The organism is Escherichia sp. E4385 (genome assembly GCF_963883145.1).
Taxonomy (GTDB): Bacteria; Pseudomonadota; Gammaproteobacteria; order Enterobacterales; family Enterobacteriaceae; genus Escherichia.
In genome coordinates this window covers 230,687-461,372 of the sequence record NZ_CAWOOJ010000001.1, presented here as the reverse complement: position 1 = coordinate 461,372, position 230,686 = coordinate 230,687, and the positions used below count along the sequence as shown (strand labels likewise).

Annotated in this window: 207 protein-coding genes, 3 tRNA genes, 2 pseudogenes and 2 CRISPR repeat arrays (2 of these 214 cut by a window edge); of the genes and pseudogenes, 82 read left to right on the top strand and 130 right to left on the bottom strand. The window is 50.5% G+C overall.

Features of this window, described 5'->3' with window-relative positions; all coding sequences use genetic code 11:
* The 12 genes from holB to yceD form a co-directional block, all read right to left on the bottom strand.
* A protein-coding gene (gene holB / locus AACS80_RS02255; RefSeq protein WP_130259677.1) for a DNA polymerase III subunit delta' crosses the window boundary here: on the bottom strand, positions 1 to 708 show its 5' portion. Its footprint begins 297 nt before the window's first position; the window shows 708 of its 1,005 coding nt (coding positions 1–708); it begins with the start codon at positions 706 to 708; the stop codon falls past the left edge of the window.
* A complete protein-coding gene (gene tmk / locus AACS80_RS02250; RefSeq protein WP_130205551.1) occupies positions 705 to 1,346 on the bottom strand; it encodes a dTMP kinase in 642 nt (213 codons plus the stop codon). Before tmk ends, holB begins: the two co-directional genes overlap by 4 nt.
* A complete protein-coding gene (gene yceG, locus AACS80_RS02245) occupies positions 1,336 to 2,358 on the bottom strand; it encodes a cell division protein YceG (protein WP_135409839.1) in 1,023 nt (340 codons plus the stop codon). The genes tmk and yceG overlap by 11 nt, the downstream gene beginning before the upstream one ends.
* A gap of 2 nt (positions 2,359 to 2,360) precedes the next feature.
* The gene (gene pabC, locus AACS80_RS02240; RefSeq protein WP_135409838.1) at positions 2,361 to 3,170 is read right to left on the bottom strand and encodes an aminodeoxychorismate lyase; all 810 of its coding nucleotides are present in this window, start codon (positions 3,168 to 3,170) and stop codon (positions 2,361 to 2,363) included.
* A 119-nt stretch (positions 3,171 to 3,289) separates the two neighbouring features.
* The gene (gene fabF / locus AACS80_RS02235) at positions 3,290 to 4,531 is read right to left on the bottom strand and encodes a beta-ketoacyl-ACP synthase II (protein ID WP_130205545.1); all 1,242 of its coding nucleotides are present in this window, start codon (positions 4,529 to 4,531) and stop codon (positions 3,290 to 3,292) included.
* 89 nt (positions 4,532 to 4,620) lie between these two features.
* Positions 4,621 to 4,857 carry an acyl carrier protein gene (gene acpP / locus AACS80_RS02230; protein ID WP_000103754.1) on the bottom strand — a complete coding sequence of 79 codons (237 nt, stop codon included), beginning with the start codon at positions 4,855 to 4,857 and terminating at the stop codon, positions 4,621 to 4,623.
* Positions 4,858 to 5,067: 210 nt separating this feature from the next.
* Positions 5,068 to 5,802, bottom strand: a complete 735-nt coding sequence (gene fabG / locus AACS80_RS02225) for a 3-oxoacyl-ACP reductase FabG (protein ID WP_001008542.1) — start codon at positions 5,800 to 5,802, stop codon at positions 5,068 to 5,070.
* A gap of 12 nt (positions 5,803 to 5,814) precedes the next feature.
* Positions 5,815 to 6,744 (bottom strand): ACP S-malonyltransferase, encoded by a 930-nt coding sequence (gene fabD / locus AACS80_RS02220; protein ID WP_135409837.1) that lies wholly within the window; start codon positions 6,742 to 6,744, stop codon positions 5,815 to 5,817.
* A gap of 15 nt (positions 6,745 to 6,759) precedes the next feature.
* Positions 6,760 to 7,713, bottom strand: a complete 954-nt coding sequence (gene fabH / locus AACS80_RS02215) for a beta-ketoacyl-ACP synthase III (RefSeq protein ID WP_130205541.1) — start codon at positions 7,711 to 7,713, stop codon at positions 6,760 to 6,762.
* A 67-nt stretch (positions 7,714 to 7,780) separates the two neighbouring features.
* Positions 7,781 to 8,851, bottom strand: a complete 1,071-nt coding sequence (gene plsX / locus AACS80_RS02210) for a phosphate acyltransferase PlsX (protein WP_074399521.1) — start codon at positions 8,849 to 8,851, stop codon at positions 7,781 to 7,783.
* An 80-nt stretch (positions 8,852 to 8,931) separates the two neighbouring features.
* On the bottom strand, positions 8,932 to 9,105 hold the full coding sequence (gene rpmF / locus AACS80_RS02205; RefSeq protein ID WP_000290727.1) for a 50S ribosomal protein L32: 174 nt from the start codon (positions 9,103 to 9,105) through the stop codon (positions 8,932 to 8,934).
* Positions 9,106 to 9,156: 51 nt separating this feature from the next.
* Positions 9,157 to 9,678 carry a 23S rRNA accumulation protein YceD gene (yceD, locus tag AACS80_RS02200; protein ID WP_001174481.1) on the bottom strand — a complete coding sequence of 174 codons (522 nt, stop codon included), beginning with the start codon at positions 9,676 to 9,678 and terminating at the stop codon, positions 9,157 to 9,159.
* A 198-nt stretch (positions 9,679 to 9,876) separates the two neighbouring features.
* Here yceD and yceF point away from each other — a divergent pair, with 198 nt between their 5' ends.
* A complete protein-coding gene (yceF, locus tag AACS80_RS02195; RefSeq protein ID WP_064528833.1) occupies positions 9,877 to 10,461 on the top strand; it encodes a 7-methyl-GTP pyrophosphatase in 585 nt (194 codons plus the stop codon).
* A 111-nt stretch (positions 10,462 to 10,572) separates the two neighbouring features.
* Here the strand turns inward: yceF and rluC are convergent, their stop codons facing one another.
* Positions 10,573 to 11,532, bottom strand: coding sequence for a 23S rRNA pseudouridine(955/2504/2580) synthase RluC (gene rluC / locus AACS80_RS02190; protein ID WP_024191859.1), 960 nt, complete (start codon positions 11,530 to 11,532; stop codon positions 10,573 to 10,575).
* Between the two features lie 572 nt (positions 11,533 to 12,104).
* On the opposite strand from rluC, the gene rne reads away from it, so the two are divergent.
* The 3 genes from rne to AACS80_RS02175 all read left to right on the top strand — a co-directional run bounded on the left by rne (position 12,105) and on the right by AACS80_RS02175 (position 16,205).
* Positions 12,105 to 15,290 carry a ribonuclease E gene (gene rne / locus AACS80_RS02185; protein ID WP_135409836.1) on the top strand — a complete coding sequence of 1,062 codons (3,186 nt, stop codon included), beginning with the start codon at positions 12,105 to 12,107 and terminating at the stop codon, positions 15,288 to 15,290.
* A gap of 133 nt (positions 15,291 to 15,423) precedes the next feature.
* Complete coding sequence (locus tag AACS80_RS02180) at positions 15,424 to 15,717, top strand: type II toxin-antitoxin system TacA family antitoxin (protein WP_135409835.1); 294 nt, start codon at positions 15,424 to 15,426, stop codon at positions 15,715 to 15,717.
* Entirely contained in the window at positions 15,714 to 16,205 is a 492-nt protein-coding gene (locus tag AACS80_RS02175; protein ID WP_135409834.1) for a GNAT family N-acetyltransferase, read from the top strand. The genes AACS80_RS02180 and AACS80_RS02175 overlap by 4 nt, the downstream gene beginning before the upstream one ends.
* Before the next feature lie 98 nt (positions 16,206 to 16,303).
* Here the strand turns inward: AACS80_RS02175 and flgL are convergent, their stop codons facing one another.
* The 11 genes from flgL to flgB all read right to left on the bottom strand — a co-directional run bounded on the left by flgL (position 16,304) and on the right by flgB (position 26,257).
* Positions 16,304 to 17,257 carry a flagellar hook-associated protein FlgL gene (flgL, locus tag AACS80_RS02170; RefSeq protein WP_138183644.1) on the bottom strand — a complete coding sequence of 318 codons (954 nt, stop codon included), beginning with the start codon at positions 17,255 to 17,257 and terminating at the stop codon, positions 16,304 to 16,306.
* Between the two features lie 11 nt (positions 17,258 to 17,268).
* On the bottom strand, positions 17,269 to 18,912 hold the full coding sequence (gene flgK, locus AACS80_RS02165; RefSeq protein WP_135409833.1) for a flagellar hook-associated protein FlgK: 1,644 nt from the start codon (positions 18,910 to 18,912) through the stop codon (positions 17,269 to 17,271).
* Between the two features lie 65 nt (positions 18,913 to 18,977).
* Complete coding sequence (flgJ, locus tag AACS80_RS02160) at positions 18,978 to 19,919, bottom strand: flagellar assembly peptidoglycan hydrolase FlgJ (RefSeq protein WP_135409832.1); 942 nt, start codon at positions 19,917 to 19,919, stop codon at positions 18,978 to 18,980.
* Entirely contained in the window at positions 19,919 to 21,016 is a 1,098-nt protein-coding gene (gene flgI / locus AACS80_RS02155; protein ID WP_130205525.1) for a flagellar basal body P-ring protein FlgI, read from the bottom strand. The genes flgJ and flgI overlap by 1 nt, the downstream gene beginning before the upstream one ends.
* Before the next feature lie 11 nt (positions 21,017 to 21,027).
* The gene (gene flgH, locus AACS80_RS02150; RefSeq protein ID WP_130222889.1) at positions 21,028 to 21,723 is read right to left on the bottom strand and encodes a flagellar basal body L-ring protein FlgH; all 696 of its coding nucleotides are present in this window, start codon (positions 21,721 to 21,723) and stop codon (positions 21,028 to 21,030) included.
* Between the two features lie 43 nt (positions 21,724 to 21,766).
* Entirely contained in the window at positions 21,767 to 22,549 is a 783-nt protein-coding gene (flgG, locus tag AACS80_RS02145) for a flagellar basal-body rod protein FlgG (RefSeq protein WP_000625837.1), read from the bottom strand.
* A gap of 171 nt (positions 22,550 to 22,720) precedes the next feature.
* Entirely contained in the window at positions 22,721 to 23,476 is a 756-nt protein-coding gene (gene flgF, locus AACS80_RS02140; RefSeq protein WP_135409831.1) for a flagellar basal-body rod protein FlgF, read from the bottom strand.
* Positions 23,477 to 23,495: 19 nt separating this feature from the next.
* A complete protein-coding gene (gene flgE / locus AACS80_RS02135; RefSeq protein ID WP_135409830.1) occupies positions 23,496 to 24,701 on the bottom strand; it encodes a flagellar hook protein FlgE in 1,206 nt (401 codons plus the stop codon).
* A gap of 24 nt (positions 24,702 to 24,725) precedes the next feature.
* On the bottom strand, positions 24,726 to 25,421 hold the full coding sequence (gene flgD, locus AACS80_RS02130; RefSeq protein WP_064528545.1) for a flagellar hook assembly protein FlgD: 696 nt from the start codon (positions 25,419 to 25,421) through the stop codon (positions 24,726 to 24,728).
* Between the two features lie 11 nt (positions 25,422 to 25,432).
* Positions 25,433 to 25,837: a flagellar basal body rod protein FlgC gene (flgC, locus tag AACS80_RS02125; protein ID WP_001196460.1), complete on the bottom strand. Its 405-nt coding sequence runs from the start codon at positions 25,835 to 25,837 to the stop codon at positions 25,433 to 25,435.
* A 3-nt stretch (positions 25,838 to 25,840) separates the two neighbouring features.
* Positions 25,841 to 26,257, bottom strand: coding sequence for a flagellar basal body rod protein FlgB (gene flgB / locus AACS80_RS02120; RefSeq protein ID WP_130216143.1), 417 nt, complete (start codon positions 26,255 to 26,257; stop codon positions 25,841 to 25,843).
* Positions 26,258 to 26,410: 153 nt separating this feature from the next.
* On the opposite strand from flgB, the gene flgA reads away from it, so the two are divergent.
* The 3 genes from flgA (at position 26,411) to flgN (ending at position 27,859) form a co-directional block, all read left to right on the top strand.
* Positions 26,411 to 27,070 carry a flagellar basal body P-ring formation chaperone FlgA gene (gene flgA / locus AACS80_RS02115; protein ID WP_135409829.1) on the top strand — a complete coding sequence of 220 codons (660 nt, stop codon included), beginning with the start codon at positions 26,411 to 26,413 and terminating at the stop codon, positions 27,068 to 27,070.
* Positions 27,071 to 27,144: 74 nt separating this feature from the next.
* Positions 27,145 to 27,438 (top strand): flagellar biosynthesis anti-sigma factor FlgM, encoded by a 294-nt coding sequence (flgM, locus tag AACS80_RS02110; protein ID WP_130258289.1) that lies wholly within the window; start codon positions 27,145 to 27,147, stop codon positions 27,436 to 27,438.
* Between the two features lie 4 nt (positions 27,439 to 27,442).
* Entirely contained in the window at positions 27,443 to 27,859 is a 417-nt protein-coding gene (gene flgN / locus AACS80_RS02105) for a flagella biosynthesis chaperone FlgN (protein ID WP_130205509.1), read from the top strand.
* Positions 27,860 to 27,898: 39 nt separating this feature from the next.
* Here flgN and murJ read toward each other — a convergent pair whose 3' ends face one another.
* The 4 genes from murJ to rimJ form a co-directional block, all read right to left on the bottom strand.
* Complete coding sequence (gene murJ, locus AACS80_RS02100) at positions 27,899 to 29,434, bottom strand: murein biosynthesis integral membrane protein MurJ (RefSeq protein ID WP_130205507.1); 1,536 nt, start codon at positions 29,432 to 29,434, stop codon at positions 27,899 to 27,901.
* Between the two features lie 108 nt (positions 29,435 to 29,542).
* Complete coding sequence (locus tag AACS80_RS02095) at positions 29,543 to 30,466, bottom strand: Gfo/Idh/MocA family protein (protein WP_135409828.1); 924 nt, start codon at positions 30,464 to 30,466, stop codon at positions 29,543 to 29,545.
* Position 30,467: 1 nt separating this feature from the next.
* The gene (locus AACS80_RS02090; RefSeq protein WP_064528533.1) at positions 30,468 to 31,115 is read right to left on the bottom strand and encodes a YceH family protein; all 648 of its coding nucleotides are present in this window, start codon (positions 31,113 to 31,115) and stop codon (positions 30,468 to 30,470) included.
* 10 nt (positions 31,116 to 31,125) lie between these two features.
* Positions 31,126 to 31,710, bottom strand: coding sequence for a ribosomal protein S5-alanine N-acetyltransferase (rimJ, locus tag AACS80_RS02085; RefSeq protein WP_130205501.1), 585 nt, complete (start codon positions 31,708 to 31,710; stop codon positions 31,126 to 31,128).
* Between the two features lie 235 nt (positions 31,711 to 31,945).
* Here rimJ and mdtH point away from each other — a divergent pair, with 235 nt between their 5' ends.
* From mdtH to AACS80_RS02035, 10 genes are all read left to right on the top strand, one after another.
* Complete coding sequence (gene mdtH / locus AACS80_RS02080) at positions 31,946 to 33,154, top strand: multidrug efflux MFS transporter MdtH (RefSeq protein ID WP_130215870.1); 1,209 nt, start codon at positions 31,946 to 31,948, stop codon at positions 33,152 to 33,154.
* Positions 33,155 to 33,217: 63 nt separating this feature from the next.
* Entirely contained in the window at positions 33,218 to 33,865 is a 648-nt protein-coding gene (grxB, locus tag AACS80_RS02075; protein WP_130259666.1) for a glutaredoxin 2, read from the top strand.
* A 133-nt stretch (positions 33,866 to 33,998) separates the two neighbouring features.
* Complete coding sequence (locus AACS80_RS02070) at positions 33,999 to 34,559, top strand: lipoprotein (protein ID WP_032183927.1); 561 nt, start codon at positions 33,999 to 34,001, stop codon at positions 34,557 to 34,559.
* A 105-nt stretch (positions 34,560 to 34,664) separates the two neighbouring features.
* The gene (gene pyrC / locus AACS80_RS02065; RefSeq protein ID WP_130205495.1) at positions 34,665 to 35,711 is read left to right on the top strand and encodes a dihydroorotase; all 1,047 of its coding nucleotides are present in this window, start codon (positions 34,665 to 34,667) and stop codon (positions 35,709 to 35,711) included.
* Between the two features lie 73 nt (positions 35,712 to 35,784).
* Positions 35,785 to 36,030, top strand: a complete 246-nt coding sequence (gene dinI / locus AACS80_RS02060; RefSeq protein WP_135409827.1) for a DNA damage-inducible protein I — start codon at positions 35,785 to 35,787, stop codon at positions 36,028 to 36,030.
* A 284-nt stretch (positions 36,031 to 36,314) separates the two neighbouring features.
* Positions 36,315 to 36,569, top strand: a complete 255-nt coding sequence (bssS, locus tag AACS80_RS02055) for a biofilm formation regulator BssS (protein WP_000414435.1) — start codon at positions 36,315 to 36,317, stop codon at positions 36,567 to 36,569.
* Between the two features lie 114 nt (positions 36,570 to 36,683).
* Positions 36,684 to 37,802, top strand: a complete 1,119-nt coding sequence (gene solA, locus AACS80_RS02050; protein WP_135409826.1) for an N-methyl-L-tryptophan oxidase — start codon at positions 36,684 to 36,686, stop codon at positions 37,800 to 37,802.
* A 47-nt stretch (positions 37,803 to 37,849) separates the two neighbouring features.
* The gene (locus AACS80_RS02045) at positions 37,850 to 37,963 is read left to right on the top strand and encodes a YceO family protein (RefSeq protein ID WP_001253741.1); all 114 of its coding nucleotides are present in this window, start codon (positions 37,850 to 37,852) and stop codon (positions 37,961 to 37,963) included.
* 261 nt (positions 37,964 to 38,224) lie between these two features.
* Positions 38,225 to 38,791, top strand: a complete 567-nt coding sequence (locus AACS80_RS02040) for a cytochrome b (RefSeq protein WP_130205491.1) — start codon at positions 38,225 to 38,227, stop codon at positions 38,789 to 38,791.
* Positions 38,792 to 38,794: 3 nt separating this feature from the next.
* Positions 38,795 to 39,370 (top strand): YceI family protein, encoded by a 576-nt coding sequence (locus AACS80_RS02035; RefSeq protein ID WP_064528519.1) that lies wholly within the window; start codon positions 38,795 to 38,797, stop codon positions 39,368 to 39,370.
* A 41-nt stretch (positions 39,371 to 39,411) separates the two neighbouring features.
* Here the strand turns inward: AACS80_RS02035 and trhO are convergent, their stop codons facing one another.
* Positions 39,412 to 40,464 (bottom strand): oxygen-dependent tRNA uridine(34) hydroxylase TrhO, encoded by a 1,053-nt coding sequence (gene trhO, locus AACS80_RS02030; protein WP_138183643.1) that lies wholly within the window; start codon positions 40,462 to 40,464, stop codon positions 39,412 to 39,414.
* A 223-nt stretch (positions 40,465 to 40,687) separates the two neighbouring features.
* On the opposite strand from trhO, the gene lpxL reads away from it, so the two are divergent.
* The 3 genes from lpxL (at position 40,688) to AACS80_RS02015 (ending at position 43,463) form a co-directional block, all read left to right on the top strand.
* On the top strand, positions 40,688 to 41,608 hold the full coding sequence (gene lpxL / locus AACS80_RS02025) for a kdo(2)-lipid IV(A) lauroyltransferase (RefSeq protein ID WP_130205487.1): 921 nt from the start codon (positions 40,688 to 40,690) through the stop codon (positions 41,606 to 41,608).
* 171 nt (positions 41,609 to 41,779) lie between these two features.
* Entirely contained in the window at positions 41,780 to 43,006 is a 1,227-nt protein-coding gene (gene mdtG / locus AACS80_RS02020) for a multidrug efflux MFS transporter MdtG (protein WP_130215860.1), read from the top strand.
* Positions 43,007 to 43,088: 82 nt separating this feature from the next.
* Positions 43,089 to 43,463 carry a MysB family protein gene (locus AACS80_RS02015; RefSeq protein ID WP_135409825.1) on the top strand — a complete coding sequence of 125 codons (375 nt, stop codon included), beginning with the start codon at positions 43,089 to 43,091 and terminating at the stop codon, positions 43,461 to 43,463.
* On the opposite strand, the gene AACS80_RS02010 is transcribed toward AACS80_RS02015, so the two are convergent.
* From AACS80_RS02010 to mdoG, 3 genes are all read right to left on the bottom strand, one after another.
* The gene (locus AACS80_RS02010; protein WP_135409824.1) at positions 43,464 to 43,691 is read right to left on the bottom strand and encodes a YceK/YidQ family lipoprotein; all 228 of its coding nucleotides are present in this window, start codon (positions 43,689 to 43,691) and stop codon (positions 43,464 to 43,466) included.
* Between the two features lie 172 nt (positions 43,692 to 43,863).
* The gene (gene mdoH, locus AACS80_RS02005; protein ID WP_135409823.1) at positions 43,864 to 46,407 is read right to left on the bottom strand and encodes a glucans biosynthesis glucosyltransferase MdoH; all 2,544 of its coding nucleotides are present in this window, start codon (positions 46,405 to 46,407) and stop codon (positions 43,864 to 43,866) included.
* Entirely contained in the window at positions 46,400 to 47,935 is a 1,536-nt protein-coding gene (gene mdoG / locus AACS80_RS02000; RefSeq protein ID WP_130258319.1) for a glucans biosynthesis protein MdoG, read from the bottom strand. Before mdoG ends, mdoH begins: the two co-directional genes overlap by 8 nt.
* 393 nt (positions 47,936 to 48,328) lie before the next feature.
* Here mdoG and mdoC point away from each other — a divergent pair, with 393 nt between their 5' ends.
* Positions 48,329 to 49,486, top strand: coding sequence for a glucans biosynthesis protein MdoC (gene mdoC / locus AACS80_RS01995; RefSeq protein ID WP_130222069.1), 1,158 nt, complete (start codon positions 48,329 to 48,331; stop codon positions 49,484 to 49,486).
* Between the two features lie 7 nt (positions 49,487 to 49,493).
* Here mdoC and clsC read toward each other — a convergent pair whose 3' ends face one another.
* From clsC to csgB, 6 genes are all read right to left on the bottom strand, one after another.
* Positions 49,494 to 50,975, bottom strand: coding sequence for a cardiolipin synthase ClsC (gene clsC / locus AACS80_RS01990; protein WP_138183642.1), 1,482 nt, complete (start codon positions 50,973 to 50,975; stop codon positions 49,494 to 49,496).
* Positions 50,917 to 51,450: an O-acetyl-ADP-ribose deacetylase gene (gene ymdB, locus AACS80_RS01985; RefSeq protein ID WP_131162259.1), complete on the bottom strand. Its 534-nt coding sequence runs from the start codon at positions 51,448 to 51,450 to the stop codon at positions 50,917 to 50,919. Before ymdB ends, clsC begins: the two co-directional genes overlap by 59 nt.
* 94 nt (positions 51,451 to 51,544) lie before the next feature.
* Positions 51,545 to 51,856, bottom strand: coding sequence for a type 1 fimbrial protein (locus AACS80_RS01980; RefSeq protein ID WP_130205471.1), 312 nt, complete (start codon positions 51,854 to 51,856; stop codon positions 51,545 to 51,547).
* A 117-nt stretch (positions 51,857 to 51,973) separates the two neighbouring features.
* On the bottom strand, positions 51,974 to 52,306 hold the full coding sequence (gene csgC, locus AACS80_RS01975; RefSeq protein WP_000992819.1) for a curli assembly chaperone CsgC: 333 nt from the start codon (positions 52,304 to 52,306) through the stop codon (positions 51,974 to 51,976).
* A 58-nt stretch (positions 52,307 to 52,364) separates the two neighbouring features.
* Entirely contained in the window at positions 52,365 to 52,823 is a 459-nt protein-coding gene (csgA, locus tag AACS80_RS01970) for a curli major subunit CsgA (protein WP_000771421.1), read from the bottom strand.
* Positions 52,824 to 52,863: 40 nt separating this feature from the next.
* Complete coding sequence (gene csgB / locus AACS80_RS01965; protein WP_130205467.1) at positions 52,864 to 53,319, bottom strand: curli minor subunit CsgB; 456 nt, start codon at positions 53,317 to 53,319, stop codon at positions 52,864 to 52,866.
* A gap of 757 nt (positions 53,320 to 54,076) precedes the next feature.
* Here csgB and csgD point away from each other — a divergent pair.
* Genes csgD through csgG form a run of 4 tightly spaced genes read left to right on the top strand, consistent with a single transcriptional unit; the run spans position 54,077 to position 56,419 of the window.
* On the top strand, positions 54,077 to 54,727 hold the full coding sequence (gene csgD / locus AACS80_RS01960) for a biofilm master transcriptional regulator CsgD (RefSeq protein ID WP_064528493.1): 651 nt from the start codon (positions 54,077 to 54,079) through the stop codon (positions 54,725 to 54,727).
* Between the two features lie 4 nt (positions 54,728 to 54,731).
* Positions 54,732 to 55,121: a curli production assembly/transport protein CsgE gene (csgE, locus tag AACS80_RS01955; RefSeq protein WP_130205465.1), complete on the top strand. Its 390-nt coding sequence runs from the start codon at positions 54,732 to 54,734 to the stop codon at positions 55,119 to 55,121.
* 22 nt (positions 55,122 to 55,143) lie between these two features.
* The gene (csgF, locus tag AACS80_RS01950) at positions 55,144 to 55,560 is read left to right on the top strand and encodes a curli production assembly/transport protein CsgF (protein WP_130205464.1); all 417 of its coding nucleotides are present in this window, start codon (positions 55,144 to 55,146) and stop codon (positions 55,558 to 55,560) included.
* Positions 55,561 to 55,585: 25 nt separating this feature from the next.
* Complete coding sequence (csgG, locus tag AACS80_RS01945) at positions 55,586 to 56,419, top strand: curli production assembly/transport protein CsgG (RefSeq protein WP_130205462.1); 834 nt, start codon at positions 55,586 to 55,588, stop codon at positions 56,417 to 56,419.
* 61 nt (positions 56,420 to 56,480) lie between these two features.
* Here csgG and AACS80_RS01940 read toward each other — a convergent pair whose 3' ends face one another.
* The 4 genes from AACS80_RS01940 to ghrA form a co-directional block, all read right to left on the bottom strand.
* The gene (locus AACS80_RS01940) at positions 56,481 to 56,972 is read right to left on the bottom strand and encodes a DUF1097 domain-containing protein (protein WP_135409822.1); all 492 of its coding nucleotides are present in this window, start codon (positions 56,970 to 56,972) and stop codon (positions 56,481 to 56,483) included.
* Positions 56,973 to 57,073: 101 nt separating this feature from the next.
* Positions 57,074 to 57,628 (bottom strand): molecular chaperone YcdY, encoded by a 555-nt coding sequence (ycdY, locus tag AACS80_RS01935; protein ID WP_135409821.1) that lies wholly within the window; start codon positions 57,626 to 57,628, stop codon positions 57,074 to 57,076.
* A 22-nt stretch (positions 57,629 to 57,650) separates the two neighbouring features.
* On the bottom strand, positions 57,651 to 58,388 hold the full coding sequence (gene ycdX / locus AACS80_RS01930; RefSeq protein WP_130205456.1) for a zinc-binding phosphatase: 738 nt from the start codon (positions 58,386 to 58,388) through the stop codon (positions 57,651 to 57,653).
* A 54-nt stretch (positions 58,389 to 58,442) separates the two neighbouring features.
* Positions 58,443 to 59,381: a glyoxylate/hydroxypyruvate reductase GhrA gene (ghrA, locus tag AACS80_RS01925; protein WP_130205454.1), complete on the bottom strand. Its 939-nt coding sequence runs from the start codon at positions 59,379 to 59,381 to the stop codon at positions 58,443 to 58,445.
* A gap of 233 nt (positions 59,382 to 59,614) precedes the next feature.
* Between ghrA and AACS80_RS01920 the strand changes: the two genes are divergently transcribed.
* From AACS80_RS01920 to AACS80_RS01905, 4 genes are all read left to right on the top strand, one after another.
* A tRNA-Ser gene (locus tag AACS80_RS01920) sits at positions 59,615 to 59,702 on the top strand.
* Positions 59,703 to 60,211: 509 nt separating this feature from the next.
* Positions 60,212 to 60,358 carry a hypothetical protein gene (locus tag AACS80_RS01915; RefSeq protein WP_167852391.1) on the top strand — a complete coding sequence of 49 codons (147 nt, stop codon included), beginning with the start codon at positions 60,212 to 60,214 and terminating at the stop codon, positions 60,356 to 60,358.
* A 129-nt stretch (positions 60,359 to 60,487) separates the two neighbouring features.
* A complete protein-coding gene (locus AACS80_RS01910) occupies positions 60,488 to 60,865 on the top strand; it encodes a DUF1878 family protein (protein ID WP_130205450.1) in 378 nt (125 codons plus the stop codon).
* Between the two features lie 209 nt (positions 60,866 to 61,074).
* Positions 61,075 to 61,935, top strand: coding sequence for a hypothetical protein (locus AACS80_RS01905; RefSeq protein ID WP_138183641.1), 861 nt, complete (start codon positions 61,075 to 61,077; stop codon positions 61,933 to 61,935).
* Positions 61,936 to 62,048: 113 nt separating this feature from the next.
* Here AACS80_RS01905 and phoH read toward each other — a convergent pair whose 3' ends face one another.
* From phoH to efeU, 4 genes are all read right to left on the bottom strand, one after another.
* A complete protein-coding gene (phoH, locus tag AACS80_RS01900; RefSeq protein WP_167852394.1) occupies positions 62,049 to 62,837 on the bottom strand; it encodes a phosphate starvation-inducible protein PhoH in 789 nt (262 codons plus the stop codon).
* Between the two features lie 608 nt (positions 62,838 to 63,445).
* Entirely contained in the window at positions 63,446 to 64,717 is a 1,272-nt protein-coding gene (gene efeB, locus AACS80_RS01895; RefSeq protein WP_138183640.1) for an iron uptake transporter deferrochelatase/peroxidase subunit, read from the bottom strand.
* Positions 64,718 to 64,722: 5 nt separating this feature from the next.
* Positions 64,723 to 65,850: an iron uptake system protein EfeO gene (gene efeO, locus AACS80_RS01890; RefSeq protein ID WP_135409595.1), complete on the bottom strand. Its 1,128-nt coding sequence runs from the start codon at positions 65,848 to 65,850 to the stop codon at positions 64,723 to 64,725.
* Positions 65,851 to 65,907: 57 nt separating this feature from the next.
* On the bottom strand, positions 65,908 to 66,738 hold the full coding sequence (gene efeU, locus AACS80_RS01885) for an iron uptake transporter permease EfeU (RefSeq protein ID WP_135409596.1): 831 nt from the start codon (positions 66,736 to 66,738) through the stop codon (positions 65,908 to 65,910).
* 35 nt (positions 66,739 to 66,773) lie between these two features.
* Between efeU and AACS80_RS01880 the strand changes: the two genes are divergently transcribed.
* Positions 66,774 to 67,046 (top strand): hypothetical protein, encoded by a 273-nt coding sequence (locus AACS80_RS01880; RefSeq protein WP_138183639.1) that lies wholly within the window; start codon positions 66,774 to 66,776, stop codon positions 67,044 to 67,046.
* 5 nt (positions 67,047 to 67,051) lie between these two features.
* Here the strand turns inward: AACS80_RS01880 and putP are convergent, their stop codons facing one another.
* Both putP and AACS80_RS01870 read right to left on the bottom strand, forming a co-directional pair.
* On the bottom strand, positions 67,052 to 68,560 hold the full coding sequence (gene putP / locus AACS80_RS01875; protein ID WP_131162297.1) for a sodium/proline symporter PutP: 1,509 nt from the start codon (positions 68,558 to 68,560) through the stop codon (positions 67,052 to 67,054).
* Positions 68,561 to 68,717: 157 nt separating this feature from the next.
* Positions 68,718 to 68,924, bottom strand: coding sequence for a hypothetical protein (locus tag AACS80_RS01870; protein WP_138183638.1), 207 nt, complete (start codon positions 68,922 to 68,924; stop codon positions 68,718 to 68,720).
* Between the two features lie 57 nt (positions 68,925 to 68,981).
* On the opposite strand from AACS80_RS01870, the gene putA reads away from it, so the two are divergent.
* A complete protein-coding gene (gene putA, locus AACS80_RS01865; RefSeq protein ID WP_135409597.1) occupies positions 68,982 to 72,944 on the top strand; it encodes a trifunctional transcriptional regulator/proline dehydrogenase/L-glutamate gamma-semialdehyde dehydrogenase in 3,963 nt (1,320 codons plus the stop codon).
* Positions 72,945 to 72,983: 39 nt separating this feature from the next.
* Here putA and rutR read toward each other — a convergent pair whose 3' ends face one another.
* Complete coding sequence (gene rutR, locus AACS80_RS01860) at positions 72,984 to 73,622, bottom strand: HTH-type transcriptional regulator RutR (RefSeq protein WP_000191701.1); 639 nt, start codon at positions 73,620 to 73,622, stop codon at positions 72,984 to 72,986.
* 261 nt (positions 73,623 to 73,883) lie between these two features.
* Here rutR and AACS80_RS01855 point away from each other — a divergent pair.
* Positions 73,884 to 74,138 (top strand): annotated as a pseudogene (locus tag AACS80_RS01855) (solute carrier family 23 protein); the annotation flags it as partial.
* 250 nt (positions 74,139 to 74,388) lie between these two features.
* On the opposite strand, the gene AACS80_RS01850 reads toward AACS80_RS01855, so the two are convergent.
* Entirely contained in the window at positions 74,389 to 74,562 is a 174-nt protein-coding gene (locus tag AACS80_RS01850; RefSeq protein WP_001273658.1) for a general stress protein, read from the bottom strand.
* A 376-nt stretch (positions 74,563 to 74,938) separates the two neighbouring features.
* Between AACS80_RS01850 and wrbA the strand changes: the two genes are divergently transcribed.
* A complete protein-coding gene (gene wrbA / locus AACS80_RS01845; RefSeq protein ID WP_001151441.1) occupies positions 74,939 to 75,535 on the top strand; it encodes an NAD(P)H:quinone oxidoreductase in 597 nt (198 codons plus the stop codon).
* Between the two features lie 20 nt (positions 75,536 to 75,555).
* Positions 75,556 to 75,783: a YccJ family protein gene (locus AACS80_RS01840; protein WP_001143120.1), complete on the top strand. Its 228-nt coding sequence runs from the start codon at positions 75,556 to 75,558 to the stop codon at positions 75,781 to 75,783.
* 400 nt (positions 75,784 to 76,183) lie between these two features.
* Here the strand turns inward: AACS80_RS01840 and agp are convergent, their stop codons facing one another.
* Both agp and AACS80_RS01830 read right to left on the bottom strand, forming a co-directional pair.
* Complete coding sequence (agp, locus tag AACS80_RS01835; RefSeq protein ID WP_138183637.1) at positions 76,184 to 77,425, bottom strand: bifunctional glucose-1-phosphatase/inositol phosphatase; 1,242 nt, start codon at positions 77,423 to 77,425, stop codon at positions 76,184 to 76,186.
* 149 nt (positions 77,426 to 77,574) lie between these two features.
* The gene (locus AACS80_RS01830; RefSeq protein WP_130205434.1) at positions 77,575 to 79,008 is read right to left on the bottom strand and encodes a gluconate:proton symporter; all 1,434 of its coding nucleotides are present in this window, start codon (positions 79,006 to 79,008) and stop codon (positions 77,575 to 77,577) included.
* A gap of 272 nt (positions 79,009 to 79,280) precedes the next feature.
* Between AACS80_RS01830 and AACS80_RS01825 the strand changes: the two genes are divergently transcribed.
* From AACS80_RS01825 to cbpM, 5 genes are all read left to right on the top strand, one after another.
* Entirely contained in the window at positions 79,281 to 80,195 is a 915-nt protein-coding gene (locus AACS80_RS01825; RefSeq protein WP_138183636.1) for a LysR family transcriptional regulator, read from the top strand.
* Between the two features lie 50 nt (positions 80,196 to 80,245).
* A complete protein-coding gene (locus AACS80_RS01820; protein WP_135409599.1) occupies positions 80,246 to 81,499 on the top strand; it encodes a D-amino acid dehydrogenase in 1,254 nt (417 codons plus the stop codon).
* On the top strand, positions 81,496 to 81,852 hold the full coding sequence (locus tag AACS80_RS01815) for a RidA family protein (RefSeq protein ID WP_130260807.1): 357 nt from the start codon (positions 81,496 to 81,498) through the stop codon (positions 81,850 to 81,852). Before AACS80_RS01820 ends, AACS80_RS01815 begins: the two co-directional genes overlap by 4 nt.
* Before the next feature lie 213 nt (positions 81,853 to 82,065).
* Positions 82,066 to 82,986: a curved DNA-binding protein gene (gene cbpA, locus AACS80_RS01810; RefSeq protein ID WP_130205426.1), complete on the top strand. Its 921-nt coding sequence runs from the start codon at positions 82,066 to 82,068 to the stop codon at positions 82,984 to 82,986.
* A complete protein-coding gene (gene cbpM, locus AACS80_RS01805; protein ID WP_130205424.1) occupies positions 82,986 to 83,291 on the top strand; it encodes a chaperone modulator CbpM in 306 nt (101 codons plus the stop codon). The genes cbpA and cbpM overlap by 1 nt, the downstream gene beginning before the upstream one ends.
* A 242-nt stretch (positions 83,292 to 83,533) precedes the next feature.
* On the opposite strand, the gene torD is transcribed toward cbpM, so the two are convergent.
* The 3 genes from torD to torC are packed head-to-tail and all read right to left on the bottom strand — an operon-like array spanning position 83,534 to position 87,833.
* A complete protein-coding gene (torD, locus tag AACS80_RS01800; RefSeq protein ID WP_135409810.1) occupies positions 83,534 to 84,133 on the bottom strand; it encodes a molecular chaperone TorD in 600 nt (199 codons plus the stop codon).
* Positions 84,130 to 86,664 (bottom strand): trimethylamine-N-oxide reductase TorA, encoded by a 2,535-nt coding sequence (gene torA / locus AACS80_RS01795; RefSeq protein ID WP_138183635.1) that lies wholly within the window; start codon positions 86,662 to 86,664, stop codon positions 84,130 to 84,132. Before torA ends, torD begins: the two co-directional genes overlap by 4 nt.
* A complete protein-coding gene (torC, locus tag AACS80_RS01790) occupies positions 86,664 to 87,833 on the bottom strand; it encodes a pentaheme c-type cytochrome TorC (RefSeq protein WP_130215817.1) in 1,170 nt (389 codons plus the stop codon). Before torC ends, torA begins: the two co-directional genes overlap by 1 nt.
* A gap of 131 nt (positions 87,834 to 87,964) precedes the next feature.
* Between torC and torR the strand changes: the two genes are divergently transcribed.
* The 3 genes from torR to AACS80_RS01775 all read left to right on the top strand — a co-directional run bounded on the left by torR (position 87,965) and on the right by AACS80_RS01775 (position 92,579).
* A complete protein-coding gene (gene torR, locus AACS80_RS01785; RefSeq protein WP_135409808.1) occupies positions 87,965 to 88,657 on the top strand; it encodes a two-component system response regulator TorR in 693 nt (230 codons plus the stop codon).
* A gap of 32 nt (positions 88,658 to 88,689) precedes the next feature.
* Complete coding sequence (gene torS / locus AACS80_RS01780; RefSeq protein ID WP_138183634.1) at positions 88,690 to 91,434, top strand: TMAO reductase system sensor histidine kinase/response regulator TorS; 2,745 nt, start codon at positions 88,690 to 88,692, stop codon at positions 91,432 to 91,434.
* A gap of 71 nt (positions 91,435 to 91,505) precedes the next feature.
* On the top strand, positions 91,506 to 92,579 hold the full coding sequence (locus tag AACS80_RS01775) for a 4Fe-4S binding protein (RefSeq protein WP_138183633.1): 1,074 nt from the start codon (positions 91,506 to 91,508) through the stop codon (positions 92,577 to 92,579).
* A gap of 48 nt (positions 92,580 to 92,627) precedes the next feature.
* On the opposite strand, the gene AACS80_RS01770 is transcribed toward AACS80_RS01775, so the two are convergent.
* From AACS80_RS01770 to cspG, 4 genes and pseudogenes are all read right to left on the bottom strand, one after another.
* Positions 92,628 to 92,801, bottom strand: coding sequence for a GnsA/GnsB family addiction module toxin (locus AACS80_RS01770; RefSeq protein WP_130205410.1), 174 nt, complete (start codon positions 92,799 to 92,801; stop codon positions 92,628 to 92,630).
* Positions 92,791 to 93,026 (bottom strand): annotated as a pseudogene (locus AACS80_RS01765) (protein YmcE). Before AACS80_RS01765 ends, AACS80_RS01770 begins: the two are co-directional and overlap by 11 nt.
* The gene (gene ymcF, locus AACS80_RS01760; protein WP_130216139.1) at positions 92,995 to 93,183 is read right to left on the bottom strand and encodes a cold shock small protein YmcF; all 189 of its coding nucleotides are present in this window, start codon (positions 93,181 to 93,183) and stop codon (positions 92,995 to 92,997) included. The pseudogene AACS80_RS01765 and the gene ymcF overlap by 32 nt, the downstream one beginning before the upstream one ends.
* A 10-nt stretch (positions 93,184 to 93,193) precedes the next feature.
* A complete protein-coding gene (gene cspG / locus AACS80_RS01755) occupies positions 93,194 to 93,406 on the bottom strand; it encodes a cold shock protein CspG (RefSeq protein WP_000066493.1) in 213 nt (70 codons plus the stop codon).
* 286 nt (positions 93,407 to 93,692) lie between these two features.
* Between cspG and cspH the strand changes: the two genes are divergently transcribed.
* Positions 93,693 to 93,905, top strand: coding sequence for a cold shock-like protein CspH (gene cspH, locus AACS80_RS01750; RefSeq protein WP_130205408.1), 213 nt, complete (start codon positions 93,693 to 93,695; stop codon positions 93,903 to 93,905).
* On the opposite strand, the gene AACS80_RS01745 is transcribed toward cspH, so the two are convergent.
* The 10 genes from AACS80_RS01745 to hyaA all read right to left on the bottom strand — a co-directional run bounded on the left by AACS80_RS01745 (position 93,893) and on the right by hyaA (position 103,686).
* Positions 93,893 to 95,203: an AppA family phytase/histidine-type acid phosphatase gene (locus AACS80_RS01745; protein ID WP_138183632.1), complete on the bottom strand. Its 1,311-nt coding sequence runs from the start codon at positions 95,201 to 95,203 to the stop codon at positions 93,893 to 93,895. The genes cspH and AACS80_RS01745 overlap by 13 nt on opposite strands.
* 80 nt (positions 95,204 to 95,283) lie before the next feature.
* Complete coding sequence (cbdX, locus tag AACS80_RS01740; protein ID WP_032161491.1) at positions 95,284 to 95,376, bottom strand: cytochrome bd-II oxidase subunit CbdX; 93 nt, start codon at positions 95,374 to 95,376, stop codon at positions 95,284 to 95,286.
* Between the two features lie 12 nt (positions 95,377 to 95,388).
* A complete protein-coding gene (gene appB, locus AACS80_RS01735; RefSeq protein ID WP_135409806.1) occupies positions 95,389 to 96,525 on the bottom strand; it encodes a cytochrome d ubiquinol oxidase subunit II in 1,137 nt (378 codons plus the stop codon).
* A gap of 11 nt (positions 96,526 to 96,536) precedes the next feature.
* A complete protein-coding gene (gene appC, locus AACS80_RS01730) occupies positions 96,537 to 98,081 on the bottom strand; it encodes a cytochrome bd-II oxidase subunit 1 (protein ID WP_135409805.1) in 1,545 nt (514 codons plus the stop codon).
* Between the two features lie 134 nt (positions 98,082 to 98,215).
* Positions 98,216 to 99,073: a hydrogenase expression/formation protein gene (locus AACS80_RS01725; RefSeq protein WP_135409804.1), complete on the bottom strand. Its 858-nt coding sequence runs from the start codon at positions 99,071 to 99,073 to the stop codon at positions 98,216 to 98,218.
* A complete protein-coding gene (gene hyaE / locus AACS80_RS01720) occupies positions 99,070 to 99,468 on the bottom strand; it encodes a hydrogenase-1 operon protein HyaE (protein ID WP_135409803.1) in 399 nt (132 codons plus the stop codon). Before hyaE ends, AACS80_RS01725 begins: the two co-directional genes overlap by 4 nt.
* On the bottom strand, positions 99,465 to 100,052 hold the full coding sequence (gene hyaD, locus AACS80_RS01715; RefSeq protein WP_135409802.1) for a hydrogenase 1 maturation protease: 588 nt from the start codon (positions 100,050 to 100,052) through the stop codon (positions 99,465 to 99,467). Before hyaD ends, hyaE begins: the two co-directional genes overlap by 4 nt.
* A complete protein-coding gene (gene hyaC, locus AACS80_RS01710; protein WP_135409801.1) occupies positions 100,049 to 100,759 on the bottom strand; it encodes a Ni/Fe-hydrogenase b-type cytochrome subunit in 711 nt (236 codons plus the stop codon). Before hyaC ends, hyaD begins: the two co-directional genes overlap by 4 nt.
* An 18-nt stretch (positions 100,760 to 100,777) precedes the next feature.
* The gene (hyaB, locus tag AACS80_RS01705; RefSeq protein ID WP_135409800.1) at positions 100,778 to 102,571 is read right to left on the bottom strand and encodes a Ni/Fe-hydrogenase large subunit; all 1,794 of its coding nucleotides are present in this window, start codon (positions 102,569 to 102,571) and stop codon (positions 100,778 to 100,780) included.
* Entirely contained in the window at positions 102,568 to 103,686 is a 1,119-nt protein-coding gene (hyaA, locus tag AACS80_RS01700) for a hydrogenase 1 small subunit (RefSeq protein WP_010344442.1), read from the bottom strand. The genes hyaB and hyaA overlap by 4 nt, the downstream gene beginning before the upstream one ends.
* A 405-nt stretch (positions 103,687 to 104,091) precedes the next feature.
* Between hyaA and AACS80_RS01695 the strand changes: the two genes are divergently transcribed.
* The 3 genes from AACS80_RS01695 to tusE all read left to right on the top strand — a co-directional run bounded on the left by AACS80_RS01695 (position 104,092) and on the right by tusE (position 105,458).
* Positions 104,092 to 104,179 (top strand) — tRNA-Ser (locus tag AACS80_RS01695).
* 198 nt (positions 104,180 to 104,377) lie between these two features.
* Positions 104,378 to 105,037 (top strand): FtsH protease modulator YccA, encoded by a 660-nt coding sequence (gene yccA / locus AACS80_RS01690; protein ID WP_000375136.1) that lies wholly within the window; start codon positions 104,378 to 104,380, stop codon positions 105,035 to 105,037.
* A gap of 91 nt (positions 105,038 to 105,128) precedes the next feature.
* Entirely contained in the window at positions 105,129 to 105,458 is a 330-nt protein-coding gene (tusE, locus tag AACS80_RS01685) for a sulfurtransferase TusE (RefSeq protein WP_000904443.1), read from the top strand.
* On the opposite strand, the gene yccX is transcribed toward tusE, so the two are convergent.
* A complete protein-coding gene (yccX, locus tag AACS80_RS01680) occupies positions 105,455 to 105,733 on the bottom strand; it encodes an acylphosphatase (RefSeq protein ID WP_135409799.1) in 279 nt (92 codons plus the stop codon). The genes tusE and yccX overlap by 4 nt on opposite strands.
* A gap of 94 nt (positions 105,734 to 105,827) precedes the next feature.
* On the opposite strand from yccX, the gene rlmI reads away from it, so the two are divergent.
* Together rlmI and hspQ are read left to right on the top strand one after the other, a co-directional pair.
* The gene (gene rlmI, locus AACS80_RS01675; protein ID WP_064528417.1) at positions 105,828 to 107,018 is read left to right on the top strand and encodes a 23S rRNA (cytosine(1962)-C(5))-methyltransferase RlmI; all 1,191 of its coding nucleotides are present in this window, start codon (positions 105,828 to 105,830) and stop codon (positions 107,016 to 107,018) included.
* A gap of 57 nt (positions 107,019 to 107,075) precedes the next feature.
* A complete protein-coding gene (hspQ, locus tag AACS80_RS01670) occupies positions 107,076 to 107,393 on the top strand; it encodes a heat shock protein HspQ (protein WP_001295356.1) in 318 nt (105 codons plus the stop codon).
* Between the two features lie 44 nt (positions 107,394 to 107,437).
* Here the strand turns inward: hspQ and AACS80_RS01665 are convergent, their stop codons facing one another.
* Complete coding sequence (locus AACS80_RS01665; protein ID WP_064528416.1) at positions 107,438 to 107,851, bottom strand: CoA-binding protein; 414 nt, start codon at positions 107,849 to 107,851, stop codon at positions 107,438 to 107,440.
* Between the two features lie 172 nt (positions 107,852 to 108,023).
* On the opposite strand from AACS80_RS01665, the gene AACS80_RS01660 reads away from it, so the two are divergent.
* Positions 108,024 to 108,686 (top strand): DUF2057 family protein, encoded by a 663-nt coding sequence (locus tag AACS80_RS01660; protein ID WP_130205387.1) that lies wholly within the window; start codon positions 108,024 to 108,026, stop codon positions 108,684 to 108,686.
* A 95-nt stretch (positions 108,687 to 108,781) separates the two neighbouring features.
* Positions 108,782 to 109,240, top strand: coding sequence for a methylglyoxal synthase (gene mgsA / locus AACS80_RS01655; protein WP_064528411.1), 459 nt, complete (start codon positions 108,782 to 108,784; stop codon positions 109,238 to 109,240).
* Between the two features lie 31 nt (positions 109,241 to 109,271).
* Here the strand turns inward: mgsA and helD are convergent, their stop codons facing one another.
* Complete coding sequence (gene helD / locus AACS80_RS01650) at positions 109,272 to 111,326, bottom strand: DNA helicase IV (RefSeq protein WP_135409813.1); 2,055 nt, start codon at positions 111,324 to 111,326, stop codon at positions 109,272 to 109,274.
* Positions 111,327 to 111,448: 122 nt separating this feature from the next.
* Here helD and AACS80_RS01645 point away from each other — a divergent pair, with 122 nt between their 5' ends.
* Both AACS80_RS01645 and yccS read left to right on the top strand, forming a co-directional pair.
* Positions 111,449 to 111,895 carry a YccF domain-containing protein gene (locus AACS80_RS01645; protein WP_032161476.1) on the top strand — a complete coding sequence of 149 codons (447 nt, stop codon included), beginning with the start codon at positions 111,449 to 111,451 and terminating at the stop codon, positions 111,893 to 111,895.
* A 9-nt stretch (positions 111,896 to 111,904) separates the two neighbouring features.
* Positions 111,905 to 114,067 carry a YccS family putative transporter gene (gene yccS / locus AACS80_RS01640; RefSeq protein WP_130260791.1) on the top strand — a complete coding sequence of 721 codons (2,163 nt, stop codon included), beginning with the start codon at positions 111,905 to 111,907 and terminating at the stop codon, positions 114,065 to 114,067.
* Here yccS and sxy read toward each other — a convergent pair.
* Positions 114,030 to 114,659 carry a CRP-S regulon transcriptional coactivator Sxy gene (gene sxy / locus AACS80_RS01635; RefSeq protein ID WP_130205381.1) on the bottom strand — a complete coding sequence of 210 codons (630 nt, stop codon included), beginning with the start codon at positions 114,657 to 114,659 and terminating at the stop codon, positions 114,030 to 114,032. The two genes, yccS and sxy, sit on opposite strands and share 38 nt — an antisense overlap.
* A gap of 217 nt (positions 114,660 to 114,876) precedes the next feature.
* Here sxy and sulA point away from each other — a divergent pair, with 217 nt between their 5' ends.
* Together sulA and ompA are read left to right on the top strand one after the other, a co-directional pair.
* The gene (gene sulA / locus AACS80_RS01630) at positions 114,877 to 115,386 is read left to right on the top strand and encodes an SOS-induced cell division inhibitor SulA (RefSeq protein ID WP_064528402.1); all 510 of its coding nucleotides are present in this window, start codon (positions 114,877 to 114,879) and stop codon (positions 115,384 to 115,386) included.
* Positions 115,387 to 115,742: 356 nt separating this feature from the next.
* Positions 115,743 to 116,795, top strand: a complete 1,053-nt coding sequence (gene ompA, locus AACS80_RS01625; protein WP_064528817.1) for a porin OmpA — start codon at positions 115,743 to 115,745, stop codon at positions 116,793 to 116,795.
* A gap of 74 nt (positions 116,796 to 116,869) precedes the next feature.
* Here ompA and matP read toward each other — a convergent pair whose 3' ends face one another.
* On the bottom strand, positions 116,870 to 117,322 hold the full coding sequence (gene matP / locus AACS80_RS01620; protein WP_135409798.1) for a macrodomain Ter protein MatP: 453 nt from the start codon (positions 117,320 to 117,322) through the stop codon (positions 116,870 to 116,872).
* A 185-nt stretch (positions 117,323 to 117,507) separates the two neighbouring features.
* Here matP and AACS80_RS01615 point away from each other — a divergent pair, with 185 nt between their 5' ends.
* Both AACS80_RS01615 and fabA read left to right on the top strand, forming a co-directional pair.
* The gene (locus tag AACS80_RS01615; RefSeq protein WP_135409797.1) at positions 117,508 to 119,268 is read left to right on the top strand and encodes an AAA family ATPase; all 1,761 of its coding nucleotides are present in this window, start codon (positions 117,508 to 117,510) and stop codon (positions 119,266 to 119,268) included.
* A gap of 68 nt (positions 119,269 to 119,336) precedes the next feature.
* Entirely contained in the window at positions 119,337 to 119,855 is a 519-nt protein-coding gene (fabA, locus tag AACS80_RS01610; protein WP_000227926.1) for a bifunctional 3-hydroxydecanoyl-ACP dehydratase/trans-2-decenoyl-ACP isomerase, read from the top strand.
* 69 nt (positions 119,856 to 119,924) lie between these two features.
* Here the strand turns inward: fabA and rmf are convergent, their stop codons facing one another.
* The 6 genes from rmf to rlmKL all read right to left on the bottom strand — a co-directional run bounded on the left by rmf (position 119,925) and on the right by rlmKL (position 128,038).
* Positions 119,925 to 120,092 carry a ribosome modulation factor gene (gene rmf, locus AACS80_RS01605; protein ID WP_000828648.1) on the bottom strand — a complete coding sequence of 56 codons (168 nt, stop codon included), beginning with the start codon at positions 120,090 to 120,092 and terminating at the stop codon, positions 119,925 to 119,927.
* A 255-nt stretch (positions 120,093 to 120,347) separates the two neighbouring features.
* Positions 120,348 to 120,911 carry a membrane integrity-associated transporter subunit PqiC gene (pqiC, locus tag AACS80_RS01600; protein WP_130222099.1) on the bottom strand — a complete coding sequence of 188 codons (564 nt, stop codon included), beginning with the start codon at positions 120,909 to 120,911 and terminating at the stop codon, positions 120,348 to 120,350.
* Positions 120,908 to 122,548 (bottom strand): intermembrane transport protein PqiB, encoded by a 1,641-nt coding sequence (gene pqiB / locus AACS80_RS01595; RefSeq protein ID WP_130205377.1) that lies wholly within the window; start codon positions 122,546 to 122,548, stop codon positions 120,908 to 120,910. Before pqiB ends, pqiC begins: the two co-directional genes overlap by 4 nt.
* Before the next feature lie 4 nt (positions 122,549 to 122,552).
* Entirely contained in the window at positions 122,553 to 123,806 is a 1,254-nt protein-coding gene (gene pqiA, locus AACS80_RS01590) for a membrane integrity-associated transporter subunit PqiA (RefSeq protein WP_138183631.1), read from the bottom strand.
* A gap of 204 nt (positions 123,807 to 124,010) precedes the next feature.
* Positions 124,011 to 125,918 carry an ABC transporter ATP-binding protein gene (locus tag AACS80_RS01585; protein ID WP_135409796.1) on the bottom strand — a complete coding sequence of 636 codons (1,908 nt, stop codon included), beginning with the start codon at positions 125,916 to 125,918 and terminating at the stop codon, positions 124,011 to 124,013.
* Positions 125,919 to 125,929: 11 nt separating this feature from the next.
* Positions 125,930 to 128,038, bottom strand: a complete 2,109-nt coding sequence (gene rlmKL / locus AACS80_RS01580; protein WP_064528388.1) for a bifunctional 23S rRNA (guanine(2069)-N(7))-methyltransferase RlmK/23S rRNA (guanine(2445)-N(2))-methyltransferase RlmL — start codon at positions 128,036 to 128,038, stop codon at positions 125,930 to 125,932.
* A 242-nt stretch (positions 128,039 to 128,280) separates the two neighbouring features.
* On the opposite strand from rlmKL, the gene ycbX reads away from it, so the two are divergent.
* Positions 128,281 to 129,390 (top strand): 6-N-hydroxylaminopurine resistance protein YcbX, encoded by a 1,110-nt coding sequence (ycbX, locus tag AACS80_RS01575; RefSeq protein WP_130260788.1) that lies wholly within the window; start codon positions 128,281 to 128,283, stop codon positions 129,388 to 129,390.
* Here ycbX and zapC read toward each other — a convergent pair.
* Complete coding sequence (gene zapC / locus AACS80_RS01570) at positions 129,387 to 129,929, bottom strand: cell division protein ZapC (protein ID WP_064528385.1); 543 nt, start codon at positions 129,927 to 129,929, stop codon at positions 129,387 to 129,389. The two genes, ycbX and zapC, sit on opposite strands and share 4 nt — an antisense overlap.
* Before the next feature lie 173 nt (positions 129,930 to 130,102).
* Positions 130,103 to 131,113 (bottom strand): quinone-dependent dihydroorotate dehydrogenase, encoded by a 1,011-nt coding sequence (gene pyrD / locus AACS80_RS01565; protein WP_138183630.1) that lies wholly within the window; start codon positions 131,111 to 131,113, stop codon positions 130,103 to 130,105.
* 236 nt (positions 131,114 to 131,349) lie between these two features.
* On the opposite strand from pyrD, the gene ssuE reads away from it, so the two are divergent.
* From ssuE to ssuB, 5 genes are read left to right on the top strand one after another with little or no spacing between them, the layout of a single operon-like run.
* The gene (ssuE, locus tag AACS80_RS01560) at positions 131,350 to 131,925 is read left to right on the top strand and encodes an NADPH-dependent FMN reductase (RefSeq protein WP_135404486.1); all 576 of its coding nucleotides are present in this window, start codon (positions 131,350 to 131,352) and stop codon (positions 131,923 to 131,925) included.
* Positions 131,918 to 132,877 (top strand): aliphatic sulfonate ABC transporter substrate-binding protein SsuA, encoded by a 960-nt coding sequence (gene ssuA / locus AACS80_RS01555; RefSeq protein ID WP_135491113.1) that lies wholly within the window; start codon positions 131,918 to 131,920, stop codon positions 132,875 to 132,877. The genes ssuE and ssuA overlap by 8 nt, the downstream gene beginning before the upstream one ends.
* On the top strand, positions 132,874 to 134,019 hold the full coding sequence (gene ssuD / locus AACS80_RS01550) for an FMNH2-dependent alkanesulfonate monooxygenase (RefSeq protein WP_135409795.1): 1,146 nt from the start codon (positions 132,874 to 132,876) through the stop codon (positions 134,017 to 134,019). Before ssuA ends, ssuD begins: the two co-directional genes overlap by 4 nt.
* Before the next feature lie 11 nt (positions 134,020 to 134,030).
* Positions 134,031 to 134,822: an aliphatic sulfonate ABC transporter permease SsuC gene (gene ssuC, locus AACS80_RS01545; protein WP_135409812.1), complete on the top strand. Its 792-nt coding sequence runs from the start codon at positions 134,031 to 134,033 to the stop codon at positions 134,820 to 134,822.
* On the top strand, positions 134,819 to 135,586 hold the full coding sequence (gene ssuB / locus AACS80_RS01540; protein WP_135409794.1) for an aliphatic sulfonates ABC transporter ATP-binding protein: 768 nt from the start codon (positions 134,819 to 134,821) through the stop codon (positions 135,584 to 135,586). Before ssuC ends, ssuB begins: the two co-directional genes overlap by 4 nt.
* 195 nt (positions 135,587 to 135,781) lie before the next feature.
* On the opposite strand, the gene pepN is transcribed toward ssuB, so the two are convergent.
* On the bottom strand, positions 135,782 to 138,394 hold the full coding sequence (gene pepN, locus AACS80_RS01535) for an aminopeptidase N (RefSeq protein ID WP_135409793.1): 2,613 nt from the start codon (positions 138,392 to 138,394) through the stop codon (positions 135,782 to 135,784).
* A gap of 265 nt (positions 138,395 to 138,659) precedes the next feature.
* Between pepN and pncB the strand changes: the two genes are divergently transcribed.
* The 4 genes from pncB to aspC all read left to right on the top strand — a co-directional run bounded on the left by pncB (position 138,660) and on the right by aspC (position 144,478).
* A complete protein-coding gene (pncB, locus tag AACS80_RS01530; protein WP_135409792.1) occupies positions 138,660 to 139,862 on the top strand; it encodes a nicotinate phosphoribosyltransferase in 1,203 nt (400 codons plus the stop codon).
* 168 nt (positions 139,863 to 140,030) lie between these two features.
* A complete protein-coding gene (gene asnS / locus AACS80_RS01525; RefSeq protein ID WP_130205355.1) occupies positions 140,031 to 141,431 on the top strand; it encodes an asparagine--tRNA ligase in 1,401 nt (466 codons plus the stop codon).
* Positions 141,432 to 142,033: 602 nt separating this feature from the next.
* Positions 142,034 to 143,104 carry a porin OmpF gene (gene ompF, locus AACS80_RS01520; RefSeq protein WP_130205353.1) on the top strand — a complete coding sequence of 357 codons (1,071 nt, stop codon included), beginning with the start codon at positions 142,034 to 142,036 and terminating at the stop codon, positions 143,102 to 143,104.
* 183 nt (positions 143,105 to 143,287) lie between these two features.
* Positions 143,288 to 144,478 (top strand): aspartate transaminase, encoded by a 1,191-nt coding sequence (gene aspC / locus AACS80_RS01515; protein ID WP_130205351.1) that lies wholly within the window; start codon positions 143,288 to 143,290, stop codon positions 144,476 to 144,478.
* 221 nt (positions 144,479 to 144,699) lie between these two features.
* Here aspC and gloC read toward each other — a convergent pair whose 3' ends face one another.
* The 7 genes from gloC to cmoM form a co-directional block, all read right to left on the bottom strand.
* A complete protein-coding gene (gloC, locus tag AACS80_RS01510; RefSeq protein WP_130205349.1) occupies positions 144,700 to 145,347 on the bottom strand; it encodes a hydroxyacylglutathione hydrolase GloC in 648 nt (215 codons plus the stop codon).
* Positions 145,348 to 145,373: 26 nt separating this feature from the next.
* On the bottom strand, positions 145,374 to 145,922 hold the full coding sequence (locus tag AACS80_RS01505) for a YcbK family protein (protein WP_130205347.1): 549 nt from the start codon (positions 145,920 to 145,922) through the stop codon (positions 145,374 to 145,376).
* Positions 145,923 to 146,102: 180 nt separating this feature from the next.
* Positions 146,103 to 147,950, bottom strand: a complete 1,848-nt coding sequence (gene ldtD / locus AACS80_RS01500; protein ID WP_135409791.1) for a L,D-transpeptidase — start codon at positions 147,948 to 147,950, stop codon at positions 146,103 to 146,105.
* 257 nt (positions 147,951 to 148,207) lie between these two features.
* The gene (gene mukB / locus AACS80_RS01495; protein WP_130258245.1) at positions 148,208 to 152,668 is read right to left on the bottom strand and encodes a chromosome partition protein MukB; all 4,461 of its coding nucleotides are present in this window, start codon (positions 152,666 to 152,668) and stop codon (positions 148,208 to 148,210) included.
* Entirely contained in the window at positions 152,668 to 153,372 is a 705-nt protein-coding gene (mukE, locus tag AACS80_RS01490; protein ID WP_130258244.1) for a chromosome partition protein MukE, read from the bottom strand. The genes mukB and mukE overlap by 1 nt, the downstream gene beginning before the upstream one ends.
* Positions 153,353 to 154,675 (bottom strand): chromosome partition protein MukF, encoded by a 1,323-nt coding sequence (mukF, locus tag AACS80_RS01485; RefSeq protein WP_130205341.1) that lies wholly within the window; start codon positions 154,673 to 154,675, stop codon positions 153,353 to 153,355. The genes mukE and mukF overlap by 20 nt, the downstream gene beginning before the upstream one ends.
* Positions 154,672 to 155,457 (bottom strand): tRNA uridine 5-oxyacetic acid(34) methyltransferase CmoM, encoded by a 786-nt coding sequence (gene cmoM, locus AACS80_RS01480; RefSeq protein ID WP_130260779.1) that lies wholly within the window; start codon positions 155,455 to 155,457, stop codon positions 154,672 to 154,674. Before cmoM ends, mukF begins: the two co-directional genes overlap by 4 nt.
* Positions 155,458 to 155,592: 135 nt before the next feature.
* On the opposite strand from cmoM, the gene elyC reads away from it, so the two are divergent.
* Positions 155,593 to 156,372 (top strand): envelope biogenesis factor ElyC, encoded by a 780-nt coding sequence (elyC, locus tag AACS80_RS01475; protein ID WP_130260778.1) that lies wholly within the window; start codon positions 155,593 to 155,595, stop codon positions 156,370 to 156,372.
* On the opposite strand, the gene AACS80_RS01470 is transcribed toward elyC, so the two are convergent.
* The 14 genes from AACS80_RS01470 to AACS80_RS01405 all read right to left on the bottom strand — a co-directional run bounded on the left by AACS80_RS01470 (position 156,349) and on the right by AACS80_RS01405 (position 172,228).
* Positions 156,349 to 157,242 (bottom strand): YcbJ family phosphotransferase, encoded by an 894-nt coding sequence (locus tag AACS80_RS01470; RefSeq protein ID WP_130205335.1) that lies wholly within the window; start codon positions 157,240 to 157,242, stop codon positions 156,349 to 156,351. The genes elyC and AACS80_RS01470 overlap by 24 nt on opposite strands.
* Before the next feature lie 154 nt (positions 157,243 to 157,396).
* Positions 157,397 to 158,143, bottom strand: a complete 747-nt coding sequence (gene kdsB / locus AACS80_RS01465) for a 3-deoxy-manno-octulosonate cytidylyltransferase (protein WP_135409790.1) — start codon at positions 158,141 to 158,143, stop codon at positions 157,397 to 157,399.
* Positions 158,140 to 158,322, bottom strand: a complete 183-nt coding sequence (ycaR, locus tag AACS80_RS01460; protein WP_000350058.1) for a protein YcaR — start codon at positions 158,320 to 158,322, stop codon at positions 158,140 to 158,142. Before ycaR ends, kdsB begins: the two co-directional genes overlap by 4 nt.
* 51 nt (positions 158,323 to 158,373) lie before the next feature.
* Complete coding sequence (gene ycaQ / locus AACS80_RS01455; RefSeq protein WP_138183629.1) at positions 158,374 to 159,606, bottom strand: crosslink repair DNA glycosylase YcaQ; 1,233 nt, start codon at positions 159,604 to 159,606, stop codon at positions 158,374 to 158,376.
* A gap of 36 nt (positions 159,607 to 159,642) precedes the next feature.
* Complete coding sequence (lpxK, locus tag AACS80_RS01450; RefSeq protein ID WP_135409789.1) at positions 159,643 to 160,629, bottom strand: tetraacyldisaccharide 4'-kinase; 987 nt, start codon at positions 160,627 to 160,629, stop codon at positions 159,643 to 159,645.
* The gene (gene msbA / locus AACS80_RS01445; RefSeq protein ID WP_130205329.1) at positions 160,626 to 162,374 is read right to left on the bottom strand and encodes a lipid A ABC transporter ATP-binding protein/permease MsbA; all 1,749 of its coding nucleotides are present in this window, start codon (positions 162,372 to 162,374) and stop codon (positions 160,626 to 160,628) included. Before msbA ends, lpxK begins: the two co-directional genes overlap by 4 nt.
* Positions 162,375 to 162,410: 36 nt before the next feature.
* Positions 162,411 to 164,675: a ComEC family protein gene (locus AACS80_RS01440; protein ID WP_135409788.1), complete on the bottom strand. Its 2,265-nt coding sequence runs from the start codon at positions 164,673 to 164,675 to the stop codon at positions 162,411 to 162,413.
* Between the two features lie 205 nt (positions 164,676 to 164,880).
* Positions 164,881 to 165,165 carry an integration host factor subunit beta gene (ihfB, locus tag AACS80_RS01435; RefSeq protein WP_000167336.1) on the bottom strand — a complete coding sequence of 95 codons (285 nt, stop codon included), beginning with the start codon at positions 165,163 to 165,165 and terminating at the stop codon, positions 164,881 to 164,883.
* Between the two features lie 159 nt (positions 165,166 to 165,324).
* Complete coding sequence (gene rpsA, locus AACS80_RS01430) at positions 165,325 to 166,998, bottom strand: 30S ribosomal protein S1 (protein WP_000140327.1); 1,674 nt, start codon at positions 166,996 to 166,998, stop codon at positions 165,325 to 165,327.
* Between the two features lie 110 nt (positions 166,999 to 167,108).
* Entirely contained in the window at positions 167,109 to 167,792 is a 684-nt protein-coding gene (gene cmk / locus AACS80_RS01425) for a (d)CMP kinase (RefSeq protein WP_000125014.1), read from the bottom strand.
* A 172-nt stretch (positions 167,793 to 167,964) separates the two neighbouring features.
* A complete protein-coding gene (ycaL, locus tag AACS80_RS01420; protein WP_130205325.1) occupies positions 167,965 to 168,729 on the bottom strand; it encodes a metallopeptidase YcaL in 765 nt (254 codons plus the stop codon).
* Between the two features lie 164 nt (positions 168,730 to 168,893).
* Entirely contained in the window at positions 168,894 to 170,177 is a 1,284-nt protein-coding gene (aroA, locus tag AACS80_RS01415) for a 3-phosphoshikimate 1-carboxyvinyltransferase (protein ID WP_135409787.1), read from the bottom strand.
* 71 nt (positions 170,178 to 170,248) lie between these two features.
* Positions 170,249 to 171,337: a 3-phosphoserine/phosphohydroxythreonine transaminase gene (serC, locus tag AACS80_RS01410; RefSeq protein WP_135409786.1), complete on the bottom strand. Its 1,089-nt coding sequence runs from the start codon at positions 171,335 to 171,337 to the stop codon at positions 170,249 to 170,251.
* A gap of 198 nt (positions 171,338 to 171,535) precedes the next feature.
* Positions 171,536 to 172,228 carry a DUF421 domain-containing protein gene (locus AACS80_RS01405; RefSeq protein WP_130205321.1) on the bottom strand — a complete coding sequence of 231 codons (693 nt, stop codon included), beginning with the start codon at positions 172,226 to 172,228 and terminating at the stop codon, positions 171,536 to 171,538.
* Positions 172,229 to 172,357: 129 nt separating this feature from the next.
* Here AACS80_RS01405 and ycaO point away from each other — a divergent pair, with 129 nt between their 5' ends.
* From ycaO to pflA, 4 genes are all read left to right on the top strand, one after another.
* Positions 172,358 to 174,118: a 30S ribosomal protein S12 methylthiotransferase accessory factor YcaO gene (gene ycaO / locus AACS80_RS01400; RefSeq protein ID WP_135409785.1), complete on the top strand. Its 1,761-nt coding sequence runs from the start codon at positions 172,358 to 172,360 to the stop codon at positions 174,116 to 174,118.
* Positions 174,119 to 174,523: 405 nt separating this feature from the next.
* Positions 174,524 to 175,381, top strand: coding sequence for a formate transporter FocA (focA, locus tag AACS80_RS01395; protein WP_000642546.1), 858 nt, complete (start codon positions 174,524 to 174,526; stop codon positions 175,379 to 175,381).
* 54 nt (positions 175,382 to 175,435) lie between these two features.
* A complete protein-coding gene (pflB, locus tag AACS80_RS01390; protein ID WP_001292820.1) occupies positions 175,436 to 177,718 on the top strand; it encodes a formate C-acetyltransferase in 2,283 nt (760 codons plus the stop codon).
* 191 nt (positions 177,719 to 177,909) lie between these two features.
* Positions 177,910 to 178,650, top strand: a complete 741-nt coding sequence (pflA, locus tag AACS80_RS01385; RefSeq protein WP_000111043.1) for a pyruvate formate lyase 1-activating protein — start codon at positions 177,910 to 177,912, stop codon at positions 178,648 to 178,650.
* Positions 178,651 to 178,728: 78 nt separating this feature from the next.
* On the opposite strand, the gene AACS80_RS01380 is transcribed toward pflA, so the two are convergent.
* Positions 178,729 to 180,159 (bottom strand): APC family permease, encoded by a 1,431-nt coding sequence (locus tag AACS80_RS01380; RefSeq protein WP_138183628.1) that lies wholly within the window; start codon positions 180,157 to 180,159, stop codon positions 178,729 to 178,731.
* Positions 180,160 to 180,369: 210 nt separating this feature from the next.
* Positions 180,370 to 181,518: an MFS transporter gene (locus AACS80_RS01375; protein WP_131162337.1), complete on the bottom strand. Its 1,149-nt coding sequence runs from the start codon at positions 181,516 to 181,518 to the stop codon at positions 180,370 to 180,372.
* A gap of 314 nt (positions 181,519 to 181,832) precedes the next feature.
* Here AACS80_RS01375 and ycaC point away from each other — a divergent pair, with 314 nt between their 5' ends.
* Positions 181,833 to 182,459, top strand: coding sequence for an isochorismate family cysteine hydrolase YcaC (ycaC, locus tag AACS80_RS01370; RefSeq protein ID WP_012133028.1), 627 nt, complete (start codon positions 181,833 to 181,835; stop codon positions 182,457 to 182,459).
* Positions 182,460 to 182,494: 35 nt separating this feature from the next.
* On the opposite strand, the gene dmsC is transcribed toward ycaC, so the two are convergent.
* The 8 genes from dmsC to lrp form a co-directional block, all read right to left on the bottom strand.
* Complete coding sequence (dmsC, locus tag AACS80_RS01365; protein ID WP_130260771.1) at positions 182,495 to 183,358, bottom strand: dimethyl sulfoxide reductase anchor subunit DmsC; 864 nt, start codon at positions 183,356 to 183,358, stop codon at positions 182,495 to 182,497.
* A 1-nt stretch (position 183,359) separates the two neighbouring features.
* On the bottom strand, positions 183,360 to 183,977 hold the full coding sequence (gene dmsB / locus AACS80_RS01360; protein ID WP_000213094.1) for a dimethylsulfoxide reductase iron-sulfur subunit DmsB: 618 nt from the start codon (positions 183,975 to 183,977) through the stop codon (positions 183,360 to 183,362).
* 10 nt (positions 183,978 to 183,987) lie between these two features.
* A complete protein-coding gene (dmsA, locus tag AACS80_RS01355) occupies positions 183,988 to 186,432 on the bottom strand; it encodes a dimethylsulfoxide reductase subunit A (RefSeq protein ID WP_130215687.1) in 2,445 nt (814 codons plus the stop codon).
* Positions 186,433 to 186,670: 238 nt separating this feature from the next.
* A complete protein-coding gene (gene serS, locus AACS80_RS01350) occupies positions 186,671 to 187,963 on the bottom strand; it encodes a serine--tRNA ligase (RefSeq protein WP_000886683.1) in 1,293 nt (430 codons plus the stop codon).
* A gap of 90 nt (positions 187,964 to 188,053) precedes the next feature.
* Positions 188,054 to 189,397, bottom strand: coding sequence for a replication-associated recombination protein RarA (gene rarA, locus AACS80_RS01345; RefSeq protein ID WP_130205287.1), 1,344 nt, complete (start codon positions 189,395 to 189,397; stop codon positions 188,054 to 188,056).
* 10 nt (positions 189,398 to 189,407) lie between these two features.
* A complete protein-coding gene (gene lolA, locus AACS80_RS01340) occupies positions 189,408 to 190,019 on the bottom strand; it encodes an outer membrane lipoprotein chaperone LolA (RefSeq protein WP_001295343.1) in 612 nt (203 codons plus the stop codon).
* A gap of 158 nt (positions 190,020 to 190,177) precedes the next feature.
* On the bottom strand, positions 190,178 to 194,242 hold the full coding sequence (gene ftsK / locus AACS80_RS01335) for a DNA translocase FtsK (protein ID WP_138183627.1): 4,065 nt from the start codon (positions 194,240 to 194,242) through the stop codon (positions 190,178 to 190,180).
* Between the two features lie 134 nt (positions 194,243 to 194,376).
* Complete coding sequence (lrp, locus tag AACS80_RS01330; protein WP_000228473.1) at positions 194,377 to 194,871, bottom strand: leucine-responsive transcriptional regulator Lrp; 495 nt, start codon at positions 194,869 to 194,871, stop codon at positions 194,377 to 194,379.
* 555 nt (positions 194,872 to 195,426) lie between these two features.
* Between lrp and trxB the strand changes: the two genes are divergently transcribed.
* The 6 genes from trxB to AACS80_RS01300 all read left to right on the top strand — a co-directional run bounded on the left by trxB (position 195,427) and on the right by AACS80_RS01300 (position 203,687).
* Positions 195,427 to 196,392, top strand: a complete 966-nt coding sequence (gene trxB / locus AACS80_RS01325) for a thioredoxin-disulfide reductase (protein WP_130205283.1) — start codon at positions 195,427 to 195,429, stop codon at positions 196,390 to 196,392.
* A 122-nt stretch (positions 196,393 to 196,514) separates the two neighbouring features.
* Entirely contained in the window at positions 196,515 to 198,281 is a 1,767-nt protein-coding gene (gene cydD / locus AACS80_RS01320) for a heme ABC transporter permease/ATP-binding protein CydD (RefSeq protein WP_138183626.1), read from the top strand.
* A complete protein-coding gene (gene cydC, locus AACS80_RS01315; protein ID WP_135409784.1) occupies positions 198,282 to 200,003 on the top strand; it encodes a heme ABC transporter ATP-binding protein/permease CydC in 1,722 nt (573 codons plus the stop codon).
* 44 nt (positions 200,004 to 200,047) lie between these two features.
* On the top strand, positions 200,048 to 200,752 hold the full coding sequence (gene aat / locus AACS80_RS01310; RefSeq protein WP_135491102.1) for a leucyl/phenylalanyl-tRNA--protein transferase: 705 nt from the start codon (positions 200,048 to 200,050) through the stop codon (positions 200,750 to 200,752).
* A 284-nt stretch (positions 200,753 to 201,036) separates the two neighbouring features.
* Entirely contained in the window at positions 201,037 to 201,255 is a 219-nt protein-coding gene (infA, locus tag AACS80_RS01305; protein WP_001040187.1) for a translation initiation factor IF-1, read from the top strand.
* A gap of 111 nt (positions 201,256 to 201,366) precedes the next feature.
* Positions 201,367 to 203,256: a CRISPR direct-repeat array (repeat unit 28 nt; unit sequence TTTCTAAGCTGCCTGTACGGCAGTGAAC).
* 343 nt (positions 203,257 to 203,599) lie between these two features.
* Positions 203,600 to 203,687: transfer RNA gene (locus AACS80_RS01300), tRNA-Ser, on the top strand.
* A 303-nt stretch (positions 203,688 to 203,990) separates the two neighbouring features.
* Here the strand turns inward: AACS80_RS01300 and AACS80_RS01295 are convergent.
* From AACS80_RS01295 to AACS80_RS01235, 13 genes are all read right to left on the bottom strand, one after another.
* Complete coding sequence (locus AACS80_RS01295) at positions 203,991 to 205,010, bottom strand: fimbrial protein (RefSeq protein ID WP_135409820.1); 1,020 nt, start codon at positions 205,008 to 205,010, stop codon at positions 203,991 to 203,993.
* A gap of 11 nt (positions 205,011 to 205,021) precedes the next feature.
* The gene (locus AACS80_RS01290; RefSeq protein ID WP_138183625.1) at positions 205,022 to 207,508 is read right to left on the bottom strand and encodes a fimbrial biogenesis outer membrane usher protein; all 2,487 of its coding nucleotides are present in this window, start codon (positions 207,506 to 207,508) and stop codon (positions 205,022 to 205,024) included.
* Positions 207,509 to 207,522: 14 nt separating this feature from the next.
* Positions 207,523 to 208,203, bottom strand: coding sequence for a fimbrial assembly chaperone (locus AACS80_RS01285; protein WP_138183624.1), 681 nt, complete (start codon positions 208,201 to 208,203; stop codon positions 207,523 to 207,525).
* A 55-nt stretch (positions 208,204 to 208,258) separates the two neighbouring features.
* Positions 208,259 to 208,807 carry a fimbrial protein YehD gene (gene yehD, locus AACS80_RS01280; RefSeq protein WP_138183623.1) on the bottom strand — a complete coding sequence of 183 codons (549 nt, stop codon included), beginning with the start codon at positions 208,805 to 208,807 and terminating at the stop codon, positions 208,259 to 208,261.
* Positions 208,808 to 209,187: 380 nt separating this feature from the next.
* Positions 209,188 to 209,742: a type I-F CRISPR-associated endoribonuclease Cas6/Csy4 gene (cas6f, locus tag AACS80_RS01275; RefSeq protein ID WP_135409819.1), complete on the bottom strand. Its 555-nt coding sequence runs from the start codon at positions 209,740 to 209,742 to the stop codon at positions 209,188 to 209,190.
* Between the two features lie 10 nt (positions 209,743 to 209,752).
* A complete protein-coding gene (gene csy3 / locus AACS80_RS01270) occupies positions 209,753 to 210,754 on the bottom strand; it encodes a type I-F CRISPR-associated protein Csy3 (protein WP_135409818.1) in 1,002 nt (333 codons plus the stop codon).
* A 10-nt stretch (positions 210,755 to 210,764) separates the two neighbouring features.
* Positions 210,765 to 211,688 carry a type I-F CRISPR-associated protein Csy2 gene (gene csy2, locus AACS80_RS01265; protein ID WP_135409817.1) on the bottom strand — a complete coding sequence of 308 codons (924 nt, stop codon included), beginning with the start codon at positions 211,686 to 211,688 and terminating at the stop codon, positions 210,765 to 210,767.
* A complete protein-coding gene (gene csy1 / locus AACS80_RS01260; protein WP_135409816.1) occupies positions 211,685 to 212,992 on the bottom strand; it encodes a type I-F CRISPR-associated protein Csy1 in 1,308 nt (435 codons plus the stop codon). The genes csy2 and csy1 overlap by 4 nt, the downstream gene beginning before the upstream one ends.
* 327 nt (positions 212,993 to 213,319) lie before the next feature.
* Complete coding sequence (cas3f, locus tag AACS80_RS01255) at positions 213,320 to 216,553, bottom strand: type I-F CRISPR-associated helicase Cas3f (protein ID WP_138183622.1); 3,234 nt, start codon at positions 216,551 to 216,553, stop codon at positions 213,320 to 213,322.
* Positions 216,550 to 217,533 carry a type I-F CRISPR-associated endonuclease Cas1f gene (cas1f, locus tag AACS80_RS01250; RefSeq protein ID WP_135409815.1) on the bottom strand — a complete coding sequence of 328 codons (984 nt, stop codon included), beginning with the start codon at positions 217,531 to 217,533 and terminating at the stop codon, positions 216,550 to 216,552. The genes cas3f and cas1f overlap by 4 nt, the downstream gene beginning before the upstream one ends.
* Before the next feature lie 171 nt (positions 217,534 to 217,704).
* Positions 217,705 to 219,053: direct repeats of the CRISPR family, unit length 28 nt; unit sequence TTTCTAAGCTGCCTGTACGGCAGTGAAC.
* 213 nt (positions 219,054 to 219,266) lie between these two features.
* Entirely contained in the window at positions 219,267 to 221,543 is a 2,277-nt protein-coding gene (gene clpA / locus AACS80_RS01245) for an ATP-dependent Clp protease ATP-binding subunit ClpA (protein WP_131162174.1), read from the bottom strand.
* Between the two features lie 30 nt (positions 221,544 to 221,573).
* Entirely contained in the window at positions 221,574 to 221,894 is a 321-nt protein-coding gene (gene clpS / locus AACS80_RS01240; protein ID WP_000520781.1) for an ATP-dependent Clp protease adapter ClpS, read from the bottom strand.
* 98 nt (positions 221,895 to 221,992) lie between these two features.
* Entirely contained in the window at positions 221,993 to 222,067 is a 75-nt protein-coding gene (locus AACS80_RS01235) for a hypothetical protein (RefSeq protein ID WP_214251107.1), read from the bottom strand.
* 149 nt (positions 222,068 to 222,216) lie between these two features.
* On the opposite strand from AACS80_RS01235, the gene cspD reads away from it, so the two are divergent.
* Complete coding sequence (gene cspD / locus AACS80_RS01230) at positions 222,217 to 222,441, top strand: cold shock-like protein CspD (protein WP_064530179.1); 225 nt, start codon at positions 222,217 to 222,219, stop codon at positions 222,439 to 222,441.
* Between the two features lie 72 nt (positions 222,442 to 222,513).
* Here the strand turns inward: cspD and macB are convergent, their stop codons facing one another.
* Complete coding sequence (gene macB / locus AACS80_RS01225) at positions 222,514 to 224,460, bottom strand: macrolide ABC transporter ATP-binding protein/permease MacB (RefSeq protein WP_135491094.1); 1,947 nt, start codon at positions 224,458 to 224,460, stop codon at positions 222,514 to 222,516.
* Positions 224,457 to 225,572, bottom strand: coding sequence for a macrolide transporter subunit MacA (macA, locus tag AACS80_RS01220; protein ID WP_130205251.1), 1,116 nt, complete (start codon positions 225,570 to 225,572; stop codon positions 224,457 to 224,459). Before macA ends, macB begins: the two co-directional genes overlap by 4 nt.
* Positions 225,573 to 225,723: 151 nt before the next feature.
* Between macA and AACS80_RS01215 the strand changes: the two genes are divergently transcribed.
* Positions 225,724 to 226,680 carry a VirK/YbjX family protein gene (locus AACS80_RS01215; protein ID WP_130261265.1) on the top strand — a complete coding sequence of 319 codons (957 nt, stop codon included), beginning with the start codon at positions 225,724 to 225,726 and terminating at the stop codon, positions 226,678 to 226,680.
* Here AACS80_RS01215 and AACS80_RS01210 read toward each other — a convergent pair.
* A complete protein-coding gene (locus tag AACS80_RS01210) occupies positions 226,677 to 228,335 on the bottom strand; it encodes an ATP-dependent endonuclease (protein ID WP_130205249.1) in 1,659 nt (552 codons plus the stop codon). The two genes, AACS80_RS01215 and AACS80_RS01210, sit on opposite strands and share 4 nt — an antisense overlap.
* Before the next feature lie 425 nt (positions 228,336 to 228,760).
* Between AACS80_RS01210 and aqpZ the strand changes: the two genes are divergently transcribed.
* Positions 228,761 to 229,456, top strand: coding sequence for an aquaporin Z (aqpZ, locus tag AACS80_RS01205; protein ID WP_130205247.1), 696 nt, complete (start codon positions 228,761 to 228,763; stop codon positions 229,454 to 229,456).
* Between the two features lie 456 nt (positions 229,457 to 229,912).
* Positions 229,913 to 230,686, top strand: the 5' portion of a protein-coding gene (gene lysO, locus AACS80_RS01200; protein ID WP_130205245.1) for an L-lysine exporter LysO. 126 nt of this gene lie beyond the right edge of the window; the window shows 774 of its 900 coding nt (coding positions 1–774); the start codon lies at positions 229,913 to 229,915; its stop codon lies beyond the right edge, outside the window.

The window sequence follows — 230,686 nt, the reverse complement described above, 5'->3', positions numbered from 1 at the left end:
AAGTGTCGGCAACAGGGAATACCAGTCGCCAGATTGCACACTGTGAGCCAACGCCTGGCAAAGTGTTTCGCGGGCCTGCCAGGTATCTCCCTGAAATAACGCCAACGCCGCTCCTGGCGAACCGGCGCTTAAGCGCAGTGCGGCAAGTAACGCGTCCTGTGACATTGTCACTTCACGTGAAAGCCAGGTCACGGCGTACTGTTCTGGCGGTGGTGCGAGGTAATGTAGCCGACAACGACTACGTAATGTCGCCAGTAAACGTTCAAGCTCCCGGGTAGCAAGGAAAAACCAGGTTTCTGCCGGCGGCTCTTCCAGTGTTTTTAGCAAAGCGTTCGCCGCAGCGTCGGTCAGCAAGGCGGCATCGGTTATCCAGACAACCTTAGCACCGCCTAAACGCGCGTGCTCATTCAGTTTTTCGGTGACTTCACGCACCGCATCAATACCCAGCGCGTTCTTCCCTTTTTCGGGAGCAAGGGTGTAATAGTCGGGATGCGTTCCCGCCTGCATCAACTGACATCCACGACAGTGGCCGCAGCTTTTATGCCCTTCTGGTTGTTGGCACAGGAGGTAACGGCTTAAAGCGTAGATTAAGGCGTCATCGCCCATGCCAGGTAACGCCTGAATGAGTAGCGCATGGTGACCCCTTCCGGCCTGATAGCTGGCTACCAGTTTCTCGAAATCGGGTCTTAACCACGGATACCATCTCATGCGTTATGTTCCTTAACCCAGTGAGTCACGGTGGTGCGAATCGCCTCCATCACTGATTCCAGTGGCTGAGTGGCATCAATGGTGTAAATGCTTTTATCCTGTGCCGCCAGTTCAAGATAGCGAGCGCGAGTACGATTAAAGAAATCGAATGACTCTTGCTCAATGCGATCCAGTTCGCCACGCGCACGGGCGCGTTTTAGCCCCACTTCTGGGGTCACATCAAGATAAAGCGTCAAGTCAGGGCGAAAATCCCCCAGAACAGCATCACGCAGCGTTGCCAGCATATGCTGGTCAATGCCACGACCGCCGCCCTGATACGCCTGAGTGGAGAGATCGTGCCGATCGCCAATCACCCAGGTGCCTTTCGCCAGCGCCGGTTTGATGACAGTTTCCACCAGCTGAACGCGCGCGGCATAAAACATCAGTACTTCGGCTTTATCGGTAATGACTTCATCGCCTACCGATTTGATATCCAGCACCAGGCTTCTTAATTTTTCCGCCAGCTGCGTACCGCCGGGTTCTCGAGTGAAAACCATGTCGCGGATCCCCAGTTGCTCAAGCGTCTCAACCACCACGTTTCGCGCGGTGGTTTTGCCTGCGCCTTCCAGCCCTTCAATGACGATATACTTACTGCGCATTTTTTTCCTTAAGCACTTTCAGGTAATCCTGCACAGACTTGTTATGACTGGCAAGATTGGTATTAAACGTGTGACCGCCTTTACCATCGGCCACAAAATAGAGATACGGCGTTTTCGCCGGATGCGCAGCAGCCTTCAGCGAATCCGCCCCCGGCGTAGCAATCGCGCCTGGCGGCAGACCAGTAATAGTGTAGGTGTTATACGCTGTCGGCGTTTCCAGATCTGCACGAGAAAGTTTGCCATTATAACGCTCTCCCATCCCGTAAATCACCGTCGGGTCGGTTTGCAGGCGCATGCCGATACGTAAACGGTTGATAAATACTGAGGCAACCTGATCGCGCTCGCTGGCAACTGCGGTTTCTTTTTCGATTATCGACGCCATCGTTACCAACTGGTTTTTATCTTTATACGGCAGACCATCCGCTCGCCCATCCCAGGCGCTATCGACCGCTTTCACCATTTTCTTGTGCGCTCGTTTGAGTAACGCGACATCAGTGGTATTAGCGGTATACATCCAGGTGTCTGGCCAAAACCAGCCTTCAATCCACTCCGGATTATCAAGTTCCAGGGCCTGCGCCACGGTAGCGTATTTATCGTCGCTTAACGTGTGCGTGATATAGGGTGCCTCACGCAATTGTTTGAGGTAGTCGCTCAGACGCATCCCTTCTACCAGGCGTAGCGGAAACTGCGCTTCTTTCCCGCTTTTAAGCAATTGCAGCATTTCGCGCACGGTCATCTGCGGCGTAAAGCGATAAGTCCCGGCTTTGAAATGGGAAAGGTCCGGCTCAATACGCAGCAACCACTGAAAGACGCGGGGGCGATTGATGATTTTATCGGCATACAATTGCTCACCGAGAGCCATTCTTCCGGTTCCAGGTTTCAGGGTGAATATCGTCTCTTCTTTAATAAGTAATTTGCTGTCGGCAAGATGGTGAACCTTCCAGACGCCCACACCAGCGGCGATACCCAGTACCATCAGCAATAACAGGATAATCAAAAACACTTTTTTCATGACTAATTCGGGTGCTCACAAAGTGGGGCTAAATATTCATATAGCGTTGTTGACGAAAAGAAGACATCATCACAGGCACGCACAGGCATAACTGGCATCAGCGCATTACAAACCATCACTTCATCTGCCTGCATCACGTCTTCCAACGAGGCTTGCACTTCGGCAATCTGATAGGAGGATTGTGCCAGTAAACGGATACAGAATTGTCGCATAATACCGTTAACTCCAGCCTGATCCAGACGCGGCGTGTAGGCCACGTTGCCTTTACGCCAGAACAAATTAGCTGCACAGCATTCCGTAACCCACCCTTCACTGTCAAGAACCAGCGCCTCGTCGGCGTTTGTCTGCTCAAGATGAGAGCGAATCAACACTTGCTCAAGACGATTAAGATGTTTAATTCCCGCAAGATGAGGATTGCGTCCCAGGCGTACCGGGCTTAGTGCCAGCAGCATTCCTTCTTTGCGTAAGCGGTCGTAATGCGTTGGGTAAGCCGTAACTGAGAGCATGCGCGTTGCCGGTCCGCTGTTTAACGTACTGTACCCTCGCCCACCACTGCCACGACTGATCACCACTTTCAGCACGCCATTTTGCTGCTCTGCCGCCAGAGTCGCCATCTCGTGCTCAAGCTGCGTCCAGAAGTCACAAACGATCATTAATCGCTGACAGGCTTCCTGTAGTCGCGTCATGTGCGCGGATAATAAGCTGACTTTACCGTCGATAATTCTGGCTGTCGTGAAACAGCCATCGCCAAACTGTATGGCCCGATCGTTTGCTGCCAGCGAATCCTGTTTATGACCGTTAATTAAGAACATACCGGCTCCTTATAATAGGATTGTAAGTGTGGCAGCATGTTCACTGCGGAACAAGTCTGAATAAAATCTAAGAAAAAAGGCCCGCAAGCGGACCTTTTATGTAGGTGGGAAATGGCGACTTAGATCTTTTTGAAGATCAAAGAACCATTGGTGCCACCAAAGCCGAAGGAGTTACACAGGGTGTATTCCATTCCGCTGACCTGACGCGCTTCATGCGGCACAAAATCCAGATCGCAACCTTCATCCGGGTTATCCAGGTTGATGGTCGGCGGAACAGCCTGATCGCGCAGCGCCAGGATGGAGTAGATGGACTCTACTGCACCTGCTGCACCTAACAGGTGACCGGTCATGGATTTCGTGGAGCTTACCAGCACACGGCTTGCAGCTTCACCGAAGATAGTTTTCACGGCCTGCGCTTCAGCTTTATCGCCAGCTGGCGTAGAAGTACCGTGCGCGTTCACGTAGCCAATCTGGCCAGGCTCAATTCCTGCGTCACGCAGAGCATTTGCCATCGCCAGAGCTGCACCTGCGCCGTTTTCCGGCGGCGACGTCATATGGTAGGCATCGCTGCTCATACCAAAGCCGACGAGTTCAGCGTAAATTTTCGCACCGCGTTTTTTCGCGTGTTCGTACTCTTCAAGTACCAGCATACCGGCGCCATCGCCCAGTACGAAACCATCACGCTCTTTATCCCACGGACGGCTAGCCGCTTGCGGGTTATCATTGCGGGTAGATAATGCACGTGCTGCGCCAAAACCACCAACGCCCAGCGGCGTACTGGCTTTCTCTGCGCCACCTGCAACCATCACGTCAGCATCGCCATACGCGATAATACGCGCAGCTTGACCGATGTTGTGCACGCCAGAAGTACAGGCGGTCGCGATAGAGATGCTTGGGCCACGCAGGCCATACATGATAGTCAGGTGACCTGCCACCATGTTCACAATCGTTGACGGAACGAAGAATGGGCTGATCTTACGCGGACCACCGTTCATCAGAGATGTGTGGTTTTCTTCGATCAGTCCGAGGCCGCCAATCCCGGAGCCAATTGCGGCACCAATGCGGGTTGCGTTCTCTTCCGTTATTTCAAGGCCAGAATCCTGCATGGCCTGAACGCCAGCGACAATTCCATATTGAATGAAGGCATCCATCTTGCGCTGTTCTTTGCGCGAGATAATGTCCTCACAGTTAAAATCCTTTACTAAGCCAGCAAATTTCGTTGCATAGGCGCTAGTATCGAAATGGTCGATTAGGCTGATGCCACTCTGACCGGCAAGCAGAGCTTTCCAGGTAGACTCTACGGTATTGCCGACAGGAGACAACATGCCCAGTCCGGTCACAACTACACGACGCTTAGACACGTTTGTCCTCCAGGGAGGGAAAAAAATGATTCTAGTGGGACAAAAAAGAAAAAACTCAGGCGGTCGAACGACCGCCTGGAGATGTTCACTTACGCCTGGTGGCCGTTGATGTAATCAATGGCAGCCTGAACGGTGGTGATTTTCTCAGCTTCTTCGTCCGGAATCTCAGTATCAAACTCTTCTTCCAGAGCCATTACCAGCTCAACGGTGTCAAGAGAATCCGCGCCCAGGTCTTCAACGAAAGAAGCATTGTTGGTAACTTCTTCCTGCTTAACGCCCAGCTGTTCGCCGATAATTTTCTTAACGCGTTCTTCGATAGTGCTCATACTCTTAAATTTCCTATCAAAACTCGCTTTCGCGATGGTTTTCGTAGTGTATAAAATGTTGAAAAATTTGCAACTAAATCCCGGCAGGTCTTACCACGATTTTACGTTATTTTGAGGCCATACCCCCCAACAACGCAAATCATTTTGCACTTATTATTACTCATAACCACGCAGACTGCGCGCAACATGAGCATTTTGTGCAAATCGCGGTCAGACCATGTACATCCCGCCGTTCACATGCAAAGTTTCACCCGTGATGTAAGCTGCTTCGTCGGATGCCAGGAATGCAACCGCGTTGGCGATTTCCTGTGCGCCGCCGAGGCGACCCGCAGGAACCTGCGCCAGGATACCCGCACGCTGGTCATCGCTCAGCGCACGTGTCATGTCCGTTTCAATAAAGCCCGGAGCAACAACGTTTACAGTAATACCGCGTGACGCAACTTCGCGCGCCAGTGATTTACTGAAGCCGATCAAACCCGCTTTCGCCGCAGCGTAGTTGGCCTGACCGCCATTTCCCATGGTACCAACCACAGAACCGATAGTGATAATACGACCATGACGCTTTTTCATCATAGCGCGCATTACCGCTTTTGACAGACGGAAAACAGATGAAAGGTTGGTTTCGATAATATCGTTCCACTCATCATCTTTCATTCGCATTAACAGGTTATCACGAGTGATACCGGCATTATTGACCAGGATATCGACTTCACCAAATTCTGCGCGAATTTTTTCCAGAACAGATTCGATAGATGCCGGGTCGGTCACATTCAACATCAGACCTTTACCGTTGGCGCCTAAATAATCACTGATCGCCTGAGCGCCGCTTTCACTGGTCGCAGTACCGATAACTTTCGCGCCACGAGCCGCGAGCGTTTCAGCGATTGCACGGCCAATCCCGCGGCTAGCACCGGTTACCAGTGCGATTTTTCCTTCAAAATTCATGTTGTTCCTCTTTTAAAGCTCGAGCGCCGCTGCCATCGCTGAAGGTTCGTTCAGCGCCGAGGCGGTCAGGGTGTCGACAATACGTTTCGTCAGGCCAGTAAGCACTTTGCCCGGTCCCACTTCATAAAGATGCTCAACGCCTTGCGCTGCCATATATTCAACGGATTTCGTCCACTGAACAGGGTTATACAGCTGACGTACCAGTGCATCACGAATGGCATCGCCATCGGTTTCGCACTTGACATCAACGTTATTCACAACCGGAACGGTCGGCGCGTTAAAGGTGATTTTCGCTAATTCAACCGCCAGTTTGTCGGCAGCGGGTTTCATCAGCGCACAATGAGAAGGTACGCTCACCGGCAACGGCAGCGCACGTTTTGCGCCCGCAGCTTTACAGGCAGCGCCAGCGCGTTCAACCGCTTCTTTGTGACCGGCGATAACCACCTGGCCCGGAGAGTTGAAGTTTACCGGAGAAACGACCTGACCTTCTGCTGCATCTTCACAAGCTTTCGCAATAGACGCATCATCCAGACCGATGATTGCCGCCATTGCGCCAGTCCCTTCCGGCACAGCTTCCTGCATAAACTTGCCGCGCATCTCAACCAGACGCACCGCATCAGCAAAATCAATCACACCAGCGCAAACCAGCGCGGAGTATTCACCCAAGCTGTGACCGGCCATCATCGCCGGTGCTTTACCGCCCTGCTGCTGCCATACACGGTACAGTGCAACAGAGGCAGTTAACAGTGCTGGCTGAGTTTGCCAGGTTTTATTCAGTTCTTCGGCTGGCCCCTGCTGGGTCAGCGCCCACAGGTCATAGCCCAGCGCCGCAGAAGCTTCAGCAAAGGTTTCTTCGACAATTGGATAGCTCGCCGCCATATCAGCCAGCATGCCAACGGTTTGAGAACCCTGACCAGGGAACACAAATGCAAATTGCGTCATGTTTAAATCCTTATCCTAGAAACGAACCAGCGCGGAGCCCCAGGTGAATCCACCGCCAAAGGCTTCAAGCAGAACCAACTGCCCCGGCTTAATACGCCCGTCGCGTACGGCTTCATCCAGCGCACACGGTACAGAAGCGGCAGAGGTATTACCATGGCGGTCCAGCGTCACGACGACATTGTCCATTGACATGCCGAGTTTTTTCGCCGTTGCGCTGATAATACGCAGGTTCGCCTGATGTGGAACCAGCCAGTCCAGTTGGGAACGGTCAAGATTATTTGCTTCCAGCGTCTCATCAACGATGTGCGCCAGCTCAGTTACCGCAACCTTGAAGACTTCGTTGCCCGCCATGGTCAGATGAATTGAATTCTCTGGATTCACGCGGTCGGCGTTTGGCAGCGTCAGCAATTCACCATAACTACCGTCGGCATGCAGATGGGTAGATATGATTCCCGGCTCTTCAGAGGCAGCCAACACCGCAGCGCCCGCGCCATCGCCAAAAATGATAATGGTCCCGCGATCGGTGGGATCGCAGGTGCGCGCCAGTACATCGGAACCGACGACCAGAGCATACTTCACCGCGCCAGATTTCACGTATTGATCGGCCACGCTCAATGCATAGGTGAAACCTGCGCAGGCTGCGGCAACGTCAAACGCCGGGCAGCCTTTGATGCCCAGCATGCTTTGGATCTGACATGCTGCGCTCGGGAAGGCGTGGGTGGCAGAAGTCGTTGCCACAACAATCAGGCCAATCTGGTCTTTATCGATGCCTGCCATTTCAATTGCACGCGTTGCCGCTTCAAAACCCATGGTTGAAACGGTTTCGTTTGGCGCAGCAATATGGCGTTCGCGAATACCGGTACGAGTAACAATCCACTCGTCAGAAGTATCCACCATTTTTTCCAGATCGGCGTTTGTCCGCACTTGTTCGGGCAGATAGCTGCCTGTACCAATAATCTTCGTATACATGTACGCTCAGTCACTTTTCGGTTATATACCGTCACTTGCAAACTGCGAGTTCGCTGGCAGCGCCCTGCTACCGCAGAGTTCCGCTTTTGCCATCGTCCAGCAGCTCAAAACCAGCTGGGTATACAGATTTCAGGCGAGCGGCAATTCGCTGAGGAACTTGTCGCTGCACCGCCTGCACTGCCTGTTCAATCGCGACCGCAAAAGCTCGCTGATTGGCCGCACCATGACTTTTTATCACCGTGCCGCGCAATCCTAACAGACAGGCGCCGTTATACTGGTCGGGGTTGAGGTGACTGAATCGCCTCGTCAGGCTCTTTTGTAGCCAACGCTTTAATAACAGTAGCCACCACGACCGTTTTTTTCCTTCACCCTGAGATTTCAGCAGAGAAAGGAACATCCTGACAACACCTTCCATCGTCTTTAATGTGACATTTCCTGTAAAGCCGTCACAGACCAGCACATCTGTCTTGCCAGTTAATAACTCATTGGCTTCAAGATAGCCGATGTAATTGATAGAAGGGATTGTTTTCAGCACAGCTGAGGCATCCTGAATGCTGTCAAGACCCTTCACTTCTTCTTCACCAATATTGAGCAACGCCACGCGAGGATTGGGAATTTCCACCACCTCTTCAGCCAAAACAGAACCCATAATGGCGAATTGCACCAACATTGTGCTATCACAATCGACGTTGGCCCCTAAATCAAGGACCACCGTTTTGCCCTTTTGTTGATGCGGCAGCACCGTCACCAACGCCGGACGCTCAATCCCCTCAAGGGGCTTGAGTAATAATTTTGCCAGTCCCATCAACGCTCCGGTATTACCAGCGCTGACGCAGGCTTGTGCTCTACCTTCTTTAACCAGCTCCAGCGCCACGCGCATTGAGCTACCGCGACTGGCGCGAATAGCTTGCGAAGGCCGGGCATCACTGGCGATAACTGACTGCGCAGGGATAATCTGCAGACGCGAACGTTGTTCAAAGTCAGCTTTAGCAAGTAATGGCGTGATGGCGTCGGGATTACCGACTAAAAGAAGAGTGAGTTGCGAATTAGAATTCAGTGCCTGCAAAGCTGCAGGCACTGTCACGGAAGGACCGAAATCCCCTCCCATGACATCTAACGCCAGGGTTAGACGTGTCAAGGTATCGTCGCCGCCCGGTTTGGTCTTTCCCCAGTTGCCTGGGGAAAATCCTCACTAAGCTTCATCACGCAGACGCGTGATTACTTAGCGATGACCTTGCGGCCGCGGTAGTAACCGTCGGCAGTGATGTGGTGACGCAGGTGTTTTTCACCAGAAGTTTTGTCTACAGACAGGCTGGTGACTGCGGTCAGCGCGTCATGGGAACGACGCATGCCACGTTTGGAACGGGTTGGTTTATTCTGTTGTACGGCCATGGACCTTACTCCTCAATTACGGTTTATCCCCGATCCAACGGGGAGCACCAATTACTTACGCTTTAAGCTGGCTAATACGGCAAATGGGTTTGGCTTTTGCGCTTCTTCAGGCAGTTCACCAAAGACCATGTCCGCTTCGGACACTTCACAGTGTTCAGAATCATGCACCGGAACTACCGGCAAGGCGAGGATGATTTCATCTTCAACCATTGCAAGCAGATCGATTTCACCGAATTCGTTAACCTCAATCGGTTCATACGCTTCCGGCAGTGCTTCAGCCTGTTCGTCTGAACGCACAGGACTAAAACAATACGTTGTGTAGACCTGATGAGTAAACGGCTTCCCGCAACGCTGACACTCGAGCGTTACCGTCACCTTCGCATCGCCGTTTAACACTGCGAGACGTTGGTTATCGATAGCGAACGACATGGAGCATTCCACATCACTGTCCACACTGACCACAGATTCGGCGACGCGCTCAACCTGATCAGGAGTATAAATACCCTGGTAATCAAGGCGTTTTTGAGCCGTACGAACCGGATCGAGAGTCAGGGGTAATTTTACCTTTTGCATAGGGCGCGCATATTAACTTTGTAACGTCATAGAGTCAAAGAAAAAGGCAGCCTGTGGTTGCCTTTTGCCAATAATTCGCACACATTGCGGGTTACTGCTTTATTTTCGTTCAGTGCTGACCACGAACATCAACCTGCAAAACGAAGCGCATAGTTTAAAATGGCTATCATCAATACGCTATATCTGATGGAAAAAAATATGCCTAAACTTATTTTAGCCTCCACATCGCCCTGGCGCCGCGTCCTACTGGAAAAACTGCAAATCTCTTTCGAATGTGCCGCGCCGGAGGTCGACGAAACTCCGCGCAGCGATGAATCACCGCGCCAGTTGGTGCTTCGACTGGCGCAGGAAAAAGCGCAATCCCTGGCGTCACGTTATCCGGATCATTTAATTATTGGTTCTGATCAGGTGTGTGTACTGGACGGTGAAATCACTGGCAAACCGTTAACGGAAGAAAATGCCCGTCTGCAATTACGTAAAGCCAGTGGCAATATTGTCACCTTCTATACCGGGCTGGCGCTGTTTAATTCGGCGAATGGGCATCTGCAAACAGAAGTGGAACCTTTTGACGTCCATTTCCGTCACCTGAGCGAGGCGGAGATTGATAATTACGTGCGTAAAGAACATCCCCTGCACTGCGCAGGCAGCTTTAAGAGTGAAGGGTTTGGTATTACGCTGTTTGAGCGCTTAGAGGGGCGTGACCCTAACACGCTGGTTGGTTTGCCGCTTATCGCGCTCTGTCAGATGTTGCGCCGGGAAGGGCAAAACCCGCTGATGGGATAATTTTATGGGCCGGACGCGTTTACGCCGCATCCGGCAATTGGTGCTGACTGCCTGATGCGGCGTAAACGCCTTATCAGGCCAACCGCCTACTAGCAGGTTTATATGCTCGCATTAACGCGTGTTACGCAGTTTCTGCAAACAACGCTTCAAACCATCATCCATTGGCGCTTCGATACGCATCACCTCACCGGTCCCCGGATGGGTAAACTTCAGCGCCGCCGCATGCAGGAACAAGCGATTTAACCCCGTTCCCGCTTCAGTCAGTTGTTTATCGAATTCACGGTCGCCGTAACGATCGTCAAACGCTATAGGATGACCGGCATACTGAGTATGCACACGGATCTGATGAGTACGTCCGGTAACCGGGCTACAACGCACCAGAGTGGCAAACGCATAGCGTTCCTCCACTTTAAAACGCGTTTCGGATGGTTTACCTTCCTGGCTCACACGTACAATACGCTCACCGCTTTGCAAAATATTCTTCAGCAACGGCGCTTGTACACTCTTCACGTGTGACTGCCACTGACCACGCACCAGCGCCAGGTAATCTTTCTGCATGCCTTTTTCACGTAACTGCTCATGCAGCGAACGTAACGCCGAGCGTTTTTTCGCCACCAGCAGCACGCCTGAAGTGTCCCTGTCGAGTCGATGCACCAGTTCGAGGAACCGCGCTTCAGGGCGCAACGCCCGCAAACCTTCAATAACGCCGAAACTTAAACCACTGCCGCCATGTACCGCCGTGCCGGACGGTTTATTCAGCACCAGAATATGATCATCTTCATATAAGATGACATCCGCCAGCGCCGCCACTTTTTGCAGATGTGGCGACACCGCATCTTCTTCCCGTTCGGCAACGCGAACTGGCGGAATACGCACTTCGTCGCCAGCTTCGAGTTTATATTCAGGTTTAATACGTTTTTTGTTCACCCGTACTTCACCTTTACGCAAAATACGGTAGATCATACTTTTTGGTACGCCTTTCAGTTGGGTACGCAAAAAATTATCGATACGTTGCCCTGCTTCGTCAGCAGTGATAGCAACGATTTTTACGGATGGAGTCTCTGTTTTCATGGTGGGCGATTCTAAATAGCCAGCAGGATTCGCGCCACTCATTTTTCTATGCTTATATTTAGTTTTGCACCTTATTACTTCGCAGGGTGATCACCTAATTGGTGGTTATTAAACCAATCGCCAGCAAGAAGTGAAAAAACTGTGAGTAAGTGGGTGATAAATGGTAAAAGTCATCTTGCTATAACAAGGCTTGCAATGGAATAATGAGAACGTTTCCGTGTCCAACCTTGTTAAAACAAGAAATTTTACGGAATAACCCATTTTGCCCGACCGATCATCAACGCAGCAATGGCGTAAGACGTATTGATCTTTCAGGCAGTTAGCGGGCTGCGGGTTGCAGTCCTTACCGGTAGATGGAAATATTTCTGGAGAGTAATACCCAGTCTGTTTCTCTGATAATTGCGCTGTTTTTCCGCATGAAAAACGGGCAACCGACACTCTGCGCCTCTTTGAGCTGACGATAACCGTGAGGTTGGCGACGCGACTAGACACGAGGCCATCGGTTCACACCCGGCAAGGCGTTACTTTGCCCGCAGCTTAGTCGTCAATGTAAGAATAATGAGTAAGTTACGATGAAAAGAATGTTAATTAACGCAACTCAGCAGGAAGAGTTGCGCGTTGCCCTTGTAGATGGGCAGCGTCTGTATGACCTGGATATCGAAAGCCCGGGGCATGAGCAGAAAAAAGCTAACATCTACAAAGGTAAAATCACCCGCATTGAACCGAGTCTGGAAGCTGCTTTTGTTGATTACGGCGCTGAACGTCACGGTTTCCTTCCTCTTAAAGAAATTGCCCGCGAATATTTCCCAGCTAACTACAGTGCTCATGGTCGTCCCAACATTAAAGATGTGTTGCGTGAAGGCCAGGAAGTTATTGTTCAGATTGATAAAGAAGAGCGCGGCAACAAAGGCGCGGCATTAACTACCTTTATCAGCCTGGCGGGTAGCTATCTGGTTCTGATGCCGAACAACCCGCGCGCGGGTGGCATTTCTCGCCGTATCGAAGGCGACGACCGTACCGAATTAAAAGAAGCACTGGCAAGCCTGGAACTGCCGGAAGGCATGGGGCTTATCGTGCGCACCGCAGGCGTCGGTAAATCTGCTGAGGCGCTGCAATGGGATTTAAGTTTCCGTCTGAAGCACTGGGAAGCCATCAAAAAAGCGGCTGAAAGTCGCCCTGCTCCGTTCCTGATTCACCAGGAGAGCAACGTAATCGTTCGCGCATTCCGCGATTACTTGCGCCAGGACATCGGCGAAATTCTTATCGATAATCCGAAAGTGCTCGAACTGGCGCGTCAGCATATCGCTGCATTAGGTCGCCCGGATTTCAGTAGCAAAATCAAACTGTACACTGGTGAAATTCCGCTGTTCAGCCACTACCAGATTGAATCGCAGATTGAGTCCGCCTTCCAGCGTGAAGTCCGTCTGCCGTCTGGTGGCTCTATTGTTATCGACAGCACCGAAGCGTTAACCGCCATCGACATCAACTCCGCACGAGCAACTCGCGGCGGCGATATCGAAGAAACTGCGTTTAACACCAACCTGGAAGCTGCTGATGAAATTGCTCGTCAGCTGCGTCTGCGTGACCTCGGTGGTCTGATTGTTATCGACTTCATCGACATGACGCCAGTACGCCACCAGCGTGCGGTAGAAAACCGTCTGCGCGAAGCGGTGCGTCAGGACCGTGCTCGTATTCAAATCAGCCATATTTCTCGCTTCGGCCTGCTGGAGATGTCCCGTCAGCGCCTGAGCCCGTCGCTGGGTGAATCCAGTCATCACGTTTGTCCGCGTTGTTCTGGTACTGGCACCGTGCGTGACAATGAATCCCTGTCACTCTCTATTTTGCGTCTGATTGAAGAAGAAGCGCTGAAAGAGAACACTCAGGAAGTTCACGCCATTGTTCCTGTCCCAATCGCTTCTTACCTGCTGAACGAAAAACGTTCTGCGGTAAATGCCATTGAAACTCGTCAGGACGGCGTGCGCTGTGTGATTGTACCAAACGATCAGATGGAAACTCCGCACTACCACGTGCTGCGCGTGCGTAAAGGGGAAGAAACGCCGACCTTAAGCTACATGCTGCCGAAACTACATGAAGAAGCGATGGCGTTGCCGTCTGAAGAAGAGTTCGCTGAACGTAAGCGTCCTGAACAACCTGCACTGGCAACCTTTGCTATGCCAGATGTGCCACCAGCGCCAGCTCCGGCTGAACCTGTAGCGCCTGCAGCAGCCCCGGCACCTAAAGCGGCACCAGCAACGCCAGCAGCTCCGGCACAACCGGGTCTGTTGAGCCGCCTTTTCAGTGTACTGAAATCGCTGTTCAGTGGCGGTGAAGAAACCAAATCGGTCGAGCAACCTGCACCAAAAGAGGAAGCGAAACCGGAACGCCAACAGGATCGCCGTAAGCCTCGTCAGAACAACCGCCGTGACCGTAATGAACGCCGCGACACGCGTAGCGAACGTACGGAAGGTAGCGATAATCGCGAAGAAAACCGTCGTAATCGTCGCCAGGCGCAGCAGCAAACGGCTGAGACGCGTGATAGCCGTCAGCAGGCTGATGTAACGGAAAAAGCGCGTGCCACTGACGAACAGCAAGCGCCGCGTCGTGAACGTAGCCGCCGCCGTAACGATGATAAACGTCAGGCGCAACAAGAAGTGAAGGCGCTGAATGTTGAAGAGCAATCTGTTCAGGAAACCGAACAGGAAGAACGTGTACGTCCGGTTCAGCCGCGTCGTAAACAACGTCAGCTGAATCAGAAAGTGCGCTATGAACAAAGCGTTGCAGAAGAAGTGGTAGCCGCACCGGTGGTTGAAGAAACTGTCGCTGCCGAGCCTGTTACTCAGGAAGCACAAGCCCCGAGCACTGAACTGGTGAAAGTACCGCTGCCAGTCGTAGCGCAAACTGCGCCGGAACAGCAAGAAGAGAACAACGCCGATAACCGTGACAACGGTGGCATGCCGCGTCGTTCTCGCCGTTCGCCTCGTCACCTGCGCGTGAGTGGTCAGCGTCGTCGTCGCTATCGTGACGAGCGTTATCCGTCCCAGTCACCGATGCCGTTAACCGTAGCGTGCGCATCTCCGGAACTGGCCTCTGGCAAAGTATGGATCCGTTATCCGGTTGTACGTCCGCAAGATGTACAGGTTGAGGAGCAACGCGAACAGGAAGAAGTGCAGGTGCAGCCGATGGTGACAGAAGTCCCTGTTGCTGCCGCTGTCGAGCCGGTTGTTGCTGCGCCGGTTGTTGAAGAGGTGGCTGAAGTTGTAGAAACACCTGTTCAGGTTGCAGAACCGCAACCAGAAGTTGTTGAAACAACGCATCCTGAAGTGATTGCCGCAGCGGTAACAGAACAGCCTCAGGTGATTGCCGAGGCCGATGTTGCCGTAGCGCAGGACGTTGCAGAGCACGCAGAACCGGTAGTTGAACCGCAGGAAGAGACGGCAGACATTGAAGAAGTTGCCGAAACTGCCGAGGTTGTGGTTGCCGAACCTGAAGTTGTCGCTCAACCTGCCGCCCCGGTCGTCGCTGAAGTCGCAGCAGAGGTTGAAACGGTATCTCCTGTTGTATCCGAGGTAATCGTTGAACATAACCACGCCACTGCGCCGATGACACGCGCTCCGGCACCGGAATATGTTCCGGAAGCACCGCGTCAAAGTGACTGGCAGCGCCCAAGCTTTGCCTTTGAAGGTAAAGGTGCCGCAGGTGGTCATGCAGCAACACATCATGCATCTGCTGGCCCTGCGCGTCCGCAACCTGTTGAGTAAAACTTAACTCAAAATGATCAAGCCCTGGCAACCGCCGGGGCTTTTTATTTCAGGGGCAGTGTCTTTGCTGTAATGACATTAGCGTTACATATGTTGTATAATTATTATCCATATAAAGCTGAAGGATTTTTTTATGCCAGCCGCCAAAAACATTCCAGCCAGGCGCGAATCTTTAAATCTGCGCATAAAACCCGCAGAACGCGATCTTATCGACCGGGCCGCTAAAGCCCGAGGAAAAAATCGCACCGAATTTGTCCTTGAGGCCGCCAGAGCCGCAGCTGAAGAGGCGCTCATTGAGCAGCGAATTTTCAGGATGGATTCTGATGATTATCAGCTATTTTTGAATCGACTGGATCAGCCACCCGCGCCCAATTCTGCATTACGCAAAACCATGCAAACACCCGCGCCGTGGGAACAGAAAAAATGATTCAGGCCCCCGAACCACTCCAGGCAAAGCATCAATTCACCTCTTTTTGCTCGGGGGTAGAAACGATGGATAACTGGCTAAAGCAGAGGGCCCTAAAAAATCAGCTTGCAGGTGCATCACGTACATTTGTTGGCTGTGATACTCTTAGCAACGTTTTGGCTTATTATTCGCTTGCCTCAAGCGCCGTCGAAATGCATGTCGCAACAGGACGATTTCGCCGTAATATGCCAGAACCGATCCCTGTTGTAGTACTTGGTCGTTTGGCAATAGATAAATCATTACAGGGTCAGGGTATCGGTCGCGCGATGGTCAGAGATGCCGGTCTACGAGTACTACAGGCAGCTGAAGTCATTGGTATTCGCGGAATGTTGGTCCATGCGTTATCAGACCAGGCCCGCGAGTTTTATCTGCGAGTGGGTTTTGAGCCGTCACCTGTCGATTCTATGATACTGATGGCAACATTGGCTGATTTGCAGGCATGTCTGTAATAGTTCTTTATGCCTCATAGCAAAAAAATGCCCGCCCCGGCGATCCCAGAGCAGGCAGACAAAACATACCCAGTTTCATGATATGTTTTAAAGCGAGCTTATTTGTTGAGCTGGAAAAGCGACAATCCTTGCATATCTGTAAACGCTTTGTACGACGCCTGCAACGCCGTTTGCTGCATGATGTAAGATGAAATAGTCGCATTCCAGTCCACATCAACCAGATCGCTCATCTGCTGCATTTGCCCTAAAGCGCGATCGCTACCTAATGAATCCAGCGACTCCAGTTCATTCAGTTGCGTGCCGAGTTCCGCGCGTACGGTCAGGACATTATTCAGTGAGTTTTTCAGGCCACGGTTGGTTTTATCCAATGCCGCAGCGGCGGTTTCTTTATCCGCTTCGCTATCTGCGACTGGCGTTTTTAGCGCCGCGATGGCGCTATCCAGCATAGCAAACAGGTTAGTTTCAGAATCGCTACCGTCAGGTTCCGCTACCGCGTTGCTGGTGATGCTGTTGAAAATTTTGTCACCTGTATGCCCTATCACCATTGAGCGAGAGGCATCGACCTGCTGCTTAATACTTTCTGTTCCGCCGACATAATCACCGTCAGCCTCACTAAACGGCGCGGATTCTGTTTTATAACCGGCAAAAATGTAACGCCCGTTCCCATCCGTGGTATTCGCCAGGTTTAACAACTGGTCGCGAATCCCCTGAATATCCGTTGCCAACGATGCCCGGTCATCATCACTTAACGTGCCGTTGCTGGCATAAACAATTTTTTCCTGGGCATTCTGGATTGCCGTCGTCACCTGGCCAAGCACGCTTTCTTCCAGCGACACCTTTTGGGTCGCGAAAGTCCGCGCCAGTGTGTACTGGCTGTTTTGCGCCTGCGCCTGGGAGAGAACCACGGCTTGTGATGCTGCAATGGGATCGTCAGAAGGGTTAACGACTCGCTTACCCGTCGACATCTGTTCGCCGTACTTCATCCATTCCGCCTGAGAATTGGTGATACCACGCATATTTTGCTGGTACATCATCTGGGTACTGAAACGCATCTTATCTCCCCTTAGCGAATGTTAATCAGCGCATCAAAAATGGCATTCGCCGTCTGCAGAACCTGGGCATTGGCCAGATAATACTGCTGAAAACGTTGCAGATTGCCGTACTCTTCGTCGAGATTGACGCCAGAGATAGACTGCTGCTGATTAGAAAGTTGCGTCACCACATTACTTTGAGTAGTGCTGCTGGTTTTCAACGTAGCGGTTTTATTCCCGATATCGCTAACCAACGAGGCATAGGCATCGTTAAAGGATTTCCCCCCGCCGACCGTTTTGCCATTAGTTTGCAAATCCAGCAGCGCCTGACCATTGCGGTTGTCGCTTTCACCAGCCGTTTCATCGCTGGCCATGGCGATTTTCGCTTCGTCAGTGATTAATACGTCCATATTGACGATGGCATCGCTTACCGGTTTCAAGGTGAAGCTGTCGTTTGGTTTTGGCGTTCCGGTGAAGGTCAGTTCCAGACCATCAAATGAGACTTTACCGTCGGCATCCGGCACCACCGTAAAAGTGGTATTGCTGGCCAGACGGGTGACCTGCCACTGATTATCTTTGAACGAGATTTTGTAATCTGTCGCCAGCACAGCGGAACTATCGGTTACCGTAGCACCGATCGCGGAGCTACCTTTGTTTTTGCTATTTTCCAGAACAGCGGGCTTACCAATAGCAAAGAAATCCTCCCCTTCTTTACCATTGGCATCATACCCCTTGTTATGTTGGGCATTGAAAGCCTCAGCAAATGCCAGCGCCAGTTGCCCGAGCGTATTGCGCGTCTGGTCCAGGTCCTGAGAACGAAATGTCAGAATGCCGCCCAGCGACCCCGTATTCAGCAATTTCTCTGGGATCTCAATATTTTCCGCCGTCCCATCAACATAAGCGACTGCCGTACGAGAAGGATCGGCACTGGATGGGACTGCTGCAAGCTGACGTGCCGAACTGCCTTGAACCAGCGAGTAACCATTGGCCATGGTGATATTGTAAGTACCGCCATCCTGAACACTGACCTCAACACCAACGATCTGGTTTAATTCACTCACCAGTTGATCGCGTTGATCAAGGAGATCGTTGGGTGAAGCCCCCGCTCCCACGCCTGTTAAACGGGAGATCTGATCGTTCAGGCTGGCGATTTGTTTGGCATAATTATTGATCTGGTCGACGCTGGCACCTATCGCGATATTGACCTGTTTGTCCTGGTCGCGCAGATACTGGTCGGTGGTTTTAAACTGATTTACCAGACCTTCCGCCTTGCCAATCAGCGCCTGCCGCGCAGCCGGATCCTCTGCGTTACTGACCAGCGTTTGCAAACTGGTAAAGAAGTCCTGCATTTGCGTTGCCAGCGACGTGGTGCTGCCAGAGAGCATATTGTCGATTTTCGACATTTGCTCATAACGGGAAGTCAGGCCACTACTCTGGGTCTGGGCCGCACGTAACTGATTGGTAATAAACGCATCGTATTCACGTTGCACGCCAGAAACATAAACGCCATTGCCTCCCCAACCGCCCGCACCTAAGGTACTGTTAGCCTGCGCCATAATGGTGGTTTGTCGGGTATATCCGGCAACGTTATAGCTGGAAATATTATTACTCGCCGTATTTAACGCCGCCTGGGCAGCGTTAAGTCCGCTCATGGCGTTATTAATCAAGCTGGACATGGAGGTTCCTTATAAGCCTTCAATTACCAAGCATTATCGGCAGACACCCGCCGGACTTGAATTATTCAGAACAGATTATCGATACTCATACTGTAGGTTTTGCTCACCTTGTCGCTTACCGATTTCAATTGCTGAATCATATTGGTGAGTTTGCGGGCATATTCAGGATCGGTGGCATAACCTGCATCCTGTAATGCCTGCGCCCCCAACTCGGCGCTGGCAGCGCGAGTCACGGCGGCGTAGCGTGGATTACGGGTTAACAGCCCAACGTAATCTGACAATGCTTCGAAATAAGAACTGTAAACACGAAACTTCGCCTTAACTTTCTTCGCTTCGCCGTTTTCATATTCGGTAGTAGTGATTTCAGTAACAGGCCCTTTCCAGTTACCTGACGCTTTTACGCCAAACACGTTGTAGCTCGGCTCGCCATTTTCGCGACGAATTTGTCGTTGTCCCCATCCTGATTCCAGTGCAGCCTGGGCGAGAATCAGGTGATGTGGCACACCGCTTTGCTGACTTGCCAATTGAGCTGGCTGCGAGAGCTGTGCAAGGAACGCTTTGCTGTCACCAGGCAACAAAGCATCGAAATTGTGCGGTAAAGCTTTTTGCACCATCTGCTTGAGTGCTTTATTTTGAAAACTCATCACCGTTTCAAGTGGGAATTTCATTGGTCCGGCAGGCATTTCTTCTGCTGGCAATGGCTGCTCTGGCGTCATCTGTTCTACCATCATCTCCGCAAGTCCCAGACCTTTGCCTGCTGTCATCTGTTGGGCTATCTGCTGGTCATACATGCTGGTGTAGAGCCGGGTATTCTCGCTGCTGAACAGGCCATCTTTCGGTAAGGCTTCACGCATGCTTTTTAGCATCATCTGCACAAACATCCCTTCCACCTGGCGAGCTACCGGGCGAATATTTGCAGCTGGATCTTCGCCCGCTTTCGCTTTCAGATCGTTAAGTGATTGAGCATCCCAGGCGGCGCTCGCCAGCAGCTTGCTGTCGCTAATCATCAGATGATTTCCAGTTTTGCCCGCAGACATCCCGCGCTTTGCATAGATTGCAGTATGGACATTAAATCCATCGGGGTAGCTCCCAAGGCGTTGAGCGCGCGCACTACGTTATTGAGGCTGGCACTGGAACGCACGCTTTGCAGCGAACCGCCGCTCTGGCGTAAGTCGATCTGCGTTTGTGGCGTTACCACAGTCTGCCCACCACCAAACGGCGTATCTGGTTGGCTGACATTGGCCTGACGATTTACCGTAACCGAGAGATTGCCCTGCGCCACCGCGCAGCTGTCGAGGGTCACTTCACGATTCATCACCACCGAACCGGTGCGCGAGTTAATCACGACTTTGGCATCCTGCGGGGTGACATTGACCTGCATATTCTGGATATCGGCAAGGAAACGCACCTGGGAACTATTACCGCTCGGCACGCGTACCTGAATAGTTCGGGCATCTAACGCCGTGGCACTGCCGAATCCTCGGGTGCGGTTGATGGTATCGGCGATCTGCTGCGCCATCGCGAAGTCTTCGTCATTTAGCTGCAAATTGAGGGTATTGCCAGTGCCGAATTGGCTGGGCAATTCGCGCTCAATAATCGCACCGTTGGTGATCCGCCCGCCATTCAGTTGGTTAACCTGAACGCTGCTACCTCCCGCTGATGCCCCCGCGCCACCGACCAGAATATTGCCCTGCGCCAGCGCATAAACCTGACTGTCGACGCCCTTAAGCGGTGTCATCAACAACGTACCGCCACGCAAGCTTTTGGCATTGCCCATGGAAGAAACCACCACATCGATGGTTTGCCCCTGGCGTCCAAACGGCGGAAGTGACGCTGTCACCATCACCGCCGCGACGTTTTTTAGCTGCATATTGGTGCCAGTCGGAACGGTAATTCCCAACTGTGAGAGCATGTTATTAAGCGTTTGAGTGGTAAACGGCGTCTGGGTCGTCTGGTCGCCCGTACCGTCAAGGCCAACAACAAGGCCATAACCAATCAGCGAGTTTTGCCGTACGCCCTGTACGCTGGTGAGATCGCGAATGCGGTCAGCCTGTGCAACGGTCGCTACCAGCAGAAGAATGAATACAGAGAGAAATTTAATCACCACAGCCTCACTTACATTGGCGACAGGTTAAGGAAGAAACGCTGTAACCAGCCCATGTTTTGTGCTTCGTTAATGTAGCCATTGCCAACGTACTCAATGCGCGCGTCTGCCACCTGGGTTGACGGTACAGTGTTGCTGCCACTGATGGTGCGTGGATTGACCACGCCGGAGAAACGAATAAATTCCGTACCCTGATTAATGGCTATCTGTTTTTCGCCCACCACATGCAGGTTGCCGTTGACCAGCACCTGATCAACCGTCACGGTCAAGGTGCCGCTAAAGGTATTGCTGGCATTTGCCCCGCCTTTACCATTGAAGCTATTACCGCCAGAGGCATCGACGTCGGCACGGGCATTACCAAACAGCCCCTGCAAATAGCGCGGTACAGTATCAAACCCGAAGTTGGTTTTTCCGTCGCGGCTGGCATTAGCAGACGAACTCTTGCTGGCGCTGACATTTTCCTGCAACACAATAGTCAGCGTATCGCCGATATTGCGTGGTCGGCGATCTTCAAATAACGGCTGATAGCCATAATTAATCGGCTGGGCAGACTGAAAAATGGAACCATTGGCGACGGGCGTCGGGCCGGGTACAGGTTGTGCCGTGGTCACCCCCTGCACCAGCGGGGTAGACGGGATCCAGGCGCAGCCGGTCAGTGAAAGCACCAACAAGGTGGAAATGCCGTATTTTTTTCGCATGGCTATCATCTTCAAAAATCAATAAACCGGTAAGTTGCCCTACCGGTATGCTTTAGAGTTGCGTCAGTTTTTGCAGCATCTGGTCGGTGGTGGATACCGCTTTACTGTTGATTTCGTAGGCGCGCTGTACCTGAATCATGTTGACCAGTTCCTCCGCCACGTTGACGTTAGACGTTTCAACATATCCTTGATACAACAGCCCAGCGCCGTTCAGACCTGGCGTGCTTTCGTTCGGTGCGCCGGAGGATTGTGTTTCGGTGTAGAGGTTTTCGCCAATGCTCTCCAGGCCAGTGTCGTTCATAAACGTGGTCAGATTGAGTTGTCCAACCTGAACCGGAGCAGCCTGGCCTTGCTGGGTAACGCTGACCACGCCATCACGACCAATGGTAATACTTAACGCATTCGCCGGAATGGTGATTGCTGGCTGCACCTGAAAACCGCCCGCCGTCACCAGTTGCCCGTTCTGATCCACCTGAAAAGAGCCGTCGCGGGTATACGCTGATGAGCCATCCGGCAGCATGACCTGGAAAAAGCCCTGCCCTTTAATCGCCACATCTTTGCTGTTATTGGTTTGCGACAGGTTGCCCTGGCTGTGTAAGCGTTCAGTGGCGACCGGACGCACCCCCGTACCGATTTGTAACCCGGATGGCAAGGTAGTTTGTTCGGAAGACTGTGCGCCAGGCTGGCGAATGGTTTGATAAAGCAGATCTTCAAACACCGCCCGCTGGCGCTTGAAACCATTGGTACTGACGTTTGCCAGGTTGTTGGCAATGACGTCCATATTGGTTTGCTGGGCGTCAAGGCCCGTTTTGGCGATCCATAATGAACTGATCATAAAATGTCCTGTAGTGGATTGCTGACAAATCGCATATGTCTTCTTGCCGGATGCGGCGTAAACGCTTTATCCGGCCTACAAGAGCTCGCAAAATCAATAAATTGCGATTTATCCCGTAGGCCCGATAAGCTTGCGCTTCGGGCAACTTATGCTTGTCATTTATCCTTTCAATTAACTCATCGACAGCAGTTGGTTGGCGCGACCAGCGTTATCATCGACGCTGCTTATTACCTTCATCTGCATTTCAAAACGCCGCGCACTGGCAATCATGTCGCTCATTGCCGAAATGGCATTGACGTTGCTACCTTCCAGCACGCCCGACATCACCCGTAACGTTGGGTCAGCCTGTAACACCGGACCACGCGAGGCCTGACTTTCCGCACTCAAACGAAAGATCCCATCATCACCACGCTGCACTTCACTGCCCATGGCTTTCACCAGTTTCAACCGTCCTACTGGCGCAACGGTATTTGCCGGATCGCCCGGATTGAGCGCCGAAATGGTGCCATCGGCGGCGATAGTAATTTCCGCCCCTTCCGGCACGGCAATCGGCCCCGCCTCGCCAATCACCGGATACCCCTGAATCGTCAGTTGTCCACCGGGATCAACCTGAATGCTGCCATTACGCGTATACCCCTCGCTGCCGTCAGCGGTCTGCACGGCCAGCCAGCCATCCTGCTGCAACGCAACATCCAGGGGACGCGAGGTGTAATCCATCTTGCCGGACGTCATATCTGCACCTGGCGTAGATGCCGTCACCAGAGTGCGTGTGGGCAGAGAAAGCCCTTCCACCGGTACTGCGCGCAAGGCGTTTAACTGCGCGCGAAAACCGGGAGTGGAGGCATTCGCAAGATTGCTGGCGGTCACCGCCTGTTGATTCAGCGTCTGGCTGGCGGCGCCCATCGCGGTATAGATTGCGTGATCCATCGAGCTATCCCGTCAGCAATTAGCGTAAGTTAACCAGCGTGTTGAGGATCTGGTCCTGAGTTTTGATGGTCTGGGCGTTAGACTGATAGTTACGCTGGGCGACAATCATATTGACCAGTTCTTTGCTGAGATCGACGTTAGACGCTTCTAGGGCGCCGTTGGTCAGTGCGCCAAAATTGCCGGTCCCGGCGATTCCCAGCAGCGCTACACCAGAAGATTGCGTTGCAGACCAGACGTTGTCCCCCTCTGATGCCAGCCCTTCGTTGTTGGCAAAGTTGGCCAGCACAATCTGACCCAGCAATTGGGTTTGTTCGTTCGAATAGTTCCCGACTACCGTGCCGTCATCGTTGATTTGATAACTCACCAGATCGCCCGGTTTGTAACCGTTCTGGGTGGTTGCCACAATATTGTTAGCGCCGGTGTTTTGCTGCATAGAGTTGAGGAAGCTGAGGGAGAATGTCGCAGGTTCCGCGCCGTTAATCGCGCCAGTGGTAATATCCTTTGTTGGATCCGACGTCAGAACACCATTGGCATCAAATTCCAGTGTTGTCGCTATCGTTGCAATGCTGTTTGGGGCACTACTATCCTGAGTGTAGATATCCCAGGTATTATCTTGCGTCTTCACAAAGTAGACGCTCATGTCATGGGCATTACCCTGACTGTCATACACCGTTACCGAACCTTTTTTGTTATAGCTATCGGCATCACTGGCGCTGAATGGCGTAACGGTAGGAAGCGTATCACTGGAGTTAAGGTTAATCTGCATGGACGCCGTGGTCGTGGACTTCGCCGCCATCAAGGTATTTGGAATCGAAATACTGCCTGGATTCGCCCCTTGCTGGATGGTCGGAGGCGTACCGGTTGCCGGATACCCGGTCAACTGTAAACCTTGCATATTCACAAGATTACGGTTTTCATCCAGTTTGAATTGCCCGTTACGGCTGTAAAACACCGAACCGTTACTGTCTACCAGACGGAAAAAACCGTTCTGGCTGATAGCGACGTCCAGGCCACGGCCAGTATTTGTGGTCGTGCCATCGGTAAAATCCTGAGTGATGCCAGCAACTTTTACCCCCAGTCCCACTTTCGAACCAGCAAACATATCAGCAAAAGAGGCCGTGCCGGATTTAAAGCCATAGGTGGCGGAGTTGGCGATATTGTTGCCAATGACATCGAGATTGGTGGCGGCAGCGTTTAATCCGCTAACCGCTTGAGAAAAGGCCATGACTGACTCCTGAAATGTGAAGGCTTAAATTATCTGCCGTACTTCGTCGAGGGTGGTGGTGCCGTAAGTGCCGAGATCCAGCGTGTTACCGTTATTGCCGCGAATCACGCCCTGTACCAGCGCAAACTGCAATGGCTGGGCAACCAACTGCGTACCGCCGTTGCTGGCACTAATTGCCACGTTATAAGAACCGTTCGGCGCGGTCGTACCATCAGTCAACGTGCCGTCCCAGGTGAAACTGTGGACTCCGGCGCTGAGCTCACCAATATCAATGGTGCGCACAACCGCGCCATTTTTATCGGTTATGGTTGCGGTCACTTTGTCTGCGGCCTGTTGCAGCTCAACACCAAACGGCGTGGTGGTGGTCACCGCCCCTTCTTCACTGCCAGTACCGGCAAGAATGGTGGTGCCGGGGATCATCACGCCGTGACCAATCAGGTTGCTGGCCTGTAGCGACTGGCTGTTATCAATCTGCCCGGAAATCGAACCGAGTGTGGTGTTGAGCTTTTCAATCCCGCTGACCGTGCTGATTTGCGCCAGTTGTGACGTTAGCTCGTTGTTTTCCATTGGATTGGTCGGATCCTGGTTTTTCAGTTGCGCCACCAGCAACGTCAGAAAGCTGCTCTGTAAATCGGCGGCGTTACTGCCCGTAATCGAACTACTGCTGGTAGTGCTGACGCCGGTATTTGTCGGATCGGTGGTGGTTACCGCAATGGACATGACTTTCTCCTTTATTGACCGAGCGTGAGGGTTTTCAGCATCATGCTTTTCACCGTATTGAGTACTTCAACGTTGGCCTGATAGCTGCGCGACGCCGACATGGTGTTAACCATCTCGCCTACCACATCGACGTTTGGCATTTTCACGTAGCCCTTCGCGTCCGCCAGCGGATTACCCGGTTCATAGACCAGTTTGTCCGGGGCCTGGCTTTCAATCACGTCAGCCACTTTGACTCCGCCCGTCGCTGCCCCTGGCGCGGCGTTCACCTGGAACACCACCTGTTTTGCCCGATAGGGCTGACCATCTGGCCCCGTCACGCTGTCGGCGTTGGCCAGGTTGCTGGCAGCCACGTTCAGACGCTGAGACTGAGCGGTTAACGCCGATCCGGCGATATCAAAAATATTCAGCAGTGCCATCCGTTAATTTCCGCTTTGTAATACGTTCATCATGCCTTTGATTTGTCCGCTCAACGCGCTAAGGCTCATCTGGTATTGCAGGCTGTTATCGGCAAACTGGGTGCGTTCGCGATCCATATCCACGGTATTGCCGTCCAGTGAAGGCTGGTCCGGAATACGGTATTGCAATTCTGTGGCAGGAGGTGACAACGCCTGTGCTGGAATATGCTGCGACGAGGTCAACGTCAGCGCGACCACGCTGGTTTCATCTCTCCCGCGCTGCATCACTTTTTTAAGTTCACTGGCAAAATCCATATCGCGCGCCTGATAACCAGGGGTGTCGGCATTGGCGATATTTGCCGCCAGCACTTCCTGACGCTGGGCGCGCAGATTGAGTGCCTCTTGTTGAAAACGTAAGGCGGCGTCGAGCTTATCGAGCATATCTCCTCCGCAGATATCAAAATTCTGCCGTCAGCTTAAAGACTTTACGCGCGCGTTATCGGCGGAATAAAAGCAAAATGGGTTGCTATTTATGCCGTTGATGGTCATTGCGTACGGGTACAATTCAGGCTGTGAAAATGGCCGGGGGCAAAAATGCTGACAATAATGCGCTGTGTGGCGATCATCACGATGTTGTTCAGTCCACTTAGTGCGGCTGGCGATTTCCCCTCACAATTGCAAACCTATTTCGTTGCACAACTGGCAGGGCTAAGTGATGAGGTCCACGTTTCTATTCGTACTGCACCCAATTTATTGCCGCCATGCGAACAGCCGCTGCTTTCCATGACTAATAACGCCCGCCTGTGGGGCAATGTGAATGTGCTGGCACGTTGTGGCAACGATAAGCATTACGTGCAAGTGAATGTACAGGCGACAGGGAATTATGTTGTTGCAGCAATACCGGTTGTGCGTGGGGGAAAGCTTGACGCTGGCAGTGTAAAACTTAAACGCGGTAGACTGGATACACTACCGCCGCGTACCGTGCTGGATGCTAATCAACTGGTTGATGCGGTTAGCCTGCGCGATTTGGTCCCCGAACAACCTATACAGCTGACTATGCTGCGTCAGGCCTGGCGGGTAAAAGCAGGACAACGCGTTAACGTGATTGCCAGTGGCGATGGGTTCAGTGCAAATGCTGAAGGTCTGGCGCTGAATAACGCTTCCGTCGCGCAAAAAGCCCGCGTGAGAATGATATCGGGTCAGGTAGTCAGTGGCGTAGTGGATGCCGATGGGAATATTCTTATAAACCTGTAAGCTATTAAAGATTGCCCGTCCATTGCCGATAAATAAGCAACAAATGATAAAGCGCCCTCAATGAGGAATAAACCATGAGTATTGACCGCACTTCCCCCCTGAAGCCTGTAAGCACCGTTCAGCCACGTGAAACCAGTGACGCTCCGGTAGCCAATAACCGCGCAGCAAAAACGACGGCTACCGCCAGTACTAACGTCAAGTTAAGCGATGCGCAGGCAACACTGATGCAACCGGGTAGCAGTGATATCAATCTTGAACGCGTTGAAGCATTAAAATTGGCGATTCGTAATGGTGAACTAAAAATGGATGTCGGCAAAATTGCCGATGCGCTGATCAACGAAGTGCAACAAGATTTAATGAGTAAATAATCAGATGCCGCGTCTTGCTGAGATTCTCAACCAGATGTCTGTGGTGCTTAACGAGCTTAATATAGTGATGGTCCAGGAGCAGCAACATCTCTCTATGGGGCAGTTCACCGGTAGCCAGCTGCAACATATTACAGAACAAAAAAGCTCAATGCTGGCGACTCTGGATTACCTGGAACAGCTGCGTCGACAGGCACCGGATACAGAAATAAGTGAAGATATTGCGCAATGCTGGCAGGAAATCACCGAGAAAACGCAGCAATTGCGCCAGTTAAATCAGCATAACGGCTGGCTACTGGAAGGGCAGATTGAGCGCAATCAACAGGCACTGGAAATGCTGAAACCGCATCAGGAGCCGACACTGTACGGGGCGAACGGTCAGACCTCAACACCCTGGCGCGGTGGTAAAAAGATTTCTATTTGAAGATTTTCTCCGGCCTGCGATGCAGGCCGGAATTCTACGTTAAGCAGTACGACGAGCAAATTCTTTTACTTTGAAGCCCAACACGGCCAGTGCGGCAAAGTATGCTGCAATTCCCGCGACAACGACCGCCATCAAACGCAGTAAACGCCAGGGCATAGTGCCCAACGACCAGTCCGGCATAATATGCAACATGCCTAAAAGCACACCAGACATCACCAGTACCGCCACGAGTAAACGCAGCAGAAACGCAGTCCAGCCGGGTTGTGGGGTAAAGATTTTCTGCTTACGCAGCTGCCAGTAAAGCAGCGAAGCATTCAGACACGCCGCCAGACCAATGGAAAGCGACAGTCCGGCATGTTTCAACGGGCCGATAAATGCAAGGTTCATCAATTGCGTCAAAATCAGCGTGACGATGGCAATTTTCACCGGCGTTTTAATGTCCTGCCGTGAATAAAAGCCCGGAGCCAGCACTTTCACCACAATCAGGCCAATCAAACCTACCGAGTAGGCAATTAACGCCCGCTGGGTCATCAACGCATCAAAGGCGGTAAATTTACCGTACTGGAACAGCGAAACAGTTAACGGACCGGAGAGGATGCCCAGCGCCACCGCGCTTGGCAGCGCCAGCAGGAAACAAAGACGCAGCCCCCAGTCCATCAGACGGTTGTATTCATCGTGATTACCGCTGGCAAAACTTTTCGACAACGACGGCAGCAAAATGGTCCCCAGTGCCACGCCCAGTACACCGGACGGAAACTCCATCAAACGGTCGGCATAATACATCCATGACACCGAGCCGGAGGCAAGAAATGAGGCAAAAATAGTGTTGATGATTAAGGAAATCTGGCTAACAGAGACGCCAAGAATCGCCGGCCCCATCTGTTTCACTACGCGCATCGCCCCGGCATCGTGGAAGTTAATGCGCGGCAATACCAACATGCCAATCTTCTTCAGATGCGGTAGCTGATAAACCAGTTGCAGGATGCCGCCCACCGTAACTGCCCACGCCAGCGCCAGCACGGGTGGATTAAAGTACGGCGCTGCAAACAGCGCAAAGCCAATCATGCTGATGTTGAGTAATGTTGGGGCAAATGCCGGAATCGAGAAACGGTTCCAGGTATTCAGAATTGCCCCCACCAGCGATGCCAGTGAAATCAATAAGATATAAGGAAAAGTAATCTGTAATAACTGGCTGGTAAGTGCGAATTTGTCGGCAGTATCCGCAAAGCCCGGCGCGGTTACCATGATCACCCACGGCGCGGCGAGCATGCCGGCGACCGTCACAACCGCCAGCGCCAGTGTCAGCAGACCAGAGACATAAGAGACAAAGACCCGCGTGGCATCTTCACCCTGCTTGCTTTTATATTCCGCCAGAATCGGCACGAAAGCCTGGGAGAATGCCCCTTCAGCAAAGATACGGCGTAACAAGTTAGGAAGTTTGAACGCGACAAAAAAGGCGTCGGTTGCCATCCCTGCGCCAAAGATTCTGGCGACAATAGCGTCGCGTGCGAAGCCAAGCACACGCGAAAACATGGTCATCGAGCTGACGGCGGCCAGCGATTTTAATAAATTCATCGGTGTTCTAATCCAGACCCACGGCAAAACGCCTGCAAGGCAGGCGCTGAAAGAGGCGAATAGTCTACCTGGATTATGGTGAATTGCTACCGCCAGATGTTACAGGGTTTATTCACTCATCGCATCGCGCCAGATCTTATCAACGATGCGCTGCGCCAGCACCGCCTGTTCACCCGCGATTTGCGGAACTGTCTGATTTTGCACGCATTCAATGAAATGGCGCGCACAACCGACAAATCCACGCTGCTCGAGGGTACTTTGCCAGCCAGGAATCGGTTTATGCACCACGCCCTGCCCACGCTCCTCACGCCATTCACGCATATCGGTGATGTCGATTAATGCCCCTTCAGTCACTGCCAGCACCGCTTCACGCTGACTTCCGGCACGACGATGCATACAGGTGGTGATTTGTAACTGACCTGCCGAAAAATGGTGCTCGGCAAACAGCATTTCGCCAGACTCATTGGTCAGCAACGTACCGCTTTCGAGAGTTGCATTGCCGCCAGACAACCACAGCGCGGTATCAACCACATGCAGATAATCATCCAGCAAGGTGAAATAAAGATCGTGTGGCCCGACGCTATTGGTACGATGTTTATCCATTCTTAGCGAGGCTGCGCTGGCAAGCTGCGTTTTTAACTCACAGTACAGCGGCGCGAAACGACGGTTAAAGCCGACCATCAGTGTCAGTTTTTTGCGCGCTGCAAGTTCAACCAGTCGCTCGGCATCGCGCAGATTTTCCGCCAGCGGTTTATCGACACAGACATGTACACCTGCATTTAATAACGCACTGACCACCTCAAAATGACTGGCGGTGCTGGAGTGGACAAATACCGCATCGCAACTGGCGGCAAGGTTAGATAACGAATCGGCGTAAGGAATGCGCCAGCTTTCACAAATTGAGATGGCTTTCTCACGCGTTGGCGACCACGCCCCCTGTAGCGTCCAGTCAGACGCTGCTGCCAGCACTGGCAGCCACGCTTTTTGCGCGATGCCGCCTAAACCCACTACGCCGATACGTAATTTTTTCACGTTAATCTCCCAGATGGGCCAGCAACGAATCAAGACGCTGTTTCAGTTCTGCCACCTCGATTTCCAGGGCTTCGACGCGGGATTGTAAATCACCACCAACCGCGTCCGACGTTTCTGTAAGCACAGGCTGATCATCCACCTCGCCACTGAAAAGATGCATATAGCGGCTTTCGCGTTTACCCGGTTCGCGAGCCAGACGAACAACAAAAGGCCCATCTTCGCGATTAGCCAGTTGTTCCAGCGTTGTTTCTACTTCCGTCATATCGCTGAATTCATACATCCGCGCCGCGCGACTGCGCAGTTCACCCGGCGTCTGAGCGCCTCGCAACAACAAGGTGGTAATTAATGCGACTTCCGCGGCACTAAGTTTCAGGTCACCAAACTCAGAGTTGCAGAAACGCTGTTCATATTTGGTGACTCGATTACCAAAGCCACTCACCGTGCGCAGATAATGGCGTTTTACCAGATTATCCAGTTGCTCCTGTACCTCGGATTCGCTCAGATTCATTACCGGTTCACGGTTTGTTTTCTGGTTACAGGCCGTTACCACGCCATTCACGGAAAGCGGGTATTGCTCTGGCGTCGTCACCTGTTTTTCCAGCAAACAGCCAATCACACGGGCTTCCAGTGCGGTAAGTTGATACTTCATGAAATTCTCCTTAGCGGCCGGGCGTCCAGTCAGGGGTGGTTAATGCCGTCAGTACGTGATCGCGCCATTTTCCATCAATCAACAAATAATCTTTCGCATAGCCTTCTTTTTCAAACCCCAACCGCGCCAGCAAATCACCGCTGCGTTTATTGTGCGGCATATAGTTGGCCATAATGCGATGAATATGTTGGGTACGTTGCATATAGCGAATGGCGGCGGTCAGAGCTTCAAACATCAGTCCTTTACCCTGCCATTTTTGTCCGATCGAATAACCGAGATAACAGGCGTGAAAAGAGCCGCGTACCACATTGGAAAAATTTGCTACCCCAATAATCTCTTTCTCATCTGGATCAAATAATCCAAAGTAAAAGGCTGAGCCCTGTTTATGAAATTCGTTAATCATGCTTAACCTGGCCTGCCAGCCTGAAGGATAGCAGTGGCTTTCATCGCGCACCGGCTCCCAGGGCTTCAGGAAATGGCGATTCTCTGCGTAATAATCCGCCAGTCGCCAGGCATCACGTTCATGCACCAGACGCACGACCAGTCGGTCGGTGGTTAAGCGCACTTTTGGCACGTTACTGCGATAGCCAAACATTCTATACCTACTCCTTCCCGTAACGTCTTTAATACGCTGTAAGTATTACTATACCTGCGCAACCAGAGCCTGTGAAAAGTCCAAAATACCATTTTCTGCATTATTCACATATTTGATAAAAACTCTCTATCAAAGCGACGTTTTGATAAAAAAATATTGTCCCCGATATGATGGGAAAAATCTTAGCAGCAATGCAGAATAGAAAGTGCTCATCTTTTATTTCCCGGGAGGGGAAATGTCGCGCGTATCGCAGGCGAGGAACCTGGGTAAATATTTCCTTCTCGTCGATAATATGCTGGTCGTGCTGGGGTTCTTTGTTGTCTTCCCGCTGATCTCTATCCGCTTCGTTGATCAAATGGGCTGGGCCGCCGTAATGGTCGGTATTGCCCTCGGTCTGCGTCAGTTCATTCAGCAAGGATTAGGCATTTTCGGCGGTGCTATTGCCGACCGTTTTGGCGCTAAACCGATGATCGTTACCGGTATGCTGATGCGCGCCGCCGGATTCGCCACCATGGGCATCGCCCATGAACCCTGGATGCTGTGGTTTTCTTGTTTGCTCTCGGGCCTCGGCGGTACGTTATTTGATCCGCCGCGTTCGGCGCTGGTGGTGAAATTAATTCGTCCGGAACAACGGGGCCGTTTTTTCTCCCTGTTGATGATGCAGGACAGTGCCGGTGCGGTCATTGGCGCGCTGTTGGGGAGTTGGTTATTGCAATACGATTTTCGCCTGGTCTGCGCCACGGGGGCAATTCTGTTTGTATTGTGTGCAGCGTTTAACGCCTGGTTGTTGCCCGCATGGAAACTCTCTACCGTGCGTACGCCAGTCCGCGAAGGCATGACCCGCGTGATGCGCGATAAACGTTTTGTCACCTATGTCCTGACACTCGCGGGCTACTACATGCTGGCTGTGCAGGTGATGTTGATGCTGCCGATTATGGTCAACGACGTAGCCGGAGCGCCCTCTGCCGTTAAATGGATGTATGCCATCGAAGCGTGTCTGTCGTTAACGTTGCTCTACCCTATCGCCCGCTGGAGCGAAAAGCGTTTTCGTCTGGAACACCGGTTGATGGCGGGGCTACTGGTGATGTCATTAAGCATGATACCCGTGGGCATGGTCAGTGGCCTGCAACAACTTTTCACCCTGATTTGTCTGTTTTATATTGGCTCGATCATTGCCGAACCTGCGCGTGAAACTCTTAGCGCCTCGTTAGCGGATGCACGAGCGCGCGGCAGTTATATGGGATTTAGTCGGCTGGGCCTGGCGATAGGCGGCGCTATTGGCTATATCGGCGGCGGCTGGCTGTTTGACCTGGGTAAATCAACGCAACAACCGGAGTTGCCGTGGATGATGTTGGGCGTTATTGGCATCATCACCTTCCTTGCGTTGGGCTGGCAATTTAGCCATAAACGTGCCGCGCGTCGGTTGCTGGAACACGACGCCTGATTTGATACTCCCCCCTGACTCCTCCATACTGAAAGTGAACTGACAGCCAAATGGAGGAGTCACGTGAAGCTATATATTTACGATCACTGCCCTTACTGCCTCAAAGCCCGCATGATTTTCGGCCTGAAAAATATCCCCGTCGAATTACACGTTCTGCTCAACGACGATGCAGAAACACCCACCCGGATGGTCGGTCAAAAACAGGTTCCCATTCTGCAAAAAGATGACAGCCGCTATATGCCAGAAAGCATGGACATTGTTCACTATGTGGATAAGCTCGACGGCAAACCGTTACTGACGGGTAAACGCTCCCCTGCCATTGAAGAGTGGCTGCGCAAGGTCAACGGCTATGCCAATAAACTGCTGTTGCCGCGTTTTGCCAAATCGGCGTTTGATGAGTTTTCTACTCCCGCCGCACGCAAATACTTCATCGACAAGAAAGAGGTCAGCGCGGGTAATTTTGCCGAGCTTCTCTCACATTCTGATGGGTTAATTAAAAATATCAGCGATGATTTACGCGCACTGGATAAACTCATCGTCAAGCCAAACGCCGTGAATGGCGAGCTTTCGGAAGATGACATTCAACTTTTTCCGCTGCTGCGTAATCTGACGCTGGTTGCCGGAATAAACTGGCCAAGCCGCGTCGCTGATTACCGCGATAACATGGCCAAACAGACGCAAATCAATTTGCTATCATCAATGGCGATTTAATCCTGGCCTGCCGCGGCAGCCTGTATTCGCGGGTTGCCGCTGTTTTCAGTTTTTTCTGCTGGCGAGTTTATCGCTGGTGACACATGCTGCGTTGTGTCAGGATATTGACGCAGATTTCATGTCGAGGACTACCATGAACAAGTTTTTATTTGCCGCTGCATTAATCGTCAGTGGCCTGCTCGTTGGCTGTAATCAACTCACCCAATACACCATCACCGAACAAGAGATTAACCAGTCGCTTGCGAAACATAATAATTTCTCAAAAGATATCGGTTTGCCCGGCGTGGCTGACGCCCATATAGTTCTGACAAACCTGACCAGCCAAATTGGTCGTGAAGAACCTAATAAGGTTACCCTAACCGGGGACGCCAATCTGGATATGAACTCTCTGTTCGGTAGCCAAAAAGCAACCATGAAACTGAAGCTGAAAGCGCTGCCTGTGTTTGATAAAGAGAAAGGCGCCATCTTCCTGAAAGAGATGGAAGTGGTCGACGCGACCGTGCAGCCGGAAAAAATGCAAACCGTGATGCAAACGTTACTTCCCTATTTGAATCAGGCATTACGCAATTACTTTAACCAGCAGCCGGCTTACGTCCTGCGCGAAGATGGCAGCAAAGGCGAAGCAATGGCTAAAAAACTGGCAAAAGGCATTGAAGTGAAACCAGGTGAAATAGTCATTCCGTTCACTGATTAATTACGAGGGCGTATTTGCGCCCTTTATTTTTCGTGCAAAGGAAAACGTTTCCGCTTATCCTTTGTGTCCGGCAAAAACATCCCTTCAGCCGGAGCATAGAAATTAATGACTGCACCATCCCAGGTATTAAAGATCCGCCGCCCAGACGACTGGCACCTTCACCTCCGCGATGGCGACATGTTAAAAACTGTCGTGCCGTATACCAGCGAAACCTATGGTCGGGCCATCGTTATGCCCAATCTGGCACCGCCTGTAACAACAGTTGAGGCTGCTGTGGCTTATCGCCAACGTATCCTTGACGCCGTACCGGACGGACACGATTTCACCCCGCTGATGACCTGTTATTTAACAGACTCGCTGGACCCCAATGAGCTGGAGCGTGGATTCAACGAAGGCGTGTTCACCGCCGCAAAACTTTACCCCGCGAACGCCACCACCAACTCCAGCCACGGCGTGACGTCGGTTGACGCAATCATGCCAGTACTTGAGCGCATGGAAAAAATCGGTATGCCGCTGCTGGTGCATGGTGAAGTGACCCATGCTGACATCGACATTTTTGACCGTGAAGCGCGTTTTATTGAGACGGTCATGGAGCCACTACGCCAGCGCCTGACCGCGCTGAAAGTTGTTTTTGAGCACATCACCACCAAAGATGCTGCTGACTATGTTCGTGACGGAAATGAACTATTGGCCGCCACCATTACTCCCCAGCATCTGATGTTTAACCGTAACCATATGCTGGTTGGCGGTGTGCGTCCGCATCTCTACTGTCTGCCGATCCTCAAACGCAATATTCACCAACAGGCGCTGCGTGAGCTGGTCGCCAGTGGTTTTGATCGCGTTTTTCTGGGTACCGATTCCGCACCACATGCCCGTCATCGTAAAGAGAGTAGCTGCGGCTGTGCAGGTTGCTTTAATGCGCCATCGGCGCTGGGTAGTTACGCCACCGTATTTGAAGAGATGAATGCACTACAGCATTTTGAAGCATTCTGTTCTTTAAACGGGCCGAAATTCTATGGATTACCGGTCAATGAATCGTTTATTGAGCTGATACGCGAAGAACAGCAAATTGCTGATAGCATCGCTCTGACAGACGACACGCTTGTTCCTTTCCTGGCAGGGGAAACTGTACGTTGGTCTTTTAAGCAATAAAAAACGTAGCCACCTGTTGTCTTTAGCTTATTTTGCCTGTATAAATAACCAGTATATTCAACAGGGGGCTATTATGCGAATTGAAGTCACCATAGCGAAAACTTCTCCACTACCCACTGGGGCCATTGACGCGCTGGCGGGTGAACTTTCTCGTCGTATTCAGTATGAGTTTCCGGACAATGAAGGTCACGTATCGGTACGATATGCTGCGGCAAATAATTTATCGGTTATTGGCGCAACAAAAGAAGATAAACAGCGCATTAGCGAAATTCTACAAGAAACGTGGGAAAGCGCCGATGACTGGTTTGTTAGCGAATAATATGCAGTGATGTTTGTTTTTGCCGGGTCGCCCCGGCTTTTTTATATTTTAAGATTGTTTGTACAAATTTTACACTCCCTCAAAATAATTGCACAATATGCTAAAAAAATATGAACGACATGCTGTTTTATTGTTCATATAAATCTTAAAAGCAAAAAAATATCTCACTACCCCTTTAAAATTTCGGTGAATACCCATATTTATTGATATACTGAAGTTGCTTCAGATAAAAACGCATTGAACCTCGAATAACGTTGTCTAGTAACACGAATTAGGGGGCCATGATGGAAAAAAACAATGAAGTCATTCAGACTCATCCGCTCGTAGGGTGGGACATCAGCACCGTTGATAGCTATGATGCGCTGATGTTGCGTTTGCACTACCAGACCCCAAATAAGTCCGAGCAGGAAGGGACTGAAGTTGGTCAGACACTCTGGTTAACTACTGATGTTGCCAGACAATTTATTTCGATATTAGAAGCAGGAATCGCCAAAATTGAATCTGGTGATTTCCATGTCAATGAGTATCGGCGTCATTAACATGACATGACCATCCACCCAAAAGGCACCTTAACGGTGCCTTTACCATTTCTGGGTTGTATATCGTTTGTTACTTATTTACTCTGCTTAAACCATGAGAGCAGAGAGAAAAAAATGAAATACGATCTCATCATTATTGGCAGCGGTTCCGTAGGCGCTGCAGCCGGGTATTATGCCACCCAGGCCGGTTTGAAAGTGCTGATGACCGACAGCCATATGCCGCCACATCAACACGGCAGCCACCACGGAGATACGCGATTAATTCGCCATGCTTATGGCGAAGGCGAAAAGTATGTCCCGCTAGTACTCCGTGCGCAAACCCTGTGGGAAGAACTCTCCCGTCACAACGAAGAAGACCCCGTTTTTGTGCGCTCCGGCGTCATCAACCTCGGCCCTGCCGACTCCGAGTTTCTCGCCAATGTCGCCCACAGCGCGGAACAATGGCAACTCAACGTCGAAAAACTGGATGCACAGACAATTATGGCCCGCTGGCCGGAAATACGCGTCCCTGACAACTATATCGGGCTATTTGAGGCCGATTCCGGTTTTTTACGCAGCGAACTGGCGATTAAAACCTGGATCAAACTGGCGAATGAAGCTGGCTGCGCACAACTGTTTAACTGTCCGGTCACCGCAATTCGTCATGACGATAACGGCGTAACTATTGAAACGGCGGACGGCGAGTACCAGGCGAAGAAAGCGATCGTCTGTGCAGGTACCTGGGTAAAAGAGCTGCTACCAGAACTGCCCATCCAGCCCGTACGTAAAGTATTCGCCTGGTATCAGGCCGATGGCCGCTATAGCGTGAAGAATAAATTCCCGGCCTTTACCGGTGAATTGCCCAATGGCGATCAATACTACGGTTTTCCGGCGGAAAACGATGCTCTGAAGATTGGGAAACATAACGGTGGTCAGGTCATTCATTCAGCGGATGAACGTGTTCCGTTTGCGGAAATCGATAGTGACGGTTCCGAAGCTTTCCCATTCTTACGTAGTGTGTTGCCAGGTATCGGCTGCTGCCTGTATGGCGCTGCTTGCACCTATGATAATTCGCCTGACGAAGATTTTATTATCGATACCCTACCAGGACACGCTAATACGCTACTGATTACCGGCCTGAGTGGGCATGGCTTTAAATTTGCTTCGGTATTAGGGGAAATAGCCGCTGATTTTGCGCAAGACAAAAAAATCGATTTTGATTTAACGCCATTCCGGCTTTCCCGCTTCCAATAATCATCATCACGGCCTCTAAGTTGAGGCCGTTTTTACAGGAGCTTTTAATGCGTCGCCTGGTGAACTATCTCATCAATAATATTCGCGAACATCTCATGCTTTATCTTTTTCTCTGGGGGGTATTGGCGATTATGGATCTGATCTATGTGTTTTATTTTTAATCGCCAGGCGCTGACACAAACTGACAAAAATTTAATTTCCCTTTCATTTGGCGTGAAAATTTGAATAAGCTTATTCCAGTCGCAACAGCATTCACCAGACATCCCTCAGCCTGGAACCACTAAACTTATGAAGATTCTTTCATTATTAAATCAAAATTATTGAAATAAAAATAAATATCATTCGGATTGTTGTTTTTAAGTTGCAATTCATCTCGTGACAGGCCATTTTCATTACCTCGTGAATATGTTCTGGATGCAGTTATGCAATTCATAAATTCCCCTCAACGCTATGGTGTTATTTCTGCCGCTTTACATTGGCTAACGGCAATTATTGTCTATGGCATGTTTGCTTTAGGTTTGTGGATGGTAACGTTAAGTTATTACGACGGTTGGTATCATAAGGCGCCAGAGTTGCATAAAAGCATCGGTATTCTATTAATGATGGGGCTGGTTATTCGCGTTCTCTGGCGTTTAATTTCTCCTCCGCCTGGCCCACTGAAAAGCTATTCCCCCGGTATACGTTACGGAGCGAAAGCAGGCCATCTGGCACTTTATCTTTTGCTCTTTGCTATTGGCTTGAGCGGCTACCTTATTTCGACCGCCGATGGCAAACCCATCAGCATCTTTGGTTGGTTTGAAATCCCCGCAACGCTTGCCGACGCAGGCACGCAAGCTGACTTAGCAGGCGCTCTACATTTCTGGTTTGCCTGGAGTGTCGTCGTCCTGTCAGTTATGCACGGATTTATGGCGCTGAAACATCATTTCATCGATAAAGACGACACCCTGAAGCGCATTCTGGGAAAGTCGTCATCTGACTATGGAGTATAAAAAATGAAAAAAAGCCTGCTTGGTTTAACCTTCGCTTCCCTGTTGTTCTCTGCCGGTTCAGCTATCGCTGCCGATTACAAAATTGACAAAGAAGGCCAGCACGCCTTTGTCAATTTCCGCATTCAACATCTGGGCTACAGCTGGGTTTACGGCACTTTTAAAGATTTCGACGGTACTTTTACGTTTGATGAAAAGAATCCGGCTGCCGATAAAGTCAATGTCACCATTAACACCACCAGCGTAGATACCAACCATGCCGAGCGCGATAAACATCTGCGCAGCGCGGATTTCCTCAACACAGCAAAATATCCGCAGGCAACCTTTACGTCCACTAGCGTAAAGAAAGACGGTGACGAGCTGGATATCACAGGTGATCTGACACTGAATGGCGTAACTAAACCAGTAACGCTGGAAGCGAAGTTGATTGGTCAGGGCGACGACCCATGGGGTGGTAAACGTGCAGGCTTCGAAGCTGAAGGTAAAATTAAGCTGAAAGACTTCAATATCAAGTCAGATTTAGGTCCGGCCTCTCAGGAAGTTGATCTGATTATTTCGGTGGAAGGTGTACAGCAGAAATAATGCTGAAATGTTGCCGGATGGCGCGCATCCGGCAATGATGTTTATTCCGCAGGATCAGGTATGCCCAGTGTCGTATTCAGGCGTCCCCGCGACTTATTGAAGATTTTATTGCCATTTTCTCGCCCGGCTCGACGGCGTCGTTGTTCTTCTGGCGGTAATGCGCTCTCTTCGCAGCAAATCTCACTACAACACCCCTTGAATTTCTCAGCACACGTCGGACACTGGATAAACAGCAAGTGACAGCCATCATTTTTACAGTTGGTATGGCTGTCGCATGGCGTGCCGCACTGATGGCAATGTGCAATAATTTCATCAGAGATGCGCTCGCCCATCCGTTCGTCAAAAACGAAATTTTTGCCAACAAAACGCACTGGTAAGCCTTGTTCACGCGCCTTACGGGCGTATTCAATAATGCCGCCTTCAATATGCCAGACTTTATTAAAGCCGTTATGCTTCATCCAGGCACTGGCCTTTTCGCAACGAATGCCACCAGTGCAGTACATGACGATTTTTTTATCTTTATGCGTCTGCATCATCTCAACCGCCTTCGGCAGTTGTTCACGAAAGGTATCAGCCGGAATTTCCAACGCATTTTCGAAATGACCGACTTCATATTCATAGTGGTTGCGCATGTCGATAAACAGCGTATCGGGATCATCAAGCATGGCATTCACTTCCGCCGCTTGCAGATATTCCCCGACATTGGTGGCATCAAATTGAGGATCGTCAATCCCGTCGGCGACAATCCGCTCGCGGACCTTCATGCGCAGCACCCAGAAGGATTTCCCATCATCATCCAACGCGATATTCAGGCGTAAACCATCTAACGCAGGATCAAAAGCATAAAGCTGTGCACGAAATGTCTCGACGTTGCTCGCTGGTACACTAATTTGCGCGTTGATCCCCTCATGTGCCAGATAGACCCGGCCAAAAACACTCAACGAAGCAAATAGCTGATATAAAGCATCGCGGGTCACTTTAGGATCGGCAATATGGAAATATTTATAAAACGAAATGGTGGTGCGCGGTTCACTCTCGGCCAGCATTTTGGCTTTCAGTGCGTCGTTGGAAATTCGGTTGTGTAACACTGGCATGGTGTACGGTTCCTGCGAGGTGGGAAAGTAAAATCCGGCGCATGATATAGCAATAATCGCAAATTAACATCCACACATTTTACGCTACATTTGCGCATTAAAAATTATTAATAGTTTACATGTGCGGCATTTTCGCCCAGTCTTCAGCCTCAAATTTTGGTTGAGGGCGAAAAAATGCGACAATACATACAATTGCCCATATAGGTTGAAAGACAGGATTGATATGACGAATCTACCCAAGTTCTCCACCGCACTGCTTCATCCGCGTTATTGGTTAACCTGGTTGGGTATTGGCGTACTTTGGTTAGTCGTTCAGTTACCCTACCCAATCATCTACCGCCTTGGCATTGCGACGGGGCGACTGGCGTTACGTTTAATGAAACGACGCGCCAAAATTGTGCATCGCAACCTGGAACTGTGCTTCCCGGAAATGAGCGAACAAGAGCGCCAGCAGATGGTGATTAAGAATTTTGAATCCGTTGGCATGGGACTGATGGAAACCGGCATGGCATGGTTCTGGCCAGAAAGTCGGGTTGCCCGCTGGACGGAAGTTATCGGCATGGAGCATGTCCGTGACGTGCAGGCGCAAAAGCGTGGCATCCTGTTAGTTGGCATCCATTTTCTGACGCTGGAACTCGGTGCACGACAATTTGGAATGCAGGAGCCGGGGATCGGGGTTTATCGCCCGAATGACAATCCATTGATCGACTGGCTGCAAACCTGGGGCCGCCTGCGTTCGAATAAATCGATGCTCGATCGCAAAGATTTAAAAGGGATGATTAAAGCCCTGAAAAAAGGTGAAGTCGTCTGGTATGCGCCGGATCACGATTACGGTCCGCGCTCGAGCGTTTTTGTGCCGTTGTTCGCCGTTGAGCAGGCGGCAACCACTAGCGGCACCTGGATGTTGGCACGAATGTCCGGCGCATGTCTGGTGCCATTTGTCCCTCGTCGTAAGCCGGACGGCAAAGGTTATCAGTTGATCATGCTGCCGCCAGAGTGTTCACCGCCTCTGGATAACGCTGAAACCACCGCCGCATGGATGAACAAAGTGGTTGAAAAATGCATCATGATGGCGCCAGAACAATACATGTGGTTGCATCGCCGCTTCAAAACGCGCCCGGAAGGCGTACCTTCACGTTACTAACCTTCTTTATGCCGGATGCGCAGCATCGCATCCGGCACATCAGCATCAAATCCCCTGATTTAGCGATAAAAGCTCTCTGCATTGCGTCACTTATAAGTCAGGCGCATAATTAGTGTGCTTATCTTTTATTCTCTTGTTCACCGCGCCCTGGCGCACCAACAGCGGATTGCTATGTCACCCTGTGAAAATGACACTCCCATAAACTGGAAACGAAACCTGCTCGTTGCCTGGCTTGGCTGTTTTCTTACCGGCGCCGCCTTCAGTCTGGTAATGCCGTTCTTACCCCTCTACGTTGAGCAACTTGGCGTTACGGGCCACTCGGCGCTAAATATGTGGTCAGGGATTGTCTTCAGTATTACCTTTCTATTTTCCGCCATTGCTTCTCCGTTCTGGGGAGGATTAGCTGACCGAAAAGGTCGAAAAATTATGCTCCTGCGCTCTGCCCTCGGGATGGGTATCGTGATGGTGCTGATGGGGGTAGTGCAAAATATCTGGCAATTTCTGATCCTGCGAGCATTGCTGGGTCTGCTCGGTGGATTTGTCCCTAATGCCAACGCACTAATCGCCACTCAGGTCCCACGCAATAAAAGCGGCTGGGCGCTGGGTACGCTCTCTACCGGTGGCGTTAGCGGCGCGCTGCTCGGCCCCATGGCTGGCGGCCTGCTCGCCGATAACTACGGCTTACGTCCGGTATTTTTTATTACCGCCAGTGTGCTAATACTCTGCTTTTTCGTCACCCTATTTTGTATCAAAGAGAAATTCCAGCCAGTCAGCAAAAAAGAGATGCTGCACATGCGGGATGTCGTGACATCGCTTAAAAACCCGAAGCTGGTACTTAGCCTGTTTGTCACAACATTAATCATCCAGGTCGCCACCGGTTCAATCGCGCCAATCCTGACACTCTATGTCCGCGAACTGGCGGGGAATGTCAGTAATGTTGCTTTTATCAGTGGCATGATTGCCTCGGTCCCCGGTGTGGCTGCGCTACTTAGCGCGCCACGACTTGGCAAACTGGGGGATCGTATCGGGCCAGAGAAGATCCTGATAACGGCGCTGCTCTTTTCTGTGCTGCTGTTAATCCCTATGTCTTACGTCCAGACACCATTCCAACTGGGGGTTTTACGCTTTTTACTCGGGGCCGCCGATGGTGCGTTACTCCCCGCAGTACAAACGCTACTGGTTTATAACTCAACAAACCAAATCGCCGGACGAATTTTCAGCTACAACCAGTCATTTCGTGATATTGGCAACGTTACGGGACCATTGATGGGCGCGGCTATCTCAGCAAACTATGGTTTCCGCGCAGTGTTTCTGGTCACCGCAGGAGTTGTGTTGTTTAACGCGGTTTATTCCTGGAACAGTTTGCGTCGCCGCCGATTGCCCCAAGTGACAGGCTGATTTTTCGCCTTTCATACTTGCAAAAGCGCATAATCAGCTATTCTTTCCCTGAATACATCATCAAATCAAAGGGAGAATCGTGATGACTATGTACGCAACGCTTGAAGAAGCCATTGATGCCGCACGGGAAGAATTTCTTGCTGACAACCCCGGAATTGATGCAGATGAAGCAAATGTGCAACAGTTCAATGTCCAGAAATACATTCTGCAAGATGGCGACATTATGTGGCAGGTTGAGTTTTTTGCTGATGAAGGCGAAGAAGGTGAATGTCTGCCAATGTTCAGCGGTGAAGCTGCACAAAGCGTCTTTGACGGCGATTATGATGAAATTGAAATCCGCCAGGAATGGCAAGATGAAAATACGCTGCATGAATGGGACGAAGGCGAATTTCAGCTTGAGCCGCCTCTGGATACTGAAGAAGGACACGCTGCCGCCGATGAATGGGATGAGCGTTAATTACTCATATGGCCCATGTTGAATATCAATGGGCAGGAGTAAGGTATCAAAGACGAGGGACAACGGCAGATCGAGGATCGTAACATAGCGCCATGCGGAGTCACGAACATCCCATTGCACTCCGGGATAATATTGATTGCCATGCCCCTGCCCCGGTAAAGTGCGGCTAATGATGCTGCCACAGCCACTCAGTAAGGTAACCATGATGCCTACCACAATGAAACGCATTTGATACCTCTTTCCTAAAAAAATACCGGCATTACGCCGGTATTTTTATTGGCTCGTTGTTTTTGCCGGATGCGGCGTGAACGCCTTATCCGACCTACAAAATCTTGCAAACTCAATATTTTGCAGGAACGATGTAGGCCTGATAAGCGTAGCGCATCAGGCAACTACGTTTTTATTGCGAAGCCGCATCCGGGTTACGCAATGCCTGTGGATTCAGCTTAATCCCTTCATAGTAACTCACCCATGAAGAATATTTCTCCGGAGAGTTCCATACGCGGAAATGCAAACGTGCCATCGTTACCGGATCGCTCAAAAGCACCAGACGACGATCGCGGTTCAGCTTCTCTGGCGTCTCGTTCAGCGCCTGTTCAACGTGGCGGTCACGGGCGATTTCCAGCACCTTACTGGCGCGGTGACGAGCGGTCGCCATTGCCGTTGCCAGGGCGTTAAACGACGGGTTAAATACCGCGTGCATAAAGCCATCGTCGAGAGAACGTTGACGGTTCATCTCAAGGAAATGATCGGTATCTACCAGCACCTGCGGCGGTGAATACTCTTCCGGGATCAGGAACAGTTTCCAGCGTTTAGCACGCAGCCCCACGGTCGCACGACTGGAGATCACCGAAACAAACGGTGACAGGATCAGCGAGAAGACAATCGGCGCCAGCCAGAACAGGAATCTCAGATCCAGCCATGCCATGCCAACCGCCCACACCAGGCCCAGTAACAGTTGCGAACCGTGACGTTTAAAGGCTTCTCCCCAGGAAGTGGAGTCATCATCACGTTGCGGTGAATTCCACACCACCTCCCAGCCAAGGAAGGCACTGACCACGAATACCGTATGAAACAGCATGCGCACCGGCGCCAGCAGTACGGAGAACAGCACTTCCAGTAGCAACGACAAGGTGACGCGCCAGAAGCCACCATACTCTTTAGTCCCTTTGCACCAGATGAGCAAAATACTCAACAATTTTGGCAGGAACAGCAGCACCATTGTTGAGGCAAACAGTGCAATCGCCAGTTCAGGACGCCATTGCGGCCACACCGGAAACAACTGCCGTGGTTGCAGGAAGTATTGCGGTTCGGTCAACGCATGCACTACCTGCAATGCGGTCGAGAGCGCGAGGAACATAAACCACAGCGGCGCAGAGAGATAAGACATTACCCCCGTCAGGAACACCGCACGGTGTACCGGGTGCATCCCTTTGACCAGGAACAGGCGGAAGTTCATCAGATTGCCGTGACACCAGCGACGGTCACGCTTTAGCTCGTCCAGCAAGTTTGGTGGCAACTCTTCATAAGAGCCCGGGAGATCGTACGCAATCCATACTCCCCAACCTGCACGGCGCATCAGTGCCGCTTCTACAAAGTCGTGCGACAGGATTGAACCGGCAAAAGAGCCTTCACCCGGCAACGGCGCCAGCGCGCAGTGCTCGATAAAGGGTTTCACGCGGATAATCGCGTTATGCCCCCAATAGTGCGACTCGCCAAGTTGCCAGAAGTGCAGACCGGCAGTGAACAATGGCCCATAAACACGGGTCGCAAACTGCTGGCAGCGCGCGTACAGCGTATCCATACCAGATGCTTTCGGCGAAGACTGGATAATCCCGGCGTTCGGGTTGGCTTCCATCAGGCGCACCAGGCCGCACAAGCAATCACCGGTCATCACTGAATCGGCATCCAGCACTACCATGTAGCTGTACTGACTGCCCCAGCGACGGCAGAAGTCATCGATATTACCGCTTTTACGCTTTACACGACGGCGGCGGCGGCGATAGAAAATCTGCCCTTCGCCGCCGACTTCAGCGATAAGCTCCATCCAGGCTTTTTGCTCTGCGACGCAGATATCCGGGTTGTAACTATCACTCAGAATGTAGACATCAAAGTGTTTAGCATTGCCGGTGGCTTTTACCGATTCCCACGTTGCGCGCAAGCCTGCAAAGACGCGATTCACGTCTTCATTACAGATGGGCATGATCAATGCCGTACGATGCTCAGGGTTTAGCGGTTCATCGCCAACGGTCGACGCAGAAATACTGTATTTATCGCGACCAATGAGCAGTTGCAGGAACCCCATCAACGCGGTCCAGAAACCGGCAGACACCCAGCAGAAAAGAACAGCAAAGAGGATCAGAATGCCGGTTTGCAGCATATAGGGCAGGAGCTGCATAAAGGAAACCCACAGATCCTGATCGACCATATCAACCGGATTAATAAACGCCCACCCCTGGTACGGCAGAATCGTCTTCATGTACCAGGTAGCGACAACGGTTTGCGCCAGTGTCAGGATAAGCAGGATATAACGACGGATTGTCCCGACGGTACGCCACTTTTGCTCGCTTTCCTGTTCTTCTTTGGTTAACCGAGCCAGATAGCGCGGTGTCACATCGCGTCCGCGCAGACGATCCCAGAATCGCCCTACCGGGTTAGTTCGCCACGGGTCGGGAAACATAGAAGAACGTTTTGCTTTCGGCATGGCCTGCAGCTGATCGCGTCCTTCGTCGTCTTTAATTAACTGCCCATCAGCCAGTGAATCCGGCCAGGCTTGTTCAAGACGCGCCTTCACCGACCCTTGCGGGGAGTCATCCTCCCGCGCATAGATGCGGTGTTCGGCATCCAGCGCCTGATGAACGGCGCGGATATCGGTCTTCGGCAATGCCGCTTTCTCACTGGCGGAGATGGGCATTGCGTCAATGTACTCAGTTGTTTTATTCATTGGCAGGTAACTGGTAGCTCCAGGTTTCACTCAACGTCTGATCGGCATTCACCAGCGCAGCACGCATTTCAGTGGTTTTCTTGGCATCTTTCACTTTCACGCGCATTACCAGACGCCAGCCTTTGGTGACCGGGTTATAACGCACTGTACTCTCTACAATCTCACCATTATCGCCAATACTGGTTTGTGCGGTGACTGGCGTATCCGCTGGCAGTTTTTTCATTTCTGCACCAGTAAAATCGACCACAAAGGCGATAGTACCGTCAGGTTGACGAATCAGGTTTGATTGTTTCACATCCCCCGTTGAACGACGCGTCTGCTGTACCCAGGCGTTATCTGGCGCATGCAATTTGTCTTCGTCCCGGCTGAAGGTGATGGTGTATTTAAAGTTCATCTCTTTACCCGGTTCCGGCAGCTGGTCCGGCGTCCAGTAAGCGACGATGTTATCGTTAGTTTCATCGTTAGTCGGGATTTCTACCAACTCAACGCTACCTTTGCCCCACTCCCCTTTCGGTGTTACCCAGGCGCTTGGACGCAGATCGTAACGGTCGTCGAGATCTTCAAAACGAGAGAAGTTGCGGCCACGCTGTAACAGACCAAACCCTTGCGGATTCTCCATAGAGAAGCTGCTAACCGCCAGATGTTTCGGGTTATTCAGCGGACGCCAGATCCACTCGCCGTTACCGGCATGGATAGACAAGCCGTTTGAGTCGTGCAATTCCGGACGATAGTTATTCGCCGGAGACGGCTGGTTCGGTCCGAACAGGAACATACTGGTTAGCGGCGCAACACCCAGTTTGCCGACTTTGTCGCGCAGATAAATTTTAGACTGCACATCAACAACCGTGTCACGTCCTGGCATAACCACAAACTTGTAAGCGCCTGTCGCTCGCGGTGAGTCAAGCAATGCATAAATGGTTAAACGTTTATCAGTCGGTTTTGGTCGCTCGATCCAAAACTCTTTAAAGCGCGGAAATTCTTCACCGGATGGCAACGCGGTATCAATTGCCAGGCCGCGGGCAGAAAGGCCATAAACCTGACCTGCACCAATCACGCGGAAATAGCTGGCCCCGAGCATGCTGACGATTTCATCGTTTTTATCTTTGCTGTTGATCGGGTAAAGCACTTTAAAACCGGCAAAACCAAGGTCTTTTACCGTGTCTTTGTCATGCTGAACATCGCCGAATGTAAAATAATCCGGACTGTATTTGATTCTTTTTACTGCCGTTGCAGTAACTTCATTGATTTTGACCGGCGTGTCGAAGTACATACCCTGATGGTAGAACTCGAGCTTGAATGGGGTCTTCAGATTGTTCCAGTAGGCTTTGTCATGATTAAACTGGATCTGCTGATAGTCCGCGTATTTCATGTCGCGGAAAACGGAGGGCAAGTTGCTTTTAGGCGCCTCATAGCCTTTTCCGGCTAAGGATTGAGCTTGCTTTGCAACATCGTCAATGCTGAACGCCCAGCTTGAAGAGGTATACAGGGTTAACATTACTGCAGCACTCAACCAACGCATTTTCATCATTTGTAGTTTATGTTTCATAATAAGTAAGCACTTCCCCCTTTGTGTGCTTATATCGATCCGATCTATTTTAATGGATAACCAGCCATTACGACAACAGAATCCCGGCGTTATTCAGCATGCTGGCTCATGGATTAAGCACTTGATTGCGGCCGTTTTCACTTTCCGTGCTTCTCCTAAAGACAGAAGCAGCGAGTTCGTGTAGGGTTTGCCAGCAAATTTATTTATCAACAGTCTTACAGACGCTTCCATTTTGGTTAGTGGTAGTGACTATGCCGCGCAAAAACACCCGCGAAGCCTGTGCCAGATGCGGTCAGGTCGATGTTGTTGTGGCAAAAGCCTAAAGGCATTACCCGGCAGGGATAAGACGAAAAATCCGAGATTAGTTAATCATATATGAATCCAGTACCCGCGCAGCGTGAATATTTCCTCGACTCCATCCGCGCCTGGTTGATGTTGTTAGGGATCCCTTTTCATATTTCTTTAATCTATTCAAGCCACACCTGGCATGTGAATAGCGCAGAGCCGTCCTGGTGGCTGACACTTTTTAACGATTTCATCCACTCGTTCCGCATGCAGGTATTTTTCGTTATTTCTGGTTATTTTTCCTACATGCTTTTTTTGCGCTACCCATTGAAAAAATGGTGGAAAGTTCGTGTCGAACGCGTGGGGATCCCGATGTTAACGGCCATTCCTCTGCTGACCTTGCCGCAATTCATTATGCTGCAGTATGTCAAAGGCAAAGCAGAAAGCTGGCCTGGCCTGTCATTGTATGACAAATATAATACACTGGCCTGGGAATTAATTTCGCACCTGTGGTTTTTACTGGTATTGGTGGTCATGACGACACTTTGCATATGGATATTTAAGCGCATCAAAGATAATTTAGATAATTCCGATAACAAAAATAAAAAATTCTCAATGGCTAAACTATCGGTGATCTTTTTATGCCTCGGCATCGGCTATGCGGCAATAAGAAGAACGCTCTTTATCGTTTATCCGCCTATTTTAAGCGATGGCATGTTCAATTTTATTTTCATGCAGACGCTGTTTTATATGCCATTTTTTATCCTTGGTGCATTAGCTTTTATTTTCCCTAATCTTAAGGCCTTGTTTACCACACCTTCTCGTGGTTGCACACTCGCTGCAGCAATGGCATTTGTCGCATATTTGCTCAATCAACGTTACGGTAGCGGTGATGCCTGGATGTATGAAACCGAGTCGGTGATCACGATGGTACTCGGCTTGTGGATGGTGAATGTGGTTTTCTCCTTTGGTCACCGTTTGCTCAATTTTCAGTCGGCGCGGGTGACCTATTTTGTAAACGCATCGCTGTTTATCTACCTGGTTCACCACCCGTTAACGCTGTTTTTCGGCGCATACATCACCCCGCATATCACCTCAAATTGGCTTGGTTTTCTCTGCGGTCTGATATTTGTGATAGGGATTGCGATAATTCTGTATGAAATTCATTTACGCATTCCGTTGTTGAAGTTTTTGTTCTCCGGAAAACCGGCCATTAAGCGCGAGAATGATAAAGCGCCAGCCCGCTGAGCCACACTTACAATAACCATTCAACGGGTAATATTGACGCCAGTCTGACCAAAACCCGCTTCCAGAAACTGGTTGCGGGTTCTTTTTTGAGAATAATTTCTTCCTTCCCGTGGCGATCGACCCAGTTAATCCGCCCCCATCGATCCAGACGCAGCTGCCAGGCCGCATCATACTGACTCTGAATAAAGCGTTTATCGATCAGTTGCGCCAGCGTTTTGCTCTCTATTACCAGGCCCATTTCAGTGTTGAGTAATGTTGAACGCGGGTCGAAATTGAATGAACCAATAAATACGGTTTTGCCATCGACACTGAAGGTCTTGGCATGCAGACTGGCACCGGAATTCCCGGTTATTCCACGGTCGTGCAGTGTACCGGGTTGTTCCTGCGTCGGCTTCAGTTCGTAGAGTTCCACGCCATAACGGAGCAATTTTTTGCGCCAGCGTGCGTAGCCAGCATGCACCACAGCGACATCATTGGCGGCAAGTGAGTTGGTTAAGATTGCTATCTTTACCCCTTTTCTTACCATCCGTAACAGTTGCGCTACACCTGCACGCGTCGGCACAAAATAGGAAGAGATAATATCAATCCGCTCGCCGGGTGACCCCATGATATCGAACAGACGCTGCGGCAGAAGGGAATGGCGTTTTGCTTTGCCCTCCCCTTTCGCAGGATCATCACTTAATAAACGCGTTTTTGCCCAAATAAGCGGTAACGCCCCCTCAACGAGTTGATTCATAAAAGGGCTTGATTCCAGTTTACGCAAATAGCGATGCGTGATGCTGTCATTATGCCAGGATGCGGGTAGTTCAATACGATCAGCCATTTCACCTTCTGGCACATCCAGAACATGCTGCAAGGGTGAAACTGATTTGCAATACCAGTAGCGGGCAAAATCATCAGCGACGTCCTCAACAACCGGCCCCATTGCCATCACATCTAAATCTGAAAAAAGCGGTTCTTCTCCTGCACCAAAATATGCATCGCCAATGTTTCTCCCCCCCACCAGCGTCACCACGCCATCGACGGTAAAACTCTTATTGTGCATACGTCGATTGAGACGGGAAAAATCGGTGATATAGCCAAGCGGACGCAATAAGCGAAATGAGAAAGGATTGAAAAGTCGAACTTCAATCCGCGGGTGGCTATTGAGCAAGCGTAAAATGTCATCAAGTCCGGGGGTATTGTTGTCATCAAGCAACAAACGAACGCGAACGCCACGCTTCGCGGCGGCTAACAGAGCGGAAAACAGTAACCGCCCCGACATATCGTCCTGCCAGATGTAATACTGAACATCCAGCGTATGTTCCGCCATTTCTGCCAGGCGATAACGTGCGGCAAACGCATCCAGACCTTTATCAAGGGGGAAAATGCCGCACAGTCCTGGATGTTGCGAACACAAGTGCAACACCGCGCTCGCCAGCCGAGGCAAATCATTCATCTCCTTGTTGGGTAAGGAGTCTTTCGTAGAGATGGGCGTTTTCTTCATCATAACAGACAAAGTATACCTGCTCGGGTAAAGCGTGACGGATAATAAATTCCGAAACGGTTTTTACTGCTATTTCAGCTGCTGCTGCGCGTGGGTATCCATAAACACCAGTACTAATGGCAGGGAAAGCTACCGATGTATAACTGTTCGCCGCCACCAGTCGCAGACTATTGAGATAGGCATCCTGCAATAGCTGATCTTCATTTTGTTCTCCGCCGCGCCACACGGGTCCAACAGTGTGTACAACAGCTTTGGCGGGGAGATCGCCTGCGAGGGTAATTACTGCGTGTCCCGTAGGGCAATCGCCCTGTTGTTGTCTGACTTTTAAACAGGCATCCAGCAGCGCCGGACCGGCAGCGCGATGTATAGCGCCATCGACGCCGCCTCCCCCCATCAACGATGGATTTGCCGCATTAACAATCACATCAACGGCCAGTTTGGTAATATCGCCCTGTACAACATGAATACGCGATTTCATAACGCCTCCTTACACCATCTTGTTTCTTAAGTGTACAGCAGGGTTTTTAGAGAAATCGCATTTTTCTTGTCGGCGACGTGAGTGGTTCAGAAACTTAGTTATATTCGATATTCATCACAGCCAGCTTTTTCTGCTCATCAAGATACTGCACTTTTACTGAGGCAATTTGCGCATTTTTAACTTTGCCGCTCATTAGCTCTTTGCTGGAATACGTTTTGCTCTGTACAGGACCATTTTGCATACAGGTCATTTCAACTGGCGCTTGTAGGGAGCTCACGTCACACGCCGGTTCCACAATTTGACCATAAAAATGAATCACGCCACCTTGCGCATTGCTTTCCGCTGTTGCAAAAAAAGGAAAAACCAGGCTGCCAAGCATAAGGGAGTTTAATAACGGTCTGAACATCTCTTCTATTTCCTCAATGATTAATCATCCTTGAGGGTGTGTTATCCATGCTTTCAGGTGGTCGATTCGTATCAGACCATTCTCTTCCGGCTCATTTTATGCTCAACTATCAATACATTAAGACTTTCCTGAAGAGGGCGGCCATTGTTGTGATAAATGAAGTGACTGTCCATCAGAAACAGTAACAACTATTTTCACCCGATCGTCCGGGGAAATATTTAAACTCAACTTCGTCAAGGCAATGGGTTGATTAGCGGGTAATGAAAGGGTCTTTTCTTGCTTCGTCTGACTTTGTCCCGAACTGCCTTCACGCAGAGATAATATTTGCACCCGGCACAAGCATGATTGCGTCAGAGTAACCTCAGGAATAATGGTGTACATGTCACCTTGCTGGGTTGTATTAAAGGTTATCTGGCTGGAAAGCGCCGCGAGAAGTAATAACGCGTTCATACTATTCTCCCGAAAAAAAACAGGGCTTGCGCCCTGTTTCTGTAATACAAATTCTATATTAGTACTGATGAGCGGTCGCGTTGTTACCAAAGCCAACCTGAGTTACGTTGACGCTGGAGTTAGATGCAGTCTGGTCAACTGCTGCACCGTTGCCGCCACCGAACTGTTTAACAGTCATTTCAGAGTTTTTACCGTTCCACTGATCCAGTGTCGCGCTGTTACCAAAGCCACGTTGGGTCAGTTCAATTGAGCTGTCATCAGAACCTTGTCCCACGTCTGCGCCGTTACCGCCGCCGTGCTGGGTAATAGTCAGATCAGAGTTGCGGGCATCAGCCTGCAATGCAACAGCAGAGTTACCGCCACCGTATTGGTAAATATTCAGTTCAGAATTCGGGCCGCTGTTATTACCGCCACCACCGTGGTTGCCGCCGCCACCGCCGTACTGAGGAATAGAACCTGCCAGAGCGCTACCGGAGAATACGATTGCTGCAATTGCTGCTACTTTTAAAAGTTTCATGTAAAACCCCCATCGGATTGATTTAAAAGTCGAATGGAAATTAACGCTGTGTTACGCGAATAGCCATTTGCGACTGTCTCTGCACTACAATTGCCGTTTTTTGAGTACCATACTGCGTAATATTTGCTTTATTACCAGAACCTTTCTGGATAATCATTGCAGTATTACCATATGCGCCCTGCGAAATACTGGCATCGTTGGCATTGCCCGCCTGATCAATATACGCAAGGTTATAATCTCCTGTCTGGTCAATCTTTGCCCGGTTGTTATTACCATCTTGCGAAACAACCGACAAAAGTTTAGAGCCTCCCTGCCGTAACTGTGCACTATTATTAGCACCAGCTTGACCAATTATGGCTGCCTGATTAAATGAAGACTTACTCAATTCATTTACCGCAAAGTTATACTCTGAATTAGCTAAATCATAACCTGCCGCGGCTGCAATCCCAGGCGCACCCAGTACTGTTAACATCATAAATAACAATCTGTTTTTCATGTTGTCACCCTGGACCTGGTCGTACATTTAAGAAATTTAAATCATTTCAACTTGGTTGTTAACGCAAACCGTTTTTTGTTAACGCTGCGTTACGATGGAAAGTATGTCTGCGGAAATATTTTTAATAACTCACCCGCGCGTTGTATTTTTCTTTTTTTACTCATGCCAAAGTATTAAAACTCGCGTAAATACGCTGTTATTTACGCAAAAATTATTTTGTTTACTTTTAAACCGTCGTTTTTTGACCACGAAAATTCGACAAACTATCTCTCCTCATGATTCACGAAGATTCTGTCGATATGTTTGCCTGACAAGCCGTCACAAACATCGTTTTTTTGCAGCCAAAAATTGTCCATGAAGAGAATCTGAAAATGCAGACAATTTTAGCGCAACAAAAGGACCAGAGATAAATAACATTTATTAAAATAATCATGTAGTTACGTGTATTTGTATGACTTTTCAAAATTGTGCAATAAAAGCCATATGTACAACTTTTCTATCATTACCAAACTTAACAATCCCTTAATGTTAACAAATTTAATTACCAGATTACATTTTGTTACATGTTTAACACTTGATTTAAGATTTGTAATGGCTAGATTGAAATCAGATGTAATCCATTAGTTTTATTTTTTACCCATTTAGGGTTGATTTATTACTACACACAGCAGTGCAACATCTGTCAGTACTTCTGGTGCCTTTATTGAATAAAGGCAGCTGTCAGGTGTGCGATTAATAAAAAGAGCGGGGTTTCATCATGTTTAATGAAGTCCATAGTATTCATGGTCATACATTACTGTTAATCACTAAACCTTCCTTGCAAGCGACTGCGTTATTGCAGCATTTAAAACAATCGCTGGCAATCACAGGAAAACTACATAACATTCAACGTTCTCTGGACGATATATCTTCTGGCTGCATTATTTTGTTGGATATGATGGAAGCAGATAAAAAACTCATCCATTACTGGCAAGATACATTAAGCAGAAAACACAACAACATCAAAACACTGTTGTTAAATACTCCAGACGATTACCCGTACCGCGACATTGAAAACTGGCCTCATATCAACGGTGTTTTTTACGCCCTGGAGGATCAAGAACGCGTCATCAATGGGTTGCAAGGCGTCTTACGCGGGGAATGCTACTTTACGCAAAAACTTGCCAGCTATCTGATTACACATTCAGGTAACTATCGTTATAACAGCACGGAATCTGCCCTCCTTACTCATAGGGAAAAAGAGATCCTTAATAAACTGCGTATCGGCGCCTCCAATAACGAGATTGCTCGCTCGCTGTTCATCAGCGAAAATACGGTTAAAACGCATCTTTATAATCTTTTCAAGAAGATAGCAGTCAAAAACCGGACTCAAGCAGTCTCATGGGCAAACGATAACCTCAGGCGATAAAGCCATGAAACGTTATTTATGCTGGATTGTAGCAGCGAATATTTTCTTCGCTGCGGGGAATGTTCACGCCGTAGAGGTAGAAGTACCGGGATTGTTAACTGACCATACTGTTTCATCCATTGGACATGATTTTTATCGTGCCTTTAGTGATAAATGGGAAAGTAGCTATACCGGGAACTTGACGATTAATGAAAGGCCCAGTGCACGATGGGGAAGCTGGATCACCATAACGGTAAATCAGGACGTTATTTTCCAGACTTTTTTATTCCCATTGAAAAGAGACTTCGAGAAAACTGTTGTCTTTGCACTGGCACAAACTGAAGAAGCACTGAACCGTCGACAGATTAGTCAGGCTTTACTGAGTACGGGCGATTTAGCGCCTGATGAATTTTAAATTAAATTGTCCGGAGGCTGCAATGCGTGTCAAACATGCAGTAATTCTACTCATGCTAATTTCGCCAATAAGTTGGGCCGGGAATATGACCTTCCAGTTCCGCAATCCTAATTTTGGTGGCAACCCCAATAATGGTGCTTTTTTACTAAACAGCGCCCAGGCACAGAACTCGTATAAAGACCCTAGCTATAATGATGACTTTGGTATTGAAACACCCTCGGCGTTAGATAACTTCACCCAGGCCATTCAGTCACAAATATTAGGTGGGCTGCTGACAAATATTAATACGGGTCAGCCAGGACGAATGGTGACTAACGAATATATCGTCGATATTGCCAACCGGGATGGTCAGCTGCAACTGAACGTAACCGATCGTAAAACGGGTCAAACGTCCACGATTCAGGTTTCGGGATTACAAAATAACTCAACCGATTTTTAAGCCCCAGCTTTGTAAGGAAAATAATATGCAGCGCTTATTTGTTTTGGTTGCAGTCATGTTGCTGAGTGGATGCTTAACCGCACCACCAAAAGAAGCCGCCAAGCCGACATTAATGCCTCGAGCTCAAAGCTACAAAGATTTAACCCATTTGCCTTCGCCAACGGGCAAAATCTTTGTCTCGGTATACAACATCCAGGATGAAACTGGACAATTTAAACCCTATCCGGCAAGTAACTTCTCCACCGCAGTTCCGCAAAGCGCGACCGCTATGTTGGTCACCGCATTGAAAGATTCGCGTTGGTTTGTACCGCTGGAGCGTCAGGGCCTACAAAACTTACTGAACGAACGTAAGATTATTCGTGCGGCACAGGAAAATGGCACCGTTGCGCTCAATAACCGGATCCCGCTACAGTCGCTGACAGCAGCCAATATCATGGTTGAAGGGTCGATTATTGGTTATGAAAGTAATGTGAAATCGGGCGGTGCCGGGGCGAGATACTTCGGTATTGGCGCCGATACGCAGTACCAACTTGACCAAATCGCGGTGAACTTGCGTGTCGTTAATGTCAGCACCGGTGAAATCCTGTCATCAGTGAACACCAGTAAGACCATTCTTTCCTATGAAGTCCAGGCCGGCGTCTTCCGCTTTATCGACTACCAGCGGTTACTGGAAGGGGAAGTAGGATATACCTCAAACGAACCCGTTATGCTATGCCTGATGTCGGCGATTGAAACCGGTGTTATCTTCCTGATTAATGATGGTATCGACCGCGGTCTGTGGGATTTGCAGAATAAAGCAGATCTGCAGAATGACATTCTGGTGAAATACCGCCATCTGTCAGTACCGCCGGAATCCTGATCCATAAAAAAGCCGGAGTATTAATCCGGCTTTTACGTATTCAATATAAAGCGTGATTCTCTCACGCTTTATTTTTTACTTGTTGCTCATGATTAGCGGTCTTAGCACTGCGCGCCGCCAACCAAAGCCCACTGTTTTTCATCGCGTAACCAAACACCAGCCCAAGCGCCAGAGATGGCAATACCAGTTTCCAGTTTCCCTGCGCGGCAAACGTCGCACACGCGCCGATAAATGTACCCGGAACAAATGAAAGCAATAGCTGTTTGGCCTGAATACACATCAGGAAAGCGACAATGCCAGTCATGACATAGCCAACTATTTCCAGATTGGGTGCCAGCGCACTACCGTAAATAATGACCATTGCCCACACCACACCGCTAAGCAGCGTCGCAGCGGAGATCGCCAACCCTTTCAGGCCGCCTTGCGGACAGGCAAAGTAGGCCGTGCAGCCAAGGAAACCCGCCCAGCTGAGTAAACCAAGGGAAACAGCCACCCATCCCCAGATACCGGAGAGAATGCCTGTTGTGATTGCAATAGAGAGAAGTATGTTCATGCCGCGAATGATAGCAGAAAACGCGGTCATGAATGAGATCGAGCACACATTTTATGCAACGTAGAGTTTGATGTTGCATTCATTAGTGACCACGATCACACTTATTCTTCTTTTTCTTCCTCAAGTTCATCCCACATTGCGCCGATAGCATCGCGGGTCAGTGGTGCCATAGTGCGCCAGAACGGCGTGGTTGCATGGGCCTCAATTTTACCGAGAAATGCACCACACCACGGCAACAGATACTCTCTGAACAACGTTTCCAGAGCTTCGCTTTCATCTTCCGTTGACTGATCTTCCAGCCAGGAAGCCGCAAGCAGTAACGTGCCGATGTGATCGGCTGGCGTATCTGCTAACGGCATCCCGCGTTCTGAAAGAAAAGCACGCACTTCCGCTTCCGTCGCGCCCTCAACCCAGGCACTGCGGTAAGGCGGTACTGCACATTCATCGCCGATAAACAGCGCATTGTAATCGGCAGATACTTGCGCCATATCACAACTTTTCTGCAAGCGTGCCAGCAACTCATCCTGCTCCAGAGGCCAGCTCGCTGCCAATTTTCCCTCACGAATCAGGGTAAACAGCGGAACCAGTAAAGGGTCCTGCGGTTGGCGGTAATAAAGTGACCCCAGTACACGACACAGGATAGAAAACTCGTTCATTTATTTATTTCCATAAAAGCAATTAAAGTTCAGCAAATTCCGCAATCGGCGCCATACCGCGGGATTCCAGGAAGTTGAGTAAACGGCGCGGTGAAACATTCAAAATGCGTTCTTCTGGAAAATCAACCGCGTCAAGAATTTTACGACACTCTTCAAAATCACCCATAGTAAACGCAGTATGAGAATCCGAGCCTAATGCCACCCAACCGCCAGCATCGCGCACCGCAGCGGCAACTGCACGGCAGTTATCTTCACTGCCTTTGCGTGAGTGTAGGAAGGACGAATTATTGATTTCCAGCGCGACCTGGTGTTTCGCGGCTGCTTCCGCAACTGCTTTGAAATCAATGGAATATTTCGGATTGCCCGGATGGCTTATTATGTGCACATTGCCGCTGGCGATAGTCGCGATCATCGCTTGCGTATTGGTCGCTTCATCATGTGGTGCAAAAACCGGTTCATGAAAACCAGCAATGATTAAATCCAGCGACTCAAACATTTTGCCGCTACAGTCAATTTCACCGTCAACATTTTTAATGTTGGCTTCAATGCCGCGCAGGATCCCTACCCCATCAACCACTCGTGGCCAAATACGCATATTAATGAAATGCCAGTGATGCGGCGCATCTTCCATATCCGGGCCGTGATCGGTAATTGCAAAAAGCTTGATTCCCTTCTGTTTAGCCTGGGCAATGTAGTCACTTAATGTGCTGTATGCATGCGTGCTGGCAACGGTATGCATATGTAGGTCGACGGGATACATAACTCTCTCCTGTATTCAATTCTTGCCAAGGATAGCAGGAATCCTGGCGCTTTATTAGTAGCCTCGAACTCGGTCGACTTGCCCGCTGACGGCCTCACCTCTTTCTAGCTGGGAAATGGTGCGTGAAATATACTCCACTGCTTCGACGGGGCGAGTAATAGCTGCCACATGTGGCGTTATCGTGACGCGTGGATGTTGCCAGAGCGGGCTTTCCGGCGGTAAAGGTTCACGATTAAAAACATCCAGCATTGCTCCTTTAATCTTGCCACTTTCCAGCGCCGCGAGCAGGTCATCTTCCACCACATGGACGCCACGCGCCAGATTGAGAAGATACGCGCCATCCGGTAATTGATTGAATAATTGTTGATTAATAATGCCGACGGTTTCGGGCGTATTCGGTAACAGATTAATCAGTACCCGGCATTGACTCAGAAATGCCTTCAGCTCTTCGCCTCCAGCAAAGCTTTGTACATCTGGCCAGGATTTACGACTGCGACTCCAGCAACGCAGCGGAAAGCGCCATGTTTGTAGACTCTGTGCGACTTTACTGCCCAACACGCCAGCGCCCAGGATGCCAATTGTAAAATCTTCCCGATGATATTCAGGCAGCGGTTGCCAGTGTGAAGCATTTTGCTGGATTCGATAATCGTCAAAACGTCGGAACCAATGTAACACCTGGCTGACAGCATATTCCTGCATTTGCTCGCCCATACCGGTATCTTCCAGGCGGAAAAGCGGAATGGAGGGTTTAAGCATTTCAGGGTGTGCCTGTAGTTTACTCAATATAGAATCCACACCGGCGCCTAGTGCAAACACAGCTTTAAGATCGCGTCCTGCCAGCATTTCAACTGGAGGATGCCAGACTAACGCATAATCCGCGCCCTGGTTATCTCCGTTTTTCCAAGCTCTGACCCTGGCATGAGGTATCGCTTTACTCAGTGCCTCAATCCACCATTTTGAGTCAAAGGTTGGGTGATAAAAGATGATATCCATATTGGCTCCCGAAAAGAGTTGAGCGGAATTTATTCGCGCTTATTGTTATGATCTGCAAGGAACATCAGAATAGCAAATCTGCTGTCGGTGGCAAAAAAAGCGAAACTTGCTTATTTAAGCCGCAAATTGATTGAAGTTTGAATAAACGCACTTTTTTTTAAAAAAGTTTGTTGACCCGAGGCGACTATTTCCCTAAATTAGCGCCCGTTCCAGCAAGACAGGAACAACAATTTGGTGAGGTGTCCGAGTGGCTGAAGGAGCACGCCTGGAAAGTGTGTATACGGCAACGTATCCGGGGTTCGAATCCCCGCCTCACCGCCATATTTTAAAGAAGAGCTCGTACGGAAGTACGGGCTTTTTTTCGCATATTGCACAACCTGGCGGGGATGAGAATCCCGGACCGGGTTCGACAACTGGCGACAGCCAGTTGGACAGACCGCGAACGCAGTGAGCAGGCTGCCCGCAGGGCGAGCGAAGCGAGTCAATCCCCGCCTCACCGCCATATTTAAAGAAGAGCTTGTACGAAAGTATGGGCTTTTTTCTCGCATATTGCACAACCTGGCGGGGATGAGAATCCCGGACCGGGTTCGACAACTGGCGACAGCCAGTTGGACAGACCGCGAACGCAGTGAACGGGCTGCCCGCAGGGCGACGAGGAATTTCCCAACATAGTTTCCTGTTGCGTTCAGAAAGGACGAGGTAAGCGATACCTTGTTTTGCAAAATCATTTTTGCATTAGATAATACCGAAATAATATTTATTATTTACCAAGGCAAAAGCTGAATATAAATGTACAAAGTGATTCAATTCTAACTATTGCGGGTAAATGGATGGGAGTATCCTTTAATAACAGCCAGCATGACTATGCTTTTCTGAAGCGAGCACAAGACAAAAGAGTTTCCGATATTGCTTTAGGAACTCTTGATACAAAAGATCCTGATGCTGATACTCACCTGCTTCTTGTTGAAGCAAAATAAATCTTAACTCTTACGAAACAGGTTGGCATTCAGGCACTCCAGACTCGCATATGTTCATGATCTACAAACAAAGACTCAAGATGTCATATCTGCGATGAATTCTACAAATTCTAAAATGGAGGATAAAGCATGAACTTAACTGAAATTTCAAAAGAAATTGAAAAATTGAAATACCATATAAGTATCCTTGGTGACATAATCGATTACCATAATCATCCTGTGGAGTCATTAACTATTTCAATGGATTGGAATGAAAAAAACATTAATCGTACACATGATATATTTGAAAAATACGATGAAAAATTAAGCAACAATGAAAAATTAAAATGGTATGAATTTGAAAACGACTTAAAAGATGAACTCGATATTGAATACCAAATGGTAAAACAAGTTATTCTTGCTTTTTACAAAAACCATCAGTGGACAGATGTTTGTTATCAATATGCGCTGAGTTTTGGCCCCAACATACCTGCCGAGTTTTACCAAATTATTCGCCACAATAACTGATTGTTTATCTGGTAGTAGGCTAAATCTATTACCAGATAAATGCTTTTGTTCATAATCATTTATTTATCAACTAATCTAATGCACAAACTGATATGGCATTGATTCGGGCGATGAGGCAGTAAATTATATACGATATTAATAATAATCTTGCGCATGCATTAATATCAATCAGTATAGTTTTCATAGTAAATCAATTTAAGGATATAACCATGTATAATACAAAGCGGATTGCCTGGCGTGCATATAAAAAAGGGTATCATACAGGGGAGAGTATAAAATGGTTTTCATATTTTCACTCAATTCTTACTGGAGCCTGCTTTACCTTTTTTATTGGGCTTTTTAGTGTACCCCCTGTTAATATCTCCAATAGTTTTCCGCTATGGTGGGCTACGTTAGGTTTCGCAATATCAACATTACTGAACACAGGCTTCTCATTATTTTACATATTCGCAAGTGACGAAAGGGAATTCATTTTTGAGCTACACTCATATAGTAAAGTCGGTAATTTATTGATTATTACTTCATTAGCACTACCAGTAATTTCATTTATCATGTTACTTTTTTATTACTCCACACATATTGGCGTAATTATTTTATTTGTCACGGCCATCATTTTATTGATAATAAAAAGAATGTTTTCAGAGATAAAATCAACGAAGGATAAAATAGAAAAGAAAAAGTTATGGTCAATTGAAAACAAAAAGTTTGATGATTATGATACAATATGTGAACATTATGACTTTCCAATTTTCACACCAGAAGAACAAACCCAGAGAAATATTGAGTTTTATTTCCTTATCAAGATAAATAAAATTATTAAAAATTTTCAAGACAGCAACCCTCAAATCGACAACATGGATAATATTGATTTTTTCAATAACGAATTACTCAGCATTATTCAAGAAATGTATAACAGCAGAAATTTTCACCCGGAAATTTTATCAAAAAAAACAAAGGAATTGATTTTATTAACCATGACCGACAACAATGAATTAAACAAGGAAAAAATCGCAGAAGAGCTGACAAAACTGAATGAATATATTGAGAACAGACTTTATAATTTAAAATAGCTATCCTGCATTGCAACTAAACCGGCTGTAGGTGGTTTTAGATAAATTTGCACTCCGGGCATACACATCAAAAACAAAGCCCGGTTAGCCCGGGCTCTGTGCTTGTAATACGCTTAACTATAGGCATGTAGCGTACGTTGGCAAAGTGCCGAACGTACGCAATCATTTTTGCCGAACCGGACGATCCCGACCATTTCATCTTCTTCGAAACGTTCCAGCGCGTCACTTAATCCGGAGCGCACGCCGCGAGGCAGATCGCATTGCGTGATATCACCATTGACGATAACCGTTACGTTTTCCCCGAGGCGGGTTAAAAACATTTTCATTTGCGCGGCAGTCACATTCTGCGCCTCGTCAAGAATGACAACTGCATTTTCAAAGGTACGTCCACGCATATAGGCGAACGGCGCGATTTCCACCTTCCCTATTTCTGGTCGCAGGCAGTACTGCATAAAGGAAGCCCCCAGGCGCCGGACCAGCACGTCATAGACCGGACGAAAATAGGGAGCAAACTTTTCTGCGATATCCCCAGGTAAGAAGCCAAGATCTTCATCGGCTTGCAAAACTGGACGGGTGACGATGATCCTGTCGACATCCTTATGTATCAGGGCCTCAGCCGCTTTTGCCGCACTGATCCAGGTTTTTCCGCACCCGGCTTCGCCCGTGGCGAATATCAGCTGCTTACTCTCAATAGCCTTCAGATAGTGCAATTGCGCTTCATTTCGCGCGAGGATGGGCGAGGTATCGCGACTGTCGCGAGCCATACCAATGGCTTCTACGCCGCTCATCTGCACAAGCGAGGTGACCGATTCTTCTTCACGCTGCTTATGGCTGCGCGAATCCCGTCTCAGCACACGTTTTGCCTCGCGACGAGCTTTGATCACTGCTTTTTGTCTTCCCATGGAGAGCACCTTGAGTTGTTTGTATTCATCACACGCGCCGTTGGCAGCGCGATTATGCGCACGAACATCAGAGGGTTGGCTTCCTTGTAAGCCATAGTTTGCTTTTGGATAAAATGCCGAAAAACGGCTACGCACACCGTTTGCGGCGTCGGTAACACAAGAAAAGGGAGGAAGTGAGTAAAAATACAGAGTGACGAAGTTGCTACCGGAGGAGAAATCTCCGCGTTTGGTCGAGCGTTGATTGTCAAAAACATGTCCAGTGCAGGACGTTACCATCCGCGATCTCCATAGTGACTGACTATCACTGCCGGGAACTACCGCTGTTACTTAATAAGTACAACAGTTTTCGCATTCATTGCAACAATATTTTTACTTGCATTTAACGATAAACACCCATTTCGGTGACATTAGTTTCTACTGGAAAGATGACAGAGTGATGACAGTGATGGAAAAAGCTGTGTGCTTTCAGCAGGATTCGCAGGGCTGGTAAAATGTGCCTCGTGTTTGCCGGATTCGGCGCGAACGCCTTACCCGACCTACAAGTGATTAATAATTTGTGCACAAAACTCATGCCCGATAAACCTGCGCATCGGGCATATTTGCGTCGTTCAAACCTGCAATAGCGCCCTTCCCAGATAATCGTTCGCGTCCTTCACTCCCGGCAGCGCAAAAAAATAACCGCCGCCGATAGGTTTAACGTATTCCTCCAGCGCTTCGCCATTGAGCCTTTTTTGTACTGTCAGGAAGCCTTTTTCCAGATCGTGTTGGTAGCAGACAAACAGCAACCCCATATCCAGTTGTCCGGAGTTGGTGACGCCCAACGAATAACTGTAGCCACGACGCAGCATCAGGCTGGACTCACTCTCCGCCGTGCGGGGATTCGCCAGCCGGATATGGCTGTCCAACGCAATCACCTTCCCTTCCGGGTCGCTGGCGTAATCGGGAACATCATGCTCATGCTGCATTCCCAGCGGTGCGCCGGTTTGCTTATCACGGCCAAAAATCGTCTGCTGTTCTTTCAGCGGCGTTCTGTCCCAAAATTCCACTCGAAACTGAATCAAGCGTACTGCCTGATAGCTGCCACCGATTGTCCACGCAGGCTCCTGCTGATCTGCCGTCACCCATACCACTTTTTGCATCAACTTATCATTCTGGCTATCGGGATTGGCAGTGCCATCTTTGAAACCCAGCAAATTAATCGGCGTCTCTTTGCCTTTACTACGCGCTGCGTGATCGGAAATAAACCCTTCCCGCTTCCAGCGCACACTGAGCAAATCCGGCGTGTGTTTGATGATATCGCGCAGTGCATGGATCACCGTGTCCTGGGTGTTGGCGCAAATTTGTAGCAACACATCACCATGACATAACGCCGCATCCAGCGAGTCGTTGGGGAAACGTGTCATCTTCTGCAACTTTTTCGGCATCTGCGGCGCAAGGCCAAAGCGCTCATCAAACAATGAGTGACCCACCGATAACGTGATGGTGAGATTATCGGGCGCAATGTAGCCTCCAAGAATGCCGGAATCGAGTGGTGGCAGGCGCGGATTTGGTGTTTCTGGTGCCGCTCCGCCCTTAGTCAGAAAAGCAAAACGCTGAGTCAACAAGCGAAACAATCGTTCAAGATCGGCTTTATCGCTGGCAAGCACATCAAACGCCACCAGCATCATTGCGGCCTGTTGTGGCGTCAGGATCCCTGCCTGATGCTCACCGTAAAACGGCTGTTTCTCATTACGTACATCCGGTGAAAGCGTACCCGGCGCACTTTGCGTTTTTTGTGCATGAGCGACCGGACAACTTCCCGCCAGCGCCAGCGCACCAATCCCTTTCAATAAACGTCGGCGTGACAGTTCATTCACGCCGTTTTCATCTTCATACTGCATAACGCTTAGTCCAGCCCCAGCACACCGCGAAGTTGCGCCAGATCTTCCGCCAGCGCAGTAATCGGCCCTTTCAGCGCGTTACGGTCGGCGTCGGTCAGCTTGTCGTAGGTTTCAAAACCGCCTTTGGTACGGTATTTCGCCAGAATGGTATCGACCTTTTTGAAGTTAGCATCGACTTTTGCCAGCAGCTCCGGGTTGGCTTTTTGCAGTTGTGGACGCAGCAGATCGACAATTTTCTGCGAGCCTTCAACGTTAGCCTGGAAGTCCCACAGATCGGTGTGGCTGTAGCGATCTTCTTCACCGCTAATTTTGCTGGCTGCCACTTCCTCAATCAGTCCGGCTGCGCCGCCGACCACTTTTGAAGGTGGGAAAGCCAGTTCACTGATGCGTTTTTGCAAATCGACCACATCGGTATAAAGCTGGTCAGCGTACGTATCCATCCCTTTGGTGGTGTTGTCGCCAAACAATGCTTTTTCCAGACGGTGGAAACCGGTGAATTTTGGATCGGCGGCTTTTTGCTCGTAATCATCTTCACGGGCGTCAATGCTGCCATCCAGATCGGAGAACAGTTCAGCAATCGGTTCGATGCGCTCATAGTGCTGACGCGTCGGCGCATACAGTGCTTTCGCTTTTTCGATATCGCCTGCTTTGATGGCGTCAGTAAAGGCTTTAGTGTCGGTCACCAGCTGCGTGGTTTCTGCCATGACATACGCTTTATATGCAGTAATTGCACCACCAAGACTTAACAGCGCATCACTTTGCGCCGCATCCGCCGTTGCCTCGCCTTTGACGATCAACTTCCCTTTCGGGTTAGTCAGCAGACCGCAGGTCATATCGTATTCGCCAGGCTGTAAATTCGCCGTCATTTTCTGGCTAAAGCCAGGGGCGATATTTTCCCGCTCTTCCACTACCATTACGCCTTTAAGGATCTCCCACTCCAGCGCCTTCTGGCTGTGGTTCTGAATGATAAATTGCGTTTTCCCGGCGTTAACCGTAATGGACATCGGTTCGCACTGCTTATCCGTCACGGTCACTTTGACCTGCGGCACATCAGCGGCGTTAGCCATAAAAGCAAAAGAAAACAGCGCAGCCACGCTCAACTGCAATGCGTTACGGCGGAAGTTAATGGTCATGACGAGACTATCCCTTTAAAGTATGTTGTAACTAAGCAAGAGTTTGCGTCGTATTCGTTATGCGGAGCGAGACGCTGTCGCCCCTGCACGTGGTGGCAGAGCAAATGCCACCAGAGCCGGGATGAGATAAATAAGCCAGACGGCGACTTCGCTGACGCTCGGCGCTTCCTGATAGCCAAAAATCCCTTCCATTAGCGTGCCGAATAGCGAGTGAGTTGAGAGCACCGCGCTCATATCGAAGGCGATTTCCTGAAAGTGGTTCCACAGGCCAGCTTCATGAAATGCGCGAATGGCACCAGCTGCCAGCCCTGCGGCGACGAAGAGAATAAACAGGCTGGTCCATTTGAAAAATGCGCCGAGATTAAGACGAATACCGCCCCAGTAGAGCAGGAAGCCGAGCACCACGGCAGTAGCAAGACCGAGCATTGCACCCAGCGGCGGCCAAATCCCGACATCTTGTTGAAATGCCGCCAGCAGGAAAAAGACCGACTCCAGCCCTTCCCTTGCAACAGCAAAAAAGACCATCATCACCAGCGCCCAGCCATGATGATTTCCACGCTGCAATGCGCTATCGACTGCCTGTTCCAGTTGCACTTTGACGTTGCGCGACACTTTGCGCATCCAGAAAACCATCCAGGTGAGGATCACCACAGCGATCACTGCCACGATACCTTCAAACAGTTCCTGTTCTTTTTGCGGGAATTCGCCGGTAGTTTCGTTAATGAAGATACCCAAGCCCAGGCACAACGCAGCGGCAAGCAACACGCCAATCCACATGACACCAATCCACCGGCCTCGCTGGGTACGCTTAAGATAGCTGGCAATCAAACTGACAATCAGCGCGGCTTCAAGTCCTTCGCGCAACATAATGAGAAACGGAACAAACATGCCACCCACCCTTAAACGTTTTTCTGAGTCAATCTATGCAAAGAAAAGTAAATCGCAGTGATAGCGATTATCATTACGGTGAAGAAAAATACAAGCGGAATGTTTATAAAATGATGTTGGAATGTAAACAAAGAGAGGTAATACCTAGGGATATAAACGATTATTCCAGGTACAAAGATGGGATTGTTTACAACGAGCCCTGTGTTCTTGCCAGATGCCGCGTAAACGCCTTATCCGGCAAGAACCACACAACTATTTTAATGCTGCGCAACACGCTGCTGAAGCCAAACAAAACCGCCGCAGGCTAAGTCCCTTAGCTTTCCTGCAACCGTGACGGCGGCGCAGAATGATAGTGCGCATCTGCTTCAGCAAAGCGTTTTTGCATCGCCGCTGACGGCGCTTTACCCAGCAAACTGAACACCACAATTCCAATGCTACCAAAGATAAAGCCCGGAATAATTTCGTACAGACCCAGCCAGCCGAACTGTTTCCAGACGATAACCGTCAGCGCACCGATGATCATCCCCGCCAGCGCACCGTTGCGCGTCATGCGTGACCACATCACCGAGAACAGCACCACCGGACCAAACGCCGCGCCAAAGCCTGCCCACGCGTAGCTCACTAAGCCCAGTACGCGGTTTTCCGGGTTTGCCGCCAGCGCAATCGCCACCAGCGCCACCACCAGCACCATCACACGCCCTACCCACACCAGCTCTTTCTGGCTGGCATGTTTACGCAGAAACGCTTTGTATAAATCTTCGGTAATCGCACTGGAGCACACCAGCAACTGGCAACTTAAGGTTGACATCACCGCCGCCAGAATCGCCGACAACAAAATCCCGGCAATCCACGGGTTAAACAGAATTTGCGCCAGTTCGATAAACACGCGCTCGGCATTCTGATTTACCGCACCCGCCAAAGCCGGATGCTCATTAAAGTAAGCAATCCCAAAGAAGCCAACAGCCACCGCCCCTGCCAGGCAGAGGATCATCCAGGTCATACTGATACGACGCGCATGGACAATGCTGTGGTGAGAATCTGCTGCCATAAAACGCGCCAGAATGTGCGGCTGCCCGAAGTACCCCAGACCCCAGCCCATCAGCGAGATAATGGCGATAAAGTTCAGTCCTTTGAGCATATCGACGTTTTCAATGCTCTTTTGTTTGATCACTTCCAGCGAGTCGCCAAAGCCGCCAACGCTGATAATGACAATTACAGGCGTCAGGATCAGGGCAAAAATCATCAGGCTGGCCTGTACAGTGTCAGTCCAGCTCACCGCGAGGAAACCGCCAATAAAGGTGTAAAGGATCGTCGCCGCAGCTCCCGCCCACAGAGCCGTTTCGTAGCTCATGCCAAAGGTGCTTTCAAACAGGCGCGCGCCTGCCACAATGCCCGAAGCGCAATAAATGGTGAAGAACAGCAAAATAACCAGCGCGGAGATAATGCGCAAAATGCGGCTTTTGTCTTCAAAGCGCCCGGTGAAATAATCCGGCAGAGTTAAGGCGTTATTATTGTATTCGGTATGAACACGCAACCGCCCGGCCACCAGCTTCCAGTTGATCCACGCGCCTAATGTCAGGCCAATGGCGATCCAGCTTTCTGAAATCCCGGAAAGAAAGACTGCGCCCGGCAACCCCATTAACAGCCAGCCGCTCATATCCGACGCACCCGCCGATAATGCCGTCACGAATGGCCCAAGGCTACGACCGCCCAGAATATAGTCGTCAAAGTTTTTGGTTGATCGCCAGGCGATAAACCCAATCAATATCATGCCAAAGATATAGACACAAAATGTCACCAACATCGGTGTGCTAATAGCCATCTAAAGTCTCCAAAAATTATTATCGGCAATGTCGAAACTTGCCGTTATATCTGCCACCGGAACGGGGTAACAGAGTTTATGTTTTACCAGGGCGACCGTATCCTGCCGGAAGTGCTGGTTATTCACAATCGATTTAACACATCATTTACATCAAATTTTATTGCCCAGCGATACTATTTTTCATCAGGTTGCACTTCCTCACATTTTTCGCGGTTGCACCTTTCAAAAATGTTAACTGCCGCAGAGAAAAAGTCTGCATTACTTTTTTAATCCCTGTCATATCGATTTCTTTTATTAACATTTCATTCATTTTTAAGCTTGCTACGTAAGTCACATTTAACGTGGTTGCACAAAGTTGCAACATAATAGATATTTCACGATAACGTTAAGTTGCACTTTTCAGAACAACAGGAGTAATGGCATGGGAACCACCACCATGGGGGTTAAGCTGGACGACGCGACGCGTGAGCGTATTAAGTCTGCCGCGACACGTATCGATCGCACACCGCACTGGTTAATTAAGCAGGCGATTTTTTCTTATCTTGAACAACTGGAAAATAGCGATACCTTGCCGGAGCTGCCTGCACTGCTTTCTGGCGCAGCCAATGAGAGCGATGAAGCGCCGAATCCGGCAGAGGAACCACACCAGCCTTTCCTCGACTTTGCCGAGCAAATTTTGCCCCAGTCGGTTTCCCGCGCCGCTATCACCGCGGCCTATCGCCGTCCGGAAACTGAAGCGGTTTCTATGCTGTTGGAACAAGCTCGCCTGCCGCAGCCAGTTGCTGAACAGGCGCATAAACTGGCATATCAACTGGCCGATAAACTGCGTAATCAAAAAAATGCCAGTGGTCGCGCAGGTATGGTCCAGGGGTTATTGCAGGAGTTTTCGCTGTCATCGCAGGAAGGCGTGGCGCTGATGTGTCTGGCGGAAGCGTTGTTGCGTATTCCCGACAAAGCCACCCGTGATGCGTTAATTCGCGACAAAATCAGCAACGGTAACTGGCAGTCACACATTGGTCGTAGCCCGTCGTTGTTTGTTAATGCCGCCACCTGGGGGCTGCTGTTTACCGGCAAACTGGTTTCCACCCATAACGAAGCCAGCCTCTCCCGCTCGCTGAACCGCATTATCGGTAAGAGCGGTGAACCGCTGATCCGCAAAGGTGTGGATATGGCGATGCGCCTGATGGGCGAGCAGTTCGTCACGGGCGAAACCATCGCGGAAGCGTTAGCCAATGCCCGCAAGCTGGAAGAGAAAGGTTTCCGTTACTCTTACGATATGCTGGGCGAAGCGGCACTGACTGCCGCAGACGCACAAGCGTATATGGTTTCCTATCAGCAGGCGATTCACGCCATTGGTAAAGCGTCCAATGGTCGCGGCATCTATGAAGGTCCGGGCATTTCAATCAAACTGTCGGCGCTGCATCCGCGTTACAGCCGCGCCCAGTATGACCGGGTAATGGAAGAGCTTTACCCGCGTCTGAAATCACTCACCCTGCTGGCGCGTCAGTACGATATTGGTATTAACATCGATGCCGAAGAGGCCGATCGTCTGGAGATCTCCCTCGATCTGCTGGAAAAACTCTGTTTCGAGCCGGAACTGGCAGGCTGGAACGGCATCGGTTTTGTTATTCAGGCTTATCAAAAACGCTGCCCACTGGTGATTGATTACCTGGTTGATCTCGCCACCCGCAGCCGTCGCCGTCTGATGATTCGCCTGGTGAAAGGCGCATACTGGGATAGTGAAATCAAGCGTGCGCAGATGGACGGCCTTGAAGGTTATCCGGTTTATACCCGCAAGGTGTATACCGACGTTTCTTATCTCGCCTGTGCGAAAAAGCTGTTGGCGGTGCCGAATTTAATCTACCCGCAGTTCGCGACGCACAACGCCCATACGCTGGCGGCAATTTATCAACTGGCGGGTCAAAACTACTACCCGGGTCAGTACGAGTTCCAGTGCCTGCACGGTATGGGCGAGCCACTGTATGAGCAGGTCACCGGGAAAGTTGCCGACGGCAAACTTAACCGTCCGTGTCGTATTTATGCTCCGGTTGGCACACATGAAACGCTGTTGGCGTATCTGGTGCGCCGCCTGCTGGAAAACGGTGCTAACACCTCGTTTGTTAACCGTATTGCCGACACCTCTTTGCCACTGGATGAACTGGTCGCCGATCCGGTCACTGCGGTAGAAAAATTGGCGCAACAGGAAGGACAAACTGGATTACCGCATCCGAAAATTCCCCTGCCGCGCGATCTTTACGGTCACGGGCGCGACAACTCGGCAGGGCTGGATCTCGCTAACGAACACCGTCTGGCCTCGCTCTCTTCTGCCCTGCTCAATAGTGCACTGCAAAAATGGCAGGCCTTGCCAATGCTGGAACAACCGGTAGCGGCTGGTGAGATGTCGCCCGTTATTAACCCTGCGGAACCGAAAGATATTGTGGGCTATGTACGTGAAGCCACGCCGCGTGAAGTGGAACAGGCGCTGGAAAGTGCAGTTAATAACGCGCCAATTTGGTTTGCCACTCCTCCGGCTGAACGCGCGGCGATTTTGCATCGCGCTGCCGTGCTAATGGAAAGCCAGATGCAGCAACTGATTGGTATTCTGGTGCGTGAAGCCGGAAAAACCTTCAGCAACGCCATTGCCGAAGTGCGCGAAGCGGTCGATTTTCTCCACTACTACGCCGGACAGGTGCGGGATGATTTCGCTAACGAAACCCACCGTCCATTAGGGCCTGTAGTGTGTATCAGTCCGTGGAACTTCCCGCTGGCTATTTTCACCGGGCAGATTGCTGCCGCACTGGCGGCAGGTAACAGCGTACTGGCAAAACCGGCAGAACAAACGCCGCTGATTGCCGCGCAAGGGATCGCCATTTTGCTGGAAGCGGGTGTACCGCCAGGCGTAGTGCAATTGCTGCCAGGTCAGGGGGAAACCGTGGGCGCGCAACTGACGGGTGATGATCGCGTGCGCGGGGTGATGTTTACCGGTTCAACCGAAGTCGCTACGTTACTGCAACGCAATATCGCCAGCCGCCTGGACGCTCAGGGGCGCCCTATTCCGCTCATCGCTGAAACCGGCGGCATGAACGCGATGATTGTCGATTCCTCCGCCCTGACCGAACAAGTAGTAATAGATGTGCTGGCCTCGGCGTTCGACAGTGCGGGTCAGCGTTGTTCGGCACTGCGCGTGCTGTGCCTGCAAGATGAGATTGCCGACCACACGTTGAAAATGCTGCGCGGCGCAATGGCCGAGTGTCGAATGGGTAATCCTGGTCGCCTGACCACGGATATCGGTCCGGTGATTGATAGCGAAGCGAAAGGCAATATCGAGCGTCATATTCAGACCATGCGTAGCAAAGGCCGTCCGGTGTTCCAGGCGGTGCGGGAAAACAGCGAAGATGCCCGTGAATGGCAAAGCGGCACCTTTGTCGCCCCGACGCTTATCGAACTGGATGACTTTGCCGAATTGCAAAAAGAGGTCTTTGGTCCGGTGCTGCATGTGGTGCGTTATAACCGTAACCAGCTGCCGGAGCTGATCGAGCAGATTAACGCCTCCGGTTATGGTCTGACGCTCGGCGTCCATACGCGTATTGATGAAACCATTGCCCAGGTCACTGGCTCGGCCCATGTCGGCAACTTGTATGTTAACCGTAATATGGTTGGCGCGGTGGTTGGGGTGCAACCGTTCGGCGGCGAAGGGTTGTCCGGCACCGGGCCGAAAGCTGGCGGTCCGCTCTATCTCTACCGTCTGCTGGCGAATCGCCCGGAAAGTGCGCTGGCGGTGACGCTCGCGCGTCAGGATGCAGAGTATCCTGTCGATACGCAGTTGAAAACCGCATTGACTCAGCCGCTGAATGCACTGCGGGAATGGGCGGCAAACCGTCCAGAATTGCAGGCGTTATGTACGCAATATGGCGAGCTGGCGCAGGCAGGAACACAACGATTGCTGCCAGGGCCGACGGGTGAACGCAACACCTGGACGCTGCTGCCGCGTGAGCGCGTATTGTGTATCGCGGATGATGAACAGGATGCGCTGACTCAGCTTGCCGCCGTGCTGGCGGTGGGCAGCCAGGTGCTGTGGCCGGATGACGCGCTGCATCGTCAGTTAGTGAAGGCATTGCCATCGGCAGTCAGCGAACGTATTCAACTGGCGAAAGCGGAAAATATAACCGCTCAACCGTTTGATGCGGTGATCTTCCACGGTGATTCGGATCAGCTTCGCGCATTGTGTGAAGCAGTTGCCGCGCGGGATGGCGCAATTGTTTCGGTGCAGGGTTTTGCCCGTGGCGAAAGCAATATCCTTCTGGAACGGCTGTATATCGAGCGTTCGCTGAGTGTGAATACCGCTGCCGCTGGCGGTAACGCCAGCTTAATGACTATAGGTTAAACAGGTAGCCGGAGGATGTTGCAACCTCCTCCGGCATCATTAACGTGGTCGAATCCCCTCAATAATAATCCGCTGCACGTTTTCAACCGTTTGATTGAAAAATACCTCATCGCGCAACGTCGCGCCTGTCACCGCCTCCACCTGAGGGGCAAAATCGGCGTAATGTTGAGTGGAAGCCCAGATCATAAAAATCAAATGCTGCGGGTCAATCGGCGCGAGTTTGCCACTCTTGACCCAGCCTGCAATCAGCGCTGATTTCTCATCAATTAACGCCTTCAAATCGCCCGTCAGTTCATCCATTAACAGCGGCGCACCTGCCAGCATCTCCATACAGAACAGGCGCGAAGCCTGCGGATAATCGCGGGAGACTTCCAGCTTCAGACGAATGTACTCTTTGATCGCCGCCAGCGGGGCGAAATCTTCACGAAACGCCTTTAACGGCGCCAACCAGATATCGAGAATTTGCCGCAGCACGGCAATATACAGTGCCTCTTTCGACGGGAAGTAATACAGCAGATTGGTTTTAGAAACGCCCGCCAACTCTGCAATTTGCTCCAGCCTTGTGCCGTGAAAACCGAATTGCGAAAAAGTGTCCAGTGCCGCGCTAAGAATCGCTTTTTTCTTCGCGCTCACTGCGCGCGAACGTTTACCCGTTGTTTTCACTGCGCCTTGCGTCATGCGCTCTCCCCTCTTGTAGATTAGCAACAGGATAGCAAAACCCCCCGTCTGGCCTCGACCTTCTGCACTCTCATCGCGCACGAACGCATGTTTTATGTGCAACTGTTTTGACCGTTTAGTCCACTTTTTACCAGTCATTTTCAACAACCAAACATTAACACATTAATAACATTGAATTTTTAAAAACTGGCATCCGCTTTGCAAACAAGCCATTACGCGGCTGAAAAGGATATGCAGGATGCAGCGCCCCGTCTGACTTTCACGTTATTGTTTTTCTTTATTACCGGCGGACACGTCCCCAGTTATCTCGGTTCCAGCGCGGCTTTTGTTGGCGTGGTGATCGCCGCGACGGGCTTTAACGGTCAGGGCATTAACCCGAATATCAGCATCGCGCTGGGCGGTTTTACGTTGGGAGGGATCGGTACAGCAACTTTTGGCGCGATTTTACTCAATGCGTTGTTAAGCAGAAAGTTGGTTGACGTTCCACCGCCAGAAGTTGTTCATCAGGAGCCATAAACAGAAAACCGCCGGGATTACCCGGCGGTGCAGATTGTTGACAACGTACGCATTGTTCATGCCGGATGCGACGTAAACGCCTTATCCGGCCTACAAAACAGTGCAAATTCAATATATTGCAATCTTCTGGTAGGCCTGATAAGCATCAGGCAATCGTGCATTTGTCATCAGTATCAACCGCCGGGTAACCGGCGGTGATGGCTTTTTGACGAGTTACAGACAAAAATGCATTCGTCATTGATTAGCCCGGCTAGTTGTCGCTTTTGCCGTGACTGCTCTTGCCACCTTTTTTACCTGCTTCAGATGCGCGCTGCGGGTCATTTTTGAAATTACCCCCGCTGTGCTGTCCACCTTTTTTACCTGCTTCTGATGCTCTTTCGCGGTCTTCTGCAAAATTACCTGAACCGCCTCGATGGTTTGCCATTACTGACCTCCGTCTTGATGTAGACATCATATTGCATTGCATAAGATTAACGCGGCGTATGGCGGTGCCATATTTTCGCTACGTGGGACTAAGCTTAGTGAACTGACGCGGGTGGACCCGCGTTTGGTAATATCCTGCAACAGGTTCTGAGCGAGAATAGATATCATTTCCAATAATTATCCATAAGCCTCTCTTATGATTAAAAAAACGCTATGGGATAAAAATGTATCATTTTGCGACAAATTTACGCGCTTGTGAAAGTTGTTATAAATCAAATAAGTGGTTGTGAAATTTGCACTCTGAAAAGGACGTCTTATCTTTAAAAGAGTGGTAGCGAATCGCTACGGAATAGAGATAACACGAGGAGTGGTTAGAAATGGCTAAAGTTCTGGTGCTTTATTATTCCATGTACGGACATATCGAAACGATGGCGCGCGCAGTCGCTGAAGGCGCAAGCAAAGTCGATGGCGCAGAAGTTGTTGTTAAGCGTGTACCGGAAACCATGCAGCCGCAATTATTCGAAAAAGCAGGCGGTAAAACGCAAACTGCACCCGTTGCAACTCCGCAAGAACTGGCCGATTACGACGCCATTATTTTTGGTACGCCAACCCGCTTTGGCAATATGTCGGGCCAGATGCGTACCTTCCTGGATCAGACTGGTGGCCTGTGGGCTTCCGGCGCACTGTACGGAAAACTGGCGAGCGTCTTTAGCTCTACCGGTACTGGCGGTGGACAGGAACAGACTATCACTTCAACCTGGACGACCCTTGCTCATCACGGCATGATTATTGTCCCCATTGGCTACGCAGCGCAGGAATTATTTGACGTCTCGCAGGTTCGTGGCGGAACGCCATACGGCGCAACCACCATTGCAGGCGGTGACGGTTCACGCCAACCCAGCCAGGAAGAGTTGTCTATCGCACGTTATCAGGGGGAATATGTCGCTGGTCTGGCAGTTAAACTTAACGGCTAATCTTCAACAGGAGGATACGCATGCCAACTCAAGAAGCGAAAGCTCATCACGTGGGTGAATGGGCATCTCTGCGCAATACGTCGCCGGAAATAGCCGAGGCCATTTTCGAAGTCGCCGGGTACGACGAAAAAATGGCGGAAAAGATTTGGGAAGAAGGTAGCGATGAAGTGTTAGTCAAAGCCTTTGCTAAGACCGATAAAGATTCGCTTTTTTGGGGCGAACAGACCATCGAACGTAAAAACGTTTAATCAGTAACTCCCCCGCGTCTCGCGGGGGAGCTTTCAAATTGTAGACAACGTGCGCTTTGTTCATGCCGGATGCGGCGTGAACGCCTTATCCGGCCTACGCGATCGTGCAAATTCGATATAGTGCAATTCTCGGGTAGGCCTGATAAGCGTAGCGCATCAGGCAATCTCACGTTTGTCATCAATCTCATATTCCCCCGCTTCTCGCGGGGGAGCTTTCAAATTGTTGACAACGTGCGCTTTGTTCATGCCGGATGCGGCGTGAACGCCTTATCCGGCCTACGCGATCGTGCAAATTCGATATAGTGCAATTCTCGGGTAGGCCTGATAAGCGTAGCGCATCAGGCAATCTCACGTTTGTCATCAGTCTCATATTCCCCGCTTCTCGCGGGGGAGCTTTCTGTTATTTCACCGCTTCATTCAACACGCTATCAAACTTATCCATCGGGCAAAAACCGTTGGCATCTATCGGGCAGCCGATAAGTTCAAGCGTCACGCGTTGAGCCGGAGCCTGCAACGTTAACGCGTCGGCATTACGCAACTGTTCCGAACTCTGGTACACATACTCGATTTTCATCAGGTCGCGGTTGGCTTTGCTGTCATGCCAACGCTGGAAAACGATTTTGCCGCCAATCGGCGTGCGTTCGTTCTGGTCATGCAGTTGATACGGTTTGAAATCCAGCGCCGTTAACAGAGAGGCAATGTTTGAGTCGTGCCCAACCAGCACTGTGATTTTCGGCGCACTGGCACGATCGGTAACCAGGGCTTTGTCGATATAACTGACCAGCGGTTTCGCGACATTGCGCGCCACTTCCGGTGAAGTAAACAGGCTATCCTGGTAGCCGTTTTTCAGTTTCGACAACACTTTCCATTGTTGATCTGATTTGATCTCCCCCCAGGCCACCTGATCCATCGGGAAACCTTCGTAGTATTGCAGGGTGAACGCGTCCACCAGCGAGTTGCCCACTTTTAGCGGCCCGGAAACGCCTGGTTCTTGTTGATACTTCGCGCTAAAGGTATTTTTACCGTCCACCAACGAGCACTGCTGTTTCTCTTTGCAGGCAGGAGAATCTTTATAGTTAACGATTTTTTCCAGTAGCTGGTAGCTGTCGGTAAGCTGAAGTTTACTAAGCTCTTTTTCCATTGCCGCCACCGCCTGCTCACTGAATGCGGCGGAATCATCGGTGATCACCGGGTTAAAGGTTGGGTCCATAGTGCCCATTTTTTCCTGGTGATGAACAGGAATATCACACCCTGGGAATGCGCCGGTAATAAAGAACTGCGCAGTGGCGACAGTGCGTTGCAAACTATTGGCATAGGCATAAACGGTGTCCGGCGGCGGGCATTCACCCGTTTTCACTATTCCCTGCTCTGCCAGCCACTCACGCATGTAATGGCCCATATACACTTCCAGCACGCCGCCTTTGGTCGTGAGTTGTCCACCAGGAACATCCCACTCCGGCCATTTATTCGGCGTCGACTGCTCAAGCACACTGCCATTATTTGCCAATGGCGCACGTAAATTATGACGGCTCATGAGTAGCACTTGCTGTAGCTGATAGCCTTCCGGCATGATCTGTGCCTGCGCATTCGAAGAGAGTAAAACCATTCCAGCCACGGCCGCAGCGATTAGCGTTTTTTTCATTCCCATCACCTCTTTAGTTATCAATCAATTAAGAGTGTGACAGAAATATGGCATTTTTCCGGGAACAGGTTCGCAATTTAGCAGATGACGAGGCGGGAAACCGTCAGGCGATAACGGACAGTAGTCGCGCTATCGCCTGGTTTGTATCGTTAAACTAATACCTGAAACAGCAAGGCAAAAAGAATGATATTGGCAATGACAATGGCCCAACCGTTATAAAGCATATATTTCAGGTGAGTAGATTGTGCCAGCCCCATTTGACCGAACATATCCGATGAAGGGAAAGGCCCAAACCAGTCCACTTGCGATGAGGCTAATAATACTGCCGTTGTACCCTGTGGCGGCACTCCCGCAGCCATCAACATCGGACCAAATATTTTATGCGTGAAGGTCATCTGAGCAACAGCAGCACCTGGCACATGACCGATAATGTTAAAGGCAAAAATACAGAAGCAAAGCCATGCCGGAGATATCCCGGTTAACAGTGGTTGTGTGTATTCGAGCAATCCCTGATACGCCTGCAGGCTATCCATAAGCTCCAGAATCGGGTTATACAGCCAGTAGAGCAGAAACATCCACACCAGTCTGCCACACCCTTTATACAGGGCTTGCAGGATCCCGGTTGGGCTTAATCCCCCCACCAGCCCGGTGATCAACGCCACCAACAGCATAACGATAATGGCAAAACTAAAACCTGCTTTTATCACTACGCCAATAACCGCCATCACAATAATGGTTGCAGCAAATGCCAGGGCGCTGAGTTTGCGACGACGATCGCGGGCAGGATCCTCTTCTTCCTGAGTTTTCTCTGAGAGATCCACTTCGTAGTGTAATTTTCCTTCCGTCATCTTCTGAATTCGCCCGGCCATTATCCAGCCAGCAAATAACGTCACGGCGCTCATTGGCAGCCCGACGTACATCAGGTATTGCGGATAAGTCAGGCCGCCGAGTTGTAAAATCGTCACGGTACTGGGAGTAAATGGCCCGGTAAACAATCCCACTGACCCCGCCGTCATCATCAGTGCAGCCACTGTAGGCGGTGTCAGCCGTACTGCAGCCGCCACGGGAATAATCACCGCAACAATAATGGCATTACCGCCTGCCATAGTACCCAGCGCGCCACAGATAAGAATGGATGAGACAACGATGCCAAATTTGACCCGTGTCTGGCTGGAAAGCCCGATACGATGCACCACAAATTTGACCAGTTCAACGGCGGCTCCGGTACGTGTTGCCACTTCACCTACGCCTGCGCCAAGCATAATGATCAAACCAACAGTGGCGATAAACGATCCCGTCGATTTTGCCAGCATGGCCCCCATTTCAGGTAAGCCGGTGGAAGTCATTATCATCGCAATAATAATCGATGAAATAACCGCCAGAACAATATCGACGCCTATCAACGAGAGCACCGCTAACGCCACCAGTGGTGTAAAACCAAGCAGTCCGAGTTCATTACCTGGACGCCCCTGGCACCAGAACGCTATCAGTAAAAATGCAATCAATAACAAGCCAATAATGACATTCTTTTTGGTGATATTTTGTCTGGTTAGTAAACCACCAGCGAGCATTGAGTCACTCATATAACTCCTTAACCCCATCGAATCGACTTTCAATATCAGCCGATGTATTTGGACAGCTCAGAAAATATCCCCCCTCGTTATTATTGTTAGCAAAATGCACTGAGGGTTTGTCCGGGTACTACAGGTATTATTCTGAGTTCGTAATTAACCCCTTTAGGTGGGCAAATAACGCATTGTTACCAGAACAGACGTTACAGATTAAATTTATGTTAACTTGATGTTACCATGAAATGACTTTTTATCTATCGTCTATAACTCTGGGTTAACTCTTAATGAAACTGCGCCACCTGGAAATCTTCTATGCTGTGATGACATGCGGGACACTTTCACGGGCAGCGGAATCGCTGAATATTTCCCAACCGGCCGCCAGTAAAGCGTTAAAAAACGCTGAGCAAAAACTCGGTTTTCAGCTCTTTCAGCGAGTTCGTGGCAAGCTTCTTCCAACCAGCGAAGCGATCACACTTTTTGAAAAAGCGCAGTCGATTTATCACGAACTCGACAACCTGCGACTGCTGGCCGATAACCTGACGCGAGATCCGCGAGCCAGAATAGCCCTGGGATGCCTGCCAAGCCTGGGATTAAGTCTGGTGCCGGAAATAGTCACGGCGTTTTACCAGCAGAATGCGAATCTGGTCATGACACTGACGACAGAGCACACTGAAACGTTGGTTAAAAAGCTTGATCTGCGTGAGATTGATCTGGCCCTGACGCTACAGCCGATTCAACAGGGGGAAATTATGACGACGCTGATAGCCGAAGTTCCGCTGGTTTATATCGACCGGGACTATCGCCAGGGCGCAGTAGAAATAGACAAGATTGACCAACAACGCTGGATTTCTCCCGGCCCTCATTCCCTTTCCGATGCAATAGCTAAACGACGTGATTTTTTGACAACGCGCCTGAATGTCCAGACCTATTACATGGCCACGGAATTTGTAAAACGCGGAATGGGATGCAGTATTACCGATATTTTCTCTGCCCGTCATAACCTCCCGGCAGAGACGATTCACCCCATCGAACCCCCAATGAAAATAGACCTTTGTTTGCTACGCCGTGCCGACGTTTCACTTAGTCCTATTACACAAAAATTTGTCGATTTCCTCTGTCAGCAATTACGTCAGCAAGTGCGAGCCATTAACCTTGAGTTATACCCTGAAAATAAAAAGTCAATTGCTCCTCAGGTCTAAATGCTTTGACATAACCCCAACGCATTTATTAGCGGTGGATATCTCAGGTGATGAAAAAACGCATTGTAGTTATTGGCGGCGGGGTAATTGGTCTGGCAACAGCATGGGTGCTGGTAAAACAGGGCCATCAGGTGCAATTGCTAGAACGCAACAGCCAGGCAGGCGTCGCCACCAGTTTCGCTAATGGTGGGCAACTCAGTTATCGCTACGTTGCTCCTCTGGCGGATAAAGGCGTACCGATGCAGGGAATTAAATGGATGGGGAAAAGCGACTCCCCCCTCAATATGCGTTTGCGCATGTCATTTAGCCAGTGGCGCTGGTTGCTGGAATTTTTACTGGCCTGCAATAGCCGGACAAATAAACTCAATGGCGACCATATTTTACGCTTATCACTGTTAAGCCGTCAGGTCATGGAAGAGTGGCTGCTGGAAGATAATCTTGATGATTTTCACTGGCGCCGTTCTGGCAAACTGATTATTCATCGCCGCCCGCAAGATTTAGCCAAAGCAGCAAAAGGTATTAATCCGCAATTTCAACAGGCTTTATCACGCGAAGAGTGCGTTCATCTTGAACCAGCACTAAAACATATTGGTCATTCATTGTGTGGCGGTATTTACTCCCCCGGCGATGAAACGGCGGACTGCTATAAGTTCTGCCAGGCATTACTTGCCAAACTTAATGCCAGCGCAAATTTTTCGCTACAAACCGATTGTGAAGTTTTGCAGTTGAATAAAAAAGGCGAGCGCATTGATTCCATCACCACCAGCACAGGAACATTGGTTGCGGATGATTATGTCGTTGCCGCGGGTAATGGCAGTAAGCATTTACTTGCCGAAACCGGGACTCACTTACCGCTCTGCGGTCTGAAAGGTTACAGTCTGACGCTCCCCTTCCCACAAGAAATGGGGATCGCACCGCAAATCAGTGTCACCGACTATGGTCATAAAATTGTCTATGCCCGCCTCGGTGAGCGGTTGCGTATCGCCGCCATGGTCGATATTGGCTATGACGGAAATGAATTGCGCCCTGAACGAATCAATGCCTTAAAGCAGATCGTAGCTAACAGTTTTCCGCAACTGCAAGGCATCGATGATGCTGAATTATGGACAGGTATGCGTCCATCCACCCCTGCGGGTCCGCCACTATTAGGACGGGCGAAGTATCAAAATCTGTGGATGAATCTTGGTCAGGGCAGTCTGGGCTTTACGCTGGCGGCGGGTAGTGCCGTGGTGTTAAGCGCACTGCTGTCGGGCGAAGATCCCGCAATTTCCCTTGATGGACTGACATGGAGCCAATCAGCTTGAATATCAAACGTAATAACCCACAACCTCGTCTTGCCGCCAGTGTGGAATATGGCAATCTTGTATTTCTCTCTGGTCAGACACCGAAGAGCAATACTCCTGACATCGCGCAACAAACGCGCGAAGTGCTGGAGAAAATCGACGCATTACTTGCTGAAGCGGGCAGTGATAAATTTCATCTTTTGTCCGCTCAGGTATGGCTGAAAGATATCAGCCGCGATTTTGCCGATTTCAACGACGTATGGGTTAACTGGATGCCAGAAGGATATAGCCCGGCACGTGCTGCCGTGCAGGCTGAGATGGCCCGCCCGGAGATTCTGGTTGAAGTGATGATCACTGCGGTAAAAGCAGGATAATTCACCATTTTCCGCCCCCTGACAACGTCGTCATGGGGCATCTATGAAGGTTAAACGTCCCCTCTTTTACCTGCCAAAATTCAGGCTGAAAATATCATTTTTAGTTATGTTTTTATCACTGGCCTACGATTTTTTCTGATTTCCCCTACACTTAACTCTGATACCTTGTCAGGGGTTTCCCTTTGTCTGTATTGATTTACGCGAGATAACGCTATGGAATTAAAGGATTATTACGCCATCATGGGCGTGAAACCGACGGACGATCTCAAGACAATCAAGACCGCCTATCGTCGACTGGCCCGCAAATACCATCCTGATGTCAGCAAAGAGCCCGATGCCGAAGCCCGCTTCAAAGAGGTCGCTGAAGCCTGGGAAGTGTTAAGTGATGAACAGCGTCGCGCTGAATATGATCAGATGTGGCAGCATCGCAACGATCCGCAATTCAACCGCCAGTTCCAGCATGGCGACGGTCAGAGTTTCAATGCCGAAGATTTTGACGATATCTTCTCGTCAATTTTCGGTCAACATGCCCGCCAGAGCCGTCAACGCCCCGCCACACGTGGCCACGATATTGAAATTGAAGTTGCGGTATTCCTGGAAGAAACGCTTACTGAGCACAAACGTACCATCAGCTATAACCTGCCGGTTTATAACGCCTTTGGCATGATCGAACAGGAAATCCCGAAAACGCTGAATGTGAAGATCCCGGCGGGCGTCGGCAATGGCCAACGTATCCGCCTGAAAGGCCAGGGGACGCCAGGCGAAAACGGTGGTCCAAATGGCGACCTGTGGCTGGTGATTCATATAGCTCCGCATCCGTTGTTTGATATTGTCGGTCAGGATCTGGAAATTGTGGTGCCGGTTAGCCCGTGGGAAGCGGCTCTGGGTAGCAAAGTCACTGTACCAACCCTGAAAGAAAGCATTTTGTTGACCATTCCGCCAGGCAGTCAGGCCGGGCAACGATTGCGCATTAAAGGCAAAGGTCTGGTAAGCAAAAAACAGACTGGTGACTTGTATGCTGTGCTGAAAATCGTCATGCCGCCAAAACCGGATGAAAATACTGCTGCGCTGTGGCAACAACTGGCAGACGCCCAGTCGTCTTTTGATCCACGTAAAGATTGGGGGAAAGCATAATGGCTCATGTTACGGTGACTTTTACCATTACCGAATTTTGCCTGCATACCGGCATTTCTGAAGAGGAGTTGAATGAAATTGTCGGTTTGGGGGTGGTTGAACCGAGAGAGATCCAGGAAACAACCTGGGTATTTGATGACCATGCCGCCATTGTGGTGCAACGCGCGGTACGTCTGCGTCAGGAACTGGCGCTGGACTGGCCTGGGATCGCGGTGGCGCTGACGTTAATGGATGATATTGCACATCTGAAACAGGAAAACCGTCTGTTACGCCAGCGGCTTTCCCGGTTTGTGGCTCACCCGTGAGTGTGGCCGCCGGATGCGATGCTGACGCGTCTTATCAGGCCTACAAAAATCACCGTTCCCGTAGGCCGGATAAGGCGTTCACGCCGCATTCGGCGGCGCTGCCATAATGTCTGATGCGACGCTTAACGCGTCTTATCAGGCCTACAAAGATCACCGTTCCCGTAGGCCGGATAAGGCGTTCACGCCGCATCCGGCGGCTGTGCCATAATGCCTGATGCGGCGCTTAACGCGTCTTATCAGACCTACCAATTGGCATTATCTCTATTGGTTATCGCAAGCAATAACTGGCTTAGTGCCGTGTAAAAACCAAAGCTGTCATACTGATGGCAACGCACAGCAAACTCTGGTAACCATTGCCGCAGCGACATCAGTGTTTTTTGCCGCAGATTGTCAACTTCCTGTGCAGGTACAATCCCCTCTCCCCGGGCAAAATGCAGATGACTTAACAACTCAAGAAAAATCGCCAGATGATCTGCCGGTTCGTTGAAATTGCCACTGGTGTCCATCCCTGCCTCAGCCAGTAAGCCTTTGATCACCTGTGGGTCCTGCTGATACGCCGATGCATACGGCAGTGCCGCCTGCTTGTCAGTCATCAAAAACAGGCCGCAAAAGTCGGCGGCCAGTTCCAGACGGGCGTCGTCACGTACTGTCAATGCAGCAATACTTTTCTCCAGCTCATTCACCGCCGCAGTCAGCGGCGGCTCTCGTTTCAGCAAAGAAAACCATTCAGCCATCTGTGCACTGGCGATTTGCGTCAGTTGTTCATCGTCCAGTTCACGGGAGAACAACTGCGCCAGCCAGGCGTAGATACAGGCATTCTGTTCCACCGTTAGTGAAGTCATGATTTCACCTGCGGTGCCGGAACATATTCGCACTGTGCCACCATCTCAATCGGACCGCTAAACGCCGTTACCTTCTCTATTGGACCGGTGAATTTTTCAATTTCCACGATGGTCGTATGTGAGCTGGTGGCCTGCGCAAGTTGCGAAGTCCCGATGTCGGGCGTAAGCACATTAGGGTTACCGTATTTACACAGCGCATTGAGCTCACCGCCTTTATCCGGATCATACCAGGCGCCTTCATGGATCCGGATCACGCCTGGTGCATAGAGATCAGAAACCACCGCGCCCACCAGAACCTGCCCCCGATCGTTAAAGACTCGCACCACATCACCGTTAGCAATCCCACGCGCACGGGCATCCTGCGGGCTGATATATACCGGCTCTTTACCCGCTACGCTGTAATGCTGACGCAGTGTTTCAGATTCACACAGTTGCGAGTGGACGCGATAATCGGGATGCACCGATTGCAGATGCAGTGGATACTTCTGCGAACCTGGTCCACCGTGGGAACGTTCAATTTTCTCAAACCACATTGGATGCCCCTGACAATCGTCATAGTGCATGTCGGCGATGGTTTGCGAGTAGATCTCAATCAACCCGCTCGGCGTCCCCAGCGGTTCGAGGTCAGGATCTTCTCGGAACGCCTGATGACGCACGAACATCTGCGGATGGTCATAGACCACGTATTCTTTACTGTTCCACAACTCATCAAAGGTCGGTAAATGGATGCCGAGTCCTTTGGCCTGCTGGAGCGCATCCTGCCAGATGCGCTTGAGCCAGCCCATCTCATCCAGCCCCTCAGTAAAGGCTTCCTCACGGTCAAAGCGTCGGCATAACTCGCGGAAAATATCAAAGTCGTTGCGCGCCTCAAATTGCGGCTGCACCACCTGTTTAGTGGTGATAAGCCCGTGGCTGGCATAGTCACCAAACTGGTCGAGATCGTTACGCTCAAACTGAGTAGTTGCGGGTAATACAATGTCGGAAAAGCGGCAACTGGAAGTCCACTGGTTATCAATGGAAATCACCGTCTCCAGCTTGCGCCAGCCTTCGATAATGCGGTTGATCTGCTGATGGCGGTGGAACGGATTGGTCCCGGCGAAAACACACATTTTCAGCGGCGGCAACTTAACTGTTTTGCCGTCCCAGTTGATCTCTTTCCCCGGTTCCAGAATGGCGTCGATATAACGGGCCGTTGGGATGGTGCTGCTGTAACCTTTGTAATCGTTGTTGTTATGAACGGGCGGAATTTTCGTGGCACCGGGAAAACCGCTCAGGATAATCCCTTTACGGCCTGGCACGCCTGAGCCGCTGCTGTGCCAACTAAAACCAAAACCGCCACCTGGCAGGCCAATCTGCCCGAGCATTGCCGCCAGCACCACAATCATCCATGACCACTGCTCGCCGTGCTGCATACGTTGGGCGCACCAGCCGGCCATAATTTGCGTTCTTGTGCCCGCCATTTTCCGCGCCAGCATGCGGATCGTTTCGGCGTCAATGCCGCACAGTTTTTCTGCCCAGACGGCATCCTTCGGCTGGCCGTCTTTCTCACCCAGCAAATACGGCAGAAATTGCTCGAAACCGACGCAATAATCAGCAATGAATTGTTTGTCGTACAGATTTTCGCTGTACAGGGTATGGGCCATCGCCAGTTGTAGCGGGACATCGGTTTGCGGGTTAACAATAATATGTTTAACGTGCTCACGCCCCAGATATTCATGCGTTGAACTGACCACCGGGTCGATGCTGATAACTTCGATTTCGCCCGCCGCCACCTTTTCTTTCAGTTGCTCGTAATATTCATAAACATCGTGAGACGGGCAGCGGAAATTAACCTGCTGATTCTTCACCAAATCGGTGCCCCACATGACGATGATTTTACTGTTTTGCAACACTAACGGCCAGGATGTTTGCTGTTCGTAAACTTCCATTGACCCCACCACCCGCGGCAGGATCACCTGCGCTGCTCCGGTGGAATAGTCACCGCCGGTACTCACTTTATTGCCATGTAGTGCGATGGCTTTCGACAGCATTCCCCCGGCGCTATGAAATTTACCGGATGATTGCCCGCCGCTGGCGGTCAGTAACGCACTGGGGCCATAGGTTTTTTGCACCCGTTCCAGTTCTTCATAGAACATGTCCAGGGCTTCATCCCAAGTGACGCGGACAAAACGGTTATCACCGCGCTGAGTGGTGTCACTCAGATGGCGCTTACGCAGCCAGTCGACTCGTACCATTGGGTAGCGAATACGCGCCGGATTGTGGACGTGATCCGGCAGCCCGGCGATAATTTTCGTCGGGTACTTATCCAGTTCGAACGGTTTCACCGCCACAAAGCGCCCGTCTTTCACCGTCGCGCGAATGGCGCCAAACCGCGAACCGGTCAGGATACCTTCTTTCGACGTAACAGCCTGCGCTGCGTTAACACGGCGTGGAGTTAACAGCGATGGCCCCAGCATTCCGGCCAGCGTTAAGCCACCAAGCTGGGTAAGAAAACGTCGACGTGATGCCTGAAAAATGTCTTTATTTTTCATTATTTTCCTTCCTTATCGCTGTGAGACTTCCCTGCGGTATCCGACGCATGCATTTGCAGATATTTCAGCATGGTGCGCTCTTCCCGTTTATCCAGGCTGGTAAAACCAATCATGCCGTTGATTTGGCCGATCCAACCGTTGGCGTCGTAATGGGTGGTTGCTGACGCGCCGTGGCACTGTTTACAGGCGCTGCTGTACAGCGTATCGCCATAGGCCCAGATTGGTTTGATGTCGTCGACCATATCGCCCTTCTTCAACCATGCGGTGGCCTGCATCTTACTCCACTCGGTTTTGGTGTCAGCAACGGTGGTTTTCTCCAGCATTTTCGCCTGCTGCTGGATATCGCCACGAATGGAAGCGACAAAAATCCGTTTGCCGGGTAACTCAGTCAGAACCCGTTGAGTTCCAGCGCTTTCCGTCCAACCGATGATAGCCACCTGTAACCAGTCGCCGTCACGTTTAAGCACTTTCACTTCAGAGGCTGGCAGCAGTGAACCCGTCGCTTCTTTATCATCCTTTGCTGCATAAAGCGGCTTTATATCTATAGAATAAAGGATGTCTTTATCATCTCTGGCGCTGGCGCGTAGTTCTTCGAACTGTTTACGCGAGCCGCTGCTCATGTCCGGCAGCTGATGGGCAATGCCTTTATGGCAGTCGATACAGGTCTGATTATCTTTCGCTGCGGCGGCCATTTGACGTGCGGCTTCCGGATGCTGCTTCGCATGATCCATCGCGTCGTAGTTATGGCAGGAACGGCAGGTCGCTGAATTGTTCTCTTTCATCCGCGCCCATTCGCGCTCGGCGAGTTCTGCGCGTTTAGCGTTGAATTTCTCAGGGGTATCGATGGAGTGACCAATAACGGTCTGATACACCTCATTACTCGCTTCCAGTTTCCGCTTCAGCATTCCCGGTAAATCTGACGGGACGTGGCAGTCATGACACTCGGCGCGTACGCCGGAAGCATTCTGGAAATGCGCCGACTTTTTATATTCTTCATACACCGGCGTCATACTGTGGCAACTGACGCAAAACTCAGTGCTGCTGGTGGCCTTGATCCCGAAGTGAGGTAACACAATCAAGGCAATACCGATCACGATCCCCATCAGCACCAGCGCTAACACCGACCAACGCGCACTTGGCCGACGCAGCGCACTCCATAGTCGTCTCATAATAACTCCTGTAAAAATATAATTTGGCAACTGTGATCTTAATAAGCAAATATGAATAGCGGCACTCGTCAGGATGAATGGCTTATGACAGCATATGAATGGATATGAACAGGAAGATCGGGAAAGCAGGGATGTCACACCATATTGTCATTGTTGAAGATGAGCCTGTGACGCAGGCACGTTTGCAAAGCTACTTCATCCAGGAAGGGTATCTCGTGTCGGTCACGGCAAGCGGCGACGGACTACGGGAAATTATGGAAAACCAGCCTGTTGATCTCATTTTGCTGGATATTAACCTGCCCGATGAAAACGGCTTAATGCTTACCCGAGCCCTGCGCGAACGCTCAACGGTGGGGATTATTCTGGTGACCGGGCGCAGCGATCCTATTGATCGAATTGTCGGGCTTGAGATGGGCGCCGATGATTATGTCATCAAACCGCTGGAGCTGCGTGAACTCGTGGTACGGGTAAAAAATCTGCTCTGGCGTATCGATCTGGCCCGTCAGGCCAACGCTCTCACTCAGGATAACTGCTATCGTTTTGCCGGGTATTGTCTGAATATCTCACGCCACACGTTGGATCAGGACGACCGACCTATCAAACTCACCCGCGCGGAATACGAAATGCTGGTGGCCTTTGTCACTAATCCTGGCGAGATCCTCAGCCGTGAACGACTGCTGCGTATGCTCTCCGCCCGGCGGGTAGAAAACCCCGATTTGCGCACCGTGGACGTATTGATCCGCCGTTTGCGTCATAAACTCAGCGCCAACCTGTTAGTTACGCAGCATGGCGAAGGGTATTTCTTAGCCGCTGATGTCTATTAATCCACCGATTCAGGTAATGTGGTGCACCAAGGATGATTTTCACTCTGGCCAAAAGATTGTGGATGGCGTTTGCCCTGATGGCATTGCTGACGCTGGTGAGTATCTTTGTAGGTTGGTATAACCTGCGCGTTTTAACCCAAAGCGCTCAGACCAACACTCTGGCCCTGATCCCAACCATGAATATGGCCCGTCAGTTGAGTGAGGCCAGTGCGTGGGAGCTCTTTACCGCCCAAAATCTGAACAACACGGATAGCGCAGAGATGTGGCAATCCCAGGGGAGGACGTTATCGGCGCAGAAGCTGAAAATTGACACCCTGTTGCAGGGTCTGCGCGAGAAAGGGTTTGAGACAATAGCCATTGAACGACAAGCCTATGAGATTGACCACTCGCTACGCCAGCAAGGTGATCTGGTCGGCCAGCGGCTGAAACTCCACGATCAACAGCAACAACTCAGCCAGCAAATCGTCGCCGCGGCCGGAGAAATCGCCAACATCGCGCAATCCCAGACCCATTACATTGCAATCGCCACCGCATCACCGCAGTCTGGCCCGCAAAGTGTGTTTGGCCACAATCATAACAGGTCGGCGGAGAGCGCCGTCGAACAGTGGGTTGCTGGCGATCGTGAGTACGTCAGGCAGATGCACGAAATGCGCTTTAGCGCTCTGCAAATACAGCATTTCGTTATGAAACTGGAGCTGGAGGAAAGTGAAAAAAATAAGAACAGGCTGCCTGTTCAATTGAAAAACGCCCTTAACAGGGTACAGCTTCAACAAAGGCGCATTAAGGCCCCACCGGTTCGCGCGCAGGCTGAAAAGGCACTGGAGACAGTACAACGATATGTCGAGTTACTGGCGCTCTACCAACGAGAAAAAGCACTCAATACTCACCTGCAGACGCTGACGCAAAATAATATTGTGCAGTTTGCACAGTTCAGCAACGAAGTTAATCAGTTGGTCGCAACCATTGAGCAGCGTAATCGGGCCGGACTTACACATCTGGAAAGCGCCAGTGAACATGTACGGTTTAACCTGTTACTGCTGGGCGTCGTTTCACTTTGCTCATTGATTCTGATCCTCTGGCGCGTGGTTTATCGCTCAGTCACGCGCCCTCTTGCCGAACAAACGCAGGCGCTGCAACGCTTGCTGGATGGTGATATCGACTCCCCTTTCCCGGAAACCGCTGGCGTGCGGGAACTGGATACCATCGGGCGGCTGATGGATGCTTTTCGCAGCAGTGTTCATGCGCTTAATCGCCACCGCGAACAACTGGCGGCGCAGGTCAAAGCGCGCACTGCCGAATTGCAGGAACTGGTGGTAGAACACCGCCTGGCACGGGCCGAAGCAGAAAAAGCCAGTCAGGCAAAATCGGCGTTTCTGGCAGCAATGAGCCATGAGATCCGCACTCCGCTGTACGGAATTCTCGGCACCGCGCAGTTGCTGGCAGATAACCCGGCGCTTCACGCCCAGCGTGATGATTTGCGGGCGATTACCGACTCTGGCGAATCATTGCTGACCATCCTCAACGATATTCTCGATTATTCAGCTATCGAAGCAGGTGGCAAGAATGTTTCGGTCAGCGATGAGCCCTTTGAACCGCGCCCACTGCTGGAAAGTACCCTGCAATTAATGAGCGGACGGGTTAAAGGTCGTCCGATTCGACTGGTAACGGCAATTGCCGACGATGTCCCAACCGCGTTAATGGGCGATCCGCGCCGTATTCGCCAGGTTATTACCAATTTGTTGAGTAATGCCCTGCGTTTCACCGATGAGGGGCAGATTATCCTGCGCAGCCGCATTGATGGCGAGCAATGGCTGGTCGAAGTGGAAGACAGCGGCTGTGGTATTGATCCCGCGAAACTGGCTGATATCTTTCAGCCATTTGTTCAGGTGAGCGGCAAGCGCGGCGGCAGTGGACTGGGACTGACTATCAGTACCAGTCTGGCTCAGGCGATGGGCGGCGAACTGACCGCCACCAGCAGGCCGGGAGTTGGAAGCTGTTTTGGCTTACGGTTACCGTTACGTGTTGCCACTGCGCCTGCACCAAAAATAGTCAATCAGGCGGTGCGTCTGGACTGTTTACGATTACTGTTGATTGAAGATAACCCGCTAACGCAGCGTATTACCATCGAGATACTTAACACCAGTGGCGCTCAGGTCGCAGCCGTAGGAAATGCCGCGCAGGCTTTAGAGACGCTGCAAAATAGTGAACCGTTTGCTGCCGCACTGGTGGATTTTGATCTGCCGGATATCGACGGCATTACACTTGCCCGGCAACTTTCGCTGCAATATCCGTCGCTGGTTTTGATTGGCTTTAGCGCCCATGTCATCGACGAAACGCTGAGCCAGCGTACCAGTTCGCTATTTCGCGGAATTATCCCTAAACCGGTGTCGCGTGAAGTGCTTGGTCAGTTACTGGCGCACTATCTGCACCTGCAAACACATAACCATCAACCACTGGATGTATCGCAGCTCAATGAAGATGCGCAGTTAATGGGGGTGGAGAAAATCCACGAATGGCTGACATTATTTAAACAACATGCCCTGCCCCTTCTCGATGAAATGGACACTGCCCGCGCCAGACACGACAGCGACAAAATCAAACGTGCCGCGCACCAGTTGAAAAGCAGCTGTGCCAGTCTGGGCATGCGCAGTGCCAGTCAGTTGTGCGGACAACTTGAGCTGGAACCATTAACCGCGGCCCTGCCGCGTGAAGAAATTACGCGTAGCATCGCGGCCCTGGAACAGTGGCTGAATAAGAAAGCCCCGAACCCGATGTGAATCAATATCATCCCGTTAAGAAAACTTAGAATAGTGGCATTTGGTATGCAACTTAACGGGCGGGCAAAATTATGACAGAGAAAAAAAGAATCCGCTGGCAGCGACGGCCAGGCACGACGGGCGGTAAATTACCGTGGAATGACTGGCGCAATGCCACGACCTGGCGTAAAGCGACGCAATTATTACTGTTGGCAATCAATATTTATATTGCCGTCACCTTTTGGTACTGGGTGCGCTATTACGAAACGGCAGGTAATACGGCATTTGTCGCCAGACCGGGTGGCATTGAAGGTTGGCTGCCGATTGCTGGTCTGATGAATCTGAAATACAGCCTTGCAACAGGTCAGTTACCTTCCGTGCACGCCGCCGCGATGCTGTTATTGGTCGCTTTTATCATTATCAGCTTACTGCTGAAAAAAGCCTTTTGTTCGTGGCTATGCCCTGTTGGTACGCTCTCTGAATTAATTGGCGATCTCGGAAAAAAAGTGTTTGGTCGACAATTCGCCCCTCCACGCTGGCTGGATATTCCTCTACGCGCGGTGAAATATTTGCTATTAAGCTTTTTTCTTTATATCGCGTTATTCATGCCCGCCCAGGCGATTCACTATTTTATGCTATCGCCTTATAGCGTGGTGATGGACGTTAAAATGCTCGATTTCTTTCGCCATATGGGGAAAGCGACATTAATCAGCGTGACGGTTTTGCTGATTGCCAGCCTATTTATTCGCCATGTCTGGTGTCGTTATCTCTGCCCATATGGCGCGCTGATGGGACTGGTTTCGCTATTATCGCCGTTTAAGATTCGTCGCAATGCCGAAAGCTGTATCGACTGCGGTAAATGTGCGAAAAATTGCCCATCACGGATCCCGGTCGATAAATTAATTCAGGTCAGAACGGTGGAATGTACCGGTTGTATGACCTGCGTGGAGTCATGCCCGGTGGCCTCAACATTGACCTTTTCACTGCAAAAACCTGCGGCAAATAAAAAAGCCTTTGCGTTGTCTGGCTGGTTAATGACGCTACTGATTCTGGGGATTATGTTTGCGGTGATTGGTTACGCAATGTATGCGGGAGTATGGCAAAGCCCGGTGCCGGAGGAGTTGTACCGACGCTTAATTCCACAAGCGCCAATGATTGGTCACTAAATTAGCAACAAGCGGAACATCACCTCGCGCGGGGTGATGTTCACAAAATCACATTATTTTGATTTTGACATCATAACTTTCAAGCCCGGTCATTTTCTCCCGCGCGGTGAAGCGAATTTCAGAGACTTCTTTCCCTGTGTTCTTGTTAAATTCGGCGATTTTTTGCGCGATAAAATCTGAGATTTCCGTTTCGGCTTGTTTTTTTAGCTCTTCAATATTCACTGTTAACCTCTTCTGGTCTTAAAAGACAGCAACACGCCAGTAAGGTGTTGGTTCCCGGTACCTGGTCAGGTAAGAAATGTTATAAGCTATCTCCCTGAAAGATTCAATAATCAACAGGTTATCGCTTATTATACATACAGAGTTGAGGAAAAATAAGCCAGATATAAAAAAGGCTCCACGAGGGAGCCTGATATTATTTGGTGAAATCCAGTGGTGTCTGGTCAGTGCGTATTTGCAATGCGATGTTATCAAAGGTGATCATCGTCGATTTGCAGAAAATACACTTTGCACCTAAAGGGTTTCGCTCCGTCACATCGAATGCCGATGTGCGGTACTGTGAACCATGACAACATGGACAGCGGAAATGGAGATGCTGAGTAATAGCGGCAACCTTAGAGCGTAACAACGTTCGCTGCCGAGGGACCACGTTGCCCCTGCTCAATAGAAAATTCGACTTTCTGATTTTCGTTCAGCGTGCGGAATTCATTGCTCTGGATGGCGGTGAAATGGACGAAAACGTCCTTGCTGCCATCATCAGGAGTGATAAAGCCGAAACCTTTATCTGCGTTAAACCATTTTACTAAACCAGTCATTTTATTAGACATATTTTTACTTCCTTCATTTTGGGCCTTTCGGCAAACAGGGCTTTAATACAGAAACTACTTAGTGTTCAGGAGAGAGACTCAAAAGAAGGGGATAATGCCTGATAATGAGAACTGCTTTAGTAAACTACTTTGTATGATGTCTGTCTTTCAAACCGACGCAGCTATTAACGCATGATAAATAAGATTAAGCAAACTTTATTTTGGCCGTCCAGCGGTCTTAAATAAAACTGGCTTTATTTTATTTAGACCGTATAGTGCAGCGCAGATTTATCAGTAAGGAATTTGTTTGTCCCGTAAAATGACAGGAATTGTCAAAACCTTTGATCGCAAAAGCGGCAAAGGATTCATCATCCCCTCCGACGGTCGTAAAGAAGTCCAGGTCCATATTTCCGCATTCACCCCCCGCGACGCAGAAGTGCTCACCCCAGGGTTACGCGTGGAATTTTGCCGCGTCAATGGCCTGCGTGGCCCCTCAGCGGCAAACGTTTATTTGTCCTGATGGAGAGTGCATGCCGGAATGCGTGCTTCATTCACGATTTGCGTAAAACCAGCCAACGAACACATGCCCTGCGCGTTTCTTTCGCCACACTCAGCCAACGTTAACTCCACTTTGCCTGGCGGCGTTTTTAGCGACAACGGAGTTTTGTCACGCATCTGCTGTAGGGTCTGGAATACCAGCGATACCTGAATCCACTGGCTGTTATCACTAAGTCGCCGCCAGCGTTCAAAAACCAGTTCACCCCCCGGTGGGGTATTATCCGGCTGGCCTGGTAGCGTCCAGTTAAGCTCTAACGCGCCCCCCAGATTCGCCAGATTAGTGTCGTGTCCGGCAATAAATAGCAGTGAAGTCGGCAGCGTAATTCCATAGTTCGATTTTTGCGGGTTGTTTGGCGTCAGCGCCGTCAGCACTAAATCCAGCAACGGCGTGGCGCGACTACGGGCAACCTCTGGTGTCCGTTGCAGCAAATAAAACTGCGCGTTATGCAGACTTAGCAAGGTGTTCCACTGGTGTGAATCAGTAATTCGTCCCCAGCCAGGCTCCGGCATTCCCTGTGCCTGTTGCAGGAGAAATATCTCCGTCAGCATTGAAGCCAGGCTTGCCGCACCGGTCAGGGATACATTGTCATCACTCACTTTGAGTTCGGACGGCAATGCCTGAGTCAACGTACAACTTTCGTCCTGATTGTCTCGTTTAAGGCACAGATTTGATTGCTGGAAATTGAGAACCTGCTCCAGTTCGCGAAATGCGGTTTGCCGATGCTCGGTAAACTCCGCTATCGATCCCCCTGCTCTACTGAGAATAGTCGCGGTAACGTTCGTCTTATCCAGTTGGCAAACGCCAGTTTTAAGGGGATTAAACAGGGGATCGGGCCGGGAAGTATCTGGCTGGGTATGTACTGTAATCGTACAGTTGGGTGCCAGCCCGGCAGCAAAGGCTTCACCTGTTTTACGCGTACGTTCATCGACATCCGCAATAATCGCAACCTGATCAGGTTTCGGGCAGCCATTTTTTGCCAGTAAACCGTCAGCGACCAGGCGTTGGCGTTGATAATGCCCAAGATAAGTGACCAGTTCGCCGCCACGCGGGGTCAACCAGCCCAATTTCACCGGCCACTCAGGCCATGTGTCTGGAGTGACATCCTGCATGAGTGGCGTGGCTTTGGTGGGCGCACGCACGCCATGACGGCTGACAATCACCACCCGCTCCAGCTTCAGTTCCGGCTCACTCTGAGCGAATGCAGGTGGCGAGGTTAACGGAATCAGAAGAGATAAAAATGGGATCAAAATCGCTTTCATCGATATGTTTCCGTTTTTCATATCCGACATAACTGCCTGATGCGACGCGTCGTATCAGGCCTAAGTTCGTTGTACGCCAGTCATCCCTTCAGACGCGGATCCAGCCATACCAACACGACGGTAGAAAGCGAACACATCAACAAAATGCCGACAAACCACAATAGATACCACATTGTTCATGCTCCTTAGTACAGCTCATGATCGTGACGGCGCAGCGTTTCAGTCGTCATACGACCCCACATTTTGTAGTAGCTCCATAAAGTGTAGAGCAACACTATTGGCAAAAATATCAGTACAATTACTAACATAATGCTAAGTGTCAGTTGGCTGGAGGTACTGTCCCACACGGTCAGGCTGGATATCGGACTGATACTCGAAGGCATAACAAAGGGAAATAACGTAACGCCAGCGGTGAAAATCACACCAAATTGCATCAATGACGCCATCAGAAATCCCCAACCGGGGCGACCACGATAAATTGCCATCGACGTCAGTAACGGGCAGAAGAAACCGAGCAGTGGGAAGATCCACAAGACTGGCGATTCGACGAAGTTATTCATCCAGGCACCTGGCAGTACCGTCACCATTTTCATCAGTGGATTGGACGGACCGTTGACATCCTGAGCGAGTAACACAAAGCCATCAATACCAACCCACAGCCAGTAACCCGCCAGCAGGAAGCAGAGCATCACCAGCAGCGCGGCGCGTTTGGTCGCCAGTTGTGAACGCAGATGAATAGCGCCAACGGTTTTCAGCTGCAACCAGACTCCCCCTTGCAAAATCACCATACCCAGACTGAGCAAGCCGCACAGCAAAGGGAATGGCGTCAGCAACTGCCAGAAGCTACCGAGATAATCCACGCGTAATTGCGGTGTGAAGGCAAACGGCACGCCGAGCAACAAGTTGCCGAAGGCGATACCAAAGACCACTGGCGGGACCAGACTACCAATGACCAGACCGGCATCCCACATTTTGCGCCAGCGGGCATCCGCTATTTTGCCGCGATAATCAAAAGCTAACGGGCGGAAGAACAGCGAGCACAGCACCAGGATCATCGCCACATAAAAGCCAGAAAACGCCGCTGCATAGACTCTGGGCCAGGCGGCAAATAATGCCCCACCTGCGAGGATCAGCCAGACCTGGTTACCCTCCCAGTGAGCGCCAACGCTGTTGATCACTATCCGACGTTCATCATCGTCACGCGCCACCAGTGGCAGCAGACAACCGATCCCCATGTCAAATCCGTCGGTGACCATAAAGACCACCAGAATGACGCCCATCAGCAGCCACCAGATGAACCGTAATGTTTCATAATCAAACATGACTCTCTCCTTTACCCCTGTTGCTGCGCTGGTTGTTCACTCTGCATCGCACTCGGCCCCAGGCGGGCATATTTCTGCATCAGGTAGACTTCAGCGATTAAGAACAGGGTGTAAAACCCTACGATCATGATCAGAGAGAAGGCAAGTTGGCCCGTGGTTAATGCAGAGTGCGCGGAGTATGTCGGTAAGATGTCCTGAATCGCCCACGGCTGACGACCAAACTCGGTCATAAACCACCCGGCTTCAATGGCAATCCACGGCAGTGGCAAACTCCAGAGCGCCATTTTCAGCACCCAGCGATGTTGATCGATTTTGCCGCGCAGCGTCTGGACGAGCGCAATCAGCATCACCAGTAACAGCAGCGAACCGCAGCCAACCATGATGCGGAAACTCCAGAATACCGGCGCAACTTGCGGGATTGCGCCACGCATCGCTGCCTGGTACTGCGCAGCAGTGACATGATTCATATCCGGTGCATAGCGGGAGAGCAGCATGCCGTAACCGAGATCGCCTTCTAACTCGCGAAACGCCTGTAATACATGCGGCTCGCGGTTGCCCTGCGATATCTCCTGCATTAACAGCCAGGCTATGCGTCCCCGTTGCAGACGTGGGTAGGTTTCGGCCATCAAATTTTTCAGCCCGGGAACAGGTTTATCCAATGAATGAGTGGCGAGGATCCCTAACAGTGCCGGGATGTTAATGGCAAAAGCGTTGCGTTCTTGATCTTGTTCCGGCCAGGCAACGAGATGGAACGGCGCGGGTGCCGGTTCGGTTTGCCACTCCCCTTCCATCGCCGCCAGTTTTACCGGCTGTACTCGTGCAACTTCATATGCAGAGCTGTCTCCGAGTTGCAGCGCGCCGATTATCGCCAGGGTCCCGAAGACAGAACCGATGGCAAACGAGCGGAGTGCAACGTCGCGCTCCCGCCCACGCAGCAAATACCACGCGCTGATCGCCATAATGAACATCGCCCCGGTCACATAACCTGCCATCACCGTGTGCACAAATTTCACCTGGCTGACAGGGTTAAAGACCAGATCGCTGAAGCTGGTCATCTCCATACGCAGGGTATCGATATCGAAATGCGCCCCGGTCGGGAACTGCATCCAGCCATTGGCATTCAAGATCCACAATGCGGAGATATTTGAACCGAAAGCCACCAGCCAGGTGACCAACAGGTGTTGGTATTTATTCAGGCGTTGCCAGCCGAAAAAGAACAGACCGACAAAAGTGGATTCGAGGAAGAAGGCCATTAATGCTTCCATCGCCAGCGGTGCGCCGAAAATGTCGCCTACATAGTTGGAATAGAATGACCAGTTAGTACCAAACTGAAACTCCATAGTCAGGCCGGTGGCCACGCCGAGAGCAAAGTTGATACCGAAGAGCTTACCCCAGAAACGCGTCATATCGCGGTAGATTGTTTTGCCGGTAACCACGTAAATAGTTTCCATGATGGCCAGCAAAAAAATCAGCCCCAGGGTAAGGGGCACAAATAAAAAGTGATACAGCGCGGTCAGCGCAAACTGCCAGCGCGATAAGTCAATAACATCCCACATGCTAACTCCTGTAGGCGAAGAGAGGGTAATAACCCTTTAATAGTAGATCCCTCTTTTTATCCTTACAGTTTGTAGGTAGTTGTATTCGCTAATTGCGATATTCACAGGACCGAAAGCGATATTTGCCACCGTTTTTACTGTTGTGCGCTTTCCGCCAGCCACTGACAAACCTCGCCGAGACGCTGCGCAGAGTCCGCCAGATCTTCCGGCGCAGCCAGCACAACTTCGGGTATCGGGCAGATTTCATAACTCTCAAGCAGCGGGCCTTTTAAGGTGTCCATACAGCGTAAATGCCAGACATGGCGTAATCCCGTAGCGTTGATATAGCTCTCGCCATAGCCAATGGTGCGAATCTGAATATTGCCCGACCCACAGAGACGTGAGAGAAAAAGCCGATCAGCCTCGCTGATGGGTAATTGCGTCAGATTAATGCTGTGCGGCTGCGCGTCAGGATTACGTACATGTGCCAGTAATTCATGCGCCAACGGTAGGCCATTCATCAGGCCATCAATGGGCGGCGGTAACAGCGAATCTGTCGGCAGCGCGTTTTGCGTTGCCGCCTGCCACAACGCCAGCGGCGCGCAGCCAGCCTCCAGTTTGTCCTCCAGCAACTGTTCGCCGCGACGTCTGCGTACACGCCATAATCCACAGAAGATCGCCTCCTGAATTTCACTTTCACTGCCGTCAGCGTGCTGGATGCGCACTGACACTTCCCCTTCCCCAAGCAGCGTATTGATGAAATGACGATCGTCGGCGTTGAGATTTAACAGCTCGACTGCCAGCACCTCACCCAGCGGCGGCTGGCGTTCGCTTAGTTGATGTTGTAACTCGTTTAACAGCGCAATCACCTGCGGGCTATGCACACATTGCTCCAGTGCCGCCATACTTGGTTCATCATTCACCTGACAGGTAATCGGCAGTGGATTCATACTGAAACTGTCGTCGCCAGGTTGTGTTCCCGGTCCCAGCAGATGGAAGAAAGTGTCGCTCATGAGGCTCGCTCCTGTTGCGGTTCGACAATCCCACGCATCAGGTTTATCAGCTCCGCCCACGGGTGGATGCCGTTCAACACGCCGCGATAGCGACCGCCGGTAAACACCAGGGTGGCGGGAAAGCGAAAAACACCAAAGCGATCGCCAATGGCTTCGCTTTGCTCAAGATCGGCAATCGCCACCTTCCACGCATAGTCTGGAAACTCGCGCAGTAGCTCGCCGATCATTGCCGGATTGTCGCTGGCTTCAGGCGTCCGTTTTGGGTCACTGCTTAACAACACCACGCCGTCTGGCGTTTGCGTAAGCCAGTCATCAAGATGGGATTCCCTGACCGGCGTCCAGCCACGCGCCAGCATTCGTTGCCACAACGCATCAAATGGTGTGTCGTTGCTCATCCCTGCTCCTCCTGTGTCATCCGGTACTGCCGCAAGCGAACGCCTTCGTAATTTTCCATCGACAGACAGTCATAATTGAGACAACGAGACTCCTCAGTCGGTTGCGGTACAACTCCCCACTCAGCCAACTGGACCAGCGCCGCCTGTTCCGCAGCGGGCAGTTGCTCTCGCGCCAGTTCGCTCAGGCTACCGCCGTAGTCGTCGAGCATCGCGGGTTGCAGGCCGACGAGGGCAATATGTGCTGGCAGATGTCCGCGGATATCTGCCAGCGCCAGCACTTCGGAGAAACTGTTCTGGTGCAGGCTCATTTTCTTCGCGCTGAGATAGGCCGGAATACGTTCTCCGGCATAGGTTCGTAGCGTTCCTGGCTCCAGCCCATAATCAATGGCATCGAGAATCAACAAGTGGCTGGCGCTTTCGACATAGCCCAGCAAGTTCAGCCCCTGAGTGCCGCCATCAACAATCTCCACTTCCTCGGGCCAGTGATAATGGACATACAGCCGTTCTGCCACCCGCACGCCGAAGCCTTCATCGGCCCACAGCAGGTTGCCCAGCCCCATTACCACCACGCGTTGCTCGCTCATGAACGCTCCTTGTTGCTTTTGACTTTAAAAAATTTGTGGCTGCGGTAGCCGTTCACCATGGTGGAGATCACCGTGTCATCAGACATGATGTCTTCACGCAGCGCCATGTAGACATGACCGATCACAAACGCGCCAATCAGCCACATCCCCAGCCGATGCCAGCTGTGAATGTCCATTGAGTTGCCGCCCGTCCAGTAGAAAAATTCCACCACGTAACGGAACGGTGTGAAGATGGCGTACTGACTGTGTTCGCTGAACAGCGCAAAACCGGTGACGATCATAAAAACGGACATCAGGAAATAGCCGAACATCGCGGCCTGGGCGATGGGATTATGACCAATATCAGCACTCGGGCGTTTTGCCAGAAACAGATACCAGCGAATTTCATACCACACGCCCAGCCACCAGCTTTTACGCCACACTGGCACGATAAACAGCTCGCGGGAGTAGCGATTACCAACAAATGCCCAGTAGATCCGCATCAGTAATACCACGGTAAAAATCATCCCGGCACTGAAGTGAATTAACCGGATGTACCCCATATAGAACAGATACGTCGCCTCGCCGCTGACCGAAGGCAGCGGTTTGCCAATAAAGTAGCCAGTAACCATCAACACTGCCATGCACAGCACCGTCAGCCAGTGCCAGATCCGCACGGGCGCTTCAAAGACATAGTGGCTGACAACGTTGTCGCTTTTCTGTTGCATGATGATTCTCCTTCGCTGTTAACGCACCTGCACGGAGATAAGCTCGCTACCGTCGTTGCCCAGCACGTGAGTTGAACAGGCGAGGCACGGGTCGAAGCTGTGCAAAGTACGCAGGATTTCCAGCGGCTGTTCAGGAATAGCCATTTTGGTGTTCATCAGCGCCGCTTCATACGCACCGATTTGCCCTTTGGGATCGCGCGGGCTGGCGTTCCAGGTGGTCGGCACCACGCACTGGTAGAGATCAATCTTGCCATCACGAATGGCAGCCCAGTGGCCTAACGCCCCGCGCGGCGCTTCGGTAAAGCCAACGCCACGGCACTCTTTCGGCCAGGTCGCAGGTTCCCATTTTTCGGTAGAGGCAGTGGCGAGATTGCCGTTTTTCAGGTTGGTCATCAGCTTGTCGAAGAAGTACTGCAACTTACTTGCGGCCCACTGCGCTTCGTGCGCGCGGCACAGAATACGGCCTAACGTCGACTGGATGCCGGAAAGCGGCAGGTTCAGCGCCGACATCATGCGATCGACCGACTCAACGGTTGCCGCATCGCCTTTGTGGTAAGCGATTAACGTGCGCGCCAGTGGCCCCACTTCCATCGCATGGCCGCGCCAGCGTGGCGCTTTGATCCACGAGTAGCGTTCCTGTTCATTCAGCTGCTGAATGTTGGTGTCACTGCCTTTGACATCGCCGGGGTTGTACCACGGATCGGTAATACCATCGAAGGGATGACGTCCAACCCGATCATCGGGATAACGATACCAGGCGTGATCGACAAACTCCTGCACCTGCTGCGGATCAACCAAATCCACTGGCAGCACATTTTTGAAGTCGCCGTTGATCACCGCGCCGCCAGGCATCAACAAACTTTTCTCACCAAAGTCGTTGGCGATATCGGGGAACGCACCGTAGCTGAGGACGCATTGATCCGAAAGGCCCGTGCCGATTTCGCTCCACGGTTTGTTGAACTGGCCGATGGCTAAAGCGTCGGGGATCATCACGTTATTAATGAAGTCCGCCGTACGGGTAATGATCGACTGCACCAGGTTCAGGCGTTCCATATTGACCGCACCGACCGCGCCGCTTTCATCAATGTTAATGGCGCATGGCATCCCGCCGACAATCCAGTTTGGATGAGGGTTTTTACCGCCAAAGACCGCGTGGATTTTGACAATTTCACGCTGGAAATCGAGAGCTTCGAGATAGTGGGCAAAGCCCATCAGGTTGGCTTCTGGCGGCAGTTTATATTGCGGATGGCCCCAGTAGCCGTTACGGAAGATCCCCAACTGCCCGCCTTCAACAAATTTCTTCAGTCGATTTTGCACATCGAAAAAATATCCAGGAGACGATTTCGGCCACGAGGAGAGGCTTTGCGCCAGTTCGGAGGTTTTACGCGGATCGGCTTTCAGCGCATCTAACACATCGATCCAGTCCATCCCGGCGAGCTGATAGAAATGCACCAGGTGATCGTGGCACCAGAGCGTTGCCAGCATAATATTGCGGATGATATTGGCGTTGTCCGGCACTTTAATACCGATGGCATCTTCGATGGCGTAAACCGAAGCCAGGGCGTGTACGCCGGTGCAAACGCCGCAAATACGTTCAACGAACGCCCACGCATCGCGCGGGTCGCGCCCTTGCAGGATGATCTCCAGCCCGCGAAACATCGTGCCGCAGGAGACGGCATTGGTTATCACATTCTGATCGTTGATATTTACTTCGCAGCGCATATGGCCTTCGATGCGCGTGATCGGGTCGACCACCAGGCGGCGCCCGGCATTGTTGATGGTGTATCCCTGAGTTTCGTACTGAGTGCTCATGCCTGTTTATCCTCGTTGCCCGGCTGTTGTTCTGCTTCTGCAAGTTGCTGGTTATGACGTCTGCGCTGGTCAACGGCGCTGGCGACTGCATGTACGCCAACCGCCGCAGCCACCACGCCAAGCGCGGTTAAGCCGACGGTATCGGCGGTGGAGTGAGTCCCCATTTGCGGAATGTCGACCACGCGGCTGTAGAACGAGCCGCGATCCCAGAAGCCATTTTCAGAACAACCAAGACAACCGTGACCAGACTGGATCGGGAAGGAAACGCCATCGTTCCAGCGGGTAGAGGAACAGGCGTTATACGTAGTTGGCCCTTTGCAGCCCATTTTGTACAGGCAGTAACCTTTACGCGCCGCGTCATCATCCCAACTCTGGACGAACTCTCCGGCGTCGAAGTGGGCGCGGCGATAGCATTTATCGTGGATTCGCTGGCCATAGAACATCAGCGGACGCCCCATTCTGTCGACATCCGGCAGGCGATCGAACGTCACCATGTAAGTAATGATGGCGCTCATCACATCCGGGATCGGCGGGCAGCCTGGCACTTTAATGATCGGTTTATCGGTGATCACTTTGTCGATAGGCGTTGCCTGCGTCGGATTGGGCCGCGCGGCCTGCACGCAACCCCATGAAGCGCAGGTTCCCCATGCGATAATCGCACTGGCTCCGGCAGCGGCACGTTTGAGTTTCTCAATAAACGGTCGACCGCTGCTGATACAGAACATCCCCTGCTCGCCCAGTGGCGGATTACCTTCTACTGCGAGGATATATTTGCCATTGTATTGCGTGATGATGTCTTCAAAGACTTCTTCCGCCTGAGTTCCGGCGGCAGCCATCAGAGTATCGTCGTAGTCGAGAGAAATAAGGGAAAGAATGACATCCTTCGCCAGTGGGTGAGCGGAGCGGATAAAAGATTCGGTACAGCAGGTGCATTCCAGACCGTGGATCCACACCACCGGAATGCGCGGTTTATTTTCCAGCGCCCAGGCAATCTTTGGTGCCATTCCCGCGCCTAACCCCAGCGAGGTTGCAGCCAGACTGCAATATTTGAGAAAGCTGCGCCGGGTGACCCCCTGACGCCGCATGGCCTGGTAAAATGTCTCCTCGTTATTCATATCGCACGTCTCTTCTCCTTGCGACACCAGCAGGACGCCGGGCGCTTATGGGTCGGCAAGCGACGTCCCTGTAGCAAGGCAAACCATCGTTTTACGTGAGATGCTGAAAACGAAAGCTCATCCTTCTGCACTGGCGCACGTCGCCAGAAAGTATTGTTAATAAATCGTAGTGAAACTTTTGCACAAAACAATACAAACTGTGTGGATTTGTCTTTTAGCGATAAAAATGGACCTTATTTTCCTTAAGGTTTGGCGCAGAACGATTACGAGCCCATTTTTATGGCGACAGAATGTCCAAATTGCTGTTATTTCAAGCTATCGACACGCATTTGCCTGTTTTTCAAGCAAACAAACAAATTGGGGGTTTACACGACGCATCGGGATGTTTATAGTTCGCGTCATTCCGGAAGTGTGGCCGAGCGGTTGAAGGCACCGGTCTTGAAAACCGGCGACCCGAAAGGGTTCCAGAGTTCGAATCTCTGCGCTTCCGCCAAATAAGATAAGGGGTTAGCTAAATGCTAACCCCTTTTTCTTTTGCCTGTCAAAATGCTATACCACACTCAGTGGCTTAACCATCCTCTGCTAAACCTGTTCCAGATCAAATGCGTAAAGATGGGTAAAACCTCTGGGTAGCTTTCGGCATTATCATTATGCTGCTTCATTAATTACATCTGTCATAGAGAGTGACTCAATGGATCGTATTGTTAGTTCTTCACATGACCGTACATCGCTGCTTAGCACCCATAAGGTGCTGCGTAATACCTATTTTCTGCTGAGCCTGACACTGGCCTTTTCGGCGATTACCGCGACGGCCAGTACGGTTCTGATGCTGCCATCTCCGGGGCTGATTCTGACGCTGGTGGGTATGTATGGTTTGATGTTCCTGACCTATAAAACGGCGAATAAGCCGACCGGGATTATCTCCGCGTTCGCGTTTACCGGTTTTCTGGGTTATATCCTCGGGCCAATTCTGAACACCTATCTGTCAGCCGGAATGGGTGACGTAATTGCCATGGCGTTGGGCGGTACGGCATTAGTGTTCTTCTGCTGCTCTGCGTATGTGCTGACCACTCGCAAAGATATGTCGTTCCTCGGCGGTATGCTGATGGCGGGTATTGTTGTTGTCCTGATCGGGATGGTAGCGAATATCTTCCTGCAACTGCCTGCTCTGCATCTGGCGATCAGCGCGGTGTTCATTCTGATCTCCTCTGGCGCAATTCTGTTTGAAACCAGCAACATCATCCACGGCGGTGAAACGAACTACATTCGTGCCACTGTGAGCCTGTATGTGTCGCTGTATAACATCTTCGTTAGCCTGTTGAGCATTCTGGGCTTCGCCAGCCGCGATTAATCTCGCCCGCTATCTCTTTCTGAGCCTCGCTTTATGCGGGGCTTTGTTTTTTGTTACACTGCCGCCAGTCTGACTAAGGTAGTAAATAATTATGCTGATCTTCGAAGGTAAAGAGATAGAAACCGATACCGAAGGCTATCTCAAAGAGAGTAGCCAGTGGAGCGAACCACTGGCGGTGGTCATTGCAGAGAACGAAGGTATTACACTGTCGCCAGAACACTGGGAGGTGGTGCGTTTTGTGCGTGACTTCTACCTGGAATTTAATACCTCTCCGGCAATTCGTATGCTGGTTAAAGCGATGGCGAATAAATTTGGTGAAGAGAAAGGCAATAGCCGCTATCTGTACCGACTGTTCCCGAAAGGCCCGGCAAAGCAAGCCACCAAAATTGCTGGCCTGCCTAAACCGGTGAAATGCATTTAACGAATACGAAAATCCGTTAACTCCCCGGAGGGATGATGCGGCTCGCTAAGCACCCGTTCCACATGCGCTGAACGCGGGCCGCCGCTTTTTAACCACTGCATTAATTTTTCCACCTGCCCTTCTTCACCGCAGACAACGACTTCCACGCTGCCATCGTCAAGATTTTTGGCGTAACCAGTTAATCCCAATCTTTTCGCTTCGTACTGGGTGGTATAGCGAAACCCTACGCCCTGAACCCGGCCGTATACCCAGGCAATTATGCAGACTTTCGACATGACTGCTCTCCTTATCCTTAATGGACGCGTTGCAAATCCATGGAAAACTCCGGACAATGGCGCCCATTTCTTTGCATCGACAGAATAGTTAATTATGAGTGTACGTTTAGTGTTAGCCAAAGGGCGCGAAAAATCATTACTTCGTCGCCATCCGTGGGTCTTTTCCGGCGCCGTTGCCCGGATGGAAGGTAAAGCCAGCCTCGGAGAAACCATCGATATTGTTGATCATCAGGGAAAATGGTTAGCACGCGGCGCTTATTCGCCAGCATCGCAAATCCGTGCGCGCGTCTGGACGTTTGACCCGTCAGAATCCATCGACATTGCCTTTTTTACTCGCCGTTTACAACAGGCGCAAAAGTGGCGCGACTGGCTGGCGAAAAAAGATGGCCTCGACAGCTATCGTTTAATCGCTGGCGAATCTGATGGCCTGCCTGGCATTACTATCGACCGCTTCGGCAATTTTCTGGTGCTGCAACTGCTGAGTGCTGGCGCAGAGTATCAGCGCGCGGCATTAATTAGCGCCCTGCAAACGCTCTATCCGGAGTGCGCAATTTACGACCGCAGCGACGTCGCTGTACGTAAAAAAGAAGGTATGGAACTGACCCAGGGCCCCGTTACCGGCGAGCTGCCGCCTGCCCTGCTGCCGATTGAAGAACACGGTATGAAGCTGCTGGTGGACATTCAACACGGCCACAAAACGGGCTACTACCTGGATCAGCGTGACAGCCGCCTGGCTACCCGCCGCTACGTTGAAAATAAACGCGTACTCAACTGTTTCTCCTATACCGGTGGTTTCGCCGTCTCGGCATTAATGGGTGGATGCAGCCAGGTAGTCAGTGTCGATACTTCGCAGGAAGCCCTGGATATCGCGCGGCAGAACGTTGAGCTGAACAAGCTGGATCTGAGCAAGGCTGAGTTTGTCCGTGATGACGTCTTTAAATTGCTGCGTACCTATCGCGATCGCGGTGAAAAATTTGACGTTATCGTGATGGACCCACCGAAGTTTGTTGAGAATAAAAGCCAGTTGATGGGCGCATGCCGTGGCTATAAAGACATCAACATGCTGGCCATTCAGCTGTTGAATGAAGGCGGAGTTCTCCTGACTTTCTCATGTTCTGGCCTAATGACCAGCGATTTATTTCAGAAAATCATCGCTGACGCCGCAATTGATGCCGGTCGTGATGTACAATTTATAGAGCAGTTCCGTCAGGCCGCCGATCACCCGGTGATCGCTACCTACCCGGAAGGGCTATATCTGAAAGGGTTTGCCTGTCGCGTCATGTAACTTGAAAAGTGAAATTTTGCCCATATATCAAAGGTAAAGATTTCCCGGGAGGTGACTATGATTGCCAGCAAATTCGGTATCGGCCAGCAGGTCCGCCATTCCCTGTTAGGTTATCTCGGAGTGGTCGTGGATATCGACCCGGTTTACTCGCTCTCTGAACCGTCGCCTGATGAGCTGGCGGTGAATGACGAGCTTCGCGCCGCTCCGTGGTATCACGTGGTGATGGAGGATGACAACGGCCTACCGGTTCATACCTACCTGGCTGAAGCCCAGCTAAGTAGCGAATTGCAGGATGAACATCCAGAGCAACCGTCAATGGATGAGCTAGCGCAGACTATCCGCAAACAACTCCAGGCGCCGCGTCTGCGTAACTAATCCTCATAAACATGCCCGGAAGGTTTTCGCCTTCCGGGTATTTTTTATTTCGCCAGGCCCAGACGAGGGATCTCAATCGCCGGGCAGCGATCCATCACCACGTTTAGCCCTGCATCACGCGCCAGCACTGCCGCCTGTTCATTTATAACACCCAGTTGCATCCATAAGGTTTTCGCACCAATAGCGATCGCCTCCTGCGCCACGCCCCATGCTGCTTCTGAATTACGGAAAACATCGACCATATCCACTTTTTCCGGAACCTCCGCCAGCGTGCCGTAACCTTGCTGGCCTAACAGCGTTTTACCGGCGACCTTTGGGGAGACGGGAATAACGTGATAGCCCTGATCGAGCAGATACTTCATTACGCGATAACTTGGACGATCGGGTTTGTCACTTGCTCCCACCAGCGCAATGGTGCGGGTGGACGTTAAAATGCCTGCAATATCGGTTTCTTTCATCATTTCCTCCAGACTATTTACCAAAGTGTACGACAATCCCGACATGCCAACCATGTAGCTACTACGAATGTATGAGAGCAAAAGCAGAAAACATGTCTATATGTTAGTAAGTATGATTAAAGAAAAATTTTGATACATTATTAGTCGGGCGGTCTTTGGACAGGAGCTACCTATGAAAACCGGCATTATGACCACCTTGATTGCACTGTGTTTGCCGGTATCCGTTTTTGCCACCACACTGCGGCTATCCAGCGATGTTGATCTCCTGATACTCGACGGCAAAAAGGTTTCCAGTTCTCTGCTTCGCGGTGCTGATAGCATCGAACTGGATAATGGACCACATCAGTTAGTGTTTCGCGTTGAAAAGACAATCCATCTTTCCAGTAACGAAGAACGACTTTATATCTCCCCGCCGCTGGTCGTTAGCTTTAATACCCAGCTCATTAGTCAGGTGAATTTTCGTCTCCCTCGCCTGGAGAATGAACGAGAAGCGAACCATTTTGACGCAGCGCCGAACCTTGAATTGTTAGATGGCGATGCGACGCCGATTCCGGTGAAGCTGGATATTCTCGCCATTACCTCTGCCGGGAAAACAATCGATTATGAGCTGGAAGTCGAACGCTATAACAAATCCGCAAAACGCGCTTCGCTACCGCAATTTGCCACTATGATGGCGGACGACAGTACACTGCTCTCCGGCGTTTCGGAACTGGATGCGATTCCTCCGCAGTCACAGGTGCTCACTGAACAACGGCTGAAGTATTGGTTTAAACTGGCTGACCCACAAACGCGTAATAACTTTCTGCAATGGGCGGAAAAACAACCTTCTTCCTGAGATTTTTGTGCCTGTGCGCAGGCTTTTTCAGTCTTTATCTTGCAGCGATAAGTGCTTACAGTAGTCTGTAGGAAAGTTAACTACGGATGTAAATTATGGAACTGACAACTCGCACAATGGCGGCGCGTAAACATATTGCGCTGGTGGCACATGATCACTGCAAGCAAATGCTCATGAGCTGGGTGGAACGGCATCAGCCGCTTCTGGAGCAGCACGAACTTTATGCAACGGGCACCACGGGTAACTTAATTTCCCGCGCGACAGGAATGAACGTCAACGCGATGCTGAGCGGCCCGATGGGCGGCGATCAGCAGGTTGGCGCATTGATCTCAGAAGGGAAAATTGATGTGCTGATTTTCTTCTGGGACCCGCTGAATGCTGTACCACACGACCCCGACGTGAAAGCGTTGCTGCGTCTGGCGACGGTGTGGAACATTCCGGTCGCCACCAACGTGGCAACGGCTGATTTCATCATCCAGTCACCACATTTCAACGACGCTGTAGATATTCTGATCCCGGATTATCAACGTTATCTCGCAGAACGCCTGAAGTAAGTTCGCACAGGCGGCACTCGCCGCCTGTTTCTTACGGTTTCCTTGCTACCGGTACATCCAGTTTTTTCAGGTCGTCCACAAAGGGAGAAGGATTCTCTTTGCTGAACAGTACCCAAACCCGATGCCGTGCGCGAGTGAGCGCAACGTACATTAATCGCCGTTCTTCGGCGTCCGGATAGTCCTCTACTGGCGGCAGTAGCGCCTCTTCCATAATGGACTCACGCGCCACAGCCGGGAAGCCATCACTCCCCTCCTGCAAACCAACGATGATGACGTAGTCGGCCTGTTGCCCTTTGCTGGCATGAATGGTCATAAAGTCGATTTGCAGCTTCGGCCAGCGCGTCGTGGCTTTATCCAGAGTAACGGGCTTCAGATGATGGTAACGCGCTAGTACCAGAATGCGCTCTTCGGGTTTGACATAACCAGATAGCTTGTCCAGTAAAGCGTCAAGCTGACTCTCATCCAACAAGGTGACGGCTTTTTTGTCACCATTCGTTAAGCTATTCAGCGGTTTTTTCAACTGATTAGGGTTCTGCTGAATAAAACGGTTTGCCACCTCTCCGATACGGCTATTGAAACGGTAAGTCGTGTCTAAATCACAGCGATCGCCTTCACCGAAGTTTTCATGGAAGGCCGTGGTGAGCGACATTTGCGCGCCGCTGAAGCGGTAAATAGCCTGCCAGTCATCGCCAACGGCAAACAACGTTGTCTGACTATTTTGTTTACGCAATGCTGCCAGCAAGGCCGCTCGCTGTGGGGAGATGTCCTGGAATTCATCAACCAGAATATGTTTCCACGGGCTGATAAACCGCCCTTTCTCAAGGATAGCAATCGCCTGATGAATCAGACCTGAAAAATCGACAGCGTTTTCCGCTTTCAGCGCACCTTTCCAGGCTTTCAGCAACGGTGCCATCAATTTGATTCGTTTACTGAACAGTTCCCGAATCTCTTCTGGCGCACTGGCAATCATTTCAGCCTGCGCGCCACCGTGCATCCGCATCAGACTGACCCAGCGATCGAGGCGAGATGCGAGACGACGCTGCAATTTTTCATCATCCCAGAAGTTGCCTTCTGGCACTGACCACTGCAGTTCTTCCATCAACCATTGTCGCCAGCCCTTCGCCTGTGCTTTCTTTTCACTACACTGCTTGCGCCACTCAGCAATAAAGAGTTCATGGCGGGCTGCGGTGTCATTTTCCAGGTTGCTGACTGTCGGTACTTTTTTGCTGCCTTGCTGAATAATATGCAGGGCCAGAGAATGAAACGTGCGCGCGGCAATCTCTTCGGTATGCAGCCGTTCGCGGATCCGCTCGTCCATCTCTTCCGCCGCTTTTCGACCAAACGCCAGCAATAAAATTTGCTCGGGTGATGCTTCACCACGCGCCAATAACCAGCCAGCGCGCGCCACCAGCACAGACGTTTTTCCGCTTCCTGCGCCAGCCAGCACTAACAGGGAATGCTCACCATTAACCACCGCCCGGGCCTGCGCCGGATTAAGCGGTGAAGACTCAACCTGACGGAAAAAATCCGCATGTTCGTTAAGCATGGTTTCGGTATACGCCTGATTATGCTGCAACCGACTGGCTTCAATATCTTTCAGCCAGGCCTGACATTTGCGCCACGCCTCACGACAGTTATCAAATTCCTCCAGGCGATTAACCGGTAATGGCAACGCTGACAAAGCCTGACGAATTTGTTGCTGTACCCCAGTGGTTTGCTCCCGCGTCAGCCATTTATTTTCTCCAGTGCGAGCAGCAATAAGATCCAGTTGTTGCTGCAATACGCCAGCGGCAATTTCGCTCATTTCCTCGCTCCAGCGCCGCCAGTGAGCATCAAGATGATGGTGAAAACGCTGCGTCTCTGCCCATTCAGTGCCATGCAGACGCACGACTTTTTCATCAGGCAATACAAATTCCAGCTCACCCCATACCAAACCACGTTTGCAGTGAATAGCCAGTAATTGATTGAAAGGAATAAGGTATTCGTGGCGATCGCCGGAAACTTTTATCCCGGCATTGAGGATCACCGCCCGATCGTAAGGGTGCTGTGCCAGACGTTTGCCAAGAGTTGTCGCTTTCAGTTCCATGTCTCTGTAGATCCACACGATGTCATTTCTTATCAGTGTAACCGCCAGAGAAAACGTGCTCCAGCCCAAAAAAACGTTACAATTGCCGCCCATTACTGAAAACCACAGTAAAGCGAGGTTTTATGCGTACCGTTTTGAACATTCTGAACTTTGTGCTTGGCGGATTCGCCACCACTCTTGGCTGGCTGTTAGCGACCCTGGTCAGTATTGTGCTGATTTTCACCTTACCGCTGACACGGTCCTGCTGGGAGATAACCAAACTGTCTCTGCTGCCTTATGGCAATGAAGCTATTCATGTCGATGAACTAAACCCGGCAGGCAAAAATGTGCTGCTTAACACTGGCGGTACGGTGCTGAATATTTTCTGGCTGGTTTTCTTCGGCTGGTGGCTATGTCTGATGCATATCGCAACAGGTATCGCGCAATGCATTTCCATCATTGGTATTCCGGTTGGTATTGCGAACTTTAAAATTGCCGCTATTGCTCTGTGGCCGGTCGGACGCCGCGTGGTATCGGTAGAAACAGCTCAAGCTGCGCGTGAAGCCAATGCACGTCGCCGTTTTCAATAATCCAACATTATGGCCTTTATGCTAAGTCCTTTGCTCAAACGCTATACCTGGAACAGCACCTGGCTGTATTACGCGCGCATTTTTATCGCACTTTGCGGCACCACTGCGTTTCCGTGGTGGCTGGGTGATGTAAAACTTACGATTCCGCTGACTCTCGGAATGGTGGCGGCAGCACTGACCGATCTCGACGACCGACTGGCGGGACGTCTGCGTAATCTCATTATTACGCTGTTCTGTTTTTTTATTGCCTCGGCTTCAGTAGAGCTGTTATTTCCGTGGCCCTGGCTGTTCGCCATTGGTTTAACGCTCTCCACCAGCGGCTTCATTTTGCTCGGCGGTCTGGGTCAACGCTATGCGACCATCGCCTTCGGTGCATTGCTGATTGCCATTTACACGATGCTGGGAACCTCCCTGTATGAGCACTGGTATCAGCAGCCTATCTATCTGCTTGCTGGTGCGGTTTGGTACAACATCCTGACGCTTATTGGTCATTTGCTGTTCCCTGTCCGCCCGTTGCAGGACAACCTGGCTCGTTGTTACGAACAACTGGCGCGGTATCTGGAACTCAAGTCACGTATGTTTGATCCTGATATTGAGGATGAAAGCCAGGCACCGCTGTATGATTTGGCGCTCGCCAACGGGCAACTTATGGTGACGCTGAACCAGACGAAAATCTCGTTGCTGACCCGCTTACGCGGCGACCGCGGTCAGCGGGGAACGCGTCGTACACTACATTACTATTTTGTAGCGCAGGATATCCACGAGCGGGCAAGCTCTTCACATATTCAGTATCAAACGCTGCGAGAACATTTTCGCCACAGCGATGTGCTGTTCCGCTTCCAGCGCCTGATGTCGATGCAGGGACAAGCTTGCCAACAATTGTCACGCTGTATTTTGCTGCGTCAGCCTTATCAGCACGATCCACATTTTGAACGCGCTTTTACGCATATTGACGCCGCACTTGAGCGGATGCGCGAAAATGGTGCGCCCGCCGATCTGCTAAAAATACTGGGATTCCTGCTGAACAATTTACGTGCCATAGATGCCCAACTAGCGACTATTGAATCAGAACAAGCCCAGGCGCTGTCCCCCAATGCAGACGAAAATGAACTCGCCGACGACAGCCCTCGCGGGTTTAGCGATATCTGGCTGCGTCTTAAACGTAACTTAACGCCGGAGTCTGCACTATTTCGCCATGCAGTGAGAATGTCGCTGGTATTGTGTGTTGGTTACGCCATCATTCAGATAACCGGAATGCATCACGGGTATTGGATCCTGCTGACAAGTCTGTTTGTCTGCCAGCCAAACTATAACGCCACGCGCCACCGTCTGAAGTTAAGGATTATTGGTACGTTGGTGGGTATTGCGATTGGTATTCCTGTGCTGTGGTTTGTTCCGTCACTGGAAGGACAACTGGTGCTGCTGGTGATTACCGGCGTGCTCTTTTTTGCCTTCCGTAACGTGCAATACGCTCATGCAACGATGTTCATTACGCTTCTGGTGTTACTGTGCTTCAACTTGCTGGGTGAAGGTTTTGAAGTCGCGCTGCCTCGCGTAATCGATACGCTGATCGGCTGTGCAATAGCATGGGCGGCGGTGAGCTACATCTGGCCCGACTGGCGGTTTCGTAATTTGCCGCGAATGCTTGAACGCGCGACGGATGCTAACTGCCGTTATCTCGATGCCATTCTTGAGCAATATCATCAGGGGCGTGACAACCGTCTGGCGTATCGTATTGCCCGTCGCGATGCTCACAACCGTGATGCTGAACTGGCGTCGGTGGTGTCGAATATGTCCAGTGAACCGAACGTCACACCGCAAATTCGCGATGACGCGTTCCGTTTACTGTGCCTTAACCATACTTTTACCAGCTATATTTCTGCCCTCGGCGCACACCGCGAGCAGTTAACCAACCCTGAAATTCTGGCGTTTCTTGATGACGCCGTTTGCTATGTTGATGACGCGCTACATCATCAACCTGCCGATGAAGAACGCGTCAATCAGGCATTAGCTGGCCTGAAACAGCGGATGCAACAACTTGAACCGCGGGCAGACAGCAAAGAACCTCTGGTCGTACAGCAAATCGGGTTACTGATTGCATTACTGCCAGAAATTGGCCGTCTGCAACGCCGGATTACTCAAGTTCCTCAGGAAACTCCTGTTTCGGTGTAATAGAATCTGCCCATTCTGCAAGCTCCTGGCGGCGTGCCACCGGGAGCGCAGCTTCATGAATACCGATAATTGCGCCTTCAAGCATGAACAGAATCTTTTCTGTCACCAGACTGTTATGCTGCCGTAGTCGCAACCAGCACATTTTCGCCCCAAGTATACGTAGCGCCCGAACATCCTTAATCCCCACTTCCCCGAGAATCGCTTCCAGGTGATAAGACATATTGGGCAAATCTTTCAGCCGTTGCTGGGTGTCGCGCGTACTTTTCTCTTTAAGCGCAGCGTCCAGCGAATATTTCGACAACCGCACCAACTTCTGTTGATTCCGCCATAAGCTTTCATCAACCCGGTAGTAATTGAGAGTAACGGGACGGCCACACTTTTTGTATGTCAGCCAGACTGGTGGATGTTTTACACAGTACTGTGCGCTTTGCTCACAAGCCCGAAGATACAACTCACCATCAGAAACCATCGCAAACACTGTATCGTCAACGGTCAGACTGTAACTGCCAAACAACGATCGATATTCAATAGTGCCTAACGTCGACAGGTATTCTTGTGACTTATAGATCCGCTTGTAGGAGAGGCTTTTCATAAAATTCCTTTTAAAATCATAATATAAAAGAATGATTCACATTAACGGATCCGTTAAATACGAAAATAGGCAACTTATTCTCAAGGGGCAAGATTAATTTAAGTTTTCAGGTCACCAACGACAAAAATTGCGAGGCTCTTTCCGAAATTTGTGTTGATCTTTGTTGTCACTGGATGTACTGTATATCCATACAGTAACTCACAGGGCTGGATTGATTATGTACACTTCAGGCTACGCAAATCGTTCTTCGATGTTCTCCTCCACAGCAAGCAAAATTGCGCGTGTCTCTACGGAAAACACTACAGCCGGGCTAATTAGTGAAGTTGTCTATCGCGAAGATCAGCCCATGATGACGCAACTCCTGCTTTTGCCATTATTACAGCAACTCGGCCAACAATCGCGTTGGCAACTTTGGTTAACGCCGCAACAAAAACTAAGTCGTGAATGGGTTCAGGCAGCGGGACTACCCTTAACTAAGGTGATGCAGATAAGCCAGCTTTCCCCTTGTCACACCGTGGAATCGATGGTTCGTGCTTTGCGTACGGGAAATTACAGCGTAGTGATCGGTTGGTTGGCAGACGATCTGACAGAAGAAGAGCATGCTGATCTTGTTGATGCCGCCAATGAAGGTAACGCAATGGGGTTTATTATGCGTCCAGTAAGCACACACTCTCACGCCACGAGACAACTTTCTGGGCTAAAAATTCACTCAAATTTGTATCATTAAGTAAATTTAGGATTAATCCTGGAACTTTTTTTGTTAACCCGTAGACGCTTTCACTTGTCACTAATTTTACTTGTGGAGGCTTGTCTGAAGCGGTTTCCGCGATTTTATCCTGTAAAGTATCGTTAACAAAAAAGGTTAAACGCACCTTATACAAGTCTTTTTTTTCATATGCCTGACGGAGTTCACACTTGTAAGTTTTCAACTACGTTGTAGACTTTACATCGCCAGGGGTGCTCGGCATAAGCCGAATTTATCGGCAGAGTTACAATTGAGCAGATCCCCCGGTGAAGGATTTAACCGTGTTATCTCGTTGGAGATATTCATGGCGTATTTTGGATGATAACGAGGCGCAAAAAATGAAAAAGACAGCTATCGCGATTGCAGTGGCACTGGCTGGTTTCGCTACCGTAGCGCAGGCCGCTCCGAAAGATAACACCTGGTACACTGGTGCTAAACTGGGCTGGTCCCAGTACCATGACACTGGTTTCATTCCTAACAATGGTCCGACCCACGAAAACCAACTGGGTGCAGGTGCTTTTGGTGGTTACCAGGTTAACCCGTATGTTGGCTTTGAAATGGGTTACGACTGGTTAGGTCGTATGCCGTACAAAGGCGACAACATCAACGGCGCATACAAAGCTCAGGGCGTTCAGCTGACCGCTAAACTGGGTTACCCAATCACTGACGATCTGGACATCTACACTCGTCTGGGTGGTATGGTATGGCGCGCAGACACCAAGGCTAACGTACCTGGTGGCCCATCCTTTAAAGACCACGACACCGGCGTTTCTCCGGTATTCGCAGGCGGTGTTGAATACGCGATCACTCCAGAAATCGCTACCCGTCTGGAATATCAGTGGACCAACAACATCGGTGACGCTAACACCATCGGTACTCGTCCGGACAACGGTCTGCTGAGCCTGGGTGTTTCCTACCGTTTCGGTCAGGGCGAAGCAGCTCCAGTAGTTGCTCCGGCTCCAGCTCCGGCACCGGAAGTACAGACCAAGCACTTCACTCTGAAGTCTGACGTTCTGTTCAACTTCAACAAAGCAACCCTGAAACCGGAAGGTCAGGCTGCTCTGGATCAGCTGTACAGCCAGCTGAGCAACCTGGATCCGAAAGACGGTTCCGTAGTTGTTCTGGGTTACACTGACCGCATCGGTTCTGACGCTTACAACCAGGGTCTGTCCGAGCGTCGTGCTCAGTCCGTCGTTGATTACCTGATCTCCAAAGGTATCCCGTCTGACAAGATCTCCGCACGTGGTATGGGCGAATCCAACCCGGTTACTGGCAACACCTGTGACAACGTGAAACAGCGTGCTGCTCTGATCGACTGCCTGGCTCCGGATCGTCGCGTAGAGATCGAAGTTAAAGGCATCAAAGACGTTGTAACTCAGCCGCAGGCTTAAGTTCTCGTCTAATAAAAAACCCCGCTACTGCGGGGTTTTTTTTCATCTGTAGTAAAGTAAATGACCTTCGCCAGTTATTCCTTACCAAGTAATGCCTGCAAATCCTGCTTCAAAGAAGACATTTTATTCACATACTTCTCTTTGTTTTCCGCATCTTCAATCAGCTGGACAATCGTTTCGGATAGCGTTTTACCGCGACGTTGCGCAAGCCCTGCTAACCTTTGCCAGACAATAAATTCCAGATCGATAGATTTCTTGCGCGTATGCTGATGCTCCGCATTAAAGTGCCGTTTTCGTCTGGCCCGAATCGTCTGTTTCATGCGATTAAGCAGCTCTGGATTCATATGTTTTTCAATCCAGCCATTTACGAGTACAGGTTCGTTCTCCAGCGATAGCAACACATCGACGGCTTCCTGGGCGGCACTGGCCTCTATGTAACGGGTGATCAACTCACCTTCACGGTGCTTCTTCACCAGATATTTCCATTTCCAACCACTTTCAAGATTTTCAAGTTGTTGATATTTCATAGCGATCTCAATGTTACCGTGTAACTCTTTACAGAATATCAGCTTTTTACCTGCGTGATGAAAAGAATCTCTGTCCTGTGAGCTTTAACGCGCATGCCGGGACTTTTGTCGGTGCTTTCTACGTGTGCTGCAGTGCCGGTTACGGTATAATCGCGCCTTTGACAACAGACTAAAAAACATCGACTTTGACCATTACGAAACTTGCATGGCGTGACCTGATTCCTGATACCGAAAGCTATCAGGAAGTATTCGCACAGCCACATTTGATTGACGAAAACGATCCTTTATTCAGTGACACTCAACCGCGACTGCAATTTGCGCTTGAGCAGTTGCTGCACGCGCGGGCATCATCCTCTTTTATACTGGCAAAAGCGCCGGAAGAATCCGATTATCTGAATCTTATAGCCGATGCTGCACGCACGCTACAAAGCGATGCAGGCCAACTGATGGGCGCTCACTATGAGATTTCCGGCCACACCATACGCTTACGGAACGCAGTTAGCACTGACGATAATTTTGCGACCTTAACCCAGGTTGTTACTGCTGACTGGGCTGAAGCCGAACAGCTTTTTGGCTGTTTGCGCCAGTTTAATGGCGACATTACCTTGCAGCCAGGACTGGTACATCAGGCCAATGGCGGCATTTTGATTATCTCCTTGCGTACACTGCTGGCCCAGCCACTGCTGTGGATGCGTCTGAAGAACATCGTCAACCGCGAACGCTTCGATTGGGTAGCATTTGATGAGTCGCGCCCTCTTCCCGTCTCTGTACCTTCAATGCCATTGAAGCTGAAAGTCATTCTGGTAGGCGAACGCGATTCATTGGCCGATTTCCAGGAGATGGAGCCAGAACTGTCTGAACAAGCGATCTATAGCGAATTTGAAGATACTCTGCAGATAGTCGATACCGAATCCGTACGCCAGTGGTGTCGCTGGGTGACTTTTATTGCCAGACTTAACCACTTGCCAGCGCCAGGTGCCGACGCCTGGCCGGTGCTTATCCGCGAAGCAGTACGCTATACCGGTGAGCAAGAAACGCTGCCCCTTAGTCCGCAGTGGATCCTCCGCCAGTGTAAAGAGGTCGCTTCATTGTGCGAAGGTGATACCTTCTCTGGCGAGCAGCTAAACTTAATGCTACAGCAGCGGGAATGGCGCGAAGGTTTCCTCGCCGAGCGCATGCAGGATGAAATCCTTCAAGAGCAGATCCTGATTGAAACCGAAGGTGAACGCATCGGGCAAATTAACGCCCTTTCGGTCATTGAATTTCCAGGCCATCCACGCGCATTTGGCGAACCTTCTCGCATTAGCTGCGTTGTGCATATTGGCGATGGTGAATTCACCGACATCGAACGAAAAGCGGAGCTTGGCGGCAACATTCACGCTAAAGGGATGATGATCATGCAGGCGTTTTTGATGTCGGAACTTCAGCTTGAGCAACAGATCCCTTTCTCGGCGTCACTGACCTTTGAGCAATCTTACAGTGAAGTGGATGGTGACAGCGCATCAATGGCCGAGCTCTGCGCTCTGATCAGCGCCCTTGCTGATGTCCCGGTGAATCAGAGTATCGCTATTACAGGTTCAGTGGATCAGTTTGGTCGCGCCCAGCCTGTGGGCGGTCTGAATGAGAAAATCGAAGGCTTCTTTGCTATCTGCCAGCAGCGTGGGTTAAGTGGGAAGCAAGGTGTGATTATCCCCAGCGCTAACGTTCGCCATTTAAGTCTCCACAGTGAACTGGTGAAGGCGGTAGAGGAAGGCAAATTCACCATCTGGGCAGTGGACGATGTGACTGATGCACTGCCGTTATTATTAAATCTGGTGTGGGATGGCGAAGGCCAGACGACGCTGATGCAAACTATCCAGGAACGTATCGCGCAAGCATCGCAACAGGAAGGGCGTCACCGTTTTCCGTGGCCACTACGTTGGCTGAACTGGTTTATTCCGAACTGATCGGACTTGTTCAGCGTACACGTGTTAGCTATCCTGCGTGCTTCAATAAAATAAGGCTTACAGAGAACATGGTAGATAAACGCGAATCCTATACAAAAGAAGACCTTCTTGCCTCTGGTCGCGGTGAACTGTTTGGTGCTAAAGGCCCACAATTGCCAGCACCGAACATGCTGATGATGGACCGTGTGGTCAAAATGACTGAAACGGGCGGTAACTTCGACAAAGGGTATGTAGAAGCAGAGCTGGATATTAATCCGGACCTGTGGTTCTTCGGTTGCCACTTCATCGGCGATCCGGTAATGCCGGGCTGCCTTGGCCTGGACGCGATGTGGCAGCTGGTAGGATTCTACCTCGGCTGGCTGGGCGGCGAAGGTAAAGGCCGCGCCCTGGGCGTTGGCGAAGTGAAATTCACAGGCCAGGTGCTGCCGACGGCGAAAAAAGTGACCTATCGTATTCACTTTAAACGCATTGTTAACCGTCGTCTCATTATGGGCCTGGCGGATGGCGAAGTGCTGGTTGATGGTCGTTTGATCTATACCGCCAACGACCTGAAAGTAGGTCTGTTCCAGGATACGTCTGCATTCTGATTTTAATCAGACAGAGTATAAAAAGGCGAAACCTCCGCAATGCGGAGGTTTCTTTTTAAAGAGACAGAATCAGGCCATTACTACCCTGTCCGCCATGGCTTCTCGCCAGCCTCCCAGCCATTGTGACCTTTGATTCAGCGTCTGATAGGGACACATTTCTTTTGAGCGTCCGGCGATGCCGGCCTGATAACCACGTTGATGTGCCCGTTCCAGGCGATCTCGTTTTTGTCTCTTCATGCCTCGTTTCCCTCATACTGGTTTCTGGTGGAAAAGAAAACAGTGATTACTAAATGTGCAATCACAGTTAAGCAATACCGCGAATCATAACTGCCGTCAATGCGCAAAATTCACGCCACTGCCATATTTGTGAGCTACACGGGCATGTCGGTTGTACAAAAAATGTGAAGCGGAACAAGTTTTTCCATGGCTTATAAACAAAAAAACCGCCTCAGGCTACATGCCGGAGACGGTTATATTTACAAATCTTTATAATTAAGGTAGACGCTTTATCTCTTGCGCAATAGTCGCGGCTTCCTGACTCCAGACACTGGCCAGCACTTTGACCATTTCATCGTAGCCATCCTGATTCTGCACACCTTCCACACGGAACGGACGTTTTATCAGTTGTCCCTGATGGTTTAGTAGCCACTCGCCACTCACAATCACCTTACCATCGTAACGGCCATTAAACTCCGTCACTGTCACATTAAGCGTGTCCTGGGTGCTTCCTAAAGGCTGGGAAGCTACGACCCAACCGGGCAGTTGCGCACTCAGGTTAGCGACCAAAGTATTGCGCAACTGTTGATCCAGCGGGCTGGCCCACAGATTGTTATTGGCAATCACATACTTCACATCACTGGTTTGATAAACCACACCATTCCCCGCCAGATAATCAGGAACAACGACCTGCTCTACCCATAGCAGGCGGTTACCCTGGCTGGCGGTACTTTGCGTACCGCTCTGCACCACAGGTAATTGGTAATAGTTTTTGTTAATTTCACCGGAGCTACATCCGGCCAGCCACAGCGCCGCTATCGTCACTAGCCACTTTTTCATTGTTTCGCCCTCTTCGGCTCTGGATCTTTTTTATCCTTCGCTTCAAATACCAGCGCGTTGCTCTTCTCGTTGAGCGTTTTCAGAACCGGTTGCAGTTCACGCAATACCTGATCAAGACGCTGCATATCCGCAACCATCTTGTTATAAGCTGCGGAACCCGGCTGGAAGCCCTGCATGCTACGATTCAATTCGCGCAGTGTCGACTGCATATCCGTCGGCAACTGTTGCATCGACTGACTGGCAAGGATCTTGTTCATACTATCCAGCGTAGTCTGCAGGTTTTTCATCGTGCGCTGACTTTCCGACAGCGTACTGGTCGCCTGTTCAATCATCGGGTTCAACGGCAGTTTGTTAATCTTATCCAACGCTTCCATCAGACGTTGCTGGATTTGCGCCAGACCACCGCTAACGGTCGGGATTATTTGATAGCCATTAAACTCACGCACACCGGTAATTGCCGGAGCATTTGGATAGAAGTCCAGATCGACGTACAGCGCTCCCGTGACCAGATTCCCGGTTTTCAGTGAACCGCGTAAACCGCGCTTCAGCAATTCGGCCAGGTGTTCTACCACATCAGCATTTTCACCTAGCTGCATTTTCAGTCGTTCTGGTTCAATACGCACCATGACTGGAATGCGATAATCATCGTTAAAGACCTGACGCATATTCGGCGCAAAGAATGGCACTTTGCTTACCGTACCGAGACGAATACCGCGGAATTCCACTGGCGCGCCAGGTTGCAGACCGCGTACCGAATCTTTAAAGAACATCAGATAATCAATGTGATCTGTGTACAGTGAATCCTGGATACTCTTCTGATCATCATACAAAACGAATGACGTTTTTGGCGCAACCGGCTGTCCCAAGTCCAGTCCTTCAGGCACGTCAAAGCTGACACCACCACTTAGCAACGTCGTCAATGACCCCATCTCTACGCGCATCCCCGCCGAGGTCAGATCCACCGCTATGCCGCTATCTTTCCAGAAGCGAACGTTGCTCGTTACCAGGCGGTCATAAGGCGCATTGATGAACAGTTGATAGCTGATATTACGCTTCTGGGTATCGAAGGTGCTGGTTTCAACCGACCCTACGCGATAACCACGAAACAGCACGGGATCTCCCGCCGTGAGCTGCCCAGCTTTGTTACTGTCAAGAATGACACGGATCCCTTTGGCATCTGGTGGGGCCAACGGTGGAGAATCAAGCAAATCATATTTTGTTTGCTTGCTGCCTGCAGCCCCCGGTTGCAACTCGATATACACACCGGAAAGCAACGTACCAAGGCCACTAATGCCTTCACGACCAATTTGTGGTTTCACTACCCAAAAGACAGTATCTTTGTGCAGCAGTTTTTCCATACCGGCGTTGAGACGCGCTTTGATTTCAACATGCGTTAAATCATCAGCCAGCGTGGCACTTTCGACCACACCGACGTCCACGCTACGACTTTTAATGGTAGTCTTGCCGCCTTCTATTCCTTCCGCATTAGCAGTGATCAGGGTAACTTCCGGCCCTTGATGACTGTAATGATAAAAAAGTACCCAGGCCCCGATGAGTGCCGTAACGATGGGAAATATCCACACAGGGGACCAGTTCTTCACTTTCTGGATTTTGGCTTCCCCACTATTAGATTCCATACTGTCAGGACTCCTCATGCTCTGGTTCAGATTGACGATCCCACGACAAACGTGGATCAAACGTCATCGCAGAAAACATTGTCATAATGACGACTAAAGCAAACATTAATGCACCCATTGCCGGATAAATACTCATTAAGCCTCCCATACGCACCAGCGCCGAGAGCACCGCTATCACGAAAACGTCAATCATTGACCAGCGGCCTACAAACTCAACAACTTCGTAAATCAAATGCATTCTTTCACTATCACGCTTGCCGTGCCCTTTCGCATCCCAGCACAGCCAGGCTATTGCGATCATCTTTAAAGTTGGCACCATGATACTGGCTAAAAAGATGACGGCGGCAACCGGATAAGAGCCTTCGCTCCATAATAAGATGACCCCGGCGAGAATGGTCGACGGCATCTTAGAGCCTAAAAAATCGGTCACCATAATGGGTAAGATGTTCGCCGGGAGATATAACATGATCGACGTAAAAAGCAGTGCCAACGTCCATTGCAGGCTGTTTTTGCGTCGAACATATCCTTTGGTGCCACAGCGCGGACACACGGGATTATCGGCAGGAAGAATTGCCGTACAGCATGAGCAAGAGCGCAGCCCCTGGCGTATTCCCGTTATGCCCGGTTTCAGCGTCTGGTGAAGCTCTGGCATCGGGGCAATATCATCCCATAACCAGCGGCGATCAACGCACTGAAAGGCGCGTAATTGCAGCACACAAAATAAACACCAGGGAATGAAACTACTGCCCACGCCAATGCTGCCGTAAGCCATCAGTTTGACAAAACTGACCAACACACCGGCAAGGAAAATCTCCGCCATTCCCCAGGTTTTAAGCTGAAAAAGTACCCGCCCCAGTTGTTCTTTTAAACGAACAGGTATTTCCGCGCGATTAACCAACAGTAAAATAGTAATCAGGCAAAACGCGGGGACCAGTTGCACAAACAACAGGAAAAAAGTACCGAGGCTGGCATAGTCCTCGGAAAACAGTACGCCCGGGATTTCCAGCAACGTAATCTCACTGGTTACCCCCGCAACGTTCATATTGACAAAAGGGAACAGGTTGGACAGCAGCAGCATGAACAGTGCAGCCAACGCATAAGCGGTAGGACGCTGTCGAGGGGCATCCCACGCAACGGTTAACGTTGTGCCACACCGAGGACATGCCGCCTTCTGACCATGCTCAAGGTGGGGTAAAACCACCAGCATGTCACACTGCGAGCACAGGATGTGCTTCGCGGCATGATGATGTTCGCACATTGGTACTCCTTAATGATGCGCTATTCTACAGAATGCTGACATAGCACTCGCTTTTAATGCCGGATGCTGAACTACCGCATTATCCGCTCAGGGAGCTCGTGGAAACACAATAAATTGACGTTTCCACCCAGGCCAGATAAGCGTAGCGCATCAGGCAATTTGGCCGTTATCAGCAGTCTCTCTTTTCACTTAACTGATTAGCGATCAGCCACCATTTTTTAACGCTTCAAGATACTCCCAACGTTCAAATGCCTGCTCCAGTTCCTGTTCAGCGGCAGTCAGATCAGCGAGCACTTTTTGCGTATGCTCATGTGGCTGGCTGAAGAAAGAGGCATCTGCCACCTGCGCCTGTAAGGCTTCCAGTTTTACTTCTAAATCTTCAAGCAGTTGCGGTAACTGTTCTAATTCGCGCTGCAATTTATAGCTTAGTTTGCTACTGCTGCGTTTTACAGTTTCTGCTTTCGGCGCAGCTACTTCTTCGTTTTTTTTCACCGCAGGCTGTTTTAACGCCACATACTGTTCTTGCTGTCCGCGCGCGTCGTGATAACCGCCGACATAACGGCCAATTTTGCCGCCACCTTCGAAGATCCAGCACTCTGTTACGGTGTTATCAACAAACTGACGATCGTGACTAACCAGCAATACTGTACCCTGGTAGCTGTCAATCAGCTCTTCAAGCAGTTCCAGCGTTTCAACATCGAGATCGTTGGTCGGTTCGTCGAGGATCAGTAAGTTACTGGGTTTCAGGAACAGACGCGCCAAAAGCAGACGGTTACGTTCCCCGCCAGAAAGCGCGCGCACCGGCGTCATCGCCCGTTTCGGATGGAACAGGAAGTCCTGTAAATAGCCCAGTACATGGCGCGGTTTACCGTTAACCATCACCTCTTGCTTACCTTCAGCAAGGTTATCCATCACCGTTTTGTCGGGATCGAGTTCCGCGCGGTGCTGGTCAAAATAGGCGACTTCCAGTTTAGTGCCGACGTGAATGCGTCCGCTGTCCGGCTGAAGTTGACCAAGCATCAGTTTCAGCAACGTGGTTTTGCCGCACCCATTCGGACCAATCAGGGCAATTTTATCGCCACGCAGTACCTGGGCAGAAAAATCTTTCACCAGTTGCTTGCCGTCAACCTGGTAGCACACGTCTTCCATTTCGAAAACGATCTTACCGGAGCGACTGGCCTCTTCCACCTGCATCTTTGCAGTACCCATCACTTCGCGACGTTCGCCACGCTCGCGACGCATTGCTTTCAGCGCACGCACGCGGCCTTCATTACGGGTACGGCGTGCTTTGATCCCCTGACGGATCCACACTTCTTCCTGTGCCAGTTTGCGATCGAACTCGGCATTTTGTAGTTCTTCCACGCGCAGAGCTTCTTCTTTTTCCAACAAATACTGGTCGTAATTACCCGGATAGGTGACCAGTTTGCCGCGATCGAGATCGACAATACGCGTCGCCATATTGCGAATAAATGAACGGTCGTGGGAGATGAAAATAATCGTACCGCTGAACGTTTTCAGGAAACCTTCCAGCCAGTCGATGGTTTCAATATCCAGGTGGTTTGTCGGTTCGTCGAGCAGCAACACGCGCGGATTACTCACCAGCGCTCGCCCTAATGCGGCTTTACGCAACCAGCCGCCGGAAAGCGACGACAGCGCGACGTTAGGATCCAGCCCAAGCTGCGCCAGCACTTCGTTGATGCGGTTTTCCAGTTGCCACAGGTTGTGGTGATCCAACTGTTCCTGAACCTTCGCCAGTTCGTTGAGATTCTTCTCGCTCGGGTCGTTCATCACCAGGCGCGAAATATCGTGATAGCGTTTCAGGTATTCCGCTTGTTCTTCAATGCCTTCGGCAACAAAATCATAAACGCTACCCTCAACGTTACGCGGTGGATCCTGCTGCAAACGCGCAACGATCAAATCTTGCTCGTAAATAATGCGACCGTCATCCAGCCCCTGTTCACGGTTAAGGATTTTCATTAACGTCGATTTGCCTGCGCCGTTACGGCCCACCAGACAAACACGTTCGTTATCTTCGATATGCAGTTCTGCGTTATCGAGAAGCGGCGCGTCGCTGAACGACAGCCATGCGCCATGCATACTGATTAATGACATTACTATTCCTTTCAGGCTGCGGTAATCAGCCAGCAGTTGTGGATCTGGCGGTTACGGGCGAAATCCTGGGAGAGCGTTTTTTGCGTAATTTCTTGTGCTTTCAGTCCTAGTTTTGCCAGTCCATCGAGATCCATACGGAAGCCACGTTTGTTGTTCGAGAACATGATCGTCCCACCAGCACGCAGCAGACGTTTCAAATCTTTCATCAGCGCCAGATGATCGCGCTGAACATCAAACGCATCTTCCATTCGTTTCGAGTTAGAGAAGGTTGGTGGATCGATAAATATCAGATCGAACTGTTCATTTGCTTCACGTAACCACGCCAGGCAGTCGGCCTGAATCAGGCGGTGCGCACGACCGGTTAAGCCGTTAAGGCGCAGGTTACGTTCTGCCCACTCCAGATAGGTACGCGACATATCCACCGTAGTGGTGCTGCGCGCGCCGCCTAATCCCGCGTGCACAGTGGCGCTACCGGTATAGGAGAACAGGTTGAGGAAATCTTTGCCTTTGCTCATCTGACCGAGCATACGACGAGCGATACGGTGATCGAGGAACAAACCAGTATCAAGATAATCCGTCAGGTTCACCCACAGGTGAGCGTTATATTCGGTAACTTCAAGAAACTCGCCCTTCTCGCCCAGTTTCTGGTACTGATTTTTGCCCTTCTGGCGTTCACGGGTTTTCAGCACCAGTTTGTTTGGCGCAATCCCGAGTACCGAAATGGTCGCCGCGATAATATCGAACAGACGTTGACGCGCTTTGTGCGCATCAATGGTTTTCGGCGGCGCATACTCCTGCACCACCACCCAGTCGGCATAACGGTCAACGGCAACGTTGTATTCCGGTAGATCGGCGTCGTACAGGCGGTAGCATTCAATGCCTTCCTGACGCGCCCACTTCTCGAATTTTTTGAGGTTCTTACGCAGACGGTTGGCGTAGTCTTCTGCCACCATTGCCGGTTTGCTGTCTGGAGTGCTTTCGGCAACGTGGTAATTTTTCTGCACGCAGTCTAATGGACCGTTTTTCGCTTTGTACTGTTTGTCTGCACGCAGCTGCAGGCAACTTAACAGATCCGGCGAGGCACTGAATAAAGAGAGATTCCAGCCGCCGAACTGGTTTTTCATGATTCGGCCCAGCAGGCTATGCAGCGCAATCAGCGCCGGTTCGCTGTCCAGACGTTCGCCGTAAGGCGGGTTGCTCAACACTGTACCGTACGGTCCTTTTGGCAGCGGATTGGTCAATTGCGCGACATCTTTCACTTCAAAAGTGATCAGTTCGCCAATCCCCGCAAGACGGGCGTTGGTGCGCGCACGTTGAATCACCCGCGCATCGCTGTCGGAACCGTAGAAATGAGAGTTGTACTCAGCCAGACCTTTACGGGCGCGGGTTTGCGCTTCCGCTTTTACTTCTTGCCAGATAGCTTCATCATGTTGCGCCCAGCCGCTAAAGCCCCAACGCCCGCGGTGCAAGCCCGGTGCGCGGTCGGTCGCCAGCATCGCCGCTTCAATCAGCAACGTACCAGAACCACACATTGGATCGAGCAGCGGTGTTCCTGGCTGCCAACCGGAACGCATCACAATTGCCGCCGCCAGAGTTTCTTTGATCGGCGCAATACCAGCACGATCGCGATAGCCGCGCAAATGCAAACCATCACCACTTAAATCGAGAGCGATGCTGGCGGTTTCTTTATTTAGCCACACGTTCACGCGGATATCCGGCGCATCGCGATCGACATTCGGACGCGGCAAATTCTTACGGGTGAAAGCATCAACGATCGCATCTTTGACTTTCATCGCGCCGTACTGGCTGTTGCGGATAGTGTCATTCAGACCGCTGAAGTGGACAGCAAAGGTCGCGCCAGGATTAAACATCTCTGTCCAGTTGATCGCCTGAACGCCGAGATAAAGGTCTAAGTCGCTGTAAACCTTGCACTCGCCCAGCGGCAACATAATACGCGAGGCCAGGCGACTCCACATCAGGCTCTGGTAAACAAGCCGCGTGTCGCCCTTGAAATGGACCCCACCCTGAACCACCTGGCATTCAACGGCCCCCAGGTTTTCGAGTTCAGTTTTTAACAGCTCTTCCAGCCCACGGGCCGTACTGGCAAACAGAGAATTCATATCGTCACTTTTACTCTAAGGCCTACCGCAGTAGGCGTAATTGTTGCAGTCAGTTTGGACATGGACAGCATGGAGAAACCGGAACGTACACCAGTACGTGAGGATTTCGAGTACTGCCCAGGGCTAAACTGACAAATAAAATAGCCTAACGGGATAGGCACTAAGAAAATTGTTGCGCATTATAGCTAATAAGCGCGTCATGTCATAAAGTTGAGGGCTTATTTTCATTTGAGGACCGCACCGTGACGACATTAACCCGGCTTTTTATTCATCCTGTTAAATCGATGCGCGGCATCGGTCTGACACATGCTCTGGCTGATGTCAGCGGTCTGGCCTTCGATCGCACCTTTATGGTCACAGAACCTGACGGTAGGTTTATTACTGCCCGCCAGTTTCCGCAGATGGTGCGATTTACCCCTTCGCCCGTGCATGACGGCTTACATCTCACCGCGCCAGATGGCAGCAGCGCATACATCCGTTTTGCTGATTTCGCTATGCAGGACGCGCCAACCGAAGTGTGGGGTAACCATTTTACTGCACGCATTGCGCCAGATGAGATCAACAAATGGTTAAGCGGCTTTTTCTCCCGTGAAGTGCAATTGCGCTGGGTAGGACCGCAGATGACACGGCGCGTAAAACGCCATAACACTGTACCCTTGTCGTTTGCTGATGGCTATCCGTATCTGCTCGCTAATGAAGCCTCACTGCGTGATGTGCAGCAACGCTGCCCGGCAAGTGTAAAAATGGAGCAATTTCGCCCCAATCTGGTGGTTTCCGGCGCGGCAGCCTGGGAAGAAGATACCTGGAAAGTGATTCGCATTGGCGATGTGGTGTTTGACGTGGTAAAGCCCTGCAGCCGCTGCATTTTCACCACTGTCAGCCCGGAAAAAGGACAAAAGCATCCGGCAGGCGAACCGTTAAAAACGCTGCAATCCTTCCGTACTGCCCAGGATAATGGCGATGTCGATTTTGGTCAGAATTTAATTGCCCGCAATAGTGGCGTTGTTCGTGTTGGTGATGCAGTGGAAATTCTTGCTACTGCACCGGCGAAAATCTACGGCGCGGCAGCCGCAGACGATACTCTCCCGACAAAGCAGCAAATGGATGCGAATGTAGATATCGACTGGCAAGGACTGGCATTTCGCGGTAATAATCAACAGGTATTGTTAGAACAATTAGAAAATCAAGGGATTCGGATCCCCTATTCTTGTCGCGCGGGCATATGTGGAAGTTGTCGAGTTCAGCTTCTGGAAGGCGAAGTCACCCCGCTGAAAAAATCAGCTATGAGCGACGACGGGACAATTCTTTGCTGTAGTTGTGTACCGAAGACTGCATTGAAACTGAAAGGTTAAACGGCCTGTTCAAGGCTGAAGCTGTCATAACTCATATGAGGTTTCAGCCTGTCATTCATAATTTTGATGGCGTCACCCAGTTGCATGGCGCGACCAGCGATGACAACACAAGGCTGCGCAAGGAGGCACAGCGCGGCATTTTCACCAGATTCAACAACCAGAAGGCTGACTTGTTCATTGGTATCGCTTAACCAGACACAGGCTGCATCACCCGGCACTGGCGACCACATTTCACCATGAGAAACAAAATGCCAGCTTTTCGGCATTTGCGGTTTGAGATAACGAACTGCCACCAGCGCATTAAGCACCAGTTCAGCTTTTTGTTCTTTTGATAAGTTAAGGTCGCGGCATTTTTCTTCAAACGAGAAATAGAGCGCGGCGTCATCAACGCAGAATCCCGCAGGAGAAAAGGCGTCTGGTGTCAACATCTTGCGCGCAAAACGTGAGCGAAATAGCATGCCATTGGCTAAATCAAGCATCATTCGATCATGCTCTTCATCATAATACCAACGCCAATTATCGTCTGGTTTAATTCGCATATGCTTCTCCTCTACCCTATAAATCCACTGCAACATATTCCATTGTTGCTTCGCTTAATAACCTCAACAAGAAAAGTACAAAATGTCTAAATAAGTAACAGCAATGAATATAAAACAACCAGGGCTGAAAATAAAGCCCTGATTATCTTATAAAGAGAAAATGAAAGAAATAATTAGATATGGTTAACGATTTCTTTAATCAGCGGCGGACCTTTAAAAATAAAACCGGAATAAATTTGCACCAAAGAAGCCCCCGCAGCTATCTTCTCGCGAGCAGCGATTACCGAGTCAATACCACCAACACCAATAATCGGTAAGCGGCCGTTTAATTCCTGCGACAAGCGACGAATAATTTCCGTACTTTTTAATTGTAAGGGGCGACCACTTAAGCCACCGGTTTGCTCACAATTTTTCATTCCCTGAACTAAAGACCGATCGAGGGTCGTATTAGTTGCAATGACGCCATCAATATTATGGCGAACTAAACTATCGGCGACCTGGATCAACTCTTCTTCAGAAAGATCCGGCGCGATCTTCACTGCTATTGGTACATATTTGTGGTGGTGCGCTTGCAGATCATTTTGTTTATTTTTAATTGCCGTTAATAAATCATCCAGCGCTTCGCCATATTGCAGAGTGCGTAATCCCGGGGTATTTGGTGATGAAATATTGATGGCAATATATCCTGCATAGGCGTAGATTTTTTCCATACAAATCAGATAGTCATCTTTGCCTTGCTCAACCGGAGTATCTTTATTTTTGCCGATATTGATTCCCAGAACACCGTCGTAATGGGCTTTTTTAACGTTCTCTACGAGGTTATCAACGCCGAGGTTATTAAAACCCATACGGTTTATTAAACCTTCAGCATCTACCAGGCGAAAAAGACGAGGTTTATCGTTTCCTGGTTGTGGACGCGGGGTGACAGTACCGATCTCGATCGATCCAAATCCCATTGCACCAAGGGCATCAATACACTCCCCGTCTTTATCAAGACCGGCTGCCAGACCAAGCGGGTTTTTAAAGGTCAGTCCCATACAGTTAACCGGCTTCGCTGGAACATTTTGCCGAACAAGCGCTTCAAACGGTGTTCCGGTGATGCGGCGTAATTGCTGAAAAGTAAACTCGTGTGCGCGCTCTGGATCGAGCTGGAAAAGGGCTTTACGAACGAAGGGGTAGTACATGAACTCTCCTGGATTCCCGGTGTGCAAACCGGGGGCGTATTATGTGCGAGTTCGCAGCAAAAGGGAATTGACCTGCGGCAATAAATAGCAAACGTTTTCTTGTTGCGCCTTTTTTATGCTTTTTTTGGCTTTCCTTCTTCAGATAAATCATTTCGACTCACGAACGCCCTCTGTCAGACTGACCGAATTGTTATCAATATTAACAAAACAAGAACAATTGGTTATAAGGAGAGAGTATGCGTGTCATCACCCTGGCGGGTAGTCCTCGCTTTCCTTCTCGCTCCAGTTCCTTACTGGAATATGCGCGGGAAAAACTGAATGGCCTGGATGTTGAGGTTTATCACTGGAATCTGCAAAACTTCGCCCCGGAAGATCTGCTCTATGCCCGTTTCGATAGTCCGGCACTCAAGACCTTCACCGAACAGCTGCAACAGGCCGATGGGCTGATTGTCGCCACGCCTGTGTATAAAGCCGCCTATTCCGGTGCGCTGAAAACCCTGCTCGACCTGCTGCCAGAACGCGCTTTGCAAGGCAAAGTAGTGCTACCGCTGGCGACGGGCGGCACCGTGGCCCATCTACTGGCGGTCGATTATGCCCTTAAACCAGTTTTAAGTGCGCTGAAAGCCCAGGAGATCCTGCACGGCGTGTTTGCCGATGACTCTCAGGTGATTGATTACCAACACAAGCCGCTGTTCACGCCAAATCTGCAAACCCGTCTTGATACCGCCCTGGAAACTTTCTGGCAGGCGTTGCACCGCCGCGATGTTCAGGTTCCTGATCTTCATTCTCTGCGAGGTAATGCCCATGCGTAAGATCATTAAACTGGCGCTGGCGGGATTACTTAGCGTCTCTACACTCGCTGTTGCCGCAGAGTCTTCGCCAGAGGCGTTAAGGATTGGCTATCAGAAAAGCAATATCAGTTCGGTACTGGCGAAAAATTACCAAATGCTGGAAAAACGCTATCCACAAACAAAAATCTCGTGGGTGGAGTTCCCCGCTGGCCCGCAGATGCTGGAGGCGTTAAACGTTGGCAGTATTGATCTCGGCAGTACCGGGGATATTCCACCAATCTTTGCTCAGGCCGCCGGGGCTGATTTGGTGTACGTGGGCGTCGAGCCACCAAAGCCAAAAGCCGAAGTGATTCTGGTGGCAGAAAACAGCCCGATCAAAACCGTGGCCGATCTTAAAGGCCACAAAGTTGCCTTTCAGAAAGGTTCCAGTTCGCACAACCTTTTACTGCGCGCCCTGCAACAGGCCGGGCTTAAATTCACCGATATCCAGCCCACTTACCTGACGCCCGCCGATGCCCGCGCCGCGTTCCAGCAAGGTAACGTCGATGCCTGGGCTATCTGGGATCCCTACTACTCCGCCGCGTTATTACAGGGCGGCGTGCGGGTGTTGAAAGATGGCACCAGTCTCAATCAAACCGGATCGTTTTATCTGGCAGTTCGTCCCTATGCAGAAAAAAACGGCGCTTTTATTCAGGGTGTACTCACAACCTTTAGTGAGGCCGATGCATTAACCCGCAGCCAGCGCGAGCAAAGCATCGCTTTACTGGCAAAAACGATGGGCTTACCTACGCCAGTGATTGCCTCGTATCTGGATCATCGTCCCCCTACCACCATCAAACCGGTTAACGCCGAGGTTGCCGCCTTACAGCAGCAAACAGCAGATCTGTTTTATGAAAACCGTCTGGTGCCGAAAAAAGTCGATATTCGCCAGCGCATCTGGCAGCCCACGCAACTGGAAGGAAAACAATTATGAGTCTGAATATGTTCTGGTTTTTACCGACCCACGGTGACGGACATTACCTGGGAACGGAAGAAGGTTCACGCCCGGTTGATCACGGTTATCTGCAACAAATTGCGCAAGCGGCGGATCGTCTGGGCTATACCGGTGTGCTAATTCCAACGGGGCGATCGTGTGAAGATGCGTGGCTGGTTGCGGCGTCGATGATCCCGGTGACGCAGCGGCTGAAGTTTCTTGTCGCCCTGCGCCCCAGCGTAACCTCACCTACCGTTGCCGCCCGCCAGGCCGCCACGCTTGACCGTCTCTCTAATGGGCGTGCATTGTTTAACCTGGTCACAGGCAGCGATCCACAAGAGCTGGCAGGCGACGGCGTGTTCCTTGATCATAGCGAGCGTTACGAAGCCTCGGCGGAATTTACCCAGGTCTGGCGACGTTTATTGCTGGGCGAAACCGTCGATTTCAACGGAAAACATATTCATGTGCGGGGAGCCAAACTGCTCTTCCCGCCGATTCAACAGCCGTTTCCTCCGCTTTACTTTGGCGGATCGTCAGACGTCGCCCAGGAGCTGGCGGCAGAACAAGTTGATCTCTACCTCACCTGGGGCGAACCACCAGAACTGGTTAAAGAGAAAATCGAACAAGTGCGGGCGAAAGCTGCCGCGCATGGACGAAAAATTCGTTTCGGTATTCGCCTGCACGTTATTGTTCGCGAAACTAACGACGAAGCGTGGCAGGCCGCCGAGCGGTTAATCTCTCATCTTGATGATGAGACTATCGCCAAAGCACAGGCCGCATTCGCCCGGACGGATTCCGTAGGACAACAGCGAATGGCGGCGCTACATAACGGCAAGCGCGACAATCTGGAGATCAGCCCCAATTTATGGGCGGGCGTTGGCTTAGTCCGCGGCGGTGCCGGGACGGCGCTGGTGGGCGATGGTCCTACGGTCGCTGCACGAATCAACGAATACGCCGCGCTTGGCATCGACAGTTTTGTGCTTTCGGGCTATCCACATCTGGAAGAAGCGTATCGGGTTGGCGAGTTGCTGTTCCCGCTTCTGGATGTCGCCATCCCGGAAATTCCCCAGCCACAACCGCTGAATCCGCAAGGCGAAGCGGTGGCGAATGATTTTATCCCCCGTAAAGTCGCGCAAAGCTAAGGAACACGATGATGGCAACGCCAGTGAAGAAGTGGTTATTGCGCGTTGCCCCCTGGTTTTTACCGGTGGGCATCGTGGCGGTGTGGCAACTGGCCTCTTCAGTTGGCTGGCTGTCGACGCGTATTTTGCCCTCTCCGGAAGGAGTGGTGACGGCGTTCTGGACGCTCTCCGCCAGCGGCGAATTGTGGCAGCATCTGGCGATCAGCTCCTGGCGGGCGTTGATTGGCTTTTCAGTTGGCGGATCGCTGGGGTTGATTCTGGGACTGATTAGCGGGCTATCTCGCTGGGGAGAACGGCTGCTGGATACCTCAATTCAGATGTTGCGCAACGTGCCGCATCTGGCACTGATCCCGCTGGTGATTTTGTGGTTTGGCATTGATGAATCCGCGAAAATCTTTCTGGTGGCGCTCGGCACGCTTTTCCCCATTTATATCAATACCTGGCACGGCATCCGTAATATCGATCGCGGGCTGGTGGAAATGGCGCGTAGCTATGGCTTATCCGGATTACCGCTGTTTATCCATGTGATCCTGCCTAGCGCCCTACCCTCAATTATGGTCGGCGTGCGCTTCGCGTTAGGTCTGATGTGGCTAACGCTAATTGTTGCTGAAACCATTTCTGCTAATTCTGGCATTGGTTATCTGGCGATGAATGCGCGGGAGTTTTTGCAAACGGACGTGGTGGTGGTTGCCATTATTCTCTACGCCCTGCTCGGCAAACTTGCTGACGTCAGCGCGCAACTTTTAGAGCGCCTCTGGTTGCGCTGGAACCCGGCTTATCATCTGAAGGAGGCCACTGTATGAATACTGCTCGTCTGAACCAGGGTACGCCGCTACTGCTCAATGCGGTAAGCAAACATTACGCGGAAAATATCGTCCTGAACCAACTGGATTTGCATATTCCGGCAGGCCAGTTTGTGGCGGTAGTGGGCCGCAGCGGTGGTGGCAAAAGTACCCTGCTGCGACTGCTGGCCGGGCTGGAAACGCCAACCGCAGGCGATGTGCTGGCAGGCACAACACCGCTGGCTGAGATTCAGGATGATACGCGAATGATGTTTCAGGATGCGCGTCTGCTGCCATGGAAATCGGTGATTGATAACGTTGGGTTAGGCCTTAGAGGCCAGTGGCGCGATGCCGCTCGTCGGGCGTTGGCTGCGGTAGGACTGGAGAATCGCGCGGGGGAATGGCCTGCCGCACTTTCTGGCGGGCAGAAACAGCGTGTGGCGCTGGCGCGAGCGTTGATCCATCGACCGGGTTTATTGTTGCTTGATGAACCACTCGGTGCGCTGGACGCTTTAACGCGACTGGAGATGCAGGATTTGATTGTGTCACTCTGGCAGGATCATGGCTTTACTGTTTTGCTGGTGACGCATGATGTGAGCGAAGCGGTAGCGATGGCTGACCGGGTGCTGTTAATTGAAGAAGGAAAAATTGGTCTGGATTTGACGGTGGATATCCCCCGTCCGCGCCGGTTAGGATCAGTACGATTAGCGGAGCTGGAAGCGGAAGTGTTGCAGCGGGTGATGCATCGTGGGCATTCTGAACAACCGATTCGGCGTCATGGTTAATATGCCGGATGCGGCGCACAAACCAGCAACTTCAACGGGCTTGTAGGCCTGATAAGACGCGTCAGCGTCGCATCAGGCAGTTGGACACGGTTGCCGGATGCGGCGTGAACGCCTTTTCCGGCCTACAAAACCAGCAATTTCAACGGACTTGCAGGCCTGATAAGACGCGTCAGCGTCGCATCAGGCATGTTTGTATCAAGCCAGAGCTTTAGTTATCTTCTCGTACAGATCGCCAGAGAGATTTTCCAGCCCTTTCAACTGCTCCAGCGCCGCACGCATTTTCTCCTGACGTTTGGCATCGTAACGTTTCAGGCGAATCAGCGGCTCAATCAGACGTGAAGCCACCTGCGGGTTACGGCTGTTGAGGTCGGTAAGCATTTCCACCAGGAACTGGTAACCGCTGCCATCTTCGGCATGGAACGCTGCCGGGTTGCTGCCCGCAAACGCGCCAATCAACGAACGAATACGGTTCGGGTTGCTCATGGTAAATGAGCGATGCTGCAACAGACCACGCACCGTCTCCAGCACATTCGCCGCCGGGCTGGTGGCTTGCAGGATAAACCATTTATCCATTACCAGACCGTCCTGATGCCACTTATCGTCGTATTCCTGCATCAACTTGTCACGGCATGGCAACTGCGCAGCAACCGCCGCAGAGAGCGCCGCCAGCGCATCGGTCATATTGTTCGCTTCGTGGAACTGCTTGCTCACCAGCACATCAGCCAGATGCGTTTCACCAAAAGCGAGGAAGCGCAGGCAGGCATTACGCAGCGTCCGTTTCGCAATATCTTCATGCTCAACGCGATACTCGCTCTGGTAATTCGCGTTATAGATTGCCAGCAGCTCATCCGCCAGTTCTGTAGCCAGAGTACGGGTGAGTGCTTCGCGCACTTCGGCAATAGCAATCGGATCAATGATATCGAACAGTTCCGCCATTTCATTGACAGAAGGCAGTGTCAGAATTTCTGCCGCCAGTGCCGGGTCAATCTTCTCATCCAGCAGTACCGCTCGGAAAGCATCGGCAACGTGTGCTGGTAAAGACAATGGTTGACCTTGCTGATGACGGGCGACGTTCAGCTTGATGTAGGTTGCCAGCAAACTTTGCGCCGCGTCCCAGCGGGAGAAGTCATTACGCGCATGACGCATCAGGAAGGTCAGTTGCTGATCGCTCCACTTATATTCCAGTTTCACTGGCGCAGAGAATTCGCACAGCAGCGCAGGCACCGGCTGGAAGTAGACATTATCAAAGACAAAGGTCTGTTCCGCCTGAGTAACGTTCAGCACGGAATTCACCGGATGACCGCCTTTCTGCAACGGGATCACTTTGCCTTCGTTGTCATACAGTTCGATGGCAAACGGAATATGCAGCGGCTGTTTTTCAGCCTGATCCGGCGTAGCTGGCGTGCGCTGACTGATAGTCAGGGTGTACTGCTCAGTTTCCGGATTGTAGTCGTCTTTGACGGTCACAACCGGCGTACCGGACTGGCTGTACCAACGGCGGAAATGGGAGAGATCGACATTCGACGCGTCTTCCATCGCCTGAACGAAATCGTCGCAGGTCGCTGCACTGCCATCATGACGCTCGAAATAGAGCTGCATCCCTTTCTGGAAGTTTTCTTCGCCCAGCAGAGTGTGGATCATACGAATCACTTCCGCACCCTTCTCGTAAACGGTCAGGGTGTAGAAGTTGTTCATCTCAATGACCATATCCGGGCGGATCGGGTGCGCCATCGGGCTGGCATCTTCCGCAAACTGCAATCCGCGCATGGTGCGCACATTATTGATGCGGTTAACTGCGCGGGAACCAAGATCAGAACTGAACTCCTGATCGCGGAACACCGTTAAACCTTCTTTCAGACTAAGCTGGAACCAGTCGCGGCAGGTCACTCGGTTACCGGTCCAGTTATGGAAATATTCATGGCCGATAACGCGTTCAATATCGAGGTAATCTTTGTCGGTGGCAGTGTCGGTGCGCGCCAGTACATACTTGGAGTTAAAGATATTCAGACCTTTATTCTCCATCGCGCCCATATTGAAGAAATCCACCGCAACGATCATATAGATGTCGAGGTCATACTCCAGGCCGAAGCGTTCTTCATCCCACTTCATGGAATTTTTCAGGGACGTCATCGCCCACGGAGCGCGATCAAGGTTGCCGCGATCGACATACAGCTCCAGCGCTACTTCGCGGCCAGAACGCGTGGTAAATGTGTCGCGCAGCACGTCGAAGTCACCAGCTACCAGAGCAAACAGATAGCTCGGTTTCGGGAACGGGTCCTGCCACTGTACCCAGTGACGTCCGTTTTCCAGTTCGCCTTGCGCAACGCGGTTACCGTTGGAAAGCAGGAATGGATATTTGGTTTTATCGGCAATAATTTTGGTGGTAAAACGCGCCAGCACGTCCGGGCGGTCGAGATAATACGTAATATGGCGGAAACCTTCGGCTTCACACTGGGTGCAAAGCGCATCGCCTGACTGATAAAGTCCTTCCAGCGCGGTATTCGTCGCCGGGCTAATTTCATTAACAATCTTGAGCGTAAAACGCTCCGGCAAATTACTGATGACCAGCGCGCCCTCTTCTTCTTTCCAGGCGTTCCACGGCTCATCATTAATATGAATAGAAACCAGTTTAAGATCTTCGCCATCAAGACGAAGCGGAGCATCTGATGCACCATGACGGACAGCCTGGCTGACTGCGGTAACTACCGTCTTTTGCGCGTCCAGGTCAAAGGTCAAGTCAATATCAGTAATCTGGTAATCCGGCGCACGATAATCGTGACGGTATTTGGCTTGTGGCTGTTGAGTCATAAATAACCTTTAGCATCTTTTATAGAGTCTGGTGTTCAGTCTATTCCTGTTGCGTAAATCTCGCTACGCAGAATCTTCATCTTTTCAGGTACAAACGCTTTTATTGCTACATTTGTATAACATACACAGCGCAACGCTATCGACCATAAAGGTGGCATATGGTGTGATCGGGGTTCAATAAATTGCGAAACAAGGTATACTCCAGCAGTTTCCTAAGATGTTTATTGTACTAAACGCTCCCGTAAGAGGACGCTACTGCGCACCTATGACACAATTCGCTTCTCCTGTTCTGCACTCGTTGCTGGATACAGATGCTTATAAGTTGCATATGCAGCAAGCCGTGTTTCATCACTACTATGATGTGCATGTCGCGGCGGAATTTCGTTGCCGTGGTGACGATCTGCTGGGTATTTATGCCGATGCTATTCGTGAACAGGTTCAGGCGATGGAAAACTTGTGCCTGCGGGATGATGAATATCAGTGGCTCTCTGCCCTGCCTTTCTTTAAAGCCGACTATCTCGACTGGCTGCGTGAATTCCGCTTTAATCCGGAACAGGTCACTGTTAGCAACGATAACGGTAAGCTGGATATTCGTTTAAGCGGTCCGTGGCGTGAAGTCATCCTATGGGAAGTCCCGTTGCTGGCGGTGATTAGTGAACTGGTACATCGCTATCGCTCACCGCAGGCCGACGTTGCGCAAGCCCTCGACACTCTGGAAAGCAGATTAGTCAACTTCTCGGCGTTAACCGCCGACCTTGATATGTCGCGCTTCCATCTGATGGATTTCGGCACTCGCCGCCGTTTTTCTCGCGAAGTACAAGAAACCATCGTTAAACGTCTGCAACAGGAAAAGTGGTTCGTTGGCACCAGTAATTACGATCTGGCGCGTCGCCTTTCCCTTACGCCGATGGGAACCCAGGCACACGAATGGTTCCAGGCACATCAGCAAATCAGCCCGGACCTTGCCAACAGCCAGCGAGCTGCACTTGCTGCTTGGCTGGAAGAGTATCCCGATCAACTGGGGATTGCGTTAACCGACTGTATTACGATGGATGCATTCTTACGTGATTTCGGTGTGGAGTTTGCCAGCCGCTATCAGGGCTTGCGTCATGACTCTGGCGACCCGGTAGAATGGGGCGAAAAAGCGATTGCACATTATGAGAAACTGGGGATTGATCCGCAAAGCAAAATACTGGTTTTCTCCGACAATCTGGATTTACCTAAAGCGGTTGAGCTTTATCGCCACTTCTCTTCTCGCGTGCAATTAAGTTTTGGCATTGGCACACGCCTGACTTGTGATATTCCTCAGGTAAAACCCTTGAATATCGTGATTAAACTGGTGGAGTGTAACGGTAAACCGGTGGCGAAACTTTCTGACAGCCCTGGCAAAACTATCTGCCATGACAAAGCGTTTGTCCGCGCGCTGCGTAAAGCATTCGACCTTCCGCACATTAAAAAAGCCAGTTAATATCATCAGGGAGCCATAACGGCTCCCTTTTTTGCCTTTTATTCCGAAATCTTTTGTCCCATCTGCGAATTCTGCTTGTCTGATTGCAGATGCCAGGTAACATAGGTATCCCCCCATTGACGGGTGGACAAGTGTTTATTTTTTCCGACTATTAACAGAGAGAATATTATGAGCGTTGTGCCTGTAGCCGACGTACTCCAGGGCCGCATAGCCGTTGACAGCGAAGTCACCGTGCGCGGATGGGTACGTACCCGCCGAGATTCAAAAGCTGGCATCTCCTTCCTCGCCGTTTATGACGGTTCCTGCTTTGATCCTGTACAGGCTGTCATCAATAATTCTCTGCCCAATTACAATGAAGACGTACTGCGTCTGACCACCGGTTGCTCGGTCATTGTGACGGGTAAAGTCGTGGCATCGCCGGGCCAGGGGCAACAATTTGAAATTCAGGCCAGCAACGTTGAAGTTGCCGGTTGGGTTGAAGATCCAGACACTTACCCGATGGCCGCAAAACGCCACAGCATCGAATATCTGCGTGAAGTCGCTCACCTGCGTCCGCGTACCAACCTGATTGGCGCAGTAGCACGCGTTCGCCACACGCTGGCACAGGCACTGCATCGCTTCTTTAACGAGCAGGGCTTCTTCTGGGTTTCTACGCCGCTGATTACCGCGTCCGATACCGAAGGCGCTGGCGAAATGTTCCGCGTTTCAACGCTGGATCTGGAAAACCTGCCGCGTAACGATCAGGGCAAAGTGGATTTCGACAAAGACTTCTTCGGTAAAGAGTCTTTCCTGACCGTATCTGGCCAGTTGAACGGCGAAACTTATGCCTGTGCGCTGTCGAAAATTTATACCTTCGGCCCGACATTCCGTGCTGAAAACTCCAACACCAGTCGTCACCTGGCGGAATTCTGGATGCTGGAGCCAGAAGTCGCGTTTGCTAATCTGAACGATATCGCCGGTCTGGCTGAAGCCATGCTGAAATATGTCTTCAAAGCAGTTCTCGAAGAACGTGCTGACGACATGAAATTCTTCGCTGAACGCGTGGACAAAGATGCTGTAAGCCGCCTGGAACGTTTCATTGAAGCAGACTTCGCCCAGGTTGATTACACCGAAGCAGTCACCATCCTTGAAAACTGCGGTAAGAAATTTGAAAACCCGGTTTACTGGGGCGTCGATCTCTCTTCTGAGCACGAGCGTTATCTGGCGGAAGAACACTTTAAAGCACCGGTAGTGGTTAAAAACTATCCGAAAGACATTAAAGCGTTCTATATGCGCCTTAACGAAGACGGTAAAACCGTTGCCGCAATGGACGTTCTGGCGCCGGGTATCGGTGAGATCATTGGTGGTTCGCAGCGTGAAGAGCGTCTGGACGTGCTGGACGAGCGCATGCTGGAGATGGGCCTGAACAAAGAAGATTACTGGTGGTATCGCGATCTGCGTCGCTACGGTACTGTTCCACATTCCGGTTTCGGTCTTGGCTTTGAACGCCTGATTGCCTACGTGACCGGCGTACAGAACGTGCGTGACGTGATTCCTTTCCCACGTACTCCGCGTAACGCCAGCTTCTAATTCACTTCCTGAAAGAGCCAGCGCACGCTGGCTCTTTTTTATCCCCTTCTGTCAAGTTATCTGTTTGTTAAGTCAATCAATCTATTTGCAACCCCTCAAGGCCCCTCTTCCTGTTACGGAATATTTCTCTGAAATATTTGCGAACAAAAAATTAACCCACAGTCTTATTGCGGATTAGCAATTTCTTAGCTGATAGCACAATTTTTATACTTGTTTTTGGCTTTCTGGACGCCTGAAAGCGTGATTCAGTGAGACTGCGGGGAAAAATGATCAGAAAGAAAATTTTCGTTTAGTTAATTTAAACATAAGAAAATCATATAAATAGGTCAAATTCACTGCAAATATCATTAAAGTCCAATGGAAATATGACGGCGTTCACAAAGTTCCTTAAATTTTACCATTGGTTACATATTTTTGCTTTTTGTAACTATATCTTTATCTTTGTAGCACTTTCACGGTAGCGAAACGTTAGTTTGAATGGAAAGATGCCTGCAGATACATAAAACACCAAACTCTCATCAATAGTTCCGTAAAGATTCATTGACAGAACTTATTGGCGGCAGTGGCAGGTGTTATAAAAAAAACCATGAGGGTAATAAATAATGATGAAGCGCAATATTCTGGCAGTGATTGTCCCTGCTCTGTTAGTAGCAGGTACTGCAAACGCTGCAGAAATCTATAACAAAGATGGCAACAAAGTAGATCTGTACGGTAAAGCTGTCGGTCTGCATTATTTTTCCAAGGATAACGGTGAAAACAGTTACGGTGGCAATGGTGACATGACCTATGCCCGCCTTGGTTTTAAAGGGGAAACTCAAATCAATTCCGATCTGACCGGTTACGGTCAGTGGGAATACAACTTCCAGGGTAACAACTCTGAAGGTGCTGACGCTCAAACTGGCAACAAAACCCGTCTGGCATTCGCTGGTCTGAAATACGCTGACGTAGGTTCTTTCGATTACGGTCGTAATTACGGTGTTGTTTATGACGCACTGGGCTACACCGATATGCTGCCAGAGTTCGGTGGCGATACTGCATACAGCGATGACTTCTTCGTTGGTCGTGTAGGCGGCGTTGCTACCTACCGTAACTCCAACTTCTTTGGTCTGGTTGATGGCCTGAACTTCGCTGTTCAGTACCTGGGTAAAAACGAGCGTGATACTGCACGACGTTCTAACGGCGACGGTGTTGGCGGTTCCATCAGCTACGAATTCGAAGGCTTTGGTATCGTTGGTGCTTATGGTGCAGCTGACCGCACCGACCTGCAAGAAGCTCAGCCTCTCGGCCAGGGTAAAAAAGCTGAACAGTGGGCAACTGGTCTGAAGTATGATGCAAATAACATCTACCTGGCTGCAAACTACGGTGAAACCCGTAACGCCACCCCGATCACTGGTGGCTTTGCCAACAAAACGCAAGACGTTCTGTTAGTTGCGCAATACCAGTTTGACTTTGGTCTGCGTCCGTCCATCGCTTACACCAAATCTAAAGCGAAAGACGTAGAAGGCATCGGTGATGTTGATCTGGTGAACTACGTTGAAGTGGGCGCAACCTACTACTTCAACAAAAACATGTCCACCTATGTTGACTACATCATCAACCAGATCGATTCTGACAACAAACTGGGCGTAGGTTCTGATGATACCGTTGCTGTAGGTATCGTTTACCAGTTCTAATAGCAGACCTCTTTGTTAAATGCCGAAAAAACAGGACTTTGGTCCTGTTTTTTTATGCCTTCCAGAGCAATCTCACGTCTTGAAAAAACAGCCTGCGTTTTCATCAGTAATAGTTGGAATTTTGTAAATCTCCCGTTACCCTGATAGCGGACTTCCCTTCTGTAACCATAATGGAACCTCGTCATGTTTGAGAACATTACCGCCGCTCCTGCCGACCCGATTCTGGGCCTGGCCGATCTGTTTCGTGCCGATGAACGTCCCGGCAAAATTAACCTCGGGATTGGTGTCTATAAAGATGAGACGGGCAAAACCCCGGTATTGACCAGCGTTAAAAAGGCTGAACAGTATCTGCTCGAAAATGAAACCACCAAAAACTACCTCGGCATTGACGGTATTCCTGAATTTGGTCGTTGTACTCAGGAACTGCTGTTTGGTAAAGGTAGCGCCTTAATCAATGACAAACGCGCACGTACAGCCCAGACCCCAGGTGGTACCGGTGCATTACGTGTAGCCGCCGATTTCCTGGCAAAAAATACCAGCGTTAAGCGCGTGTGGGTGAGCAACCCAAGCTGGCCAAACCATAAGAGCGTATTTAACTCTGCGGGTCTGGAAGTTCGTGAATACGCTTATTACGATGCGGAAAATCACACTCTGGACTTCGACGCTTTAGTTAACAGTCTGAACGAAGCTCAGGCTGGTGACGTTGTCCTGTTCCACGGCTGCTGCCATAACCCTACCGGCATCGATCCTACACTGGAGCAATGGCAAACACTGGCGCAGCTTTCTGTTGAGAAAGGCTGGCTGCCGCTATTTGACTTCGCTTACCAGGGTTTCGCCCGTGGTCTGGAAGAGGATGCTGAAGGTCTGCGCGCTTTCGCGGCTCTGCATAAAGAGCTGATCGTCGCCAGTTCCTACTCTAAGAACTTTGGCCTGTACAACGAGCGTGTTGGCGCTTGTACTCTGGTTGCCGCAGACAGTGAAACTGTCGATCGTGCATTCAGCCAGATGAAAGCAGTAATTCGTGCAAACTATTCTAACCCACCGGCTCACGGGGCTTCGGTTGTTGCTACGATCCTGAGCAACGAGGCTTTGCGTGCGATCTGGGAACAAGAGCTGACCGATATGCGCCAGCGCATTCAGCGTATGCGTCAGTTATTTGTTAATACACTGCAGGAGAAAGGCGCAAACCGCGACTTTAGCTTTATCATCAAACAGAATGGTATGTTCTCTTTCAGTGGCCTGACAAAAGAACAGGTACTGCGTCTGCGTGAAGAGTTTGGCGTGTACGCTGTTGCTTCTGGTCGCGTAAACGTGGCCGGAATGACGCCAGATAACATGGCGCCGCTGTGCGAAGCGATTGTGGCTGTGCTGTAAGCGTTAAAACCAATGAAGCCCGCTGAAAGCGGGCTGAGACTGATGACAAACGCAACATTGCCTGATGCGCTACGCTTATCTGGCCTACGCGTCCCCTGCAATATTTTGAATTTGCACGATTTTGTAAGCTGGATAAGGCGCTCGCGCCGCATCCGGCATAAACAAAGCGCACTTTGTCAGAAATCCAGGCCCGCATTAAAAGCGGGCTTTTTTATGCGCTTTTACCAGACGGGCATTTCGTCTTGCAGGAAGGGGTTATGCAGGCGCTCATAACCAAGAGTGGATAATGGTCCGTGACCCGGAATAAATGTCACGTCATCCCCCAATGGCAGCAATTTATCTTTGATTGAAGAAATCAGTTGATTGTGATCGCCTCGTGGGAAGTCACTGCGCCCTACTCCGCCTTTGAAAAGGACGTCGCCAGAAATCAACAGTTTTGCCTGATTATCAAAGAAAACCACATGGCCTGGCGTATGCCCTGGGCAATGTAACACCTGTAAAGTCACATTCCCTATGCTGATAGTGTCGCCTTCATTCAGCCAGCGATCTGGTGTTAATGGCTGACACTCTTCCAGGCCAAACATGCGACTCTGCGCAGGCAAGCCTTGCAGCCAGAACTCATCTTCTTTTTCCGGGCCAAGCACTGGCACACCGTAGTGTTGTGCCAGTTCCGCCGCTGCGCCAACGTGGTCCAGATGACCATGCGTCAGCAGGATCTGCATTAGCGTCAGGCCGCTGGCGTCAACTTCCTGTTTGATTTTTTCCGCATCGCCGCCAGGATCGACCAGTGCGGCCAGGCGAGTTTGCTCACACCAGATCAATGAACAGTTCTGGGAAAATGCGGTGACCGGAATAATACGATAGTTCATACTGCCCCTGTTTCGTTAAGCGATTGTTACCAGTGCCGCGCTGGCCCGGTATCAATATGCACAAAGTTACTGCGTGGGTAATATCCTACACCACCTGCGCGCATAGATAACGCTGCTTTGCGTATATTGCTTAACGCAATACCTTCAATATGGAAGTCCATCGCCTGCCCTTTAGTGTGATAGCTTTTCTTTGCTACTCCACGGCTGTGGGCGCGTAATTCATTATTGGTGTCAATCGAACGGTAGCCAGAAATGAGCTGTACTGGCTTGCGAGTGCCTAACAACCCTTGCAGGCGATATAACTGGTCGAATAATCCTGGGTCGATGGACCTTATTTTGTTCGCGCGGAAATCGCGGAAAAAATGGTTTAGTTTTGCCAATTCTTCCTGAATATAGCCTCTGCCATCGAAAAACTCCGCCTTAATTGACTCTCCGGTATGGAGATTGTTAAGTGTCAAAATGCGCGGACGTGGGGTAGAGAGTGTCGCAAATGAAGGCGTCGGCAGGATGGCGGCACCAAGTGCAACACCACCAAGCGCCAGTAGTTTGCGGCGATTAGCGTCGAATTTGTCCATGATAATCAAGTCTACAGGTCAATGTTATCGTTTATATGCACTTCTGGCGCACAAGAGGCACCTTAACCGCCCATAAAGCTGACGTCAAGATGACTCCCCCCCAGCAGCGACGGGGGCTACAGAGAATAGCCCCCGAAAATGCTAATTATTACGACAACAGATTTTCCCGAACTACTTCATTTACCTGATTAATTGTTCCGCTTTTGAGACAATTTGCGAGCTGGATCGTGCAGGCAGATCATAATTGTAAATATCTGTACGATATTGGGTTCGACCATCTGCACCAACAAAAGCGGTCAGATAGTAAAGATTAACCGGTATCGATTGACGAATATTAACGTAACGGGTATCACCCCGCTTCAGAGCATCGGAGATACGCTTGTCATTCCAGCCAGCATCCTGCAGCAGCATATTTGCCAGATCCGACGCCTTATTCACCCGCACACAGCCAGAACTCAACGCGCGCGTTTCACGTTTGAAAAGATTGTGATTCGGCGTGTCATGCAAATAGATAGCGTCTGAACTCGGCATATTAAATTTATACCGTCCTAGCGAATTTCGCGGGCCAGGAGCTTGCTGGAAGCGGAACGGCAAATTCGATGCGGTTATCGTCGACCAGTCAATCTGCCACGGGTCAAGCGCATCTTTGCTGTTCCAGCCGCGCATAACCGTATAGCCATGGCTTTCAAGATAACCGGGATCGTTACGCACCTTTGGCAGAATATCTTTGCGTGCCAGCGTCGGTGGTACGTTCCACGGCGGGTTTACCACCACATTGTTTAAGGCACTGCTCATCATCGGCGTTTTGCGATCGGGACGACCGACAATGACCCTTGAATCCAGCACTTGATTGCCGTTCTGATAATAGACCAGCGAATAGGCCGGAATGTTAACCATGATGCCAGTAGAAAGCTCGGATGGCAGCAAGCGCAATCGCTGGATATTGAGCGCCAGCACGCCCGCTCGCTGTGCAGGCGTGACGTTTAACCAGTCTCGCGTTGCCGGGCCAATAGAGCCATCTGCTCCTAAGCCTTGCCATGCCTGAAAACGTTTCACGGCTTCCACCAGCTCATTATCATAGGCAGCTCGGACGGCTGGCGCAGGTTTACTGCGAGCTGTAGTTTGCTTACCCATCGGCTTAGTTTCGGCTGTTTCGATTGCAGCGGCAGACGGACTAACTACCGCGCCTGTCGATGTTTCATCGCCCGGCAGTGCTATTTTCGGCCCACCTTCGAGCATACCTGTACGCTGCAAAATCTCGCGCAGCGCCGGGACGTCGTTACTCCATTGACCAGGGCGTAGCGTTGCTTTACCGGTCAGTTGCGGCCACGGTTTGGAATCACTCAATAAGTTCAGCAAAGATTCATGCATTGCTGAATATTGCGGATGCTGTGGTGCCAACCCTGTGACAAACGTGGTCAGTTGACCGTTATCCAGCGCCACCTGCCAATGGTTAATGACCGAGAGCGGCGGTGTTGAGAGCGCATAAGGTTTACTGCTGTACAGCCAGCGGGTACCTTTGACCGGAATGTTTGCGACGAAATGGAGATACCCCATCATTGCATCCGATAGCACCACATCACGTGCCATACCGTTAACGCCAGGGTTAGTCAGTAACTCCACCCATTTGTTAAACTGCGGTTGAAAACCGGCAATCGCCACTTCCGCCAACTGCTGCTGGAAAGCTTTAACTGCATCACGATTTTCCCACATCGGCTGCATATCGCGTGCTGCATACAAGAGTTGAAGCTGGTTAAGATAAACCGGCTTATAACCTGCAGGAAATTGTGATTCAATTTGCGTGCGGGCCTTTTCTGCCGCACCTTCAGGTAGCGGTTGGATCCCCGCCATTATTGCCGTGGCTTGCGCCTGCGGCAGTACATCTCCCTGTTCACTTACAGCCACCGGGCTGTCACCAGGGATAACCTCAGGCTCATCAGCCTGCACACTGAACAGTGGAGCGAATGTTACGGCCAGGCACAAACTGATTGCCGAAAGCCGACGACCACACATCATGTTAAGCAACATCCCTTGCCCCCTGTTTTTATCATACTCTGAATAGCCAGGCTGTTTTATCTTAACTGCCTTTACAACGCCAATACTCATGAAAGTATGACGAGCAAGCCTGTTACTTATCAAGCTTACCTTCAGTATATAAACGTCGGTACGTTTTTACACAACCTAATGTAAAGAAGTTTAAAGAAAAGCGCGCCATAATGCGGCATTTTTTTAGTGCAGAAACGGAGTTTTTCAAAAAAAAAGGCGGCATCGCTGCCGCCTTGAACTTAACTTGCCTGAGAAGGCGCTTCATCCGTTCCTGGAAGCGTTTCAGGGAGTTGCGGCGCAAATCCTCGCAGGCCGACTACGTGAACGTGTTCGGTATTCTGGAAGACTTTACGCACCAGTTTATAGGTGGTGCCTTTCTCCGGGCTGATATTTTCAGGTGCCGCGATGATGAGCTGCATTTGCAAACGCTCACACAATTCAAACAGCGTGGCGATGGAACGGGCATCCAGTCGCGCAGCTTCATCGAGGAATAGCAGACGGCAAGGAGAGATATCTTTACCGCGCAGGCGGCGAGATTCATCTTCCCAGCTCTGTACCACCATCACCAGAATCGACATACCCGTACCGATAGCCTCACCGGTCGACAGTGCGCCAGACTCCGCGCGCAACCAGCCATCGGAACCACGGTTAACCTCAACTTCCATCTCCAGGTAGTTACGGTAATCCAGAAGTTCTTCACCAATGGTTTGCGGCGTGCGCTGACCCATATCAATTTGTGGATTAAGTCGCTGATACAGTTTTGCCAGAGCTTCCGAGAAGGTTAGACGGTTGCTCTTGAACAGATCCTGATGTTGCTCATGCTGTTCTGAAAGCACGTCAAGCAGCATGGCGTGGGTTTCACGCACGTTCACGTTCAGACGCACACTGTTCACCTGACCGAACGATACGCTCTGCAAGCCCTGGTTGAGCATGCGGATACGGTTCTGTTCGCGCTGAATGGTTTTGCGAATGATGTTCGCCACACTGCGGGAGCTGATCGCCAGTTTCTGTTCGCGAGAAGTTAACTCTTCGGTCAGACGGCTAAGTTCGATTTCCATCTGCTCGATAGCTTCCACCGGATCATCGGTACGAATAATATCCTGGCGAATACGTTCGCGCAGATGCTGATAAACCGCCACGAAGAACTGGATTTTGCGCTCAGGTCGTTTTGGATCTTCCGACATGCGCAGCACGTCGCGCAGATGTTCGTTATCCGCCACCGCCAGACGCAGCGCACCTAACGCCTTATCCGACATGGAACGCAAATCATCGGCTGAGAGATAAGCCAACTCACGACGGTGTAAGCGGCGTTCAACGCCATTATCTTTCACCATGCGCATTACCGCACACCAGCCCGCTTTGGCGGTCACTACCTGCTCGCGCATCTCAAAGTAATCACGTTCCAGCTTGCGCAGTTTGCGGGTCAGGTTGTCCATCTCCGCTTCGCAGAAGGTCAGCGCTTTTTCCAGTTGATTGCGGCGTGAACGGTTATTGCTCAGTTGCGCGTGCAGCTCGTCACGGCGAATACGCGCCCGCTCTTCTGCCCCGCTATCGGCACGCACGCCGATATCCTGTAGTTCTCGTTGTAGATCGTTAAGCAGCTCTTTTTTGGTGTCGTAAGAACTTTTCAGCGAAGCCAGTACCTGGTTGTACTGACTCAACTGCGCAGCGTGGCCGCGCAACGCTTCACGAGCACGAGTACGTTCCGCTTCCGCCTGCTCCAGACGTTCGCGCAGTTTTTCGTTGAGATCGCTGTTCCCACTCAGCATTTCTGCCGAGTCAGAGTAGCTAAAGTGCGCACGACGCTGTACCACTTCAGTCAGAGCAAATGCCTGTTGACGGGCATCGCGCTGCATCTGCTGAGAATACGCGTAATCTTCTTTTAACTGTTCGAACTGTTCCGGGTCGCTCTGCAACACAGAAACGATCGGCTCCAGTTTCGCCAGTTGATTGCCAAACTGCTGAACAAAACGCGCGGCTTCCTGAGCTTCATCAAGACGTTCGCGGATTTCATCGACACGATCCGCCAGTGAGTCATCCGCTAACAGGTTGAGACGCGGCAGGATACGGTTCAGTGCCGCAACGCCCTCTTTCGCCTGCTCAAACTGAATTCGCTGCTGCTGGTTATCATTTTCATGATTACTCAACGCCCGCTCCAGTTCGACACGACGGCTGTTCAGTTGGCGAATTTCGGCTTCTGGATCGGACTCAAACGCCACTGCCAGATGGCTGCCAATAAAGCGGCTGAATGCCTGATGCAGTCGCTGGGTTTTCTGAACATCAAAGGAGAGCGTAGCAAAGCGTTCAGAGAGCAATTCGCGCTCGGCGTGCAAGCTTTCGATCCGGCTTTCACGCGCCGCGCGACCAAACAGCGGCACTTCCGGGAAGCGCGAGTAACGCCACTGACGCTCGGCGGTTTTCACCACCACCGCTTTTTCCAGCTCATCGACGTTGAACACGCTATCATCGAACGACTGCGGATCTCCCTCGATCAAGTAGAGATCTTCCGGACAATCGGTTAAGCCTTCCAGCTGTTCGGCCACCTGAGACAGATCCGGCACCACAATGGCGTGGCGAGACGGGCCATACAGCGCCGAGAAGTACGGCGCATCTTCCAGGCTAACGTCGTCATAAATTTCTGACAGCAGCACGCCGCCAAAACGCTCGGCCAGCGCATTCAGACGCTGGTCTTCGGAGCCGCCTGGCTGGCTTAAACGTTCGATCTCTTCATCGACAGCGTTTTTGCGCGCGCCCACTTCATCACGTTCAACAATCGCTTCGCGCTCACGCTCCAGCAGTTGTTGCAGATATTCGGTGACATCCTGGCTGCAGGTGAACTCTTCACCGCACTGCTCGCTCAACTGATTGAGGCTGTTTTGCGCTGCCAGCCAAACCGGCGCACGCTGCATCAGGCTCTGAATGCGAGACTGCAGCTGTTCCTGCTCCTGACGCAGCGCCATACGCTCTTCACGGGCGTTGGAAACGCTGTCAGAAAGAGAGGCAATACGCGCTTCCAGTTCCTGATGCAGGGCTTCCAGTTCGTCGATATCAAAATTCTTGCCCTGACGTTTGCAGAAATCTGCCAGCAGACGCTCAGCTTCTTGCTGCTCGCGCAGACGCTGTTCCAGTTCGCTTAAGCGCATCCGCAGTGGCTGAACCTGCTCTGCCAGGTGACGCTGATCGACCCCTTCGCGCAGCAGTTCGCGGGCGACATCCCACGCCTCGTTACGCGCCAGCGGGCCGTTGATTGCGACCACCAGTTGATAAGCCTGCTCAAACTGGCTGTGCGCGGTTTGCGCCATGCTCATTTTCTGCTCAAGAGAGAGCATTTTTTCGGTCGCTTCCAGCTCTTTCGCCTGGAAGGTTTCCAGCCATTCGGCGGCGCTGTCGGCGGTTAAGTCCGGCAGATGGCACAGTTCTTTGGCGCGATTAAGCGCAGCAATCGCCTGGTTGTACTGGATCGCACGCGTTTGCTGGACGTCCAGCGCCTGCTGGTAGTCAGCAAGCTGACTTTTCAGCTCGTCCACTTCCAGTTCGGCGGCTTCCGCGCGCGCTTCGTTATCTTCCTGGCGCTCGATGGCTTCTGCCACCACTTCATTTTGCTCTTCGAGACGGATCTGCAGTTCATCGAGGTCCGCTTCGTAGCGTTCGATTTTCTCCTGCTGACGCAAAGCGGTTTGCACCAGGTTCAGATGATCGCTGGCCGCCTGATAATCCGCTTCCAGATCGCCTTCGGCACCGTTGTGCTCTGCCAGTTCACGCGCCATATCGACGTGTTTGTACTGCTCCGCCGCCAGTTGCTGACGCGAAGTGTGTAGCTCGCGACGAAATTCCAGCGCTTTGTCGAGATGGACACGGCGCTCGTTGGCGTGGCGCATGTAGTCCGCCGCCACGTAGTTGGTGGCTTCGCTGATCAGATGCTTAAACAGGTCACGGTCCGACTGGGTGACACGAATCGCTTCCAGCGTCATGCGGTTTTCGCGCAGCGCCGCTTCCATGTCCTGGAACGCTTTACGCACGCCGCTGTTTTCCGGCAACAGGTAGTCGCGCAGAGAACGGGTAATGGCGCTGGAGATCCCGCCATACAGCGAGGCTTCGATCAGACGATAGAATTTACTACGATCAGACGCTGAGCGCAGACGACGCGCGATGATGCCCAGATCGAACATCAGCGAGTGGTAATCGGTAATGGAGTTGAACTGTTTAAACTGCACGCCTTCCATCGCCTCGAGCTTGTCTTTCAGCTCGTTAAGCGGCAGCACGCGCGCCTGACGTTCGTTCAGGGATTCGGTCACCAGCTGTGTCGGCTGCACCGACATCGGCAGTCCCTGAATGGCAAACGGCTTGATATCAACTTTACGATCGCGTCCGGCAACCTGTTGCAGACGCACACCGACCACCACGCGCTGGTGGCGCGAGTTAATGGTGTCGAGCATCGAATAACAGACACCCGCTTTCAGCTTACCGTGCAGACCTTTATCGCGCGAACCACTGGTAGCCCCGGCTTCCGTGGTGTTACGGAAATGCAGCAGGGTCAGGTCGGGAATGAGCGCCGTAACAAACGCCGCCATAGTAGTGGATTTGCCCGCCCCGTTACCGCCGGAAAGCGTCGTAACCAGCTCATCCAGGTCAAAAGTTCGGGCAAAAAAGCCGTTCCAGTTAATCAGCGTCAGTGAGCGAAATTTACCGCGTTCAATCATTATTCTTCCTCTCCGCTATCTGGCTGACTCTCTTCGGTTTCGTCATTGAGTTGCAGGTGATTTTCCAGCGACATTGCTTCACCATCGCGAATCAGACGACGTTGTGCTTCACGCGGATCGTCGCCCGCACGCACATCGGCACCAAAGCGGAACACCGATTCGGTAATGCGGAACTTGCTGCTGTCGTGGCCCATAAACCACACCATGCCTAAGCGACGCAGACGGTTGAGCGAAGAGCGTACTTTTTCCTGCAATTTCTGGCGGTCAACGTCTGAACCAGTAGAACGATTGTTCACCAGTTTCAGCAATTTTGCTTCATCGGCCAGGGTGAGCAGTTCGTCATACAGTTCCTGCTGGGTAAAGATCCCCTCGTTCGCCAGCCGTTCCGGGCTGAGATAGAGATAACAGAGGATTTTCCCGACCATCATGTCCAGTTCCGACAATACGGAACGTGGGATGATGGTGGTGGAACGTGGACGTAAATAGAAGAAACCTTCCGGCGCGCGGATTAGCTCCACGTTATAACGCGCGTAAAATTCTTCCAGATATTCCTGAAAATCCATCAGGAAAGCATGATTATCCAGTTCGTCGAGGCCAATATGGCGGCCTGAACGTAAGGCGCTATCCAGCGCCGGAAATAACGGATTCGCCAGCGCCTGCGCCAGCTTAACCGGCATCACTTGTTCAATATTTGTCGATGACATGCGCCTGTACCTTGGCTCCGTAATCATTAATCGGCTGCCATTTCGCTGGCAGTCCGGTGAAGTCTGCTTGCGCTACGCCGAGGCGTACCGCCTGATCAATAACAATACGCGCGACGTCAAAGTGACGCGCACGCGGATACTGCGCCAGATATTCGCGTACCACCAGACCAAGATCCAGCGGTACTTGTCTGGTTTTATAGACGGCGAGCTGCTCTTCGATAATCGCTGCGAGTTGTTCGCGGATCTCGTTAAACTCTTCGTACTCTAAATCTGGCGGAAGTTCCCCGGTCACTTCTTCATCGCGCAGTGCCATCTCTTCGTCACGCATATCCAGCAGACGATCGGCATTGGCGTAAGTCAGCGCCCACGGCTCATCAAAATAGGTTTGTACCGACTGGCGTAAACGCTGGGCAAAGACGCGGTTTTTATCCATATCGATAGCGGTACGAATAAATTTGTGTACGTGGCGATCGTAGCCAATCCACAAGTCGATGGATTGCTGGCCCCAACTGATAATACGGTCGAGTTTGCTCTGCAGATCGAACACCAGACGATCGACAAAATGCAGATCGTCATGGGTCATAGTGGCATCCTGAATGCGCAACAGGTTGGCCTGCAACTTGTCGCCTGCTGCTTCCAGCGTATCCTGCAATTCACGCAGCGTTCCGGAAGTTTCCGAAAGCAACAATTCGCAGCTTGAGATCGCCGCCCGCCAGTCTTTGTTCAACAACTGCGCGATGTCGTCTTTCACCTGCTGCTGCTGTTCGTCCATCAGACGTTGCGTCAGGTCGATGCTGTCGAAAATTTCCGCTACCGAATATTTCAGCGGCGCATAGACGTTGCGGTGCCAGTGAAATTCATCACCGCCCTCTTCGGCGGCATCGGCTGCACGTTTTAACTCACCCGCCACAATCGACAACTGCATAGAAAGGCGCAACGTAGAAAACTCGCGCTGACGGATGTAGTAGTCAGTAATGCCGATGCCGAGCGGCGTCAGGCGATAAATAGCATTCCCTTCCGCCTGCTCGCTGGTAAAGCGGTTCAGCAGACGTTGACGCACCATATCGTTGATCGCGTTGTTGGCGCGCACGCCGATGGTTTCGCTGGTTTGCTCAAACGCATCACTCACATGGCGGAACGCATCCACCAGCTCGCCCTCACTCATCTCACCATCAAGACGCTCGCCATTCAGCGTGGCAACAGCCAGCAGAAAAGAGAGTCGGTCTACCGGCAGCGAGATGGAGAAGTCATTTTTTCTGGCCCAGGCAACCAGTTCGGGGACTGTCTGGGATAATTCACTCATACTTTATCCTTGCTCTGCGGTTTGTGCGCGGTGACATGAATATAACGCCCCAGGTTAATATACGGTTCCTGACGGCAATAACGCGTTTCTAATTCAAGTAATGCTTCATAGCTGTCGCGCTGTTGGTGCTTTTCACGCAGATAATCATGAAACACGCGAACGCCTGTCTTACCCATAATTTGCCAACCAGCTTCTTCCAGCCACAGATAAACCTGCGCCGGGTCGCGTGGATAATCTGGCGAAAGCGTCCGTTTTTTCTTTTTCGGCATTCCCGCCTGCACGTAATCAAAATTCCCGGCGACCATGTTATGCATCAGCAAGCCGTGCGCATTGTAGAACATTAATGACAACACGCCGCCTGGACGCAACACGGACCATAGGGTCTGCAATACGCTGCGGGGATCGGCCACCCACTCCAGTACCGCATGGAACAATATCAGATCAACGGGCGTTTCCAAATGTGAAGCAACATCCTGAGCGGCGCAATGTATAAATTGCATGTTGTCGCTCACACCTTTTGCTTCTGCCGCCTGTTTTGCGCGGTCGATCATCTGCGCAGAGAGATCGCATAAAATGACCTGATGCCCGCGCTCGGCCATTTTGATTGCGGTCTGCCCTTCACCGCCACCGGCATCCAGCACACGCAGTTTTTGCGCGCCCATTTCCGCCAGCACGCGATCGAGATCTTGCCACAGAATAGCCTGTCGAAGCTGCCCTTTGGTGGTGCCGTAAATGTTACGGGAAAACTTTTCCGCAATATCATCAAAATTGCGATCCTGCATTGCTTTCTCCACCGGTTGGCTAAGACGTTTTCTGATAAAGACGCTATTTTGTCACAGCCACGGCGAGAATGAACCCGTCTGGTGTAATATCGCTGGCGATCCCTTGCTATATGGTCAAAAAAGGAACCAGAAAGGATGCTTTTTACACTGAAAAAAGTGATTGGCGGCATGCTGCTGCCACTTCCGCTGATGTTGTTGATTATTGGTGCTGGCCTGGCGCTGCTGTGGTTTAGCCGTTTTCAAAAAACCGGGAAGATTTTTATTAGCATTGGGTGGCTGGCGCTCTTGTTATTGAGTTTGCAACCGGTAGCCGACCGCCTGCTGCGTCCCATCGAAAGCACCTATCCGACATGGAATAATTCGCAAAAAGTGGACTATATCGTGGTGCTCGGAGGTGGTTATACCTGGAACCCGCAGTGGGCACCGAGCTCTAATTTAATCAATAACAGTTTGCCGCGCCTGAATGAAGGTATTCGCTTATGGCGCGAAAATCCGGGATCAAAGCTGATCTTCACGGGAGGCGTAGCAAAAACCAATACGGTGAGTACAGCGGAAGTAGGTGCCAGAGTGGCGCAATCGCTGGGTGTCCCACGCGAGCAAATTATCACCCTGGATTTACCAAAAGATACCGAAGAAGAAGCTGCCGCAGTGAAACAGGCGATTGGCGATGCCCCTTTCCTGCTGGTGACATCTGCGTCTCATTTGCCACGCGCGATGATCTTTTTTCAGCAGGAAGGGCTAAATCCGCTGCCAGCCCCGGCGAACCAGTTGGCAATCGACTCGCCGCTTAATCCGTGGGAACGGGCAATCCCCTCTCCGGTCTGGTTAATGCATAGCGACCGCGTTGGCTATGAAACGCTTGGCCGCATCTGGCAGTGGCTAAAAGGTACGTCAGGCGAGCCACGGCAGGAGTGATTTAGTCGCCAGATCAAAGTTGCTACGGTTAAACCGCCCGGTATTGACCAGTTGCGCAACTTCATCCCATAACACATACAGCCAACGCCGCCAGATGAAAGACTCCGCCACTGGCGCGCGTTGCAGGTAACTCCAGAGCAAATCTTCCGCCAGGGTGTTATCCATCAACCGGAATAATTCATACTCACGCGGTGCCCAGAGCATTAACCCCGGTCCGACCATCGCCAGGAGCTGATCGCTACGGGAATCTTTCAGCATGCTACGCAAACAGAAATTGCCGTGAATCAGCACACAATTATCGTTAAAACCTTCAAACAACACCGGCAGACATTCACGAGTGCGAAACAGAATCCGCTTATCCTGCATGGTTAAACCTGTGTTATTGAACTGATTGAGCGTCGCCCACAGCATTTCAACGTGCTGACGATACCAGGAAGGCCAGAAATTTTCCTGAGTATTGTCAACCGCGCCAACACATCCGCGGCTGTCCTGACGGTGCCAGGCCAGCAACGCTTCAACAATTTGATCTTTCAGATGTTCCCAGCGCTCTGGCGTTCTTGCGGGGGCTTCCACAGAAACACCGCGCATCCGCTCCAGCAACAAGACATCGGGACCGGGATGTTCTTCATGCGTCATCACGCCATAGATAGTCGGCATGCGAACAGTCCCGCTCCGAGCCAGCATGGTGGTTTTCCATGCCAGCTGTCTGGCCTGCCCCGGGGTAGAAAAACTTCGCGCCATGAGCGGCATCGGGTTTCCCTGGCTGTCATACAACGCCCACAGAGTTGTGTCTGCTTTTTCATTCACACACTCTATACGACTCAATCTTTCGCCCAGTAAATGGCTTAGTTCGGCACGCAGCTGTTCCATTCAGATTACCCTCATAAAAGCTACTGCTTTCATAATGAGCGCCAATGTAAAAGATGTCACCTGAATGAGATCAATTGTTGAAGGGAAAAAATGAAGAGAATCGTAACGCTACGACACTCCTCCCAAAATTGAGATGGAGTGTCGTGGGGAAAAATTAAGCCATTTCAGCGCGAACACGCTCAAGATCTTCGGGAGTATCTACACCGGTGCCAGGAACCTCCAGGGCGACAGCAACATGGATTTTTTCTCCATACCACAGCACACGAAGCTGTTCTAACATTTCGATATGTTCTAACGGGCTTGGCTGCCAGTTAACATAGCGGCGGATAAAACCTGCACGATAGCCATAAATGCCGAGATGGCGCAGGAAGTTATCTCCTACGGTTTCCAGACCTTTCGCAAAACGGTCACGATCCCACGGGATAGTGGCACGCGAGAAGTAGAGCGCATAACCTTCGGCGTCGAGAACAACTTTAACCGCATTCGGGTTAAAGGCTTCTTCCGCACTGTGGATAGGCACAGCCAAGGTCGCCATTCCAACCTGACGCTGGGCAAGGTTATCGGCAACCTGACGAATGATTGTCGCGGGGATCATCGGTTCATCACCCTGCACATTCACAATCACCGTGTCGTCGCTGAACGCGCATTTTTCGACAACCTCCGCCAGGCGTTCTGTACCTGACTGGTGATCTGCACGCGTCATGCATACTTCACCGCCAGCAGCTTCAACAGCGCGGGCGACATCCTCATGATCGGTTGCGACGATGATGCGCTCGGCACCTGATTCGCGCGCGCGTTCGAGTACATGAACAATCATAGGTTTGCCGTTAATATCGACCAGCGGCTTACCTGGCAGACGCGTGGAAGCGTAGCGCGCGGGAATAATGACCACAAAACTCATGATTTACTCTCATCAGCAGTCAGCACGCGGGCTTCCGTTTCCAGCAGCACTGGAATGCCATCGCGCAGCGGAAAAGCCAGGTTGTCCAGTTTGCAAATAAGTTCTTGTTTTTCCTGGTTATACCAAAGTTTGCCGTTGCAAACCGGGCAGGCAATGATTTCAAGCAGACGATGATCCATAGTTCCTCCAGATGGATCGGGTTATGAATGCATAAATCTTATCATAATCATTTATGCGTCGGGGTCTATTTCCCAGCCAGTGCGGTAATCGGTAAAGAAACCGTGCGGGCAGCGCCCTATTGTTACTCGCGTTGCCTGCTGCCAGTGAGCAAAATCCGTAATCGCCTGACGCAGCCCTTTTTGAAGGGTCACTGTTGGTTTTACCCCATCCTGTAGCCAGAGAGAGAGCACTTCAAAGATGCCAGTCTGGCGATGCATCTTAGAATCCATTCGCCCAACTAATTGCCCACGATGCAATAACGGTAGAACGAAATAACCATACTGGCGTTTGGGCGCTGGCGTGTAGCACTCCAGCCGGTAGCTAAAATCAAAAAGTTGCTCTGCCCGTATACGATCCCAGACAACAGGATCAAAAGGCGAAAGTACCGTGCTGTGCGTTGCAGTGAGCTTTCCGGCGAGCGCACGTTCGAGTAGCGGCAGCAAATCAGCATGCAGCCAAAGATTACCCAATTTTTCAACATGCACAGCAATGATTTGCTGCTGTTCAGCCCTCGCTTCGCGCCACGCCGCCAGCGCCGGACGTTTCAGCCGGTAGTAATCCGCCAGCCACTGTTCGCGAAATATTCCCAGGCTGCGCGCACTGTTATCCAGCATGATGATTTCTGCTTCTGTTTGCGAAACGAGATCGCGCTCATCATCCCAGTCAGGCATGACACGGTGGGTTAAATCATAAACGCGCTGGAAGTTGCGCCGTTCAATCACCATCACCTTTCCGGCGGTAAAGAGCCCTTCCAGATGCCGTTTATGCGGCTTCCACTCCCACCAGCCGCTCGCCCCTTTACGAGGATGCTCAAAATCGGCTGAACGTACCGGCCCCTTATCATGAATATGCTGAATTAACTGTGCAATTTCCGCCGCATGTTCCTGCATCCAGGCATCTTTGTATTTCCAGCCCATTTTTTCAGGTGCCAGCATGCGGTGGCGAATAAGACGAAAATCGCTACGCGGCATAAAGCAGGCTTCATGCGCCCAGTATTCCATTAATTCGCCACACGCCAGAGACTCATCCAGCCACTGCGCAGGATAATTTCCCAGACGACTGAAAAGCACCAGATATGGACTACGGGCAACAATATTGATGGTATCGATTTGCAACAAGGACATGCGAGAAATGGTAGCCAGAATATCTTCCGGCGACGCGCGACGACGGGGCTTGTTTAAGAGCCCTTGCGCGGTGAGATGAAGATTTCGTGCATCGGTGAGGGAGAGATAAGGCAGCGTCATTCATTGCTCCGTCAATTAAACGCTGCCGCGGCTGAATTAGTTGCCAGAAGCCAGCGAGGAAAGTTGTGCGAGCAGTTTCTCTGGTTCATCGCCCGTAAGCTGTGCGTCAACGGGTAAATACCACCAGTTTTCTTCTGCAAAAGCCCGACATTTCACCGCATCTTTTTCAGTCATGACCAGTGTTTGCCCGGCGCTTAATAGTGCGCTGACATCCGCATGATTCAAAGATTGATGATCTGCCAGCGGCACACATTTTTCCGGTTGTATACCGCACATCTTTAGTGTGGCAAAAAATCGCGGCGGGTGACCAATACCTGCCATCGCCACCACATGTTTAAGTTGTGTAACGTCACAACGCGCGCCGGTAAGTAAATTCACTGCCTGACCCGGTATTAAGTTCATCGGGATTTCACCGTGACGCGGTACGCCGCCATTGACGATTACCGCATCAACCGATTTTAAGCGCCCCGCGCGCTCGCGCATTGGCCCCGCCGGCAACCACCAGCCATTGCCAAAGCGACGCACGCCATCGATGACGGCGATTTCCACATCACGTGCCAGACGATAATGCTGTAAACCGTCATCAGTCACGATAATCTGCACATCGGGATATTGCGCCAAAATGGCTTTTACCGCATCTGAACGGACAGGAGAAACTGCAACAGGTGCACCCGTACGCTGATAAATCAGCACCGGTTCATCGCCCGCCTGTGCGGTGGCGGTATCTGCCGACAATAACAGCGGATACGACTCAGCTTTACCGCCATAGCCCCGTGACACTACGCCAACACGAATACCGCGCTTTTGTAGTTGTTCCACCAGCCAGACAACCACCGGAGTTTTTCCGTTGCCGCCTGCGGTGAGATTACCAACCACGACAACCGGTACGGGGGCTCGCCAGGCGCGCTTCAGTTTTAGTTTATAGCAAAGACGGATAGCGCCACTCACCAGGCCATACAACCAGGAGAGTGGCAGCAATAACCGCCACAAAGGGGATTCACCAGACCAGATTTTTTCGATCATTGGCCAAACTGCATTTTATGAAGTTGCGCGTAGACTCCACGGTGCTCAAGTAAATCGTTATGCGTACCGCGTTCCACAATAATCCCGTCCTCGACGACCACAATTTCGTCTGCCTTTTCAATGGTAGACAAGCGGTGGGCAATCACCAGTGAGGTACGGTTTTTCTGCAACTCGTCCAGCGCCGCCTGAATCGCGCGTTCGGATTCGGTGTCCAGCGCCGAGGTGGCTTCATCCAAAATCAGAATTGGGCTATCACGCAGCAAGGCACGGGCAATGGCAATACGCTGGCGCTGACCGCCAGAAAGCAACACGCCGTTTTCACCAATCACCGTATCAAGACCGTTATCCATCTTATTGATAAAGTCCATCGCGTAGGCCATACGTGCCGCTTCTTCAATCTGCTCACGGCTGTACTGTTCAGTACGGGCGTAAGCAATGTTGTTGGCAACCGTGTCATTAAACAGATGGACATTCTGCGACACCAGAGCAACCTGGTTACGTAAAGACGCCAGGGTATACTCGCGCAGATCGTGACCATCCATCAGGATCTCGCCTTCATCGATATCATAAAAACGGGTGATCAGGCTGGCAATGGTCGATTTACCCGATCCAGAACGCCCTACCAAAGCCACTGTTTTCCCTGCCGGGATCTTCAGGTTGATATTACGCAGCGCAGGGACTTCACGCCCCGGATAGGTAAAAGTGACATTGCGGAATTCAACGTCACCAGTAGCACGCTCAATCTCGCGTTTACCTTCGTCTTTCTCCTGTTCACTATCCAGAATGGTAAACAGCGTCTGACATGCCGCCATCCCGCGTTGGAACTGGGCGTTAACGTTGGTCAGCGATTTCAACGGACGCATCAGTGCAATCATCGAAGAGAAGACGACAGTAATCGTACCGGCAGTCAGGCTATCCATCACGCTTGGGAAGCTCGCAGCGTAGAGAACAAATGCCAGCGCCAGAGAGGCGATCAGCTGAATGATCGGGTCAGAGATGGAAGAAGCAGAAACCATCTTCATCCCCTGCAAACGCATCTTGTTGCTGACCTTATCAAAACGCTTTGTTTCTACTTCCTGGCCGCCAAAAATCAATACTTCTTTGTGGCCTTTCAGCATCTGTTCAGCACTGGTGGTCACCTGCCCCATGGTGTTCTGCATGTTTTTACTGATGCTGCGAAAACGCTTCGATACGATACGAATCGCAATCGAGACAATCGGCGCCAACACAATCAAAATGATCGACAGCTGCCAGCTGTAATAGAACATCATGGCGAACAGACCGATAATGGAAGCACCTTCACGCACCACCGTAATCAGCGCGCCGGAAGATGACGAAGCAACCTGTTCAGAATCGTAAGTAATACGTGAAAGCAGTGTCCCGGTTGATTGTTTGTCAAAAAATGACACTGGCATTCCCATCATGTGGCCGAACAGACGTCGACGCATGGTCATAACCACTTTTCCTGAAACCCAGGAGATACAGTAGCTGGAGATATAACTGGTGATACCACGTAAAATCATCAGGCCGATAACCACCAGCGGCATCCACATCAGCACGGAGCGATCTGTTTTACCAAAGCCATCATCGAGAAGCGGCTTAAGGAGCGATAACATGAAGGTATCGCTGGCTGCGTTGAGAATTAACGCTATGCCCGCCACGATCAGACCCGCTTTAAAAGGCGCAATGGTTGGCCACAGTCGGCGGAATGTCTGCCACGTAGAGAGATCTTTGTCGTTATGCATTCAAAAAACCAGCATTTGTTGAAATAGCCGCATATTCTACCCGTTATCCACTGGCACGCCAAACCACTGATGATACCAACGAGGTAAAATTTGCTCCCTTAGGCTGCTCACCCGCCAACCTTGCGCTGAAAAATAGACCGTTATTTGCCCCTGATGTGGGGTGTCAACCCATTGATATCCTTGTAGTTGATAGCGAAGTTTAACTTTACTGGAGGGCAGTCGCCATGCGTTATAGCGCGATGCCGATGCCAGTGCCATTTTTCCATTTACCCGCTGAATTAATGGCACAGATGACGAGGTATTACTGCCGTGATGGGGTACCTGAATCAAGGTTGCCTGAACCTGTTGCCAGTAATGACTTAGCATTTTTTGTTCAGCGGGGGCTTCAATATCGCCAGTCAAAAGAATGCTATGTGTTCCATCATCAACCTTAATCACACAGGAATGGTTATTTCCCTTTTCGTTACTCCCTTGCAAAGGCCAGTGCACGCTAAACTGCAATCCTTGCCACTGCCACGCTTCGCCACGCACGCAGGGCTGATGATGTTCCCAGTTTAAGGGGCTTCTTACCCATAACGTCGGCCAGGCATGTAATATCGAGTCCAGTCCACCCCGGTGATCAAGATGTTCATGACTAAGAATAACGCCTTCCGGTTCAAGGTCATGCCAGCGGAGCCAGGGAATAATCAGTTGTTGCCCACTGTCCCCCTCCGGCCAGGCAAGCCCTGTATCATAGAGAACCGCTTTACCGTTTCGAGCGATCACCATTGCCAGCCCTTGCCCGACATCAAGCATATAAACCTGCCACTCATCAGACCGTGGTTTTTGCCACAGTGGCCAACACATTATAATTCCTCCAGCCATACACACCGCAGGCAACGTTTGCCATGCGTTTAGTCGCCCTATCACCAGTAATAACCAAGGCGAAAATGATAGCCATTGCCAACGTTCAGCAATGCTTATCCACCCTTCAGGCAAACTCTTTAACCCCCAAAAAAGTAAAGCTAAGGACCGATCGGCAAGAAACCATATACCTTGTTCCAGGATTAATGGCCCGCTTAAATGCACAACCATCGCGGCGAGGATCAACGGAACCGAAATAAATGTCACTAAGGGAATAGCGAACAAATTTGCCATAAATGAAGTCAGACTAACGCCATGAAACATGACTATTTGCACCGGCATTAGCAGGAGTGTTATACCAAGTTGCAGATGGATAAGTGAAACAATAGATTGCAATACAGGCGGCAATGGCCAGACTGGGCAGGGAAACCACTGATACCAAAATATCAGCGCGGCCACCGCTGCGGCAGAGAGCCACAAACTTTGCGAGAGGATAGCGACAGGATCCATCAGCAGAATTGCTGCCAGGCAGCATATCCACACATCCCAACCACTCCATTGCCGGCCGCTCAATTTGAGCGCTCCCCAGGTCGCAAGCGCCACCACGGTACGCAATGCAGGCGGCTGCATACCGGTAAGCCAGGCATAAAAAGCAGCGCAGCAAACTCCACCGATTAATGGCATCTGCCAGTAAATCCAACGCCCGGGAAGGAAAATTTGCCCGCCACGAATTAGCCCCGCAGCCAGTAATGCTGCAAAAGCGATGTGTAAACCCGATATCGCCATTAAATGTGCCGTACCGGTATCGCGCATTATATTTTTAATTTCTTTAGATACCGATAACCGTTCACCCATTCCTAAGCCGAGCATCACCGTCTGCCATGAATACGGCTGCAGCGTCGTTTGCAGGGATGCCAGATATTGCGCACGTAGGCTACAACCTGGTTCAATGACGCTTGCTTGCAGAAAACGTCCGGTAAGTGGCTGATGCTGGGCAATGGCATAACGCTGGCTGTCAAAGCCGCCATCATTAAGTTGACCATGAACAGCACGCACTTTGAGTTTCATCGACCATCGTTGCCCGGCGCATACCGATTGTGGCAAATATTCGCCATATAGCGCGATGCCTGGCGCGGGGAATAACCGCCGCCCTTGTAGATGAGTAATTTTCCCGTAATGCGTGGTCATGCCGTCAGTGGCGGTAATCTCAACGACTGCATCCTGCGTCGCGCCAGTTAAGTTTTCTCCTGCCCACAGAATTTGCTTCGCCGCCAACACGCCCCAAAGAAAAAACAGCAATGTCAGCGTGAAATAACGGACGACTTTAACAGGAATAAATGCCAGTACGCAGACAAATACAGTCAGACTCGCAAGAGTTAATGTCCCAGGTAACTGCGGCAAAATCAGCAGCGGAAAAATCCCGCAAATTATGCACAGGCTAACTGTCGTTATTTTCATGCACTCCTCCCTGTTTTTGGAAAGTGTGCAACTTTGTTGAGTGGTTGTCTGGCGGGAGTTTTGCGTTGCCCGAGGCACGTTCAGAAGAATTTAGCAGGATGATGAAAACTGTACACAACTCTGCGAGACAGCTTCCAGAACCATATTGCAGAAATGAAAAAAGCACCCGACAGGTGCTTTTTCCGCGTTCAAGTTTTACTAAAACTTAACCGTAAATATTGGCGCGATCGCGCAGTTCTTTACCTGGTTTAAAGTGAGGAACGTATTTTCCTTCCAGCTCTACTTTATCGCCAGTCTTCGGATTACGTCCGGTACGCGGTGCGCGGTAGTGCAAAGAGAAACTGCCGAAACCGCGGATTTCAATACGCTCGCCCTGCGCAAGAGTCGAGGCCATATGCTCCAGCATCTCTTTTACTGCATCTTCAACCGTCTTGGCGGGAATGTGCGATTGCTGGGTGGCAAGTCTTTCTATCAATTCTGACTTGGTCATGATTCCTCCGGTTCCTTAAAGGCAAATTTAACGGCTGCTGTTGCTGCATTGATTAAGGGCGGCCGTAGCCGCCCTTAGTGCTTGATTACAGGACGAAACCTGCAATCTGTCAAGTAAACTCAGCAAACTTCGGAATAAAAATCCCGAAGAGTCAGAGAATTACTCGCCTTTAGCTGCTTTGAAAGCTTCAGCCATTGCGTTGTTGGAGAAGTTTGCATCTTCCTGTTTGTTAACAGTTGCGATTGCATCTTTCTCGTCAGCTTCGTCTTTCGCACGAACAGACAGGCTGATTGCGCGGTTTTTACGATCAACGCCAGTGAATTTAGCTTCAACTTCGTCGCCAACGCTCAGAACCAGGGTAGCGTCTTCAACGCGGTCACGGGATGCTTCAGAAGCACGCAGGTAACCTTCAACGCCGTCAGCCAGTTCTACGGTTGCGCCTTTAGCGTCAACTGCAGTTACTTTACCGGTTACGATAGCGCCTTTCTTGTTCAGAGCAACCCAGTTGTTGAACGGATCTTCTGCGAGCTGTTTAACGCCCAGGGAGATACGTTCACGTTCTGCGTCAACCTGCAGAACAACTGCAGCGATTTCGTCGCCTTTTTTGTATTCACGAACTGCTTCTTCGCCTGCAACGTTCCAGGAGATGTCAGACAGGTGAACCAGGCCGTCGATGCCGCCGTCCAGGCCGATGAAGATACCAAAGTCAGTGATAGACTTGATTTTACCTTCAACACGGTCGCCCTTGTTGTGGGTTTCCGCGAACTGCTGCCACGGGTTAGCTTTGCACTGTTTCAGACCCAGGGAGATACGACGACGTTCTTCGTCGATATCCAGAACCATAACTTCCACTACATCGCCAACGTTAACAACTTTGGACGGGTGGATGTTTTTGTTGGTCCAATCCATTTCGGAAACGTGTACCAGGCCTTCAACGCCTTCTTCGATTTCAACGAAGCAGCCGTAGTCGGTCAGGTTGGTCACGCGACCAGTCAGTTTGGTACCTTCCGGATAACGTTTAGCGATAGCTACCCACGGATCTTCGCCCAGCTGTTTCAGGCCCAGGGATACACGGGTACGTTCGCGGTCGAACTTCAGCACTTTAACAGTGATTTCGTCGCCCACGTTGACGATTTCGCTCGGATGCTTAACGCGTTTCCAGGCCATGTCAGTGATGTGCAGCAGGCCGTCAACGCCGCCCAGATCAACGAATGCACCGTAGTCAGTGAGGTTCTTAACGATACCTTTAACTTCCATGCCTTCCTGCAGGTTTTCCAGCAGCTGATCGCGCTCTGCGCTGTTTTCGGATTCGATAACGGCACGACGAGAAACAACAACGTTGTTGCGCTTCTGATCCAGCTTGATTACTTTGAATTCAAGCTCTTTGCCTTCCAGGTGCAGAGTGTCACGCACCGGGCGAACGTCTACCAGAGAACCTGGCAGGAACGCACGAATACCGTTCAGCTCAACAGTGAAGCCGCCCTTAACTTTGCCGTTGATAACACCGGTAACAGTTTCAGCATCTTCGTAAGCTTTTTCCAGCGTGATCCAGGCTTCGTGACGTTTAGCTTTCTCACGGGACAGCAGAGTTTCACCGAAGCCGTCTTCTACTGCGTCCAGAGCAACGTCAACTTCGTCACCTACCTGGATTTCCAGTTCGCCCTGGGCGTTTTTGAACTGCTCAGCCGGGATGGCAGACTCAGATTTCAGACCAGCGTCAACCAGTACTACATCTTTGTCGATAGCAACAACAACGCCACGAACGATAGAACCCGGGCGGGTTTCGATTTCTTTTAAGGACTCTTCAAAGAGTTGAGCAAAAGATTCAGTCATGTTTAATCTTCAGGTTTATATTTAACGTCCACCTGGCTCCGTGCCGGATGGGGTTGTTTAACATACCCGCTGTCATTCCATTGCAACGGGGGTACTGCAAATTCGGTCGCTTATGCGAGAGCCAATTTTTGGCGCGCGTAGTGTAACGCTTTTTCAATCACTTGCTCAATGCTTAAGGTGGTGGAATCCAAAACTAAAGCATCGGCTGCCGGAACCAAGGGCGCTACCGCGCGATTACGATCGCGGTCGTCGCGTTCTTTGATCTCGGCCAAAAGGCGCTCAAAGTTAACACTAAAGCCCTTCTCCTGCAACTGTAGCATGCGGCGATGCGCACGTTCTTCCGAGGAGGCGTCAAGGAAAATTTTTACTGGCGCATCAGGGAATACCACTGTCCCCATATCGCGACCATCGGCGATCAAACCGGGTAACTCCCGGAATGCGCGTTGGCGACGCAATAATGCTTCACGAACGCGTGGGAATGCAGCGACTTGTGAAGCAGCATTCGCCACTTCCTGAGTACGAATTTCGCCGCTGACATCTTCCCCTTCGAGGATCACTTCCAGATTGCCATTGGTCGACACAAAACGTACATCCAGATGGGATGCCAGCGGCACCAGCGCATCTTCCGACGCAACATCAACATGGTGATGTAATGCCGCCAGTGCCAGTACGCGATAAATTGCACCCGAGTCCAGCAGATGCCATTGCAACGCTTCCGCCATAGCCTTACACAAGGTGCCTTTCCCTGCACCGCTTGGGCCATCAATGGTAATAACCGGGGCAATTGCCGTCATCTTTATCTCCTTAAAACAGGCGTACCGTTAACATAACCGCGCGCATTATACGCGTCGGCGCCACAAATCGTTAACGTTGTGTGCAAAAACCAGTTTTGTCTGTATTCAGATGGGGATTTATTGCGCAATTATAGCGGGCTGGCGAAAGACCAGCCCGAAAGATGACAATGATTTACTTACCGGAGGCGATACGATCGCGGATGTGCTGTGCACGCTCTGCTGATGGTGGATGAGAGTCAAACATAGACTGAGTACGACCGCCATCCAGGCTGGCCAGTTTTTCAAAGCTACCGACCAGTCCCTGGGTGTTAATGCCACGTTTCTTCAGCAGATCAAAGGAGAAATCATCTGCTTCAGACTCTTTATCGCGGGAGTACTTAGCATTGATAGCGCCTTCTGCGATATCGCCCAGTTGCGAGCGAGAAAGCTGGGAAGCAACACCGCTGGTGGCGGAAATTGCATCACGTGCGGCAACGATCGCATAAGAGGCTTTCATTTCAGCCAGTGAGTGACCCAATGCAACGTGTCCCAGTTCATGACCCAGAACGCCTTCAATTTCGTTGTCGTTCATCATGTCCATCAGGCCACTGTAGACACGGACACAGCCGTTTGCCATCGCCCATGCGTTAACGTCGCTGGTCATATAAACCTTATAGTTGACCGGCGTACCGTTAATGTTGTTACCCAATGCTTTGGCGATTTTTGCCAGACGTTTACCGTACTTGCTGGATTTGCTTGCAACTTGATTGCCGCTGTCCATTTCGGTACAGCCCTGATTGGCAATGGCTTTTGCATCGGCGTCGCTTAACGTTGCAGCTTTATAGGCATTTAAACCGGAGCTGATAGCCATATTGGTATCAATACCGTGCGTATTTTGACACCCTGTCAGTAGTGCTGCAGAAGTCGCAATCGCCAGCAGTAATTTAGTATTCTTCATGTGAATCATCCGTTGATTAATCATATATAAATATTATGTATCAATAAGTTACATTGATAATCGACGTTACCACTGTTCAAAATGACTCACAAGGTCCGAAAAAAAACGCCGGCAATGTGCCGACGCTTTTAGAAAGAAATATTTGTCTATTTATCGCCCGTTATTCAAGCTGGTTGGCTTATCCGCGCCAGTTGTTCGAAGTAATCCGGGAAGGTTTTAGCCGTACATTTGGGGTCAAGAATCGTCACTGGCGTATCTGACAATGCCACCAGCGAGAAACACATCGCCATCCGGTGATCATTGTATGTCGCGATCTCGGCAAAGTTCAGTTTTTCCGGTGGAGTGATGCGAATGAAATCGTGCCCCTCTTCTACTTCCGCACCGACTTTACGCAGTTCTGTTGCCATCGCAAACAGGCGATCAGTCTCTTTAACACGCCAGTTATAGATATTGCGCAGCGTGGTGGTGCCTTTTGCAAATAACGCCGCGGTGGCAATGGTCATCGCCGCATCGGGAATATGGTTCATATCCATATCGATGGCGTTCAGTTCGCCACGCGTGCAGGCAATATAATCATCGCCCCAGCTAATGGTCGCCCCCATTTTTTCCAGTACATCAGCAAATCGAATATCGCCCTGCATACTGTTGCGTCCAATGCCGGTCACTTTTACCGTGCCGCCTTTGATTGCTGCTGCTGCCAGGAAGTAAGAAGCTGAAGATGCATCTCCTTCGACCAAATAAGTACCCGGAGACTGATAAGACTGCCCCCCTTTTACGACAAATTGTTGATAGTGCTGATTTTCAATCTCAACACCAAACGTTTTCATCAGGTTGAGCGTGATATCGATATAAGGTTTAGAAACCAGATCACCTTTAATACGAATAACTGTATCTTTCGGCGCAAGAGGCGCAGTCATTAACAGTGCGGTGAGGAACTGGCTGGAAACGGAGCCATCAACGTCAACGTTGCCGCCAGTAAAACCGCCCTGTAAACGCAACGGTGGATAATTATCTTGTTCCAGGTAAGTGATTTTCGCTCCGCCCTGGCGCAACGCATCCACCAGATGACCAATCGGGCGTTCTTTCATACGCGGCTCACCAGTCAGGACAATATCATTGTTTCCCAGACAAAGTGCCGCCGCCAGCGGACGCATAGCCGTTCCGGCGTTTCCAAGAAACAACTCCAGCGCGCTTTCTGCGTGTAATGGACCGCCGTTACCGATGATTTCGCAACGCGTACGATCGGCTGAAAGCGTGTAACTTACCCCTAACGCCGTTAATGCATTCAGCATATGGCGCACGTCATCGCTATCAAGCAGATTAGTTAATACTGTTTTGCCGTGTGCTAATGCCGCCAGCAATAAAGCGCGGTTAGAAACGCTCTTGGAACCGGGCAGATTAATAGTGCCATCGACACGGGCGATGGGGTGCAACGTCAGGGATTCCATGAACTCAACTCTCTACAACAGAAATAAAAACCCCCACAGTCTGGCTGTGGGGATTACGCAAAATGTCGGCATTAGCCGTGACGACGTTCGAACTCAACCATGAAGTCTGTCAGTGCTTTAACGCCTTCCAGCGGCATGGCGTTATAAATAGAAGCACGCATTCCGCCGACCACACGGTGACCTTTCAGCGCATGTAAGCCCGCAGCGAAAGACTCTTCGAGGAACAATTTATCAAGCGCGCTATCCGCCAACTGGAACGGCACGTTCATCCGCGAACGGTTAGCTTTCGCCACATCATTGCGGTAGAAATCGCTGTTATCAATCACCCCATACAGCAGTTCTGCTTTTTGCTGATTGATCTTATCCATTGCAACCACACCGCCGTTCGCTTTCAGCCATTTGAAGACCAGACCAGACAGATACCAGGCAAACGTTGGCGGCGTGTTAAACATGGAGTCGTTATCGTTGAGGATGGAATAATCCAGAATCGACGGACAAGCGATATTCGCTTTGCCCAGCAAATCTTCACGAACGATGACGATTGTCAGGCCAGCCGGGCCGATATTTTTCTGCGCGCCAGCGTAAATTACGCCATAACGGCTGACGTCAATCGGACGGGAAAGAATGGTTGAAGAGAAGTCGGCAGCGACCACCACATCTTTGCCGAAGTCTGGCGTTTCGTCGATGGCGATACCATCAATGGTTTCATTCGGGCAGTAATGCATATAAGCAGCATTATCAGAGAGCTGCCATTCACGCATTGGCTTAACCGCACGAAGACCATCAACAGTCACTTTGGCGTCAAAGACATTAGGCGTGCAGTATTTTTTCGCTTCTTTAATGGCACTTGCCGCCCAGTAACCGGCATCAACATAATCTGCGGCGGTTTTATCACCAAGAATATTCAGCGGTACAGCAGCAAATTGACCACGACCGCCGCCGTGGCAGAACAATACTTTGTAGTTGGAGGGGATATTAAGAAGATCACGAAAATCCTTCTCGGCTTCCTCTGCAACCTGAATGAACTCTTTGCCACGGTGACTCACTTCCATCACCGACGTACCAAGACCGTTCCAGTCGCGCAGTTCCTGTTGAGCCTGTTTAAGCACCTCTGCCGGTAGCATTGCCGGACCAGAACTAAAATTGAAGATTTGAGCCATTTCCCCTCACCACGTTGCGTTGCTATTAACCCGCGGTCAATCGATTGCGACCACAGGTAATACATTATTCCTGTGGCTATCGGTTTTATCATTCAGTGACACACATCGCAATGAGTAAAACCGTTGAGGGCAAAAATGTGGCTTGCATCACACAAAAGAATCTCTCGGATTATTAGCAAAAAGCCGATGTTTTTACTGTCAGGTCACCCGTTTTGCCCGACTTGCCTTCGTCCATTCTGGATTTGCACAGCGCGGACATAATTGTTTTTCCCCCGCGTTCATATGAATGATTTCACTGCAACGGATGCATGCATAGTCCGCCGACTCCGGCACCACTTTGTAACGCTGAGTACAGTCACTGGGTAAAATAAGTAAGCCTGGTTTTACTTTGTCATTTTCAAAGAAATAGACGCTAATTTGCCCGTTGGTTTCGAGAATAGCCAAACGTACCTGCCCCAGTTGTTCCACGCCACGCAACCGTAGTTCCATAAAGAACTCAAATTCCGTCATGTTGGAGTTATTGAGTTTCGACCAGGCCAGCTCACCATCTTCAATAATGACAACCGGTTTACCTTCCAGCAAATCTTCCAGTTTTTCACTGTGCGCCATCAACCACATCACCAGGCGGTATAACAACGCCAGGGTAATAAAGACAATAAGCACCGGGACCATCGGCACATCGTCATAAAACGCCACATCCCCCGCCGCCGACCCCAGCGTCAGAATGATTAATACTTCAAATAGCGACATTTGCCGCACGCCGCGTCTTCCTGTCATTTTGAGGAACAAAAAGACCAACACAAAGGTATAGAGACTACGTAGTGCAACTTCGCCAAGAAAATCAAAAGGCACTTTATCGAATGCCATACGGTGGAGATCGAACGCCTTCATTTTTATGCTCTTATCGTAGTTTATCCGCTAAAAGCATAGCTAACAGTTCATCAGCGTGGCGGCGGTGATAGCACCTTTGAGATAAAACCCGTATTATTGCGCGCTTTCCGTACGACTAAAGTGATTTTCATGACGCAAACATTTATCCCCGGCAAAGATGCCGCACTGGAAGATTCCATCGCTCGCTTCCAGCAAAAACTCTCCGACCTCGGTTTTCAGATTGAAGAGGCCTCCTGGCTGAATCCGGTACCGAACGTCTGGTCCGTGCACATTCGCGACAAAGAGTGCGCCCTGTGTTTTACCAACGGCAAAGGCGCAACCAAAAAAGCGGCGCTGGCTTCTGCCCTCGGTGAATATTTCGAGCGTCTGTCTACCAACTACTTTTTTGCGGACTTCTGGCTGGGCGAAACCATTGCCAACGGTCCGTTCGTGCATTATCCCAACGAAAAATGGTTCCCGCTGACCGAAAATGACGATGTGCCAGAAGGGCTGCTCGATGATCGTCTGCGCGCGTTTTACGATCCGGAAAATGAACTGACCGGCAGTATGCTGATTGACCTGCAATCCGGTAACGAAGATCGTGGTATTTGCGGCCTGCCGTTTACACGTCAGTCCGACAATCAGACCGTTTATATTCCGATGAATATCATTGGTAACCTGTACGTCTCTAACGGTATGTCCGCAGGTAATACCCGCAACGAAGCACGCGTTCAGGGGTTGTCCGAAGTTTTCGAACGCTACGTGAAAAACCGCATTATTGCTGAAAGCATCAGCCTGCCAGAGATCCCAGCAGACGTGCTGGCGCGTTACCCAGCGGTGGTTGAAGCCATCGAAACACTGGAAGCAGAAGGTTTCCCAATCTTTGCTTATGATGGTTCGCTTGGCGGTCAATATCCGGTGATTTGCGTGGTACTGTTTAATCCTGCTAACGGCACCTGCTTTGCCTCATTCGGTGCGCATCCTGATTTTGGCGTTGCACTGGAACGTACCGTGACCGAGCTGCTGCAAGGTCGCGGTCTGAAAGACCTGGATGTATTTACTCCACCAACCTTCGATGATGAAGAAGTCGCTGAGCATACCAACCTCGAAACGCACTTTATCGACTCCAGCGGATTAATCTCCTGGGACCTGTTCAAACAGGATGCCGATTATCCGTTTGTAGACTGGAATTTCTCCGGCACCACTGAAGAGGAGTTCGCCACGCTGATGGCTATCTTCAAGAAGGAAGATAAAGAAGTTTATATTGCCGATTACGAGCATCTGGGTGTCTACGCTTGCCGAATTATCGTGCCTGGCATGTCCGATATTTATCCGGCTGAAGATTTATGGCTGGCAAATAACGGTATGGGCAGCCATTTACGGGAAACAATTCTGTCACTGCCCGGTAGTGAGTGGGAAAAAGAAGATTATCTGAACCTCATTGAGCAACTGGATGAAGAAGGTTTTGATGACTTTACCCGCGTGCGTGAGCTGCTGGGTCTGGCGACCGGGCCAGATAATGGCTGGTATACCCTGCGTATCGGTGAGCTGAAAGCCATGCTGGCACTGGCTGGCGGCGATATGGAACAGGCTCTGGTCTGGACCGAATGGACGATGGAATTTAATTCATCGGTGTTCAGCCCTGAACGCGCCAACTATTATCGTTGCCTGCAAACGTTGTTATTACTGGCACAGGAAGAAGATCGCCAGCCACTGCAATATCTGAATGCGTTTGTTCGCATGTACGGCGCAGATGCCGTAGAAGCCGCCAGTGCGGCAATGAGCGGCGAAGCGGCGTTTTATGGCTTGCAACCAGTAGATAGCGATCTGCACGCGTTTGCTGCACATCAGTCATTGTTGAAGGCCTACGAAAAGCTGCAGCGCGCCAAAGCAGCATTCTGGGCAAAATAAAATCAAATAGCCTACGCAATGTAGGCTTAATGATTCGTCTGAGTTATATTACGGGGCGTTTTTTTAATGCCCCGCTTTACATATATTTGCATTAATAAAATAATTGTAATTATAAGGTTAAATATCGGTAATTTGTATTTAATAAATACGATCGATATTGTTACTTTATTCGCCTGGTGCTCCCTTTTAATTAACTGTTTTAGCGGAGGATACGGAAAAAATTCAACTCATTTGTTAATTTTTAAAATTTATTTTTATTTGGATAATCAAATAGTTACTCCGTATTTGCATAAAAACCATGCGAGTTACGGGCCTATAAGCCAGGCGAGATATGATCTATATCAATTTCTCATCTATAATGCTTTGTTAGTATCTCGTCGCCGACTTAATAAAGAGAGAGTTAGTGTGAAAGCTGACAACCCTTTTGATCTTTTACTTCCTGCTGCAATGGCCAAAGTGGCCGAAGAGGCAGGTGTCTATAAAGCAACGAAACATCCGCTTAAGACTTTCTATCTGGCGATTACTGCCGGTGTTTTCATCTCAATCGCATTCGTCTTCTATATCACAGCAACCACTGGCACAGGCACAATGCCCTTCGGCATGGCAAAACTGGTTGGCGGCATTTGCTTCTCTCTGGGGCTGATTCTTTGTGTTGTCTGCGGAGCCGATCTCTTTACTTCCACAGTGTTGATTGTTGTTGCCAAGGCGAGTGGGCGCATCACCTGGGGCCAGTTGGCGAAAAACTGGCTAAATGTCTATTTTGGCAACCTGGTCGGCGCACTGCTGTTTGTACTTTTAATGTGGCTTTCTGGCGAATATATGACCGCGAATGGTCAATGGGGACTAAACGTCCTACAAACCGCCGACCACAAAGTGCACCATACTTTTATTGAGGCCGTCTGTCTTGGTATCCTGGCAAACCTGATGGTATGTCTGGCAGTATGGATGAGTTATTCTGGCCGCAGCCTGATGGACAAAGCGTTTATCATGGTGCTGCCGGTCGCGATGTTTGTTGCCAGCGGTTTTGAGCACAGTATCGCAAACATGTTTATGATCCCGATGGGTATTGTAATCCGCGACTTCGCATCTCCGGAATTCTGGACCGCTGTCGGTTCTGCACCGGAAAATTTTTCTCACCTGACCGTGATGAACTTCATCACTGATAACCTGATTCCGGTTACGATCGGTAATATTATCGGCGGTGGTTTGTTGGTTGGGTTGACATACTGGGTCATTTACCTGCGTGAAAACGATCACCATTAATGGTTGTCGAAGTACGTAGTAAATAAAAAATCCACTTAAGAAGGTAGGTGTTACATGTCCGAGCTTAATGAAAAGTTAGCCACAGCCTGGGAAGGTTTTACCAAAGGTGACTGGCAGAATGAAGTAAACGTCCGTGACTTCATTCAGAAAAACTACACTCCGTACGAGGGTGACGAGTCCTTCCTGGCTGGCGCTACTGAAGCGACCACCACCCTGTGGGACAAAGTAATGGAAGGCGTTAAACTGGAAAACCGCACTCACGCGCCAGTTGACTTTGACACCGCTGTTGCTTCCACCATCACCTCTCACGACGCTGGCTACATCAACAAGCAGCTTGAGAAAATCGTTGGTCTGCAGACTGAAGCTCCGCTGAAACGTGCTCTTATCCCGTTCGGTGGTATCAAAATGATTGAAGGTTCCTGCAAAGCGTACAACCGCGAACTGGATCCGATGATCAAAAAAATCTTCACTGAATACCGTAAAACTCACAACCAGGGCGTGTTCGACGTTTACACTCCGGACATCCTGCGTTGCCGTAAATCTGGTGTTCTGACCGGTCTGCCAGATGCATATGGCCGTGGTCGTATCATCGGTGACTACCGTCGCGTTGCGCTGTACGGTATCGACTACCTGATGAAAGACAAACTGGCACAGTTCACCTCTCTGCAGGCTGATCTGGAAAACGGCGTAAACCTGGAACAGACTATCCGTCTGCGCGAAGAAATCGCTGAACAGCACCGCGCTCTGGGTCAGATGAAAGAAATGGCTGCGAAATACGGCTACGACATTTCTGGTCCGGCTACCAACGCTCAGGAAGCTATCCAGTGGACTTACTTCGGCTACCTGGCTGCTGTTAAGTCTCAGAACGGTGCTGCAATGTCCTTCGGTCGTACCTCCACCTTCCTGGATGTGTACATCGAACGTGACCTGAAAGCTGGCAAGATCACCGAACAAGAAGCGCAGGAAATGGTTGACCACCTGGTCATGAAACTGCGTATGGTTCGCTTCCTGCGTACTCCGGAGTACGATGAACTGTTCTCTGGCGACCCGATCTGGGCAACCGAATCTATCGGTGGTATGGGCCTCGACGGTCGTACCCTGGTTACCAAAAACAGCTTCCGTTTCCTGAACACCCTGTACACCATGGGTCCGTCTCCGGAACCGAACATGACCATTCTGTGGTCTGAAAAACTGCCGCTGAACTTCAAGAAATTCGCCGCTAAAGTGTCCATCGACACCTCTTCTCTGCAGTACGAGAATGATGACCTGATGCGTCCGGACTTCAACAACGATGACTACGCTATCGCTTGCTGCGTAAGCCCGATGATCGTTGGTAAACAAATGCAGTTCTTCGGTGCGCGTGCAAACCTGGCGAAAACCATGCTGTACGCAATCAACGGCGGCGTTGACGAAAAACTGAAAATGCAGGTTGGTCCGAAGTCTGAACCGATCAAAGGCGACCTCCTGAACTACGATGAAGTGATGGAGCGCATGGATCACTTCATGGACTGGCTGGCTAAACAGTACATCACTGCACTGAACATCATCCACTACATGCACGACAAGTACAGCTACGAAGCCTCTCTGATGGCGCTGCACGACCGTGACGTTATCCGCACCATGGCGTGTGGTATCGCTGGTCTGTCCGTTGCTGCTGACTCCCTGTCTGCAATCAAATATGCGAAAGTTAAACCGATTCGTGACGAAGACGGTCTGGCTATCGACTTCGAAATCGAAGGCGAATACCCGCAGTTTGGTAACAACGATCCGCGTGTAGATGACCTGGCTGTTGACCTGGTAGAACGTTTCATGAAGAAAATTCAGAAACTGCACACCTACCGTGACGCTATCCCGACTCAGTCTGTTCTGACCATCACTTCTAACGTTGTGTATGGTAAGAAAACCGGTAACACCCCAGACGGTCGTCGTGCTGGCGCGCCGTTCGGACCGGGTGCTAACCCGATGCACGGCCGTGACCAGAAAGGTGCTGTAGCTTCCCTGACTTCCGTTGCTAAACTGCCGTTCGCTTACGCTAAAGATGGTATCTCTTACACCTTCTCTATCGTTCCGAACGCACTGGGTAAAGACGACGAAGTTCGTAAGACCAACCTGGCTGGTCTGATGGATGGTTACTTCCACCACGAAGCGTCCATCGAAGGTGGTCAGCACCTGAACGTTAACGTGATGAACCGTGAAATGCTGCTCGACGCGATGGAAAACCCGGAAAAATATCCGCAGCTGACCATCCGTGTATCTGGCTACGCAGTACGTTTCAACTCGCTGACTAAAGAGCAGCAGCAGGACGTTATTACTCGTACCTTCACTCAATCTATGTAATTAGATTTGACTGAAATCGTACAGTAAAAAGCGTACAATAAAGGCTCCACGAAAGTGGGGCCTTTTTTAGCAAGAGAGCCTTTTTTGTCAGCTATCTATACTTTAAGGTAACTGCCAAAACAGACTCGACGTAGCCTTCGAGCTGCGCACCAACACGGCCTCAGATGGGCCACATCTGGAGAAACACCGCAATGTCAGTTATTGGTCGCATTCACTCCTTTGAATCCTGTGGAACCGTAGACGGCCCGGGTATTCGCTTTATCACCTTTTTCCAGGGCTGCCTGATGCGCTGCCTGTATTGCCATAACCGCGACACCTGGGACACGCATGGCGGCAAAGAAGTTACCGTTGAAGATTTAATGAAAGAGGTGGTGACCTATCGCCACTTTATGAATGCTTCAGGCGGTGGCGTTACCGCATCCGGCGGTGAAGCAATCCTGCAAGCTGAATTTGTTCGTGACTGGTTCCGCGCCTGCAAAAAAGAAGGCATTCATACCTGCCTGGACACCAACGGTTTTGTTCGTCGTTACGATCCAGTGATTGATGAACTGCTGGAAGTGACCGATCTGGTAATGCTCGATCTCAAACAGATGAACGACGAGATCCACCAGAATCTGGTCGGCGTTTCCAATCATCGTACGCTGGAGTTCGCCAAATATCTGGCGAACAAAAATGTGAAAGTCTGGATCCGCTACGTTGTTGTCCCAGGCTGGTCTGACGATGACGATTCAGCGCATCGCCTCGGTGAATTTACCCGTGATATGGGCAACGTTGAGAAAATCGAGCTTCTCCCCTATCACGAGCTGGGCAAACACAAATGGGTGGCGATGGGTGAAGAGTACAAACTCGATGGTGTGAAACCACCGAAGAAAGAGACCATGGAACGCGTGAAAGGTATTCTTGAGCAATATGGTCATAAAGTAATGTTCTAATTTCCCCATAAAGCGGCAACTTTATTGAGTTGCCGCTTTGTTATTCCGCGCTTCATTCTGCAGAACTAACCACAATGATTAGTTCGTATTCGCTTTACGAGCCAATAGCGGGAATATCAACCCCAACCCCACCAGCACAAATGGTGTAGCGATATTCAGCGCTAGTTGGAAGGTCCACTCTGCAGTGAAGGCTTCCATTTTCGGGAAGATCCCCGTCAAACAGGCAAAAGCAGTAAAGGCAAAACACCAAATCCCGACAGTCATCGCCAGAGACTTATTACGAATAAAGACATATTCCGGCTTATATTTCTGCGCCAGGTGAACTACTGCAATAAACGCCACGAACACCCACAAATAACGCAGTGGCATCACTACTGAGTTCAAATTGAGCAGCCATTTGTAGAGATTATTCATGTCACCAATACCCAGTGTTGGCAGCATAATCAGAATCGCCACCAGCACCAGGGTCAGTAGATAACCATTAACCGGTGTACCTGAATCATTGGTCCGGCACAATCTGGCAGGAATATATTTACTATCCGCGTCACCTAATAACACTTTCAGAGGAGCATCGATGGAGAACACCAGAGCAGCGACCTGTCCCAGGGTATTTGCAATGGCGTAAATCACCATTAGGGTATTCCCCATGTTGTAATACTCGCCCAGCTTCTGAAAAGCGTAATACTGACCGTTAGTCATTAAGTCATCAGGAATATTACGCGAGTCAAACATCATCCCCATTGCGAGAGAGCCCAGAATGGCACAAACTGCAACCATCACCGCCAGGCATAGCATCCCTTTTGGAAATTCTTTTCCTGGGTTGCGCGTCTGATTAACGTAGGGAGAAATCTTCTCTGCACCACCAACCGCGAAAACCAGCATTGAAATAGTGGTAATGTAGGTAAAATCGATATGGGGAATGAACGTTTCCCAGGTAATGTTCGTGGTCGCAATATGCACTTCAGTAATCGCAGGCGCGGTTACTGCCATCGCCACATACAGGAGCGACATGATAAACATCGCAATCCCTGCCACAGAACCGACGATTTTCAGCGATTTCATACCACGTGAAGCGATCCACATAAAGAAGACAAACAGCACCAGCGTTAACCCCTGTAACGCTACGACTGAATATTCTTTGATTAACGAACCGTCACCTTTCATCGCCCAGCCGAGCGCAATCAGAATGGCCTGTGGTTTTTGTGCCAAATAGGGTATATGCACCACCCAATAGGTCCACGCGGCAAGATAAGCCAATCCGGGGCCCATTGTGTGCTTAATCCAGGTACTGACTCCGCCTTTCCCATCTTTAAAAGTCGACCCCAACTGACCGACAATCAATGCATATGGTGTAAAATAGAGCGCAAATATAAACAGCCATGAAAACACAACGACCAACCCCTGGTTGGCATAATTATTAACAACATTGCCAAATCCCCAAACCGTAATAAAAGACATCAGTGCAATGTTGTACCAGCGCAACTGTTTTTCCTGAACGTTCCCAGCCATAGTTCGATCCTTCGCTATTTTTTTAATAGATATCTGTAAAACGAGGGATTATGCGCGGCTAATAAGAAGTACGAAAATAGCGGAATGAAAAATTATAACCTGCTGCACAATTTATTTTTCCATAAATGAAATTTGGTAAAAGCAAGTTGTATAGAGGAAACAAAAAAAACAGAGTGCGATACAGCATGTTCACACTCTGCACTAATTCATTTACACATGAGCGACAGGTTTGGGTGTATGACCGGCGTTACGCAGCAGCATCAACAAGTAGATAAATGACACACTGGCAATCATAATAAATAACAGTTTATCGGAAAAATTCTGCATCAGTATGGCGGTAAAAGACGGACCAAGCAGACTACCGACTGTATAACTCAACAGTAAAGCCTGATTCATCGCCACCAGTTGATGATGTTCAACCTTCTCACAAGCCCAGGCCATCGCTACTGGATACAGCGTAAACCCCGCAGCACCGAGAATAAACAATGAAGGCGCCATCGCAGCCTGGCTTAACATTGCAATACTACCAAGAATGACAACAAAAACCTGAACGCGCAGTACCAGTAGACGACCAAATTTATCCGCCAGACGCCCAATAGGCCACTGCCCAAGGATTCCTGCGCTGACCAGTACAGCCATCCAGAAACCGATGCTGGCGTTATTGATCCCCTGATGGTTAAGATATAATGGCATCAGACCATACAGAGAGCCCAGGACAATCCCGGAGATAATGCAGCCATTGACCCCAAGCCGTGCCTGGCGGAGTTTAAGCATTGATGTAATCGGCGTAGCCGGATGTTTTTCCGTTTGCTGATTCAGAATACGAGTAAACAACAACGGTAAGATGCCTGCCAGTATCAAACCCGTTGCCCACGGTAACACGGCCATCAGCTCAGTCGACACTTTGCTGACCAGCAACTGGCCCAGAAACGTCCCCACGTAATAGACCATCATATAAGCGGCAAGTAGTCGTCCACGATTACGTGAGGTCCCGCTGCACATCAGCGCACTTTCGACCACAACCCAAATCATGGCGCAACCAACGCCTGCGACAAAACGCCAGGCAAGCCAGCTCCAGAAACCAATCATCAGGCCAAGCCCGGCACAGCCCGCCGCAAAAATAAACGAGGCCATGTAATAGCTACGATTAAATCCAAAACGTTTAATGACATACCCTGTCAGTAAAGTCCCCACCAGATTGCCGGTAAAATAGGACGAACTGACGACGCCGACCTGCCATGTGGGCAAGTGCTCCTGGGCGAGCCATAGCGGCACGAGTGTATTTAACACTGCGATCGCTAAGGTCAACAAAAGCAGGCCAGACAGCAAAAGCATGACAGGCCGGGTATACGTGGACATGGATAAAAACCGTGAGGAAGTTCAAATTTTATGCGCATCATGCCACCGCTAAAAACATTGTCAATGGGGTAAAATACCCCCATAACGCAGCGGCTGTATTATCGATTGATATTACTCATTCATAACACTAATAATAAAAAGACAATTAATCTCATCTACTTGTTTTTATTGATCTAACACAAACATCATGCGCTTCGTTCAGTCGAAAAATTTCATGGTCACAGCAAACTAAGATTTCCCGTCTATGCTTTCAAGGCAACGCATCGCGCCTGAACGCTTTCAGGCGTATCACTGACTCTCGAAAGGAGAAGAGAATGACCAAACCGTATGTTCGTCTCGATAAAAATGATGCTGCTGTTTTGTTAGTTGATCACCAGGCTGGTTTGCTTTCCCTTGTGCGGGATATTGACCCCGACAAATTCAAAAATAACGTGCTGGCGCTGGGTGACTTAGCAAAATATTTCAATCTCCCCACCATTCTCACCACCAGTTTTGAAACCGGCCCTAACGGCCCATTAGTCCCCGAGCTGAAAGCACAGTTTCCGGATGCGCCTTATATTGCGCGTCCTGGAAATATTAACGCCTGGGATAACGAAGATTTTGTCAAAGCAGTTAAAGCGACAGGTAAAAAACAACTGATTATTGCAGGGGTGGTAACCGAGGTTTGCGTAGCATTCCCGGCGCTTTCGGCTATTGAAGAAGGGTTTGATGTCTTTGTGGTAACCGACGCTTCTGGAACCTTTAACGAGATTACCCGGCATTCAGCATGGGATCGTATGTCACAAGCTGGCGCTCAATTGATGACATGGTTCGGCGTGGCTTGTGAGTTGCACCGCGACTGGCGTAACGATATTGAGGGGCTGGCGACGTTGTTCTCTAACCACATTCCTGATTATCGTAATTTGATGACCAGTTATGACACGTTAACGAAACAGAAATAAGAGATAACCGGGGCCGAAACCCCGGTTATTACACCTTAACTGGCAACGGCCATGCCAACGGTCATATGCAAACCGTAGAATACCCCGCGGCCGATTAATTCCCCTGCAAGAAGCAGGATGAATGATACGGAAAGCAGAGGCACCGCAGGCTGAAAGCCTTTCACCTGCGGTGCAATCCACAAGCACAGTGCCACGGCCAAAAGCACAATCCGCCAGGACATCAGCGCACCGTAGTCAGGCACCAGTGCGGCAGCCTGTTGCACTGAACTATGAATGGTCGCCAGTTCTGCGCCCTGCATTACTGACATCACGCCACTCACCACCAGTGCCAACACAGAAATTGCAGGCAGCAGACGCATCGCCCAGCCATCAACGCCAGCAAGACTCAGCAACAGGTAACCCAGCAACGGGCCGCCCATAAACATGGTCAGGAAGAAGCCCATCGGCGTCCAGATGCTGTACCAGGTCGGTACGGTATCGATGCTGTTATAGACACGCACCATCATCCAGACAAAGACCACGCCGAGAACCATCGTCACCACCAGCCAAAGCGTGCGTAATGCCGGTGACAATTTTTTCAGCATCGCCAACAACCAGCCAATTCCGCCTACGGCAAAAAAGATCGAACCGCTGGCGATTTCGTTACTCAGAGCTGAAGCCCCTACCCGGTTAAGCGAGTTAAAGGCGCGCATTGGTGAGCCAAGATGGAGCATAGAGGCGATAAACCCAATGCCCATCAGAACCCATAAGCCAAACATGCAGGCGATAACACGCTGCTGGGCTTCTGCTCGCAGATCGCCTTTGAGCAGTGCCAAAGCCAGAACGATAAAACCGCCCACCACACATTGCCCGAAGACCGTGAAGATCATCAGCGGCCATTCATGCCATCCACTTCCCATCTCACACCTCCTTCGGGTTTGCCAGATAGCCAGTGGTATCCCCGGTTGGGCGGCTATTGGCGTTAGGTTTAATCACAATATTCGGTTTGGTGAAGTGCGCACGCGGCAACGGCGCAACAGCCGCCAGATCGCCGTGTTTTTTACGCAGCTCGTCGATAGGTCCGAAATCCAGCGCCCGTAGCGGGCAAGATTCGACGCAGATCGGTTTTTTACCTTCTGCGACGCGGTCATAGCAACCATCACATTTGGTCATATGACCTTTGGTTGCGTTGTACTGCGGTGCGCCATACGGGCAGGCCATATGGCAGTAACGACAGCCAATACACACATCTTCATCGACAACGACAAAACCATCTTCACGTTTATGCATCGCACCGCTTGGGCAGACTTTGGTACAAGCCGGATCTTCGCAGTGGTTGCATGAAATCGACAAATAGTAGGCAAATACGTTTTGATGCCAGACGCCGTTATCTTCCTGCCAGTCTCCACCAGCATATTCATAAATGCGGCGGAAACTAACTTCCGGCGTCAGATCTTTGTAGTCTTTACAGGCCAGCTCGCAGGTTTTGCAACCGGTGCAACGGCTGGAATCAATAAAAAATCCATACTGGGTTGTCATCGGTTACTCCTTACACCTTTTCAACCTGAACAAGGTTCGTATGTGATGGATTCCCCTTGGCAAGAGGAGACGGACGTTGAGTGGTCAGTACGTTAATACAACCGCCCTTATCGACACGTTTCGCATCCGGGTCATACCAGGCACCTTCGCCCAATGCGACCACGCCCGGCATCATTCGTGGCGTCACTTTCGCCTCAATATGGACTTCACCACGATCGTTAAAGATCCGCACCTTATCGCCGTTGCTGATACCACGTTTTTGCGCATCAAGTGGGTTGATCCACATTTCCTGACGGCAAGCTGCTTTCAGCACGTCAACGTTACCGTAAGTCGAGTGAACACGAGATTTGTAATGGAACCCCGTAAGCTGCAGCGGATACTGTTTGTTGAGCGGATCCTGATAACTTTCAAAGCCCGGTGTATAGATCGGCAGCGGATCGATCACATCGCCTTCCGGCAATTCCCAGGTGGCGGCAATGTCAGCCAGCGCCTGTGAATAGATCTCAATTTTGCCCGATGGCGTGGTCAATGGATTAGCCTGCGGATCTTCACGGAAGGCTTTGTAAGCAACGTGATGCCCTTGCGGATCGCGCTTTTTAAAGATCCCTTGTTTGCGGAACTCTTCAAAGGTTGGCAGTTCCGGAATCGCTTCGCGCGACTGGGCATACAGGTGACGCATCCACTCTTCCTGGGTACGACCTTCAGTAAACTGTTGCTCGACGCCAAGACGTTTTGCCAGTTCGCTGGTCATCTCATAGATAGTCTTACATTCAAAGCGCGGTTTAATGACCTGGTCGTTGAAAATGACGTAAGACATATTCCCGCAGGATGCATCCAGCGCAAAGTCCATCTGTTCGGAGGCAGTGCAGTCCGGCAGCAGGATGTCAGCATATTTCGCCGATGAGGTCATGTGGCAGTCGATAACCACAATCAGCTCACACTTCTTATCATCCTGGAGGATTTCATGGGTACGGTTGATTTCCGAATGCTGGTTAATCAGGCAGTTACCGGCATAGTTCCAGATCATCTTGATCGGAACATCCAGCTTATCTTTCCCGCGCACACCGTCACGCAGTGCCGTCATTTCCGGGCCACGTTCAATGGCATCGGTCCACATAAACATGGAAATGCTGGTCTGAATCGGGTTTTCCAGGGTAGGCATCCGCACAAACGGTAAGCTGTATGAACCTTCTCGCGCACCGCTGTTACCACCGTTAATACCGACGTTCCCGGTGAGGATTGCCAGCATCGAAATGGCACGCGTGGCGATTTCACCGTTGGCATGGCGCTGCGGCCCCCACCCCTGGCTGATAAATGCCGGTTTGGTGCTACCGATTTCACGAGCAAGTTTGATGATTTTATCTGCCGGGATACCGGTAATTTGCGAGGCCCATTCCGGTGTTTTGGCAACACCGTCTGGCCCATCACCCAGAATATACGCTTTGTAGTGACCATTTTTCGGCGCGCTGGCAGGCAACGTTTTTTCGTCGTAGCCGACACAATATTTGTCGAGGAATTCCTGATCAACCAGGTTTTCGGTGATCATGACATACGCCAGACCGTTAACCAGTGCCGCATCTGTTCCCGGACGAATCGGGATCCATTCATCTTCGCGTCCGGCGCCCGTATCGGTATAGCGCGGATCGATAATGATCATACGTGCATTTGATTTTTGCCGCGCCTGCTCCAGGTAATAGGTCACCCCGCCGCCGCTCATACGCGTCTCGCCAGGGTTGTTACCAAATAGCACCACCAGTTTACTATTTTCGATATCTGACGGACTGTTGCCATCGGCCCAGCCGCCATAGGTATAGTTCAAACCTTCGGCTATTTGCGCCGAGGAGTAGTCACCATAATGGTTCAGATAACCGCCGCAGCAGTTCATCAAACGCGCTACCAGAGTATTTCCCGGCGGCCAGGAACGGGTCATGGTGCCACCCAGCGTACCGGTACCATAGTTCAGATAGATGGATTCGTTACCGTACTCTTTTATCAGGCGCTGCATATTCGTGGCGATGATATCGTAGGCTTCTTCCCAACTAATACGCTCAAACTTACCTTCGCCACGAGCACCTACTCGTTTCATCGGATATTTCAGGCGGTCGGGATTGTAAACGCGGCGACGCATAGAACGCCCACGCAGGCACGCGCGCACCTGGTGCAGTCCTTCGTAATTGTCATCCCCGGTATTATCCGTTTCGACATATTTGATTTCGCCGTCCACTACATGCATACGCAGTGGACAGCGGCTGCCACAGTTAACAGTACAGGCGCTCCATATCACCTTTTCGTCTGAATTTGCCGGAGCGACACTATTAGCAGCGTGCGCAATCCGGCTAAAGGGTAATGTTAACGCGCTGCTGGCCATCGCCAGGCCGCCGATCGCTGTCGTTTTTACCAAACCACGGCGACTCACCTCAGCAGCCAATACCGCATCAGGAATTTTCGTTTTCATAATGGCTCACTCAAGCTTGCTTACGATTGATTCCAGTAACAAACCGTCTTGTGTAATTATTTTCATAGCGGCGCGCTATATAGGTTTGTATACATCGAATAATTTGAAAATCAACGGGATAGGTAGATTTTCACTCGAAAGTAGTATTGCGCTTAAGTCAGCTGTAATTATTGTTTGGTATCAAAGGGAGATAAAAAAAGCGCCCTCAGGCGCTTTTTAGATTCAGAATAGTTGGATATTAGCCGATATATTCCAGTCCGTTCATATACGGGCGCAGAACTTCTGGTACTTCAATACGACCATCAGCCTGCTGATAGTTTTCCATTACCGCAACCAGCGTACGACCAACAGCCAGACCAGAACCGTTCAGGGTATGAACCAGACGGGTTTTCTTGTCAGACTTACTGCGGCAACGTGCCTGCATACGACGCGCCTGGAAATCCCAGACGTTGGAGCAGGAAGAGATCTCGCGGTAGGTATTCTGCGCCGGGATCCATACTTCCAGGTCGTAAGTTTTGCAAGCGCCAAAGCCCATGTCGCCAGTGCAAAGGATGATTTTGCGGTACGGCAGGCCCAGCAGTTGCAGGACTTTCTCCGCATGACCAGTCATCTCTTCAAGTGCCGCCATTGAATCTTCCGGACGCACGATCTGAACCATTTCAACTTTGTCGAACTGGTGCATACGAATCAGACCACGGGTATCACGACCATAAGAACCGGCTTCAGAACGGAAGCATGGGGTATGAGCGGTCATTTTGATCGGCAGATCATCTTCATCGATGATTTCACCGCGAACCAGGTTGGTCAGCGGAACTTCTGCAGTTGGGATCAGCGCGTAGTTACTGGTATCAGCTTCTTCTTCCAGCGGACGAGTATGGAACAGATCGCCAGCAAACTTCGGCAACTGACCCGTACCGTACAGCGTATCCTGGTTAACCAGGTACGGGACATAGTTTTCGCTATAGCCATGCTGCTCGGTGTGCAGGTCCAGCATAAACTGCGACAGTGCGCGGTGCATGCGAGCGATCTGCCCTTTCATCACCACAAAGCGCGAACCTGTCAGCTTAACCGCTGCCGCAAAGTCGAGGCCGGAGTGCATTTCACCCAGCGTCACGTGGTCACGAACTTCGAAGTCAAATTCACGCGGGGTACCCCAGCGGCTGACTTCAACGTTGTCATTTTCATCTTTACCAACCGGCACTTCATCTGCAGGCAGGTTAGGGATTGTCAGCGCGATATCGCGAATTTCAGCCTGTAAAGCATCCAGCTCGGCTTTTGCTGCATCCAGCTCTTCGCCCAGTTTGTTCACTTCCAGACGTAAAGGCTCGATATCTTCCCCGCGCGCTTTCGCCTGGCCGATGGATTTCGATCGAGAGTTACGCTCTGCTTGCAGGTTTTCCGTTTTGACCTGCAATACTTTACGACGCTCTTCAAGAGCGCCCAGCTTATCTACATCCAGCTTAAAGCCCCGGCGTGCCAGTTTTTCAGCGACTGCGTCTGGCTCATTACGCAGCAGATTGGGATCGAGCATGCTTATCCTGTGCTTATCGAATTAAATGGGAGATGTGGCCACAGCCTGCGACCACAGGGATACAGTAACAACATTACCGCAACGATAACATTAACGGTAGCGTTTTATGGGGCTATTTTGATCCTGTTCAGCCAGCCAGGCGAGCTTTTCGCCAATCTTGCCTTCAAGGCCTCTGTTTGTCGGGAAATAATAGCGCGTTTGTGCTATTTCCGGCGGGAAGTAAACCTCACCGGCAGCATAAGCGTTTGCTTCATCGTGGGCGTAACGATATTCCTGACCGTAGCCCATTTCCTTCATCAGTTTGGTTGGCGCATTACGCAGGTGTACCGGCACGTCATAATCCGGACGTTCACGGGCATCAGCTAACGCGGCTTTAAACGCGGTGTAGACAGCGTTACTTTTTGGCGCACAAGCGAGATAAACAATCGCCTGGGCAATGGCGCGTTCACCTTCTGCCGGACCTACGCGGGTAAAGCAATCCCAGGCAGCAATCGCCACCTGCATCGCCCGCGGATCGGCATTACCGATATCTTCTGAAGCAATCGCCAGGCAGCGACGTGCGACATATAACGGATCACCGCCCGCAGTAATAATCCGCGCATACCAGTACAGCGCCGCATCAGGTGCGCTACCGCGTACCGATTTATGCAGCGCGGAAATCAGATCGTAAAAGCGATCACCTTTGTTATCAAAACGAGCGCTACGCTCACCAGCAATTTCGGTGAGTAACTCAGGCTTCAGGACACGTTTGCCGCTGTCATCGACTTCGGCCATATCCGCCATCATTTCCAGCGTATTTAACGCCCGGCGCGCGTCGCCATTCACCAGTTCAGCAATCGCGCGGCGTGTTTCATCTGGCAGAACAATATCCTGCCCACCGTAGCCGCGGGTTTTGTCTTCCATCGCCTGAGTCAGTACTTGCTCTATATCCTCGGTGGTCAGGGATTTGAGCAAATAGACACGAGCACGGGAAAGCAGCGCCGAATTAAGCTCAAACGACGGGTTTTCAGTGGTTGCACCAATAAACGTGATGGTGCCATCTTCAATGTGTGGCAGAAACGCATCCTGTTGGCTTTTATTAAAGCGATGCACTTCATCGACAAACAAAATGGTACGGCGACCGGCATTGCGGTTTTGCCGCGCGCGCTCTATCGCTTCGCGAATTTCTTTCACGCCAGAAGTGACAGCAGAAATACGTTCCACATCAGCATTTGCATAGCGGGCGATCACTTCGGCAAGGGTAGTTTTACCGGTACCTGGCGGCCCCCAGAGGATCATGGAATGCAGATGTCCGGCTTCGATAGCGCGCGGCAACGGCTTCCCCGCAGCCAGCAAATGTTGCTGGCCAATATACTGTGCTAAATTTTCTGGCCGCATACGTGCGGCCAGAGGTTGAAAAGTATTATCCGAAAAATCGAGCGACAGATTGCTCACTCAGGTGCCTCTACTTACGTTGATCATCTACCGTTACGCCTTGCGGCGGGGTGAAGGTAAATTTCGCTGCATCCACAGCACCGTTTTGCTGGGATTTCAGCTGATAACTGCTGCGTTGATCGTCCTGTTCCACCGCGCTGAATTGATGGATGGTGCCATCACGGCCCACGTTAATAGTGAACTGCTTCAGATTGCCATTGCTGGCTTTCGGCGTCAGGACAAAATCATCGCCGTTCTGTTTGATGTTGTACTGCTGCCAGTCGCTGGACTGGTTACGTGCGATCAGCATAAATGGCGTATTCCCGGTGGCATCTTTCAGCCAGGTCGCCGTAGCCTGTTCAACAAACGGGTTATAGAACCACAGTGTTTTACCATCAGAAACCAGAATGCTTTCATCAGGTTGAGTCATATGCCAGTTGAACAAATTAGGGCGTTTGACCCACAGATCGCCCTGACCTTCCTGCACCGCCGCGCCGCTACCGTCAGTCACTTTTTGTGTGAAGCTGGCGTGGAAGCTGCTGACTTTATCCAGACGGCTTTTCAGATCGCTTGCGGCATCAGCCCAAACACTGGACGCCACTAAACTTGAGAGTAATGCACAGGTGATGGCAATTTTTTTCATCATTGTTCCTCAAATTACGTCACTCCCGATCGGGAGTTCCCTCTACTCTCTATTCCAGGCTAATAATCAGCTTGAGGAAAGAAGAAAATACTGAATTTTCAGTTGATAGAGTGCCGGATGCGACACTATCGCGTCTTATCCGGCCTACGATGCACTAATTAGTCAAACGGTGGCGGAGCCAGTACTTCACGATTACCGTTGTGACCCTGTTCGCTGACGATCCCTTGCGCTTCCATCTGTTCAACAATGCGTGCAGCACGGTTGTAACCTATGCGGAACTGACGCTGAACACCAGAAATAGACGCTTTGCGTTTTTCAGTGACAAACGCCACCGCCTGATCGAACAGCGGATCCAGTTCTTCAGCACCATCGAAACCACCAGCTCCGCCTTCGCTTTCGCTATCGGAGGTGATGCCATCTACATACTGCGGACGACCACGCGCTTTCCAGTCCTGCACCACGGCATGAACTTCCTGATCGCGAACAAAAGCACCATGGACACGTACCGGCATGGTTGAGTTCGGCCCGGAGTAAAGCATATCCCCCATACCAAGCAGTGATTCCGCGCCAGCCTGATCAAGAATGGTACGTGAGTCGATCTTGCTGGATACAGTAAAGGCGATACGGGTTGGAATGTTCGCTTTAATCAGCCCCGTAATAACATCCACCGAAGGGCGCTGCGTTGCCAGCACGAGGTGAATACCTGCGGCACGGGCTTTTTGCGCCAGACGCGCAATCAACTCTTCCACTTTTTTACCTACCGTCATCATCAGGTCGGCAAATTCATCCACCAGCACTACAATGTACGGCTCTTTTTTCAGCACTGGATGCTGGGCATCCATACTGTCACCTGGCTTCCAGTACGGGTCTGGAATCGGACGCATCATTCGGTCCGCTTCAGCAATTTTTTCGTTATACCCCGCAAGATTACGCACTCCCAGTGCCGACATCAGCTTATAACGGCGTTCCATTTCATTTACGCACCAGCGCAGAGCGTTGGCAGCATCTTTCATGTCTGTTACGACTTCCGTTAACAGATGCGGGATGCCTTCATAAACCGAAAGCTCCAGCATTTTCGGGTCGATCATAATGAAACGAACATCTTCCGGCTGCGCTTTATAGAGCATGCTCAGGATCATGGCGTTTACACCCACCGACTTACCGGAACCAGTGGTCCCCGCAACCAGCAAGTGAGGCATTTTAGCCAGATCGGCTACGACCGGATCGCCTGCGATATCTTTACCCAAAACAATCGTCAGCGGCGATGGGTTATCACGGAACTTCGCGTTATCCAGCACTTCGCGCAGATAAACGGTTTGTCGTTTTTTGTTCGGCAACTCCAGACCTACGTAAGGTTTACCAGGAATGACTTCAACCACACGCACCGCCACGGTCGACAATGAACGGGCAAGGTCGCGTGACAGGTTAGAAATACGTGCGGCTTTTACGCCCGGCGCCAGGTTCAACTCAAAACGGGTGATTACAGGCCCTGGTGAATAATTGACCACATCAGCTTTAATGCGGAAATCGGCCAGCCGTGCTTCTACCAGACGCGCCATTTGCTCAAGCGCAAAGGTATCTACTGGCTCAACTTCGCTTGGCGGTGGTGTCAGCAAATCCAGCGAGGGTAGTGGCGTCGTTGGTTTATGCAACGGACGGCTATCACCGTTGCGCATTAACAACGGATGAAGCAGGGTATCCTGCGGCTGTGGTGCTACCGGTTGCTGCGGCTGCTGATATTGCGGCTGCGGCGCTACTGGCTGCTGCGGCTGCTGATATTGCGGCTGCGGCGCTACCGGTTGCTGCGGCTGCTGATATTGCGGCTGCGGCGCTACTGGCTGCTGCGGCTGTTGATACTGCGGCTGCGGCGCCACCGGTTGTTGCGGCTGTTGATACTGCGGCTGCGGCGCTACCGGTTGCTGTGGCTGCTGATACTGCTGCTGCGGCGCTACCGGTTGCTGCGGTTCAACAATGGGCGTAAACAGTGGCTCGTGTGGGCCATCATCCACCAAAGCTTTCATCGGTGAAAATTCAAAATCATTCAGCGAGAATGGATTTGCTCCCGCAGGTTGTTCACCGGAATAACGTTGCTGCTGAGTCTGGGCAAACTGACGAGCCAGTTCAGCCTCTGCCGCTGCATCTTCATCTTCAGGGTTAACTGGCGCATCATGTTGATACTGTTCACCATAGCGTTGCTGCTGTGCCTGGGCAAACTGACGTGCCAACTCATCTTGCTGCATCGCATCGATTTCATCATCGTTATACTGATCGCCAGAATCGTATTGATTGCGCTGCGCTTCGCGAGCTTTCTCTTCGGCGGCTCGTTGTGAAGGTAGTTTAATGCCATACGATGCCAGTTCACGACGAGTCGGAACACGAATACGCTTTGGTCGTGGCAACTGCGGGCCAATCCCCTCTTTCACTTGTGGTCGAGGTCCACCGCTATTTGCCAGGCTAAAAACAGGTGCAGCAACCGTTGCTGCGGCCCCCGTCGCCAGAGTCGCTTTCTTCACGCCCGATGCCAGCGGCGAAACAGCAGCCACGGCTTCTACCGGAGGGACTGCAGCAGCAGTCGGCGATGACTGAACAGATTTAGCTGACTGAAAAGGTCTAACAGGCTCAGGTTCTTTAACTGGTTCAGGAATAGGCTGATACCAGGCGGCGAGCTGTTCACGTTCGCGCGCACGCTTCTCTTCAACTTCTTCAAAATAGTAAAGCGGCGGACGCGCAGGTTTTGTTTCTTCAGCAACCGGTTCAGGCTCCACAACAGGCGGCTGCTCAACCGGATGCGGCTGTTGACGCAACGTCTCCTGAACGGCTGGCTGCTGGTAATTTTGCTCAGGCTGGTATGTAGACTGCGCCGCAAAAGTGGATTGTGTCCCCTCGGCTTGCCACGCGTTATCAGCCACTGGCTGTTCAGGCACTGGCGCATAATATGGTTGTTGAACAGGTTGTTCCGCAACAGGCGCATAATACGGCTGCTGAACCGGCTGTTCAGGCACTGGTGCGTAATATGGTTGTTGAACAGGTTGTTCCGCAGCAGGCGCATAATACGGCTGCTGTGACTGCACAGGTTGTTGCGGATAACCTTCCGGCACTGGGGCAATGACTGGCTCGCCCGTTTGCGGCCCTGGCGCAGGCTGCCAGGCAACAGCAGGTTGAGCAGGTTGAACATCAACCGACGCAACAGGCGGCTTCTGAGTAACAGGTTCAACCGGAGCTGCCCAGCTTTGCGTCACCGTGGTAGCAGCAGCTGCCGCAGCAACAGGTTCGGTAATTGGTGCACCGTTTAATAATGGATCGTATTCGTCATATTCTGGCTGCGTTGCACAGTTGCCCGAAAAGAGGACATCATCAGGATCAGCGGCTACGCCGCGCGCAGTGTAGGTAATGTCGTCTTCATCATCCATCCGCTTACCGGAGAACAATGCAGCGTCTGTTTGCCGCCCCATCGGATTGATGAATTTTTCCGCCAGACGTTTACGACGCGCTAACGCGCCACGAAGAATACGAGCACGGCGCGATTCATGCTGTTTGCCGTTTTTTTCGTCTTCATACTCTTCGTCGTCTTCATACTCTTCTTCATCAACCCAGGTATCATCTCGACGAGTGCGGTTACTGGCGAAAGTGAGGATGTTTAAAATCCAGCCCCCCAGTTTTTCGGCAATGGTCACCCAGGACCAGCCGGTAAACAGCGTCAGGCCAGCCGCCCAAACACAGAGCAGCGCAATGGTCCCGCCACTGCTGTGCAACAGCGGCTGCAGCGTAGTGCTTAATAAACTACCGATTACACCACCGGAGGCAAAATACCAGATGTCGTCCGCGTTGATTGCCGCAAGGCCACAGGACGTAAGGATAAGCGCCAGCACGCCAATAATTCTTAGCGAAACGGCGAAATAGTCAACGTACTCATCGCTGGACTGATGACGCCAGGCAAACCAACAGCCGCCAACAATAATGACCGGGATGGTGTAAGCCATCACGCCAAAAATGAAGAACAGCGTATCTGCCAGCCACGCGCCAGGCGTCCCGCCTAAATTATGGATAGGTTCATGCCAGGCCGTTTGCGACCAGCTGGGGTCCGAAGGGTTAAAGCTTAATAAGGCTGCCATCAACCAGACGGCAAACAGGACAATAAGAATCAGCAACGCCTCCAGAAGTCGGCGCCCGCTGCTTAACTTTGTCAATGTGACTTCTTTGTCTTCAGTGTATTCCTGGCTCAAGAAAGGCTCTCCAGGTTACAGGCTTTTCCTGCCCGATGCTAAAACGGACAACAGCACCAGGTTACCCCAGTACTGTTGCTGTATGGATTAACAGGAGTGTAATCAAAATACGCCTATTTTGCACCTGTTCCGTGTTAGCGCGTCTTAATAACCAGACGATTACTCTGCTTGACTTCTTCCATAACAACGTATGTCCGTGTGTCATTGACGCCAGGCAGACGCAGCAGGGTTTCCCCTAGCAGCTTACGATAAGCTGACATATCCGGCACGCGTGTTTTCAACAGGTAGTCGAAATCACCGGATACTAAATGACACTCCTGAATTTCTTCAAGTTTTTGCACAGCAGTATTGAATTGTTCAAACACATCCGGAGCGCCACGATTCAGAGTAATCTCAACGAATACCAGAAGTGATGCATCCAGATAATGCGGGTTCAACAGCGCCGTATAGCCCTGAATAAACCCTTGTCTTTCCAGCCGACGCACACGCTCAAGGCACGGCGTTGGGGAAAGTCCCACACGTTTAGAAAGCTCGACGTTAGAAATACGCCCATCCTTTTGCAACTCATTAAGAATGTTACGATCGATACGGTCGAGATCTTTGCCAGGGCGCTTCTTGCTATCTACCATTATTATTGTCTCTCTGTATTCCTTCCCTACTCCTGTCTGACCCTGAAGACATCACTGTTCAGAGTCGCTACCTGTCACGATAGACCGAAATCATTAAGATTCACGGCTCGCAATGCCTGGGTCTACGGTGAGAAGACCGTTGCCTTGAGGCAGCTATCGACATCACGAATGGCGTCTGTCCACGCCATGCGTAGATTTCACTAGCACGGTAAACATGGTATTTACATGCATGATTATGCGCACATAACAATACTGTTTTTTTCTTCCTCGAATGTTTTCGCAAAACACCAGGTGATTGTCAAAGCAAAACATCGTTTTTTAGTACAACATGCCAGTTATTCATTAACAGTGACGTTTAATCATCATTTAATCGGCTTATAAACCGGAAAAATTAAGTAGCAGACGTGATAATGACGGGAGAATGACAGGAGAATTTGACACGATTATCGCTTTTGACGATTGCACATATCGTTAACAAAATCGTCATACTCTTTTTTTACGTCTGTAAATTCCCTACAATCCTGCCCATTGTCTGCCAACAACTATGGGGATCTCATGGGCACGACCAAACACAGTAAACTGCTTATCCTGGGCTCAGGCCCGGCGGGATATACCGCTGCTGTCTACGCGGCACGCGCCAACCTGCAACCGGTGCTGATTACCGGCATGGAAAAAGGCGGCCAGCTGACGACGACCACTGAAGTAGAAAACTGGCCAGGAGATCCAAATGATCTGACCGGCCCGTTGCTCATGGAACGCATGCATGAACATGCTACCAAGTTTGAAACTGAAATTATTTTTGACCACATCAATAAAGTGGATTTGCAGAATCGTCCGTTCCGCCTGACTGGCGATAACGGCGAATATACCTGCGATGCGCTGATTATTGCCACCGGGGCTTCTGCACGCTATCTCGGCCTGCCCTCTGAAGAAGCCTTTAAAGGCCGTGGGGTTTCTGCCTGTGCAACCTGCGATGGATTTTTCTATCGCAATCAGAAAGTGGCGGTCATCGGCGGTGGCAATACCGCAGTTGAAGAGGCGCTGTATCTGTCTAACATCGCTTCCGAAGTACATTTGATCCACCGCCGCGATGGTTTCCGTGCGGAAAAAATCCTCATTAAGCGTCTCATGGACAAAGTGGAGAACGGCAACATCATTCTGCACACCAACCGTACGCTGGAAGAAGTGATCGGCGATCAGATGGGCGTCACTGGCGTTCGTCTGCGCGATACGCAAAACAGCGATAATATCGAGTCTCTCGACGTTGCTGGTCTGTTTGTTGCTATCGGTCACAGTCCGAACACGGCTATTTTTGAAGGACAACTGGAACTGGAAAACGGCTACATCAAAGTGCAGTCGGGTATTCATGGTAATGCCACCCAGACCAGCATTCCGGGCGTCTTTGCCGCAGGTGACGTGATGGATCATATTTATCGCCAGGCCATTACTTCTGCCGGTACAGGCTGCATGGCAGCACTTGATGCGGAACGCTACCTCGACGGTTTAGCTGACGCAAAATAATTTTACAAATCAGTAACAAAAGTAAAGAAGGCGACACCATGCGACTATGGGTCGCCTTTATTTTTTCCCCGTTGTAACATTGCTCTGCAAATAATTCTGATAACTCACCTGCTAAGCGTGCAATGAATAAATCCCGTCAAAAAGAGTTAACCCGCTGGTTAAAACAGCAAAGCGTCATCTCCCGACGTTGGCTGAATATTTCTCGTCTGCTGGGCTTTGTGAGCGGCATATTAATAATTGCCCAGGCCTGGTTTATGGCGCGAATTCTGCAACATATGATCATGGAGAACATCCCCCGAGAAGCCTTGCTACTTCCCTTTACCTTGCTGGTGATGACCTTTGTGCTGCGTGCATGGGTGGTCTGGTTACGCGAACGGGTGGGCTATCACGCCGGGCAACATATTCGTTTTGCCATCCGCCGCCAGGTTCTTGACCGTTTGCAGCAGGCGGGGCCGGCCTGGATTCAGGGCAAACCTGCGGGGAGCTGGGCGACGCTGGTGCTTGAGCAAATTGACGATATGCATGATTACTATGCTCGCTACCTACCGCAAATGGCGCTGGCAGTCTCAGTGCCACTACTGATTGTCGTCGCAATTTTCCCTTCTAACTGGGCCGCGGCACTTATTTTACTCGGCACTGCACCGTTAATTCCGTTGTTTATGGCTTTAGTTGGGATGGGTGCTGCCGATGCTAACCGACGCAACTTTCTCGCGCTTGCTCGCTTAAGTGGGCATTTTCTCGATCGTCTGCGCGGCATGGAAACCCTGCGTATTTTTGGTCGTGGCGAGGCTGAAATTGAAAGTATCCGTTCGGCTTCGGAAGATTTTCGCCAACGGACCATGGAAGTATTACGCCTGGCGTTTTTATCCTCCGGTATTCTTGAATTCTTTACCTCGCTGTCGATTGCCTTGGTCGCGGTGTACTTTGGTTTCTCTTATCTTGGTGAGCTGGATTTCGGCCACTACAGCACTGGCGTGACGTTGGCTGCGGGCTTCCTTGCGTTGATCCTCGCCCCCGAGTTTTTCCAGCCGTTACGTGATCTCGGCACGTTTTATCATGCCAAAGCCCAGGCTGTTGGCGCGGCTGACAGCCTGAAAACATTTATGGAAACACCGCTCGCCCATCCACAGCGTGGTGACGTTGAGTTAACGTCTACCGAACCAGTGACCATTGAAGCCAAAGATCTGTTCATCACATCGCCTGAAGGTAAAACACTGGCTGGCCCGCTGAACTTTATACTACCTGCAGGCAAACGTGCGGTACTGGTGGGACGAAGCGGATCCGGGAAAAGTTCACTATTAAATGCGCTTTCCGGTTTTCTCTCTTATCAAGGCTCGCTGCAAATCAACGGCATTGAATTGCGGGATTTATCTCCGGAATCATGGCGAAAACATCTCTCATGGGTTGGCCAGAATCCGCAATTACCCGCGGCAACAGTACGAGACAATGTGCTGCTGGCACGACCGGATGCCAGCGAGCAAGAGTTACAAACGGCCCTGGATAACGCCTGGGTCAGTGAGTTTCTGCCGCTCCTGCCGCAAGGTATCGATACTCCCGTGGGCGATCAGGCAGCTCGCCTTTCCGTAGGTCAGGCACAACGTGTGGCCGTAGCGCGTGCATTACTTCATCCCTGCTCACTGTTATTACTGGATGAACCTGCAGCCAGCCTCGATGCACACAGCGAGCAGCGTGTGATGCAGGCGCTAAACGCAGCCTCGCAGCGCCAGACAACGCTGATGGTCACCCACCAATTAGAAGATCTCGCTGACTGGGACGTCATTTGGGTGATGCAGGATGGCCAAATTATCGAGCAAGGTTGTTACGCTGATTTAAGCGTGGATAACGGTCCATTCGCCACGTTGCTGGCCCACCGTCAGGAGGAGATTTAAATGCGCGCGTTACTTCCTTATCTGGCTCTATATAAGCGTCATAAGTGGATGTTAAGCCTTGGTATTGTGCTGGCAATTGTCACACTGCTCGCCAGTATCGGCTTGTTGACGCTTTCTGGTTGGTTCCTCTCCGCTTCGGCAGTGGCGGGAGTTGCAGGACTGTACAGCTTTAACTACATGCTACCTGCCGCAGGTGTACGTGGCGCGGCAATCACCCGCACCGCCGGGCGCTATTTTGAACGTCTGGTGAGTCACGATGCGACTTTCCGCGTGTTGCAGCATTTGCGCATTTACACCTTCAGCAAGCTGTTGCCTCTCTCCCCTGCCGGGCTGGCCCGCTATCGCCAGGGCGAATTGCTCAACCGCGTCGTCGCCGATGTTGATACGCTCGATCATCTTTACTTGCGCGTTATCTCACCGCTGGTAGGGGCTTTTGTGGTAATTATGGTGGTGACTGTCGGGTTAAGTTTTCTTGATTTCACCCTCGCCTTCACGCTGGGCGGCATTATGTTGCTGACGCTTTTCCTGATGCCGCCGCTGTTTTATCGAGCGGGGAAAAGCACCGGGCAAAACCTTACCCATCTTCGCGGTCAGTATCGCCAACAGTTAACCGCCTGGCTGCAAGGGCAAGCTGAACTGACCATTTTTGGTGCCAGCGATCGTTATCGTACGCAGTTAGAGAACACCGAAATTCAGTGGCTGGAAGCGCAACGTCGTCAGTCCGAACTGACTGCGCTCTCACAGGCAATTATGCTGTTGATTGGCGCGCTGGCGGTGATTCTGATGCTATGGATGGCCTCCGGCGGCGTTGGCGGTAATAGCCAGCCGGGTGCGTTAATTGCGCTGTTTGTCTTCTGTGCATTGGCTGCATTCGAGGCCCTGGCTCCGGTGACAGGTGCATTTCAGCATCTGGGGCAAGTTATTGCTTCTGCCGTGCGTATCACTGACTTAACTGACCAAAAACCAGAAGTGACCTTTCCGGATACTCAGTCCGCCGTTCCTGAGCAGGTTTCCCTGACGTTAGGGGATGTTGTGTTCACTTATCCGGAACAATCCCAACAAGCACTTAAAGGGATTTCTCTTCAGGCAAACGCCGGAGAACATATTGCGATTCTCGGGCGAACCGGATGCGGAAAATCAACGTTGTTACAACTTCTAACCCGTGCATGGGATCCGCAACAGGGTGAGATTTTGCTCAACGGCAGCCCGATCTCTGACCTGAATGAATCGACATTGCGCCAGACCATCAGCGTTGTGCCGCAGCGAGTGCATCTGTTTAGCGCCACACTGCGCGATAATCTGTTACTCGCCGCACCTGGCGCTACTGATGAGACTCTTGCTGAAATTCTCCGTCGCGTCGGTCTGGAGAAACTACTCGAAGACACAGGGCTCAACAGTTGGTTGGGAGAAGGCGGACGTCAGCTTTCCGGCGGCGAGCTGCGTCGTCTGGCTATCGCCCGTGCGCTATTGCACGATGCGCCGTTAGTATTACTGGATGAACCAACCGAAGGCTTAGATGCCACGACTGAAAGTCAGATCCTCGAATTACTGACTGAAATGATGCGTGAGAAAACGCTATTAATGGTTACACATCGGCTGCGTGGGCTTTCACATTTTCAGCAAATAATAGTGATGGACAACGGGCAAATTATTGAACAAGGTACTCATGCAGAACTGCTTGCCAGACAGGGGCGTTATTACCAGTTTAAGCAGGGTTTGTAAGCTATTATTGAACGATCCGACTTGCGTAGTGGAGTTTTGCAGTCATGCGCCTGGTTCAGCTTTCTCGCCATTCAATAGTCTTCCCTTCCCCGGAAGGCGCATTACGTGAGCCTAACGGTCTGCTGGCGCTGGGAGGCGATCTTAGCCCTGCGCGGCTGCTCATGGCTTATCAGCGCGGTATTTTCCCGTGGTTTTCTCCGGGCGATCCTATTCTCTGGTGGTCGCCTGATCCACGTGCGGTTTTATGGCCAGAATCACTGCATATCAGCCGCAGCATGAAACGTTTTCATAAGCGCTCTCCCTATCGCGTCACGCTGAATTACGCGTTTGGTCAGGTCATTGAAGGCTGCGCCAGCGATCGCGAAGAAGGGACCTGGATAACGCGTGACGTCGTCGAAGCCTACCATCGTCTTCACGAGTTGGGCCATGCCCATTCCATAGAAGTGTGGCGTGAAGGCGAAATTGTCGGCGGCATGTACGGCGTAGCGCAGGGAACACTGTTTTGTGGCGAGTCGATGTTCAGCCGCATGGAGAATGCCTCGAAAACAGCGCTCCTGGTTTTTTGTGACGAATTTATCCGCCACGGCGGCAAGCTTATCGACTGCCAGGTATTAAATGACCATACGGCCTCGCTTGGTGCCTGCGAAATTCCTCGCCGGGATTACCTCAATTATCTCAATCAACTGCGCCCCGAACGGTTACCAAATAATTTCTGGGTACCACGGCGATTGTTTTCACCACAAGAATGAATGTTTTCGGCACATTTCTCCCCAGAGTGTTATAATTGCGGTCGCAGAGTTGGTTATGCTCATTACTCCGCTGCCGATAAGGAATTTTTCGCGTCAGGTAACGCCCACCGTTTATCTCACCGCTCCCTTATACGTTGCGCTTATAGTGCGGCTTAGCCGTGTGTTTTCGGAGTTATGTGCCAAACCTGTTTGTTGCGAATTAGCGCACAAATCTTTACTTATTTACAGAACTTCGGCATTATCTTGCCGGTTCAAATTACGGTAGTGATACCCCAGAGGATTAGATGGCCAAAGAAGACAATATTGAAATGCAAGGTACCGTTCTTGAAACGTTGCCTAATACCATGTTCCGCGTAGAGTTAGAAAACGGTCACGTGGTTACTGCACACATCTCCGGTAAAATGCGCAAAAACTACATCCGCATCCTGACGGGCGACAAAGTGACTGTTGAACTGACCCCGTACGACCTGAGCAAAGGCCGCATTGTCTTCCGTAGTCGCTGATTGTTTTACCGCCTGATGGGCGAAGAGAAAGAACGAGTAAAAGGTCGGTTTAACCGGCCTTTTTTGCGTTTGGAGTTACGGGGAATAAATATTGGAGGATGGAGTGTTGTGTTTGAAAACTGCCTGTACGGCAGTGAACGACCCGCTAACGCGGAAATACGCCCCGACTGCTTTCTAAGCTGCCTGTACGGCAGTGAACTCCGCCGCCCGCGCATTGACCTTGAGCGTATCTTTCTAAGCTGCCTGTACGGCAGTGAACTATAGCGGTTGTGTTTGCGTTGTTAGCTATTGTTTCTAAGCTGCCTGTACGGCAGTGAACTATACTGTACGTTTTTAACTTTAATCGTGACATTTCTAAGCTGCCTGTACGGCAGTGAACTGTACGACCTCGGGAGCCGAACTGGGCGGCATTTTCTAAGCTGCCTGTACGGCAGTGAACCATTGCTCCAGCAATACCAGCAGCCGCTTTCTTTTCTAAGCTGCCTGTACGGCAGTGAACACGACGAGACACCCTGGTGTGCCGCGTTCGTCTTTCTAAGCTGCCTGTACGGCAGTGAACAACGAGGTGCGCCTGATGTGCACCCAGGACGGTTTCTAAGCTGCCTGTACGGCAGTGAACACCGTGGGCCAGATTGCAATGACGCCGAAAACTTTCTAAGCTGCCTGTACGGCAGTGAACGTTAGCGCCCGTAGCCGTCCCGTAGTCCATACTTTCTAAGCTGCCTGTACGGCAGTGAACACGACGAATACCGGCACCGAATCCAGTTATCCTTTTCTAAGCTGCCTGTACGGCAGTGAACCATGCGCCGCGCGGCGAGCGCCTGCACCTTTTTTTCTAAGCTGCCTGTACGGCAGTGAACTTTACGTCGTTGCTGCCAGAGGTGCATATCTCTTTCTAAGCTGCCTGTACGGCAGTGAACACTACCGTGTCCGACGAGGAACTGGCCCTGCTTTTCTAAGCTGCCTGTACGGCAGTGAACACAAGGGGCCTGCTGCCAAAAATACCGCTCGATTTCTAAGCTGCCTGTACGGCAGTGAACATATTCCTTATGTGGATTATTTTAATATTGTGTTTCTAAGCTGCCTGTACGGCAGTGAACAGCGTGGTTGATGACGTGATGGCCGCCGCTGCTTTCTAAGCTGCCTGTACGGCAGTGAACCAGGATTAACAGAAATTGCGATTAATCGGCCATTTCTAAGCTGCCTGTACGGCAGTGAACGCTCTCGCGATTGAAGAGACAAACACAGTACATTTCTAAGCTGCCTGTACGGCAGTGAACATTGTTGTGCTCATTCCGATTTTTCCTCGCTGCTTTCTAAGCTGCCTGTACGGCAGTGAACAAAATAAAGGGCGCTGCAAAATGGGGCGGGCGTTTCTAAGCTGCCTGTACGGCAGTGAACCATTGCCATCACCGTGAGTACACACGCAACGATTTCTAAGCTGCCTGTACGGCAGTGAACTAGTGTCCACCAGCTCCGCTACCGTTTTTTCTTTTCTAAGCTGCCTGTACGGCAGTGAACATGCCGTTACGTGATCGTGCGGGTCGGAACTGTTTCTAAGCTGCCTGTACGGCAGTGAACACTGATTAGCGAGGAATATATCGACGCGCTGCTTTCTAAGCTGCCTGTACGGCAGTGAACGTAGCCAGGGTGAAATTTTTGTTTGTCGCGTTTTTCTAAGCTGCCTGTACGGCAGTGAACTGCGGAACTGGTCAGGCCGTCCGTTGGATTCGTTTCTAAGCTGCCTGTACGGCAGTGAACTTTGACTAATACGGCGATCTTTTGCTCGCCGGTTTCTAAGCTGCCTGTACGGCAGTGAACCCAGATAATTTTGGCGAGTCTGCTTAAATTCATTTCTAAGCTGCCTGTACGGCAGTGAACCAAAGACGTGTTTAAGGCCGGCACAACTTATCTTTCTAAGCTGCCTGTACGGCAGTGAACGCGAAAACGCGCGGTATTCCCGACGGATACACTTTCTAAGCTGCCTGTACGGCAGTGAACCTGGAATAATAGCAGACTATCCGATTGATTTACTGTTAAAACTTACAAAGTCGCAGATTTAAACCCTTTTTCCAGACATCAAAAAAGCAATAAACAAAATCAATGAGTTACATTTCAACCTAAAAAAAGGGTCTATTTGGTACTTCTTCAATCTCATATTTTATGCATAGATTTTGATAAACAATTGACCAGAACACATACGGTCAAAATCTCCGGGCGCGAACAGTATGTTCATTGCGTAACCAAACGAATCAATCCATATAAATTCTTCTTGACCGTTTTACTCCAACTCCCTATAGTAGCGCCCCGTTGCCACCCATGAGGTCAGGCAGCAAAACAATTTGGTGAGGTGTCCGAGTGGCTGAAGGAGCACGCCTGGAAAGTGTGTATACGGCAACGTATCCGGGGTTCGAATCCCCGCCTCACCGCCATATTCTGAGAAGAGCTCGTACGAAAGTACGGGCTTTTTTTTCGCATGTGACCCGTCCTAGCGGGGTGAGAAGCCCGGACCCGGGTTCGACAACTGGCGGCAGCCAGTTGGACAGACCGCGAACGCAGTGAACGGGCTGCCCGCAGGGCGAGCGAAGCGAGTCAATCCCCGCCTCACCGCCATATTTTAAGAAGAGCTCGTATGAAAGTACGGGCTTTTTTTTCGCATTGATGTGCCTTAAATAAAAAAACACGTACTTCCTCTTCGAAAGTACGTGAAAATCAGTGGCTGATTACTATACCCACTAGTCGTAGGATACGGCAAATATGGCTTTGCTTTGGACTTCTCCTGGCTGTAGTGCTTCCTCATTCACGCGGACATATTTCGCGGTAATCGGGAAGGTGTACTGATTCTCAATGGCCGCCATTTTAGTTAGTTTGTTCATCAGAGTATCACCCAGCTTTAGCGGTGTCGTTGCGTTACCATTATAAATCTGGAACCCAACCCCCTTAGCACCATTAAGCGATGTGTTTTTCAGAATGGTTCCACTATCATCCCATTCACCGCGCGCAACTTTAAAAGTCACAGGATTAGTCGTGACGTTATAAACACTGTCACAATTTAAAACCAGATCTATAGTTCCTGATTTTGTGTTATTGGCAGATTGCATCTCACTTATCGTTGTTTCTGGCATTCTTATTTCGTAAGTCGGTTGCGAGAAACTACAGGTTGTAGGTTTGTGTTTTGTTATATTAACATTTAAATTCTGTTGATAAGCAGCATCTGTTGGTAACCTATTGCTCACATAACATATAAAATAAAAGAGAATGTTTTGATAGCAAAAATTAGTTGCTGAACCATTTTCAAATGGAAAGACAACCGCAGGAGCATTCAAAATGAATGAATTAGAATATACTGTTTGAACATTCGCATTGCTTTCAGGCGATTTTATATATGAAGCTGTTAATGCTATACTTTTATTATTGATAGTATCGTTAACTGAATAAGTTTTCCTATCTCCCGTGTCAACAGGAAACCCATCTTCAACATCAAGATTAAACTTAACATAAATTGATTGGTTGCTATTTTGATTTTCTTTCATTTCTACAACATAATTGTCTAATGTTTTAAGTACATTTAACTTATCTTGAGTCGAATTACATGTAAATTCTCCCGTCAGATTAGGAGAAAATGTAACCGTTGCATTTCCCGCAGTTAAGTCTAAATTAACTCCCTGTATTGCAGTAGAATTTCCGTTAATAGTACATTTAGCCTGCCCCAAAAAAGGCAAAGCCAGTAAAAACAAAAACCAATATTTCTTCATAAACAAATCCTTTAACGACAAATATAAACTTTATTCTCATCAATAACGTTATCAAAGGTAATAGTGCAGAATTGTTCCTGCTGTTTATTAACCGAGACGCGAATCGACGCGGGAACATCATTGGTGCGAATAAATATCCGGCTTCCCTGTCCTACTAAGCCCACATTGTTGCCGCTTTCATCTTCAACCTCATAACCAAACGGCAACGGAGAGCCATCAGGGCGTTGGGAGATGAAATACCAGGGCTTGCGTTTATCAGTCTCAAACTGCGTCATCACTACCGCCCCACGATAAGGAACGGTGTTTTTACGGTTACCCAGTAGCGCCACATCGCTTTTACTGTCGGCAATATCCAACATCAACGTATTTTCACGATACGGCGTCAGGTTGTCATAAATAGCGTAGCCTCTGCTATCCGTGGTCAGGTAACGATATCCCTGCACCGCCGCTCCCTCCAGTCCCGGCGCTTTGACGATGGCGAACGTATCGGAAAGTCTGGGAGCCAGTGCCACCCCGTCCGACCACGCGACTAAACCGCCTTGAATATTACCGCTAACTTGTTGATATCTTTTCGACTGGCTATAGCTGCCACCAATAGTCGCCAATGGCGCACGCCAGGTCAGGTTTCCACCTGCTGTTGTTTCGCTGCCCTGGTGTTGATGGCTTAAGTTAGCCCCGTAGCTGAACTGATCGCGACTCCCCGCTACACCGCTGAGGCTGGTATTATTCGACCGATAGCCGTCTTTATCAAAAGTGGTCGAGTTAGAAACAAATAAATCTCGTCGTTTTTCAGTGATTCCATCGCCCCACGAGAAGGGAATTGAGAAATATAAGTTAATGCGTCTATCTTCGCGGTTATCTTCATCGTAGGTCTGGCTAACAGACAAGGTATAACTAAGGCGTTCCCAGGAGTTCGAATAGCTGAGTTGATAATCTTTCCCTGTCCCGCTGCGTTCCCAATAATCCCGCCATTGACCGCTGACCGACAGATATCCCCAATTTTCCGGTAATGACTGGTTTATATTTACAGAAAAGCTGTTCTTACGACCAAAATCGTACTGATAATAGTCGGCGATATCATAAACTGAGTCATCTTCTCGATTATAGCTTTTCCTGTTATTTGCCCAGACGTGATCGTTAAAAGTACGATAATCTCGAGAAGAATAACGCCAGGCCGCCAGCGAAAATTGCGTTCCACTTTGAGAGAGATATTTGTTCCAGGCAATCTGATAACTTTGACCATTAAACACATCACCGTTATCTTGTTCACTGTGGGAATGGGTAAAATCAACCGATACAGCACCAATCGGTGTATTCCATCCCGTGCCGAGAACAAACGATGAGTAATTATCAGACAACTGCGTGCCAGCATAGAGTGTCAGCAAATTATTAAGGCCATACTGATAGCTTCCCTGAATAAAATCTGACTGATCGCTGGCTCCCTCAATACGACTACGTCCGGCAGCAAATTCATATTTCGAAACGCCCGGTTGCAACATATTTGGTACAGATGAATAAGGTACACGATAACGCGACACCGAACCGTCAGCTTCTTTAACGGTTACTTCCAGATCTGCACCACCACCAGCAAGTTGCAAATCATCAATGGCGAATGGACCTGGCGGAACCTCTTTCTGGTAAACCACAAAGCCATTTTGTTCGATAGTGACAAGTGCGTTACTTTGGGCAACACCACGCACCACTGGAGTAAAGTTCTGTTTAGAGTTCGGCAACATCTGCATATCGCGCCACAGGCGTACACCGCGAAAACGCACGGAATCAAAAACATCAGAACCGGTATACATTTCACCAGCACGCAATGTGCCAAGAATTTGTGGAATTCCGCGCTCCAGATATAACGTGTTACTCTTCCATTTACCGCTGCTCTCGTCACTTTTCGTATAATTGGCATTTGAATGCAACTGCCAGCCCAGAAGATTCAAACCACTATTCAGGTTTAAATAGCTATTTTTATTATCTCCACCATGCTTATAATTACTGTAATACTGACTGGCATAATAAGACGTATATAATGCGTTAATCCCGCGATCCCATGCCTCAGGCGGGACATATCCGCGTTCATACTCAACGACATAGGCCTGGGGTACACTTAACTTCAGGTTAAAATGCCCAATATCATAGTCAACGCTGCCGCCCTGTACCGCTTCCCGAAGTGGTACACATTCTACGCTTTTATCGATATTAATGCCTTCTGTGAGGATACCTATTTGCTTTAACTGCTCCCAGGATAAACATGTTGCATCCGGATCGTCTTTAATATCGACATTATAGTGTCCGCGCCACTGATTATTCAGGTAAACATCCATATCATAGATACCAGGCATCGGCTTATCACTATCAATATGATAGTCAGAAATTTTTTCCCCATTTAATCCGCCAATCATAAAATGGGTGTCAAATGTTTCATCTTCCGCCCATGCAGACGAAGTTGCCAACACCGACAGGATAGCCAGCGTAATAGAATTAAGTTTAGACATAATCAATCCCTGATCTATTTGACGGTTTTTACTTTTTCACTCAAATAGTTTCCATGATCATCAATCAGCGTAACATTGTACTGGCTAACAACGGAAGATGTGGTGACGGTCTGTTCTGACCAGGGTGCTAGTACCAGAGTTTCTTTATTTAATTTGGCATTGCCTTTCAGTTCAGGAATAGTTATCCAGTTCGCTGAATTATTTTTTATATTAATACCATTACTGACTGTTCTGATATTCAGTCGAGAAAAACTTCCTTTATCGACACCAGCTATACCCTCCGGACGATAAATAAATTTGATGCGGTTTTGCATCGCGAATTTAATCTGGTTTTTACCTTCATTTTTCTCACTATTAGGTGGAATGTCCAGGACATTGAGAAAGAACAAGCTTTCGCGATCTTTAGGTAGGGTATTCGCCAATTTTTTGATCTTGAGTTGTTGTCCCTCGCCACCTTTTATGTGAGTTACCGGTGGCGTCAACACAAACGGAACATGAATTTTTTCTGGAGGCTGGCTGGTATCGCCATCATCAATCCATGACTGAACCAGGGCGCTACGATTACCTTCATTCATTAACTGAACGGTAATCTCTTTTTTCTGTTCTGGATAAATAACACGAGTGCCGTAGATATAGACACCACCCCACACAGGCGTGACCATACCGGCCAGCAAGAAGGCTATAAATTTTTTCATGACAACAATCCTTGTTATTGAAAATCGGCGACCGAAGCCGCCGATAAACACGGTATCAATCTGTCACGACAGTCATTGTCAGTGCAGAGTTAACCGGGCCAGAAGTCACCGTATCACCTGATTGCGCGTATTTCGCACTGAAATTTAATGTATATTCATTAGACTCATCTAGTCCTAACTCAATACTTTTATCACCTTCAATCTTTTGAGATTGCCCATCAGCACTCTCATAGTAGACAGCAAAACCAGCACCATTTGGGTTTGCCGCAGTATTAATGGTGATATCGCTACGATTTGCATCAAACTGACTTCTGGAAAACGTAATTCTGGGAGTCTTGCCTTCTGAACATTTAACCGTCAGCGGTACAGTTGTCTTATTTGAATAACCATTGTAGATAAATCCGGCACTTTGATCTTTAAATTGATCTTCACCAATATCGTTCATAGCAATAGTAGCCTGGCTATTTCCGATAAATTGGCATGTAGTTCCAACTATATTACCGGTAATAACTAACTCACCCTGTTCACTCCCCTCCTCTGCAAAAGCCCCTGCACTCATAAAAAGAGAAGATAATACTGCAACTGCAATAATTGAACGTTTCATAGTCTATTCCTTAACTAATTTATTCCAGGTGATTAAGAGTCTTTGTCCTCTCGGAAATGAATTTCGCAAATTACATTTGCTATCGCAATGTAAACAAGTTGTTTTCGTGATTTAAATCAAATTATAAAAAATACATAACCAGCAAAAAATACCCATAAAAATATTTTCATTGTTTACTATTCGTCATTATTTGATGTCATTACAAGGTAGATTAATACGTATTATTAATTGAGGATTGCTTGTTTTAAATAAATATCCATATACTTATGAAAGTGTAGGGCATTGAATTCCTTATTCTATTTCCAGCCAGAAATCGGCTTTTCAATAGACAAAAAGACCTGACAGTAAGGCCAGGTCTTTTATACATTCCAACTAACCAATCAAAACCAGGGAATAGTAGCGGTTGCGCTTAATCCATAACTACTGAATACCCCTTTAACCGGTTCTGTACGCAAATCCCCGTGTCGGATAAACAATTTGAACTGTTGCTGACTCGATAAACTCTTCATATTAAGAAAAGGTAAGTCGGTCCGCTGTTCAGCTTGCGTCGCCAGTCGCTCAATCGCCTGTTCTTCAGTAAGCCAACCTTTTTTCACTGAACGCCTTAACAGACGCTGGGGGTTACTTTTAACCTGCACACGGCTTACTACTCGCCAGCCCTTTATTTCTGGAACGGGAGTGACAGGTGAACATTGGCAATAGTCCGTTAGTCCTTTACGCCACGCTGAGGCTTCAAGCGCCTGTAATGTCTGGGCGCTACCATGCAAGCGTAAACGCGCTCCTGGCATAACATTTACGTCCGGGAAACTTACGCCGATATCGCCTTGCCCTCTTGCACCTAATGCCCGATGCAGTTTGGCAAATAACGCCGCCATCAACATTTCGCTCGAAAATTCAGGATCTGGTAGAACGAGGATCTCAAGGTAGTGATCCATTGGCAGCTCCTTATTCCGATTTCTCACCAAAGACACCGCCGCGGATCAGCACAGCCATCACGTAGTGCTGCTGCTCAACGTCTGGTTTCATCCCTTTAGTCACCCAATTGTCGAGTAAGGTATAAAAGTCGAGTTTTTCTTTCGGTTGGCGGCAGGCCACACCGCGACTGGTTACAGAACCGTATGGTTCCACGGCGATAGCACCTAATTCATCCACTTTTGGATGCCAGGTATCGATGGTACGTAAAGCATTGCCAATCTTCTGAGAGTGGATACCGGCAATGCCAGCCACCTGGTATAACACGCGACTTTTGCTACTGTTGCTGTCGAGTACCAGCTCCTGCGACGGGAAAACTTCTTGCCCGGCGCCAAGACGAACCTGCGCTTCAACGGTAAGCATCACCCACTCTTTTCCGCTTAATCCTTGTTCAATCGTTGCCGCCAGTTTCGTGACGCTACTCTGGCCCTGTTCAAATTGACGTAAAGAGAAGTCATGGCTGTTAAAAGTCCATGATTTGTCGTTAGCGGTGACTTTCACCTGAATTTGTTCGGCACCGATACGGTTACGCCACAGAAAACGACCATTTGCCAGATTCAGGGCATAGCGAAGCGCCAACTCTATAAAGCCATGTTCACTGATATAACCTTCAATAACGCCGGAAAGCGCCTCCTGATAGGCCATATCATTACATACTGAAGGTGAGGATAAATTACCCAGCACGCGCAGCGTAAACACCACTTTTAGCGTATCCGCATCTACCGGAAGCGAGGCTACATCTACCCGCTGCAAGTTGGCTTTTTGGATTTCTGCATTCAGCTTTAACGCATTACTGGAAATTGCATCTTTCAGGCGATTGGAGATGGTTCCGCGAACGGCTTTCTCCTGAATCTCAATAGGTTGCCATTCATTTCCTTGCCAGTTACCTGCGTACATCACCGCGTCAGAGGTTGCCAGTTTGCGCTCAAATGCCAGTACCGACGCCGTTTTTATTGTTACAGGAGCCTTTGCCATAATTATGTCCTTATTCTGTATCGTCATCTTCATTAGTAATAGGGTCGTCAACGACTGGTATTGCCGAGCAATAGTAGCCAGTGTCCGTTGTACGGTAACGCCACATCAGCGGTTGCAAGCCAGTAATACGATGTAATCCGCGCCATTCGCCAATGCCATAAACTGCTTCGGCAAAGGCAAATGGTGTTGAGGTATCGCGCGCATTTTCAACTTCACCGGGTGCGTAAACAGGAGAAATGCGTTGGTAGCCACACATTAACGGTACCAGGAAACCAGGCATTGGCTTCGGCTGGTATACCCATTGTGCGCTGTTGTCTTCTGCCGGAGATTCGGCCTGATATTTAACGGCAGCAAAATCAAGCCAGGCATCAAGCAACGATATATCGGGATGTTGTTGGTGATGTTCAGCCAGCCATTCACTGCGATCGTAAAGCGCATAACCCGGCATTAACCGCCAGACGATTTTACGCAGTTGCTTTTCATCTTCAGGGGCATGAAAAAGCTGTGGTTCGCGCATGTCAACAATGCTGCCGCCCGCCAGTTTGTGGCTCTGGCAGAGCATTTTCAGATGGTCGCAAAGAGCTTTTCTGCCATATTCACCATTGGTAATTTCGCCATTACATTCAATCAGCAGAGAAACCGTCAGGTGCATACGGCCCTCTTCATTGAACGAGGCGGTTTTACCTTCTCTGGTTAATGGGTTACGGGTGAGAGCGAATTGAAAATCGCGCCCGGAGCTGTACGCCTGAATATGCTGTTCATGGCTTACTACCGCACAACCGTCAAAACTTACGCCAAATTCATCCACGACCTTTCGAGAAAGCGCATGGACATAACCGAGAAAATGGGTCATCGACGGGAATCCCCAGGTCAACCCGGAGACGGCGTTAGCGTTTTCGATGCGTACATGGGGTAACAAGAGCAGATAACTCATTTCAGCGCCTCCTGCAGAACAGCTTCCATTTCACGCATCCGTTGAGTAAACAGGGACTGACTGCGCCACTCTCTTTGCTCGACAGCACCGACATCGAAACGGGCTTTTTTCAGGCGATAGTTCAGCCAGCGCGCGAAATCATCGGCTACCGTCTCTTGCCAGTCGTTTTTCTCACGCTCCTGTTTGAAAGTCTCATCTGAGAGGCTTCGCCACGGGTCCAGCCAAAGTTGTTGGTGGCGAGGTAAGTCTGGTGATTGCGCGGACCATCCCTGCCATTTTTCTTGCTGAAATGAAGACGCCTGCATGAACAGCAGATCAATCAACTCATCAATATATTTCGCCCGCGCAGTTCGGATATGAACATTGTTTATGTCAACCTTCAGCAGGTAAGTCATCCGGGCTATGATGCCTGAAGCCGCCCGATTGAAATCGCCGCGTAGGGAAAAAATACTGCGCATGTTTTGTGGTGCGCGATCCAGCGTCTCCCAGGTAGGTGGCATTGATGGCAACAGCCAGACACGACCACCACGCACACTATTGAGCAGAGAAATATTCTGCGGTTTTGTGCCACCAAAATGCATTTCGGCAAGATTAGGAAACCGGATATCTGGCTGGGAGTGCCATTTTCCTGCTTTGCGGGCATCGCGAATGGCTTTCGATTCCTCACTAAAGCGAACAGCCGTTAGCTTTTCATACATCGCCTGCGCCAGTGAACTGGAAAACAGCGGGCATAACAGGTGATAACTATCTGCAACAGGGAAATAGATTTGTTTTGCCAGTTTATGGCTGACAGGCCGTCCAATTGTCCATGCCTGGCTAAACCCTGTTACCCACTGTTCCAGTTGCGCTTTATCCTCTGCAAACGTACTTAATGCCTGATAATCACCACGCTTCAGGCTGGCAAGCAGTGAATCTCCGTTCACATCGGTTTGTAGCAACTTTGCGACGTCAAGTGCGGCGGCGTTACCAATCGCGTCAGTAGCGACATTCGCCAACGATGCCGTGTTTAAATAGCTTTCGTTAGCGGAGGTTTCCAGATAAAAGCTACTGGCTTTAGAATCACCATGACTGAATTTAGCGCCATGAGTGACTAATTTGATTTGCCCGGCACGCTTTGCCGCATCCGTTAACCAGTTACGTGGCAGGTAGCGTGCTTCGAGTTCCTGTCGCTCCAGAGCGATAACGCTGGCGTCCTCGCCCTGCTCCAGTCGCTTTGCTGCTTCTTTTTCAAAGGCTTCGATTTTGGGTTGCCTTCGCGAAGCGATGTAGTCAGTTATAAATTGTATTAGCGCCGTTTTTTCCATCTCGGCTCCTTTCGTTAATCCATCAAATTGAAGTTGCTCCCTGACTTCACTGAAAAATCTCCGTAGCCCAACATGGCTTCAGTACAACGACGCATACAGCAAAAGGGGCAACGCCCGTAGTGATTAACATGAATTATCATCCTAGAGTTATCTTCGGTTCAATTTAACTACGCCACATGTAATCACCTGGTGTTATATTAACATAATTCACTATTTGCCACGCAATAATTTAATGGCTAACATTCACGCACTGCCATCGGCAGCTAAGAAATAGAGGTATCTCCGGATACGGACTTGTAAACTGCCGTACAGGCAGCTAGCGCCCCATCACAGGTTGCGAAACACCCCTAACCACGGGTGATAACGCCAGTCATCGACTGCATCTTCTTCACTGGCCGGTACTCTCACTTCAGCAAACATTTCTCCAACACGCTGTATTTCACAACCTTGCTTATCAGCTAAATTCAACAAAACGTGTCGGTAATCCATCACGCCCCAGCAAGCGACGCCGCTGGCGCATCTCACCTCTTCTCGCCTGAAATTCCCTTGCGCTTTACGCTCGTTGTCGCCCGTACGGGAATAGAAACGCGCTTCGCTTTCTTCATCTTCCATATGCAGAAAAAACACCGCCTCCGGCAAAGGGGAATAACGAAATGGCGTCTGGCGCTGCATCCAGCCGTTCCAGCTTAGCGGTGCACGCCACCATTGCGCCGCCACCACATGCTTGCTTTTACTGCTCATCAATTCGGCGGATAAACGACTATGTTCAAGCTCCGCCAGTTTGTTGTCATTATTGGCAGACAGGATCCGCGGCAAGGCGTTAATCGTCCGGTAGTCCGCGATCGGAATCAGTTCGCAAATATCGTGGCTATTCAGCAAGTGTTCTTTTGTTTCGAAACCAGGCTTACAAAATGCGGGGGCTTTTTTCTGCAATGATTTGATATTGCTACGCAAAATAACCAGATTCTCACTGGTCGGCACATTTCTACGGTGGCGCTGAATACGTCCGGCAAATTGAATAATCGAACGCATGGAGCTTGGTTCAATAATTCCCCAGTCCGCATCCCAGTCACGCCCCACTTCTATAACCGATGTCCCCAACACCACAAAAAGATGGTGCGATTCCGGACTGTTATGTAAAGCATCTGCGATATCTTCGTTGCTCCAGAAATCGAGTTCGTTATGACGAGTAAAAGCGCGATCCAGCCGCTTCTCAATATCTGAACGCACCGCCAGCGGGTGTCGGGAGTGGTAAACACAGTAATGAATGCAGACATCTTCTGGTGAAGGAATGGCAATCAGGGCTTTGGTCACCGCAACCAGTGGGTTGATATTCGCGAAACGCACCAGGCCAAGCGAAACGGTTTTACCGCTTTCGTGTCGCTGGCGATGCGCCTGATGCAACTTCAGCATTTGCGTATGCACCGTCTGGGCCACACTTTCGGTAACGTCTTGTATCGCGCTTGATGCAGATGAAATTGAAGCTACACGCCCGAAATGCAGTCGCTCTTTTTCAGCCAGCATCACCGCTCGCCGTGCAACAAATTTGGCATGTGCATCACGAAACCCAGGCCCGTCGAAAATTTGCGTTGCATCAGCATCTTTTTCATCAAACCAGGCACAGCAGATATTGACGGGCCTGCCGTTGGTACCACAAGACGTCTGCCACATTTTACGCCCAGCGAGATAAGCCGCGAACAACGCCTGAATCAGCCCTGGAGGTAGCGTCGCCGAGGAGAGTAGTACCCGCGTTCCTAGCATCCCGGCCCAGTTCATCAAACGACATACCGCATGAAGATCGGCAATATCAAAGTCATCAGGTTCGTCGAGCACTAAATCGCTGGTTAACAGGCGCAACATTGCCGGAAGCTGTTTCCCGCCACGCACACCCTCAGTCGCAGAAATAAGATGATCAATCGTCGAGACCAGAATCGGCGCGGTCACTAACTCCTTAAGTTTGCTGTCATCCTTCAACCATTTTTCCAGCGCCCCGGTATGCAGGCTGCCTTCGTACTTAACGAACTGTAGCTCCTCTATTGGCGACTCTTGCGAAGCACTTCCGTAATCATTGTCTATTTTTTCCTGCTGCCACAGTTGCTTAACTGCCGCCGAACCAATCAGTACCGCCAGCTCATCCTCACCTAGTCCAAGCCGACTGCGCAGAGCATCGCCGGTTTGCAAAGTCAGCGTGCGCAATCCCAGCGCAACGGTAAATCGGCACCCTTCTCGCTCGTCGGCAAGTGCATACATAATGCGGGCGTTCGCAAAGGTTTTACCACAACCCGTCGAGGCCATATTGACGCCGAAAAATCCCTCTTCACGACTTCGTTCACGTAGCGCTCGCGCCACATCCCAGGCTTTATCTTGCCAGCGATATTTCACATCTGTGGCCCGCTGGCTAAAACCTTTATGTCGGGCAATTGCCGGAAGCGATGCCCGTGTGTGCATCAGTTGCCGCCCAAGCAGATACGCATGATGCGCGACGCCCACAAGATGTTCGTCTACCCGTTGTTTGAGCGTGCCGCTTTGGCGATCGCTATTTGCCCAGACGATATATTCCGGGTCCTGCCATTTTTGCTGCGCGTTATTAGATGAATAGTAGTGATCGGCAAGCATCAGGCAAAAACGCGCCATATGTAAGGGGAACAACTGTTCCATCTGCCCGTATGTCTTTAAACCGAGCGCGTTGCTTGCCCGGCGAGAAATCTGACGCGCTTTTTCCCGCCAGCTCGCGCTTTGAAGCGGCGTTCCTGACGGAAACTGCCAGACTTGCTCAAAATCCTGTTGCGTCCAGTCATTTTTGCGGTGGTTAACGGCATTCCAGTCAGCATTCAGTTGCTTCTCCAGCCAACTTTCACACCCTTTGCATGATTGTTCCGGCTGTGGAGAAAGATTCTCCGGCATTCGATGATGGGAAAGGATCAGCCAACCTACCGTCCTGGCTAGCAGTTGCAGCGAACTGAATGGACTATTTGAAAAATGAGGCGTGTCTTTTTGCAGACGTTCAAGAATCGCAACTTCATCATCTGCCGTTAATTCCCCGAGTTTCTCCAGCCACACATCGTCTGGCTGTTCACCAACAAACGCCTGAAAGAGCCGCAGTGAGATCCATTCATGCCGATAAGGTTGATAACTGCGTGCGCTCTCATGGGTCAGGCTTTGCTGAAAGCTGCGTCCTGCTTTACCAAAATCATGAAACAACCCGGCGATAGCCGCCAGCAGCGCAATGCTCTCCGCGCATTGCCAGCGATTTTCTTCTTTGTTCACCAGGCTGGTTTGGGTTGTTCGATTCGTGGGAACGCGTCCCTGTGCATTAAAACGACGAATATTACCCACAATCCACATCAACTCCATTTGCCCGTTCTTTTTCAGCCAGTGACATGCCACTGCGGTATTTCGCCTGGCAGTTTTGCGCAGTAAACGGCGGAGTGTATTAACGCCTTCCAGAGTAATCACTGTTTGCCATGCGGCATCACCGGTGCGTTCAGCAAACTGATCAATAATACGGCAGCTTTCCACGCGGGCGTTTTTTGTACAGCGCGAGATAATCAGAACATTCATTGATCAGCCTTAGCCAGTGCCTGGGCCGTATCTTGCAAAGAGGTGATCATGACATCCAGCGCATCCGCTTGTTGAAAGATATTGATGCAGCGTTGACGAAACTCCTGAGCATCTTCTCCCGCCATTGCGGCAATAAATGCTTGTGGCATAACCAGGGCATCTTTAATCAGATCGGCAAGGTCAAAAACGAGGCCACCGCGACGTGTTTTACCGTGCATTACTGCTAAACCATGCGGGATTCCGGTTACCCACGCTGCCACTGCTGCCAGCCCATAAGCCAGATAATTACCCTGATCGAGGAAGCGGTTAGCCATATCAATCCCACCGCCCCGTTTTGCGCGAGTAAAGTCGCCATAGCCCACGGTTTGGCTCACCATTTTGTAGAGTGCTTTGGTCAATTTGGCCTCTACGAGCATAAGCTGCGTATGGTTTTCTGCCGCGTCTATTTCTTCACGAGTACGATTTAGTAGGGTCTGCAGTGCATTAGCATCAGGCTGAAAGGCGTGTTCACGCTGCATTTTCGCGCTGGTCCAGTGCTTATCGATATGTGTCAGGCGGAGTAACTGAAAACGTTTCGCGGCGGCAAGTCGTTTATCTTCAGCAAACCAAAAAGAAACCCACTGCTGAAGATATTCAGTAGGACGATATTCGCTTTGCGGACTGAGCCAGGAGACATCAACATCAACTTCATTTGCCGAATACAGCGGCGTGCCATCCGTACCACAAAAGCCCACCATCACCCCGGCATGGGCAAATTCACGCATCGCCGCCTGAGTTACGGATGTTCCCATCCCCAACATCAATGCCGTGGTATTCGCAATGGGGATATTCCAGTAGTACGACTCCTTACCTTCACTGGTAATATATTCCACTCGCCCACCATTCACCTGCACCCGACATTTTTCCAGATAATAAATATTGGCGCGTTTAGAGTGGAGAATGGTCTTGAGGTCAGATGGAGTAAGGTAATTGGAAGACATAAACACATCCTGTGATTATTTTTATTTGAAGGAGTTAGGATTAGTACAGCATTGATTTCTGTGCGAGAAATTGATTTCTATCGCAATTATCACAATTGTTATTGCACGTTGCGGCTAATGGTTCGGAGTTGAGAGCGCCATAACGCAGCTAAATTTCTGCCATCATCGTATTTGTGAAACTGCCTGTAGGGCAGTGAACGATGTATCTGACCCCGATTACATTGCTCAACATTTCTAAGCTGCCTGTGCGGCAGTGAACCGGCAGCAGCCAGCTCCGGGACAGAAACTACCTTTCTAAGCTGCCTGTACGGCAGTGAACAATAACGCATTAATTTTACCGTCTATTATGATTTTCTAAGCTGCCTGTACGGCAGTGAACTGATTGCGCGTCGATATCTCGTGAAGCCGCGCTTTCTAAGCTGCCTGTACGGCAGTGAACGTTTGTACTGAATTACGCGCAGCAAGCCAGGTTTTCTAAGCTGCCTGTACGGCAGTGAACGCTGAGTTCCCTGACGACATCTGGATTGATCCTTTCTAAGCTGCCTGTACGGCAGTGAACGTGTCGTGTGGGTGTTCATGGGCACACAGGGGTTTCTAAGCTGCCTGTACGGCAGTGAACTTAGCGACAACGCCCTTAAATGCCCGGCTTGTTTTCTAAGCTGCCTGTACGGCAGTGAACGCTAAATTTATCGATAGCATCCTTGCCATTCTTTTCTAAGCTGCCTGTACGGCAGTGAACTCTCAGGAGGCGCGGGACGAGGCCAATAAACTTTTCTAAGCTGCCTGTACGGCAGTGAACGGCGCACATATGAAAAAAGCCACGGGCTACGCTTTCTAAGCTGCCTGTACGGCAGTGAACACTGACCAGGCCAAACTGGAAGAAGTTTATTCTTTCTAAGCTGCCTGTACGGCAGTGAACAGAGTTGCGGCGGTTGTAGTCCGTCGCCGCCATTTCTAAGCTGCCTGTACGGCAGTGAACGTGATCGCTGAGGCAACCGACGCGGATTCAGTCTTTCTAAGCTGCCTGTACGGCAGTGAACCCTGTAAATATTGTCATTAACAATACAGCAGCTTTCTAAGCTGCCTGTACGGCAGTGAACGCTGTAATTCTGCTAATAGTTCCGATTTAACGTTTCTAAGCTGCCTGTACGGCAGTGAACTTTCACGAAAACGGAATTAACACGCTGGAACATTTCTAAGCTGCCTGTACGGCAGTGAACAGTAAAAGCGCCGTTCATATTCGTTTCCTCGTTTTCTAAGCTGCCTGTACGGCAGTGAACTGGGTGGTGTCGCGCTATTTGAGCGCCTGCTCTTTCTAAGCTGCCTGTACGGCAGTGAACTTAAAACGGCATTGAGAGGAATAATTCAAAATTTTCTAAGCTGCCTGTACGGCAGTGAACGCACTCCCGCCGCCAGTTGTTCCCGAACTGCCTTTCTAAGCTGCCTGTACGGCAGTGAACATTGGAAAAATAACAATATCAATTATTGCGACTTTCTAAGCTGCCTGTACGGCAGTGAACTCAAATACTACACGTTTAGCCCGTTGTTAATAAAGCAAAACCATCTCATTTTCCTGCTGCCACCCTTTTTTATCCTTACCTTCCAGCAGCACTAATTATCAACAACTTACCATCATCATCAAAAAAAGGGTCCGAACTTCCCCCACCCCATAAACAAAAAGTCCGTAACCTCTGACGAGATTACGGACTTCACCAACCTACTTAACAATCTGATTAATGCGCGGCTTCCGGTTTATGCTTTTGTGCACTCTGGAACCCGTAGGTCAGCTCATTTTTATCTTTATCCAGCGCGACTGTCACCTGGCCACCATCCACCAGCGAGCCAAACAGCAGTTCGTTAGCGAGCGGTTTTTTCAGGTTATCCTGAATCACACGTGCCATCGGACGCGCGCCCATCGCCCGGTCGTAACCTTTCTCAGCCAGCCAGTTACGCGCTTCCTGGCTCACTTCCAGAGAAACACCTTTCTGATCCAACTGAACCTGCAACTCGACGATAAACTTATCAACCACCTGGTGGATCACGTCTGTAGAGAGATGATCGAACCAAATAATGTTGTCGAGACGGTTACGGAACTCCGGCGTAAAGATCTTCTTGATCTCTTCCATCGCATCGGTGCTGTTATCCTGCTGGATAAGACCAATGGATTTACGCTCGGTTTCACGTACCCCGGCATTGGTGGTCATCACCAGTACCACGTTACGGAAATCGGCCTTGCGCCCGTTGTTATCGGTCAGCGTGCCGTTGTCCATCACCTGCAACAGAATATTGAATACGTCCGGATGCGCTTTCTCGATTTCGTCCAGCAGCAGCACCGCGTGCGGATGCTTGATGACCGCATCGGTCAACAGACCGCCCTGATCAAAACCAACGTATCCTGGAGGCGCACCAATCAGGCGGCTGACAGTATGACGTTCCATATATTCGGACATATCAAAGCGCAGAAGCTCAATACCCAGTGCTTTGGAAAGCTGTACCGTCACCTCGGTTTTCCCGACCCCGGTTGGACCAGCAAACAGGAATGAACCAACAGGTTTATGTTCGTGACCTAAACCCGCACGCGCCATCTTGATGGCCTCGGTAAGCGCTTCAATGGCTTTATCCTGACCGAAGACCAGCATTTTCAGGCGATCGCCAAGATTTTTCAGCGTATCGCGGTCACTCTGAGAAACGCTCTTCTCAGGGATACGTGCAATACGGGCTACCACGGACTCGATATCCGCCACATTCACCGTTTTCTTGCGCTTGCTTACCGGCATCAAACGTGCGCGAGCGCCCGCTTCATCGATAACGTCAATCGCTTTGTCCGGCAGATGACGATCGTTAATGTATTTCACCGCCAGCTCCACCGCCGCACGCACCGCTTTCGCGGTATAACGCACATCGTGGTGCGCTTCGTACTTCGGTTTCAGGCCATTGATGATTTGCACAGTTTCTTCGATCGACGGTTCAGTAATGTCGATTTTCTGGAAGCGACGCGCCAGAGCACGGTCTTTCTCGAAAATGTTGCTGAACTCCTGATAGGTCGTCGATCCAATCACGCGAATTTTACCGCTGGAGAGCAACGGTTTGATCAGGTTGGCTGCATCTACCTGCCCGCCAGACGCTGCGCCCGCTCCAATGATGGTATGGATCTCATCGATAAACAGGATGCTGTTAGTATCCTGTTCCAGCTGTTTGAGCAACGCTTTAAAACGTTTTTCAAAATCGCCGCGATATTTGGTGCCTGCTAACAGGGAGCCGATATCGAGAGAGTAAATCGTACAGTCAGCCATGATTTCCGGCACATCGCCCTGAACAATTCGCCAGGCAAGACCTTCAGCAATCGCAGTTTTACCGACGCCAGACTCCCCAACCAGCAGCGGGTTGTTTTTACGGCGGCGGCAGAGAACCTGAATGGCGCGCTCCAGTTCCTTCTCACGACCAATCAGCGGGTCAATTCCGCCCACGCGTGCAAGCTGGTTCAGATTAGTCGTGAAATTCTCCATACGGTCCTCCCCACCAGCTTGTTCTTCACTGCTCGGCTGGTTTCCTGGTTCAGAAGACTGAGATGGCTCGTCTTTACGCGTGCCATGAGAAATAAAGTTCACCACATCAAGACGGCTGACTTCATGTTTGCGCAACAGATACGCCGCCTGCGACTCCTGTTCACTAAAGATAGCGACCAGAACATTCGCACCGGTAACCTCACTGCGACCGGAGGACTGAACATGGAAGACCGCACGCTGCAATACACGCTGAAAACTCAAGGTCGGCTGCGTGTCGCGCTCCTCTTCACTGGCGGGCAGAACAGGTGTGGTTTGTTCAATAAAGGCTTCCAGTTCCTGACGGAGCGCAACCAGGTCCACGGAACACGCTTCCAGCGCCTCCCGGGCCGATGGGTTACTGAGCAATGCCAGTAACAAGTGCTCGACGGTCATAAACTCATGACGGTGCTCGCGCGCTCTGGCGAAAGCCATATTTAAACTGAGTTCCAGTTCTTGATTGAGCATAGGCACCTCCCCCAATTTTTATACCTGCATTCAGGCTTTTTCCAGCGTACACAGCAATGGATGCTCGTTCTCCCTTGCGTACTTGTTCACCATCGCCACTTTGGTTTCTGCAACCTCAGCGGTAAAGACTCCGCAAATGGCCTTCCCCTGGTAGTGAACAGCAAGCATCAATTGCGTTGCACGTTCTACATCATAAGAAAAGAATTTTTGTAACACGTCAATAACAAACTCCATTGGAGTGTAATCATCATTGACTAATATCACTTTATACATAGATGGCGGTTTTAGCGCGTCGCGAACTTTTTCTTCCGCCAGTTGATCAAAGTCCAGCCAGTCGTTCGTTTTACCCATTGTCAGTTATCATCTTCGGTTACGGTTACCGGCAGAACGCTCTGCCGCTGACAAGAGCGTATTTGCCTGACCAATCTACTCCACATGATAGATAATTATCATCTATCGTTGGTATAAGCGACATCAGTGACATTACTGTCAATAGCGTTAACTGCTTCAAATTTTTGATGCATACCTACCCCCTGGCCCCTGTCAAACGCTTGACGACTCGCCCCATTTCTCTAAATTGTATTTCAAGAGTTGGCGAGGTTTTGAACTGCCCCCTCTCTGACCCCGGTTTATTCCATCTTACTTATATAAGATTTGCGAAGGATGTCGAAGCATGGAAAAGGGTACTGTTAAGTGGTTCAACAATGCCAAAGGGTTCGGTTTCATCTGCCCTGAAGGCGGTGGCGAAGATATTTTCGCTCATTATTCCACCATCCAGATGGATGGTTACAGAACGCTAAAAGCTGGACAACCCGTTCAGTTTGATGTCCACCAAGGGCCAAAAGGCAATCACGCCAGTGTTATTGTGCCCGTCGAAGTAGAAGTAGCAGTCGCATAGCTCTTCTGTCTCATTGTGTACATCCTAAAGGCAAAATGCCAGCTCGATCGGCTGGCATTTTTATCTCAAAAATCACTCTCGCGCCAAAGCATCCACTGGATCCAGCCGTGCCGCATTTCGTGCAGGTAGCCAGCCAAATAAAATGCCCGTAACGGTTGAGCATAAAAACGCCAGCAGCAACGCCAGTGGAGAAAAGCCTATCTCCCAGCCGGGTAAAAAAAGCTGTAGGGTGAAGGCAATTAACAGCGACAGCATTATCCCCATCGCGCCGCCCACCAGGCAAACCAGCACGGCTTCAATCAGAAATTGTTGCAGAACATCGCTGGCACGCGCGCCAACAGCCATACGAATACCAATTTCCCGCGTCCGCTCCGTTACTGACACCAGCATAATATTCATAACGCCAATGCCGCCTACCACCAGCGAAATCACCGCCACCAGAGTCAGAAACAGTTGTAAAGTACGTGTGGTTTTTTCGACTGTTTTCAAGACGCCGTCCATGTTCCAGGTAAAGAAGTCTTTTTTGCCATGGCGCAGCGACAACAAACGGGTGAGTTGTTGTTCCGCTTCGGTGCTGTCATAGCCTTCTTTTACTCTTACAGTGATGGAGTTCAGCCACGACTGGCCCATAACCCGCCCGGACATGGTGCTGTAAGGTAACCAGACGCGCAGCACTTTACTGCTACCAAACATCGACTGTTTTTCTTCCGCCACGCCGATGACTCTCGCAGGCATATTACCAACCAGAATGACCTCACCAATCACATCGGCCTTATGCGGGAAAAGCTGGCGGCGGGTGTTACTGTCGAGAACCACCACCTGTGCGCGGCCGTTCAGTTGCTCCTGGTTAAAGGTGTTCCCTTCGCTGAAGGTCATGCCGTAGACATTGAAATAATCGCCGCTCACACCGTTGGCGCTGGCGGCAACATCAACATTGTTATAACGCAGGCGCAGGTTTTGCGAGACGGCGGGCGTGGCAGAGGCGACCCACGGTTGTTTTTGGATGGCGATTAAGTCGTCGTACTTTAGCGCCTGCTGATATTGCGGATCGTCATCGCCAAAATCTTTCCCGGGATAGACATCAATAGTATTCGTACCAATAGAACGAATATCCGCCAGCACCATTTGTTTGGCGGCATCGCCCACCACGACGATAGAAACCACCGACGCAATACCAATAATAATCCCCAGCATGGTCAGTAAGGTGCGCATTTTATTCGCTGCCAGCGCCCGCCACGCCATCGTCAGCGCCTCATTAAAACCACTGACGAATTGCCGCCAGCCAGACGCCGTTTTGACTATCGATTCCGTCCCCGTGGCGGCATTCACCTTTTCAATGGCGGGAGGATTACGCACAATTTCGCCGTCACGAATTTCGATTACCCGCTCCGCCTGAGCCGCAACCTGTGGATCGTGGGTAACGATAATCACCGTGTGCCCGCGATCGCGCAGCTGATGCAATATCGCCATCACCTCTTCGCCAGAATGGCTGTCCAGTGCGCCGGTAGGTTCATCGGCGAGGATCACCTGCCCACCGTTCATTAACGCACGAGCAATACTGACACGCTGCTGCTGGCCACCGGAAAGCTGGGCTGGATAATACTCTGTACGGTCTTCCAGCCCCAGTCGTTGCAGCAACTCCTGAGCGCGCAGCAATCGCTGTTTACGCTCAAGTCCGGCATAAACGGCGGGTACTTCAACGTTCTGCTCGGCGGTTAAGTGCGAAAGCAAATGGTAACGCTGGAAAATAAAGCCGAAATGCTCGCGACGAAGCTGCGCCAGCGCATCGGCGTCCAGCGTGGCAACATCCTGGCCGGCAACGCGATAGGTTCCACTGGTCGCTTTATCCAGGCAGCCGAGAATATTCATCAGGGTCGATTTACCGGAGCCCGAAGCACCGACAATTGCCACCATCTCACCTGCATAAATATCCAGGCTGATGCCCTTTAGCACCTCAACCTGCTCGTCTCCAGCAGGATAGCTACGGCGAATATCCTTTAGTTCGAGCAAGGGCGTCATTGTTCAGCTCCTGGTTTGGCCTCACCAATCACCACTTCATCGCCCGCTTCCAGTCCTTTGACAATCTCAACATCGGTGTCATTGCGCGCGCCAATCGTCACTTCGCGCTCGCGTATTTCGCCATTACGCAGCAGTTTGATTTTATAACGGTTATCACCAACCGAATCCCCCAGTGCCGACAACGGAATGGTGAGTACGTTTTTCACATCAGTGAGTTGAATGTGGACTTGCGCAGTCATATCCAGGCGCAGTAAACCATTGGGGTTTGGCACTTCAAAACGGGCGTAGTAGAAAATGGCGTCGTTGACCTTTTCTGGCGTCGGCAGCACATCTTTAATCTGCCCCTCGTAGCGCGTCAGCGGATCGCCAAGCACGGTGAACCAGGCTTTTTGACCGGGTTTCAGGTGAATGACATCTGCTTCCGACACCTGCGCTTTCACCAGCATGGTACTCATATCTGCCAGCGTCAGAATGTTTGGCGCTTGTTGTGCGGCAATTACCGTCTGCCCTTGCAGAGTGGTGATTTGCGTAACTTCACCTGCCATCGGGGCAACGATGCGGGTGTAATCGAGATTCGTTTTCGCCGTGTCGAGTGACGCCTGATTCCGTTTGATTTGCGCATCGATAGTACCTATTTGCGCCTGTTTAACTGCCATCTCCGTCGCTGCGGTGTCGAGATCCTGTTGCGAAACCGCCTGCGTTTGCGCCAGTCGTTGCTGGCGTGAGTATGTCACCCGTGCCAGTTTCAGTTCTGCTTCTGCCTGTTGCCTTTGCGCACGCAGCTCCATCAGTGTCGCTTCCACTTCCTTGATCTGGTTTTCAGCCTGTTCAGGATCAATAACCCCTAAAAGCTGGTCTTTTTTTACTTTATCGCCAATCGCCACCGACAGCGTTTTCAACTGACCGCTGACCTGCGCGCCCACGTCAACCTTACGCAGCGCGTCCAGCTTTCCGGTCGCCAGCACGCTTTGCTGCAAATCACCGGGGCGGACAATCAATGTCTGATAAGTCGGCACGGGCGCGTTGAGTGTTCTCCACAACGCAATCAGCGCAGCGATGACTATCACCAGCGCAATAGCGTAACGCTTCTTAAGGTTTTTTCGCTTTTTCATAAATACTCTGAATGCTCCATATGCGCGCACGGGGCTGCCAACTTCAACGAAACATCAACAAAAATCTAAAATTTACGTTAGTAATTATACGATTGATGTTTGGTTAAGATGCCCGATGGTGAAATCGGTGTTACGTATAATCATTGATTTTATGAATATGTCTCAGATCACTGAACGAGCATTTACACCATCTGAATCTCTTAGCAGCATGTCTCTTTTCCTTAATCTGGCAGGGGGTCAGTGGCGGCCGGGTAAATTCTGGCATCGCCGTCGGTTTCGCCAGAAATTTTTGCTGCGCTCTTTGATTATGCCGCGTTTAAGCGTTGAGTGGATGAACGAACTCTCCCACTGGCCTAATCTCAGAACGCTGTTAACGCGTCAGCCGCGCCTGCCGGTTCGCCTGCATCGCCCTTACCTTGCCGTGAATATGACCCGTAAGCAATTGCTGGAGGCGTTACGTTACCATTATGCGTTGCTGCGCGCGTGCATGTCGGCGGAAGAGTTCAGCTTATATTTGAACACCCCGGGACTGCAACTTGCGAAGCTGGAAGGAAAAAACGGCGAGCAGTTCACGCTTGAACTGACCATGATGATCTCAATGGATAAGGAAGGTGACAGCACAATTCTGTTCCGCAACAGCGAAGGTATTCCTCTGGCGGAGATCACATTTACACTGTGTGAGTATCAGGGGAAAAGGACGTTATTTATAGGCGGGCTGCAAGGTGCGAAATGGGAAATTCCACACCAACAGATCCAGAATGCGACGAAAGCCTGCCACGGGCTATTTCCCAAACGACTCGTGATGGAAGCGGTCTGCCTCTTCGCCCAACGCTTACAGGTCGAACAAATTATTGCTGTCAGCAATGAAACACATATTTACCGCAGCCTGCGTTATCGCGATAAGGAAGGAAAAATCCATGCTGACTATAACGCGTTCTGGGAATCGGTCGGTGGCGAATGCGACGCTGAACGCCATTACCGCCTTCCAGGTCAGATAGCACGAAAAGAGATTGTGGATATCGCCAGTAAAAAACGGGCTGAATACCGTCGACGCTACGAGATGCTTGACGCTATTCAGCCGCAGATGGCAAGGATGTTTTGCGGTTAATCAGCCCGACCGCGCGCCAGCCACAGCACGCGTGAGAACATTTTTTTCAGCAGCGTCGGTACGGAGTCCACACCACGACGTCCGGCCTCCATTGCCACTTCAATGGCAAGGTCGGGCTTGGAAGAGCGATGGATCGCTTTTGAAATAATTTTGCGCAAATTCATCGGCACGTTTTCCGGGATCTGCGCCACGCGATGGAACACGTCGGAAAACCCCTGGCGATACATAAAATGTTCCATATCCAGCGCCGGTAACGTTGTCAAATGTTCACGTTCAGCTTCGCGATCGTTATTCAGCAGGCTGCGCACCGTTGCGGCATATTTCTTCCCGGCTTCATCGCCATCGACCAGCACATGCCACTCAATCCCCATCCGCCGGGCAAATTTCACCAGTGGTTTTAGCCCGGACTGAGCAAACTCAATGACCTTAATCCCTTCGGCATCGAAATGGTGTCCACACTGGCGCGCCAGTTCGTTGATAACCCAGGTTTCTGTTTCCCCTTCCACCAGCAACCAGCAGCGAGCAAACAGCGATGACGGACGATTAAAACGAATGTGAAAAGAGATGCGGCGGCTGTCTTCGGTGCTCAAGCCACTTGGCCCCAGACGCCAGGCGGCAACACGAGAAGATTCACGCACCAGGCGGCAAACATGTTCCACTGGAGTTAACGAAAGCAGCTCGCCAGAGTTGGTGGTAGCAATACGTTGTAAAGGCAAAAGATTCAACAGATGCCAGGCAACGGAAAGCATAATCGGATGCAGGCGGGTTTCTGGATCTTCAATTAGCAATAACGGACGCGCGTCTTTATCCAGTCGCAATGACCCTTTTGCCTGCAATAAAGTGGCAAACAGACCGAGTAAAATGACCCGATACGAACGCCCCCCTGGTCTGTCAATCATCCGGTTGATGATATCGAGGTAACGCCAGCTCCGTTGCTCATTGCTGGCTCGCCGACGCATTAAGCGATATCTCGCCTGCCCGGCCCCTTGCTCCGAGAAATAATGCTCAAGCAGTTGCACCATTGCCGAAAGCCCCTGGCGAATCTGCCCATCGGAGAGATTTTGCGGGTGTGAGGATAACTCGCGGGCGAGAAAATCCAACTGGCGCGCGGTGACTTCCACATTGGGTACATTTGGTACAGTTCCATTGCGAATGCGGCGCATAAAACGGGCGTCGCGCAAACGCAGAACCGGCATTAAACGCACCACATGACGCGCCTGATCGTTAATATCTTCGACATCAATCGGATGACCGTCTTTATCAAGAAAGCTGCGTAACGTCATCACGCTACCGTCTTCCGCACTTTCCCCTTCCAGGCGATAAAAAATGCGGTGATAACCATCGGTGCATGGCGTCCAGCACGCTTCCAGCGGACGATAACGGCGCACCCGATGCCGTCCTGGCTGCAACTCACGAAAGGTCAGAATGATATGCAAATGATGTTCTCGCCCGTTGATATCCCCCGGCGGAAACCAAAAATCGTCGCGCTCAAAATGGTAGAGATCTGACTCTGGCGATAACAGCAGGGTTAAGGCGTCCAGTAAACTGGATTTACCCCACGCGTTCTCCCCAATCAGGACGTTGTTTTGTTCCAGCATCAATGACAATCGATTAATGCCGCGAAAGCCCACAATTTCAACGCGCTCAAGAATCATATCCCCTCCAGAAATATGTAACTTATCCTTTACCCCAGCAGTATAACGAGAAAGGCAGTAGCAATACGTGATGACATCACAATTAAGCATGGCAAATGTCTGAAAAATGAGCGAATAATTGTGTCAGATGCCTTCTCGCTGATTTCTCCCGAAAAAACAATGAAATCAAATAATTAACCTTGTGGATTATTTTTATTACCCCCAAAGGTTTAATTTCGTGGTTTGCACTACACTGTCAATCAGGCAAATGACTATATGAGGGAACTGACTATTGCCCTAAATCAAAATTACTGGATTTATTTATCTGGCGAATAGCTCGTCTTCGTTTTTAAAATACCCACGCATTATTTCTGTCGTCACTTTTTTACGACGACCCGATAAAACGACCATATTTTTCACAGGGTCAATTTTTAATTGAGGTGGATATGTTCAGAAAATTAGCAGCAGAATGTTTTGGCACTTTCTGGCTTGTATTTGGTGGCTGCGGTAGCGCAGTGCTTGCAGCAGCATTCCCGGAATTAGGTATTGGCTTTGCCGGTGTTGCACTGGCGTTTGGTCTGACCGTGCTGACCATGGCCTTCGCTGTCGGTCATATTTCTGGTGGTCATTTTAACCCGGCGGTCACTATTGGTTTATGGGCTGGTGGCCGTTTCCCGGCAAAAGAAGTCGTTGGTTACGTGGTAGCCCAGGTTATCGGCGGTATTGTTGCGGCGGCACTGCTGTATTTAATCGCCAGCGGTAAAGCTGGGTTTGACGCAGCGGCCAGCGGCTTTGCTTCTAACGGTTATGGTGAGCATTCACCAGGCGGCTATTCCATGCTTTCTGCACTGGTGGTTGAACTGGTATTGAGTGCCGGTTTCTTGCTGGTGATCCACGGTGCAACCGACAAATACGCGCCGGCAGGCTTTGCGCCGATCGCGATTGGTCTGGCGTTAACCTTGATTCACTTAATCAGTATTCCGGTGACTAACACTTCCGTTAACCCGGCGCGCAGCACCGCAGTTGCCATCTTCCAGGGCGGCTGGGCGTTAGAACAGCTGTGGTTCTTCTGGGTAGTGCCAATTGTCGGCGGTATTATTGGTGGTCTGATTTACCGGACCCTGCTGGAAAAACGCGATTAATTAGCATTGGCATTTTATCTGCCCTGATTGTTTTATCATCGACGTTACAAACCGCACGGGTGTTGGTGGCGTCAAAATCGCTGAAGCGTTCCCCGAAGGCCGGGGCAGCCCACATGGATGTGGGCTGAGGGCGCGTCTTACAGGGACGTTACCTCGCGCCCGACCCGGTAGCCGAAGGGGATAAGCTGAAGGTACCGCGCAGCGGCGATTTTGTTCGCCAGAGCCCGGGGGTGCAGGGGCGGCGGCGATTGGCCGCCCCCTGCGTGCTCCCTGCGCCAGTGGCTTTATATGGCATTGCACATGAAAGGAGCGCAACAATGCTAAACACTCATAGAGAATTAAAAATCCCCCTCTGATGCATAACATTTCCTTTTAATTGCAACTTTACTCGTCCTTCCGCTTTCAGTAGTGTGTCATCGCGCATTTCGACTTCTTCTTTGCAAGGACTGGGTTTTCATGTTTTCTGGGCTGTTAATCATTCTGGTTCCCCTGATTGTGGGTTACCTCATTCCGCTTCGCCAAAAAGCTGCGTTAAAACGCATTAATCAGCTATTAAGCTGGATGGTTTATCTCATTCTCTTTTTTATGGGTATCAGTCTGGCGTTTCTCGATAATCTCGCCAGTAACCTGTTGGCGATTCTGCATTATTCCGCTGTCAGTATTACCATTATTTTACTGTGCAATATTGTCGCCTTGCTGTGGCTGGAACGCGGTTTGCCGTGGCGCAATAGCCACCAGCAAGAGAAATTGCCGTCGCGTATTGCGATGGCACTGGAATCGCTGAAACTGTGTGGCGTCGTGGTGATTGGTTTTGCTATTGGCCTTAGCGGATTAGGTTTTTTACAGCACGCTACCGAAGCCAGCGAATACACGTTAATTCTGTTACTTTTCCTCGTCGGTATTCAGCTGCGTAACAATGGCATGACCTTAAAGCAGATTGTCCTTAATCGCCGGGGAATGATTGTCGCCGTGGTGGTGGTTGCCAGTTCATTAATTGGCGGTTTAATTAACGCCTTTATTCTTGATCTCCCCATCAATACCGCGCTGGCAATGGCCTCCGGTTTCGGCTGGTATTCTCTTTCCGGTATTTTGTTGACCGAATCTTTTGGTCCGGTAATCGGGAGCGCGGCGTTCTTCAATGATTTAGCGCGTGAGTTGATCGCCATTATGTTGATCCCTGGCCTGATTCGCCGTAGCCGCTCTACTGCACTGGGCTTATGCGGTGCCACA

Excerpts from the sequence above, each read along its gene's own strand:
- flgH (WP_130222889.1), bottom strand. The coding sequence starts at position 21,723 with ATGATAGCCATGCGAAAAAAATACGGCATTTCCACCTTGTTGGTGCTT.
- lolA (WP_001295343.1), bottom strand. The coding sequence starts at position 190,019 with ATGAAAAAAATTGCCATCACCTGTGCATTACTCTCAAGTTTAGTGGCG.
- torS (WP_138183634.1), top strand. The coding sequence starts at position 88,690 with ATGATTTTCACTCTGGCCAAAAGATTGTGGATGGCGTTTGCCCTGATG.
- yehD (WP_138183623.1), bottom strand. The coding sequence starts at position 208,807 with ATGAAACGTTCAATTATTGCAGTTGCAGTATTATCTTCTCTTTTTATG.
- AACS80_RS01440 (WP_135409788.1), bottom strand. The coding sequence starts at position 164,675 with ATGAAAATAACGACAGTTAGCCTGTGCATAATTTGCGGGATTTTTCCG.
- cas6f (WP_135409819.1), bottom strand. The coding sequence starts at position 209,742 with ATGGATCACTACCTTGAGATCCTCGTTCTACCAGATCCTGAATTTTCG.
- ycaR (WP_000350058.1), bottom strand. The coding sequence starts at position 158,322 with ATGGATCATCGTCTGCTTGAAATCATTGCCTGCCCGGTTTGCAACGGC.
- rlmI (WP_064528417.1), top strand. The coding sequence starts at position 105,828 with ATGAGTGTACGTTTAGTGTTAGCCAAAGGGCGCGAAAAATCATTACTT.
- mgsA (WP_064528411.1), top strand. The coding sequence starts at position 108,782 with ATGGAACTGACAACTCGCACAATGGCGGCGCGTAAACATATTGCGCTG.
- mukE (WP_130258244.1), bottom strand. The coding sequence starts at position 153,372 with ATGTCATCGACAAATATTGAACAAGTGATGCCGGTTAAGCTGGCGCAG.
- cbdX (WP_032161491.1), bottom strand. The coding sequence starts at position 95,376 with ATGTGGTATCTATTGTGGTTTGTCGGCATTTTGTTGATGTGTTCGCTT.
- flgF (WP_135409831.1), bottom strand. The coding sequence starts at position 23,476 with ATGGATCACGCAATCTATACCGCGATGGGCGCCGCCAGCCAGACGCTG.
- ssuC (WP_135409812.1), top strand. The coding sequence starts at position 134,031 with ATGGCAACGCCAGTGAAGAAGTGGTTATTGCGCGTTGCCCCCTGGTTT.
- clpA (WP_131162174.1), bottom strand. The coding sequence starts at position 221,543 with ATGCTCAATCAAGAACTGGAACTCAGTTTAAATATGGCTTTCGCCAGA.
- clpS (WP_000520781.1), bottom strand. The coding sequence starts at position 221,894 with ATGGGTAAAACGAACGACTGGCTGGACTTTGATCAACTGGCGGAAGAA.
- AACS80_RS01470 (WP_130205335.1), bottom strand. The coding sequence starts at position 157,242 with ATGGAACAGCTGCGTGCCGAACTAAGCCATTTACTGGGCGAAAGATTG.
- ycdY (WP_135409821.1), bottom strand. The coding sequence starts at position 57,628 with ATGAACGAGTTTTCTATCCTGTGTCGTGTACTGGGGTCACTTTATTAC.
- flgL (WP_138183644.1), bottom strand. The coding sequence starts at position 17,257 with ATGCGTTTCAGTACCCAGATGATGTACCAGCAAAATATGCGTGGTATC.
- ycdX (WP_130205456.1), bottom strand. The coding sequence starts at position 58,388 with ATGTATCCCGTCGACCTACATATGCATACCGTTGCCAGCACGCATGCA.
- yceG (WP_135409839.1), bottom strand. The coding sequence starts at position 2,358 with ATGAAAAAAGTGTTTTTGATTATCCTGTTATTGCTGATGGTACTGGGT.
- lpxL (WP_130205487.1), top strand. The coding sequence starts at position 40,688 with ATGACGAATCTACCCAAGTTCTCCACCGCACTGCTTCATCCGCGTTAT.
- AACS80_RS02015 (WP_135409825.1), top strand. The coding sequence starts at position 43,089 with ATGACTATGTACGCAACGCTTGAAGAAGCCATTGATGCCGCACGGGAA.
- AACS80_RS01585 (WP_135409796.1), bottom strand. The coding sequence starts at position 125,918 with ATGTCATTAATCAGTATGCATGGCGCATGGCTGTCGTTCAGCGACGCG.
- kdsB (WP_135409790.1), bottom strand. The coding sequence starts at position 158,143 with ATGAGTTTTGTGGTCATTATTCCCGCGCGCTACGCTTCCACGCGTCTG.
- rlmKL (WP_064528388.1), bottom strand. The coding sequence starts at position 128,038 with ATGAATTCTCTGTTTGCCAGTACGGCCCGTGGGCTGGAAGAGCTGTTA.
- pepN (WP_135409793.1), bottom strand. The coding sequence starts at position 138,394 with ATGACTCAACAGCCACAAGCCAAATACCGTCACGATTATCGTGCGCCG.
- murJ (WP_130205507.1), bottom strand. The coding sequence starts at position 29,434 with ATGAATTTATTAAAATCGCTGGCCGCCGTCAGCTCGATGACCATGTTT.
- torR (WP_135409808.1), top strand. The coding sequence starts at position 87,965 with ATGTCACACCATATTGTCATTGTTGAAGATGAGCCTGTGACGCAGGCA.
- ssuD (WP_135409795.1), top strand. The coding sequence starts at position 132,874 with ATGAGTCTGAATATGTTCTGGTTTTTACCGACCCACGGTGACGGACAT.
- bssS (WP_000414435.1), top strand. The coding sequence starts at position 36,315 with ATGGAAAAAAACAATGAAGTCATTCAGACTCATCCGCTCGTAGGGTGG.
- rluC (WP_024191859.1), bottom strand. The coding sequence starts at position 11,532 with ATGAAAACAGAGACTCCATCCGTAAAAATCGTTGCTATCACTGCTGAC.
- flgM (WP_130258289.1), top strand. The coding sequence starts at position 27,145 with ATGAGTATTGACCGCACTTCCCCCCTGAAGCCTGTAAGCACCGTTCAG.
- putA (WP_135409597.1), top strand. The coding sequence starts at position 68,982 with ATGGGAACCACCACCATGGGGGTTAAGCTGGACGACGCGACGCGTGAG.
- pabC (WP_135409838.1), bottom strand. The coding sequence starts at position 3,170 with ATGTTCTTAATTAACGGTCATAAACAGGATTCGCTGGCAGCAAACGAT.
- torD (WP_135409810.1), bottom strand. The coding sequence starts at position 84,133 with ATGACTTCACTAACGGTGGAACAGAATGCCTGTATCTACGCCTGGCTG.
- ycaO (WP_135409785.1), top strand. The coding sequence starts at position 172,358 with ATGACGCAAACATTTATCCCCGGCAAAGATGCCGCACTGGAAGATTCC.
- ycaL (WP_130205325.1), bottom strand. The coding sequence starts at position 168,729 with ATGAAGAATACTAAATTACTGCTGGCGATTGCGACTTCTGCAGCACTA.
- fabG (WP_001008542.1), bottom strand. The coding sequence starts at position 5,802 with ATGAATTTTGAAGGAAAAATCGCACTGGTAACCGGTGCTAGCCGCGGG.
- csgE (WP_130205465.1), top strand. The coding sequence starts at position 54,732 with ATGAAACGTTATTTATGCTGGATTGTAGCAGCGAATATTTTCTTCGCT.
- zapC (WP_064528385.1), bottom strand. The coding sequence starts at position 129,929 with ATGCGAATTAAACCAGACGATAATTGGCGTTGGTATTATGATGAAGAG.
- yccX (WP_135409799.1), bottom strand. The coding sequence starts at position 105,733 with ATGTCGAAAGTCTGCATAATTGCCTGGGTATACGGCCGGGTTCAGGGC.
- cas1f (WP_135409815.1), bottom strand. The coding sequence starts at position 217,533 with ATGTCTTCCAATTACCTTACTCCATCTGACCTCAAGACCATTCTCCAC.
- ldtD (WP_135409791.1), bottom strand. The coding sequence starts at position 147,950 with ATGTTGCTTAACATGATGTGTGGTCGTCGGCTTTCGGCAATCAGTTTG.
- trhO (WP_138183643.1), bottom strand. The coding sequence starts at position 40,464 with ATGCCAGTGTTACACAACCGAATTTCCAACGACGCACTGAAAGCCAAA.
- pqiA (WP_138183631.1), bottom strand. The coding sequence starts at position 123,806 with ATGTGCGAACATCATCATGCCGCGAAGCACATCCTGTGCTCGCAGTGT.
- flgG (WP_000625837.1), bottom strand. The coding sequence starts at position 22,549 with ATGATCAGTTCATTATGGATCGCCAAAACGGGCCTTGACGCCCAGCAA.
- csgA (WP_000771421.1), bottom strand. The coding sequence starts at position 52,823 with ATGAAACTTTTAAAAGTAGCAGCAATTGCAGCAATCGTATTCTCCGGT.
- flgB (WP_130216143.1), bottom strand. The coding sequence starts at position 26,257 with ATGCTCGATAAGCTCGACGCCGCCTTACGTTTTCAACAAGAGGCACTC.
- yccS (WP_130260791.1), top strand. The coding sequence starts at position 111,905 with ATGGCCTTTATGCTAAGTCCTTTGCTCAAACGCTATACCTGGAACAGC.
- AACS80_RS01405 (WP_130205321.1), bottom strand. The coding sequence starts at position 172,228 with ATGAAGGCGTTCGATCTCCACCGTATGGCATTCGATAAAGTGCCTTTT.
- mdoH (WP_135409823.1), bottom strand. The coding sequence starts at position 46,407 with ATGAATAAAACAACTGAGTACATTGACGCAATGCCCATCTCCGCCAGT.
- ihfB (WP_000167336.1), bottom strand. The coding sequence starts at position 165,165 with ATGACCAAGTCAGAATTGATAGAAAGACTTGCCACCCAGCAATCGCAC.
- cydC (WP_135409784.1), top strand. The coding sequence starts at position 198,282 with ATGCGCGCGTTACTTCCTTATCTGGCTCTATATAAGCGTCATAAGTGG.
- pyrD (WP_138183630.1), bottom strand. The coding sequence starts at position 131,113 with ATGTACTACCCCTTCGTTCGTAAAGCCCTTTTCCAGCTCGATCCAGAG.
- mdoC (WP_130222069.1), top strand. The coding sequence starts at position 48,329 with ATGAATCCAGTACCCGCGCAGCGTGAATATTTCCTCGACTCCATCCGC.
- serS (WP_000886683.1), bottom strand. The coding sequence starts at position 187,963 with ATGCTCGATCCCAATCTGCTGCGTAATGAGCCAGACGCAGTCGCTGAA.
- rimJ (WP_130205501.1), bottom strand. The coding sequence starts at position 31,710 with ATGTTTGGCTATCGCAGTAACGTGCCAAAAGTGCGCTTAACCACCGAC.
- AACS80_RS01775 (WP_138183633.1), top strand. The coding sequence starts at position 91,506 with ATGACAGAGAAAAAAAGAATCCGCTGGCAGCGACGGCCAGGCACGACG.
- dmsC (WP_130260771.1), bottom strand. The coding sequence starts at position 183,358 with ATGGGAAGTGGATGGCATGAATGGCCGCTGATGATCTTCACGGTCTTC.
- ymdB (WP_131162259.1), bottom strand. The coding sequence starts at position 51,450 with ATGAAATCGCGTATTCATGTTGTACAGGGCGATATTACCAAACTGGCC.
- csy1 (WP_135409816.1), bottom strand. The coding sequence starts at position 212,992 with ATGGAAAAAACGGCGCTAATACAATTTATAACTGACTACATCGCTTCG.
- AACS80_RS02010 (WP_135409824.1), bottom strand. The coding sequence starts at position 43,691 with ATGCGTTTCATTGTGGTAGGCATCATGGTTACCTTACTGAGTGGCTGT.
- AACS80_RS01215 (WP_130261265.1), top strand. The coding sequence starts at position 225,724 with ATGAATATGTCTCAGATCACTGAACGAGCATTTACACCATCTGAATCT.
- aroA (WP_135409787.1), bottom strand. The coding sequence starts at position 170,177 with ATGGAATCCCTGACGTTGCACCCCATCGCCCGTGTCGATGGCACTATT.
- torC (WP_130215817.1), bottom strand. The coding sequence starts at position 87,833 with ATGAGACGACTATGGAGTGCGCTGCGTCGGCCAAGTGCGCGTTGGTCG.
- csgB (WP_130205467.1), bottom strand. The coding sequence starts at position 53,319 with ATGAAAAACAGATTGTTATTTATGATGTTAACAGTACTGGGTGCGCCT.
- AACS80_RS02040 (WP_130205491.1), top strand. The coding sequence starts at position 38,225 with ATGCAATTCATAAATTCCCCTCAACGCTATGGTGTTATTTCTGCCGCT.
- infA (WP_001040187.1), top strand. The coding sequence starts at position 201,037 with ATGGCCAAAGAAGACAATATTGAAATGCAAGGTACCGTTCTTGAAACG.
- AACS80_RS01840 (WP_001143120.1), top strand. The coding sequence starts at position 75,556 with ATGCCAACTCAAGAAGCGAAAGCTCATCACGTGGGTGAATGGGCATCT.
- AACS80_RS02090 (WP_064528533.1), bottom strand. The coding sequence starts at position 31,115 with ATGAAGTATCAACTTACCGCACTGGAAGCCCGTGTGATTGGCTGTTTG.
- hspQ (WP_001295356.1), top strand. The coding sequence starts at position 107,076 with ATGATTGCCAGCAAATTCGGTATCGGCCAGCAGGTCCGCCATTCCCTG.
- pflB (WP_001292820.1), top strand. The coding sequence starts at position 175,436 with ATGTCCGAGCTTAATGAAAAGTTAGCCACAGCCTGGGAAGGTTTTACC.
- AACS80_RS01880 (WP_138183639.1), top strand. The coding sequence starts at position 66,774 with ATGCAAAGAAAAGTAAATCGCAGTGATAGCGATTATCATTACGGTGAA.
- cbpM (WP_130205424.1), top strand. The coding sequence starts at position 82,986 with ATGGCTCATGTTACGGTGACTTTTACCATTACCGAATTTTGCCTGCAT.
- AACS80_RS01745 (WP_138183632.1), bottom strand. The coding sequence starts at position 95,203 with ATGAAAGCGATTTTGATCCCATTTTTATCTCTTCTGATTCCGTTAACC.
- yceF (WP_064528833.1), top strand. The coding sequence starts at position 9,877 with ATGCCTAAACTTATTTTAGCCTCCACATCGCCCTGGCGCCGCGTCCTA.
- clsC (WP_138183642.1), bottom strand. The coding sequence starts at position 50,975 with ATGATGAAGAAAACGCCCATCTCTACGAAAGACTCCTTACCCAACAAG.
- acpP (WP_000103754.1), bottom strand. The coding sequence starts at position 4,857 with ATGAGCACTATCGAAGAACGCGTTAAGAAAATTATCGGCGAACAGCTG.
- serC (WP_135409786.1), bottom strand. The coding sequence starts at position 171,337 with ATGGCTCAAATCTTCAATTTTAGTTCTGGTCCGGCAATGCTACCGGCA.
- aspC (WP_130205351.1), top strand. The coding sequence starts at position 143,288 with ATGTTTGAGAACATTACCGCCGCTCCTGCCGACCCGATTCTGGGCCTG.
- AACS80_RS01290 (WP_138183625.1), bottom strand. The coding sequence starts at position 207,508 with ATGTCTAAACTTAATTCTATTACGCTGGCTATCCTGTCGGTGTTGGCA.
- sxy (WP_130205381.1), bottom strand. The coding sequence starts at position 114,659 with ATGAAAAGCCTCTCCTACAAGCGGATCTATAAGTCACAAGAATACCTG.
- agp (WP_138183637.1), bottom strand. The coding sequence starts at position 77,425 with ATGAAAAAAACGCTAATCGCTGCGGCCGTGGCTGGAATGGTTTTACTC.
- cspD (WP_064530179.1), top strand. The coding sequence starts at position 222,217 with ATGGAAAAGGGTACTGTTAAGTGGTTCAACAATGCCAAAGGGTTCGGT.
- yceD (WP_001174481.1), bottom strand. The coding sequence starts at position 9,678 with ATGCAAAAGGTAAAATTACCCCTGACTCTCGATCCGGTTCGTACGGCT.
- ghrA (WP_130205454.1), bottom strand. The coding sequence starts at position 59,381 with ATGGATATCATCTTTTATCACCCAACCTTTGACTCAAAATGGTGGATT.
- pyrC (WP_130205495.1), top strand. The coding sequence starts at position 34,665 with ATGACTGCACCATCCCAGGTATTAAAGATCCGCCGCCCAGACGACTGG.
- AACS80_RS02180 (WP_135409835.1), top strand. The coding sequence starts at position 15,424 with ATGCCAGCCGCCAAAAACATTCCAGCCAGGCGCGAATCTTTAAATCTG.
- csy2 (WP_135409817.1), bottom strand. The coding sequence starts at position 211,688 with ATGAGTTATCTGCTCTTGTTACCCCATGTACGCATCGAAAACGCTAAC.
- flgD (WP_064528545.1), bottom strand. The coding sequence starts at position 25,421 with ATGTCCATTGCGGTAACCACCACCGATCCGACAAATACCGGCGTCAGC.
- tusE (WP_000904443.1), top strand. The coding sequence starts at position 105,129 with ATGCTGATCTTCGAAGGTAAAGAGATAGAAACCGATACCGAAGGCTAT.
- ssuB (WP_135409794.1), top strand. The coding sequence starts at position 134,819 with ATGAATACTGCTCGTCTGAACCAGGGTACGCCGCTACTGCTCAATGCG.
- flgC (WP_001196460.1), bottom strand. The coding sequence starts at position 25,837 with ATGGCACTGCTGAATATTTTTGATATCGCCGGATCGGCGTTAACCGCT.
- csgF (WP_130205464.1), top strand. The coding sequence starts at position 55,144 with ATGCGTGTCAAACATGCAGTAATTCTACTCATGCTAATTTCGCCAATA.
- hyaE (WP_135409803.1), bottom strand. The coding sequence starts at position 99,468 with ATGAGCAACGACACACCATTTGATGCGTTGTGGCAACGAATGCTGGCG.
- torA (WP_138183635.1), bottom strand. The coding sequence starts at position 86,664 with ATGAAAAATAAAGACATTTTTCAGGCATCACGTCGACGTTTTCTTACC.
- putP (WP_131162297.1), bottom strand. The coding sequence starts at position 68,560 with ATGGCTATTAGCACACCGATGTTGGTGACATTTTGTGTCTATATCTTT.
- AACS80_RS01940 (WP_135409822.1), bottom strand. The coding sequence starts at position 56,972 with ATGAACATACTTCTCTCTATTGCAATCACAACAGGCATTCTCTCCGGT.
- yccA (WP_000375136.1), top strand. The coding sequence starts at position 104,378 with ATGGATCGTATTGTTAGTTCTTCACATGACCGTACATCGCTGCTTAGC.
- mdoG (WP_130258319.1), bottom strand. The coding sequence starts at position 47,935 with ATGATGAAAATGCGTTGGTTGAGTGCTGCAGTAATGTTAACCCTGTAT.
- AACS80_RS01905 (WP_138183641.1), top strand. The coding sequence starts at position 61,075 with ATGTATAATACAAAGCGGATTGCCTGGCGTGCATATAAAAAAGGGTAT.
- AACS80_RS01665 (WP_064528416.1), bottom strand. The coding sequence starts at position 107,851 with ATGAAAGAAACCGATATTGCAGGCATTTTAACGTCCACCCGCACCATT.
- flgE (WP_135409830.1), bottom strand. The coding sequence starts at position 24,701 with ATGGCCTTTTCTCAAGCGGTTAGCGGATTAAACGCTGCCGCCACCAAT.
- flgK (WP_135409833.1), bottom strand. The coding sequence starts at position 18,912 with ATGTCCAGCTTGATTAATAACGCCATGAGCGGACTTAACGCTGCCCAG.
- dmsA (WP_130215687.1), bottom strand. The coding sequence starts at position 186,432 with ATGAAAACGAAAATTCCTGATGCGGTATTGGCTGCTGAGGTGAGTCGC.
- hyaA (WP_010344442.1), bottom strand. The coding sequence starts at position 103,686 with ATGAATAACGAGGAGACATTTTACCAGGCCATGCGGCGTCAGGGGGTC.
- AACS80_RS01850 (WP_001273658.1), bottom strand. The coding sequence starts at position 74,562 with ATGGCAAACCATCGAGGCGGTTCAGGTAATTTTGCAGAAGACCGCGAA.
- rmf (WP_000828648.1), bottom strand. The coding sequence starts at position 120,092 with ATGAAGAGACAAAAACGAGATCGCCTGGAACGGGCACATCAACGTGGT.
- ompA (WP_064528817.1), top strand. The coding sequence starts at position 115,743 with ATGAAAAAGACAGCTATCGCGATTGCAGTGGCACTGGCTGGTTTCGCT.
- wrbA (WP_001151441.1), top strand. The coding sequence starts at position 74,939 with ATGGCTAAAGTTCTGGTGCTTTATTATTCCATGTACGGACATATCGAA.
- ssuA (WP_135491113.1), top strand. The coding sequence starts at position 131,918 with ATGCGTAAGATCATTAAACTGGCGCTGGCGGGATTACTTAGCGTCTCT.
- mukB (WP_130258245.1), bottom strand. The coding sequence starts at position 152,668 with ATGATTGAACGCGGTAAATTTCGCTCACTGACGCTGATTAACTGGAAC.
- gloC (WP_130205349.1), bottom strand. The coding sequence starts at position 145,347 with ATGAACTATCGTATTATTCCGGTCACCGCATTTTCCCAGAACTGTTCA.
- ycaQ (WP_138183629.1), bottom strand. The coding sequence starts at position 159,606 with ATGACGCTGCCTTATCTCTCCCTCACCGATGCACGAAATCTTCATCTC.
- AACS80_RS01725 (WP_135409804.1), bottom strand. The coding sequence starts at position 99,073 with ATGAGCGACACTTTCTTCCATCTGCTGGGACCGGGAACACAACCTGGC.
- AACS80_RS01660 (WP_130205387.1), top strand. The coding sequence starts at position 108,024 with ATGAAAACCGGCATTATGACCACCTTGATTGCACTGTGTTTGCCGGTA.
- AACS80_RS01980 (WP_130205471.1), bottom strand. The coding sequence starts at position 51,856 with ATGTTCAGACCGTTATTAAACTCCCTTATGCTTGGCAGCCTGGTTTTT.
- hyaB (WP_135409800.1), bottom strand. The coding sequence starts at position 102,571 with ATGAGCACTCAGTACGAAACTCAGGGATACACCATCAACAATGCCGGG.
- AACS80_RS02175 (WP_135409834.1), top strand. The coding sequence starts at position 15,714 with ATGATTCAGGCCCCCGAACCACTCCAGGCAAAGCATCAATTCACCTCT.
- dinI (WP_135409827.1), top strand. The coding sequence starts at position 35,785 with ATGCGAATTGAAGTCACCATAGCGAAAACTTCTCCACTACCCACTGGG.
- AACS80_RS01820 (WP_135409599.1), top strand. The coding sequence starts at position 80,246 with ATGAAAAAACGCATTGTAGTTATTGGCGGCGGGGTAATTGGTCTGGCA.
- lrp (WP_000228473.1), bottom strand. The coding sequence starts at position 194,871 with ATGGTAGATAGCAAGAAGCGCCCTGGCAAAGATCTCGACCGTATCGAT.
- fabH (WP_130205541.1), bottom strand. The coding sequence starts at position 7,713 with ATGTATACGAAGATTATTGGTACAGGCAGCTATCTGCCCGAACAAGTG.
- aqpZ (WP_130205247.1), top strand. The coding sequence starts at position 228,761 with ATGTTCAGAAAATTAGCAGCAGAATGTTTTGGCACTTTCTGGCTTGTA.
- mukF (WP_130205341.1), bottom strand. The coding sequence starts at position 154,675 with ATGAGTGAATTATCCCAGACAGTCCCCGAACTGGTTGCCTGGGCCAGA.
- rpmF (WP_000290727.1), bottom strand. The coding sequence starts at position 9,105 with ATGGCCGTACAACAGAATAAACCAACCCGTTCCAAACGTGGCATGCGT.
- cmoM (WP_130260779.1), bottom strand. The coding sequence starts at position 155,457 with ATGCAGGATCGCAATTTTGATGATATTGCGGAAAAGTTTTCCCGTAAC.
- cydD (WP_138183626.1), top strand. The coding sequence starts at position 196,515 with ATGAATAAATCCCGTCAAAAAGAGTTAACCCGCTGGTTAAAACAGCAA.
- tmk (WP_130205551.1), bottom strand. The coding sequence starts at position 1,346 with ATGCGCAGTAAGTATATCGTCATTGAAGGGCTGGAAGGCGCAGGCAAA.
- appB (WP_135409806.1), bottom strand. The coding sequence starts at position 96,525 with ATGTTTGATTATGAAACATTACGGTTCATCTGGTGGCTGCTGATGGGC.
- rpsA (WP_000140327.1), bottom strand. The coding sequence starts at position 166,998 with ATGACTGAATCTTTTGCTCAACTCTTTGAAGAGTCCTTAAAAGAAATC.
- pqiC (WP_130222099.1), bottom strand. The coding sequence starts at position 120,911 with ATGAAAAAGTGGCTAGTGACGATAGCGGCGCTGTGGCTGGCCGGATGT.
- matP (WP_135409798.1), bottom strand. The coding sequence starts at position 117,322 with ATGAAATATCAACAACTTGAAAATCTTGAAAGTGGTTGGAAATGGAAA.
- mdtH (WP_130215870.1), top strand. The coding sequence starts at position 31,946 with ATGTCGCGCGTATCGCAGGCGAGGAACCTGGGTAAATATTTCCTTCTC.
- sulA (WP_064528402.1), top strand. The coding sequence starts at position 114,877 with ATGTACACTTCAGGCTACGCAAATCGTTCTTCGATGTTCTCCTCCACA.
- rutR (WP_000191701.1), bottom strand. The coding sequence starts at position 73,622 with ATGACGCAAGGCGCAGTGAAAACAACGGGTAAACGTTCGCGCGCAGTG.
- efeO (WP_135409595.1), bottom strand. The coding sequence starts at position 65,850 with ATGACCATTAACTTCCGCCGTAACGCATTGCAGTTGAGCGTGGCTGCG.
- ycaC (WP_012133028.1), top strand. The coding sequence starts at position 181,833 with ATGACCAAACCGTATGTTCGTCTCGATAAAAATGATGCTGCTGTTTTG.
- macB (WP_135491094.1), bottom strand. The coding sequence starts at position 224,460 with ATGACGCCCTTGCTCGAACTAAAGGATATTCGCCGTAGCTATCCTGCT.
- pqiB (WP_130205377.1), bottom strand. The coding sequence starts at position 122,548 with ATGGAATCTAATAGTGGGGAAGCCAAAATCCAGAAAGTGAAGAACTGG.
- AACS80_RS02045 (WP_001253741.1), top strand. The coding sequence starts at position 37,850 with ATGCGTCGCCTGGTGAACTATCTCATCAATAATATTCGCGAACATCTC.
- asnS (WP_130205355.1), top strand. The coding sequence starts at position 140,031 with ATGAGCGTTGTGCCTGTAGCCGACGTACTCCAGGGCCGCATAGCCGTT.
- cspG (WP_000066493.1), bottom strand. The coding sequence starts at position 93,406 with ATGTCTAATAAAATGACTGGTTTAGTAAAATGGTTTAACGCAGATAAA.
- csgG (WP_130205462.1), top strand. The coding sequence starts at position 55,586 with ATGCAGCGCTTATTTGTTTTGGTTGCAGTCATGTTGCTGAGTGGATGC.
- AACS80_RS01915 (WP_167852391.1), top strand. The coding sequence starts at position 60,212 with ATGGGAGTATCCTTTAATAACAGCCAGCATGACTATGCTTTTCTGAAG.
- AACS80_RS01375 (WP_131162337.1), bottom strand. The coding sequence starts at position 181,518 with ATGTCCACGTATACCCGGCCTGTCATGCTTTTGCTGTCTGGCCTGCTT.
- pncB (WP_135409792.1), top strand. The coding sequence starts at position 138,660 with ATGACACAATTCGCTTCTCCTGTTCTGCACTCGTTGCTGGATACAGAT.
- solA (WP_135409826.1), top strand. The coding sequence starts at position 36,684 with ATGAAATACGATCTCATCATTATTGGCAGCGGTTCCGTAGGCGCTGCA.
- csgD (WP_064528493.1), top strand. The coding sequence starts at position 54,077 with ATGTTTAATGAAGTCCATAGTATTCATGGTCATACATTACTGTTAATC.
- cmk (WP_000125014.1), bottom strand. The coding sequence starts at position 167,792 with ATGACGGCAATTGCCCCGGTTATTACCATTGATGGCCCAAGCGGTGCA.
- AACS80_RS01210 (WP_130205249.1), bottom strand. The coding sequence starts at position 228,335 with ATGATTCTTGAGCGCGTTGAAATTGTGGGCTTTCGCGGCATTAATCGA.
- AACS80_RS01870 (WP_138183638.1), bottom strand. The coding sequence starts at position 68,924 with ATGTTGCAACTTTGTGCAACCACGTTAAATGTGACTTACGTAGCAAGC.
- csy3 (WP_135409818.1), bottom strand. The coding sequence starts at position 210,754 with ATGGCAAAGGCTCCTGTAACAATAAAAACGGCGTCGGTACTGGCATTT.
- cbpA (WP_130205426.1), top strand. The coding sequence starts at position 82,066 with ATGGAATTAAAGGATTATTACGCCATCATGGGCGTGAAACCGACGGAC.
- phoH (WP_167852394.1), bottom strand. The coding sequence starts at position 62,837 with ATGGGAAGACAAAAAGCAGTGATCAAAGCTCGTCGCGAGGCAAAACGT.
- msbA (WP_130205329.1), bottom strand. The coding sequence starts at position 162,374 with ATGCATAACGACAAAGATCTCTCTACGTGGCAGACATTCCGCCGACTG.
- macA (WP_130205251.1), bottom strand. The coding sequence starts at position 225,572 with ATGAAAAAGCGAAAAAACCTTAAGAAGCGTTACGCTATTGCGCTGGTG.
- pflA (WP_000111043.1), top strand. The coding sequence starts at position 177,910 with ATGTCAGTTATTGGTCGCATTCACTCCTTTGAATCCTGTGGAACCGTA.
- AACS80_RS01285 (WP_138183624.1), bottom strand. The coding sequence starts at position 208,203 with ATGAAAAAATTTATAGCCTTCTTGCTGGCCGGTATGGTCACGCCTGTG.
- lpxK (WP_135409789.1), bottom strand. The coding sequence starts at position 160,629 with ATGATCGAAAAAATCTGGTCTGGTGAATCCCCTTTGTGGCGGTTATTG.
- rne (WP_135409836.1), top strand. The coding sequence starts at position 12,105 with ATGAAAAGAATGTTAATTAACGCAACTCAGCAGGAAGAGTTGCGCGTT.
- fabD (WP_135409837.1), bottom strand. The coding sequence starts at position 6,744 with ATGACGCAATTTGCATTTGTGTTCCCTGGTCAGGGTTCTCAAACCGTT.
- aat (WP_135491102.1), top strand. The coding sequence starts at position 200,048 with ATGCGCCTGGTTCAGCTTTCTCGCCATTCAATAGTCTTCCCTTCCCCG.
- AACS80_RS01645 (WP_032161476.1), top strand. The coding sequence starts at position 111,449 with ATGCGTACCGTTTTGAACATTCTGAACTTTGTGCTTGGCGGATTCGCC.
- AACS80_RS02035 (WP_064528519.1), top strand. The coding sequence starts at position 38,795 with ATGAAAAAAAGCCTGCTTGGTTTAACCTTCGCTTCCCTGTTGTTCTCT.
- cas3f (WP_138183622.1), bottom strand. The coding sequence starts at position 216,553 with ATGAATGTTCTGATTATCTCGCGCTGTACAAAAAACGCCCGCGTGGAA.
- AACS80_RS01380 (WP_138183628.1), bottom strand. The coding sequence starts at position 180,159 with ATGGCTGGGAACGTTCAGGAAAAACAGTTGCGCTGGTACAACATTGCA.
- efeB (WP_138183640.1), bottom strand. The coding sequence starts at position 64,717 with ATGCAGTATGAAGATGAAAACGGCGTGAATGAACTGTCACGCCGACGT.
- flgJ (WP_135409832.1), bottom strand. The coding sequence starts at position 19,919 with ATGATTAGCGACAGCAAGCTGCTGGCGAGCGCCGCCTGGGATGCTCAA.
- AACS80_RS01910 (WP_130205450.1), top strand. The coding sequence starts at position 60,488 with ATGAACTTAACTGAAATTTCAAAAGAAATTGAAAAATTGAAATACCAT.
- appC (WP_135409805.1), bottom strand. The coding sequence starts at position 98,081 with ATGTGGGATGTTATTGACTTATCGCGCTGGCAGTTTGCGCTGACCGCG.
- hyaD (WP_135409802.1), bottom strand. The coding sequence starts at position 100,052 with ATGAGCGAGCAACGCGTGGTGGTAATGGGGCTGGGCAACCTGCTGTGG.
- helD (WP_135409813.1), bottom strand. The coding sequence starts at position 111,326 with ATGGAACTGAAAGCGACAACTCTTGGCAAACGTCTGGCACAGCACCCT.
- elyC (WP_130260778.1), top strand. The coding sequence starts at position 155,593 with ATGCTTTTTACACTGAAAAAAGTGATTGGCGGCATGCTGCTGCCACTT.
- AACS80_RS01825 (WP_138183636.1), top strand. The coding sequence starts at position 79,281 with ATGAAACTGCGCCACCTGGAAATCTTCTATGCTGTGATGACATGCGGG.
- hyaC (WP_135409801.1), bottom strand. The coding sequence starts at position 100,759 with ATGCAACAGAAAAGCGACAACGTTGTCAGCCACTATGTCTTTGAAGCG.
- ompF (WP_130205353.1), top strand. The coding sequence starts at position 142,034 with ATGATGAAGCGCAATATTCTGGCAGTGATTGTCCCTGCTCTGTTAGTA.
- flgA (WP_135409829.1), top strand. The coding sequence starts at position 26,411 with ATGCTGACAATAATGCGCTGTGTGGCGATCATCACGATGTTGTTCAGT.
- flgN (WP_130205509.1), top strand. The coding sequence starts at position 27,443 with ATGCCGCGTCTTGCTGAGATTCTCAACCAGATGTCTGTGGTGCTTAAC.
- AACS80_RS01295 (WP_135409820.1), bottom strand. The coding sequence starts at position 205,010 with ATGAAGAAATATTGGTTTTTGTTTTTACTGGCTTTGCCTTTTTTGGGG.
- mdtG (WP_130215860.1), top strand. The coding sequence starts at position 41,780 with ATGTCACCCTGTGAAAATGACACTCCCATAAACTGGAAACGAAACCTG.
- trxB (WP_130205283.1), top strand. The coding sequence starts at position 195,427 with ATGGGCACGACCAAACACAGTAAACTGCTTATCCTGGGCTCAGGCCCG.
- AACS80_RS01830 (WP_130205434.1), bottom strand. The coding sequence starts at position 79,008 with ATGAGTGACTCAATGCTCGCTGGTGGTTTACTAACCAGACAAAATATC.
- efeU (WP_135409596.1), bottom strand. The coding sequence starts at position 66,738 with ATGTTTGTTCCGTTTCTCATTATGTTGCGCGAAGGACTTGAAGCCGCG.
- dmsB (WP_000213094.1), bottom strand. The coding sequence starts at position 183,977 with ATGACAACCCAGTATGGATTTTTTATTGATTCCAGCCGTTGCACCGGT.
- ssuE (WP_135404486.1), top strand. The coding sequence starts at position 131,350 with ATGCGTGTCATCACCCTGGCGGGTAGTCCTCGCTTTCCTTCTCGCTCC.
- fabA (WP_000227926.1), top strand. The coding sequence starts at position 119,337 with ATGGTAGATAAACGCGAATCCTATACAAAAGAAGACCTTCTTGCCTCT.
- AACS80_RS01505 (WP_130205347.1), bottom strand. The coding sequence starts at position 145,922 with ATGGACAAATTCGACGCTAATCGCCGCAAACTACTGGCGCTTGGTGGT.
- csgC (WP_000992819.1), bottom strand. The coding sequence starts at position 52,306 with ATGAACGCGTTATTACTTCTCGCGGCGCTTTCCAGCCAGATAACCTTT.
- AACS80_RS02070 (WP_032183927.1), top strand. The coding sequence starts at position 33,999 with ATGAACAAGTTTTTATTTGCCGCTGCATTAATCGTCAGTGGCCTGCTC.